A 230,686-nucleotide genomic window follows, 5' to 3' on the forward strand; every position below is an offset into this window, starting at 1 on the left:
ATGTCCTAGATCCTCTAGCCGAATAAAACTTGCCTGTCCACTCCATGAAACATGAATCATGGTTTCCTTGTAGGGTAAAAGGTTAAGAAACCATTCACAGGTTTTTGGACATTTTTCTTCTTCCAACCTTCCAATAAAAGTAAATTTCCCTGAAGTAATTTTGATGGATGTCATTTGCTCTCCTCCATATTTTTATTTTTATAAATTTATTAAATATAATGCAATTTACATGCCAAGTTTAAAAATGCGATTTATCTAAGAGAGTTTAAAAGCCTGTTCTTTTAGATATAGTTAACAAATCCATTAAAAGCCACTAAGCAACTAATAAGAGTTAACAGATATTCTTTTTAAGAGTAAAACAAATGACTATATTTCAGTAGCGTTGCATTAAAATAAAAACCTTATGTCAATACCAAAACATCTTTATCTTAATTAATCAATAATTCCTTATATGGTGTATACACTCATTTGCTTCGTTCCTCTTTTTGCCCAAAGGGCCATTCACCTAAGAGGTAGCCCTATTCCACATTTTTACACATATTTCTTACAGTATGACTGGGCCATAGGCCAAATCATTGAGCCACTGTGTCTGTTCTTCTTTCAAGATAGTATGCTCCGTCATTCTATAAATCGCTTCATAAGGGATTCGTTTCGAACCCTTTCTCTTTCGTCGTCGCAGCTTCTCTAAAAACTCTTCATACCTCTCAAAGAGACAGGCGATAAGCAGTCGTAGCAAGGTGAGTAAGTCTCTTGGATAGTCCGCTTCAAGCTTGAGCAGGACTAGAGAACAGTAGGTCAGGGTGAACGGTTCATTGACGCTATCATCGATCGTTGCTTCGCGCAGGGAAATCTGACTGTGACTAATGCTTTTCCTCTAATACCTGTGTAAACGTCAAATAAACCCGCACCTCCATACGATGCGGGTCAGTCTTCCTCCCAAATGTACTTCTCAGCTATCTCATCCTTTGGTTTCGGGAAAAACACCTTCTGTGGCAAAGCACTACTTCCGGGAAGAAGTTCTTCTATAGATGTTAGGTAGCCGGGTATTCCCTAGATTAGGGCTGGTTACTACTTGTATATTGTCTCAGATTTTAGGAATATGCTATTATCTGAAGTCAGCACCTCTCCAAAATCACCCTGGAACCTTCCTTGCAGAATAAGAAAGTAATATGCCAATTACTAGAAACAATACTGCAAGGCGAAATACCAATAGCCCAATAGACCACATGCCTAATACAGATACAATCATTAAGAAAGTAACAATAATCCATACTAATATTCTATTCCCATTCCATGCACCTAAAGCTCCGATGATTGATATTACAAACAAACAGATTGGCCAAAATAATATCGCCTTTGCTCCGGGATGTTCCAAGGCAAACTGCAAAGCCGTTATTGTTTCGGGAGGAAGATCAGCCTGTCCTCCCGTATATTTGAAACCAAACCACATCTGATATCCCAAATAAATTGAGAGAAAAGGCGCACAAACTGCTAAAAGTTTAATTAGCTTTTTAACCACTTTTATCTCCCCCTTAATCAACCGTATATTGGCTTTATTAATTCCGCTATCATCGAGGAATTCCATGTACACTCCATGCTGCTGAAAAGTAACTGTGAAGTGACACGGGCGGCAGATATATCCTATTGATAAAAAGCTATTCCTATGAGCTTAAGCACCCTACTCGCATACATCATCCTCCTCTAAAGTGTCGGGAATTCAGTGTTATTGGAAGGATGAGACCCTCGAAGCCAGAATGCAGCGTCTTGGATCTTCTCACATTAATACTCATCAATTAATCTCTTGCCAAGTTTAAATAACGGTCGTAACGACACAAGAGATACTATAGTGATTACAATAAAACCGATTGCCAATTTAGTAGCTACAAGCTGTTCTCCATACCTTCCAAAGACCACGTATAATCCAATCGGCAAATTTAATAAGATGCCCGTAAGTGTTCCTGGCGCATACTTCTTAAGAACTATTGTAGCTATTAGGTGAGGAAAGATGGCATTAAATGACATCATCAGTAAAAAACCAAAATACAAATACTTTATAATCTCATTTGAGGCTCCTGATATTAAAAAGATAAAAGTTAAAATATATCCTAATAATGTCACGACCATTACTGCAAAGTGAAACTCATTTTTCTTCACTTGAGGATGGTATCTTCCAGCGTACTTTGACCACTTGGGTAACCAAATACCTTCTTCAATATTATGTAATGTAAAGGACATCAAAAATAATAACTCAAACATCCTTTTCCCCCCAGTTACATAGAACAACTTAAAACGTGAGGCAGGACGCAAAGCTTATCCTTCCGCGGTATTTCGCCTAACATTTAGGAGTTCCCGCAGCATCCCGACCCCATTCATCATCATTTAGTCGTGGGACCCTTCTGTTATATGACGTTTTCTGCCCCACGAAACCAGAGCGCCACAGAGAGGCATTCCCTACAATCTCATACGCGCATCATTTATAGGGAATAGCTCCCGTGCTGTTCCGCTATAATCCTGTTGGACATAATACTACCAACACTTATTGTCTAATAAAATGTCATAAGGCTTAAAAACTCTGAGGAGCGGTTTGATTCTTTCCCTCTATTTTTTCCTCTACTATTATTATACTTTTTTTGTAAATGAAGAAATTACTACGTATCCTAGAAAAATTGCAACATATTTTATCCCATTACCAACTAAGAGAAAAAAGCTAAAACTAACAATTAGTTGAGGCCAAGTTATACCCAGATAATGACTATTGACAATAACTAAAGTTATAAATAACGGTAAGCCCAGAACAAATAACCTTTCTTTATTTACTTTCCAAGAACCAACTTTTTTATATTCATTGATAAAATGTAAACTTCCAATAAATACTCCAAAAATAAAAGACGATATGATTTGGACTGGAATATTCAAAGCATAATTAAAAGTTGAATCCGTTAAAGCTTTCATATATTGATTTAACCCGTTAGATGCTATAAGTAAAACTATAAAAATAACCAAGACACCTATATATTCTATGTACTTCCTCAAAGCCATCCCTCCATATTTTAGTTCACATTCTCCTACAATTATGAAGTAAAGCTCTCGTCTAAAGCCCGCCATGGACGGCGTCTCTTGAACCTCTGCATATTTACAATATGTAAGAATAGTGGATAGTCGCAACCACTTTTTGAAAATCAGCCCTGAAGTATAAGCTTACTCGGCTACATTGAAATAAACCTCGAAAAACCGTGACTATGTTTGGCACTATGACTATCCTCTGGAAAATTCATTCGTGCCTTCCACAGCCTGTTGCACCTCATATTCGAGGAGAAGCATCCCACTGGGATAGGCGCGGTGTCGGACGAGCTCCAAACGCCGACGTATCCCGTGCGGGGGGAGCAACTGCACCCCACCTCCCAGAAGAATCGGTATAATCGCCGGTTCGAATGTATCAACCAGATTCCAGGCGAGAAGTTGAGAGAAGAGACTCCCTCCGCCGTAGAGCCAGATATCTCGACCGGGTTGCGCACGAAGCTCTCGAACTCTTGCCTCAAGGCCCTCGCTCACGATCTCAACATCAGGATGGTCCACCGGTCGAAGCGACCGCGAAACCACGATTACTTGCTTTCCGCGAAAGCTCTCGCCCATTGCGCGTACGATCTCGTACGTGCGTCGCCCCATCAGCAACGTATCAAATTGCGCATACAGCGCCTCAAAATCGAACGAGGGCTCTGGGGTAATCCAATCAAAATCATCGTTCGGTGCCGCAATGTAGCCATCCATGCTACATGCGACCTGATATCGCACCCGTCTCATCCAATTATCACCTCCACCTTGATCAACTCTTGTCCAACTGAAAGAAACTGTTTTGTCTAACATCTTAGATACCGGGAAGCAATAATCCTTAAATAAGTATTATTTACAAAAAAGTTCGCTAATGTAATTCTATCTGCCGGAACATCTTATTAATTGCGCGTTTTGCTACAAGTGCGACTAGCAACCACACTACGTAATCCGCGCATGGACGCGGCCTTTGCATACGGTTTCATATAACGTCCTGAGGAGTCCCGCAGCGTCCCAACCACTTCCATTATCCGCTAGTTTCGGGATTCCTCTGTTATCTTAAGATCGGTGCCCCATAGGAATACCTAATTAATTGTTCCCTGATTTGCGCTACTACGTAATTACGCATATACTGTATTTAGAAAGAGCCGAAAGGGTGATATTCATGTCCGCTATCTCCCGTAGAATTTTCGTTCAAAAACGAAACCTTATAAGCCTACCAAGAGATATCAGAGAAAAACTCAATATTTCTGAAGGTGATGTTCTCGACATTAGGATAGATGACAATAAAATCATCATTGAACCCATGAAACTAGTCCCCTCTGGCCAAGCATACTTTTGGACTGACAAAGCCCAAAATGATATGCTCGAAGCCAAAAATGACGTTGAATCAGGTAACGTTCGTGAGTTTAGCACAATTCGCGAATTTCTTGACGGTATCGAACAATGACTAGGCGCTTCAGATCTACCCGAAAGTTTGATAAGCAATTTAAGCAGCTTAACTCGAAAACATTAAAGCAAGCCCAGAAAGCCATTGAGCTATTCATGTCTGACCCAACTCATCCATCACTGCGATACAAAAAAATTCAAGGGACTGATAACTTCTATGAGATCAGTGTCAATATGTCGATACGTATTATTATTGAAGTGGCTTCTGAAGCGAGTGATCAAATCAACACACTTTATATCATCGGAACTCACGATGATGTATTTCCACCAAAGTAGCCTCAACCGGCTGCTTTTTTGTTCCGCCGACTTTCAGATAACGTTTCGAGGAGTCCCGCAGCGTCCCAACCACATGCATCATCCTCTAGTTGCGGGACTCCTCTGTTATCCGATGCCGTACGCCCCTAAATCTAGAGGCCGCCAAGGACGGTGGCCCCTTGAGCCTCCATTTATTTGCTCTGTGATATCAGTACGTTCTTCTTTATCTACATTGTGGATGACCGTATCTATATCTAATAAATCTATATCTTTTGCTATTAATCTGGGTTGTAAAAGGTAAATAGAAATACCTACAAAGGCGATTGCTATTACAACTGTCAGAACCAATTTCTTTTTCAAGCAAATCACCTCCAATAAAAGCTCACCGGACCCTGAGTTGCCAAAAAGCCACGGCGCTGGCTGCAGCAACGTTCAAAGAGTCCACGTTATGGGACATAGGGATGCACGCGGTGTAATCGCAGTCAGCAATCGTGCAGGGCGCCAGTCCATTACCTTCTGAACCCAATACGATAGCAAGTTTTTCTTCTGCCATGAGCTGCGGATCGTCTATGCTGACAGCGTTATCATTTAAAGCCATGGCAACGGTCTTAAAGCCCAGCTTGCGTAGACTCTTCATGCCCTGCTGCGGCCACTGCGAGGACTCGCTGCCAATACGGGCCCATGGCACTTGAAAGATGGTACCCATGCTCACCCTCACCGCACGCCGGCACAGTGGGTCACAGCATGAGGGGGTAAGCAACACGGTATCGATGCCTAGCGCCGCAGCCGAGCGAAAAATGGCACCGACGTTGGTGGAGTCCGCAATCCCTTCAAGCACAGCCACTCGACTTGCACCGGCACACGCCTCCTCAACGCTGGGTAGATGAGGACGCCGCATGGCACACAGCACACCGCGGGTCAGCTGAAAGCCAGTCAGCCCTGCCAGCAGGTTGCTATCGGCAGTATAGACGGGGATATCTCCGCAGCGGGTGATTATACCGTGCGCCTGCCCTGCAATGTATTTGCGCTCCATCAAAAGTGAAATAGGCTCGCATCCAGCGTCGAGGGCAAGTCCAATTACCTTGGTACTCTCCGCAATAAAGATTCCTATCTCCGGCTCCAACCGGTTGCGCAGCTGCGTTTCCGTCAGGCGAGCAAAGACATCCAAATTGGGCAATGAAAAATCGCTTATCTCAATGATATTTGACATCTTATCTCCTTATGTTCGAGGTTAGTGAAACATATAAACCTTGATTTTTTTGCAATATAAAATCCTTTTTTACCGTAAGTAAGAATTACACCACCATCAATATACTATACTATTAACTACACTATATTGCATATAAGACACACCTTTCTACCACTACGAAATAATAATCTACAAGTACGAATTTAAGTTCTCGTCTATATCCCGCCATGGACGGCGGGCGGTCTTGAAGGAAATGTCATATAACGTTCTGGGCATTCCCGACGCATCCTAACCACATACATCGTCCTCTAAGTGTCGGGAACCTGCCGTTATAAGAAGTGGCGCGCTCCAGAGCCCTACTTAATCCTTTAGAAATCCGAATGAATGAATCCAAGAAATTCTTTACCAAAATCGGTGATATATAGTATGGTTAATCCCTCTTTTCCCAAGTCGTTGTATGTGTTTCCTATATTTTTTTAATCTATCAACAGAGATTTTGATATTAGGTCACATATATAAAATTCATACTTACCTTCCATTTCAATCGTTGTCAACTCCTGCTCATATTGACGAATTCTTTGCTTTATTCTTTTTCATAAATGGACTCAATAAACTATTAGTAAAATCATTTAACCTTTTCTGTGCAATTCTACCTCTAATCTCAAAAAGAACCTCATTTAGTGCCTCACCGACATGAGGAATAGCCGCTATACCGGATTTTAACACACCGATTAATAGCTCTCTTTTATTGTTGTCCATAAAGTAATAACTCCTTTACAGCTAGTAAAAACCTACCCGAAATAAGAGCCACATATGCATCATTTCTTATAACGGATGTGAATTCCCGACGTTCTCCCGCCTTAGATAGCTCTTATCTTAGGCGGGAGGATGTGGTGCCTGAACCTGCCCCAAATTCCCTCATCTAGCACCCTTGCGGGAATTCTGGGTTATCTGACGCTATGCCCCCATATGTAACTTAAAATAATCAACTTTCTTCATTACCTATTATCGATAGCCATCCGGTCGGTGATTTAGCTTAGAAAGATTTACTATTTTCTTCCCATTGTTCTACTTAGTGAAATTGAAAAGTATACTCCCCCGGAAAAGGCATCGTTGCCTCCGGATTATTTTACTATTCTAACGAACTTTTCTTGCTCAGTGTCATATTGATATATTTCAACAGTTTGCTCGACCTTATCTGGCTTATCTATTTTGTTATATAATTCTTCGGTTATAGAATAAACCAACGTTTGATTGTCCATTGTCAGATTTATACTTCCTATTGTTCTGTAATCGGGGACTTGTCCCCCAAACATAAACTTCTCAGCTATTCCAGACCAGATTTCTGAATAGCCTTTACTTGTATATCCAATGACATGAAATGAGTTTTCTTGAACACCAGTTCCTCCATGACCTGAAATGAATGCCAGTAACTGTTTTCCTCCACCATATACTTGCATACCATAGACTGGTTCACTTTTCGAGTAAACTTCTACGTATTTACCTTGCCTAAATTCATAAAGTATAAAATAGCCATTCACTCTATCAATTGATACAAATGCGGCGACTTGACTTTTATCAGACTCTTTTAAGTTAACCAGTATGAAAGTAATATCCTCTTGCTTTATGGATGTTGTTGCGCTATTAAATTTCTGCTGAAGTGATTGATATAGCCAATCTGGTACTATTTCATTCGTGAATTGTTTAACACCAGAATTCATTGAAGAATTTAGTATTTGTACATCTTTGTTGTTGTCTTCTGGAAGTTTCGTTGTATCATTCCCACAACCTGTTAACGGAAGGATTACTATTATGATGGCTAGCAATACAATCTTTCTCATTATATTCAACCTCTCAAAATCGGCAATGACCAAGAATCGTTGTCAGTTGCCATGGATGGCAGCCCTTTAATCATTGAACCACTCTGCCACAAAATAAAGAATATGTAATAAAAGCACAATAATCAGGAATATTGAGTATAAAATCCGGAGAATCCGGGTGACAGAGCCGCTGATATTCTTTCCAGTCTTCAGATGTAACTTCTAAATCTATTTCTCCCCAGCGCATTTGAAATAATTCTGTCAAAGCAATTTTTGCGGCCCATGGAGCGCTGCGCCTTGGTTATCTCACAGAGCCGTACCTAACCAATCTATCCGCAAGTGTGCCGGTGTGTAGTTCAAATAGATGACCGTCGTAATCATAAAAATATATTGATCGACCTTCTCCCTTAACCCTTGGTCTAGAATTCATTATTTCTAATTCTGAAGCTCTGATCCTTGCTTCATATATATCGAATTCACCATCGTCTATTTTGAAGGCAACCTGATTATATGTCCGCTCCGCTAAAGATTCACCTTCCATTATTGCTATCCATTGATCATTAATTAAAAAGTACTTTTCCCTTGATATTGAAAACATCTCTTCATCGCTAGAATATACCTCCTGAGCGTCAAATATATATCGAAAAAATTCAGATGAGCGTTCTCAGTCTTTAACTATGAAAGTTAAATGGCTAATGCCTTCTATCATATTCAACCTCCATTCTCATCTCGTCTATTATTTTCTTTAATCCGTTAGTGATCAGAAACTCACTATAATTAGTGTAAATTACTTCATATTTGTCAATTCTCTTTTCTAAACTGAATCTCTTTAGGTCTGGTATGGATATATATACCGTTTTAATTTCCTCATTCCAAAATTTCAAATATGATTGCATGTTTGGATTAGAAGAATATTGCTTTGGAACGTGCACTGGTACTTTAGTGAGTAAATCAAAAAGCCCCTTACTTAATATAATTTTATTTACCTCATCGTAACCCTTGTCTATTTTAAGAAACTCAACTACCGATCCAGACCAAATTAATGAAAAATAGGTTGCATACTTTTGACTATAAATATACAACTTCTTTTCAAATTCGCCTGGACCTAAAAGTTTAATCCCGGATGATAAAGTGCCTAATGCTGCCGCTATGATATTTCCAATTATAGTAATGGAACTAACCCTTTTGTCTTTACTAACAATCTTTCTCAATGACTCAGTATTACTGAATTCTTCAATAGGTGTCGACAGGAACAAATTCATTTTTCTAAATGCTTTATGTTCTTTAGATAAACAATAGTCAATAGCTTTTAAAAATCCTGTTTCACTATTCCAAGGAGCATAATCCAAAGGCTCGTCAATCACAATGCTTCCATTTATATCAATTGCCCTTAAATAATCATGTGCTATTTCAATTCCTAGATACATTTTCTTAAACATATATGACCCCCTAGTTGAGCATGCATGATAGTTTCTCCTAACACTTTTTTACCACAACATCAATGCAATTGGACCGATAGGTCTTTCTTAATTCCCGACTTGTCTAAGGCATTCTTAAAGATTACCTGGTCCGTCCGCTCTGATATGTGAGTTCCGGATCTTCCCCGCTAAATAGCCACTTCTTGGGTTTATAGTAGGTAATGTATTCATTCAAGACCTCTATTGCTGTATCGGAAAGCAGACTATACCTATCTTTTTCCCCTTGCCCTGTTTGATGCGGACTAATTTCCTATCTGGATATAAATCATTTAATGTTAGCGTAACAACCTCACAACCCTTAATCCCGAGGAATATGTGATTATCCGAATAGACCTATTATAACTTTATTCTCCACAAACTACCTATTTCCTCTTAATTTTCCTAAATCTTACACAGCACCTGCAAAAACTACACCAACATATACATATCTACTTTCTTCCATACACCAAAGTGCATTTCACTTCACACAAATACACCAAGAACAAAATAATCCAAAATAACAAAGGGACGATTCATCGACAGCACCCTGTCCAATGAATCGTCCCTTTAATTTACTCCACATTTCCTACCTGTTTTAAAACCTCTTACCTATCCCTTACCTAATCCCGCTCCTCCCCATCAGATACTTATCCACCTCACGGGCGGCCAGCTTCCCTTCCTGAAGAGCCGATACCACAAGACTCTGCCCCCTTCGGGCATCTCCCGCAGCAAAAACCTTTTCCACATTGGTTTCAAACTCTTCATACTCCGCTTTAAGGTTGCTGCGCTCATCCCGCTCAAGATTCAGCTCATTGGGTATAGCATCTTCCGGGCCGAGGAAACCCATGGCCAAAAGGACCAAGTCTGCTTCCCATACTTTTTCGCTGCCGGGCACTTCCTGGGGAACCATTCTTCCGGAGGAGTCTTTCATCCAGTGGATTTCTACGGTATGAACCTCCTTAACCTCACCCTGCTCGTTGCCCACGATCTTTTTCGTATTGATGAGGTAATGGCGGGGATCTTTTCCATAGAGACTGATGGCTTCTTCCTGACCGTAGTCAACTTTAAGCTTTTTGGGCCACTCCGGCCAGGGATTGGTGGCCTCGATTCGCTTGGCAGGGGGCTCGGGCATAATTTCGAATTGGTGGACGCTTTTACAGCCATGACGGATGGAGGTAGCGACACAGTCCGTTCCCGTGTCTCCACCGCCGATGATGATGACGTTTTTTCCTTGGGCACTGATCCAGCCGCCCTCCTGGCCATCTTTCTCAGCCATGGTTTCCAAGCCTTCAAAATTGGAGTCCAACAGACTTTTGGTATTAGCCTTCAGAAAATCTACTGCATAGTGGACCCCTTTCAGATCACAGCCCTCTACGTTGAGCCCCCGGGCCTTGGTGGCACCGATGCAGAGAACCACCGCATCATATTGATTCACCAGATCCTGTGCCGGGATATCCCTGCCCACCTCGGTATTGAGAACAAAGTGGATACCGGATTCCTTCATTAAGTTTATACGCCGCTCCACCACGTTTTTCTCCAGCTTCATGTTGGGAATGCCGTACATGAGGAGTCCGCCGAGGCGGTCGGCCCGCTCATACACCGTGACCTCATGGCCCACGGCATTGAGATAATTCGCTGCCGATAGTCCCGCAGGGCCGGAACCCACCACCGCCACCCTTTTACCGGTGACTTTCCCTTTTTTGGGCTTTACCCATCCTTCGGCAAAGGCCTTCTCGATGATTTCATACTCTATACAGTTGATAGTTACCGGCTCCATAATATAGCCTTCGGTGCAGGCTCCTTCACAGGGCGCAGGGCAAACCCGGGATGTGAATTCCGAGAAGGGACTGGTACGGCTTAAACGCCGATAAGCTTCTTCCCATTGCCCTTTATAAATCAGTTCATTCCAGTCCGGAATCAAATTATGCAGCGGGCAGCCCGAAACCATGCCATTGAGCACGACCCCGCCATTGCAGAAGGGAACGCCACAATTCATACAGCGGGCACCCTGGGTCTTAATCACCTCAGGGTCTCTGGGCAGCTTAATCTCCCGCCAGTCCTGAATACGCTCCTCAGGAGCACGCTTCTTTGGGTCAATTCTCTGATACTCTAAAAAACCTGTTGCTTTTCCCATGTTTGTCCCCCCTTACTTAGCCGCTTCCGACGTTTTAAAATGCTCGGCAAAGGCTGCCATCAGTGCTTCATCCCCTGAATATCCGTCTTGGCAAGCCTTATCGATATTGGCCAGCATCCGCTTGTAGTCCTTGGGAATCACTTTGGTAAACCGGGTTGCATAGCTTTCCCAATCCGCGAGAACTTTTCCTCCCTGGGGACTATGGGTATACTCCATATGCTTGCGGATCATTTCCTTGACTTCATCAAGCTCGGCTGCGGATTGGATGTTTTCCAGAAGCACCATGGATTTATTGCAATAGTTCTCATCAAAATCCAGGATATAAGCTACCCCGCCGGACATTCCCGCTGCAAAGTTCCGTCCCGTCTTGCCCAGGATGACCACCTTGCCGCCGGTCATATATTCACAGCCATGATCCCCTACACCTTCTACCACGGCATGAACACCGCTGTTTCTGACGCAGAAGCGTTCCCCTGCAATCCCATTAATATAGGCTTCCCCTGAGGTTGCTCCATAGAAGGCTACATTGCCGATCAGAATATTCTCTTCAGGAACAAAATCCGCCGTCCGGGGCGGGTACACGGCGATTTTACCGCCGGAAAGTCCTTTGCCCAGATAATCGTTAGAGTCCCCTTCCAGCTCCAAAGTCAGCCCCTTAGGGACAAAGGCCCCGAAGCTTTGACCGGCTGAGCCCACAAAGGCCAGTTTAATGGTATCTTCAGGCAGTCCTTGTTCTCCATAGCGTTTGGAGATTTCGCTGCCGATGATGGTCCCCACCACCCGATCCACATTGTTGATTTTCAATTTGGCACGGATCGGCTTTTGATTTTCCAAAGCAGGCTGACAAACCCGCAGGAGCTTTTTCATATCCAGGGATTTTTCCAGCAAATGCTTTTGGGCTTGAGTGTTATAGCGGCTTACATCAGAGCCGGCATAAGGCTGATAGAGAATCTGGGAGAGATCCAACTGGGAGGCTTTCCAGTTCTTAATCGTCTCTTTGCTTTTCAGGCGGTCGGTACGGCCAACCATCTCATTGATGGTCCGGAAGCCCAGTTTAGCCATGATTTCCCGCATTTCCTGAGCGATAAAGCGCATAAAGTTTTCGACATGCTCAGGCTTGCCTGTGAAGTTCTTTCTTAATTCCTCATCCTGGGTAGCGATGCCCACCGGGCAGGTATTCAGGTTGCAGACCCGCATCATAACACAGCCCAAAGCGATCAGTGGAGTAGTGGCAAAGCCGAATTCTTCAGCGCCCAGCATGGCGGCGATGACCACATCACGCCCTGACAAAAGCTTGCCGTCTGTTTCCACCACCACCCGGTCTCTCAGTTTATTGAGGACCAGAGTCTGATGAGTTTCAGCCAGGCCCAGCTCCCAGGGCAGTCCCGCATTGCGGATACTGGTGCGGGGGGAGGCTCCTGTCCCTCCGTCATAACCGCTGATCAGAATCACATCGGCTTTCCCTTTAGCTACTCCGGCAGCAATGGTGCCCACTCCCACTTCCGAAACCAATTTGACGTTGATGCGTGCCTCCCGGTTGGCATTCTTCAGGTCGTGGATCAGCTCCGCCAAGTCTTCGATGGAGTAAATATCATGATGAGGAGGGGGAGAAATCAGGTCCACACCCGGTGTGGAATGACGGGTCTTGGCCACCCAGGGATAGACCTTGCGTCCCGGCAGCTGTCCCCCTTCGCCGGGCTTGGCTCCCTGAGCCATCTTAATCTGAATCTCCTGGGCATTGACCAGATAATTGCTGGTGACACCGAAGCGTCCGGAAGCCACCTGCTTGATGGCGCTGTTCTTGGTATCGCCATTGGTAAGAACCTTAAAGCGCTCGCAGTCTTCCCCGCCTTCACCGGTATTGCTCTTGCCCCCCAGCCGGTTCATGGCTATAGCCAAAGCTTCGTGAGCTTCCTTGCTGATGGAGCCATAGGACATAGCCCCGGTTTTAAAGCGTTTGACGATGGAATCCACGGATTCCACTTCTTCGATGGGGATGGTGTCCCCGGCATTATATTTGAAGTCCAAAAGATGCCTCAAGGTATAGACTTCTTCTTCATTGATCTTTTTGGTGTACTCTTTAAAGAGAGCATAATTGCCTTCCCGGCAGGCCTTTTGAATCAAATAGATGGTTTCCGGGTTATAGAGATGCTTTTCCCCATCTTCTTTACATTGGAAGTAACCGCCTACTTCTAAGCTGTCTGCATAGAGAGAGTTTTCATCGTAAGCGCTTTCATGGCGCATTTGGTTCTCCAGGGCAATCTCTTCCAGACCGATCCCTTCCAGACGGGAAGGAGTCATGGTGAAATATTTGTCGATCAGATCCTTCCGCAGCCCCACCGCTTCAAAGATCTGGGCGCCATGGTAGCTGTGCATGGTGGAGATCCCCATCTTGGTGAGAACTTTAAGCATTCCTTTCACCGAAGCTTTAATGAAATTTTTGATCCCTGCCTGGGCGGTCAGTCCGTCAAGGAGGCCCTTAGCCGCCAGATCTTCGATGGTCTCATAAGCCAGATAAGGATTGATGGCCGTCACGCCATAACCCACCAAAGTACAGAAGTGATGAACTTCCCGGGGTTCCGCCGATTCCAGCACAATACCCAGGTTCGTACGGATTTCTTTGCGGATCAGATGGTGGTGAAGGCCTGAAGACGCCAGGAGAGCCGGAATGGCTGCCTGCTCCTTATCCACTCCCCGGTCGGAGAGAATGATGATATTGGCCCCTTCCCCAATCGCCTTATCCGCTTCTCTGCAGAGCCGCTCCAAGGCCCGCTCCATAGCCTTCGGCCCCCCCGCCACGGGATAAAGCATGGATAAGGTCACGGTTTTAAACTGCCCATGCTGCAAATGCTTAATCCTGTTAAGCTGTTCATTGGTCAGAATGGGATGCTCCAGGAAAAGGGATGCCGTATTCTCCTGATCGGGGTCCAGCAGGTTCCCGGAATTACCGAGGAGCATCGTGCAGGAGGTGACGATTTCTTCCCGGATGCCATCAATGGGAGGGTTGGTTACCTGAGCAAAAAGCTGTTTGAAATACAAATAGAGCATCTGCGGCTTTTCCGACAAGACCGCTAACGGAGAGTCCATGCCCATGGCTCCCACAGGATCTACTCCTTCCACCGCCATCGGTTGGATAGTTTTTGTAATATCTTCAAACGTATAGCCAAAGGCTTTCTGCTGCTGAATCAGCTGCCCCTGGTCTTTGCTTACTTCCGGTTCCTCAGCTATCCCAACTGACCCGGCTCTCTGATCCATCCGGGCTGCCTCAGGCAGACTGCTGAGCTTCACGATGTGCTTCTCAATCCACTCACCGTAGGGATTTTTCCGGGCTACGCCGGTTTTAATCTCCTCGTCGGCAATGATCCTCTGGGCCTCTGTATCAATAAGCAGCATTTTTCCAGGCTCCAGACGGCCTTTATATTGAACATTCTCCGGCTTGATATCGATAACTCCCACCTCGGATGCCAGAATGACCTTATCATCCTTGGTGACATAATAGCGGGATGGGCGCAGCCCATTGCGGTCCAGTACCCCGCCGATCACCACCCCATCCGTAAAGCCCATAGCGGCGGGGCCGTCCCAGGGTTCCATCAAAAAACTGTTGTAAGCATAGAAATCCCTTTTCTCCTTAGGCATAAAGTCGTTGTTTTCCCAAGGTTCCGGAATCATCATCATCACCGCATGAGGAAGAGATCTTCCGGTCAGGTGCAGGAACTCCAGGCTGTTGTCGAACATGGCCGAATCACTGCCGGATTCATCCACAATGGGATAGACTTTGGCGATATCCTCAAATAAGGAAGAATCGATACATTTCTGACGGGCTCTCATCCAGTTCACATTCCCCCGGATGGTATTGATCTCCCCATTATGGACAATATAGCGGTTCGGGTGAGCTCTTTCCCAGCTGGGGAAAGTGTTAGTGCTGAAGCGGGAATGGACCATAGCCAGAGCCGAGACGAAATCCAGGTCGGATAGATCCAGATAAAAATGACGCAGCTGCTCCGCCGTCAGCATCCCTTTATAAACGATGGTCTTGGCGGACAGGCTGGCCACATAGAAGGTACCGCCCTTATCCTCACACATCGGCAAAATGATCTTCTCGGCACGCTTGCGGATGGTATAGAGCTTTCTTTCGAAATCCATCACGTCAAGAATCTCAGGGTTTTTCTCTATAAACACTTGAATAAAGCGGGGCATCACAGTTTTAGCGCTTTCTCCAATCGTGCTTTTATCGATAGGGACCTCTCTCCAGCCCAGGATCCTTTGACCTTCCTCAATGACGATCCTTTCGAAAGTCTCCATTTGGATTTGCCTGAAGTCAGCATAGCGATGAGCAAAGATCATCCCTACCCCGTAATTCCCCTTTTCCGGCAAGGCAAATCCCAGCACTTCACATTCCCGCTGAAAGAAATCATGGGGGATCTGGACCAGAATCCCGGCGCCGTCGCCTGTGTTCTCATCAGCGCCACTGGCTCCTCTGTGATTTAAATTCTCCAATACGGTTAAAGCTTCATCGATTATCTCATGGGACTTTTCACCTTTGATGCTGACCACGAATCCCATTCCGCAGGCATCGTGTTCTAAAGCCGGGTCGTAAAGCCCCTGTTTTTGAGGCAAACCGTAATTTTGCATAATTCTCCCCCTCTTCGTTCAATACTGCTCTCTATACAAATGAACATTGCCGCTGTATAAAAATAAACCAAAAAAGCGCTCCAAAAAGACTTGCACCTGTGCAGGTACATGTCTCTTTGAGCGCCTTTGCTCCATTTTTGATTAAGCATAACTTAACATAATAAGGCTTAGCATTTCAACCGTTTTCGCCAATGTATACAATATTTAAAGCTTAAGCCCTTCTTACATCGGATAATAAATAACCATGCTTGCCCGTGTTAAGTGTTCCGTTCTATTGGAATAAGCATGAGCTCTGTCCGCCATGAATTTAATGGAGTCCCCTGCTTTTACACTGTATTCTTCATCATCCACCTGAATGGTCAGCACACCCTCATAGACTGTAATAAATTCCTGAGTCCTTTCTCCATGAGAATTCGAAGAAAAGGAACCGCCCTTTTCTAGCTCTATCGTATAGACTTCCACTTTTCGCCCATCTTCAGAAGGAAAGATTGAATAGACCTTATATCTCCCATCGTCCTCAACTTGAGGTTCGATCTCCTCCCGTAAAACAAGGAATGTCTCCGGCTGGGGAATGTTGATGATTGATGTATAAGGTATTTTTAACCCTGAGGCAATTTTCCAGATGGTTTTAATGGTCGGGCTGGATTCACCTGCCTCAATCTGTCTTAACATCCCTTTACTGACACCGGTCAGATCCGATACCTTGTCCAGGCTTAATTTCATCTCTTCCCTGATTCGCTTTAAGTTATTGGCCACAATCTGGTTCAAGTCTTTCAACTAGGTCTTCCCCCTTGTATCTTATCCCCCGGCAGGATATAATATATCCATCTATACGTTATATTATACTTATTTGTTCAATATAACATACGATATATACGTTCTATGCTTTATCATTATACCATTGCACTTAATAATAGATAGACTGCACAGAACCGGAGGAGAAAACATGAACAGAGAAAATCAGCTTGCAGACAGTATCAAAGAAGGACTTATCGCCGCTCTTCCCCTTATCTTCGGCTTTTTCCCCGTGGCTATGGCCTTCGGACTTCTTGCCAAAAATGTTGGCATCTCACTGGAGGACACCGGTTTGTTTTCCGTGATGGTTTTTGCCGGAGCCAGCCAATTTATGGCCTTAGACATGATCAAAGACGGTATTCCCATCGGAAGCATCATTCTTGCCACCTTTCTTCTGAACTTACGGCATTTCATTATGAGCGCTTCCTTATCGGTCAGACTGCAGGGAATTAAAAAACATTGGCTTTTTGTCATTGCCTTCGGCATTACCGACGAAGCCTTTTCCTTGATCTCTCTAAGAAACAGGACCTTAGACATCCCATTTTTACTTACCTTGCAGATCATCCCCTATTTTTCCTGGGTCGCCGGTACGATTGCCGGGTATCTTGTCGGCACCATGCTGCCGGAAACGGTTCAACTGAGTCTGGGCGTAGGTCTTTACGCTATGTTTATGGCCTTATTGGCACCTGAGATCAAGAAGTCCTTTTCCGTTTTGTTTCTGGCGGTGATGTCCGGGATTTTTTACCTGGTTGGATCACACTTCAAGCTTCTGCCCCCATCCTGGTGTTTCATTGCCGCCGTGATCCTGGCGGCCGGAATCGGCGCTTTCCTTATTAAAGAGCAGGAGGTATCCCCATGAAAAGCTATCTCCTTTTAATTACCGGCATGATGGTAGTAACCTATTTGCCCAGATTGCTGCCCCTGCTGATGATGACAGGAAGACCTCTGCCCCCTGTCTTGAAGCGATTCCTGCAGTATATACCTTATACCGCTTTGAGTGCTTTGATTATACGGGGGATCATGCAATCCGCTCCAGATATGAGATGGGCAACAGTTGTCGGTATCCTGGCCGCCGGTATCTGCTCCTGGTTGAAAGGGAGCTTAGTTTTATCCGTACTCGTTGCCATCATGGCCGCCTTTGTCGTTCTGCAACTATAGCCATCATAGCGTCATCACTGACAAATTTAAGCTTTAGCAGTCGTGACCGTGACAACATCCTCTTTCAGAGCCTCACTCTTCGCTCCTTCGATATAAACGCTTCGCGAAGGCAGGGCTACGAATACACCCAGCTCCTCCAGCAAGGCCATGATCTTAAAGTTAATATCCTCCTGAACTTCGAGAAATTTCTTCCAGTTGGTGGTGTTGGTAAAGAAATAAACAAATATATTCAGGGAATTCTCCCCAAACCGCTCAAAATAAACCAGGATGGTTTCGGGATGGACCTCCGGATGTTCTTCCAGAATGGTCCGTAAAGATTGAATGCACTGTTGAAGCTGTTCAGCTGTGGTTTGGTAACTCACTTTGAGCTGAAAATTAATTCTCCTCTTCCCCATCCTCGACCAATTGGTAATAGGGTCATTGCTCATGACCGAATTGGGGATGGTCACTACCGCGTCGGCAAAGGTTCTTACCTTAGTGCTTCTAAACCCAATCTCTTCAATCGTTCCTTCCACACTGGGGGTCAGAACCCAGTCGCCAATGTTAAAGGGGCGATCCAGCATAATGGTCACACTGCCGAATAAGTTTTTGGCTGTATCCTGAGCAGCAAGAGCAAAGGCCAGACCACCCAGCCCCAAACCCGTCAAAACACCGGCGATCTCACTAAACCAGACTTGGGCTACGGTGATCGCTCCCAAGACAATGATCACTGCTTTAGCCCCATTGCTCAAAAAAGAAACCAGCATATCGTCAAATTTATCAACCGTGAGCAGGGCCCGTTTTTCAAACAAAGCCGTAAAAACATCCGCAGCCCGGTAAGCCGACCAAAATAGAGTATATAAAATTAAAGAGCGAATGACCCTCTGGACAAACACACTGATCTCCGGGGGCAGGATCAGCATCTGGGCCGCGATCTGTAAGCCAATAATGATGAAACCCAGCTGTACCGGTTTATCCAGCGCTTCCACAATAGAATCATCGACAGTGCTCTTGGTTTTCTTAGCCAATTTTTGCATCAAGACGATGATCACTTTAGAAAATATCTTTTTCAGCAGAAGCGCCAAGAGCAGAACTAATATGGCTCCGCCAATTCTTCTTAGATTAGTGCCATAAATGACCGATTCCCATTGATTTTGCAGTTCCAGCAACAGCAGATCCATATTTACCTCCACTTAGTTCTTCATAATATTCTTAGAAAGCAGCAACAAACTATACTTAAGAAATTATACCATACTTTAAAGCCCTTCCTAAAAATATCAGACAGCAGTATAAGCCTTTTCCGGGTTAAACTAACTGCCTCTGATATTACAGCTATTTGTCGATCGTTCCCTGTTTCCGGGCGTAACTATGATCAGTAAGGGCTGAAGCCTGAAAAGAGGGAAAGATAATGCTGAAAACCGTTCCCTTGCCCAACTGGCTGGTGACCTCAATCCGGCCGCCTTGCAGCTGAACCATTTTTTTGACGATCACCAAGCCCAGACCGCTCCCTTTTTCCTGCTGGCGGCCCTCCTGCCGGTTCTTCACCCGGTAAAACCTCTCCCAAATGTGCGGCAGATCGTCGGGCGCTATGCCGGTGCCATTGTCTTCAATAGTCAGGACTACCTCCCTGCCGTAGCGTTCCTCCACCCCAACCCGGATCGTACCGTTCTCGGTGGCGGCGATGGCATTCTTCAATAAATTCCTGATAATTTGTTCCAGCCGGTCCACATCGCCGATGACCACCGTTTTTTCCACTTTTTTCTCCAGGTAAATCCCGTTCTGCTTGCTGGCAGCCACAGCCTCCATGGAAACGACGACCCCCTGGGCCAGGGCGACCAGGTCCACCGGCAGCTTCTCCACCGTGATATTACCGCTTTCCAGGCGGCTTAAGACCAGGATGTCGTCGACCAGCCTGCCGATATGTACCGTTTGCGTGTAAATAGTGTCCAAATACCGCTCCCGCAAAACCTCGTCCTGCACCACGCCGTCCCGGATGGCCTCCACAAAGCCTTGGACGGCCGTGAGGGGCGTGCGCAGCTCATGGGAGATTTCAGCAAACAGGCGGGCTCTTTCTTCATCCATCCGCAGACTTTCGCTCTGGATCTTCTGCAGTCTTTCCGTCAGTTTATTGAGCTGCCCGGCCAGGACATTGATCTCATCCAGGGGCTGGTCGTCCGTGCTCAGAACATACCCCCCGCTGCTGATCTCCCCCACCGTAGCCGCCAACCGGGAAATCGGCCGGGAAATATACATGGCCAGATTCACGGACACGATCAGAACAATCACCAGGACGGTCATTCCCCCGATCACCAGGTAAACATGGAGTTTGTTCAAGGCCAGGTTCACGTTGGAAGGCTTGGTTTCCAGTAAAATACCGTTTTCCGTGGCCTGGTTGTTGTTGCCCATCGGAACGACAACCAGAAAGGCGAGCTGTCCCGTTTCGGGGTCCGTTGTGCGGGTGATCGCCGTCCCGCCCTTGGTGAAACTCTCCACATGCCGGAGCTCTACCTTGCTGCCGGGCACCACTTCCTGCTCCGCCGAAGTGTCCAGAATCGTTCCCTCCCGGTCAAAGATGGTGATCCTGGCGTCAAAGAGATCGGCCAAGTATTTCAGGAAACTCTGTTTCTCCTGGGCCTGATCGTTGACCTCTCCTTCCGGCGCTTTGCCCCAGACATAGTTCGTTTGCTGGAGCAGGGCGAAGTTGACCCGCTTGGCCTTGCGCAATAGCTCCTGTTCGACCTGGTCGTAAGTCACCTGTTTGACCATAAAGCCGGAAAACAGGATGAGGGCGATCAAACCAATGACAAAGACCGTGACATTAGTAAACAGGATCCGTGTATAGATATTTTTATTAAACTGTTCCCCCAACAGGCGCTTGACCCCGAGCCAGAACCCCCGGACGGCGCCGGCTGCCTGCTGAAGTTTCCGCCTGATCCATCGCAAATCATTACGCAAAACCGGTCTCTCCCCCCTTGACCGGAGGTGTGAACTTGTACCCTACACCCCAAACAGTCTGCAGGTATTCGTGAGGCAAAGACGCCAGCTTTGTCCGCAACCTGCGAATATGAACATCCACTGTACGCTGATCGCCGAAGTAGTCATATCCCCAGACAGCCCCCAGCAATTCCTCCCTGGTAAAGACCCGCTGGGGATTCTGGGCCAGGTGATAAAGCAGATCGAATTCTCTGGGGGTCACTTCGCTTTCCGCGGCGTCCACCAGCACTTTCCTGATATCGGCCCGGATTTCCAGCCCGGGATATTTCAACTGCCAATTCGTGGCCGGGTCCGCCGCCTGGCTGCGCCGCAGCACCGCTTTGATCCTGGCGACCAGTTCCCGCGGGCTGAAAGGTTTGGCAACATAGTCGTCGGCACCCATTTCCAGGCCGAGAACACGGTCCGCCTCTTCCCCTTTGGCCGTCAGCATAATGATCGGAATCATGCGCACCGCCCTTAAGTTTCGGCACAAAGAAAGCCCGTCCTGACCGGGAAGCATAATATCCAGGATGACGACATCCGGATTCTCCCGGTCGAAGGCGGCCAGCACCAGGTCCCCGTCGTCGACAGCGACCACTTCGAACCCCTCTCTCTCACCATATAACTTGACCAGTTCCAAGACATTCTGGTCGTCGTCGACCACCAAGACTTTCCCCAAAAACAGCATCGTTTCCCTCCTCAGCGGTTTTTATCCTACTCTTACTCATAGTTCATCGATTTATGGCGGTCCACAAATTGCCATTTTTCTTCCGGCCGGAAGCGGAAAATGCTGAGAAGCAGATACTTCTCAGCTCTTTTCTTTTCGTCCCCTTGCCGCAAATGTTAATCATTGTTACAGAAATCACACATTTTTTCCCTTCCCAGTCATTATAGGGCAGAAATTTTACCTATCCTTTACCGCAACATGAAAGTATTTTGCCAATCTGTTAACAACTATTACAAGACGAAAAACCTCCGCCCCGGGAAGTTGCCAAGTGCAGAAAATATCCTTTATAATACAAACATGGAATACAGATATGGATTTTGGCAAAGCGGGGGATGAAGATGATAAACACAGGCATTTTTGCCAGACCGAAACGAATTCTGATTTGCTCCTGCCTGCTGGTTTTGCTGTTTGCGGAACCGACCGCGACAGCTTCCGGCGCTACATACCTTGAGGCCCGGGAATTGCCTCCCCCGCCAGAGGCCATCCTTGACGATGAGGTGAACATAAACGTGAAAAACTTCGGCGACTACGAAATCAGAACAGGTGTGACGGATTCCAAGGTTGCCGTCATCGCCATTCATGGGGGGAAAATCGAGCAGGGGACCAGCGAATTGGCTTACGCCTTGTCCGCCCGCAATCATTACAACTATTATACCTATCTGGGCGTGAAAGACAAAGACAATGCCTCCCTGCATATTCCTTCCGCTCAGTTCGAAGAGCCGGCCGCCCTGGCCATGGTGGCCCAATCGGAAACAACCTTATCCATCCACGGCTGTTCCGGTGCGGGCGAGTTTACCTATATCGGGGGCCTGGACACCTCATTGGCCGGCAAAGTCAAGGACGCCCTGACGGAGTACGGCTTTACCGTGCTGGATGCGCCGAAGCACCTGGCCGGCCTGTCCCCGGACAATATCGTCAACCGCAACCAAAACGGGGGCGGCGTTCAGCTGGAAATCTCAAAGGGCTTGCGGGCACAGTTTCTGGATGCCGACAGCAGCCAACTGACCAGGTATGTTGCGGCGCTCAGCGAAGCCCTCGGCAACAGGCCATAGAGGCTGCCCAGGTCAGCATCTGTCTGGATCGGCAATCAAAACAGTACACTCAATTAAAACGGTACACTCTTAAATACGAAAGCTGCAAACCCTTTTTAGGCGGTTTGCAGCTTTTTGTTTATCCCTGTTGTTACTCTGGGGTATTTTCTTGTTATTCCTGGATATTTTCAATCAATTCTTTGGGGGTTTTGGCTCCCTTCTTCAAGATCTGGTTGACCTTTTTCTCAAAGTTGGGCTTGGTCGGATCAAACTTGTGGAGAAATCCATTATAATTGGCGTTGGTGATTTTCTCCAGCTGGGATACGATCACCGGCCAGCTGCCGCTTAAGGCGTCATCGATGGCGCCCGCATAGCCGGTTAAGGTGACAGGATCCGCTGCCAGTTTATCCCGTAACCCTTTGGAAACGGCGATCTGAACTCCGCCCAGCCGGTAACTGTCCTTAAACAGTTGATTCTGATTCACGATATTGCTGTCCAGGATTCCGGCGATCCGGTCGGGGACACTTAAGGTCTGCACCTGGTAGCCTTTAGTGGTCAGGTGCAATTTGATCAATTCCGCCAGCAGCTTATTCTGGCCGCCGATATAGGTGATTTCATCATCCCCTGCCGCTCCGACCACGGAAACCGTGTAATCCGAATCCTGAACCATGCTGACCGCTGTGGGTTCGTCAAATTCGACGGCCCTCAGGAAAAGGCTGCCGTTATCCGCCGCTTTCAGACCCTCAAAGAAATAGGTATTATACTTGCCGTAGCCGTTCAAGGCTTCGACCAGCTCCGAAGTCCCTCTTTCAATCCCGCCCCCGTGCAGGGCCAAAACGGTGGTGTCGCTGCCGATATCATTGGTTTTGATGGTGTAGTCCGCAGGCGCTTCCGCCGCGGACAGTTCGGCAAAACTGTGATACCCCGGTGTCAGGGCATAGGCGCTGGCGCCAATCCCAAATGTAAACACTAAAGCAACCGCTAAAATTTTGTTGAGTCCTTTTTTCATACTTTTTCTCCTTTCAACTAGAGGAACAAATAATTGACCCCGATAACCGCCAGCATGACTCCCATAACCACAAGGGCCTGGGTGCCGGTCCTACGCTTGCTGATCTTCATCAGATACAGGCATTTTTCTTTGATGGTCAACGCCTTATTCATCGTTCTCCTCCTTTCTCAAATTTGGACATTCAACAGCACTGCGCACCCGTAAGTCAGCACACTCAGCAGGCCCGTGCTCAAAAATGTTGTGGCCAGGCCCTGACGCTGAATGGTATTGGCCAACAGACCGGGTACGATAATGCCGACTGCCGCCAGTCCGGAGATCATACTATAATCAAAAACAGGCACCAGGGCATGGATGATAAACTGTAAGACGATGGCCACCGTGATCATGGCCACAAATTTTCGCTTGCCGTATAAAATGGTGACTTTACTTACACCGAAATAAACGATGGCATAAGTCAGAATGCTGATCAGAAACGTCAGGAAAATGGCCTGGGGCTGTCTGGCGAGCATGGCCAGATAGCCGGGCACCACCAGACCGGCAGGCAGTATGCCCGTGATTTCCGTAAACAGCAGACTTAAGATCACACCCATGATGATCATCGCGTCAATATTGGTCAGCAGCAACGATCTGCCTCCTTTCCTCCTGTTGGATGAAGCCATTGCTTGTGGGGTGTATGATCAATTCGACCAATTCTTCCCCGCCCCCGTGGATGTTGCCGACGCCGAAAACCATCCTGCCTGTGAAATCATCCTTGATCATGTGATACACCTCATGGGGAGACAGTCCCTCGGCATTGATATATTGGCGGGGCTCTATTTTCCCGGTGTGAACACCTTCGCTGATGGGGCCCACTGTCTCCCCCATAGCCACGAGAATCTCAATATCCATCTGCGGCAGGACCTCCCCGGCAAACTGCAAGGTCCGGTCCACCCGGTCGGGCCGGCAGTTGACAATGACCATGGGGTTTGCCGTGGCATAGCCCATCGCTGTGATATGGTCCCAGATCAGGCGGGTCGAATTGGGATCATTGGCCGCAAAGCCGTTGACAAAATAACTCCCCTCCTGCTTATCCAGGGGATGGATCATCAGGGCCCCCGGGTCCGGATTGGCATTCAGCATTCCCCTTAAGGCCGTGTCCTTGTCGATGTTCAGGGCTTTGGCCACCGCCAGCGCCAGGGCGATATTTTCCGGGAAAACGATATAGCTGAACTTTTCCAGGTAACCGGCTGGAATTTCCTTTTCATCGGTAATCAGGACCCGGCTGTTCCGTTTGCCCGCCTCCCGCCGGAAATAATCGTTATAACGGCTGTCCGCCACAACCAGGGTTCCGTTCCTGGGAATGGTGGCTGTAAACGACTCGGCGATAAAGTCCAAGGTAGGGCCGCACATATCCATATGGTCTTCCCGCACATTGACAATCACGCCGACATTGGCTTTCACCAGCTTCTCCTGGAATGTGATCTGGTAATCGGGATTGACCGCCATGCACTCCGTGACAAAGGCGGAAGCACCCAGCCGGGCCGCCTTGCGGACGACTGTTTTTTGTTCGATAATGTTGGGCCCCAGAGGGCCCCGTTTGATCGGTTCTTCTTCCTCCCGGTCCCAGTAAATAATTCTGGCACTGGTTCCGGTCGTTTTCCCGACAACCTTCTCTCCCGCCTCCTTCAGAATCCCGGTAATCAACCTGGTGGCCGTTGATTTGCCCCTGGTGCCGTTGATATTGACCCGAAGGGGGATACGGTTCAGGTTTCGATTATGTCTGATCTGCTCATACACACCCAGGCAAAAAACAAAAAACATCAGCGCTAGCGCAAACTGCAAATCGATCTGTCCTTTCGTCCAAGAATTAACAAATGGAACCCCCTCTCGCCGTTCATTATACGTGACAAATATGACCCAATATTTACCGGAAACAGAATATTTGTTACAGATTTTTAAACAAATGTTACAAAATGCCTATAAACTAAAAAAACTCCGAGAGCATCTCTCGGAGGAAATAGGTTTTCATTATGGACAAGAACAGGATCAACAACGGTAATCCTGGGTTGTTAACTTAAGATAATCGATAAGCTCCTTGCTGATTTCAGTTTGGGAATTGACTGCACGATACACCACCCCAATGGTGATGTTATTGTGCTTTTCGATGGCTATAGGGAGCACTTCCCCCTTCTTAAAGATAAGCTCTTTTTCCAAACCGATTCCGGTAACGAAACCCACCGCCAGGCCTTCTTCAATCACCTTTTTGTAAATCTGCATACTGTTTGATTTCTGGATCTGCAGATCGGCGGGGTCCTGATAGCGCTTGATAATCTCCAGAATCCAGCCATAAAGATCCTCGGAAACGATCAGTTTTTGCTTAAAGAGCTCGGTATGAGTGACCACGCGCTTGTTTTTGAGGGGGGACTTTTTCCCGGCACATACAAAAATCTTATCGTCAAGTATACTTTCGTAGCTCAATCCCAGATCATGAACAGCCTCAAAAAATCTCGGATCTTCACTTGTCCGAAAGATAATGCCAAGATCACTTATCCCTGCGGCTACATTACACATAATTTCCTGGGGACTATGCTCCTCTAAAATCACATTGACCTGGGGATGCAGCTTATAAAAAGAAACCAGGATATCCGGCAGGGTCATATAAGGGACCACATCAATGCGCAGCTTCCCTTTTAAAACCTTTTTAGGAAGGGGCTTGCTGAATTGGGAATAGAATTCGTCAATCTTAGTTAGGAGCTCCTGCGCTTTATTGACAAATTCCTCCCCCTCCTTTGTAAGCGATACACCCTTATAGGAGCGCACTAAAAGCTCAACGCCGAACTCCTTCTCCAAATTACGAATGGCGACGCTAAGATTCTGCTGTGAGACATGAATCTGCTCAGCAGCGACACTCAGAGATTTATTTTTGCTCACTTCAACAAGATAATATAGCTGCTCGATACGCATAAACAGCATCCATCCCATCATCCATATAGCAAGTTCTGTATTAAATTAATTATAGATCAAATAGATACCCTTTCCCAGCTCTATTTGTTCCATGTTTCTCATATTTATTTAGATTTCCACTTTACTGCTCAACCAACTGTCAACGAGTACATACTTTACACGGAAATCTTGTTTTAAGGTACGCTTGAACCTAGTTAAGACATTCGTAATATTCCTTCTTACCTTCACGAAGGCGTTTGGCGCCAAGGGATTGAGGATCCCGTTCTTTTTTGAACTGCTCGGCGATGTTGCACTTTCTGAAGATTATACTCAAAGACCCTTTTCTGTTTCCTTCCTCACCAGATCTGTTCTGCCCAGGGCGAGGAGCTCTTCTATTTTTCATCTTCCAAAAGAGTAACCCTGATTACAGGATTGACTGTTCTTCTTGGATAGCTCTCTTGAACTTCACCGAGATAAGTAACAGAAATAGTGTCCCCTATCTGTAAATCTTCCCGGGTGATTTGTGTATGTCTCCATTCTAACTTGGTTTTATTATCAACGCTAAAATAGACTTCACCTCGATTATTTATATCATTGACATCCAAACCATTTACCAGGAAGTTATTTTGATCAATATCCTCAATAGTTGCATAAAATGTAGCCCCTGCTATCGGATCAGCAGTATTTCGTCCAATCCAAAACCCTCCGTTTGCCACTGCCACTAATAGTATTAAATAACCAATTAAAATAGTTTTTTTCATTACACACCTCTTATTCGCCGGTTAGAATTATAGCCTGGACATCACCACGGGTCTTAAAAATAATCCGAAAAATACGGTGTCTGCTGTTCAATAGCATCCTCAAGCATATCCACAGTTTTCGATCTGCAGGATATGCGCCCAATCTTGTGCAGATAGTCCGGCCGCTTATATCCTAACAACATAGTCGTCATGGTCTGAATATCAATTTTATCGTTGCTTTTCTCCGACGCACGAATGACTTCGCCTTGGCCTGCCGCAGTGATACGCAGTGTAAAAACACCTTGATTCCACGAAAGCAGCGGATCATCCAACATAAATGTCCATTCTCGATCCGTCGTGTCCGGCTTAAAGGGGTATTGGGCAATAAATTGCTCTAAATCCACGATCCGTGCCATGAAATAAGGAGAGATCGTTTCCTTGATATCAGCGTCCTCCAGCAAAAACGCCAGAGGTTCGTCCGTGTACGTATGGCCTACGACCTTGGCAATCATAGAAAAATGTGCGCTGATAAAATTCCAGAGTCCGCTGCGGGCCTCCTCATTGATAAAGATCATATCCTTGATGTGAAAAACCTCATCTGCAATTCGGTAAAGCACATAACCATCCGGCTGTCCGCTCTCATTATAGTATACAGCCGCCATCATATCATCAGGATCCCACAGCCAATATTCCCGCCACGCAAGATCATTGCGCAGCATAGCGCCATGAGTTTGAAGAGCGAAGCGCTCATACGTTTTTTTCACCTGCTCGTCTTCCACCGGTACGCGTTCTATCTCACCAGACACCTGTTTATTCTTAGGCAGTTGATAATCCTGAATTTCATATATGATTCGATCGGAAATGATCTCCCAGCCTTTCCGGCGATAATAAGGGATGGAATATGGATACAGGAAGGAAATCGACTGGCCCTGCTTTTTCATGTTTTCCAGCGCCTGATACAACAACTTATGCATGAGTCCTTGATTGGTATACTCCGGGTATGTGCCGACTCCGGTAAGCCCTCCCATATTATAAGTTTTATTGAAGATGCGTACCTGTAAAGGATAAACCGCTACCTGAGAGATAAGTTTGTCCCCGTCAAACCATCCCCACACATCCGCCTGCTCCAAAACAGGGGATTTGGCACGTATAATCTCATCCTCTTCCCAGCCAATTTGATGTAATTGCCGGTCAGTTACCTGAAAGACATATCTCAGCAGTTGATTGTACTGTTCAAGATGCTCCAGGCCGGCCTTTTTGATTTTTAGCTGCTTTCTCCTGCTCATAAAATCCTCCTTTCAAGCAACTCTTTGTTCGATACGGTGGGGCACTCGCTCATTCATGATAATCATCGCTACAATAAAAACACAGCCCAATGGGACATAGTGCTCTTCTCCGTAATAAAGACGTACAACGACAACGCCTCCTTGCTGAAGCGCCATAACGATTTTACTTGTCTGGCCGATAAAGACATTTTCTTTAGTCAGATAAGCGATTTCAATGGGGAAATCTTTAGCCTTGCCGAATTGACACAGCCAATTGCTGATAAACATCATGGCCATGGTGGAGGTCCCTTTTTTGCCGATCTCTCCCTTATCATTATAGACATCCAGACAATAAAGCATAATATATTTAATAACATCAGGCGGTATTTCTTCCCGATCAAAAAGAAAGCTGATGGCATTCATCATCGTTGTTGGCCCGCAGTCATATTCGGTCGCTTGATAACTTAACGGAACTTTCACTGGCCTCACCTCAATCCCAGATAATTATTATTAACTTATTATACAAATATCAAGCCATAGGGACAACCAAAACAACGATAAGCTATTGCCGCAAAATAATTGTTTCAAATCCATAAAAACCATAGCTTTATAGGCAGTATACATTCCCTTTATCGGACAAACAAAAAAGGCGTACCCGCTCCACTAATGAGAGAGGTACGCCTTTGTCTATTTCATTCGTCAATATGCTCTAATCCCTGACGGTAAAGTTCCTGAACATGGCTATCATGAAGGGAATAATAGACCATTTTCCCCTCCCGCCGGTACTTGACAAGATTGCTGCTCCGCAAAACCCTGAGTTGATGGGAGGTGGCAGACTGACTTAAACCCAGAAGTTCAGCGAGATCGCAAACACAAATCTCCGTCTTGGCAAGCGCATCCATAAGCCGTACCCGGGTAGGATCTCCCAGAGTCTTGAATAAATCCGCCAATTTGGTGGCCCGATCCAGGCTCAGCATCTGATCAGCATAAGCACGAATCACATCCGGGTGGGTGCATACCACCTCACATGAAACGTTTTCATTATTTTCATGATACTTATTGGAAGTCATTGTCAGATTCACCCCATTATGCTAGTCCCTGCTGATTAGTACTATATCAGTAAATCTGCAGCATGACAAGTAAAGGGGGATCAAAGGCTCGGAAGAGCGGCAGCTTTTTCAGGGCGGGTATAACGTCTGACACGGGTAGCATTTAAAATCGCCAGCAAAGCCACTCCCACATCAGCGAAAACAGCTTCCCACATGTTTGCCACGCCAAACATGCCCAGCCCAATAAAACCAAGTTTGATAACCAATGCGAAGCCAATGTTCTGCCAGATCACCTTTTTGGTAAACTGTGCAATATCCATTGCACTTACCAATTTACCTGGCCGGTCTTCCATCAGAACCACATCCGCCGCTTCGATAGCCGCATCAGAGCCCAAACCACCCATCGCTACTCCAATATCGGCCCGGCTTAAGACCGGCGCGTCATTAATCCCATCCCCAACAAAGACAACTTTTCCTTTCCCCTTAAGCTTCTGTTGGTAATGCTCAAGCCAGGTGACCTTATCTTCCGGAAGCAAATCTCCATGATATTCCCGGATTCCTAACTGTTCAGCCACAGCTTCGGCAACGCTGCGCTGATCCCCGGTGAGCATAACTGTGGTAATCCCCCCCTGGTTCAACTGAGCCACCACTTCTTTAGCCCCTTCTTTGGACCGGTCGGAAATCATCAGAACTCCTGCGTATTCGCCATCCACCCCAATATAGACTTGAGTCCCCACTTCGCTCATTTCCAGCTCAGGAACGGCTATGGAATTCTCAAGCAGGAGGTCCTTTTTACCCACTAATACCACTTTACCTTTGAATTCTGAGCGAATTCCCTTGCCGCTGATTTCTTCATAATGAGTGAGCGAAACAGAATCAATCTCTTTACCCCATTTATCCCGAATGGATTTGGCAATGGGATGGCTGGAATGAACTTCAGCTGCGGCAGCAATTTCCAGCAGCTGCGCTTCCGTGTAATGCCCGCTTGTTTCTATTTTATTGACTTCAAATACCCCTTGGGTTAAAGTTCCCGTCTTATCGAAGATTACTGTTTTTACTGAGGTCAAAGCTTCTAAATAATTGGCCCCTTTAACCAGAATCCCATGACGGGAAGCTCCGCCGATTCCTCCAAAATAACCGAGAGGTACGGAAATCACCAAAGCACAGGGGCAGGAGATAACGAGAATCGTCATGGCCCGATAGAGCCATTCCCGGAAATCCCCTCCCATAAAGAGAGGCGGAATCAAGGCAATACCTAATGCTATGACCACCACGGCCGGGGTGTAGTACCGGGCAAAGGTCGTGATGAACTTTTCTGTTTTGGCCTTCCGGGCGCTGGCGTTCTCCACCAGATCAAGGATCTTCTGAACTGAAGAATCGGCAAACTCCCGGGTCACACGAACGGTGAGCACCCCTGAGGTATTGATGATTCCTGCCAGAACCGAATCCCCGACTTTGACTGACCGCGGGACGGATTCACCCGTCAAAGCCGATGTATCCACATAAGAAGACCCATGAACAATTTCCCCATCCAACGGAACCTTCTCCCCGGGGCGAATCAGAATCAGCTGCCCTATATGCACATCATCCGGATCCACCTTTTTCGTCTCTAATCCATTGACCAGATTGGCATAATCCGGGCGAATATTAAGCACCGCTTGGATGGAACGCCTTGAGCGGTTGACTGCCCGATCTTCAAAGTATTCTCCCACAGCGTAGAAGAGCATAACTCCTACCGCCTCCGGAAGTTCATGAATGGCAATGGCCCCCAGGGTGGCGATACTCATCAGAAAATTTTCATCGAAAACCGAACCGCGCATAATATTTCGGAACGCTTTGGCCAAGACTTCATACCCGACCAAACCATATGCCAATAGAAAAACAAGGTATTCAAGGACCTCCAGGGAGGTATTATGCCAACGCGAGCCAAAAATCAGCCCAATTACCAGAAAAATACCCGCAATGAAAATTTTTAATAGCTTTTGTTTCGTTTCCTTTGCTTCCTCTTCCGCATCATGAACACTGTTCTTTACGGCCTTTTTCTCCACGGGCATAAGTTTTACCCCTGGTTCTATTCTCTCGATGATTTCCTGGGCTTTGCTCATCATCCCAGGCGGCAGTAAGACTGTTTTCATGGCATAGTTGATTGTTGTTTCCCCTATACCTTCTGTTGCACATAGCGCCTGCTCCATTTTAGCCGAGCAGTTAGGGCAAAACTCCCCTTCAATCCGATATTGAACCTTTTCCGGAGCGTTCACAGTTCCCTTCTCTTTCACTGCCACAAGCTTAACTCCAGGTTCGATTTTCTCAATGATGGCTTGAGCTCGGCCCATCGTCCCAGGGGGTAAGAAAACCGTTTTCATCGCATAATTGATGCTCGTCTCCCCGATTCCCTCCGTTGCACTTAATGCCCTTTCCATTTTAGCTGAACAATTGGCGCAGAACTCGCCTTCAATGCAATATTTCACCCGTTCTTGTGATTGACTACGACTGCTGTCAGGCATTCTCTTTCCCTCCAAACCTCGCTTAATGCTTCTTCATATAATGATTTCTCTTAATTGTTCATTTACACATATGAATATCTGTTCATATATAGAATATCAAATCCACTCTCTTACTTCAAGATAGTATCTTAAATTAATTTTATTTACCTACCCTGCACTGAAGCTTTTCCAGCTACAAAATCAACGGCGGCGGATGCCATGCCCTCCAGCCTGGCCACATCCCTTTCGATTTTAGCAGCGCAATTGCCGCAGCAAAGCCCTTCCAGAATAAACTCTTTTTTGATTGCCGCTTCCATAGTTCATTCCTCTTTCATAATTCAATTAATTGAACAGTTGCTCTATCGTTCAACCATCAAGGCAAACTAACCCCAACCCAGTTACCATAGATATAATGCTCAGCAATGCAACTCTCCGCCCATTTACTTTTCGCAAATATGAAGAAGCCCCTGATCAAAGATGGTCTTAACGTGATCATCCGCAAGGGAGTAGTAAACAACCTTCCCGGATTTACGGTAGTTGACCAGCTTTGACTGTTTCAGCACTCTAAGTTGATGTGAGATTGAGGATTTGGTCATGCCCAAAAGCACGGCAATATCGCAAACACACATCTCGGCACGGAATAAAGCGCAGAGAATTTTCACCCGTGTCGAATCGCCAAACACCTTGAATAAATCCGCAAGATCGATCAGGTTATCTTCATCAGGCATATGCTCCCTGACATCTGCAACCACATCCTCGTGGATTGTATTACAATCACATCTGTCAAAATCAGCGGTATAGGCGCACATAAAACATTCACCTCCAGATTGAACGATTGAGCCATTGTTCAATCAAAAGTATAAACTTAATGTATTGACATGTCAATCATATCTTACTGCAAGCAGCAATTTGCTCAAATGTTGCAGCGCTGCATCATTTGCACTAACCCTAAAACTCGAGAACAGCAAATTTTATGCAGATTTTACCTTTCCACGATTTTCCTTTAACATAACGGCCCTATACTTATAGGTGTACTACAATAAGTTTGGGAGGTAAGTTATGTTTAAGAATTTCAAAATGTCCAAGCGCTTCCTGGCATCATCGCTCTGTCTGGTCATGGCCTTATCTCTGGCCACAGGTGCCGTACTCGATAGCAGGCCGGCATCAGTAGTGGCAGCACAGCCTGCCGCAACATCCAAAGCCGAAGTAACAGAAAAGACCCCCAAGTATATCTTTATGTTCATCGGGGATGGCATGGCAGCCGTACAAGTGAACTCAGCTCAAATTTACGGCGGAACCAATAAACATAATCAAATGGCTTTAGACAAAATGAACTTCCAGGATTTTGAGGCCGTTGGTTATCAAACCACTCAGGACGCCACATCCTTTGCACCGGACTCTGCATCCACAGCAACTTCCCTTTCCTCAGGATTTAAGACCTGGAGCGGAACCATTGGCCTAAAACCGGTGGGAAGTAAATCCGGAAACAAACCGGAAAATGTGGAAGGTACGATTCCCAAAACCATTGCCGAAAGACTTAAGGCCGAAAAAGGAATGAAGATCGGCATCATATCCACCGTAACCATCAACCATGCCACACCGGCAGCTTACTATGCCCATGTCGCTTCCCGAAACGACTATTATGACATCGCTCTGCAAATGGCAAACTCCGGCTTCGATTTCTTTGGCGGCGGAACCATCAGCCAGCCTACAGGAAAAGACAAGGATCAAAAAGATGCTTATGACGTTATGAAAGAAAAGGGCTACAAAATAGCTAAGACAAAAGAAGATATCCTGGCTCTTAACAGCCAATCAGGCAAAGCCTATGCAGTGACTCCGGTTACTCAGGACAGCGGCGCTATGCCCTATGCCATAGATAATAAAGATGGCGATTTAACTCTGGCCGATTTCGTAAAAAAAGGCATCGATGTTCTTGACAACGACAAAGGCTTCTTCATGATGGCCGAATCAGGCAAGATTGACTGGGCAGGTCATGCTAATGATGCCAAAGCCAATATTGGTGATGTAATCGCCTTTGAAGAAGCTATCCAGGTCGCCATCGACTTTGCTGCCAAGCACCCTGAAGAGACCCTGATCATCGTTACCGGCGACCATGAAACAGGCGGCATGACCATCGGTCAGGCAACAACCGGTTATGATACAGCTTTTCATATTTTAGAAAGCCAAAAGATCTCTTATGTAGCCTTTGACGCCTTAATCAATAAGATGAAAGCAGACAATCCGTCCCTAAAATTTGACGACGTTATGCCCGTTATCACGGAAAACTTCGGTCTTGTTAACAAAACCAAAAATGATATAAGCCGCCCCGGTGAGCCCAGCTATATGACCTTAGAATTATCTGATCGGGAAGTAGCTAAGCTAAAAAAGGCCTTTATGGAAACCATGAAAGACAAACCTACCGACAGCGAAGAAAATGATCTATTATACGGCGGTTATAATCCACTTTCCGTAACCTTAACTCATATTCTTAATAACAAAGCAGGTATCGGCTGGACCTCCTATTCCCACACAGGAGTACCGGTTCCAGTCTATGCAACAGGTGCCAGTGCCGAGCTGTTTAATGGTGCCTATGAAAATACCGCTGTGTACGACAAATTAGTCAAGGCTACAAATCTTAACTAGTCTAACTTCAATAGATATCTAAATAAAGGAGTGTCGCAAAACTACTTTTTAACATAGTCTGCGATGCTCCTTTTTCATTCCCGGATCGTCAATCCATTGCCAATTGAGCGCAAAGGAAAGGAGCGCGACTTAAAGAAGATGCTTCAGAATATTAACAGAAAAGAATTGGTTTTTACTATTGTCATTTTAATAGCGATAGGGATTCTCACCTTATTGCCTACGGGATTTCAGAAACAAGAATACCACTTTACCGAAGGGGTTCGAGCCAAAGTCATTTCTGTCAATAATATAGGGGTACATAGTTCCGGGATTTATAACATAGGCGATCAAAGCGCCTTAATTGAAATAGAAACCGGCTCCCACAAAGGCGAACAGGTTCAAGCCAATAATATGCTCACCGGCAGCCTCTCCGTGGACAAAATATTTCAAGCAGGAGACAAGGCCTGGGTTCTGCTTGGATTTGATGAAGATAACAAGATCAACTTTGCCAATATGATCGATCACTATCGTATCGATAAAGAGATCCTTTTAATCGGAACCTTCGCCGTAGTTATCATCATATTTTCCGGATTTACCGGAGTTCGCACCTTGCTTTCCTTTACTTTTACACTATTAAGTATCTGGAAGATTTTGATACCGGCAATGCTTTACGGCTATAATCCACTCATAGTTGCCCTCCTTGTGGGAAATGTACTTACTGTTGTTACCCTGCTCTCGGTAGCAGGATTCACCAGAAAAGCCTATGCCTCTATTATCAGTGCTGTTACTTGTTCCATTGCAACCTGCCTTCTGGCCATTCTCTTTGGCAGTCTATTTAATATCCACGGCGCGGTAATGGAAGGAGCCGAATCACTGCTGTATGCCGGATTCATGGATCTTGATTTAACTTTAGTTTTTCAAGGAGGAATTTATCTTGCCTGTTCAGGTGCCGTACTCGATTTAGCAATCGACATTTCATCGGCTCTGGAAGAGATTATCCATAATAATCCCCATGTAACCAAGACGGCCCTTATGAAATCAGGACTTAACATCGGAAAATCCGTAGTCGGCGGCCAAACTACTACTCTGCTGCTGGCCTATATGGGAAGCTACATCACAGTGATGATGGTCTTTATGGCTCAAGGCACACCATTTATGAACATCCTCAATTCAAAGCCCATTGCAGCAGAGATATTGCACACCTTTGTCGGCTGCATCGGACTGGTCCTGGTATCCCCATTAACATCACTTATCTGCGGCCTTATCTACGATTGGGATAGTAACACCGCCCCAAATCAGGGATGAGACAAGACTCCACGGGGAAGAGAGTTCAAATTGTGCACCAGTGCATGATTTGAACCACCATTCATTTCTTGAAAGCGGCTTTGCTCATTTCGCAATGGAAAGAAGGCCACTGATACAATTCGCAAAGACGTATCAGTGGCCTTTCCCCTTCTTCTTCCCCAATAAAATCAGAAGTATCTATATATTTATACCTGAACCAAACCTTGCCGCTTACAGCTTAAACAGCATTTCCGCATAGCTGGGCAGAGGCCAGTATTCCTTATCCACCAGCTCCTCCAATTGATCCACAGCCCCCCGGAGAGCATTCATAGCAGTGAATACTTCATCCCGATAAAACACCCCCTGCTCAAAGACCTCGCTCATAGCCAGAGCTTCATTGGTCTTCCCTTCCAGAACCTGCAGGGTTTCATCCACTGCCACCATTACTGAAGAGACTTGGTTCAAAAGTCTTTCCTGAACAGAGACCAGAGCACCGGAAACCGCTTTCACCGCCCCAATCCCAGTCGCCAGGTTTTGAATCATTTTCAGACCCGCGGGCATAATTTGCCGCTTAACCATATAGAGCATCGTTTGTGCCTCAATATTAATGATTTTGTTGTACTGCTCAAGGAGAATTTCATAACGGGAATGAAGCTCCGTTCCACTGAGAACACCATGTTTTTCAAAGAGGGCCACTGCCTTTTCCGTGACCCAAGCCGGGGTAGCATCCACAGTAGAGCGAATATTGGGCAGTCCCCGGCGCTCCGCTTCTTCCACCCATTCATCCGAGTAGTTATTGCCATCGAAAACGATGCGGGAATGCTTCACTGCAATCTCTTTGAGAAGTTTCTGCAAATCGGCATTGAAGTCCTCCGCCTGCTCCAAGCGATCCGCCATTTGACAAAGAGCTTCCGCCACAATGGAATTCAGAACAATATTGGGACCGGCAATGGAGAGGGACGAAGGAACCATCCGGAATTCGAATTTATTGCCGGTAAAGGCGAAGGGTGAAGTCCGGTTCCGATCGGTGGAATCCTTCCTCAAAACAGGTAAAGTGGAGGCACCGATATTCATGCGGCTTTCTGCTATAGAATGAGTCAGGCCGCCATTTTGCAATTGAGCCAAAATATCGCTTAGCTGGTCCCCTAAGAAGACAGAGATAATAGCCGGCGGCGCTTCATTGGCACCCAGGCGATGGTCATTTCCCGGATTGGCAGCAGAAGCCCGGAGCAAATCCGCGTGCTCATCCACAGCCTTCAGCACAGCGCAAAGGAAGGTGAGGAATTGAGCGTTTTCATGGGGTGTGCGTCCCGGATCCAAGAGATTCTTCCCGGAATTGGTTCCCAAGGCCCAGTTATTATGCTTACCGGAGCCATTGACGCCGGCGAAGGGCTTTTCATGAAGAAGACACACTAAGCCATGGCGGTTGGCCACCTTCTTTAAGATATCCATGATCAATTGATTGTGATCCGTCGCCACATTGGTCACGCTGAAAATAGGTGCGATTTCATACTGACCGGGAGCCACTTCCTTATGCTGAGTCTTGGCAGCGATGCCCAGCTTCCATGCTTCCACATTCACATCATGCATGAACGCCGATACCCGCTCATTGATGCTGCCGAAGTATTGATCTTCCATTTCCTGACCCTTGGGAGGCTTCGCTCCAAAGAGGGTGCGGCCTGTAAGAATCAGGTCTATTCTGTTTTCGTAATAGGCTTTGTCGATCAGGAAGTACTCTTGCTCAGGTCCTACAGTGCTGGAGATACGGGTGGTTTCCTCGTCCCCAAAAAGTCTGAGAATCCGCACCGCTTGCTTGGATAAGGCCTCCATAGAACGGAGCAGGGGAGTTTTATTGTCCAAAGCTTCACCGGTATAAGCACAGAAAGCAGTGGGAATGCACAGCACGATATTGGTTCCTTCTTCCCTTAAGAAGGCCGGTGATGTACAATCCCAGGCTGTATAACCACGGGCTTCAAAAGTAGAACGAATTCCGCCATTGGGAAAAGAAGAGGCATCCGGCTCGCCCTTAATGAGTTCCTTCCCGGAAAACTCCATGATCACCCGTCCATCGTTGGTCGGAGCAATAAAAGAGTCATGTTTTTCAGCAGTTAAGCCTGTCAAGGGCTGGAACCAGTGGGTATAGTGGGTCGCCCCCTTTTCAATAGCCCAATCCTTCATAGCACTGGCCACGACTTCCGCAACGCTGGGCTCCAGAGGCAGCCCATTATCAATGGTGTTTTTTAAAGATTTGTAGATGTTTTTAGGAAGTCTTTCCCGCATCACGCTGTCGTTAAACACATTCATTCCGAAGATCTTCATTGCCCTTTTCCCCTTTCAAATACAGCAAATAAAAAAAGCGCCCTAAGAAATGTACCCTTGTACATTCCTTATGAGCGCCTTTGCTCTTCATTTATAAAATTTCTGCATTAAAAGTAACACAGAACATGCGGTTATTTCAACAGGTTTTTGAGATGTATACAATATTTATGCCATCCATTCCGTACTGAAAGGGAGTCATCCACCTATTCAATGACCTTATAAATAATCTCCTCAAGCTTCAACCGGGGCCGCATACCGGGGCTTTGATCCGGAAAACCCACCGGCATCAGCACAGTCACAATGAGATGTTCCGGCAAATCCAGGATCTTGCTGATCTCTCTGGCCTTCATTAATTGTACCCAGCAGGTACCCAAACCCAGAGACACGGCACGCAGGGCAATATGCTCGGTGGCAATGGCCACATTCAGCATGGCATGGGGCTTATACCCCTGCAACGTCTCAGCGTCCATCGGCTTATCCGCATTAGGATAGTTGGCAACCTCTTCTTCCCTGAACACCCCTGCATCCACTAACTCCTGAAGCCTCCTGCGGGTATTGGCGGCATAGGTTGAAAGATCGGCACAGCATACCAAAAGCACCGGAGCTTCGCTCAAGAACTTCTTATCAAAAGCAGCTCCCCGGATCTTCTCCTTAACCTCCTGATTCTTAACCACAATAAAACGCCAAGGCTGCTGATTGGTTCCTGAAGGCGCCAAACGGGCGGCCTCCAGCAATTCCCTCAGCATCTCCTCAGGCACAGGGTCCGGCTTGAATTTACGGATACTGTGCCTCTCCAGCATGGCAGTTTTTACATCCATTATCTTACCCCTCCCGGACTTAAGCCCTTATCTTCTTATTCTATAGTCCAATCCTCCGGATTATAGCCCTCCTTGCCCTTATACCGGTCAAAAAGATAATTGCGGAAACGGACATATTCGTTGAAATCACACTGAATGCCCTCTTTTCCCAGTTCCTCCACCATTTTCTCCAGATCAGGAGGACAGCCCCATAAGGTAATAGCTTGGTTGATATTGGGGTTGTTTCTGTTCAAATGGCAAGCACATTTACCAAAGAGGATAGTGGTATTAAAGCCCGCCGAGGCCAATTGCTGTTTACCGCTGACCAATTCGATCTGATTGAAAGGCTCTCCCTTATAAGCTGAGGCAAGAAGAATCAGCATGGGATTAAACTGCACGGAACATCCTGTACATAAGCTGCTGTCATACTTCCGTATAGCCAAGCCGGTTATGCCCCGCTTTTCAAAACCCGCCGGCCCGGTATTATCCTCACTCCACTCAAAATCATAGTCGATACGCCCCTGGTACCCTTCAATACTCCCACCTTTAACCTCATAGTCCGACAGCTCCAGGCTATAGCCATGCTTCTCAGTATAAAAGGCCAGATGGGGTACCTCTTGGGCCGTATAACCCAGGACAGCCGCCCCGACCAGATCGCAGGCCAAGGGATCCCTGGAGGCCAGCAAGAGCCCCTTGGGATACGCCTTTCCAGTAGGTCCCGGTCCTTTTTCAAGGGTGTAAAGGCCGTCAATGATAGTCAAAGCCACGGGAAGCTTCTCAATGATGCGGGGAAAGGTCAGATTCAGTTCTTCCTGATCCAAACCGTGACAGAATTGCTTAGAACGGCGGCTCAGGCACCCCTTTAGGTTTTTGATTCCCAGAGACACCTTGGCTTGATTATGGGTTTTCAAAACGGGGATATTGATAATTTTGTCCACCGCCAAAACTTCTTGAGCGATATCCAGTTTAAAACCATCTCCATAATCAGTGGTGATAAAAGGCTCCGCATTGAAATCAACCAGTCTGACCCCATACCTATCCCGGAGTTTACCATATCCCAAAGCCTCATAGATGGCGTCTCCCTGAGGCTTTGGCCCCGGAAGAGAGCCCTCACCGATGATTAGATTTTTAAATCCTCTTTCCACAAGGATCTGAACCAGAGCTTGCATTACAGTGCTGGTGGTCACGACCCCATAAGGAGGAAACGGATAGTCAAAATCCCAACTGACAATATTGGGTTTCAGCAAAATTTTGTCATCGACCTGCAGCCCGGCCAATCCGTCGCACAGATCGAGAGCCTGGCCAAGGGATTCATACACCTCAGATACCTTGACCAAGGAAACCGAAGCTTTACTCATGGGACGCCCCTCCGTAAGTATAGAATCCCTTACCGCTTTTCTTGCCCCATTCCTCTTGAGTCATCTTCCCTTTAGCCACCCGTTCCGGCAGATATGACCGGGCAAAGGCTTCATCTTCCAGCCTCATAATCCAACCTCCTCACCTGGGCTTTCCGGATGACTAACTCATTTCTTTATCCCGGTCTTCAATTCCATATTTCCGCAGTTTATCATAAAAAGCCCGCCGCGAAATCCCTAAAGCCTTCATGGCCTGGGTGCGGTTATTGTTGTAATTGCCCAAAGCTGAAACAATCAGTTCCTTTTCCAGACGAGAAGTGATTTCCTTCACGTTATAAGGATTTTCCATCGGCACCTGCTCCCTATTACTAATAAGTTCCTGGTTCAGCCCAGCCCCCTTTGTGATGTTTCTAAAAATGGATACCGCACCGACAATGCGCTCATCATGATAAAGCGGAAAGGTATTGCTTACCACTTCAATGTTCAAGGATTTCACATATTCCCTGCCTTGGCTGGGCATCCCCGTCTTCAAACAATTGATAGTAGACGAATTGGGTTCGATCCTATCGAGCCTTCGGCCCAAAACCTTTGTCGCAGGGACTCCCAGCCTTCTGGCATAGACCTCATTGACATACACAATCGTGGTATCCGTATCAATAACGAGAACCACATCATGAATATTGTCCAAGATTTTAAATAGGAGTTCACGATTCCATTGCGGAATAACGGGTGTCGTGATGGCATGAATAACTCTACTCATTTTATCCTCCCCATTTTCTGTCTCTTGTGTATACATTATAGAGGGATAGAAAAAAGAAGTAAAGAATTTAACTAAATATTACGAATATTCTACATAAAAAGAAAGAGCCCGAAAGCTCTTCCCTGACTCCATAGAGGAATCTCATCTATTTACTCATTTCCAGCATTCTATCCAGTGCCACAATGGCCTCTTTGGCGATCTCGGGCTTCACGGTGATCTGATTCACCACATTACCCTGCGCCAGGTTCTCCAGAGCCCAAAGCAAGTGAGGTTGACTGATGCGGCTCATCATCACACAGAGACAAGTATTCTCATTAAGACTGACTATCTTTTTATCCGGGTTCTCCTTGGCCAGTCGGCTGACAAGATTAATCTCCGTTCCCACAGCCCAGATGCTTCCTTCCGGAGCGCCTGTGATTTGGCGGATAATAAAGTCTGTGGAACCGTCCAAATCCGCCTTTTCCACTACAGCATGGCTGCATTCCGGGTGCACAATCACCGTAACACCGGGATATTTTACCCGGACATAATCCACATGGGCCGGCGTGAATCTCTGATGAACTCCGCAATAGCCATCCCAAAGGATAATCTTCGGTGCAGCCTCCGGCAGCTCCATCTCCCATTCCTCCCGCTGCCATAAGAACATGTCCTTCTCCTCCAGACCCAGATGCATCGCTGAATTGCGCCCAAGATGCTCATCAGGCAGGAAAAGAATGCGCTTGCCCTGGCTGAACAGAGTTTTAAGAATTTTCATGGCATTGGAGGAGGTGCAGGTCAGGCCTCCATGGCGTCCGCAAAAAGCTTTAACCTCTGCCGAGGAATTGACGTAGGTCACAGGAACGAACTCTTCATCATACTGAGCGACGAGCTGTTCCCAGCACCGCTCAACATCTTCGATATCTGCCATATCAGCCATCGGACACCCTGCTCCCAGATCAGGCAAAATCACCTTCTGCTCCGGAACTGTCAGGATATCAGCCGTCTCCGCCATAAAGTGGACACCGCAGAAAACGATGTATTCCGCTTCGGCCTGAGCCGCCAATTGAGAGAGTCTCAAGGAGTCCCCCCGGTAATCGGCATAACGGACAACCTCGTCCCGTTGATAATGATGGCCCAATATGAGCAGCCGGGAACCCAGATCTTCTTTCACCTTCCGTATCCGCCGATCCATCTCTTCTTCGCTAAGGCTAAGATACTCTGCTGGCAGAGGCTGTTGCATGGTGTACATTTCTTGCTCCTCCATAAAAACACGTTTTTTCGCGATAAATTTATTTCAGTTTAACCAAACAGCCATTATTCTGTCAACTTAATTCACCTTCATCTTTTTTACCGAGGATATTCCTTCTTTTAAATATGACTTTAAAGGTAGTCCCCTGATCTCCCGTGTCAAACGTCAGTTCAGCATTGTGACGATGAGCTATGCCCATGGAGATCGCAATTCCCAATCCTGTTCCGCTCTCTTTGGTTGTAAAAAACGGTGTCCCAATCTTATCCCGGATCTCCTCAGGAATACCGCACCCTTGATCTTTGACAGCCAAAACCACATTATTTCTATCCTCGTAAGTCTGTATAATGACACACCCACCCTGTGGAGTGACCTCCAGAGCATTGCGGACAAAGTTCAAGAGCAGTTGGCGTATTTCATTTTCATTAAGCCATAGGCTGGGTAACGGATTTAAGTTTAATATGAGATCTTTATTGCCGTTATTGGCATCAGCCTGAATCATCGGGAAGATTCTATAGATAATCTGATTGATATCCTGTTCCTGAGTGCTACCCATATTGTCTTTCGCCAAAGATAAAAACTCGGAGATAATAGTATTGGCACGATCAATTTCCGAAATCATTAGGTCGTTGTACTCTTTTTCATCAGGATCCGTAACCTTAATGCCGCGCAACTGCAGGAAGCCCTTAACGGTAGTGAGGGGATTTCTTATCTCATGGCTGATTCCGGCGGCCATTTGGCCAACCAGGTTAAGCCTTTCCAGTCGCGCCATTTCATGCTGCTGTTGCCTTTGTTCTGTTATATCCCTGAAGAAGACCGTAATCCCTTCTTCAAAAGGATAAATACTGGTATGGAAAATTCTCTCCGAGGTCATCATTCCATCCGCTTCGAAATAGGCAGGTTCAGCAGTAAGGAAAACTTCCGCAATATATTGATACGTTACTGTATTAGAGAAACTCGGAAAAATTTCGAGTATATTTTTCATTTTCAATTCTTCATCAGATTTATCAAAATACTTCTTCGCTACATCATTGTAAAAAAGAAGCCGCCACTCTCTATCTATAGAAAATAAACCATCGGAGATCCCCTCCATGATTTGTGTAAATCGCCGCTGTGAAGCCCCAAGCTCTTCATTAATAGCACTCAGCTCTTGAGTATACCCCTTAATCTTGTCTAAAACTGGCTCAAGTTCAGGCAGCCCATGGGAGTTCCACGATAGATTGGTTTCAGGATGAACGATGGATTCCGAGAATTCTTCCAACTGATGTTGGATCTCCTTCATAAACTTTTGAATGAGGATGATAATAATCCCTATGGACAAAAACAACAAGCTAAAAGAGATGCTATACCCCGTAAAAGGACCAAGTTCAAATTCGGATTTTGTGGCATAAGCCCACACATACCCCTTTAAGCCTTTTTCCAGTTGTACCGGAACGCTTACCAAAGTTATATAATCGTAATTGAGAACCTTTATTTCTGAAGCACCATGAAGGTCAACCAGAATCGTCTCTACAGACTCTATTTGCTTTCCCTCAGAAACCATCCAGCCAAATTCCAAATCATAATAAGCCACGGAGTAGGGGCGTTTCTCCTGCAACAAAGGTTTTACCACTTTGTCAAGTTTCACCATTTGCTGGGTTCTAGGCAGAATATTTACATCATCTTGGCGGGAAGGAATCAAATGCAGGTTTGAATCGATAGTCTGCTTTACATCAAGAGCAATAGTCAATAAGTCATATTCCAGTTTCACAGACTCTTTTTCCCAAAAGGTCTTTCCAAAAAACAACATCAATACCATGGTTATCATAAATATGCTAATTGTTATACTGAATAAGGTCGATTGAATAATTGACTTTTTTAGAAAAACTTTCTTCATCTTTCCCTCCCACTCTTAAGAAAGCCGGGTTATAAAACCCAGCTTCTTAAGTGGAACTACATTATTTCTGTAATGATTTCGGTGTCTTGGGCTGATAGGCATACCATGCACAAGCAAAGACTGAGGATGCGCTGGCCAGAATCATTAAAGTCGAGGCTAAAGCCGTGAAGATAGCTTTTTTCACTTTACCCACCTCCTCCTCGATTAAATAGAGGCAGTAAGGTCAGGGATTGATAAAGAATTCCCAGACACATACTGACATTCAACAAAGGATCCGCTGAGACTAAGCCGATGATTAAAGCTATAACGACAAAGCCAACAGATGATGCCTTTAATTTCTTCCTCAATGATTTAGAATGAATGGGCTTACTCTCACTATCAACCGGGGCTAAATAAGCGACTATCAATAAAGAAATCGCAAGGCTTAACCAAATCATATAATTGTGGAGCACTTGGTATTCTACAAAGGTTTCTGCCAAAACTCCAAGGAGGGTATACAGTACTGCTCCAAAGACCAGACATTTAGTCGGTGTGCTAAAATGAGCACCTCCAGAAACTCTGCGAAGCAAAACCCCGAAGAAGGCCGCAATAAGCGCTGGTTTCAGTACGTTTGCAATCATTGCGAACAGAACCAATAAGAGGGTACCAATAATGGCTAATAAAGAGGTTTCTATAGAATAAGTAATAATCTCTTTCTTATCCTCGTCATAGTCCAAATCCTTAGTAATGAGGTTTGTTAAGTTATTGCTCAGATCTGTAAGGTCAATCATGGGTCTTCCTCTTTCGCCGTATGATAAAAGCTGTAAGAAAAAGCAAAATAACTTGCGGTTCTGTGAACACTATCCTTTTGATAGGATCTATAAATATTGTTTCACTGGGAACTTTCAAAAAACTCGTTAGCAATGATACTGAAATAACCTCAAAAACAATTATGGACATTATACTTATTATCGATGCAATCAGTGCGATACTTACATCTTTTTTCCCTATTAGAGTTATGAAAATGAATAAAACAAAAATAAGAACAATAGTGTGGGTTCCAAAAGGAAGGCTTTGGGCCCTTACAACATAGGCAATTAAAGCTAAAAGAGTGCCCATTGGTATAAGTTCTTTCCACCTGAACGGAATCCCCGCTATAGCATAGGCTAAAGTAACGATCCCAATTTCTTCAGGAATCCCCTGAAATAGCAATACAATTAAAGGAATGTCTATGATAACTCACCTACTTCTATTCTGACAAATACTTCGACTATTTCCATGATAAAGAACTTTTATTTTCATAAATTTTCTACATAACTCTTTGAAACTCCTTCTTCGTTCACATAATTAAAAAAATTTTAGCCAAATTTATGCTCAATCCTCGTGAATGCTTCAAATTTCAAATCATTTCTCTATAAACCTTGCGACTAAAGTCCCAATGAGAAGGGACCAAATGGGGGCACTGATATTCAACAGGGTGATATTGGACAAGGCGATAACAAAAGTCAGCGCAGCACTCAGTTTCATTTTCGGGTTTGAAAATCCGGTGGATAAGCTATTCCCAAACACCCCCAGCAGAGCAAAGCCCACCAGCAGAGAAGTGAAAGATTTGGGCAATACTTGAATCAACGGCACCAGCTTCCAGGCGAAGAGGCCGAAGAAGAGGATAATAACTCCCGAGACCACCGCCCCCATGTAGCGCTTTTCCTTGGGGCCTGCTTCAGGATCAGCACAGATAGCCGACATCATACCTGCCACATTAGCTGATTGTCCGCCAAAAAAGCTGGTAAGGACTGAGAAAATGCCGCTCAAGGAAATAATCTTATTAATAGGGGGGCGATAGTCGTTTTGTTCTAAAGCTCCTAAGCCTACGGCAGCATCATTGCTGAGAATAAGCAAGGCCAAAGGGATCGATACGGATAGAAAGCTTAGTGGATTAAAGGTGGGAATCTGAAGAGCAGGCATAACCGGCGAAGAACCCAAAGCTGCACCTTCCAAGGGCTGAGTCAGGAATAAAAGCACAGTCCCCATCGCAATGCCTGCGACCATAGGCGGAATCTTGGTTTTCCATTTGCTGAAAATCAAAAAGACAGCAAGAGCCACTCCCCCGATTAGGGGAAGCTCCGTCATCGAGTTAACAAAGTTCACCATATACCGGGTAATCATGCCGGCCAGCATGACCGCTATAATCTCCTTCGGTACATACTCAAGAAGCTTGGAAAAGATTCCAAACACGCCAACTGCTAACATTAAAAGAGCCGAGATGATATAGGCGCCGATCATCTCCGAATAAGAAAAATGGGCGGTGACCGTGGCTAGAAAAGCCACTCCGGTAATGGAGTGGGCACCTACTATGGGCATTTTATAATACCAGGGGATAAGAATACTGTAAATCCCCCCGACCACATAACAGGAAAACATCCAGAGTATGGTCTGGGACGTTGTAAAGTTACCATTAGCGGCCGCTTCAAGTATGATGGCCGGCGGACCGGTTACAGCAAGCAATGCCGATACGATGCCCGCCGCGAAGTTCCGAAGGTTTAAATCCCTTAAACCGGCTTTATTAGTTCTGCTCATGCTTGTCCCCATCATAACTGCCTCTCTTTGATACCTTCTGCTTATATATTTCACAGCTATTAAACCTGATAGAACCTATTATAGCCCCATATTAAGCCAATGCTCAAGAATAATCCTTCAGGTTTTCCATAATTGCCTATACCCAAGTACAGAAAATGGCCGAACCATAGTCCGGCCATCCCCTAAATAGTTTTTAGCCTATTCAGCAAGTTTAATCCTAACTGCTTCATGCTCATTAAGCTTCATAGGACGGGCATAGTATCCAACCTTTTTCACCTTGGCGATGTCTTCTTCACTGGCATCTTTAAAAGTAAGGGTAATGGTGATTTTCCCGGTTTCCCGGTCATAGCTGTCATCATGAAAAGCCGTAAAGCTCAAATTGTCACCGTCCTCACCCAGCAGCCTCAGATCCGGATAACTGATCCCGACTGCCCCCTCTTGGCGGAAAGTAGCCACCGCTTTTTCAGAGGTCAGCTCCAGATCCTCCATCACATAGCCGCCCAATTCGCTCTCCGGCATAAAAATCGGATAACTCCCGATTTCCGCACTCATCAGCTGGGGGGCCGGCAGTCCATCGTCTTCATCTCCCGTAACGATCGGAATAAGCGTCAGTTCCTTCATATCCGTTCTGCCCCCGATAAACTCAAAGTTGTTGGTGACTTTTATGAAGAAATTACCCCCATAGGTAGCCGTAGGAATGACCGTCAGATACCGGCCCTGCTCATCCCGAAGAGCGAACTGAGAAAAGGTGTTTTCTGCTCTTTCACTAAGCACAATTTGGTTGCCAAAGGGAGAAATGGATACCTTTTCAACAGTAATATCATGCTTATATTCCCCATTCCAGCCTGTGCTCACCTTAGCCTTCAGCTTGGGAGTAACCGTTAAGCTTTCCACGGCAACGCTGCTCTTGTCCACACTTAAAGGAATATGCCAACGCCCTTCTTTACCAAAGATCTCATCGGCGTAAATCTCCAGATTCACCGTATCCCCTAACGTCCCCACCACAGCAAAACGCTGCATACCTATCAAGGTATAAGGATCTTCCAGATAAGCATCGATCTCATTTTGGGCAGGAGGTTCAATATAACGCCCATCCTCCTTAAACCAGAAATGGGGGGCGGTCCAATTGATACGCCACTGCTCTATCGTCTCCTCATCGCCCAAGAGCCGGATCGGCTTTTCACTCTCAACTGTATAGAACACATTAATATAGCTATCATCCACCGCCAGATTATCCACAGTGACCTTAATCCCCTGATCACTGACAGAGACCCCCATTTGGCTGTTATACTGCTCATAAACCGCTTGCTTGGAGATATATTTGAAATCCCGCGGAGCATTAAAATAGCCGATAACACCGCTGGTCATCTCACCGACAAAAGGAGAAGCAGCCACCGACATCGAAGCAAATACGATAAAGCCTGCCGCAACCAGAAGAATTTTCTTAGGTATCCTTCTCATTCTCTGGGTCTTCTCCGGCAAATTAGCCATAAGCGAATCCATCCTTTCCGCAAATCCTGGGGGAACATTAATCGGCTCACCCTTGGCCTGATTTTTTAGGAACTGGTCAAAGTTGCGATGTTCCATTTATCCCATACCCCCTTCATTGACTAACAACACTTTTAGTTTTTGTCTTGCCCTGGCCAACCGTGACTTTACAGTGCCTGTGGGCAACCCTAAAGTTTTACCGATATCCCTGATGCTCATATCCTCATAGTAAAAAAGTACGGTTATCGTGCGAAACTCATCCTCCAGTTTCTCTACGGCAGCCCACAACTCCCCTGATTCCCGCATCACGCTTTCAGCGCTCTCTTCAGGAACCTCCAGTTCTTCTAAATACATGACTTTCTTACGCCTATTGGCTAAGGAATAGGCTTCATTGACGACAATCTTCATAATCCAGGGCTTAAAGCTAGCAAAGGAGCGAAGCTCGCTCAAATTCCGATAAGCCTTCAGAATCGCTTCACCGGTTACATCCTCGGCATCTGTATCATTGTGAACGATACTCTTCGCTAATCGAAACATATTTAATTGGTAATCATGTATGTAGGTGCAAAATCTCTCCTTATCCTCATGGGTTGTCGCCCTGCTGCGGTTGAAGATGGTGTTCGTAAACATATAGGGTACCCCCTCGGTTTCCACCCGTTCCAAATCTTTGTCACCTCGGTATGGTTTATTTGTCCAGACACCTGATAGATGATTATGAGCAGGAAAAGGTTCCCGTCTTAAAAAACTTTTTTAAAAATGGCGATCATCAAAACTTTATGGGCTGTATTGTGTATTAATAAGTGAGATAAAACATAGAAGGATGATCCGAGCTTTGGATGCTTCAGATGCAACCCTCCTGAAAGTTTATAGAAAAAATAAAAACCAAGGGTTGGAGCTTCTCTACGATCGGTATAAGAAATATATCTACACGATTGCCTACCATTATACCGGAAACAAGGAAGATGCTCTCGATTTAACCCAAGAGGTTTTTCTGTCCATCTTTAGGTCCTTGGATCGTTTCGATGACAGCTTTTCTATGCTCCCCTGGATTAAACGGATTACGGTCAATAAGTGCCTCAATTATCTCCGAGATAAAAAGGACATCCTATCCTTAAATCAAACCAATGAAAGCGGTCAGGAAATCCAGGAACTGCTTCCTTCCAGCAATCAGACCGAGGAAGCAACTTTATATCTGGATACAAAAGAGACCTTGACCAAAGCCATTCACGCCCTTCCTGCCGAGGAACGTATGGCTCTCATCTTAAGGCATATGAAGGGTATGAAATATGAAGAAATCGCTAAGATTATGGGAGTTCCTCTAGGAACAGTCAAGACCTATTTACATAGAGGGCGCAAAAGCCTTAAGACATCTTTAAGCAAAGACGGATTATGGGAGAGATAAATGATGACTTGTAGATTGGATAAACTACTCCTTCAGGATCTGCTGGACGGTACCATAGATCCCCTGGAAAAGCTCTTGGTGGATGAACACCTTAAGAACTGCCCGGAATGCCGGAAAGAGCTCAACGAGCTGAAACTTCTTTTCTGGGATCTTAACGATAAATCTATCTACGAAATCGAGCTTCCCCATGAACTGGATCAGCTTAAAGACCTCCTCCTTGAGCAAGTCTCCGAGCCTTCTCCTCAGAGCACTTTCACGACCCTAATGGAGATTCAGCGTAAAAATATAAAGTCAGCAAGCAAATTCCTCGACTACGTACCCGGTGTCAAAACCGGCAACCACCTGGCTAAAGAAGGTTTAAAAGCTACTCCCTCAGCCCTTAAATTAGTGTCAAAAGGTCTGCTCAAGAGCACCAAATTACTCAAAGCTAAATAACAGACTTTGGAGGTGATTTATTGTTCTTATCCATACTTGGCTTCCTGTTGCAAATCCTTGGTTATCTTCTCTTGGCTGTCCTTCTTCTATGTCTGATCCTAATCATCGTGCCTTACCACTATCGTGTAGCCGGAGAGAAATATGAACAGAGCCTATTAGAAGGCTCTATTATCTGGCTCTTCGGAGGAATAAAGATTGATTTTAGCCGTACTTTTCCCGGAAGATTTAGAGTCCATCTTACTGTTTTGGGATGGTTCAGGCATTCCTTTGCGCCCCCAACACCTCCCGGCAAGCCAAAGCAAGAAAGCCTCCCTCCTCCCGGGAAGTCAGAGGAACACAAACATAGCAAAGAAAAGAAGAAATCTTCCTTTAAGGAATTTTTAAAGCCGGACATCCTTAAGGAGGCGCTAACAACCCTGGTCAAGCTACTTAAACATTTTCAGCCTCATACTCTATCTGTTTCAGCCAAAATAGGCTTCAGTGATCCGATGATGACCGGCTTGCTTTACGGGCTGCTCAGTCAGTTTCATTTCCTGATTCATCGACATGATGTTCATGTGCAGCCGGTGTTCGATGAAGAGTGTCTTGAAGGGCAATTTTTAATTGGCGGCAGAGTCTGGATTCCCGCTCTTCTCTTGATGATGGCAGGGTTCCTGCTCTCTAAACCAGTTAGAAGTATCTATATCCCCAAAATCTTCAAAAAACCAAGGAAATCTAAAGGAGGTCCTCAATATGTCAATTAACACCAAAGAAAACATCGATGCGATTTTTGAAAAATTGGAAAGCTTTCTCAAGTCCAAAACGGTGATCGGCGAACCGATTAAAATCGGCGAAACCACAATTATTCCTTTTATCGACATCACTTTCGGCCTGGGCACAGGCGGCGGCGGTGGCAAAGATGAGAAAGGCAACGACGGCACCGGCAGCGGCGCCGGCGCAGGGGCTAAAATCAGTGCCACAGCTGTCCTCGTCATCAAAGGCGATCAAGTCGAGCTCCTTCCCATCAAGAAAGCCGGCGGCTTAGAAAAACTTCTGGATATGGTTCCGGAAATTGTCGATAAGGTAAAAGAACAAAAGGAAGATGATGATTAAGCTTTAACCACTTGAAAACAATTTAAAGCAACATTCTGTCAAACCAAACGCGGCCCGATGGCCGCGTTTTTTCATTTACGACCAACATATAGCCCATTAAATCCTCCATAAGCATATAACGTTATGGAGCTTAACCTACTTAGGCGATTCCGGGGTCCACTTCACTTAAGAGCCCACTTTACCCTCTTTACTTAAGAGATTCACTTTACACAGAAGAAAGAATATTATATACTAAATATAAATTAACTCGGTAAAATATTTTATACAGTAATTTTATTTATCAAGTTAAGCAATCTCAGATTTTATTATATCTGACGAAAAATAAGGGGGCTATAATGAATAAAAATACTACTTTAAGCCGGCGGGAGCGAAAAAAAGAGGAGACAAAGCAGAGCATCCTCAGGACAGCCATTCATTTTTTTCAAACTCAAGGTTATGATGCTACGACAATGGAACAAATTGCTGAATCCGTGGATCTTTCAAAAGTGACACTCTATAATTATTTCCCTTCTAAAGAGCTTATTGTGGCTGAGTTCTTCCAAACCATGAGCCACCAATTTGTGGATCAGGTTTTGGACATGCTGGCCAAACTATCAACTACCCGCTCCAAAATTTATGAGTATTTTCGCGGCCAGTTTGAATGGAACCGCCAATACCGCGAACTCCTTCAGGTCTACTTTGTTCATCAGTTTCAATCCATGTTACAACCCGAAGCTTATCAGAACAGCGGTATGGATCAGGTCCTTGCCCAAATCATTGGCTACGGCCAGGAAGCTGGTGAGATCCGTCGGGATCTCCCGACAGAATACCTGGCCAAGCATCTTGAGATTATGTATGTCATGGAATTTATGGTCTGGATTTTAGAGGGTGATTCCTGGAACCCTGATCAGCATCTCGGAGCAATGGTTGATCTATTCATGAATGGCGCTGAAAATAAACGCTGAAAATAAAGCGAAATGAGGTAACAGCTAATGAAAGTACTATTGATCCAGCCTCCCAGCAGCACAGCCTTTATGGATAAAGTGTATATGTATGAGCCTCTCGGATTGGAATACCTTGGGGCAGGTTTGCAAGAAGATGGTCATGAGGTACTTCTCCTCGACGCCCGTCTGGAGCCGGATTTTGAAAAGGCCTTTCACTCCTTTCAACCGGACATCGTGGGCATAACAGGATATACCAACCATTTAAACATTGTTAAAGCCATTGCCGCCCGCTTTAAGGAGATCAATCCGGATGTGTTTATCATCGTAGGCGGTCATCACGCTACTGTAAAACCTGCAGACTATAACGACCAGGCTATCGACTTAATCGTGATAGGAGAAGGGGTCTTTACCCTGCGCCAGATTCTGAAGCACAAAGAATCTCGGCTTCCCTTCGAGGATATACCGGGCTTGGCCATACCGGGAGCAGTCATGAAATTTACAGCGGAGCGTCCCTATACGCCTCTGGATGATCTGCCCTTCCCCGACCGTTCCTTAACCGCCCGTTACCGCAGTCATTATTTCAGTGACTGGATGAAGCCCATCGCCTCGATCCGGACTTCTTTGGGATGTTTTGGACGGTGCAATTTTTGCGCCCTCTGGTCAATCACCAACGGAAAATATCTACAACGAAGTCCGGAACGAATCGTTGCCGAGCTGCAAGGGATTCAAGAAGAAATCGTGTTTTTCTGCGATGACGAATCCATGTGTGACACACGCAGAATGGATCAACTAGCCGACCTAATCCAGGAAGCAGGCATACGCAAGAAGTATTTCCTCTATGGGCGGGTAGATACCATTGTGAAACATCCTGAACTATTTGCCAAGTGGAAAAACATCGGCTTAATCCAAGTCTTCGTCGGCTTTGAGAGCTTTTCCGATGAGCGCTTGCAAGGCCTTAATAAAAACATCACAGTGGCCCAACAGGAAGAAGCGGTAAAGATTCTTAATGACCTTAACATCGATATCTATGCTTCTTTTGTCATCGATCCTTCCTTTACCCGCCCAGAATTCGCTCAGCTGATTGCTTATACACGCAAACTCAATATTGCTTATGCCGCCCTCTCCGTCCTTACCCCTTTACCGGGAACAGCACTTTACGAGCAGAACAAGGACCGGCTTCTCACTCATGATCCCAAATTCTTTGACTTTATGCATACGGTATTGCCCACTGCTCTGCCACTTCAACAGTTTTACAGTGAATATGCCCGCACCCTTATGAAGGCTACTCCGATTCCCCGTTATTTCAAGTTCATTGCCAAGTTTGACCGCCAAAGAAGATTGTCTACCATGAAGGAACTCTATGGAGTCGTAGGCGATGTGCGAAAAGGGTATCAATGGCATCAAGCAAAAGAATCTTAAGCGGTCATATAAGCGCCTCACTTCTTGTCGAACAATACCATATAATAACCCATAGCGCCATGGAAGTGAGGTGACCGACATGACGATCTCCCGGGAAAAGCTTCATGACTTAATTGACCAAATACCCGATGATCGCTTATCTTATCTAGACGATGTGCTTGATTGGATTTTAAGAAGCGAATTACATGCTGTTCAGAGGGTAAAAACAGATATGAGCACCCCGGCCCAAGAAAGAAAAACCGCTGCCACATTAGACGATATCTTCAGGGATCAGGATGTGTAATATTGGTACCGATACTAATTCAAAGCGTCCTCTCCTCGCCATAACGGCGGGGTGAGGACGCTTACGCTCTATCTCCCCAAAGCGGGAATGAAATGTTTCTTACAACACCCCAAGGAGTCTCATACCGGTCAGGAAAACGACCAGGACCAGGGTAGCCAGGATAACATAAGGCCCATTCCAGCCGATACCCACTTGCAGAGGGGATTCGCCAACGATGCTGGATACTGCTATGACGTTGGCCGCTGAAGGTGAGATGGAGGTTCCCATAGCCCAGCTGATAGCAAGCACAAGAGCAAGGTAAGTGGGAGAAACCCCATAAGCCGCTGCTTTTATTGTTCCGCCAAAGATGGTCACTGTAGCAATGGGGTGCACTCCTAAAGCTGCTAAGCAAAGTGTGGACCCCATAATCACAAGCGTCAAAAGCAGCCCATTATGTCCCACCAGATAGGATAAAATCTGCGGGACATAATCTCCCAAATGGGAATAGTTGATACTATTAGCCAATAATCCCGCTCCGACAAACAGAATCATCTCATTTTTTATGGAGGGGAGCCGGTTATGAAAATAATCTCCTTTAAACTCCCGGAAAAATACAGGAAGACGTTTGATCAGGATCAGCCATATCATCGGATAGATCAAAGCCAGAACCGAGACTACGATTATAGCTGAAATTCCGCTAACCCAGGAAATAACCCCTATTCCTATAATTAAGACGATGGAAAAAGCGCCTAATTCAACAAGTTTTCTCAAATCAAAGTCTCCCCTCAAGGACACGTCCTCTACAGGGCAGGACCTTTCTTGTTTTTTCTTTTGCTTTTCTTCAAAAACCGTCATCACGAAACCGACCGCACCGACAATAATTCCGCAGGAAATTGCTAAAGGGAAAAAAGCCAACCAGGTGGACCCTGTTAATTGAACCACTAAGGCAATCGCCGCAGTGGTCGGAGCCCAAATAATACATGTACTGAAACCTCGGCTGATTGCCGAGCTTAAAAGTTTATGATCGGAACTGCGGCTGCTGTTGCGGCAGACCTGATAAACCAGAGGAACAACCGCCAGACTGACTAATACTCCTATAAAAGCCGATAAAAAACTGACCAGTAAATAGTAACGGCTATTGGAATTTACATGACGTTCAAAAAGACTCTGAAGGGCTGGGGTATATCCTCCATGTTGAATGGGAATTCCCATAAGGGGCACCATAATGAACATCACAACGAGAAAAAGATTATCCTGCAGAGCTTGCCGCCAGACACTCAAAGGAGCATCAAAATAAAGCAGTAAAGCAATACTAACAGCAAAGGACAGGTAGCCGATGATCTTCGAGGAACCCGTAACCGCTGTGAAGCCAAGAAGAATGACAATAATCATCAGAACTATAATGAGATCTTCCAAAGCCTGAGATCGCATAAGCAAATTCCCCAAATAAGTCACTGCCAGACCAAAGGTCAGAAGGCTGCGAATGCGAGTAAGTGCTTTGCCGGTAATATTCTTGAGTTCCATCTTTATTTCTCTCCAAGTTTCTATACTGTTTTTGCTAAGAGCAGTTTTCCTATACTTAATATAGACAGGTTCAAAAAAGACTTCAACCAATTAATGTATACATTTGATATCCCTATGCACCTTCTTATTTTTCATCCGGATATCATATATAATATTAAGTGTTCACCTGAGTGCCGTATAATCTGAGCTTCTCTGTCAATAAGAATTTACTTGACTAATTTCTACTGACAACTCATAATGTATATAAAGTTGTCTGCAAACAGTTTCTTGCCTTCGGCAGGCTGTATAGCTTAATAATAAGCCTACCATACCAAAAAATATAAGATAAAAACGAATAAGAGGAGTTGTTGCTATGGAAAATACTGACCTTAAAAACTTTGAAGAAAGTATGCTGGACGGACTCAGTGAACTCACCATTAAGAAAGGTCCCATTAACCCGGAACTTTACCACAAGTATGAAGTCAAGCGCGGACTTCGTGATTTAGATGGTAGAGGTGTGTTGGTGGGCTTAACCGAGATCGGTGAAGTTCATTCCTATATTATCGATGAAGGGGAAATGGTCCCCGTACCTGGCCGGCTTATTTATCGCGGCTATGATATTACCGATCTTGCCCGGGGCTTTATGGAAGATAACCGCTTTGGATTTGAGGAGACAGCTTATCTTCTTCTCTTTGGCAGGTTGCCGAACAGGCAGGAGCTCATTGATTTTCATAATCTGCTCGACATCTATCAAAAACTCCCTGATAATTTCGCCCGGGATATGATTCTCAACGTACCCAGTAAAGACATTATGAACGGGATGGCCCGCAGTGTCTTAGGCTTCTATTGCTATGACACCAATCCTGATGATACTTCCATAAGAAATGTACTTAAGCAATGCATCCGCCTGATTGCCGCCTTCCCTGCCCTTGCTGTTTATTGTTATCAAGCCTATACCCATTATCATGGGAACAAAAGCTTGGTTATTCACAGCCCTCAACCTGAATTGAGCCTGGCTGAAAATATTCTTTATATGCTGCGCCCTAACCATAAATATACAGAGCTGGAAGCCAGGCTTCTGGATCTGGCCTTGGTTCTTCATGCGGAACATGGCGGAGGAAATAACTCCTCTTTTGTTACCCATGTGGTCACCTCCACCGGAACGGATACTTATTCAGCCGTAGCAGCGGCCTTAGGCTCTTTACGTGGTCCAAAACATGGCGGCGCCAACCATAAAGTCATTCAGATGTTCCAGGATATCAAAGAAAAAATCTCCGATTGGCAGGATGAAGACGAACTCAGCGCTTACCTTGATAAAATTCTTCTTAAGGATGCCTTTGATCGCTCCGGACTGATCTATGGAATCGGCCATGCTGTCTACTCCATCTCCGATCCCAGAGCCGTCGTCCTGAAGCACTACGCCTCAAAGCTTGCCGCTGAAAAGGGCCTGGATAACGAATTCAATCTTTATGCTAAAGTGGAAGAACTGGCACCCAAGGTCATCGCTAAACACACGAAGATTTATAAAGGAGTCAGTGCCAATGTCGACTTCTATTCAGGGTTCGTCTATCAGATGCTCAATCTGCCTTTAGAAATGTTCACTCCTATTTTTGCTCTCTCCCGCATCGCCGGTTGGAGTGCTCACCGGATCGAAGAAATCGTCAATGGCGGCAAAATCATTCGCCCCGCCTATAAGAGCGTGGTGCCCCGTCAAAAATACGTTCCTCTTAATAAAAGATAACACCATCAAGTCTTAAAGAAAACCCGGCTTCGCCCGAAGACACTGTCTTCGCACTTGTTTGCCTTGAACCCATGCTTGATGAGGCGAAGTCGCTGGTTGCCCTTATACTTTTTGATAGTGTAATAAAGGCCTTTAGGATAGAATTATATGGGCTTCTCTCAATTTAAAGGGAGCTGTTACATTGCGAACTATTTTGTTCACAGTGCAACAGCTCCCTTTTTGCCTCATCTTCACTTTGGTTCTTTCACTTTAGCTTGACAACGATAAAACTTGTTGTCTTCGCCTTCGCACTCTTGCTTCACTGAACTTAATGAAAATGCACTGCAGGAAGGTGAGATCGACAAAGAAACAGCCATGGCTGGGGCTGCTTCTTTGCTTAACTATTTAGGAGGAATTGTACCTATCTTATTTGCCCTCTTGGGCAAGTAAGCTGGTTAAGTTCAGAGCAACCTGCTCTGGATCGACCTTCCTTTTTGCCACACCGCTCTCCATAGCCGCTTTGGCTACAGCTGCGGCTACAGCAGGTGCCACCCGCTTGTCGAAGGCTTTCGGAATGATATACTCTGCACTGAGCTCCTCAGGGCTGACAATGGAAGCAATTGCTTCCGCAGCGGCAATTTTCATTGGCCCATTGATTTCTCTCGCTTCAACATCAAAGGTCCCACGGAAAATTCCGGGGAAAGAGAGAATATTGTTAATTTGGTTGGGGTAGTCGGAACGGCCTGTTCCTATTACAGCTGCCCCCGCCTCTTTTGCTTCTTCAGGCATGATTTCAGGAACCGGATTAGCCTGAGCAAAGACAATCGCATCTTTGGCCATGGTGCGAATCATTTCCTGAGTCACCGTATTGCCTACAGAGATGCCGATAAATACGTCGGCGCCTTTCAAAGCTTCCCCAAGGCTGCCTTTAACCATGGCGGGATTGGTCCTTAAAGCGATTTCCTCTTTATACTTATTCATCCCTTCGGCACGACCCTTATAAATCGTCCCCTTGGTATCACACATGATGACATTTTGAAGACCGCAATCCATCAGCAGCTTAACAATAGCCATGCCGGCTGCACCGGCTCCGCTGGTTACGATCTTGACATCTTTCAGCTCCTTGTTGACTATTTTCAAGGCATTAAACATCGCGGCCAGGGTCACAACAGCTGTACCATGCTGATCATCATGGAATACCGGGCCATCATAGACTGCTTTCAGCTTTTCCTCAATCTCAAAGCACTCAGGGGCTTTAATATCCTCCAGATTAATCCCTCCAAAGGTAGGCTCCAGTAATTTGACCACTTCAACAATCTTGTCAATATTCTTTGTATCTAAGCAAATGGGGAAAGAGTCTACCCCAGCAAAATTTTTGAACAAAAGGGATTTCCCTTCCATAACAGGCATGGCTGCACGTGCACCTATATCGCCAAGACCAAGGACTGCTGTCCCATTGGACACGACTGCCACACAATTAGCCCGGTTCGTGTAGGTATTCACCAATTTAGGATCTTGGGCAATCTCCATACAAGGTTCAGCTACCCCCGGTGAATAGGCTAAACTCAAATCATTATAATCACGGCAGGGAACTTTAAGCGCAATCTTGATTTTACCGCGATGATCAGCATGAAGTTTTAGGGCATTCTCCCTTAAAGACATTTCAACCACTTCCTTTATCCATTAATCCTAAAAATTATTCCTGTATGCTTATCCCCAGCTTGGCATCAATCTCAGCCTGATTTGCAAGAATGTCGAGAGCATTGCTATACACAGGAGTATCCACCAGCTTATCCTTATAAACGATTGCTGCTTTCCCCTTAGCAATAGCTTCTTCCTCGAAAACTTTCTTAATCTCTCCGGCCCATTGTACATCCTCCGGATCAGGAGCATAAAGACGGTTAGCAGCCTCCACAAGGCTGGGGTGAACAATCATCCGGCCTTTATACCCCAACTGGCGTCCTTCGGCTATGTTATGCACATAGCCTTCTTTATCGGTGTAATTAAGGAATGGTGCATCAAGGGCTATAACACCGGCAGCACGAGCCGCAACGGCCACATAACCCCGGGCAAACTGCTGCTCTTTGGCTTCAGGGGTCAGTTTAACCTGCATATCGCGGGTATAATCTACAGCTCCAAAAATGGCTGCCGCAACACGAGGGCTGGCGGCACAAGACTCATAGGCGTTGATGACCCCTATGGCTGTCTCAATAAGCAGGCAGATCTTGATGCTGCCTACGGCCAAACCATTCTTCCGTTCCAATTCTTCAAGCCTCCACGCCAGACGTTGTACATCGCCGGCACCGGCAACCTTGGTCAGATTGATTCCTGTCAGGCCTTCACATACTGCGGCTTCCAGGTCATCATCAGTCATATTCGTTTCCCAGGCATTCACCCGAACCCACACCTCGGCTCCTTGAGAGCCTGCATGCTTAATATTCGCGCGCACCATTCGGCGTGCTCTAGATTTTTCCAACGGTGGCACCAAGTCCTCCAGATCCAAAATAAGTGCATCTGCTCCATAGGTTAAGGCCTCATCCAGGGCCTCCTTATCATTTCCCGCGACAAACAGCACTGATCTCATAATAGCCATTTTCTTTCCCCCTTCTAAATCAGAGCTTTCATACTCCTATTGTGCCTTCATTGTAGATACCCTGTTCCCTTAAGTAAAATACCTATTCTGAATACAGTATATTTAGGAGCTGAATAAGTTCTGATTTTTCCCATGTTCATATTACATGTTCATATTACTCCTCTGCGCAATTTCTTCATTTTGCTTATTCGTTTGCTGATTCACTCTCTTTATTCTCTCTTTGAATACGCAATATTCTAAATGGCTATTTTACTCCCTCAGGAAAACTCTTTATTCTAAGGATGAATCACAAGTTTTTTGTAAAGACATCTGGACTAAGGCTTAAGGAGGTTGCCTTATGAATGAATCCTTTCGTAAATATATGAAAGTAGGCCTCGTTCATTTTATGGCTTATCCCAGCACCAGCAAAGGGGAAGGGCCTATCCTGGAAACCCTGAGAAGAATTGCCATGGATGAGTACTTTGAAGTAGTCGAAATGACCTGGATCAAAGACCCCGCCGTTCGAAAAAAAGCCAGGCAGATTATTGAGACCTCCCACATGGAGTTCTCGTATGCGGGAATGCCCCGGCTCCTGCTCACCAAGCAGAACATCAACTCCCTCAACGGGGAAGAAAGATTGCAAGCCCTGGCCAACGTAAAGGAAGGTATTGATGAAGCCTATGAAATGGGCGCCAAGGATTTCGCCTTCCTCAGCGGAAAATATGAAGAACCCCGGAAGGAGGAGGCCTATCAGGCACTGATCCGTTCTACCAAAGAAATATGTGCCTACGCCAAATCCAAGGGGGATATGAAGATTGCTATTGAAGTATTTGACTATGATGTTGACAAATGCTCTTTGATTGGGCCTGTGGCACTCACCCAACGATATGCTAAGGAAATTCGCCGGGAATACGACAACTTCGGCTTAATGGTGGACTTAAGCCACCTGCCCCAACTCCGGGAAACACCGGCTGAATCCCTGATCCCTGTAAAAGACTATATTATCCATGCTCACATGGGCAATACACTTGTCAAAGACAAACTCTCACCCGTCTACGGCGATGAACACCCGCGATTTGGCTTCCCCGGGAGCGAAAATGATGTGGCTGAACTTGTGGAATACCTCCGCGTCCTTCTGGACATTGGCTTTCTTAACAAAGAAAATCGGCCCATTGTCAGCCTGGAGGTCAAACCCTATGAGGACGAGGACCCCGAATTGGTGATCGCTAATGCCAAGAGAGTACTAAATCTAGCTTGGGATCAGGTATAAGTTCTCAATACAATCGTTCCTTAGCTTAAGCCTAAAAAGTAGAGTTTATGTTCAACTGACGAACTTAAACTCTACTTCTCTTTTGTTTTATCACAAAACAATTTATGCAAGAAATACCTCTGCCCTATCTCTCCCAAAAAACAGCACCAAAGTACAATAAGCAGGATGGTCATTAGAGATGAAACCCCCGACGTAAGTGGAGAAAAGAATTCTGCAGCCATCTTGTGACAAGCAACCGTATACACCTGGAATGAAAAAATATATATCCCCCATTCCGCTCCGATTGGCATTTTCTTCTGATTCTGATAGCACCATCGGATAAAGGTAAAGCCAACAATCCAAACCCCAAATCCCCAGAAGAAGCAAGTCAGAAGCTTCAAGGGTTGTGCACTATCCAATAAACCCATAAAGAACAGGCTCTGAGCCAGATCAAGAATTGTACAGATAGTCACTCCCACAGCACCAAGTATAAAAACAAAAAAAATATTGATCTCAGTAAAGGTGAGCGACCGCTGAGCAATTCTGATAACAACGAGTACACTGATCCAGTGAAACCACAGGAGCCCAACTATGAATAACAAAATGTTTATTCCTAATAGCAGCCATATCCACTTCAAATTAAGAACAATCGCCCTTGTCAAGCAGGCGTTGCCAATAAGCTGAACACTCATATATAACATGGGTACCAGGAACCAAGTCCGTCTACTCTCTTTATTCACGTCTTTATTTATCTCTTCTCTTATTTCTTCTCTTTTTGCCCTCTTGGAAAGCACTGAAAGTAGACATTAGCATATACATAACCCTTTCAGGAGTGCCGGAATTTTACTAAGTCTGGAAGATATCAGAAATTTGCCTTATACTTAAAAGGTATCCAATCTCAAGAATCTACTCTTCAGACTCTTCACACTTCTATTTCCCATTTTAATTATCCAATCTGAAGATGTGAAATACTCGTTGCGAATACGATATATTCAGACAACGAATAAATACAAAGGTGGATGGATAAATGGAAATACGGCATTTAGAATATTTCATCGAGGTTGCACGTCACAAAAGTTTCAGCGTCGCAGCTGAGGTAACCCATACCTCCCAGCCCTCAATCAGTAAAGCCATCAAGGATCTGGAGACAGAGCTGGGAAAAGCACTGTTCTATCGCAGTACCAAATATGTAAAACTGACCGACGCCGGGGAACTCGTTCTTGAGCAAGCACAACAAATTGTGGCAGCCTTTAGAAATATCAACACTCAGTTAGAAGGCTTGGCCCAACTGCAAACAGGAAAGATCCACATCGGACTCCCTCCTATTACTGCCGTCACCACCTTCTCCCATATGCTCGGTGCTTTTAAAAGCGAGTATCCTAAGATTCAAGTTCAGCTCTTCGAATATGGCCCTAAAAAGATTGAAGCCTCTCTTGAAGATGGTTTGCTGGACTTCGGCATTTTTACACCGGAAGATCCGGAACTCTTTGAATGGATTTGGTTCGAGCAAGACCCCCTTAGCGTCATTATGCACCCTAATCATCCTTTGGCTCTGAGGGAATGTATCGATTACAAAGACTTTGCCGGAGAACAACTGATTCTATACAACAGCGACTATAAGCTCCATGATATTATTATTGCTGGATGCAAAAAGGCCGGTATTAATCCAGAAATCGCCTTTGCAACCTCCCAGCGTGAATTAATGACCCAGATGGTGGCCGCTAAGCTTGGTCTGGCCCTTTTGCCTACGAAGATCTGCCAGGTTCTTAACTCTGAAACCATCATTTACCGACCCTTTTCAGACTCGAACTTATGCCTGCAACTGGCTTTGGTTTGGAAGAAAGGACGCTATCTTCCCCGTGCCGCTCATGAATTATTGACCTTTTTAAAAGAAAAGCACTTTCTTTAATGTATTGGTGATTCACCCATTCACCCTACCTTTTCTTAATTACAATAAAAGTACGGGAGCAAGGTACAATAAACCTTTGTCCCGTACTTTTATTGTAATTAGCTGATAAAGATAAGGAACCAACGCTTTATTTTAAAGGAAAGGCTGATTGACCATAATCATTCTTACAGGCCGATGGACATTTTTCTCTTTGCAAATTCTCCTGAATAGGAGTTCCAACGAAAAATTTACCGCTGACCGCACCACGAACTGTGTTCGCAAATGTATACACCCAAAGAAGCACAAGGAGAACCGTCAGAAACGCTGTATAACCTGAAGCAAGTGGAGTAATGAATACCACAGCAATTTTTTGACTGCATATAGTGTAGGCTGCCAAGGGGAAGATATAGGCCCACCAGCCCATACTAAAGGGAATCCCGCCCTTACGAAGCTGGTGTACACTGATAATTGCAATAATGCCTACGATCCAAATACCAAACCCCCATATGACCGCAGCAATAAGGTTGGCCAAATCCGTGGAAGCTAAAAGCCCCAGCTCTTGAGCATTCTTTGAAGCATCAATAATCGCGCTGACCGCCAGCCCTACCGCACTGAGAAAAATTCCGAAAGAGGGTATGGTCTCTGCAGGGGGAAGTGGATGATTGGCCAAACGGACGAAGACAATAGCGCTCATAAAGATAAAAAGAAAAAAGCCGATCCCGAATAAGGCTGTATTGATAAGGAGAACGGATACACTCCAGGAAGGATGAAGTTTCATGGTAAGCTCCAGCACAGGATTGCCAATCAGGGAAACGGCCATATTGGCTATAGGAGCCATAATCCAAGAAAAATTAACCATCTCCGGCTTGGGTGTCTCTTCCGCCCGCATCATTCTAAAGGTGGTGTAAAAGGTAAAGAAAGTAACCCCGATAATAGCAATGATCCAAAAGGTGAACATCAAGGAATAGGTCAGGGTCTCACTAAGATACTTGCTCCAGATGAGATAGATATTGGTTCCCAAAATTGCCGTACCTACAGGCATGGTCACAAAAAAGTTTCCTGCCAAAGGATGATTCAGATCACGGTAAGCGTAAGGAAAATACTTAAACCAACGGATCACCCAGGGTACAAGCACACAGAAATAGAGCAGACCTACTAAAGCAGCTAATATTATACTGAAAAGATGTCCCAACGGAAATGAATCCTGCCATAGAAAAAGTATATTGGCCAGACCTCCTGTACCCATGATTACTGCAAACCAGGCAGGAGCTAAATATTTAATCGGATGACGTTCAAGCACTTAAGCGCTCCCCCTTTTCGAAACAGCGTTTCACTAAAATAGTCATGCATTTATTAGACCATAAAACCACTCTTAGTACAAGACTCAAGATACCTAAATAAGGTCTGCTAAGCTAAAGAGAAAGTCCAGGCAGATTTAATTCCGCCTGAACTCTCAGGGGTAGCAGCTTTTAGCATTATCCTTCCACTACATTATCCATGTTCACCTTGAAAAACTCGCCCTTCTTCATCTCAATATGCCCTGATGCGTAGGGTTCCCCTTCCATGGTAAGGTAGATTTCCGAAGCCCCATAATAATTGCCTAATGTATTGACAATACTTTGCAGGATCATTCCTTCATATCCTGCGCCTGCATTCATTTCGGTGACAAAATTCTTAGTAAAGTCCACATAGACCCGGCCATCCTGATTAAGATAAAGGCTCTTGATTTTGACATTCTCGCCAATGAGTTTGCCATGATTGGCCGCCTGCTTTTTAAACTCATCTTCAAAGATCTGTTTGGTAATATCGTTGGTCTTAAAGGATAAAGGAATATTTGTAGTATGAATTTTTCCGTCATCGATATTGGGATAATAGATCTTGACTTGTTGTACCAAAGGTGTGTTCTTTTCTAATTTGCTTAAGGTGGAAGTCACTTCATAGCCGTCGGAGCCTTTATACACCGTTTTCACCAGCCCTACACCGGGAGCATAGTAGTCCATAATTGTATTATCCTTACCCTCTGTCGTCACTTCTATCACTTTGTAGGCTCCGGCAGGAGTTGAAAGGTCCATATCCACATTAGTGATGGTGCGCTTACGGTTATCTGCCAAGGTCCAGGATGTACCTTTAGTTAAGGGCTCTTTCAGAAGAACTTCCCCATTGCTGTTAAGTTTGGAGCTCTGGGTCAGATCCTCCCGGTAATAGGTTTCTCCTTGGGCTAAAAGCTGTATCATCTGACCGGCGTTGAGCCCCAGCACGCGAACTGTCTCTGTCCCTCCGTTGTTCGTCCTCAACTGCACCTTGTCTCCTTTGAAGTAATCCACATAGGTGGTAAAGGAGGCATATTCATTGCCCTGTCCTTCATACACGTATTTGGTGTTCTCCTGATAAGCAAGGCAATTCGCGAGCATATCCTCTTGTGCCGGCTGTTCACTGTTATTTGGCGGTTCATTAGGGGGATTGTTCTGATTGGTACCACACCCTCCTAAGAAGATCAGCGATAAGAGAACAGAAAATACTCCCATCATTAAGGTGCGCTTTTTCATGATTGCAACCTCCTTGTTTATGCCCATTATTGTATCATCTTAACATGGGACTCATCTCATTCTAATACTCCTCTTATTATAACCATGCAGTTGAGCTTTGACTATCTTTACTCTATTTTCATATCTAGTGGATTCTTACATCGGTTCCTCCATATATCAATAGACTTAAATCAGCGTGCAAATCTGATACATAGAATCAAAACGGCATAACTGCGATGATAATATAAAATAAAAAGGGCATTGGAAGGTCCAAAGCCTTTTCAATGCCCTGCCCATCTTCATTTAATTTTGCTGATTTCCTTTATCTACCCATTATCTATCCATCTGGTTTATTTTTTGAGAGTGGACATCACCGTATGAGTGGTTCCATTGATGACAGAAACTGTTCCGCTCCCCTGGTTGGTGACATAGATTCGATTGGACTTAGAATCCACCCGAATCTCCGCAGGTGAAGCTCCTACAAGCACCGTAGCGATTACAGTATTCGTGCTTCCATCGATTACTGTGACTGTGTTGCTTCCATGATTAGAGACGTAAACCCGACCGGTAAGAGGGTTGATGCCCATTCCCTGAGGATTGATACCTACAGGAATGGTCATGATAGGTGCCCGGGTCGATTTATCCAGGACGTCCACGGAATTTCTTTCCGGATGGATAGCATAGAGCTGATTTTCCGTGGCTTTTTTTCCCTGTTCATGAATTTGCCCTGAAGATATAGGATCAACCGGGCGTACGGGATAAATTGCGGTCATTGTTCCTGAGACGTTTTTTCCCCAGACTTTTAATTTCACATCTTGCGAAGTGATCATGAAGCGAAATTCCAGAGCATCAAACTGGGCATAGTGTTGGGTGTCCTTGACCACACCGGAAGCTAAAGTAATGGAATCAACCACATACTCTACTTTATTACTTCCCTGCAGATAATAGCCCCAGATTTGAATCACTGCCGGTAGGTGGCCGGTATTGCGATACCTTACAGAAAGTGTTGCGGTCTGTTTTTGCCCCGCCACAGTCGGATTCTCAATGACTCCTGTCGTCAATATCGCCATAGTCTATCCCCCTAACCATTCAGGGAAAAGCTCTCTTGCTCTCTGCTGAACGATACGAATACATTCATTATCAGGATGAAGGCTCATATTTTCTCCATGCCACCGATAGGCTATGAGCGGCTCTCGGATATAGCCGGCGGGGAAATGACGAAGAAAACGGAACCACAATTCATAGTCATGGGCCTGAGGCAACCCTTCATCAAAATATCCTACCCGTTCAAGAGCAGTGCGCCTCATCATAACAGATGAACCATTGATAAAGCATCCCCTGAGCAAATTAACTACCAGTTCTTGACGCGCGGGATAAAACTCTGAGTCTGCTGCATATTTTTTCAGCCCATTTTCATCAATAACAATAAAACTTGTATAGCAAAAACCCACCTGCGGATTAGCTTCCATCAATTGAACCTGTTTCTCCAGCTTCCCCTTTAAAAACATGTCATCAGCGCTCAGCCAGCAGATATATTCACCTGTAGCCCGCTGGAGTCCATGGTTAAGGGCATTGGGTGTCCCGCCATTGGACTTATAAATATAATTAATTCGACTTTGATAAGGCTGAAGACGTTGGGCTGTATCATCTGTGGATCCATCATCAATAACAATGATTTCTAAACTAGGATACTTTTGTCGAAGGACACTTTCCACAGCCCAGGTCACATAGCGAGCGTGATTATAGGTGGGGATAACCACACTCACTTTGGGCATGGACATTTAGCGTCCCTCCCCATAGATTTTCTTCATCCATTCTACCGTAATGGGAATGCCTTCTTCCAACAGCATCTTCGGATTGTGGCCCAAATCTCTTACAGCTTTCTGAATATCCGGCCGCTTACTCACTGTATTGTGCTTGTCTTCAGGAAGATATCTAATCAATCCCGGATCTCCCTGAGTATATTTGAGCACCAGATCACTGAGTTCTCTGACGCTGCGATACTCTGTCCCCCCGATATTATAGACTTCACCAGGTTTAAAGTTATTACCCACATTGGCAATGGTCGGAATAAGATCATCCACATACATAAACACACGATGATACCCTTCATAGACATCATAGGGTATTCCTTTAAGAGCACGATAGACGAAGAGGCAGACTACACTGCGGTAGGGGTGGTAATATTCCCCTGGCCCATAAGCATTAAAAAGCCGCAGCCGAACGATCGGAGTTTCGTATCTTTTTTCAAAATTAATGATTTGCACTTCATTTGCCCATTTTGTTAAAGCGTAGTCATTATGCTGAATGATAGTTTTTTGCTGAGGGAGATCTTCTGTTAATAGAGGCTCCTGAGCTTCACCATAGATTTCAGAAGAACTGGTAAAGATGAGTTTAAAGCCCTTTTTCAATTGCCATTCCAATATATTACGTGTTCCAATCACGTTGGTTTCCCAAAGGGTATCATAATAATGCTCACCATTAATGCGACCAAACTCTGCAGCTAAATGATAGACATAATCGTAATCCTGTTCAAATACCCGTTCTAATTGCCGGTATTTGGCAATATCTGCTCTGAAATATTTTTCCTCAGCATCATGCTGTAGGTCCACTTCCCATACTTCATGTCCCCGTTTCCTAAGTTCCTCTACCAAACGGGTACCCAGAGTTCCTTTACTCCCTGTAACCAAAACCTTTGCCATTCTCACTGCTCCTCTTTTCACTTATTTCAAGGCCTTTTCCCGCTCCAGGACAATCCAACCCTGGAGGTCTGCCTCGTCAAACTTTTCCACGGTTTTAAAGCCGGAGGCTTCCAGTTCTTCGGGCGTGAACAGAGGATCCACTACCCATACGGTATTCCCCGCTTCTTCCAAGGCCCGGACCAGATCCACTCCACGGCTATGCTTAAGATCTTTAACTCCTGCTTTATAGCTTAAGCCTTTAATTAGGACATTTTGATGGGTGCCTACCTGCTGCAGAATTCTGTCCCGATATTCCTGGTCCGCTATTGCCGCTCCCTCAAGCAAAGGCGAAGGGCAGACTTTCCGAAGAAAGCGCATATCTTTAGGCAGACATTCCCCACCGATACCCCAATCAGTCCCGAGGAGTTCTACATTGCTTTTACTATTGACTGCTTTTCTCAATTCTGCAAAGTCCATTCCCTGATCTTTACAATACTGATAGAGCTCCTGGGCAAAGGCTACATCCACATAGCGCTTAACATTTTCGACCACTTTAGATAGTTCGGCAATCCGAACATCCTCTACTTCCACAAGCTGCGGTACCAAAGGTTCATAGAACTGTCTCCCCTTATCCCGGCAGGCCTGGGTGAAAGCACCCATGACTCTTGGTGTATCGCAGACTGTCTCATCGACCCCAAACATGACCCGATGAGGCACATGAATTAAATAAACATCCTGTCCGCAGCGATAACCTTTCCCTTCCAGATACTTGCGGACAAGTTCCATGGTCCCTGGCGGTAAAGTGGATTCAATGGAAATTAACGCTCCAGGACAAATGATCATTTCCCCTAAAGCAGCGAAGAGATTTTCGCCTTGGTCACCAGTGGACGGCGCCAACAGCCAGATATCGATGCCGGTCAGTGCCCGATAATCTGTGGTCACTCGATAACCCTGACTGCGTAAATCATTGACCCGGCCGGCATCAATATCCACTCCAACTACGGAATTCGGGTATTTCTTATTGATATACGAAAAGAGATTAAAACCTATATTACCTAATCCTACGACAGCAATTTTCATATTTAGTCATCCTTCCCCTAAAGGTCATATTACATGTTATGGAATTACGTCTCTTCTTGACACTGTTTTTGCCACCTCGTCAACTCTTATGACATACACTAAAGGGTGAAGGAGGATTGAACTATGAAATTGGTTATTCCTGTATTGAGTTTGGAAACCGGGGGAACCCGTTTTATCTATCAAATTGCCAATGAAATGGCAGCTAAAGGGCATCACGTGGAAATAGTTCTGCCGGAACACGCTGTAGTGGCCTGGCCTCTTCGAACCCAGATCACCCGGGTCAGGGAGCTGACACCAGCCACTATCCCTGCCGGCGATTTTATTCTGCCTAATTTCTGGCCAACGGTCTTCCCCGCCTGGGGGGCCCAAAAGGGCCGGGTAGTTCGCCTTAGCCTCGGCTTTGAACCCCTATGGGTCAAGGAAAAGGAAAACGCCTTAGCCACCTACCATATTGATGCTCCCATCCTTTCTATATCCCAGTGGCATCGGCAGATTATTCGCCAGGAAACCGGCCGGGACAGCACCATCATACCAGGCGGTGTCGATCTTAGTCTTTTCCACCCCCATCCCAAAAAATCCCTTATGGCCAACACGGGACCTACCATTGCCTATATCCTTCGTTCCAAAGAGCACGGCTACACTTGGAAAGGGAGCGATGATTTTTGGGAAGCCATCCGGATCACTGCCCAAAGCTTTCCCCACTTTACCCTCCAGATAGTAGCACCGGAAGGGGCGGCTTATCCATCCCCTGTCCCCTACCAGCCAATCGTGGCGACGACAGATGCGGAGTTGGCACTTTTCTATGCTCAGGCGGATATTTTTGTTTCCACCTCCTATTTTGAAGCTTTTGCCATGCCCCCACTGGAAGCCATGGCTTGTGGTACTGCCGTGGTTACCACAGACAATGGTGGAAATCGTGACTATGCAAAAAATGGGGAGAACTGCCTTGTCGTTCCCCCCAGCGATATTCAGCAGCTCTCCCAGTCCTTGCTTCATCTCCTAACTCAAGCACAGGAGCGTCAGCGTCTGGCCCAAGCCGGACAGCATACTGCCCAGGCCTGGACTTGGCGACACTCTGCGGATCGCCTGGAGCAATTTCTCTTTCAGCTTAGCCGCAATTAATGAGGAGACTTAACGGAGCTCTTTCCATGCCAATAAGGCATCCATGGGCTTAGCATCCTTCCCGTAAGACTCTACAAAGGCCAGGTTGCTCTGGTCATGAAACTGATTGAAAACTATAACCTGATAGCCCCTCTGGGTAAAATCTTCTATTTCCCAACCGGAGCGATGCTCTTGAAAGCTTTCCCCACCTAAACCGTAGTGATCCTCCGCTTTTTGTTTAAAGAAGCCCCGAGGGGTAAAGACAATGACTCTTTTCACGGCAATTCTTTCCGCCTGCGCCAGAACTTCATACCCCACACCCTTCTCCATGTGTTCAATCACATCGATCATGGAGACACAATCAACGGATTTGGCTAGAAAAATTTCCCCAATGCGCTGGGCCTCATATTTTATGGGTAAAAAGGAGGTAGCCAACCTGGCTTTCTCAAGATAGGGTCCATGTGCGTCTACACCAATCTTAATGGGGCAAGGAAAATCCTTCAGGGTTGCACCTACTCCGCAGCCAATATCTAATACGGATTGAGCATCTTTCATGAGCTCCTTTATCATTCCCAAAAAATTTTTGTGATGAACAATTTTTACCGACATTCCAAAACATCCTTCCCTTGCTTTTTTCCGTTACTTTGTTGTCAACAATGCTCGCTGGTTGCAATAAACTGCAACGATGGCTGGTCTACTTGTCTATAGAGCTTACTTTATATGGTATTCACTTAGAATCAATCTGCCCCAAATTTCTCCCTTCGTCTTTATCACTTAAAATAAGGAGGACCTAAGATGAAAATAATTTTACCGGTAATGAGCCTTGAGATGGGCGGAGGAGCTCGTTTCCTGTATCATCTGGCTAATGCCCTCACGGATAAAGGACATGATGTTGAAGTTATCATGCCCAGTAAAGGGGCCCAGGTCTGGCCCCTGCGTGCGAAATTAACCCGTGTGCCTGAATTAAGTCCGGCCAATATTCCCTATGGCGATTTTATCCTACCCAACTTTTATACCACCGTTGGAGCGGCATGGGCTTCTCAAAAAGGAAAGGTTGTTCGCCTAAGTCTTGGTTATGAACCTCTCTGGGTTCCTGACACAGAATCAGCCAAACAAAGCTATCTCATTGATGCGCCAATCTTAAGTATCTCCCAATGGCATCGTCAGCTGATCCTCCAAGAAACCGGCAGGAACAGCACCGTCATTTCCTGTGGTGTGGATCACCATCTTTTCCGCCCTTGTCCCAAGCGCTCTTCCCAGACAGGTCGTAAAAATATTTTTTATATCCTGCGCAATCCTGCTTTAGGGTATATCTGGAAAGGAGGAGAGGATTTTTTCAATGCCCTCTCACTTTTGAAGGGTCTTGATTTTGAGGTTACTGTAACCCTTACTGAAGCGACGCAGCTTACAGGTTCATTCCCCTGCCGTACTGTCTATGCTGCCAGCGACCAAGAAATGGCCGCTCTCTATGGCGAAGCCGATCTTTTTGTCTACAATTCTTATTTTGAAGCCTTCGGTTTACCTCCCCTTGAAGCCATGGCCTGCGGGACAGCAGTCATCACCACAGACTGTGGGGGAAGCCGGGATTATGCTCATAATGGCGAAAACTGCCTGGTTGTTCCCCCCAGTGACATTAATCAGCTTCAACAAGCACTTCATCTGCTTCTAACCCAAGATGGAGAACGTCAACGTCTGGCTTCTGCGGGGTTTGCCTTTGCCCAAGCTTGGACCTGGCAACGGACTGCTGATCAGGTGGAGGCCTTTTTGTTGAGTCTTTAGGCTGATAGTTTTGACCCTAAGGGGCTGCCCCACAGGCCGGCCCCTTTTTTATGGGATAGGTTAGTTTAAGATACGAAAAAGGAGCATCGCCGGCTACTTTAAGTAGCCCAGCGATGCCCCCCTGGAGCTTAATAGTGACCCATTCTTCCCTATCCCTTCAAGCCTAATACTCCCTCTAAATATTTTTTATTATGAAGAATTTGGGGGTTGTCCGGACGATAATCTCTGGCGATTTCGTTGTGCTTGTAGGCAAGCTCGTGCATGCCCAGCCGATCATAGCAAACACAAAGCTGCAGATGAGGTAAATAGGTCCAACAGGCTTCACTCTTAGGTCCCCAACTATTCGTCGGCTTTTCAAGTTCTGACGCAAGTTTATACCAGAAAATTGCCTGCTGGTATTTCCCTGCATTCAAGTGATTAAAACCAATTCGGCAGCAGAATTCTGCTCTGGGGGTATCATAATCAAAAGATTTATAGAGGTAGGCTTGGGCATTGGCCGAATCTCCCAGTAGTTTATAGATATCGGCTAGTTTTCCGCAAGCGGATATATTATCTTCTACCCATCCCTTCTCCGTATTAAGGAATTTTTTATAATACTCGACAGCCTTTTCATATTGCTTATGGTCATAAAGTTCGTTGGCAAAATAATAAAGATCTCTTGGTGAAAATTCTTCACCTTGTTCCAAACGCTTTTCATAAATGCGCAAATTGCGCTCAGAATCATGCTCCTCAGATTTATGAGCTATGGCAATATCACTATTCATAATGTTGCCACTGACCTCTAGATACTCATGAACTGCCCCTTTCCAGCGAAAATTCTTGCCTCGCCGAACTAACCGGTTCCTTCTCAGCGTGAATGTTGGATTTTCTGATGAGTCAAAAGCCAGCAGGTAATGCATATTCACCACATCAATGGAAGGGTTTAAGTTTTTTTTTAAATCATGAAATTTAAGGCGGTCCGACTCTAAGATGACATCATCTGCATCCAACCAAAGAAGATACTCTTTTGTCCCAAGGCTAAAGGCATAATTCCGGGCTGCCGCGAAATCATCGATCCAGGCAAAGTCGAAAATTTTATCCGTGTACCTGGCCACAATTTCCTTAGTGCGATCTGTAGAACCCGTGTCCACAATAATGATTTCGTCGGCAATATCGCATACAGAATCTAAACAGCGCGCAATTGTCTTTTCCTCATTACGCACGATCATGCACAAGCTGATAGAAATAGGGTTTTCAGGCATATTTCTCCTCCCCTAACGATACAATCCCCTTTTAGATAAAAAGGGAATCCGCTTATTGGATTCCCTTTTCTACCACTGTCAGCGTCTTAGTCAAGTTTAAGCAGGCTCAATTGAGTTCCGGCTGCCGATGCGAAAAAGCATAACTATCTGATTTTATTCTATGCCAAGGCCCGCGCTGACATATCCCGCAACCGTTCCTCCTGCTACAAGGCCACCTCCAGTGACGCTGGCCACGAGAAGCAGACGCGTTTGCCCGGTGACTGGGATGCTCAGACCCGTCGCAATTCCATTAAAGGTATCCCCAACGGCGATCGGACCGGTAATTGTAATGTCGACCACAGCTCCTGGCACGGGGCTGAAAACATCATCCGGAGACGGTGAGCTGTACAGCTGAACGGTGTAGGTCAAAGGGGCAAGTAACGCCAGCGCAGCTGTTGCACTGAGATATGCGGCCAGTGACGTGATCACACCGTCCCGTGGCATGGAAAATGCATAATTGGTCTGGCCGCTGAGATCAATAGTGGCACCCAGAACCGTCAACGCTTGGGCGGAGGACCCGAATCCGATCAATCCAGGCAGACCTACGAGTCCACCCGCAAGAGTGGTGACTGCCAGGGGATCTCCTGATGAGAACGGAATAACGGCTCCACCGCCAGTAGCCCCGGTTGCTCCGGTCTCACCTGTGGCTCCGGTTGCTCCTGTAGCTCCCGTTGCACCGGTGGCTCCTGTGTCTCCCGTTGCTCCCGTTGCACCGGTGGCCCCTGTGTCTCCTGTGGCTCCCGTTGCTCCGGTGGCTCCTGTGGCTCCCGTTGCTCCGGTGGCTCCTGTATCTCCTGTGGCTCCCGTTGCACCGGTGGCTCCTGTGTCTCCTGTAGCTCCCGTTGCTCCGGTGGCTCCTGTGTCTCCTGTAGCTCCCGTTGCTCCGGTGGCTCCTGTGTCTCCTGTGGCTCCCGTTGCTCCGGTGGCTCCTGTGTCTCCTGTGGCTCCCGTTGCTCCGGTGGCTCCTGTGTCTCCTGTGGCTCCCGTTGCTCCGGTGGCTCCGGTGTCTCCTGTGGCTCCCGTTGCTCCGGTGGCTCCTGTGTCTCCCGTGGCTCCCGTTGCACCGGTGGCTCCTGTGTCTCCCGTTACTCCCGTTGCACCGGTGGCCCCTGTGTCCCCGTGGCTCCCGTTGCACCGGTGGCTCCTGTGTCTCCTGTAGCTCCCGTTGCACCGGTGGCTCCTGTGTCTCCTGTGGCTCCCGTTGCACCGGTGGCCCCGTGTCTCCGTGGCTCCCGTTGCTCCTGGTATCTCCCGTGGCTCCCGTTGTGCTCCCTGTGGCCCTCGTCCCCGTGGCTCCCGTTGCACCGGTAGCTCCTGTGTCTCCTGTGGCTCTCTCTGTCGTCTCTCGGTGGTTCCTATTACCGGTTCTCCGTGAATCCAACTCACCGGGAGTACCCGATGAGCATCCACCAAATTTCCTTCAGCATCCTTACCCCAAACTGATATGACTACCGTTTCGGAGCTTGTGGAGAATACAAATTCGAAGGCATCTAAATCAGCAAAATACTCCCTAAGCACAACCTCACCGGGAATAATGCTAAGCTCTTCTAAAACATATACCTCTTTGAAGAGGCCATTGAGATAATAGCCTATTATTTCAACCATCTCTACTGAATCACCATCATTGGTAATTCTAATGGCTACCGATACTGAGGGGCGCACCCCATTAACCGGAAAATTGTCTATCAAACCGGTGGTTAACTCTGCCATCCCAACATCTCCTTACTTTTTTCAAATATCCAATTCATCTAGTTCTTGAGCGACGACTCTATGCGCCGTCTGCAAATTTCCCTCCGCATCTTTCCCCCATAGGGTCGCATTGACACCCTGGGAACTGACAATGAATTGGAACTCAATTCCGTCAAAGTCTGCGAAATAGTTCCTTAACACAACTTCTGCCGGTCCAATGTTGAACAACTCTTCCACATACAATATTTTCGTGTTACCACTCAGGTAATAACCTCTCAGCAGCACCGATTCTAAAGTATCAACATTGTTCGTGACCAAAACAGAAAGGGAGGAACTTGGCCGAACTCCGAAAACAGGAGTATTATCGATCAAACCCGTCGTTAAAAAAGCCATGTTACACCTCCTTAATTTAACTTCACTCTATCTTATGGCTCTTGTCCTTTATGGGTTACCTTTTTTGGAAAAAAATGTTTATAATTTTAATTCTGGTATGCTGAGCATAACGAAGTAATCCTCAATACCTTTGAGAAAAAGGAACTCCTGCTCTTTTTAGAACTTAAACTTCTCCAATTGCTCTTTGGCTTTTTCTAAATCGCCTAGGGTTCCGATATCAAACCAAAGATCCTGGCTCTCATAGCTGCTGACCTTCGCTCCATTTTGGATAAGGCACTGAACCAAATTGGGCATGTCATATTTTTCATTGTCCGGGATATAAGAAAGGATATCTTTATTGATCACATAGATTCCCATGCTAGCCCAGTAATTAAGAGTTGGCTTCTCCGCATAAGCAATAACCTGGCCATCTTGAATTTCCAGAACACCAAAAGAAGAGTGAGTGGTCTTTTTCTGGACAGCAACGGTCATATCTGCCTGTACTGCCCTATGGTGCTCATAGAGGGCACGAAAATCCAAAGTGGTTAACTCATCTCCATTGACGACTACAAAATTATCCTGCAAACCCTCGACTCCTTTTAACGGGCCTGCTGTTCCTAAAGGCTCAGACTCTACTGAGTAACGAATAGTCAGCCCGAATTCACTGCCGTCCTGAAAATAGGTCTTTAATAGATCTGAAAGATAACCTAAGCACATAATTACTTCATCTGTTCCAGCTTTTTTAAGCTGCTCAATTAAGATAGCTGCTATGGGCTTATCCCCTATAGGAAAAAGGGGTTTGGGTAAAATCCGGCTATAAGGATCCAGCCGGGATCCTCTTCCGCCAGCTAATATTATGGTTTGCATCGCATCCCCTTCTTCGTTGCTAGATTTGGTATTTTCCTATCTGAAAACGATCCAGATTTTTTTCGATCCAGGCCATGGTTTTTAGAATTCCTTCTGTCAAGGAAACCTGAGGCTCCCAATCCATAATTTCTTTAGCTAAGCGGCTATCAGCCAAGAGTCGATTGACTTCACTTTTGCTCGGACGAACCCTCTCCTGGTCAATGACCAGCTTAGCAGAGCTTTGGGTTGTTTCAAGGATAATTTGGGCAAGCTCACCGATCGAGATTTCCTGACCAGAGCCCACATTAATAACTCTACCTACTGCCTTCGGTGAAAGCGCGGCCGCCATAAATCCTGCCACGGTATCGGATACAAAGGTAAAATCCCGTTTGGCTTCAAGATTACCAAGCTTAATCTCTGAACTTGCCAGAGCCTGAGTAATTAAAGTGGGGATAATTGCCCGGGCTGATTGTCTCGGTCCGTAACAGTTAAAAGGACGAATCGTGGCCACAGGAAGATTATAGGAAGCATAAAAGCTTTCCGCTAATTTATCCGCCCCGATCTTGCTGGCAGAATAGGGAGACTGCCCTTGGAGAGGATGATTCTCGTCAATGGGTACATATTGAGCGGAACCATACACTTCACTGGTAGAGGTACTTACAACCCGGCTTACCTCATGATCACGCCCTGCTATAAGAATATTAAAGGTACCAAAAATATTAGTCTCAACCACTTCACGTGGGTTTTTATAGGAGTAAGGAATACCCACTAAAGCTGCTAAGTGAAAAACCACATCATTTCCTTTGACAGCCCGATCGATCACATCAGCATCACGCAAATCCCCAGCAATGATTTCAATTTGATTAAGGAGTGAAGGCTCCAGATCTTCCAGATTTCCTCGCCCATCACGGGAATTATAACGTATAAATACACGAACATCGGCTCCTGCTTTGACTAAAGCCTCAGTTAAATGGCTGCCGATAAAGCCACCTGCACCTGTAACTAAAACTTTTTTACCTTTCCACATTAGGCCATTCTCCCTTCTACCGTATCTCTACATCTTATGTCTATTCACGAATATCTGACACTTTTTGCATACTCAGCTATTGGCAAGAAGGACATTTCTAAGTAAGAAAAAGAGCAACACCCGAAATCTTCAGATGTCACTCTTTTTGTTACTTAAGCTTCACTATTTTCCTGTTTCCCGCCTCAATATTCCTTTGCACTTCCGGAGCAAGGGGCTCTTGAGTCCGAATCATCGCTGTAAGGAGCCCCGCCCGCTCGGGGTACCCGATTAGAACATAGCCTTTCAGATAATTTCCTTTCCATATCAGTGATTGATAGGTAGATGCCTTTGCCAAAGGCTTCGACCAGCTCTCCTGACCTTCTGTTACTTTCCAAGGAAGAGCATTTTCAATGTCCTTCTTATGCGCGAGGGGGGTAATGACTCCCCCTGAGATAATCCTTAAACCGAAGAAATCCACTGAATTCATCCCCATAGAACCCTTATAGATGGTTTTTCTACCGGCCATATTCAAAGCAGCGACTCTCCCCTGTTCCGTGGCATTAGGCCAAACGGCATTGATACGTGGACATTCCCGAAGAAAGTCCCAGGTTTCTGCCACATCCCCTGCTGCGTACACATGGGGGAGATTGGTTTCCAAATACTCGTTGACCAGGATACCATGGTTTATTTTAAGACCTGAGTTAAGAAATGGCTCAACATTAGGCTGAACTCCCTTGCCTATGATTACTAAATTCGTATCAATTATCCTGCCACATTTAAGTTCAACCGCTTCTACATGCTCTTTTCCTTTAATGGCAGCTACATCCGAATTGAGGCTGATATGGATACCATGATCTTTAAGATGTTCCTCCAACCTTTCAGCTGCCGATGAATTGAGCATTTGGGATAGGATATATCCTGAGGAAACTATCACATGGACTTCCATCCCTTGCTTTCGTAAGGCGTAGGCTGATTTTAAACTGACTAATCCGCCTCCGATAATAACAGCCTTTCGTCCTTTTTTAATGAACTTTTGGATAGCTTTGGCATTTTCCAGATGACGCAGGGTAAATACTTCAGGCAAGGCGGCTCCGGCAATATCCAGCCTGACTGCTGAAGCTCCGGTGGCTATCAGACATCGATCATAGTCGAAGACTTCACCGGAAGCCGTACTAACCCTTTGCCCCTCCGGATCAAGTCCTGTTACCCTGACCCTATAATGGGTATTAAGATTCAATCGCGCCAGTTCCTCGGTCGTACGCAGAAAGAGCTGTTCTTCTCTGATATCTCCGGCTAAGTAATAAGTGGTCAGACACCGGGAGTAGGGAGGATAGTGATCTGCCGTTAGGACTGTTATCTTCCCCTGAGAATCAACCTTTCGCAGCCCTTCTGCAGCAAAAAGCCCAGCGGCACTGTTACCGATGATGATATAGTTCATAAGTTTTTCCTCCCCAAGGCTTATTGATCCAAGCCCAATGCCTGCCGTTTCTTCCGAATATCCTCAATAAGCCCCAGAGCAGCTTTTTGAGGTTCTGTTTCTACATAGAATTTCCCACCGATAACTTCTGTAAGACCTACAGTGAGGAGTTCTGTCACCTGCTTGCTGCCCAGGACAGGAGGTATAACGCCCAAATGAGTAGTTATTCCCATGGCCACAGCCCAAGTCCCGATGCTGAGAGCCTTTTCATGCTGGGGTTCAGGGGCGCTGGCTGCCACAGGCAAAGCGGCCGAGTCCACACCGAGATAATTAGCTAGTGCTGTGACTAAATCACCGATGCGGGAATTATCCACACAACTCCCCATGTGCAACACCGGGGGAAGTGGAGCACCAAGACCAGCAGCCTCTCCAATGGCCCTGAGAACAGCTTTGAGGGTATTTCCGGCATATCTTTCGGTCCCCTCGGAGTTCATCATCCCTGCTTTAGCCAAAGCATGGGCGGAGCAGCCGGTCGCCACGACAAGGACATTGTTCTTCAAAAGTTCTTTGACCATCTCCACATGAAAGATATCCTGAGTCACCTTGACATTATTACAGCCTACTGTAGCCACGACACCAACGATATTGCCGTTAACAATATTATCCGCTAATGGCTTTAAAGGTTGAACGGGGTCCAGCTTGCCCAAAGCGCCTGCAATGGCTTCCACGCTAAAGCCGGCAATTATCTTTGCCCGATAATCAGGTATATGAACCTTGTTGGGATCCCGGCGGGCATACGCCCCAATGGCCTTCCTAACGATCTCCTGAGCTGCTTCATCGGCTTTTTCCAGAGCAAAAGGAACATGAGTGGCTCCAGGAATCTTCACAATCGGCATAGTGGTGATCAATTCCGTATGATAACAAGAGGAGATTTGGCTCAAGGAGGGCATAATGCATTGGACATCGACGACCATGGCATCCACTGCCCCGGTGACAATAGCCAATTCTTGAGCAAGGTAATTCGTAGCCAAAGGAACTCCTTGACGCATGAGAACTTCATTGCCTGTGCAGCAGATTCCAGCCACCTGGACTCCTTTGGCTCCCACTGCCTCTGCTTCAGGAGAAAGAGTCTTCGCCCACTGGACAATTTTTTCGGAAAGAAGGGGAACATGGCCATGAACGATCAGGTTTACATAATCCTCTTTAAGTACTCCTAAATTGGCTTCGGTCACCACAGGAGCCGGTGTTCCGAATAAAATATCCTGCATATCTGTTGCCAGCTTTAGGCCGGCATAGCCATCCACCAATCCCTGTTTAGCCGTCGCTAAAAGAAGGTTTACGGGATCTGCATCCATTCCCATAGTGGTCTGATGCATGGCCTCCCGAATTTCCCGATCCGGATTCCGGGGTATGATCCCTAAAGACTCCCATACCTCGAGACGTTGTTTTGGTGCATGGGCACTCACCCATTTCATAGGGCGATTATGATGGTTTCCCATATCTCCATAGGCTACACGAACCACTTCCAAAGCTAACGCACCAGGTTCTTTACCTTCACTATCTATTCCTAATCCTGACGCGACCGCCTTCAACTTTCCGGCATCTGCTATAGGATAATCGATTTTGCCTTGGGCCGCCAGCTCTAGAGCTTCCACGGCATCATAAGCATGATCCACATGGGCTGCGGCCCCGGCAGCCACCTGGCGAAGCAAGTTCCGAGCCACGATCACATCAGCTGTAGCGCCGCAAATTCCTTTATCCGGGCCTTGCCCAAAGGGATCGATCCGGCAAGGTCCTTGAATACAGTGACGGCAGCAGACTCCTAAACTTCCAAATCCGCACTGCGGCTGTTGTTTATCATAGCGATCCCAAACGGTTTCAATTCCATCCCTATGGGCCTTTTTTAAGAGATCCTGGGCCGCCGGATCAATGCTGCGTACATTAAGCATGGTTACCAACCTCCTTAAGATGGTTCATCCAAGACTTCCGTATTTCCCTTGCGTATCCATCCACTTCCACAAATTGCAGGGCCTTAGTCGGACATGCCGAGACACAAGCCGGTTCATAAGCTAACTCCCGACAACGATCGCATTTTACAACCTGATGGTCAGGCCCTTCCGTAATAACCCCGAAGGGACAGACCATAACACACATCCAACAACCGACACATTTTTCCGGCTTAACCTGTACTAAACCGGTCGTAGAATCAATCCTCATGGCCCCAGCCATACATGCATAAACACAAGGTGTGTCTGAACATTGCCGGCATTGCAGGGGCATAATCACTTCCCCATCCGTCTCCACAAAGACTCTTTTTTGTGGGCGTTCAGGCTCAAAGATTGCTGCAAACAATTGCTTGGATCGGGAATGAGCCACAGCACAGGCCAATTCACAGCTTTTACATCCCAGACAATGCTCTGTGCGTACCAGTAATTGTTTCACGTTATCCCTCCTTACCTAAAAATACACAAGCTAATTCTGACAACTCTATACTATTACAATATTCAGATAATTACCGTCAGCTTGGCGACATTAAATTGAAACATATGAATATTTTATTTATACCGCTTGCGGCAGATTAGGGAAGCAAATGCAAATACAAAAGGTACTGAAACAGTACCTTTTAATCTAAGCCCCTTCATTATGAATATTCATGACTGATCTTCTCCCATAGTCGCTCAGGCAGTAATAGCACCACATATCCCCGGTGCAAAGCCACAATCCCCTGCTGCTCCCAATGGCGTAAGATTTCATTGATCGTCTGGCGTGTACTTCCGCTAAGAGATGCCAGTTCCTCATGGGTAAGGTAAATAGCATTATCATTTTTACCCTGCATGGTACGCCGAAAAACACGCGCCAGACGGGAGGAGGTCTCACGAAAAGCTAAATCAACAATCAAATCATTGGTTAGGCGAAGAATTTTACCCAGAAGGCGGACCAAATGCCGGGCCAGTTCCGGACATTCATCCATCATAGCTTTAAAGTCAGCCATACTGACATATAGAACTTCTGTTTTTTCGATGGCTGTTGCCAACGCTAAGGAATGTTCGCTATAGACCTCCCCTGCCGAAAGAATTGCAATAGCGAATTCCTTACCATCCTCTGATGTATAAGCAATTTTCACCTTGCCAGAAAGAACAAAGAAAATTACATCCGAACAGGAAGAGGGGAAAACTAATCTTTGCCTCTTTGTGAAGCTCATCCTACTGAAATTTCTTTTCCAGGTCTGGAGAAAAGCGGGAGGTAATCCGTGAAAAAAAGCAAATCGATCAAGATCTGGTATTGTTTTAGGGTTGGACATTGGCTCCACATCCCTTCTACAGGTGTACCAAAGACATGATTTCATACAAGATTTCTAGGAAATTTTAAAAAGTCCTTTAAAATAAAACACCCAAGCTCTACTTTTCATAGAGCTTGGGTAGTAAATCCTATTAGCTTAATAACTTAATAATCTGTCTCTTGTACCCCATAAAAGCATCAGATATCCGGAATTCTTCTCCCCGGGGCCGCAGGGTATCGATAATAATCTCATGGGCGATCCTTCCTGGGGGCCCGGTCATAATGTACACCCGGTCGGAAAGCAGGATGGCTTCATCGATATCATGGGTAATGAATAAAGCAGACATGTCGATTCGGCCCATGAGATCCAAATACCAGCGATGCATGGAGCTCTTAGTAATGGCATCCAGGGCGGAAAAAGGTTCGTCAAAGAGAGCTACATCGCGAGAGAACATATAGGTTCTGAGCAAGGCCGCTCTTTGCCGCATTCCTCCGGAAAGCTGGGCGGGGTACTTCTTCTCGGCCCCTTCCAACCCGAACTCCTTGAAATGGCTGAAGGCCTCTTCACGGGCTTGGCTCTTCTTTACTCCCCGAATGAAAAGAGGGAGGGCCACATTATCCAACACAGTCAAATGAGGCTGCATCAAGTCCTTTTGCTGCATATAGCTTACTTTACCGGCCTGACCCGTAATATCCTGAGCGTTGAGAAGCACTCGTCCTGAATCAGGGGTAAGGACACCGGCGATAACATTAAAAAGAGTGCTTTTGCCGATGCCGCTTACTCCCAGGAGGCTTACCAGCTCCTTTTCACCGAGCCTGATATTGATGTCTTTAATCGTTAATTCTCCCGCAAAACCCTTTGAGATATTTTGCGTCTCAAGCTTTATCTTATCCATCTTACTGCGGTAGGTAGGCATTGGTAAAACCTTGTCCTGGTTCAATCCTTTTGGAGATCAATTGATTATCTGCCATCCAAGCATAAAAATTATCCCAACGGGCCTGATCGATGAATCCCCACCGCTCTGCTTCAGCTTTATATTCCCTGGCCAAATACTTTTGGCTGGCTTTTATAAGCTCCTGATCCAATTCCGGGGCATGTTTGACCAGAATTTCAGCGGCTTCTTCGGGATGTGCTATAGCGTATTCATACCCTTTGGCTACAGCAGCTAAAAATGATTTGGCTGTGTCCTGGTTTTTTTCCAAATACAGAGGACTGGCAGCTATGACCGGGGTATAAAAGTCTAAGATAGGGTCAATATCTTTGAACGCAAAATAATTGGTATCCAGGCCTTTCACCTCTGTTGCCACGCCATCCCATCCATAATACACCCAAATAGCGTCCACATCGGTTTTCAAAGCCGAGATCACATCTGTTACTGTATTAGGAATCATTCTGATAGCCTCATATTTACCGCCGTCTTTCTCGATGACTTGTTTAATAATGGCTTTTTCCACAGGAGAATCCCAAGTGGCATAGACCTTGTTCTCCATATCCTTCGGTCTGGTAATGTTATCTTCCTTCAAGGAGATAATTCCCGAAGTATTATGCTGCAAAATAGTCCCTACGGCTACCATATCCAGGGGACTGTCTGAGGTAAGAGCAGCTGCAAGTTCCTCCTGGAAGGTTACACAAAATTCAGCTTTTCCGGCAGCTACCAATGGTAGTGCTCCCCCTTCAGGTGGCTGTACAATATCCACCTCTAAACCTGATTCTTGGAAATAGCCTAATTCTTTAGCCACATAGACGCCGGTGTGATTAGTATTCGGTGTCCAGTCCAGGACAAAGGTGACTTTCTTATTTTCTTGTGCACCTTGCTGTTCATTCCCAGTGTTGATCGTATTGTTCTGAACACCACACCCCGCTAATCCTAAAACCACAAAGACGCTCATAAGAATTGCTATGCATCGCTTTTTCATATCTCAACATTCTCCTTAAACACTATTGGGCCCTCAGCCTTCATTTTGCTGTTCCCCGGTCTGTGCCCAGGGCATAGCTTTTCGTTCCAAGAGCTCCACACATTTCATAAGCACTAAGCTCAATATGATGATCAAAAAAATCACCGCGAACATTTTATCAAAAGAATAGGATTTTCTGACCCGGGTCATATACACACCAAGACCACTGTTTCCTCCCAGCCATTCAGCGATAACTGCACCGACAATAGAATAGGACACCGAGATGCGTAAACCCGAGAAAAAGCCGGGCAGAGCATTAGGCAGCTTAATATACCGGTAGATCTGCCACTTTTTAGCCCCCATAGCTCGCATGAGATTCATAGCGTCTTGATCCGACGATTTAAATCCACCTAAAAGAGCAATGGTCATAGGGAAAAAACAGGTCAGAACAACAAGCGTAATCTTCGGCGCCATATCATAGCCCAGCCATAACACCAACAAAGGGGCTATGGCTACCGTGGGAATAGTCTGAGTAATTACCAGGATAGGATGGAAGGCTTTATAAAGAGCATCGAAACGATCCATCAAAAGCGCAATCCAAAAAGCCAAAAGAATACTAAGAACTAATCCTATGAAAGCCTCCGTCAAGGTGATCTGGGCGTGCTTCATAAGCTCAGGAAAAGAACCTGCTAAAGCCCGAATCACATCCCCAGGGGATGGTAGCATGAATTTTGGCACCATTTCAAGAAGAGCCACCAGATACCAGAAGATAAGCAAGATCAGAAGTACAGCCGTTGGGTAAAGCTTATTGGTGATGCTTTGTAACCTTTTCATCAATGGTCCAAATCCCGCCTTCCGGCTTATAGCTAATTTTTACATAGGACATGACACTGGGTGCCCCTTCTTCAATGCAGATCAGCTGGCAGTGTTTAACCATTTCCATAAGTTGGTCGTATTCCCCTTCAACAGTCGTTTCAAAAGGACCTACGTAGACATTAAGACCTGAGGATTTTAAATATTCAATGACCTTGTCCACCACACGGATCACTTCTTGTCCTTCCACAGCCGGTAATACTTGAATAGCTACACTTGCATTAATCATTTCTTTTTCTCCTTCTTTCCTCTTCATTTTACACTTGAGGAGGGTAATGCATAATAAAAAACCTTCTGCAATCAGAAGGTTTTCCCAAACAATTCAGGACATGGAGCCAGAAGCTCATGTATCCTAAGTCCCTCCGCTAGCATTACCTAGATCAGGTCAATGGGTCGGAAACACTCGTTTCCCTCTCAGCCGTTTTCCAGCTCCCCAATACTATTCTCTTTTTTGCATCATAGCACCTTAATCTTAAGGTGTCAAGAAGGTCAAGCTTGCAATGAGTTATTACCAACGTCGTGTGCTGCCTCCGCCACCGCCGGAACCCCCACCGCCTCCGAAGCCTCCGCCTCCGCCACCGCGGCCACCTCTCATGAGCATGCCAATAATCATGCCGAAGATAAAGCCGTTAAAATAACGGTGGTCAATATAAAATAGGAAGACGATGCCGAAAAAGGCTAGGATTTTAACCCCAAGAGGCAGGGAAGCAAAGGTATTGGTTCCATCTCCATAATCAGACGAAGTGTACAAAGCCTGCGGAGAGTCAATATCCATCACAACTTGATACTCTTTAGCAACTTCCTGAACAAAGGCTCGATAGCCATTTAAGATGCCTTGGTTATAATCCCCTTCTTGAAAATAGGGAATCATATATTCATCTTGAATTCGGCCGGTTTTAGCATCGGGAAGAGCCCCTTCCAAGCCATAACCCACCTCTATCCTGGCCTCCCCCTCCGTAGGGGATACTAAGATCAGTAACCCGTTGTTTAGCTTTTCATCACCGATCCCCCATTCTCTCAAGATGGCTAGAGCATATTCTTCCGATCCATATCCTTTCAGATCGTTGACTGTAACCACTACAATCTGGGCTTTGGTCTTTCTCTCCAAGTCCGCCGAGCTTTGGATAATAATCCTCTCGGTGCTTGAGTCAAGAACATCGGCTTCATCCAGCACGAAAAAGTCACGGGTAGGCTGCGGGATCGAAGGGGTAGCCGCCTGCAAAGGAAAAGCTAAAGTAAGGAAGAACAGTATCAATCCGGCAAGCCGGAGTTTCCTCTTCATAGGCTTCATTCCCTTCATTTAACCTATTTGATAGTGCCATCTGGACAAGCCGTTACTTGGAAAAATCCACGGTGGGAGCTTCATGAGCACCCGCATCAGCCTTAAAATACTCTCGCTCATCAAAACCAAGAATACCCGCATAAAGCGTGGCCGGGAAACGTTTTATCTTCGTATTATAGGATTGTACCTCATTATTATAGTCCATGCGTGCTGTAGCAATGCGGTTTTCCGTTCCTGCCAATTCATCCTGCAACGCCCGGAAATTAGCATCAGCTTTTAACTGAGGATAACTTTCAGAAATAGCCAGTAATCGGCTCAAAGCACTGCTTAGCGCCGCGTCCGCCTCAGCAGCCTCTCCCACACTGCCTGCCCCGATCAGTCGGGATCTGGCGTCAGCTACATCCGTAAACACTTCACTTTCATGTTCAGCATATCCTTTGACGGTATTGACCAGATTCGGAATGAGATCTGCTCGGCGCTGAAGCTGGTTCTCTACCTGACTCCAGCTGCTGTCCACAGTCTCCGAAAGAGTCACTAAGTTATTATAACCAGACCCCAGGATCATAGCCAGAATGATAATTATCCCTACGGGAATCAGCCACTTTTTCATAACGCTTCCTCCATTCATATTTCTTTCCTTACTATCTATTGTTATACCATTTCTTAAGTTGATTCAGCTTTTCAGATCAAATCTAACCTATAATAGTCCTGGCTGAAAAATACAGAAGCACAATCACACCCAAGATGATACGGTACCAGCCAAAGATCTTAAAGTCATTCTTTTTGATATATCCCATTAGAAACTTAATGGAGATTACGGATACTATAAAGGCCACTACCATTCCTATTAATAGAATCATCAACTCCGGACCTGTAAAGTTGAAACCAAACTTCAAAAGCTTAAGTGCACTGGCCCCAAACATAACGGGGATAGCGAGAAAAAACGTAAATTCAGCCGCTACGGTTCGGGATACTCCCAGCAAAAGTCCTCCTACAATAGTAGCACCAGAACGGGAAGTTCCGGGGAATATGGCGGCAATCAATTGAAATATTCCGATCATGAACGCCGTGGTGTAAGTAATTTGTGATAAGTGATTGACCCGAGGCCTTTTCCCCTTATTGTAATTCTCAATAACAATAAAGAGAATTCCAAATATAATCAGCATAACGGCAACGGTTTGATAGTTATAAAAAAGAGCGTTAAACACGTCGTCCCACAATAGACCGATAACACCGGCCGGAATACAGGACACAATGATTTTGAACCACATTTCTATGGTTTCCTGCTTGACGGAAACCCCTCTATCGAATGTAAAGGGATTGAGTTTCTTCCAATACAAAAGCACAACAGCCAAAATAGCTCCCAGCTGAATGACCACGAAAAACATTTCCATAAAAGCCGCGGACATGTTCAGCTTAATAAACTCATCCACCAATATCATATGTCCCGTGCTACTGATGGGCAGCCATTCTGTAATCCCTTCTACAATACCTAGTAAAATCGCTTTAAAAATCTCTACTAATGCCATAATTCCTCCTGATTACATTTTCTATAGATTTAATTACATCACGCCCATTATACCAATTCGGTTTATGAATGGATAGCCGCATTCCCCCTTCATTCTTCGACACATGACGCTATCCATATAGTATTATACCTGATTATGTCTAGCCTAACCTTAGGGATTATATAAGTATTTATTAACTTTTTCTTAATTCCTCATCAAAACCTATTAAAAAGATTACCTCCCAGAATAGAGTTATATCTATCCTGGGAGGTAATCAGCCGATTGCCCAAAGAAACTTTTTAAGATTATTCGAGACCAATCATGACTGAACTTGCTTTGATAACGGCAATTGCGTCATCACCTACTTTTAATCCCAAGGATTCTGCTGAACCAGAAGTTATACTCGCTGTAATTGACTGACCATTAATATCCAGAACCACTTCCGTTGACACGGGGCCCTTTTTAACCTCCGTAATTTTGCCTTTTAATTGATTTCTAGCCGATAATTTCATTAGATAATTCCTCCTTGTTTACTATTTAAATTAGTATGCACACTCTCAATCATTTCAAACAAAATTCCGACTCCATCCACAGATAGTTATGCGCTCTAGTTCACATCTTCCTCTACCTTCTCCAGCCTTTCATCAAGTAGATAAGGGTTTGCCAGGTACTTCTTGACTAATTTAAAGGAATTGGAGTAGTAGAGTCCGTCACAAATCCGCTCGTCCAAAACATAGCCGATCTCACAGCATTTTTTGACCACTACCTGATCCTCTTCAACTACGGGTAATTTTTTGCTCTTCCCTAAGGCGACAAAAATCCCTGTCGTACCAAAATCGTAGAGATGATGGTAGATAAAATCCAGATTGATGGATTTGAGATAGGTAAAGAAAAGAGATGTGTGAAAAGGACTGGCTTCAATAATCTTTTTCGGCAGTAAATTATGCCGATCCATCCACTTTAGCGTCCCTACTAAAAGCTTCACTTGACTATTAGGTAAGGCCATAATACGTTGAGCAATAGTATCCACCTCATTGGCAGCTCCTGCCGCACAACCTTCCTCTATGGTCTGATCGACGATTTTGACAATCTCTTCGATGCTTTCCAGACCTGAAAAGAGGAATTTAACTGTTGTCTCTTCACCGTCATCCTTTAAGAGGCGCTTAATGGCCATAGAGATGCGGATATCATATCGGGTATAGATTTTATTATTCATGATAAAACGGTTCAGCTGTGGGCGTTGAGCGAGAACACGCACATAGACTGCAATAAATAGGTGCAAGTAGTTGAGCCTAATCCCTTGATCTTTCTTTTCTTTGATATACTGATCAATTTTATCAACAGCAACGACTTGTTTATAAAAATTTTGGGCATCATTCCGCTTGGTCATAATGTGGGGAATAATCCTTACAAAAGGGCTTAAAGACTTGAGAAGCCGCCCGTCACTTCGTCGCATCCAAATCTCCCCTTTTGCTTCTTAATTCCTTTCAATAAATTTCTCTAAGGATCAGATAATCCCTTCTTTTTATATTAACTTAATGCAAAATTTTCCTATTTATTTGTAGTCAATAAAATTTGTCCGGTTAAAACCTTAGGAAAGTCCGATCTCTTCTTTAAGAAAATTTATAATTACTTATGACAGTGAAAAAGAAGTTTGATAGTTTAACTTTTTTATGGGATGATATAAAATAAGGTAAAATAGACAAGCTTAATCGAGGGAGTGATACATATGACAAAAATCTTGGTACCTGTAGACGGCTCACCGAATTCGGACAAAGCCATTCACTATGCTCTTACGCTAGCACGTTGCAAAGACGACCTTCTTATCTTTTTAAACGTTCAACCCAATTATAACACACCCAATATAAAACGCTTTGCCACCCAAGAACAGATTAAGGTAATGCAGGAAGAAACCAGTAAGGAAGTTCTCGATCACTCTCTGGAAATCGCTAAAGATTCCATCGCGCCCATCCGCACGCTCCTACGCACAGGGGACCCTGGTCGGGAAATTTGTAAAGAAGCCCAAGAAAGTGCTGTAGACAGTATTGTTATGGGATACCGGGGACTCGGTGCCGTTAAGAGAGCCATTCTGGGAAGCGTAGCTACCCATGTTCTTCATGAAACAAGCTGCCCTGTGACCATAGTTCCTTAGAGGATGGTGTAATGAATAATAACCCCTGGTTTGCTATCGTTAACCCAGCTTCGGCTAACGGACAAACTCGAAAAATCTGGCCCAAAATTTACAAGCGCCTCCTTGATCAGGGCGTTAATCTTGAATTTGCTTACACCACGGGACCAGGGGATGCCACCAATCTCACCCGGCAGGCCATGCATAGTTATACGCAAATTCTTGCTGTCGGTGGCGATGGCACTCTAAATGAGGTTGTGAACGGATTTTTTGCCGATCAAAAACCTATTAATCCTGAAGCAAGTCTTGCTGTTCTTTCCCATGGAACCGGGGGAGATTTTCTACGCACCCTCGATCAAAAACGAGGGCTCCCCTCTTTGCTGGAAGTTCTGCACCGACAAAAAATTGTCCCCATTGATTGCGGGCTAGTTCAATATCAAGACGCTACCGGTCAGTTGTACACTCGTTATTTTCTCAACGTAGCGGATGTGGGTTTGGGAGGAATGGCGGTTAGCCGAGTTAACCAGCACAGCAAATTCCTCGGTGGAAAACTATCTTTCCTCCTTGGGGGCATCATGACCATTTTGACCTATAAAAATAAAAACATGAAATGTGTCATTGATGGAAAAATCGTGGTCAATGGACCAGCCAACAGTATCTGGATTGGCAATGGACGCTTTGTAGGAGGAGGAATGATGATTGCTCCTCATGCAGAGCTTGACGATGGTCTTTTTGATGTCGTTGTTCTCGGTAACCTCTCTATGTTCCAACTCTTGCGCCATTTGCCCAAAATTTATCAAGGCCACCATCTTGAGGTTCCGGATGTTACAGTCCATCGTGGTAAAGAAGTCTCCATTATCTCTAATCCTTCGGCTTACTTGGAGCTGGATGGGGAACATCCCGGATTTACACCCGTCCATTTTTCCCTAATACCACAAGGGATTCGCTTATGGACATAACTATGATGGTACACCCCATAGGGTGTGCCATCTTTTATAAATAAACTGAAGAGGTGTTAAAGATGTCGTTATCCATCAATGAAAGAGAAAAGATGATAAAAACCTGTGAAGAAATTATCGCTCGTTGTGATAAACCCTTTGTTTGGGAAGACGATGGGATCTATGAATCAGAGCGAGCCAAAAGTCCTTTTAATCTTTTTTTGCCCCAAGAACAAATAGTTCAGGAACTCAGTGCGCTGTTTGAAACCTTTTGTGGTACTCCCTATATCTACGATCAAATAAAAGCAGTCTGCCACTTGGAAGCCGAATGGTATGAGTATGGCACTTATGGCCTGGATCGCGACTTCACTCGGGTCTTAAGCCGTTACTCTCTAAAACCGGAATATGTAGAACAGGTAAAAGCACATTTTACAAAGAGGCTCAAAGAGTTGCTTCAAGAGCAGTCCGCCCTTTTAAAAGGTAAGGGGTTCCTTCTCAATAAAGATGGGGTGCATTTTTCTTGCAGGGTGGTTGTTCCCGGCGGGAAAATGAATGCCCAGCAATCCAAAAGAGTAAGCGAAATCTGTACACAGTATGGAAGCGGGTATTTTTACCTCACCCAAAGAGAAAATATCGAAATCCCTGGTATTCTATTAGATAACCTGAACGAGGTATCTCAAGCTCTTGCTGAAGTCGGTTTGAGCATCGGTTCTACAGGACCCAGGCCAAGACCCATAACAACTTGTAAAGGGGCTGTGTGCAAATTCAGTCTTTATGACACCGAGGGCTACACCAGTCAACTCAATGAAAAAATTTATAAAGGTTATTATGATGTGACCCTGCCCGGTAAGCTTAGAATTATTACCAGTGGCTGTTTTAATAACTGTTCCATGCCTCATGTGGGCTGCATTGGCATCATTGGCAAGAAAAAAGACCAAGTCGCCATCAGTCTTGGAGGGATGGCCGCACGCAAGCAATTTTTAGGCCAGGAAATCCAAGGTCTTTATACTTTAGATGAGGCTACCGGGATCATTGAAAAAGCGATTCAATACTACAAGGAGCATGGCAATAAGGGCGAACGCTTTGCTCAAATGATTGAGCGTTTGGGCTTTGAAACTGTAGAGAAAGCCTTAATTGGCTAAGACGACCCGTTAAAGATAATTTCTCCGATAAATTGAGAATGTAGGGAATACCCTTGCGTAAGAACACAGGGTCATTCCCTACATTTGTCTTATATAACTGGAACATTCTAATTACTTTGCCCTAATCATGATATAATAATGTTAAAGCAAAGGAGGACAAGTCGTATGCAGATTGGACAGAATCTTAAAGATAAGATTATGGCGAAGTTTAATCATTATCAGGAAGAATCCAAAAAGACCCTCCAAAATATCAACCTTACCCAGGACAAACTCAATGCTGCGTTTATGAAAGCAGAGAAACTCAACATCAATACAGGGCCCATCCATAAAGTTTACCAGGATATCCTTATCCTGATTCAAGTTGTCAAAGCTTATATCAGCAAAGATTATCAAGAGATCCCCGCCGGCTCCATTATCGCTATCTTAGCTGCCTTGATCTATTTCTTATCCCCTATTGATATTCTTTTTGATTACCTTCCAGGAGTTGGCTATGTAGACGACATGTTTGTCCTCGGCTTGGTCTTAAAACAGGTGGACTCTGACTTGCAAAAGTTTAGTCTGTGGAAGCAAAGCAAAGATCCCGCGGAATCCTGATTCATTAATGGCTTTATGTACTGTCTTTTTTCTTTTTGGCCGGTGTCCGTGCCAACAGAGATGCCACATCGGCCTCGAAAGACGAAATCCATACCTTTTGGGTTTTATCAAAGAAAATTTTAAGGGTCTTTTTTAAATGGGATTTGGTCAAGGGATCCAAGGTTTTATAACTCTTAATCATATCATTAGCCAAGGTCAGCTTTTTCTGGGACAGATCGCTGACTGTCGTGGCCCCGGTGGCCTGAAAAATATCAAATAAAGCATCCACGAACTCCGCTCTCTGCTCCATGGATAATTGGTTAAGCCAAAGCCTTACAGTCTTGTTAAAATTCTTACTCCCTTTGGTTAAATTCTTTTCATAGACGAAATGGCTGCCTCTTACTTCCCAGAAGAAAGGGTTGTGCTGCATAACGCTCAGACCATTGCTGTTGACTGTAATATACTCTTCTCCATGCTCAAGGAGCATCCCTACCACGGAGGATTTAGGAACAAAGGTATGAATCCGGTCGAGGATCCTCTGATATCCTTCTCGTTCGAGGACATGAGTCAAAAAGCCCGGGCCGTCATTGTTATATACTCCAATGATTCGCCCTTGAACCTCAGGTTCCATGGCTGCTGCAGAATAGACCGCCAGATTTCCGCCTTTGGAATGGCCACCCAAATAAAGCTTGCCCTGATATTTCCCCACGACTTTTTCTACATAGGAAATTGCATCTCTTTGGGCCTTTACTTCATCCCTAAAACTCATCTGAAAATCCTCTTTCCATCCGGCCAAGGTATCGTCCGTACCCCGAAAGGCAATATAATGTTCCCCTTGGCTGATGGAAAAGACCATCGCGGAAAATTGGTTACAAATCTCATGATCCACAAGATTTACATAACTGGACAGCTGAATTTCTTTAAAACGAGTTGCCAGCGAGGTTTTAACCAGCAGTTTGGGTATCTCCCGGAAGAAAGGGTTGATACTATTCTGGAGTTTCTGATGAGCAAGGCCTTTGAAGTATTTTTCCCCTGCTTTCGTCAAGGATATGGAATCCCTTGAGGCCTCCGATGGGAGGATACCATCGAATTCAAGGTAAGCCAAAATCGAAAAGATTAAATTATCTACTTGATTAAATCCATCCTGAGCAAAGCTTAAGTCCCCTCGCCAATCAAGATAATCGAATATATTTTGCATAGGACACCTTTTCTTCTTCACTTCTTGAATAGAATACAGTCTCTGCTTAGTATGTCTTATTTTTGAATTTTATGCTGACCTATTCTTCTATCTTATTTTTCTTTCCCGATTAATATCTTTCCAACCTTCTTGATACCTTCTGCCTACACTGTTAATGCTTTCCACCAATGCCGCCATCAAGCGGTGAAACCCTTGAGGATTTTGAGCTGGGACACGATAATGCTTATTAATCTCAATCTGGACAGCTGGAATTCCCAGTTCTCTGGCCGCAAAATTGGCTATCGTATTTGGGCTGGATGCAGCAAAATAATCGGAGGAAATTTTTGAGAACCCACAATTCCGAAAGTTCTGGGCCAGGATTTCATCGGTATGCATTTTTTCAAGAAGGTTCCTCCTATTGTTCGTTCCAAAATCCACATCAAAGTCCCTGTCTCGGGCTGCTCCGTGAATATCCAGCAGGAGCTTGATCTTGCCTTGCCTGCATAACTGAGCAAGTTTCTCTTTATAGATGCAAGGACTATCCACGTTCGGATCCCCACCATAAAGCTTAGTCACTGCAATGGCATGACAACCGGTTAACTTATTCAGCAGGTAGACAATGGAGCCGGTATACTCGTCGGACATTTTGATCTTCTTTTGGCGAAAATGACGAACCGCATGGGGAGCCGAGACCAGAATGGGAATATCCCCTGCCGCGTGCCAGAGCGGCTCCTCTTGCTTGGGATTCACTCGTTTATCGGTTTTGTAGAAATAGATTCTCTCAATGCTGACTGCTTCTTCATTGAGACGGGTCCTTGTATATTCATTGATAAGTTGTTGATGCATCTGGCTCATGGTTTTCCCACCTTGCTCCCAAACATAAAATCGGAGAGATCACTCTCCGATTAATACTACCTCAACTCCAAACAAAATGCCATCTTAGTCTTTTTCCCGCCCCTTATCCTCCTTTATATTAAGCACTGCAAATCCTATTAAATAAAGGAAAAGCGGCATAAACAAACCAATGGATTGATAACTTGAGTAGATATACAGATTATATAAAGCATGAATCGTGACTGCTACAGTATAAAGACCAAACAGCAGTGGCCAAATTATACCGTTTAATTGCCTTGCTATACTGAGCCCAAAGCCAACAATACCTGTGGTCGTCCCATGGATAAGGCAGGTTGTGACACTACGAGTAATAATAAAAGGAACCGGTGATCCACTTTCATGCATGTGTCCTAAGAGGTATACATAATTTTCTTGAATAGAAAATCCAATCCCGGCCGCAATCCCAAAATAAACAATGGGTATTTTCTTTTCCGATTTGAATAGAAAATACCCAAGTGGTAATGCCTTTGTAAATTCTTCAATAATCGGAGCCCAAGTGGTGGAAAGTTGCTGAGTATTAATCTGAAAATGCCGGACCAAAGCATTATTCAAGGTCAGGGAAATCGCAAAAGCAATAAGACCCCAGGTAAAAAACAGTATCAGCAGCCTTTGTTCGCCTTTTAAGATAATCGCCAGAAAAAATAGGGGGATAATGGTCCCTACAAAAATAGCCTCACCCATCGGACATCTCCTCTACTTTCATAAAGCCGTAAGCTGTTAAGGAAAGGGCTGCTGGGAATAAAGCATCTGTAGAAAGTGTACATGTATCCGGTATCAAACAGACACATATTATAAATATCATATCACTTAGGCATAGCAAACAAAGACCCGCTATAAACAGCCGGTACCGGATAATAGGGAAAATAGGCTGAGCTTTCCATAGGGTGTACACTATAGCTAGTGTTAAGACCAGGTTATCTATATTGATCAGTAGATTACTGGATCCTGCCAGAGCCAGGAAAATAGGAATTACTAGTAATCCTAGGGGCCATAGATTCCAATACTTTATCTCAATGGTATATTGAGGTATCCCTCTTGTGATTGTATGGATTACCCCAATCAGAAAGAAATAAGTGCCTATAAAACCCAGATCTGCAATGGATGGATAGGGGAGTGATGAACCGTTAAGAAATATAACAGAGAACCAGTAAAGCTGTCCCAAAGTCCAACTTAATACAGCCAAAGCGACTCCCAATACTAAATAGCGCTGGCAGCTGAATCGAGCATAACAGATCACAAGCATGCCGATAGCTAATCCAGAAAAAAACTGTATTCCATTGGCTACCGCATTTAACTTCGCATAAGGAAAATCGATGAAAAGCAAAATATAAAATAGAGCTGCCCAAACAAACGAAAGAATACAGACAGCCTTAACAGTTAATGCCAAGATTTCTTTTCGTTTTAACATTCCTTGGATGACTTGATCCCATGTAATCATGAAAATCCCCTACCTTGAGAGCCATATTACTACATTGTCAACTTCATTTACATTCAAGAGTTGTATATACTTTATATACATTATGACATATTTCACGAGCAAATGTTATATAATTCACAGATTTTTAAAATAATTTTTTGAGATTATATAATATAAAATTCTTATGGCAAGGATTATATATTTATATTAAAACAAAAACCACCCTCCTCATTAGGAAGGTGGCCATACACCACTAGTTAAGATGTCAACTGTTCCATCTAAATCTTGACTAGACTATAAATCTTGCTTCAATGAATGGGACTTGATAAAAATAGATTAGATGTTTACAGCAATACTTTGGCAAGTCAGCGTTGCGCTCCGCGCAACGATATGATTCATAACCTTAAGAACCGTCACTGGAGATTTTGTTAATTCTACGATACGATATTCCCTCGATGTTTTACCAAAGGATACCTCAAGAACGGTTAGAATCTGGTCTTTCAAAACAGAGAATTTTTTCGACCCACTGATGTTGTGTTGGTCAAGCTTGCCAAGCTTCTTGATCTCTCCATGAAGAATCTGAAAATCACTTTGAAAACTCATTGGAAACCTCTTTCTTTTTTAAATACAAAATTTACACACAAGGAGTATTGTAGCAGGAATGGATAATGCTGTCAATAAGATTCAGCGAATTTAAATTGCATTTTTTACATAATTTTTTTATTTTTTTCTTGACAAATATTATATAACAGGATAATATTTTTATAAATTATATACAAATATTTTAAAACCGCTGATTGAGAGTAGTAGGATAAGTTCTCAGGTTCAGAGAGCTGCAGAGGGTGGAACTGCAGTACAGGTAGACTTATCACGAATGGACTCATGAGGGTGATGCAGAAATTACCTTGATAAACCATGAAAGACGAGTATCATGGTAAAAGTATGCTAGCCGGGAACTTCACCCGTTATCCATGAAGCGTATATGATAGTATACGAAGTAAGTGGCGTATTTACGCAATGCAGGTGGTATCGCAGAGATGGAAGTCTTTGTCCTATAAGGGGACAAAGGCTTTTTTAATTTTCTTTTTCGGGATAGAAAGCTTCAATCAAAATGAAGTTTTTAATACTTTCACTAAACAAACGAAAGGAATGAATCCACATGACGAAAACACCTTACAAAATCTATCTCTCCGAAGAGGAAATGCCGAAAAGCTGGTACAATTTGAAGGCTGTAATGAAGGAACTCCCCCCTCCTATGCTTCACCCTGGAACGCTGAAGCCCTGCACCATCGAAGATCTGCAACCTGTGTTTTGTGATGAGTTAATCGAACAGGAATTAAACACCAAAGATCTTTATATTGAGATCCCTGAAGATATACGGGACTTCTATAAGATGTACCGTCCTTCACCCCTGGTCAGAGCTTATTGCCTGGAAAAGCTGCTGGATACTCCCGCGGAGATCTACTATAAATTTGAAGGAACCAATACCTCCGGCTCCCACAAACTCAACTCAGCTGCCGCCCAGGTCTACTATGCTAAAAAACAAGGTTTAACTTCCCTTACTACAGAAACCGGCGCTGGGCAATGGGGTACGGCCCTATCCATGGCCTGTGCCTATTATCAAATTGATCTCACCGTCTATATGGTGAAGATCTCCTCTGAACAGAAGCCCTATCGCAAGGCTGTGATTGAGACTTATGGTGGTAAGGTCATCCCCTCTCCCTCCGACACCACAGAAATCGGAAAAAAAATCCTCGCCGAAAATCCCGGCACCGGCGGCTCCCTGGGATGCGCTATCTCCGAAGCCATCGAAGTAGCTCTAAAATCTGAGAATTGCCGCTATGTCCTGGGCAGTGTCCTTGATCATGTGGTTCTCCACCAAACAGTGATCGGTGAAGAGACCAAGATTGCCTGCGAAAAGTACGGTATTCAGCCCGATATTATGATCGGCTGCGTAGGAGGCGGCTCCAACTATGCCGGCCTGATTGCCCCCTTCTTCGGAGATAAACTCCAAGGAAAAAATAACATTACCTTTATCGGTGTAGAGCCTGCCTCTTGTCCATCTTTAACCCGGGGTAAATATGCCTATGATTTTGGCGATACAGGAAAAACCACTCCACTTCTTAAAATGTATACTTTGGGCTCAGGATTCATTCCCTCCCCTAACCATTCCGGTGGTCTTCGCTACCACGGCATGAGCGGCATAGTATCCAAGCTCTATCATGATGGCCTTATGGAAGCCCGGGCGGTTGAGCAATCTAAGATCTTCGATGCTGCTACTCTCTTTGCCCGCAGTGAAGGAATTCTCCCTGCCCCTGAATCCTCCCACGCGCTGCGGGTAGCCATCGATGAAGCCCTAAAATGCAAAGAGACCGGAGAGAAGAAAACCATTCTTTTCGGGCTTTCCGGCACCGGATACTTTGATCTGTCCGCTTATATGAATTATAACGCGGGCACCATGACCGACTTTATCCCTACGGATGAAGACTTAGAAAAGAGCTTTGCTACTTTGCCTAAAGTAGACTAAAACTGAAAGCCTATTTCCCTCATAAAAAAACCAAGTGGTAGAGTATGGATATCCGTTCCGGGAAATCCTCTCTACCACTTAGTTGTAGTCTTTACAATTTGTCTTTTGCTATAGCTGTCCTGCTAAAGTTGCTTTATCCTTGCTGCATTCCATATCTTTAACTTTCTCGCCTTTGTCCAATACCACAACGGCAGGGGCATTGATTACACCATATTTCTCAGCGAGGCTTTTCTTAGTTGCCATATCAACTTTCACCAATGTGTACTCTTCGCTATGTTCTTTGTGAAGTTCTTCCATTAGTGAAGAGTACTCCAGACTTTGAGTGTCGGCTGCATTAAAGAATACCAGTAAGACCTTCTTCTCACTATTCAGGATGTTCTTTTGGAAAGCCTCAAGTTCTTCAATATAGCGTTCTGCAGCGACAGCAGCAGTGGCTCCATCTCCCGCTGCGGAAACGACTTGCCTAAGATATTTGATTCGGTTATCACCAACGGCATAGACCCCGGAAAGATTCGTCTCCATCAAATCATTGACGGAAATATAGCCACGATGATCCATTTCTATACCACTATCTTTTAGAAATTCAGTGGCCGGAATCATACCTACGAAGAAAAATACACCCTGGCAGGGGAGGATTGATGAAGTGCCTGTCTTTAAATTCTTCACTTTTACCCCCTCCACATTTTCATCACCTAAAACTGCCTCTAAAGTGGAATTCCAAACAAAATCCATCTTCTCACTTTGAAAGGCTTTTTCAGCACTGACCTTATTGCAATCCAAAACTCCTTTATCATGAAGGACAATGACCGTGACCTTACGAGCAAACTTGGTGATAAACATTCCTTCTTCAATGGCTTGGTCTCCACTACCTACCACAACCACATCTTCTCCCTCGAAGAACTCGGCATCGCATGTAGCACAATACGCAACCCCATTACCACGTAATTCTTTTTCGCCGGGGATATTAAGGAGTCTGGGCTGAGTTCCCACAGCAACAATGACTGCCTTACCATAGACTTCTTTTTTCTTTTTGGTCATGATTTTTTTGAGATCTTGGGAAAGATCTGTGCTTACTACCTCATCTTTAAGAAACTCTACGCCAAAACTCTTAGCATGTCTTTTGAAATCTTCCATGAGCTCTGGACCGCTGGTATTAACATATCCCGGGTAGTTTACGATCTCACGGGTATTATCTGCCATTCCACCGATGGTTCCTTTATTGATAATCAGTGTCTTCAGCTTTGCCCTTCCTCCATAGATTCCCGCCGTAAGCCCGGCAGGACCTCCGCCAATTATGATCAAATCATAGTAGTTATCCACGTCTAAACCCTCTCTCTTTTCCAGTCAGGCATCTGTCACATGATAGGTTTCTCTCCAGCCTTATCCCAAGATTTCAGAAATCTTTGCTTGAACTTGCTCTTCCTCCACTTCTCCGGCAAACTTTCCACAGTACTCGCCTTCATTAAAGAAAAGAATTTGAGGAACTCCTCTAAGGGAGAAGGTTTGATACAATTCCTTATTATCTTCTACCTCAACATAATAGAATCCGAATTCACCCTCATAGTTTGGTGCTAGTTCTTCGAGAACAGGTACGACTTCCTTACAAACATGACAACTCTTTCTGGAGAAAATCACGAGGCATCTTTCTCCATTATCATAAATCTTTTCTTCAAAACTTTTGGAATCCAATTTTGTTAATGACATGTTTATAATCCTCCAAATTTAATTTACTTTTATATCCCTTTTCATCCTGTGATAATCCCCTCAATCACGATTTTAATAACTTATGCTGAACATGACAAGCACCAATAACTTGCAACTTTCACAACTTTTTGTTGTACCCAAGATAACCTATCTATAACGCAAATTACTATCATCTATAGAAAAATATAAAGATGCCTAACCTTACTTTAGCTGAGGGCGTCATGCTATAATGTACACAAGCACAACTATGTCGCTATTACCCCTGTAGGAGGTGCTCCTATGAGAATTGACCATTTAAAGTACATCACCGTCGTCGCTGAGACAGGTTCCATTAGCCATGCCGCTGAACGATTATATATTACCCAGCAAGGATTAAGTCAAGCCATCCGGCAGATGGAACGAGAGCTGGGAGTTTCTTTACTTAATCGAACTGGCAATAAAATTCATCTTACTCAGGTTGGAAAAAGGATTGTTGAGAAAGCCAAAGAGCTTTTAGTTACCTATGATGAACTTACTGATATTGCCAAAACAACAGGAGACAACTTTTTTCATACAAAAAGCTCCAAGCGAATCACTTTACTTACAACGCCCTTCTTATCAGGCACCTTGTTACCAGATATGATATGTCGATTCTCCCAAAAACATCCAAACGCCAATTTTGTGATTAATGAAAAGCTTCCTCAAGAGATCATTGAAGAGATCTGTGAAGACCGAAATGCTATTGGTTTATTCAGCGGTTTAAGCGATCGATTAAATCACAAAGATTTTTCCAATGCCAATTTGACGTTTCAGCCCTTCTTTGAATGTGAGCAGTTGATCTGTGTCACAAAATCTTCGCCATTAGCCAATCGAAAATCCGTGAAACCTTCAGAATTGGCTAAGTATCCTCTTGCTTTATATGATGTGGGACAAAATGCATCCCAACTTAGTGAATTACTCAAACCTTTCGGAGAGGTTAAAGTAATGTTAAGAACCGGCAACTCAAAGCTTTACCGGGAGACTATTGCCAGCGGCTTAGCTATTGGTTTCTCCAACAGCTTTGCGGAATACTTCGAAAAAAGAAACTCGGTAGTCACCATACCCATCGAGAATACCCCTAAGTTTATTCTCGGCTGGGTTTACTGCAAAGACACGCCACGCAACGAAATGCAAAGCGAATTTATCGACCAGCTTATCCAATACGTGAATCGTATTAGGGTCAGTGCGTGAAGCAATCTGCTTAGATATCGATAATGAGCAAAGACCGATTAAGAGTAATTTCTAATCGGTCTTTTGAGTTGAGATGGTAACTATCGCTCACTCTCTGGTGCCTAAGAAGGGAGCTTTATATTTACGATGTTTTTTTGGGTTCGGGGAACGCTCGATGGACTCTTTAAAGGAACTTGCATTCTTGTCCATTCTTTTCCCATCAGAAAAAGTTTCATCTGTCAGAAGAGTATTTTCCATCGATAAGCTCTTTAATCCAAAACTCCGATAGCAGGCGGGCACTTGCATGCTCATACCTCTCATCCTTTCTCTTTTCCGACTCCTAATACCAGTCTATGCTCTTACCATAATCACAAGTCCATTTTAAATAAGAACTTGAAGTATAGCCAACATTGTTCTTTTTCGACAGCTACAAGAAACTTTTGTACTCGTTGTCTTACAATTAGCTGGTGCGGGTAAAATTCTGTTATAATTTTCCACTAATAGTTGAAACACTTCTGGACACATTATTATGGGAGGTGTAATTATGCAAAACCAAAATCAAAACTCTAGCTCAGACGTTCAAAGAGTAAAGCAAGAGATCCAAAGCGATTTACAGTCTGCTGCTCAAAGCCAAACCGGTTCCGCCGGTACCAGCAGCCAGAGCACGCAGTCCAGCAGCCAAGGTATGCAATCCAGCACCATGAGCTCTTCCTTAAACACTCAATCTGAAGTGCAAAAAGTTAAACAAGAGATTCAGCAGGATTTGCATTCCTAATCTAATCAATCGAAAGAACATTTCCATTCTTAAAAGCCCAAAACCCTGGATGACTAAAGACGTCTTCAGGGTTTGCTTATGCCCTTATTATGTCGAAAAGTTTTTCCGAATTTTTAGTAATTATCTTATTGACACAGACACTCGTGAAATAGTATACTAACCTCAAGGCATCCCCTAACCCTAGGGGGGTATAAGAGATTTAGGCTATTAAGTAAGCATCATCCAATATAACGTTTATGTCGGATATTTCAATAAAGGAGTGTTCCTATGGCAGCAAGTGAAAAAGAAGACATCCTTATGCGTTTAAGAACTATAAGAGGACACATCAGCGGTATCGAAAAAATGATAGAGGAGGAAAAAGAGTGCGCAGATATCCTTGTGCAGGTTTCAGCAGTTACTAGCTCTATGAACAAAGTCAAGAACATGCTAAATAGACATTTCGTTGATCATTGCCTGGATAAGGTAATAACCGAAGAAAAAGATCTTAAATCGGAAGTATCTAAGATTTTGGACAACATTCTAAAGTTTAACGAATAATTGGAATGGGGGCGGTTCAATGAAAAGAGTACTCATTCTAGGGGCTGGTACAGCCGGTACAATGATGGCCAACCACCTTCAGCGCAAGCTGGATAAAAAAGATTGGGCTATTACCATAGTGGACCAATATGAAAAGCACTATTATCAGCCAGGTTTTCTCTTTATCCCCTTTGAAATTTATTCGGAAAAGGATGTGATAAAAAAGATAAGTGACTTTATTCCCAAGGGCGTGGAATATATTAAGTCTCCAATCGAATTAATTGAGGCAGAAAAAAATCAAGTATTGTTATCTAGTGGCTGGGTCCTTCCTTATGACTTACTGATTATCGCCACAGGTTGCGAGATAGTCCCCGAAGAAGTTGACGGTGTCATGGATGGCTGGCGAAAAGATATCTTTGATTTTTACACCCTAGAGGGCGCACTGGCGCTTAGGGATAAGTTTAGAGATTGGCCTGGAGGAAGGTTGGTTGTTCACATTAGTGAAATGCCGATTAAATGCCCTGTTGCCCCTTTAGAGTTTGCCTTTTTATCCGATTGGTTCTTTGCCGAAAAGCGTAAAATTCGCAACAAAGTGGAACTTATTTATGTTACTCCTTTAGATAGTGCCTTCACGAAGCAAAAATGTTCAGATGTCCTCGGCCACTTGTTCCCCCAGAAAAATATTCAATTGATTAATAATTTCAGTATTCTCCGTGTAGATGCCAAAAACAAGAAACTCATTTCGGTGGATGGCAAGGAAGTGGATTATGAACTTCTGGTTACAGTACCAGTGAATATGGGCAGTCCTTTGATTGAGCGCTCAGGCCTGGGCGATGAATTGAATTTTGTTCCCACCCATATGCATACCCTGCAATCTAAGAAACACGAAAATATCTTTGTCATTGGGGATGCTTCCGACCTCCCTGCCTCCAAGGCCGGCTCTGTCGCCCATTTCCAAGCGGAGATCTTAACCGAGAACATCTTAAACTATATTGCTGACAAACCCTTAACCGCCCACTTTGATGGGCATGCCAACTGTTTTATTGAATCCGGCTATGACAAAGCCTTTTTAATAGATTTCAATTATGAACTTGAACCCGTTGAAGGTACCTTTCCTCTGCCTGGAATTGGCCCCTTCTCCCTTCTTAAGGAAACAAAAGTCAATCACCTGGGTAAGCTGGCTTTTAAAGCAATTTACTGGAACATGCTTTTAAGAGGTATCCCCATCCCCACAGTTCCCCCCGAAATGAAAACCAGGGGCAAGAAGCTGGATGGTCTCTATCAACCTTAAAACAAAGGAGGAATTTAGATGCAAAAGGTTATTGCAGGTTATACCGTCGATGTGACCCAAGAGGGGTATTTGGTAAACCAATCCCAATGGAACAAGGATATTGCCTCTGAAATTGCTAAAGAGCTGGGGATTGAAGACCTCACCCCTGGACACTGGAAGGTTATCGAATTCCTACAAAAGGACTTTGCTGAGACTGGAAAAATTCCAACCATCCGTCGAGTAAACAAAGTAGGTAATATTGGAACTCAGGAGCTCTACGCACTTTTCCCAGAGGGTCCCCTCCTTAAAGCGACAAAAATTGGCGGATTAAGTAAACCCGTTAGTTGTGTTTAGAGAGGAGAATGAGCATGGCCGATGAAGAGAAAATCAAAAAGGTCTCCATTATTATTTCCAAGAGTTCCTTGGAAGGAGTCTATCCTGGATTAATTATGGCAAACGGAGCACGAATGATAGGAATTGAGGCCAACCTTTTCTTTACTTTTTTCGGTTTGAACGCCATCACAAAGAACAAGATGGATTCTATTAAAGTTGCTACAGTGGGGAATCCCGCCATGGGCATTCCCTCCCTTATCGGAATCTTGCCCGGAATGTCTGCCATGGCCACTTCTATGATGAAGAAACAAATGGAGGAATTGGATATTCCACCAATTCCAGAATTCATTGAGATGATCTCTGATGCCGGTGGAAAACTCTATGCCTGTTTAGCTACTGTAGAGATGTTTAAGCTAAAGAAGGAAGATTTCTGCGATCAATTGGACAGTATCCTTACCGTAGGGGATTTTTATAATCTTTCTGCCGGTGGGCAGATCATATTTACTTAAATCATTAAAAAGAGGCACAAGTCTTTCCCTCAGGAAAGTGTGCCTCTTTTTAATTTCAACGATCTTATTCTTTACCTAATTGTTCCGCCAATATTTCTTTATCCAAGCTGCATTCCAATTCCTTAATCTTCTCGCCTTTATCCAGCATCACAACGGCGGGAACATTGGTTACGCCATATTTTTCAGCAAGGCTTTTCTTCGTCGCCATATCTACTTTAACTAATTTGTACATATCACTATGTTCCTGAATCAGTTCTTCCATCACAACTGTAAATTCCAAACTTGCCGTATTGGCAGCATTAAAGAATGCCAGCAAGACCTTTTTCTCGCTATGGAGGATGTTCTTTTGGAATGCTTCCAGTTCCTCGATATATCGCTCAGCGGCCACAGCAGCTGTAGCACCATCGCCTGCAGCTGAGACCACTTGCCTGAGGTACTTTACTCGGTTATCTCCCACCGCATAGATGCCAGGGAGGTTCGTTTCCATCAGGTCGTTAACGGGAATATAGCCTCGACGATCCATTTCTATTCCACTATTCTGGAGGAATTCAGTAGCCGGGATCATCCCTACAAAGAAGAACACCCCTTGACATGGAAGTACGGAAGAGCCGCCAGTCTTTAGGTTTTTAACCTGAACCCCCTCCACATTCTCCTCTCCCAGGACAGCTTCCAGAGTAGAGTTCCAGACAAATTCCATCTTCTCATTTTGGAAAGCTTTTTCAGCACTAACCTTATTGCAATCCAGGATCCCCTCATCATGAAGAACAATAACTGTAACCTTACGAGCAAATTTAGTAATGAACATACCTTCTTCAATAGCCTGGTCACCGCTACCTACTACAACCACGTCTTCATCCTGGAAGAATTCCGCATCACAGGTGGCACAGTAAGCGACACCACTGCCTCTCAGTTCCTTTTCACCGGGAATATTGAGAAGCCTTGGTTGAGTTCCTGCCGCGATGATTACAGCTTTTCCATAGAATTCTTTTTTCTTTTTTGTCGTAACTTTTTTAAGATCCTGGGAAAGCTCGGTGCTCACTACTTCATCTTTTAAAAATTCCACGCCAAAACTTTCAGCATGCTTTTTAAAATCACTCATAAGATCCGGACCACTGGTATGAATATAGCCAGGATAATTTACAATCTCGCGAGTGGTATCCACCATACCTCCAATGGTTCCCTTATTGATGATCAAGGTTCTGAGTTTTGCTCTTCCCCCATAAATTCCTGCTGCAAGTCCAGCCGGACCTCCTCCAATGATAATTAAGTCGTATGAGTTGCTCATCTTTTACTAAATTCTCCTCTCCAATAATTGCATCAAATAGTATTTGATTATTTAGACCAAATCCACCAGATTTTCTTGAATCTTTTCTACGACTTGAGCTTGATTAAACTCACCACTGAGTTTACCTTGGTATTCTCCATCCTTAAAAAAGAGTACCTGCGGAATTTCGTCTAATTTAAAACAGTTAATGACTTCTTTGTTCTCATCAATGTTCACATAGTAAAAACCAAATTGGCCTTTGTACTTAGGCTGCAATTCTTCCAACACAGGAGCCATTTCTTCACAGACAGGGCAATTGTTCCTGTAAAAAAAAATTAAGCACCCTTCCCCAATGTCATAAATTAACTCTTCTAAACCGCACCTATCCAACTGAATCAACGACATTTCCAATCCCCCTTCAATCATCTTAGATTAATAAGTTTTTTTAAACTCAAAGTGAGCTGACTCATTATTGGCCAACTCATCATCATTTGTATAACTGTGCACTAATCTAGGTCCATATTGATTTCACAATTTTTTCACATTTAATTATACGCTAAGTTTTTCACATTATCAATTGATAATCTTAAGTTAGTTTAAGTATTTTAGCATCGACAGTTTTTTTATGCTTTATCGTTTTAACAGCTTGACGATCTGTTCATGATAGAAAAGCAGAATTGCCGGTATTAATAAAAAGAGTATCCTACCCATAATCGTATTGGCGAAAAGAATCAATGCTCCCAACCAGCGATTTCTTCCGCTATACACTCCGTGAATGTTCTCTCGAGAAATGGTCTTCTTCATGGCTCCGATCTGAGACATGGGTGGGTAATTATCAATGTCCACCACCAGTCTGTCACCGTGGATTTCGGCGACTCTTTCTATATAAAGCACATTATTCTCTTTAAACAAAACGATTTGTTCTAACTCCACAGGGTATTGTGGATCGATCCTTTGAAAATAGGTCAAATCATTTACCATGATCTCCGGCTCCATAGTATTGGATTGAAAAATAAAAGGGATCACCCCACGGATACTTACTTCTTGACCTGTAGAAGAAGCATTGATGACAATAATAAATACATTAATAGCTAAAGCAACGCCAATAAAAGCCGCCAACAATACCGTAACCACTTTATGGATAAGCTTACGCTCCACGATCTGCTTTCCACGGATGGCAACAAGCTCTTTCTTCTCCGTTTTTGAATTCATAAGAATCAGTGAAACATCCGGTGGCAGCAGGCTTAAGTCTTCAGATAGATTATAATATCGGGCAAGATTACCCGCTCGAAAGAGGCAAACCAACCCACAAATAACGACCACAACAATCCAAAGAGGAAAATAAAGAGAAGTATTCATGTCAAAGAGATTAAAAATATTCTGCATCGCTATTCTATTACTTATGACATCATAGTGTCCCAGGACTATTTTTAGCAAGAGAATAAGAAAAGCTGACACTCCAATCCAGTACCGGGCATTGATGATAGTTCTGGCATAAAGAGAAAAAACCATGGACAGTATAGTGAGCATTACTAAGTCTGTAAATCCTACTAGGTACAGAGATGGAAGATAGGCAAAAATGAAGGGAAACTTTAAGAGGGCTGTGAGCAATATAATAGCTACAAAGCCCAAAGTATAGACAAACAAGGCAGTATATCCCAAAGCCAAAAGCTTAGAAAAAAACATCCTTGCCGGATTATAGCCCATATGGATCATTAAATACCAGGAGTTTTTTCTGATTTCAGAAAAGAAAAGGGTATCATAGTAGATGATGTAATACCCTGCGGACAAGAAATAAGCAAGATGAATATAGATATACAACGTGGAGAAATAACTGGGCTGCATAATCTCAGGGACTACATCTGAGAGAACGCTTTCCTGCAATGTCTGAAAAACAAAATAGAAGGCAAAAGAGATCAGCCCCAGAAAAAGCGCAAAGGCGATTTTCCGGTTGGTGCTGATCTTATTTTCTGTGTAGGCTTGGCGAAGCTCCTTCTTTAAAAAGCTATTCCGATAAATCATACTGCCTCATAAGCTCCTCTAAGGCATATTCTACTGTCTTGCCATTCTTCTCCATGGATTGAGGGATATATCCCGATTCAATAATTTTCTTATATATCATTTCTGGATCACTGGGTAAAGAAGCTTCCCTCTTAATTAATAAGCGATTATCTTCTGCAACTACCTGATGATTGGAGAGAATCCCCCGCAGTGCTTCCTTTGTTCCCTTGAGGTCCTCATCCTTAATGATTATTTCCACGTTGTCATATTGATAACGAAAATCCTCAACAAGACCTTGATGGATTAAGCGTCCCTCCGCCAATACAGCTATATGGGTGCAAGCCTTTTCAATCAGAGTACAGATAGGAGTAGCTACAATTAATGTTTTCTCTTGTTCTTTGATGAAATCAGCTATATCAGCAATAGCCTCTATAAGGATTGAGTCAAACTCATATTCGGGAAGGTTAAAAACAATCATCTGGGCATCTGAGTAAGCCGCTGCAACTAAGGTAACCACCGCCTTCTCTTCTCGAGTAAGCAGGCCGATGGACGTAAGGGAAAGATGCCCTAAGCCAACCTTGATGATCAACTCAAAAATCTGCTCCTGTCTTTCCACAACGTCTATCTTCCATTTTGCAGTGGCAAGCATGAGAAATTCCAGTACATTCATAGTGTTATAGAGCATGTCCGAGTTGCCAATATAGAATATATGCTTTAAAATCACTCGTTTTAGCCTCATCATACCCCGCTCTATCAGGACACAGCGCCCGCTTTCGTAGGATCTAATGTTGGCCATGATCTCCAGCAAGAGCTTAATTTCAAAACCAGATGTCCCTATGATTCCCCATATTTCCGCCTTGTTGATTTGGAGGTTAATATCCTTCAATACTCGCTGTGGGCTCTCACCTTCCCGTAATAAATATTCAGCAGATGAGAGATTTTCCATCAGGACGACTCTTTGTAACATAGCTGAATTCACCATAGGCTTTTAGCCTCCAATAGCACATAATGCTAAATCCTCATAATAAAGGTAGTCTCGCCAAAAATACTCCAATTACCCGCTCTGGAGTAAGTGCTTCCTGATCAGTGGCGTTGTTGGGATTATCGCCTTTGGTCAGATAGCGTATATTCCCCTCTCCTTCCTCGATCACTTCAATGATGCGATGGGTCACTATAGCACCTGATCGAGTTCGAAAGGTTACGATATCACTTTCCTCCAACCTATCTGGTTCTCCAGGTCTGCGAGAAATAATAACTGTGCCTACCTTCAAGGTTGGTTCCATACTTCCTGATTCAATCACAAACAAATAATAACCGAAAATATTGGGAATCTCTCCTCTGTTCTTGGCCATATTAATGGACACCAAAGAAAAGAGTAAAACTATAACCACAGCACCAAAAAGGATCCCGCTGACAACTTTCAGAAGACCGTTTCTGCGTCCCCATCTGCTTTGTATAAGCTTTTTGGGACTATGTAGATCAGTCTTCTTCTGTTTTTCAACCTGGATCTTTTTGCGCATGTCTTCTATTTGCTGCCGACTTGTGTATTTTGTGGAGGACATTTTCTCGTCCTTTCCTTCTTTCTCTGATTACTATTATATCCCAGCAGCTTTTTTCAATGCCTCTACGAGCTTTATGCAGTTTGTATTTTTCGTTTATTATTTCAATATTTGCGCATTATAGGAAGAGCAGGAATAGTTTAGGCAGGTTATGCAAAATGTTTCAATATATAAAAAAACAACTCCAGGGCATGAAGTTGATGCATCTGAATACTATTGATGGCGAAAAGGATATCTATGAATATTCCACCACCCCTCTTTCACCTGACATGTATAAGAACCTCGAAGAAATTAAAACCATTCTCGGATCAAGCTATGACATAGCTTTTCGCGAATTCGATTTCGGTCCTCAGGGAAGAATCAGAGGTACTCTTGTCTTCTTAATAAGTATGATCGATAAAACATTCCTGAACGAGAGTATAATAAAACCCCTAATGTTTGATGACCGGCTCATTGAAAAAGAGGAAGAACCTGAGCTTCTTAATATCGATTACATTAAAACAACAATGCTTTCCATGGATGAGGTTCATACAGCTGCCACGATCAATGAAGTCATTGAGAATTGCTTGAAAGGATATGCGGTCTTGGTCATCTCCGGTTTAAATGAAGCCATTGTCATTAGAGCCTATGGAGGTGAGACCCGAAGCCTCGATGAACCCAAGACTGAAACCGTTGTTCGAGGCCCTCGCTTAGGGTTTACAGAAAGTTTACTTACGAATACCTCCCTGTTAAGACGATATGTTCGAACCCCCAATCTTACCTTTGAAACCACAATAATAGGCAGAGAAACCAAAACCGTCGTTTGCATAGCTTACATCAAGGGAATAGCCAATCCCTCACTCATCGAAGAGATCAAACGCAGGCTTGATCGGATTAATACTGATGCCATTCTGGAGTCAGGCTATATCGAACAATTTATTGAAGATGCGCCCTTTTCAATCTTTTCTACAGTAGGCAACAGCGAGAGACCCGATGCTGTCGCAGCAAAAATCTTAGAAGGCCGTGCCGCCCTTTTGATCAATGGCACTCCTTTCGTGTTGACTGTTCCCGTACTTTTCATTGAAAGTTTTTCGAGTACGGAAGACTATTATTCCCGCCCCTACTTTGTAGGTATCGTGCGAATGATCCGTTTTCTATCTTATTTTATTTCTGTCTTTGGGCCGGCAATTTTCGTCGCCCTGAGCACCTTTCATCAAGAATTAATTCCTACTCCCCTGCTGTTTACCATGGCTGCTGCTGAGGAAGATGTTCCCTTTCCAGCCGTTATTGAAGCCCTAACGATGGGAGCTGTCTTCGAAATTCTTAGAGAAGCTGGAATTCGACTGCCCCGCCCTGTGGGTCAAGCCGTCAGTATCGTTGGTGCCTTGGTACTCGGCGAATCCGCTGTCCAAGCCGGACTTGTCAGTCAACCTATGGTTATCGTCATATCATTAACAGCAGTTGCCAGCTTTACCGTTCCTGCTCAGACAGATTCAGGAGCCGTCTTGAGACTAATTATGGTTCTTCTCGCAGGAGCCATGGGTGGTTTTGGAATCATGATAGGATTTATCGGAGTTATGATCCACCTGGCATCATTGAGATCCTTCGGTACTCCTTTTTTTTCTCCCTTTGCCCCGCTCACCCCTATAGATTTGAAAGATACCATTGTTCGGTTCCCTTTATGGGCAATGCTCACCCGTCCCCGTTTGATTGGCTGGAACGATCCCCAAAGACAAGCCTTTAGATTAAAACCAACACCCCCCTCCAAAAACAGGAACCCCCGGAATAATCCAGATCAATAGTTTACGTGCAATAATGAGCGATGGAGTAAGATATCTATGAAAAGCCGGAAGTATTTAATCGTTATCTTTTTGATGTGCACACCGTTAATTTTAAATATAACAGGATGTTGGAATCAACGAGAATTAAATTCTTTAGCCATCGTCATGGGTTTAGGAATAGATAAGGCCCAGGAGCCGAATCAAATCCAGGTCACAGCCCAGATCGCCAATCCAAAAGCTCTCAAGTCGTCTTCCTTAGGCGGGCCAGACAGTCAAGCTTTTTGGAATATCCAAAACACCGGCGACACCCTTTTCTCCATCCTGCGGGACTTTACCCATGAATCTAATCGCAAACTCTATTTCCCTCATATTCAAGTGCTGATTCTCGGGCGAGACTATGCCGAGGAAGGCATCCAGAAAGAACTCGACTTTTTTGCCCGGGATCATGAAACCAGATTGAATATTTGGCTCGTTGTCTCAGAAGGTAATGCTAGGGATGTTTTGAATATTAAGCCTGTAATAGACAGGATTCCAGCAATCAATATTTCTAAATTGCTTGATGATCAAGACCCAAACTCTCAAACCAGTACAAGCCAGCTCAATGACTTTCTTTCTGATCTAATCAGCCCAACCACTGCGCCGACCGCCCCTCTTGTTGAAATTATCCGTAAAGGAGGCAACGAGTCCCTTCAGGTTAAAGGAACAGCTGTTTTCAAAGGCGATAAACTCGTTGGGGAATTAAATAAGTACGAAACCCGCGGACTATTATGGGCAAGAGATGAAGTAAAGAGTGGCATTATCGATGTGGAGTGTCCCGAGTGCGGCAGTAAAGTCAGCCTGGAAATTATTGATTCCAAGACTAAGGTCAGTGCGGAGATAGTGGATAACCAGGTGGTTATGAAGGTTTATATTCAGGAAAAAGGTGCATTAGCAGCTCAGTATTGCGCTGAAAACCTAAGAACAAAAGAAAAGGTGGCAGCTATTGAGCGAAATAAGGCCGCAGCTATTCAAGATGAAGTTCTGGCAGCATTCAAAAAGGCTCAGGAACTCAATGCGGACATCTTCGGCTTCGGTGAAGTCGTACGCAAAAAGCACCTTAAGGAGTGGAAAAATATGCAGGAGCACTGGGATGAAATTTTTCCAGAGATTATTGTCGAAGTCACTGTGGACGCCAGCATCGAACGTTCGGGCAGGATACATTATCCTCCCGTAACAGATAAGGAGTAGATAATTTTGATAAAGCTTGAGAAGGAAATTATTTCGAGTTCACAGCTCAACTTTTTGGTCATCGGTTTTGTCACAGGGGGCCTCGTAACAGTGCCCTATTCCACACAAATCATTAACCAAGATAATTGGCTTGCCGTCATTATCGGATTCATTCTTAGTCTGCCTATGGTTTTAATCTATATCTGGCTTGCTCAGAAATTCCCGCAAAACAACTTGCTGGAGATTCATGATGTTGTCTACGGCCCTTTGATCGGTAAGTTAATCTCCGCAGCCTACATCGTCTTTATCTTTAACCTTCTCATCTATAATCTGGTTTATGTGGGAGATTTTTTGCTAACGTACCTTCTTCCTGAAACTCCTATGTGGATTGTTCTGCTCATGTTCACTTTTGTATGTGCTTGGGCCGTAAGACTAGGCTTGGAGGTTATTGCTCGAGTTAATCCACTCTTTGTTGTAATTACTTTGTTTATTACTTTTTCAACTATGACTTTACTTATTCCGGAGATGGATTTCTCAAACCTTATTCCCCTTTTTGACACACCCATGCTTGATTTTATCCAAGGCGTTCACATCATGATTACCATTCCATACCTGGAAATCGTCATTTTCTTGTTCTTCCTGCCCAGTGTCAATAATAAAAAACAAATTAAACACTCTATCCTATTTGGCTTTTGTTTTGGATCACTTTTCTTGCTTTTGCCTATCATTCGCAATACCACGGTGCTGGGTTCTTTAGTGGGCATCCTGACTTCCCCTTCTTATGAGAGTATTCGCTTAATCGATATCGGCAATTATCTTACCCGGTTAGAGGTGCTGTATGCTATTGCTTTGATTATTATGCTGTTTATCAAGAGCAGTCTCTTTTATTATGTGACGGTTCTAGGCATAGCTCAGCTCCTCCGCTTGCGCTCTTATCTCCCTCTAGTAGTCCCCTTAGGAATTATCGGCATTTGTTTAAGCTTAATTGTTCATGAATCTTCTCTATTAAATATTGATACCACTGTGGATGTATGGCCTTTCTTTGCTCTTCCCTTTGAAGTCTTCCTTCCTATCCTCACATTATTGCTAGCTAAAGTTCGAAAATTACCCAAACACATACAGGGGGGATAAAGGGTGAGTATTCTGCTCTTGGTCATAGTTTTTTTAGGGGTGGTACTATTCGAATTACCGGAATTGATTCAAAAAAGATATTGGCGGGAACTTATTACAGTTATCTTTCTCCTGTCGATTGGTTTTATTCTATCCTTACTGCTGGCTATGGGTATTGAAGTCCCCAATCCCAGCAACGCTTTAGTCTATATCTTTAAAGAAGTATTACATTTAAGCTATCCTTAATGAAAGAGCAGAAAGCGGAAACACTAGTTTAAACTAACGCTTCCGCTTCCAGAATCTATCGCTTATTTGCCTGTGAAACCCATTTTCTTTTTAAACTTACTTCCGTAAAGCAGATTACTTTTGGGTACCCGTTACAGAGACTTGAATAGCTGTTCCGTAGCCTGTTCCTGCATAGTTAATATCTACGTTATTATCGCTTGGCCAATTAACGGATACGGTATAGACCTTTTCCTGCCCCTGGGCACTAAGAACAAACTCGTCATTAAGTTCCACTTTACCTAAAGAATTTACAGTACCGACCACATCTCCCTTAGAATTCTCCACGGTAAATACCAGAGGCGCAATGACCTTTTTGCCGTCAGCCGCCACAACATCTACATCAATATCTAAATCCATAGCTGTTTCACTGACTACAGCACCTTCAAAGTTTTTGACGCTAAACTGCCAGCTCATGGTTTCCGAAGGGGCAATCTTGACATTTTCAGCGAAGGTATCTGTACCCCCCTCAGTCAGGATAAACTCCTTAGCCACTGTACTGCCTTGAGCCAAAGCATCAATGTCTGTAGTATACATAGCCAAAGTTCCGGAAATGATGGATGTGGATACCACTAAAGCTAGCGCAACTATGCTTAGAACCTTTTTCATTCGTTATTACCTCCATGATGTTATGCTTTATTTTAATATGGCGTGATACTTATTCCGAAACTGGATACGCTATTATAATTGGAAAGAGTGCTCACCATTAGGGAACCAAGAACCATAACCATTAGTGCAAAAATCAAAATAACCTTTGCCCTCATATCCCCTCCTCCTTCGATTCATTAAGGCTGGTGCATAACATTAACGTTGGTGATAAGGCTTGTGTTGCTACCACCAACACCAATATTCCGAAGGGTTTCCGTACCCATTCCACTGGCCAAACCTCCAAAAGACACACTTTGCCCAGGTAAAATGTTATCCATAGACACATTGTTATAGGCTGGGTTTTCAAATCGATAGATTCCTTCATCAGAACGAGATATTAGCTTGGCATTCCAGGCACTATTCAATCGATCGTTTTGGAGAAGGAAGGTTATATACCAATCTTCAATGGATACAGAGGAATTGTTGGTAATGGTAATTTTGTATTGATATTGATACTCTCCGCTTTGCCCGTTCTGCCAAGGAGTGGTGGTTTCATAAAGCACACTTACCTGACCTTCAGGAGTTTCCGGGTTTGGGTTGCTGTCCAAGGGCACTTGGGAAGCCTGGGCATTCACTATGATACTGGTGCCAAACTCTTTTCCGGCATAATCCTTATCCGATTTACCTCCATCGGGCCAAGCGATCTCTACTAAAATATTTCGCTCTTGACCTGTTTCCGAAAGTGGAAAGGCACCAAGCAGGTCAAATGTCCCTACCCCTGTCATCTGGTTAAGAATAGCCCCCGTCCCATCTTTCACGGTTACTGTAAGGGGATCAATAGCCTTTTTGCCAGGAGAGGCAAATACATCAAAAGTAAGCTTATAGTACATATCGGTCTCAGTGACCACATGTCTTTCATAGTTTTTCACTTTAAATTGCCATTGAAGAGTCTCCGAAGGCGCTATTTTCAAGCCCTCTTGAAAGGTATCCGTTCCTTCGCCGACGAAAATAAACTCCTTGGCAACCACATTGCCTCCAGCCAGGTTGTCGATAGCCACAGTATAAGACGCAAGGGTCCCTGCCGTAATCGAGCTCACCATTGCTAAAATCAACGCTAATAAAAGGATAACCCTTTTCACCCGACCTCACCTCCATAACATGGTGATTCTCCCCTTGATGAAACATATATGCTTATTCAGAACCGGATTTGAATCGGGTCAAAATTTAGAATTACTATAAGCAGATTAACATGATTCGTGAGCCAAGATCTACATGTACATTATGGAAATATCACAGCTCCATGACGCATTTGTTTCTTTCTTCATTTTTAGCTTTATATAAAGGAATTCCAGCCCTTTTTATTATTGAACCCAGATTATCCCCTGGGACTATTATATTGTTTATCAATGCATAATTTGTCTTATATCAATGCTTGGGTAGGCATATGCATGTATTAGCAGCATAAAAAACGGTTGATTTTATTTCAATTATTAAAGGTTTGCTTGCGAATCTGAACCACCTTCTTTATTATTATAAGGGATAGCTATTGAATCAGGAGAACAATGAACATTATATGCCATCAATACTTTGCCTGGAGGTTTTTACATGATACTCGATAAAGATTCTTATGTTATTTTTGATGGAGCAATGGGCACCATGCTGCAAAAGTACGACCTAGCCCCCGGTCAGCCCCCGGAAGTATTGAATATAACGAGACCGGAGGTCATTGAAGAAGTCCATAGGAAATACATCAAGGCCGGTAGTAACATTATCACTACCAATACTTTTGGAGCTATTGAAACAAAATTAAATGGAACTGGATATAGCGTAGAAGAAGTTGTCCAATCAGCTATTGCCATTGCCCGCAGAGCGGCTGGTAAGAATTTGGTTGCTTTAGATGTGGGACCAACCGGTGAACTAATTGAGCCTTTAGGGGATTTATCTTTCGAAGAGGTATACGACTTATACGCTTGCCAAATTAAAGCAGCAGCCTTAACAGGAAATGTCGATCTGGTATTAATCGAGACATTTTTTGATCTAACGGAAGCGCACGCAGCCATTAGAGCAGCTAAAGATCATTCCTCCCTACCAGTTATTTGCACATTTACCTTTCAACAAAAAGGAAGAACTTTAATGGGCAAGGATATCAAGACAGTGGTTGCTTCACTGGAGGAATATGGTGTTGATGCTGTTGGCGTCAATTGTTCTTTAGGTCCTGGCGAGATGCTGTCCATCGTGGAAACCATGGTGTCTTCCACCCAGTTACCTATTTTAGTTCAGCCCAACGCTGGTTTGCCGAAATTGATCGGTGACCGAACTGTCTATGATGTGGAGCCTGAGGAATTCGCCCGATATATCCAGGTTATGGCCAATCTCGGCGTGAAGTGGTTTGGCGGATGCTGTGGGACGACTCCTGAGTTTATTAGTACCATAAAGGAATCGTTGGGTTAAAACATAATTAGCCTTTTTGTATAATCGCAGTTCCTGTTGCCCAGATCAAAGCGTAGCATATGGGTCCATTTTCATAATGATGGTATTCGTCTGGTTGCTTAAAATTGATGACGCTTAACGCTCCGTACTTACTATAGTTAAATAAGCCCGTGATGCTATCGGATTTCTCCCTGTTAGCGCCACGGTTTTTTTATTTCTATTATCATACTATTTGACGCCATCATTAATATATGTTACAATTAACCTATGTTATTTCAAACGAGGTGCATTTTTATGTCAATTGATCATGCAATACTAGGTATTCTGAGCTGGCAGCCATCTACAGGATATGAACTAAAAAAGATCTTTGAGGAATCCTCTTTCATGTACTGGTCCGGTAATAATAATCAAATTTATAAAGCTCTTATTAAAATGCAAGAAAAGGAGCTCGTTACCAATGAAGTGATCCATCAGGAAAGCTCTCCTTCAAAAAAAGTGTATACCATAACCGAAGAAGGTCTGAAAAAACTCAAAACATGGGTACTGCACTCACCTGAAGTACCTGAGATAAAAAAAACTTTTTTAGTGCAGCTTGCCTGGTCAGACATATTAAATGACCAGGAAATAAATGAATCTCTCTCAAGCTATGAAAATGAACTCAAACTGCACTTAGCTCTGCAGCAGGAGAAAGCCAGACGTTCTCTTCACTCACCTAATCGAACCTCTAGAGAAAGCTTAATTTGGGAGATGATTTCGGAGAACATCATTTCAACTTATAGTCACGAATTAAATTGGGTTCAAGAAACCCGTCGGAAATTGCATGAACATCAACTTATTGAGGAGAAAGAGAAAATGAATTATCAAATTAGAGAAACAGAAAACAAAAAATACATCGAATTGATTTCGATTGAGAACCGATTAAATACAGAGAACGATACTCTTGACCTTATCTCTTTATGTTGGGAGCATGAGTTGAGCAGGCTTATGCTCCACTATACAACCTTATCTGAAGACTTCTTCGATCTTAAAACCGGAGTAGCAGGCGGTATTATTCAAAAGTTCAGTAACTATGGCATAAAAATTGTTCTTATTGTTCCCCAAGAGACCATGCAGAAGGGCCGATTTAGAGAAATGACCGCGGAAACCAATAAAGGTAATCACTTTAGAATGTATGAGAGTAAAGAAGAAGCCGAAGCATGGCTTCTGGAATAGCCAGAAAGCATATAGAAACCCGTGGCATTAACCGGATCACTGCCGATTCTGCCACGGGTTCCATTTTGAACATTTAGACTATATCTTAATTATTTTGAGATACTGCGAACCTTAATTATTTACTAATTGGACTGGAAATAAAGTTCCTGATCATCAGAGGGAGCGTAATAATACCCCTCTTTTTTATCAACACGGATGCCGTCCAGTTTATCCCGAAGATTTCCACATTGGATACCTACTATATCTTTAAGCTCATCTATCCATGATGGAGAAATAGGATTCATTAGGACCAGATTGATGCAGGCAAAGATTGGTTTAGCCTGATTTGTCAATTTCTTTAGACTACCCAGGACTGCCCAAATTTCAATTGAATCATCTTCCTGACTACTTGCAATGAAGTGCAGTCTGTTTACTTGCTCAATAAATTCAGGAAGGATCCATATTTTTGAGGATATGTCAATGAAAACACGGACCTTTTGCTCAAATTTCCTTTCATTTTGAACGGCCCAGGTAGCTAAACACTCCAAAAAAGTAATAATTCTTGGAGCATAATCACAAGCACAATAGTAAATACCTGGCTTGCTAGGATTAGTAACCCAAGAAATATCTGAATCATACGGATTTATAATTGTAACGGGGTTTTGATAAGAATCATGCCACATTCTTTTCTCCGAGTCTGTAAGAACAATATTGATTGAATTCTCTTTGACATATTCTCTGTCCTGAAGGATAGACCATATTAATTTTGTCTTTCCAGATCCTGCTTCACCCAGAATAAGATGACTACCGGAGAAAAACTTTTCAAAAGGTTTCACATTCTGCTCCATTGGCATTACTTCCTTTCAAAATAATAATGTGCAAATCCCATTTCGAGAAGTTAGGAGAAAAGAGAATTATTTAATTACTTTGTATATTATATTAATTCTACATCAATTCTAATTAACCTCTACATTTTTTAGAAAAAATACGAATCGTTAGGAATTCTTTATTTTTTCCTTAGCTACATGATTGGTAACCATTCCATACAAAGTATGTACTTTCTTGAAGATATTTAAAGAGAAGCCCAGGACCAAGCGACGAAAAACGGCGCCATTCCTGGGCTTTTATCAATAGCATCAAAAAAATTATTCGACTGTTACACTTTTAGCCAGATTCCTCGGTTTATCCACGTCACAGCCTCTGGCCACGGAAACATAGTAAGCCAGGAGCTGCATTGGAATCACAGTGAGAATAGGAGCCAGTTCGCCGATGGTTTCGGGCAGGTAGATTACACGATCCACTGACTTGTCCAGATCCTTATTGCTTTTGAAGGTGATACCGATGACTCGGGCATCACGGGCTCTGACCTCAATAATATTAGATAAAGTCTTTTCGTAGACATCCATTTGAGTAGCCAAGGCAATGACAGGGGTCTTGTCGGTGATTAAAGCCAGAGTGCCATGCTTGAGTTCTCCGGCAGCATAGGCTTCCGCATGAATATATGAGATTTCTTTAAGCTTTAGAGCACCTTCCATAGCCACATTCCAATCCAGGCCGCGGCCGATGAAGAAAGCATCTTCTACCTCAACAAAGGACTGGGCTAAGTCTTTAATATGCTCAGACTCGTCAAGGATCTCCTGGGCTTGAGCAGGGAGCCTGCGCAGGGCAGTGATGATCTTTCGGATCTTTTCGGTTGCCAGGGTACCGCGGGTTTGAGCCAAATAAAGCCCCAAAAGGACCACCCCTTCTAATTGGGTAGTATAGGCTTTAGTGGAGGCTACGGCGATTTCCGGGCCGGCCCAGGTGTAGATTACATCATGGGCTTCACGAGCTACAGAACTTCCTACTACATTAGTAATGGCAACTATGCGGGCACCGTTTCTCTTGGCCTCCCGGAGGGCTGCCAAAGTATCGGCAGTTTCACCAGATTGGCTGATAACCACGACTAAAGTATGCTCATCTACCAGGGGAGAACGATAGCGGAATTCTGAAGCGATGTCCACTTCTACTGGGAGACGAACCCAACGTTCAATGAGAGTTTTGCCTACTAAACCCGCATGCCAAGCTGTACCGCAGGCCACGATAAAGACTTTCCTGAAACTTCTCAGTTGTTCCGCAGTCAGGTCCACTTCATTAAGAACGACTTTGTCATCTTCTAAGCGGCTGATTAAAGTATCTCGAAGAGCGCGAGGCTGTTCGTAAATTTCTTTAAGCATGAAATGATCATAGCCGGCCTTTTCAGCCGCTACGGCATCCCATTTCACTTCATAAAGCTGTTTTTCTTTTTCTTTTCCTTCAAAATCCGTAACCTCTACCCCATTTTTAGTGAGAATAACCATCTCTCCATCTTCAATGATATAGGTTTTGCGGGTGTAGTTGAGGATAGCAGGAATATCACTGGCTACGAAGAATTCCTCTTCTCCTAATCCCACAACCATGGGACTATCTTTACGGGCTGCCACAAGAATATCCGGATCCTGACGGCTCATCACCAGAATAGCGAAGGAACCTTTGAGCTTGTTGAGCACTTCACGTACTGTTGCGACTAAGTCTCCCTTATAGAAATATTCCACTAAATGGGGCAATACCTCTGTATCTGTTTCTGAAACGAAGGTATGACCTTGTTCGACCAGCCATTCCTTCAACTCGATATAGTTCTCGATGATCCCATTATGAACTACGGCAAATTTTGCTTCAGTATCCAAATGGGGATGTGCATTGAGATCAGAGGGGCGGCCATGGGTCGCCCACCGGGTATGTCCGATACCGATACAGGTCTGAGAAAAATCTGTTCCCAGCTTTTCTTCCAAAACAGCTAATTTGCCTACAGCCTTGCAGGTCGTAATAGCATCCTGCTCAAGGACTGCTACTCCGGCTGAATCATACCCGCGATATTCAAGCTTCTTTAATCCATCCAATAGAACAGGAATAGCCGGGCGTTTACCAATATATCCAACGATACCACACATAGTCTCTTTTCTCCTCTCAATTCTGCTTCACATGCATGCATACGCAAGGAAGTCTCTATAGGTAATACCAAATAAAAAACCGCTCTCCGAGCGGTTCAAAGTTTTCTGGCTATATGAACAAAGAGATCATCTAAAAAAGAGCAGACTACTCCCGTTCCTTGAGGCTTACCTTTTGTCCCGCAAATTACTTCACGGTTTTGTAATAAGCTTACGGTGTCAAGACACCGGGAGAGCATCCGCCGAGTCTTTCGATAACTCTCCTCCTCGTCAACCCTAATCGATATTCGAGTTCGTAACTCGATTACGGTCCAGGCGCTGTATAAACTTGCCAGTTCTTAACCACACAGATTTTCTTTGTTATACTCATCCACCTTGCTCTTACTTTTATCTTACACATCTCCCCTATCAAGGATGTTCATGTACGCTCCACAATTAGATAGAGGTACATGAACATTATACGTTTTCTTTGAAAAATATCTACAGTAAATATTTTCTTTTGGTTAAATTTAACCAAAATTCTTTAAAGCTCTTCTCGCTTAATAATATCCACCACGGACTGAGCCAGACCCATGAGCTGCTCATGATCCTGGCCTTCTACCATAACACGAACCAAGGACTCAGTTCCGGAAGAGCGTACGAGGACCCGTCCCCTTTCTCCCAAGAAACGCTTAACTTCCTCCACCTTTTGGAAAACATAAGGGTTTTCCATAGCTTTCTTCTTATCCTTGACTCGGACATTAATCAGTACCTGAGGTAGACGCTGCATTTTGGCCGCCAACTTCGAAATAGGTTTTCCTTGCTCTTTAAGCACTGCTAAGAGCTGCAAAGCTGTAAGCAAGCCATCCCCGGTGGTGTTATGATCCAGGAAGATAATATGCCCGGATTGTTCCCCCCCTAGCCTCGCTCCTGTTTTGAGGAGCTCTTCCATGACATAACGATCTCCTACCTGGGTTTCATAAACTCTAATTCCAGCTTCTTTTAAAGCGATATGCAAACCCAGATTACTCATGACAGTAACTACGACAGAATCTTCCATCAGCTGCCCTTTGGCTTTAAGTGCTAAAGCGCAGATAACCATGATGAAATCCCCATCGACGATTTCTCCGTTTTCATCTACAGCTATTAAACGATCCGCATCACCGTCATTAGCCAACCCCAAATCGGCCTTATGCTCGATTACAGCTTGTTGAAGTACCTCCGGGTGGGTAGAGCCGCAACCTGCATTGATATTGATTCCATCAGGGGTAACAGATAGAGGAATCACCTCCACTCCCAGCTCCCGAAGAACTTGGGGCCCCACGTGAGACGCGGCACCATTGGAGCCATCATAAACCACCTTAATTCCGGCAAGGGAGCCCACCGTCCCTTTCAAAAAATCCATATACCGGCGCTGAGCATCTTGGATCTCTATCACCCGCCCTATTTCACTGCCAACGGGGATTGCCCAGGGTTTTTCATGACTATGGACAAGATCTTCAATCTCTTCCTCTACCGCGTCAGGCAGCTTGTAACCTGTGGAGGAAAAAAACTTTATTCCATTATCTTGAACCGGGTTATGAGATGCTGAGATGACGACTCCAGCACTGGCTTTTAAGGTTCGTGTTAAGTAGGCAATCCCTGGAGTGGGTAAAACCCCTACTCTTAATACATCAGCTCCCACAGAGCATATCCCGGCAATTAAAGCCGCTTCCAACATATCCCCGGAGATCCGGGTATCTTTGCCGATTACAATGCGTGGATGGGGGTGTTCCTTGCTCAACACATAGGCACCGGCTTGACCTAAACGAAAGGCTAAATCGGGTGTCAACTCCTTATTGGCCACACCCCGTACCCCATCCGTTCCAAACAATTTACCCAAATAAACTACCCCTTCCATAATACTACTAGGTTATGGGCATACTGGATTACTAAGGCAAAGCATTGCCGTCATTATCATCTTATTCCTCAATAATAGACTCTAAAACATAAATATATCTGATTCTCTTTTGCAATATTTCACAAAAAGGTTCATTCAATCTGCAGGGTTATACTGAGCCATGATTCCCTCGGCGCTGCGGATTCCATCCACGGCTGCGCTCATGATCCCACCGGCGTAACCCGCCCCTTCACCGGCGGGAAAAAGCCCTTGGATATGCAAGGCTTCTCCCATCTTATCCCGGGTGATACGTACGGGAGCGCTGGTTCGAGTTTCGATTCCTGTCAGGGTCCCCATTTCGCCGGCAAAGCCCTGAATTTTCCGTTCAAAGGAAAGCAGCGCTCTATCCAGTACATCGCCCACGGCTTGTGGTAAAACCCGGTGGAGCTCAATAGGCTGAATACCCGGAGTATAGCTGGCAGGCAAAGGAAAATCTCCTGAGACCCGCTTTGCTAAGAAGTCCCGGACACTTTGGGCCGGAGCCTTATAATCACGACCACCGGCTAAGAACGCCTGGTGCTCCCAATATTCTTGAAACTCAACTCCGGCTAAAGGATGCTCCCTTTGAAAATCGCCTTTTCCTACAGTCACTACCAAGGCGCTATTGGCTATCCCGGTATCCCGTCGATATTCGCTCATACCATTGGTTACCAACCGCTCCAGGTCTGAAGCGGCGGCCACCACTTTGCCGCCGGGGCACATGCAAAAAGCATAGGCCCCTCGCCCGGTTGTTGTGTCCTGGTACGTCAGCTGATAATCGGCAGGGCCTAGTTTGGGGTGGAATTCCACTCCATATTGGCTGGTGTTAATGAGCTTCTGGGGATGCTCAATCCGAAGTCCAATGGCAAATGCCTTCTGTTCCAAGTGAACTCCTTGTGCCAGCAATAGGCGATAGGTTTCCCGGGCGCTGTGCCCGATAGCCAAGATCACTGCCTCTGCTGGAACGACTTCCTGGTGATTGACTTCAACGCCGACAAGCTTTCCGTTTTGATGGCGTAAACCTGTGAGTTTAGCGCGAAAACGCACCTCTCCACCCAGGGATTGGATTTTCTCCCGAAGCCTCTGGGTTACAATTTTTAAAATATCCGTTCCAATATGAGCCTTGGCCAGGAAAAGTATTTCCGAAGGAGCCCCTTGTTCTACAAAGGTCTCCAATACTTCCGTAATGCGAGGATCCGCTATGCGGGTGGTTAGTTTTCCATCAGAGAAAGTTCCTGCTCCCCCTTCTCCAAATTGAACATTACTTTCGGTATCCAGCTGACCTGTTCTCCAAAAATTCTCCACTTTTAAGCTTCGAGTCTCCACATCATCCCCCTGCTCAAGAACCAGTGGCGCATAGCCGCCTTTGGCTAAGGTCAGAGCAGCAAAATATCCTGCTGGTCCAGCCCCAACCACGATAGGACGATGCTTTAAGCTTTTCTCGGGCTTCATAAAAGGCCTTGGCATAATCTGGGGTTCAGGCTTGAGATCTGCTACTCGATGCAAAACGCGATTCACTTCTTTATACGGAATATCCAGAGAAAATCCGAGGGTATAGGAAAAAAGTAATTGAGGCTTCTTGCGGGCATCCACTGAACGGCGCAAAATCCGCAGGTTGGAGATGCTCTGCTGGGAAACTTTAAGCTTACGGGCTATCATCAGAGGAAGCTGCCGCTCATCCTCTTCTACTGGCACCCGCAAATTTGTCCATATGAGGTTCAATGGGTATACCTCCACTTACTTAGGGTACATCTCTTCTTTACAGACTACTGAGGTACCTTACACTACCGGCTGGTTACCAGAGTTATTCGAATTGCCTGGATTTCCCGGGTTACCTGGGGTTCCCGGATTATCCGGTTCTTTAGGGGGATCTTCTTTGGCCTTTAGTGTATAGGTAACATCCGGGATGGAAACCATCTCAATACCAGCGGGCAACTGCCAGTAGATCTTAACGGTATGCTCCCCTACCGCCTTACCGGTCGCATCGATCCAGAGAGAAATCTGCTCTTTTGTTAAGTTATTGAGAATTTCCGGGTAAGCCCTAATCGTCACACTGACTTCAGGAAGCGGTTTCTCAAGGACTAAATCCTCAGGAAGATTCCTAAGCACAATGGGAAGATCATAGAGGGTTTTATCCTGAACGGCACTGCCCATTTCCACAATGACTGAGAAAGTAGTTCTGGACCCATAATTTAAGCCTTCAGGTAAGCTCACCTTGTCCGAAGATATTTCATAAGTTTTCGTCTCAGACAGTCCGTTGATATTCACAGAACCAATAGATAAGGCACTGAACTGTGCAAGGACTTCAGGTTCACCATAGACCTGAACTCCGCTGGGAATTACCTGAATGGAGCGTACTTCTTTTCCTTCGGCGGGTGTTCCTGTGGTTGTTGCGTTAAGTGGAACCATTTTACTTTCCAACTCTTTTGCCACAATGGGGACAATGATATCAACACTGGTAGGGCTTGAAGTAATAGTCTCCACACTGGGGTCAGGTCCAAAGATAGCTAACCCATTTTTGTCACGGAACAAGAGGGGGCGGGATACCTGCAAGGTTTCGCTGGCTCCGGCCGCACTAAGCTCCACCAGAACTTTATCCACTTCATCTAAAAGGCTGCTGGGTCCCCTGACATTGACCACACTGGGCTTAACGATTATCTCCCCGACTTTTTTGCCGTTAGCCGGTGCTCCTGAAACATCCACCGTTACAGGAAGCATTCTTTCTTCGACTGTATCCAATTGCAGGGTAACTACCCGAGGGGAAATCTCGACGATCTTAATATTAGGAATAGGATCAACCTTTACTTCATAGTCATGTTCACCAGGCTCGCTGCCACTGAGATCCACATAAGCAAAAAGCTCATTGACATTGACGCTGGGGTTATACCCCTCCGTTTTAACTTTTACCGAGGGCAGCTTAGTCATAATCATGGAGTTGGCAGGCGTATTCTTAGCGATCAAGGCGAGGGGAAACGTTGGATCCCGGTCCAGGGTCTGACTGCTTCCTTGGCTGGTCACCCAAAGCCAAAAAAGAATGGCCAGGACCAAACTAATGGTTTTATATCCTAAGTTCCGTTGTAACATCTCTTTCATACTCATGACCTCCAAAAGGGTACATAACTCTTGGTCGTGGTATCCACTTGAAGCTCGCGGCACAACAATTCTTTCAGGCTTTTTTCATCAAGGAAACGTGTCAATACTCCATCGATTGCTACGGATATGGCTCCTGTCTCTTCAGATACGACGATAACTACCGAATCGGATACTTCCGTGAGCCCTATGGCCGCCCGATGGCGTGTTCCCAGTTCCTTTTGAATGGCATTGCTTTCGGAAAGGGGTAAAAAGCACCCTGCCGCCGCGACACGATCGCTGCGAATGATTACTGCTCCATCATGAAGAGGAGTATTAGGAATGAACACATTAAGTAAGAATTCTGAAGAAACCACACCATCGATTTTGATGCCTGTCTCTACATAGTTTTGCAAGCCTGTGGTCCTCTCCATAACCATTAGTGCCCCGATCCGGTTTTTAGAAAGAACTTGAGCACATCGCACCAATTCATCGATTACCTGAACCATGGCCTCATTGCCCACAGTTTGAGGATGGCGCATGAAGAATTTACCACGGCCGATTTGCTCCAGAGCCCGGCGTAACTCCGGTTGAAAAACAACCGGCAAGGCGATAAAGAACATGGACCAGAGTCGATCCAACAGCCAATTGATAGTGGATAATTTCAGGAACTGAGCAATATTGGACAAAATAAGCAGCACAAGGATCCCTTTAAGAAGCTGAACAGCACGAGTTCCCTTAATCAGCATCAAGAGCTGATAAAGAACAATGGCCACGACCGCAATATCCAGTATTGTTCGCCAATCAAAAGATGATTGTAGTTGTGAAAGCAACTGACTCACGGTCTACCTCCTCTGCTTTTCTTGTTCCTCCATACAATTCTGCATAGAGGGGCTGAATCCCTTGCTCGTCCCAGGAATTTATTTTACACTTTAATAGGAGTAAATTAAAGGATAGTATAGCACACTTCACCTTAATAATTTATTAATTTTTTTCTAACTCAAAAACTAATACTACTTCAAAACTCTGGGAGGTTTTAAATCATGGAAATCAAAGATTGGCAAAAGCAAGTGGATGACTGGATTACTCAATTCGAGGAAGGATATTGGCAGCCCTCATCCATGATGCTCCGTCTGACCGAAGAAGTAGGGGAACTGGCCCGGGAAGTCAACCACCGTTATGGTGAAAAACCGAAGAAGCCTGATGAACCCGAAGGAGATCTGGCTTTGGAAATGGCCGATATCCTCTTTATTATCATTTCTATGGCAAACTCCCTTAACATCGATTTAGAGGAGGCCTTTGCCCGGATGATGGAAAAATATCGCGTCCGTGACAGCAACCGCTGGACACGAAAAGAACAAGAATAGTGTTCCCCAATGGACAGGCAAGTATTTTGAGGATTATTTTTTCAAGTTATTTAAATAGCCTTCGCGCCAATCCCGGCTTACTAATCTCAACTGCCTGGTGGGGACAAAGCTCTTGACAACAGAAACAGCGAATGCAGGCCTCGAGATCGATCTCGGGCCTTTTTTGATCGTTTAATCTCAATGCCTGTGGCGGGCAATTCTTTACACAATCTGCACATCCCACACATTGGTCATGGTTAAAAAGAGGCTTAGGACGAACCTGATTCAGAATAAATCGCCTTGCTCCCGATGGTAGAGGTACACGGTCGATGAAGTTTACGGACATAGATTTAGGGACCACAAAATTCTGAATACGCCATAAGGATCGAGGCTCCCCCACTAAGCTTACTTCTTCAATGCGGCTGACAAAGCCCCTCTCCCTGGCAGCCATGATGGTGGGGACATTCTCAGGTTTTAGACCGATTAAATGAGTGGCCGCTACATCCAAAGCGAAAGGGTTCTCACTCATGAGAAGTGCTCCCACTGCCCTTGGCTGACCTGCTGAGGGACCATCTCCCTCCATTCCCACAATCCCGTCCATGATGCTGACAGCAGGTTTAACCCAAGTGGCTATGTCCACGAGAAGATCCGCAAACTGCATGACCTCCGGCATTTTAAAATGATATTCCGCTTTAAGCAGTCCCGGAATGACTCCAAAGAGATTTTTCACCGCTCCTGTAAAAGTCATCATAGCATGGGTTTTCAACTTTGATAAAGAAATGATCACATCAGCATCCCAGACGCTTTTGGTAATCGTTAGGCTCTTGACCAGCTTTCCATCAGGATGGGTAACCACTTCCTGACCCACATTAAAATTGAGCTCTGCTCCTGTTCGTTCTGCTACTTCTTTAAGCCCACAGCGTGCGTAAATGCCCTGAAGGGCACCTACCGTATAGGGTCCCCCGGGGCTGTCGCCGATAATGGGAATTCCCCCCACTTCTTGAACCAGACGAACAACTGCCTCCACCACAGAGGGATGGGTGGTGACTGCTTCTTCGGGACGTTTTTTCATAAGTAAATTCACTTTAAGGAAGACTTTTTGACCCGGCTTCACAAAAGCCTCCATACCTCCCAATTCCTGCAATCCGCTTCTTAAGAACTCTTCTACCCCGGAAGTGTATTCCGGGCAGTATTTTAAGACGACTTTGGAGCCCATCAGCTCACAACCTCTCACTGAGAATTATTTTTTGGCTCTATGAAACAGGCCCCTTCAAATAGGCTGTTATGAATCGTATTTAAAGATGAATAAGATAAAGCTATTATACCTTTTTTGTGCGAATTTAGGAAATTTCCATCGATAACCTTGTCATCCAAAAACAACCTAACAACTCCAGGCTCAGAAAAAAGTTGGTAAGATGTTCTAGTAGGTTTTTACAGTTTGGAATGGTATACTCAATTTGTCCTGAAAGGGACAATCTAATATAGCACTTTAAGCTGAAACAGGTTAGTTTGTGAAACTATTTGGAGGTATGTTATGAAAAAGACGAAAAAATTTACTATTGGCGTATCCTTAGCCGTTTTGTTAACAGTGGCCGCAGCCCCTGTCCAAGCAGCGCTTAAGGTGAGCAATTCTTATTCTTCAAGTGGCTCTAACGGTTCTATCATTTCACTCCGTTCCTATACACCTTGGGTGAACAACCTCACAGCCACCACACCGAGTAACCCTGGAACTCCTTCGGATCATAGTTCCAGCGATTCCACCCAAAACGGTTCTACGCTTGTAAACACTACTAAAGGGTATAGCAGCGTCATTTCCTTGAAGAATTTTAAATTTACTGCTAAGGAGGCTGAAAAGCCTACTAATACAGTCCCTGTACAAACCCAGCCGGCACCAAGCCAACCAGCACCAACCCAATCCGTTCCGGCCCAACCGGCTCCGACCCAACCGACCACCCCTTCAACTAATGGAACCACCACACTCGGTACCCAAGAACAAGCTATGATTAACGAGATCAATAAAGAAAGAGCAGCAGCTGGCCTCTCTCCTTTGCAGGTGGATCTTCGCTTGGTGGACGTAGCTCAGATGAAAGCCCTGGATATGAAAACCAACAGTTACTTCAGCCATACTTCTCCCACCTATGGTTCTCCCTTTGATATGCTAAAGAACGCAGGTATTCAATACCGCTCCGCAGGAGAAAATATTGCCCGCAATATGTCAGTGGATGCAGCTATGGCGGCTTTCATGAGCAGTGACGGTCATCGCAAAAACATCTTAAATCCTGCTTATACCCATATTGGAGTAGGTGTGGTCAGCAGCAACTCCGGGAACTACTACGTTCAGATCTTTGCTCAGCTGTAACGAGTAAACGAAATCCCCAACTTAAATTCCCCTCGAAATTAGTAAAGGCGTGACCTCATGGTTACGCCTTCTTTATTTCTTACATAGTCTATAGTAGAAATAGTTTAAAGCCAGGAATAAAAGAACTGTCACCCTGTATCAAAGGAGGTGAAAAAATGCCGACCATAATTTACCCACGGACTTTACCTTGGAGCTGGATGGTTCAGCGCCCTCAACAGCTCATGCGGGAACTTTCTTACTTAGGGTATACCATCTTTTACGAGGATCGCGGGGCTTTTCCTCAGCCCCAGGTTAAAAAGCTCTGGGATTCCTTCTATCTCTGTCAAGGAATCTCTCCCATGACGTTAGCCCATCCCAGACCCCGCATTCTTTGGCTGACCTTCCCCCAGCATCTCTATCTCATTGATACCTACCGACCGGATGCGGTGGTTTTCGATTGCTCCGATGAAGCCAAGGAGGAGTTCGCTGCCTGGGGGCCCTACATAAAGCCTTTACTCGCTCAAACTAAGCTGGTCTTTGCTTCCTCCCAGAGTCTTTACGATCAATTGGCACCACAACATCCTGAGGTAACCCTGCTGCGCAACGGGGTGGATTTTGCTCATTTCTGCACCCCCCAAAAGCGGCCTCTTGATTTACCGACAGGGCAGCCCATTATTGGCTACAGCGGAGCTATCGCTCCTTGGCTGGATTGGGATCTGCTGAAAAGAGTTATTGAACAGCATCCGAATTTTCATTTTGTTTTTCTTGGTGCTTTAGTAATGCTTAAGGGCTTTCCTCTAGAAAGCCCCAATGTAAGCTATCTCGGCTTAAAATCCTATGACAGCCTGCCCGGTTATCTCCACGGCTTTAATGTCAGCCTCATTCCCTTTAAGCTGACTCCTATGACTATGGGCTGTAATCCCATTAAGCTGTATGAATATGCAGCCGCCGGTTTACCTACTGTAGCCACTCCTTTGCCTGAGCTTATAGGTGCCCAAAAAGTTATCCAGAGCCTCAGTACCGGGGACTCTGAGCAACGTCGGGAAGATTGCTGTCCTGGCCTTAACCTGGCCGCCACTGCGGAAGACTTCTCCCAAAGTATTAGGGAGGTCTTGCTTAAGAGTGTGGATCAGGAAGCGTTACAGGCCTTCGCCTTGCAAAACACTTGGCAAAAGCGGGCCGTAGAAATTCATAATAAAATCCTTAAGCAAGGGCTCTACACAGGCTAATCCTGTAACACTTAGGGTGAAACTTGAATAGAATACCCCGAAAATACAAAAAAGGAGGGAAAACAACTCATGGCTGACCTCTATCCATATGACCCCTATCGCGAAAGAGTATGCATAATTGTCGAGAAAGTCTTTTTTAGTTGCCAACAGAGAGAGTGTTTTCCAAACTTCCCAATTGACCTGCCAGATTGTGGCGGTCCGTGCACCTTTGTGGACATTACTTTCCAAAATGGGGTCATCCTTCCCGAGAGCATCGTCATTACCCCTATTCCCAGCCGTCCAAATTTTGCCCGGGCTCAGTTCACCGTGCGCGTCTGCTTCACTGCTACTGTAAGAAATGCCGCCGGGCAACTCCTCACCGTTCCAGGCTGTCTGCCTGACATCTTCAAGGACATCGTGATTTACTATCCGCCTACCCGTTCGGAGTTCGATTTCAACCTCAGAGTTGAAACTCGCAGCGAGATTCTGGTTCCCGCCATCATTTCCGGAGACGATTTAATTGTCACAGTAGGGGTTTTCGTTATCGCGAAGCTAACCGGATTTGTGCAGCTGGCTATTGATGCCTTTGGGTATTGCCCGGAACCACCATTCTGCGAAGAATTCCCCACCGAGGAACCTTGTATCGACTTCCTGAATCCAAATCTCACCCCATTCCCTACGGATTTCTTCCCCCCACAACTTCCCAGCCCTGTTCCCGGTCCAATGTATGTAAATCTCACCTAAACTTACACCCTTATCAACTGTTCTTAACGTCTAAAAAAGCTAGGGCTGTCATTAGGCAGCCCTAGTCCAACATCACAGGAGGTGTGCCTATTGCCCGCATATACTTCCTCATCCCAATCCTTCCTTTTACTTAATGAAAACATTTCCTACTTATTGGAGATACACAATGATGGGCTAACTTTATCTTCTTCCAATGGTCACCCATTATTTGAGTTAAAGGAATCCGTCCTGCTTGCTCAAGGGATTCTTGATGATGCCCAACAAATCCATCTTGCTTACATAAAAGTTTCCGGTGAGTTTTGTTACTCAGTCATTCTGGCTGACGGGCATCACCAAACCATGTCTCTGGGTAAATTGGATATCCGGACCCAGCGTTTTAATCGCCTGCTCCTCTTTCCAGCGGGCAAGGTAATTCATATCTTTTATGCCAGCTCTCATTATGGGCTGCCTGATGTTTGGCGCATCACCCACCTTTTCTGGAATGGTCAGACCTGGAAATCCGCCTTTCTGGGGGAAGTGGTCCATCCTCGCTATCCCTTATATCATGTACTCATGGATTCCCGTTCTAATCTTCACGTCCTCATGATGACCTTCCTGGGAAAACGCTCCGTTCTGTTGGCCAGCATGTTTAACGGTACCTTCTATCTCTGGTCTAAACGCCAGGAGGTTCTTACTATCCCCCGTGAAGTAGTAGATATGACGGCGGTTATTACCGCTCAGGATGAAGGACATCTTTTCTGGGCAGCCAAACAACCGGCCAGCGATCGCTTTGAAATCGGTCACGGAGTCCAAGGAAAAATAAATGACTTTAAAAGTACCTGGCGAATTGAGGCCTCACCGGCAACTAATCTTGAAGGTCCCTGGAGAGGCTTAGGAGTTATTGAATCCCAGGGTATGTTTAATCTGTTAGTAAATATCAATCAAGCTGTACTGTTTCAGGTTCAAGATAGAAGCTGGAAGCCCGTTCTGGCTCATTCCGGCGACTTTTTCTCCCTGCACATTGCGCAAAAAACTGAAGGAATAACTACTTATTCTCATTGGTTGGGCATAACAGGTCAAGAGGCTCCCCTATTCGCCCAGGAACTATCTCTGGTTAGAACCCCCCCTCTCAATGATTCCTCTCAGATTTCTGTTCATCAAACTAACGATCAATTCACTGCACCTCATATCCTTCCCCCGGATACCCTACAACATGTTGAAAAAGACAGTAGCGTACAGGCTGCTTTCCATGAAAAGACCCTTCCTGAAACCGAGGCTGAGAGGACCGCTACCCAGGCTATCTCTGAACAAAGCGATTCCGTGGCTTGCACCGCCCAAGCCCCCCTCCCTGTCTCCACCGGGCAGATCAGTCCCCAGGAAACATCTGATGATAGCGCTTCTTCTCATCATTTAAGCCTTATCTTCAGCGATTTGAAAGAAAGTACCACACACATCACCAGTAATCTGGAATGCTTAAGCGAAAAGGTGGATTTTCTTCCCGAGGTACTGGAGCTCCTCAAAGAGCTTAAAAGCAAAAACGATCAAACCTTAAACGCTCTGCAACAGCTGGAGACCCAAGTCCACCACATGCAAACTCTAAAAGAAGCGGCTGTAAAGAAAGGATTTTGGCAGCGATGGTTAACCTAAACAGCCTTATGAAATACGGGGATGTACTGAAACAATATCCCCAGTTGAAACCTCACTTTCGCAGACTGGGTATTCCTGTCTCCGGCTGCGGCATCTACTACTTGCTGGACATGACTTTGGAACAACTGGCCCAGCGCTATCATCTAACTGCTGAAACCTTGCTCAAAGCCTTGCAAAGGGGATATTAGTGTGAAAGTTCTTTTTCAAGTCCGTCAGGATTATCGCAAAAACCCAGCGGGAGACACTGTCCAGCTTCTGGCCACAGCTCAAGCTTTAAAAAACCTTGGGGTACAGGTCTTTTTATCCCTTAACCCCAAGGTCCAGCTTGAAGAATATGACTTGGTTCATATTTTTAATGCTACCCGGGTAGTGGATGCCGCCATGTATTTTGAAAATGCTAAAAATCAAAGTAAGCCCATTGTGGTGTCCCCTATATATTGGAATATGGCTCATTACTTAAAAAAAGTTGAAATGAACTCGGTGGCTTTAGAGCAATGGGAATCCTATCAGCCTTGGCGTAGTCAATTGCTGCAGGATTGCGATCTGCTCCTTCCCAACGGTCAAGCGGAAATAGAGGAGATTCAAAGGGACTTCCAGGTCACAACACCCTTTAAGGTCATTCCCAATGGATTTCCCCAAGAGTATCTTGGCATTGATGGAACTTACTTCCGAGAGCAGTGTCCGGGACTTCCGGAAGAATTCGTTCTCTCGGTGGCTCGTATTTCCTCCCGCAAAAACCAAAAGTGGCTGGCCCAATGCTGTCAGGAGCTAGGTCTTACTCTTGTTCTGGCAGGTCCCATTAATGAACCGAAGTACTTTGAGGAAGTACAAGTTTATCCCAATGTAATTTATTTGGGCACCATACAGGGACGGCTTCTGGCTTCCGCTTATGCCGCCGCTAAGGTTCATGCCATGCCCAGTTGGTTTGAAACACCGGGGTTATCCAGCTTAGAGGCGGGAGCATGTGGTGCTGTGGTCCTTTCCACGGACCAAGGGTGTACTGAGGAATATTTTCAAGATATGGCCGTCTATATGGATCCCTTTGAAGAAAAGAGTCTGACCCCAGCCTTGGAAAAGGCCCTGACCTTCTCGCCAGAGCCTTTGACGAAACATATTCAAAAACATTACTCTTGGTCCAGGATTGGGGAAATGACCTTGGCAGCCTATAAACATGTGTTGGTGAGTTCCTCTCACGAATAGCCCATGAGGATTAAAATCATATGAACAATGAAGTAAAAAGACGAGACGTGAGGATGGAAGTCTCGTCTTTTATGATTCTCGGGTAAAATGCTGATCTGCTTTCTCTCCAGCTTACACCTTTCCGGTCCGAATAAAATCCAGCACTTTTTGGCAAGTTCCATAACGATCAGTTCCAGAAATCAAAATAGCTCTATCCACCGGTTTAGTATTTCCACCCACCACATATATCTTTTTAGCTGAATCCAGGTACCCATTACTCAAGCGATCCAAGTAAAGAATGGGGGCCTGGAGATAATCCGCCAGGTATCCTGCTGCTCTCTCATCCGCTCCTCTACTTACCAAGATTAGATGCTCCACTTTGCCATCTCCCCCTATATTGATTTTCTGTAGTCCATCGATTTCTCCCTCCAAGGCCATGATCATGTCTTCCCAGGTATAACCATAGCTTTTCAGATAATCGATAGGGTCCGTGTGATTGGTTTCTCCATAGGTAAGAGATATATCCCGATGAGAGAAGACATTGTGTGTCGTCCATCCGTAGCGGACACAGGCGTCAGCTACCAACCAAAGGGTTCGTTTCCAGACTTCCTGGAACTTTTGCGGATCATGTCCCTGGGGTTCGCTCATTTCCACGGACAGAAAACGATGGTTGGCCGTATACCCAGCATGCCAGGCCACTTCGTTTTCTGGAATAGCGTGAATGAGCTCAAGCCAATCCACGAAATAATGAGCGGAAGCAGCCCGGTGCTGACTGTTGAAATAGTTAAATTCATTTTGGGCTGTAGCCCCAGGTGTCGCTGTGGAGTGAATCACGAAACCCTGAGGCTGCAGAGGCTCTTGAGGTCGATTATTGACTAGGATTTGCTCTTTCACTTCGTATCCCGTAATAATCCCTCCTTTTCTTGTAATCTATCCTTCGTTTATTCTATGCTCCAAGATACCTTATGGTACTTTTCTCTGCTTGGCATTGAAGAGATGAAAAAAGTCATGGGCAAAATTAGCACCTTTGCCGACCACTAAACCGGTGATGATGACTCCCACATACCCATTTTTAGTCTGAATTCCGATTAAGCTTAGGGCATCGATTTGGGTTTCATAGGCAAGAAGGATCCCTATGCCCAAGCTGATCAATTCTAAAGTAAAGGGGCGAATTTTATCAGGTAGAAAAGGAATCGTGCTGACAACTGTCTTAAAAAGGTCTACAATCTTCTCGACCACGACGGCTAAAAGCACAACCATACTTAAGGCATCCATCGCTACTTCCCCCTTGAAGCCGTGATATCTTTCCCCTTTAACTATATTCCAGCTTTTTCTGTTAGGTTCATATTCTTGGAGGAATTTCCCACAACAAAAGACGGCTTATCGCCGTCTTCATTTTTTCAGACTTCTTACTGTGACAGTCCCTTATGCTCCTTACGTTCCGAGGTTAATTGATTCAGGCGTTCCTCAATAGTCTTCAGAATATTTTCAAGAAGAGGCAGATCCTCACGGGAGAAGACTTCCTCTTCATCAGCCCTAATTTTTCCGATGGTTTTTTCTACAGGGACGACGCGGAATTGCTGCCTGCCTCCCTTAGTGTAACTGTGAGAATAGGTAGGGATTAGCTCAACTCCCTTTAATGTTGTGGTCTGGGATATCAGAGTATCTGAGGTCCCTTTTGAAGCAGAGCTCTCCAACTTGCCGGGTTGAATCACTTTCTCAATGTTGAACTTTAAGTGAAGGATAACACCGCTGTTGCGCTCCTGACCTCTTTGATCCCCGATAAAGTTCCCGATAGAATAGGCCACAAATTTCTCTTTACCATCAATATTGAAGTATTCCACCGGTTGAATTACGTGAGGGTGGCTCCCTATGATAGCATCGGCACCCGCTGTCAAAAATTCTCGGGCGAGAGTCCGTTGTTCGTTCGTGGGCTCTGTACTGTATTCCACTCCCCAATGAAGTACAAGGATTAGCAGATCCACTTGTGTGCTCAATTGATGAATATCTTGGAGAATCTGCTCTTTTTCCAGCATGTTAATAAAATACTGATGTTCAGAAGGGAGGCTTAAGCCGTTAGTTCCATAGGTGTAAGCTAGGTAGCCCACCTTGACGCCGCGGATATCCTTAATGAGATAGCCGGAATCCCCCGGATTTTTACGAACACCTAAAACGTCCAGCCCTGCTTTTTCGAGCACCTCTACGGTTCTGACCGCCCCCCGGTATCCTCGATCAAGGATATGATTATTGGCTGTGATCACCCCATCCACTCCATAGTCTTTCAGGTGGTCAGCGATCGCATCTGGACTATTGAATAACGGATATCCGGTATAGCCTCCCTCCGAACCGGCAAGTGCCGCCTCCAGGTTGGTGGTACAATAATCCCCTTCCTCCATCAGCTCTCCTACCGCTCCAAAGAAATTAAAAGCGTAAGAGCCATCCGGTTGACTCCCTGACCAAATCAGAGTGTTGTGCATGAGTATATCTCCCAAAGCGGTCAGGGTAATTGTCTCCTTTTGGTCTATGAGTTCAGGTTCAGGTAAAGGAGTCGGCACCGGTTCATTTGGCCCCGTTTGCTCAGTCGCTCCGATAGGAATCGATTGACCCTGGCAGCCTGTTAAGACCGATGATAGAGAGATAAGTAGGAAGAGTAAAAGTAGGTAGGGAAAATAAGTTCTCGGAAAGGGATATTTTATCATGGGAACCTCCACATCGAAGTAATTTCTTTTTCGTTATTTAGGACTATCTTTGTGAACAGCTTTTCTAAATATTCGCTTCATCTTCTCTTAAGTCCTTCTACACTTTGGTTCCCAGCTATTTTTTTATAATTTATGGAAAAACATCATATTTGAAATTCAAGTTCCTCTGGATTAACCCTGGTGATCATCACCTTGTCCACCCGAACATGGTCCATATCCACAACCTCAAGCCGCAAATGGCCGACTATTATACTATCTTTTTCTTTGGGTATATCTCCGATCTTATCGGTGATGTAGCCTCCAAGAGTGTGGTAGCTGTTTCCTGTATGGGGCATGGCTTTTTCTTCAATATCGAAATACCGTTTGAAGGTATCGAGGGCTACCAATCCATCAGCCAACCAGGAGTGTTCATCCTTCTCGATGATTTCCGGAGGGGTTTGTTCTCCTCTTAAGGGCATATCCCCCACGATATTTTCCATGATATCATGAAGAGTTACGAAACCTTCAATCCCTCCATATTCATCAATCACTATAGCTTCGTGGTGCCCCGCCTCTTGGAAGGTCTTCAGGGCTTGAAAGACCTTCATGGATTCAGGATGAATCAGTGTATCCTTAATGCAGTCATTAATTGCAAAGTCTACCCCGGATACCAGCTTGGCAAAAACATCCTTGGTATGAACCACCCCTTGGAAATTGTCCAGGCTCCCTTTACCTACAGGAAATTTCGTATGGGGGCTTTCGTTCATCTTGCTAATAATGTCGACAAAGGTATCCTCGATATCGATCCAAGCCAACTGGGTACGCGGGGTGAGGATATCAGCCAGGCGTTTGTCTCCTAAATAAAAAATCTGCTCCACCATATCCTGCTCAATCTCTTCTACTACACCACTGTAAACCCCTTGCTCGATAAGCGACGTGATCTCTTCCTCTGTTACTTCTGGATCGGTACTGGGTTTGATACGCAAAACTTTTAAAACCAATTCCGTAGATTTACTTAAAAACCAGATAAGGGGGCGCCCCGCCTTGGCAAAGTAATACATAGGTTTGGCTACCCGGCAGGCAACTTTTTCCGGGTTGCCCATGCCAATTCGCTTGGGAGCAAGTTCACCGATAATCAAAGATAAATAGGTGGATAATCCCACCACGAGAATAAAGCTGAACTGATAGCTTATAGGTGCTAATACCGGAATAGTCTCTATATACTTAGCCAGTTGTCCCGCAATAGTCGCTCCGCCAAAGGCCCCGGTAATAACCCCAATGAGAGTGATGCCGATCTGTATGGTGGAAAGAAGCTGATTAGGGTTCTCCGCCAGCATTAAAGCATAGGCTGCCCGGGAGTCCCCTTTGTCCTTAAGATTGGCCAGCCGATTCTTTTTCGAAGTCACAATAGCAATTTCCGTCATAGCAAAAAGACCGTTGGCCATGATGAGTATTAATACGATCATAATAGAGATCCATAAACTATCCAAATCTATCGTCCTCATTTCCTGTAAAAATGCCTATGCGTTTAATCTTCTTAACACTATTTTTTCTTCATGAAATAATTCTATCCTTGTTTATCAGGCAAATTGCAATCGGCAATTGATTATTGACGCTGCCAGCATTTATGGATATTATAGATACATATAGTCTATGATTAGGAGGTAATTTTTTGTGAAATATTCGAGGGCGACGGATTATGCTCTTCATACAATCTTGTTTCTTGCCAGAAATGGCTCGGAAAAGAAATTGGGGGTTCAGGAATTAGCTGAAAAACAAAATGTTTCCCCTACCTACTTGTCAAAGATACTTAATAAGCTGGTTAAGGAAGGGATGATTCATTCTTCACCAGGAGTTAACGGCGGGTATTCCTTAGGTCCCCATTGGGAGAAGATCTCTTTTTTTGATATTATCCAAGCTATAGAGGGAAAAACTTCCTTATTTGACTGTTGCCTGAACTCGAACCCTGAATGCTCCATAAAAAAAGTCATGCTTGCAGCTGAGAAAAATATGGAAGAGGAACTAAGAACTAAAAAAATATCAGAGCTTGTCTAAGCTCTGGTGGAAGAGGGGTTATTTTTATGGCTATGACAATAAAACAGCCTATTCAAAAACAGTCTATTCAATATTCTAAGATCGGTGTGTTATCCCTGGCCCACATGCTCAATGATCTCTATAGCAACTTTCTGCCCCAGATGCTTCCCTTTCTCATTATTTTACATCCGGACTTTACGGCAACCCAAGCAGCAATTCTTGTATCTTCCTTTACCATCTCTTCTTCCTTGGTGCAACCTTTTATCGGCTATTATCTGGATCGCCGCGGCAAACGCTGGTTTGTTTATGTAGGAACTTTGTGGATGGCCATCATGCTCAGCTTGACAGGAGTTGTTCATGAGAATTATATCCTTCTGGTCACCTTGGCTACTCTGGCCGGCCTTGGTACGGCAGCCTTTCATCCTCAAGCCTCCACCATGGTCAACATTCTAAGCGGAGACTATAAAGCGGTTTTGCTTTCGGCGTTTATCGCCTTTGGTAATTTTGGTTTTGCTCTCGGCCCCCTGCTCTTGGTGCCCTTATTCGAGGCCCATGGTTTGCAGGGAACTCTCTACATGGTGATTCCTGGTGTGATGGTATCCTTGCTCCTCCTCTTTTTCTCTCCCCGGGTCAATGTATCTCCCTCAACCCCCCCTGAGTTTTCCGCTCTGATGGCATCCCTGAAAACTGCTGCGAGGGAACTGAGCACTATCGTCGGAGTCATCGCCGTACGTTCTTTAGCTTATACAGGAATGCTCACTATGCTTCCCCTGTATTTTAAATCCCAGAACCTATCCAATATTGCGGCCAGCCACCTGGTAACCATTATGCTGGCTGCTGGAGCGGCGGGGGGAATTATCGGCGGTTTTATCTCTGATAGATTCGGACGGAAGCCGTTGATCGTGGGGTCCCTCCTTCTGGCTACGCCTTTGTTCTTTGCTTTCCTCTACACAGAGGGAACCTTGAGCACTCTCTTTCTCGCTTTAGCCGGGGCTTCTCTGCTCTCAAGCTTCTCTGTGACTGTGGTCGCAGCTCAGGAGGTTATTCCCAATAATAAGGCCATGGCAGCAGGTTTAACTTTGGGTTTCGCCGGAGGAGTCGGGGGCCTTGCAGTGGTTCTGATTGGCCGTATCGCCGATCTTTGGGGGCTTCAAATGGCTATTTCCGCTCTCTTTGTCCTGCCTTTCGTCGCCGGTCTGCTGGCACTGTTTATGAAAAGCCGTCCTGCAGCACGGGTGCAGCGAGGTGCTTAGATCTCCATTTAAAAATAGGATCGGCGCTGGGTATTACCTTTTTGTTTCTCCAGTGATTTTTCATAAACCCATTTTTGTAGCCCACCCGTTGATGCCATAGCAAGTTCGGCCAATTCATCGGCCTTTTTATAATCTTGTTTTCTAAAAGCCGCTTCTGCTTCAAGTGCATAGTGCAAGTGCTTATGCTTAATCCGGACTTTATAAGTTTCGAACTCCTCAAGGTTCCCATGGAGCAGGGCAATTAAAGCCAGATTATGATAGCGGATATTGCTGTTTTTAATCTCTTGAGCGGTTGCTTCGGCTTCTCTCAAGAGATTTTTTTCTATTTGCAATGTGGCTGTGAGAGCGATCTTAGCTTGCTTGTAGAAAGAACTGAGCCTTTCCAGCTGAATCTCCGCTTCTTGATAATCTTTCTCCACTAAAGAAATCAACAAGGCGTAATAAGGATGGTCTCTCTTCCGCTGAACATATCTACCCACTAAGTTCATATTCTTCGTATAAACAGCAATGTAGAGATAGAAAGTCACACCGCTAATTACCAAAATCACATAGAGATAAAGCAATAGCGGTATTATATCGATGTCTAAGCCTACATAGTTTTTCAGGATAGCTATGACGATTCCGAGAACTACTCCCATTAAAATAACGGCTGAATAGTGTCTCACCTTTTTATTCATTATACTAAACTCACTTTCAGCTAGTTCCAGGAGACTGGCTCAAGTATAAGGTTCTTGCCAAGATCTATCTATCATGGTAAAGCAACAAATCACCAGGTGTATTAGGTTATAAATACAGCGAAAGCCACCTGTCAAGGGTGGCTTTCTGCGTAAAAAACCTTTGACTAAGATCTTTACTGGCCGCTATTGACATCAATAAAAGGGACTGCTCCACCGGTAACATTGGGAAGTTTGCCATCCCATTTTTCAATAGCTTTAATCTTAGCTTCAATTTCCCTTAGTTGTACCAGTTCAGGAGTAACTTCTTGCTTTTGAAGCCGTAGAGATTCCGCTTCAGCTTTTGCTTGTTCTACTTTTTGCTTGGCCTCGATTTCAATTCTTTGCAGATCAAGATTAGCCTTTAAAGCTTGCTGCTCAGCAATTTGCTTTTGTTCAATCGCATTGTTGAACTCCTGACTAAATTTGAATTCAGTGATATTTATTTCGTCCAGAACCATATAGTAAGTCGCTAGTTTTGAAGCAAGAGTCTCTTTAATCTTGGCACTAACTTCTGAACGTTTGGAGATCAACTCTTCAGCCGTATATTGAGCCGTTATTGCTTTCACCGCTTCACCGATAGCCGGATCAACAATTCGTTCTCCATAAGATAATCCGACATTCTGATAAAGCTTATTCACTTGAATAGGGTCAAGGTGAAAGTTAACCGCAACGGTAGTCGTAACGATTTGTAAGTCTTTTGAAGCGGCCGTTTGCTCGGATTGAGATTTCTGGACTCGTACCTCCATCGGGACAACGCTTTGAACAAAGGGAATTTTAAAATGCAACCCTTCTGTTAAGACGATGGGACGGACAGCCCCTAATTGCAGAACAATACCTCTTTGGCCCGCATTCACGATGACAAAGGCATCCAGTGCCAAGATAACAAGAAGTACAATCACAAGCCCAAAGGTAATGAAGCTTTTGCTCATTTTCATTTTGGGTACCATATTGACAACTTTTTCAGAATCCAATTCATGTCCTCCTTTTTAATTTAATTGTGAAGCAGATGCTTCCTCTTAACTATACCTTATAGTAATAAGAAAAATCTATAATTACTTGCTCAAGAAAAGGATAATTACAACAAAAGACCACTCCCTAAAACAAATGAGTCAGCCTTTATCAAGCAGAATTCATAGGTTTCAGAAAATGATCTTCATTCTTAAAATATAACTGGAGCCGATGGCAGGACTCGAACCTGTAACCTGCTGATTACAAATCAGCTGCTCTACCAATTGAGCTACATCGGCTTGTCTAGCGACAAAATTTATAATAGCATAAGGCTGGAAGTTTTTCAACACCAAAATCTATAAAATTTATTACCATTTCTTGTTACTTGTTTACTTGTTTTCAGCTGCTTATTAAACCTCCTTTAGTATGGCCCATCTTTTGCCTCAAGTTTACATCTGTGAAGTTTTTGCTTAAAGAAAAAATCTCAGATGATTTCCCAAAGCAGGTTAGGGGCATACTAATTTTGATTAAAGGGAGGGCACATGATGAGCAATCTAACCTATGAAGAAATATTCGGCCGTTTGGTCAAAGCATCTTATCAGGGAAAGCTTCAAGAGGAGATCGATTCTCTGGAATCCTCCGGAGATGAGCACACCAGGCAGTATGTCCAGTATGCTCTGGGCAAGGGGGATCCGGATAGAGTCGTCTTTCAGGTTAAGTCCTGCAATAAGAGGTGCTCAGAAGAGGACCATAGTTGCGAAGCCTCCTGCCTCTTCAATGCAGTAGTCCGGGATATGGAAGGGAATGTGGTCATCCAAGATCGGAACTGCACTCACTGCGGAGAATGTATCGAGACTTGCTCTTTAGACAGCTTAGTAGATAAAAAAGAATTCATCCCTCTGGTGGAAATTCTCCAGTCCAAGGAGATTCCCGTCTTTGCCATGGTAGCTCCGGCGATTATCGGACAATTTGGCGGTGATGTGACCATGGGCCAGCTTCGAGCCGCACTGAAGCATCTCGGTTTTTATGGAATGATTGAGGTAGCACTTTTCGCCGATGTACTGAGCTTAAAGGAGGCCCTGGAATTTGACAAGCATGTTCAAACGGATAAGGACTTTGTCCTCACCAGCTGTTGCTGCCCCATCTGGGTGGGGATGGTAAAGAGGGTCTATGATACCCTGGTTCCCCATATCTCCCCCTCAGTATCTCCTATGGTAGCTTGTGGGAGGGGAATTAAACGCCTGCACCCCGACGCCAAAACGGTCTTTATCGGTCCATGTATTGCTAAAAAAGCTGAAGCTAAGGAACCGGATATCCGGGATGCGGTAGATGCAGTGCTAACTTTTCACGAACTCAAGCAAATCTTTGAAGCCACGGATATTGAGCCCTCGGAGATGGAGGATATACCCAGTGAGCACTCTTCTACCAGCGGTAGAATCTATGCCCGCACCGGCGGAGTCTCCAAATCCATCTCTGATACCTTAAACCGTATCCGTCCAGATAAGCCGGTAAAGATCAAATCCATTCAAGCTAATGGCATTAAAGAGTGCAAGACCCTCCTCAATGATATTATGAATAACGAGATTAAAGCCAATTTCTACGAAGGCATGGGCTGCCCCGGAGGCTGCGTAGGGGGCCCCAAGGCTATAGTGGATGTAGATAGAGGTACTGAGTTCGTAAACATATATGGTGCAGAAGCAGACGCCCTTACACCCGCAGATAATCAGCATGTATTGGAGCTGCTTAAGCAGTTGGGCATTGATAGCGTGGAAGAGCTTCTGGGAGGAGAATCTGCGGCAATTTTCCAACGGAATTTTTAATGTAAATTTGCAAATGGAGGCTGATACCATGGATACACAACAGCAAGCGATGGCTAAACAAGCCTCGGTAATTGAGTTAAAACCTAATACAATAAGCCTAAGCCCTGAAAAGGATATAGGCCTGGAGAAGGGCATAAATCCGGGAAAGGAAACCACAAGAAACAAGAAGATGACCCTGCTCATATTCAGCGGCGAATACGATAAGGCCCTGGCCGGCTTGATTCTGGCTAACTCAGGGCGGGAAATGGGTATGGATGTGACCATGTTCTTTGCCTTTTGGGGGCTTTGCCTAGTGCGGGATCCCGAGAAAATGACCTTGGAAGATAAATCTCTCTATGAACAGATGTTCGGCATGATTACTCCTAAAGGAATCGAGGATTTGCCTCTTTCCCGTATGAACATGGCCGGCTTGGGAAAAGCCATGCTCAAAGAGATGATGGAAGATGACGATACGCCCCCCCTTACCGCCTTTCTCAATGGAGCAAGAAAAAAGGGAGTAAAATTCTACGGTTGTAAGCTCTCTGTGGATGTGATGGGTTTTAAAAAAGAGGAATTACTGCCGGAAGTTCAAATTATGACTGCTGCGGATTTTCTTCAAGAAGCTATGGAATCCCAGATACAGCTATTTATATAAACATAATCTTCAGGCTAAACAAGAGGCTGCTGACTTTACAATGCCAACAGCCTTCTGCATACTCTGGAATCATCCGACAGAATGAAAAAGAAATCCCGCAATTTCTTGCAGGATAAGGTTTCTTGTGGAGCCGATGGTCGGAATCGAACCGACGACCTGCTCATTACGAGTGAGCTGCTCTACCTCTGAGCCACATCGGCACTTTTAACGAATGTAATTCTACCTGATTTCTTTCTCGAAGTCAACAGAAATAGCTTGTTTCTGTTGCTGTTACTTAAGTTACTTATTCTCAATTATGCCCATTAGAATTGAATTAATTGAGAAAATTCGTATATTTTAGTGTCTATATTTGTTGAAAACATTGACTTTACGCATGTCCCGTGTTACTTTTTTGTAAGAGTCAGGAAAATAAAGCAATCAAGTTCATAAAAAATGCGGTCGCTTTATCTTCTAGGCTTGCGCAATGAAGAATCCCCAGACGTGGGGATTCTTTTCATTTCACGAGAGCATGGAAGACCTCGCTGAACGAAGAAATACTCCGGAATCTTACAGACTCAGATCTCGATAGCGCTACTAAATAGGCCAAAAAAAATAAGACCCTGCCAGTTATGACAGGGGAAGAAAAAATATATCTTCAAAGGAGGCTAAAAGGAAAAGGTATGGTTATATAATAACCAATAAAAGTGAGCAATGTGTTGCGAGAGTGTGAAAGATTTGTGAAAACTTATAGAAAGTTATTGAAGATATATCAATTAATTTCCTATTCTCAGGGACCGAAAGAACCTAAGGCGTGAGCCGGCAATTCTCCCTAGGACATCAAGAAAAATGTCGATTTCCTCCTTGGTGTTGTAAAGTGCTAAACTTACTCTGACCATTCCAGGATGGGGTAAGGAAGGATTAGCTATATGGCGTTCCATCTCCTGCCTTGAGATATGCAAAAGTCGCTGTACATATGGTTGAGCACAGAAACAGCCATTACGTACAGAAATTCCCCCTTCCTTGGCCAAGTACTCGGCTACATCTTCGTGAAATAGGCCTTCCACATTGAAGGAGATTACTCCGATTCTCTGGGAAAGCTGCTGCTGATTAAGAGGTATTCCACCGTAAAAGGTTATACCTTCCATCCAACGCAATCGCTCATAGGCATAACCTAATAAGCCTTCTTCGTGCTGCAGCACCTTTTTCATCCCTATTGCACTCAGAGTCCGTATGGCAGCAACAAGGGCCACTACCCCCATAAGGTTGGGAGTCCCAGCTTCCTCTTTAGCTGGAGCATCGTACCAAAGTACACGATCCGTTGTTACCATCTGAGCTGTCCCCCCGCCCTGATAGTCCGGAGCTCCCTGGTCAAAAAAGGCACGAGGACCAATTAATACTCCGGTGCCGAAAGGGGCATACATTTTATGGGCTGAGAAGGCCAAAAAATCAATATGCTCTATGGAATGGGATGGGCGCATATCCACAGACGCATGGGGAACTAGTTGTGCGCCATCCACACAAATTCTTGCCCCATACCGGTGGGAGAGCTCGGCAATCTTATGAATCGGGTTCCGATGGCCAGTAACGTTGGACGCTCCTGTAACCGTCACAAGCTTGACTGCGCCCTGGTAGCGCTCCAGCTTGGCTCTAAGGTCATCCATGCGCAGGCGCCCCTGCTCATCAATCTCTATGTAGTCCACGTCGAATCTTTCGCGCCAAGGAAGAAGATTGGAATGATGCTCCATCCACGTGGTCAGAATGACCTCTTTTTTGTTTTTATTCTGGAAACGATTGGCCAGTTTATTAAGTGCCTCTGTAGTATTCTTTACAAAAATGACCGTATCTGACCGAGGGTCCCCTCCAACAAACCTAAGGACCTCAGTTCTGGCCTGTTCATAAATTTGAGAAGACACAACAGATTTATAGCCCGCTCCCCGATGAACGGAGCCATATAAAGGGGCAAAACGATTGATCTCCTCCAATACAGAGAGAAACGGCGGAGTCGTAGCCCCATTATCAAAATTTATTCCCGGGACTGAACCTCCTGCAGCTAGAGGAACTTGGGTATCCAGTCCAAGGAAAAAATGACCATAATTCGTAGGTTGTGTCCATGGGAAAAAGCGAAAGTTCATCCTTTAACCTCCTATATCAGTGATTCTGTTGCTGCGTTTCTATCACTTTGCATTATATGAACGATGCAATAATGTGGTCATTGTCCAATGGAATAAGGCCAAAAAAGAAGAAAAACTAAGCCTTTCTTATGTTCTTGCCTGATTTGCGGTACTATTTTCCTATCTATGAACAAATTGTTCCTTGATATTCGACACATTCCATGGTATTTTGTCATAGTCAGGAAAAATGCCGCGTTTGCCTGATGTTGCGTAATAAATTCCTGGACGCAGGAATTTATAACCAGTCTACTTCGTTACCCAAACGAAAAAGGGAGTGCTTCTGAACTACTTTTAACTGTAGCTAAGAGCGCTCCCTTTCTCGTTACTTTCTAATCTTTTAGAACCCAGTGAAGTTCTCAACAACTTAATCTTGTACCCATTCTACCTCTGTATAAGATAAAATAATACATATGATAAAAAATTATTGAGCACTATTGAGGTTTATTATGCGTTTAGAACAATTACAGCATATTATAGAAGTTTATAATAAAAAATCAATCTCAGAGGCTGCTAGAACCTTTCTAATAAGCCAGCCGCAGCTTAGTCATTCTATTAAACAACTTGAGATTGAATTGGGTTATAAAATCTTTCGCCGCAGCAATACCAACACTATCCTTACAAGTCAAGGTAAGGAAGTCCTGGCTTTGGCTCAGGAGCTGATTAATTATGTCGAAGAAGTCAAAACTTATGCCAGAGGAACTTCTGTATTATATGGGAATATAAGTTTAGCTCTCGGTCCAGCTGTTTTTAATGCCTTTGCCTCTCCCTTGATAACCTACGTACATCAACATTACCCCAATGTAAATCTTGCGATTACCGAAGACTGCGCTAAAGACGTCATCCGTAAGGTAGAAGAAGGGGACAGTATGCTGGGTATTACAGGCTGGCCTAAGGTACAAGAGCATACTCAACTTAAGCTGTTAGATAGTAAAAACATCGCTTATGAAAGAGTTCTGGACACCACTTTTAATGTGATCGTTGGCAATAAGCATCCTTTAGCACAAAAAAAACGCGTGAGCTTATCTGATCTTCAAGAAATGACGTTTGTCGATTATTATGGGATGAATGAAGCTTTTCTGCGAATGTCTGGCATTGCCCCCAAAAACAATCAATCTCTTTTCGTCTATGACCGGGAAATGCTAAAGTTTATTCTCTCTAACAATAGAGGAGTGGCCATCTTTCCCTCGGTTTTTGCCCTCAATGATATCTATTTTAAACAGGGCCTGCTCCAATTACGGCCTATCGACGATATCCCTGACAATATTAACGCATTTATGTATCTTATCTATTTCAAAAATGAGCCCTTATCGTCTTTATTAGAGCAATTCATTAAGGTCATTAAAGAAATCATTCAAAAAACCAATCAGTAATACTAAATCCATCTGGAGGCCTTCTATGCGCTTAGAACAGTTTAAGCAAATCCTTAAAATTGAAGAACATCAATCCTTTTCAAAGGCCGCAAAAGCCCTGTTCATCAGCCAGCCTTCTTTTAGCATCTCTATTAACAATTTTGAAGAGGAGCTTGGGTTTAAGCTATTTGAACGCAATAATAAAAGAGTTGTGCCCACTGAACAGGGAAAGGAAATCCTCTCCTTGGCTAAAAAAATTCTAGACGTCGAAGAGAAGATTAAAGGGATTATGGACGGCAATGATGTCTTAATCCGAAATCTTCATATAGCTGTTCCTGCTGCCCTTGCCAATGCTGTTTTTTCACAAATCCTGATTGATTTCCGGGAACTTTATCCTAGTGTCAATCTACATATTCAAGAAGCCCGCTTTTACGAAATTATCGACATGATGGAAAAAGGAGTCTACTCCCTCGGGGTGATATCCAGCCCTAAAAGCCAGGAACAAGAACTCTTGAGGAAGCTCACAGGCAAAGGTATTGCTTGTGAGATCATTCCAGGAGCAGATAATTTAAATATGACTCTTTTTATCAGCAGCCGCAATCCTTTAGCCTGCCAGGAATCGGTCTGCCTAACAGATTTTAAAAACCTTATATCCATTTCCTATAAAGACAACTTTACCATTGCTTTAAAAGAAATGGACGATATCCACAAACACGTATTTGCTTCATCTAATCAACTTTCTCCCTCAAATAAGGAAATAATTGTTCAAGATATCGAACTTGTAAAAATGCTCATCAGTGAAAATTTAGGATATGCAGTTTTCCCGAAGATTTTTGCCATGAATAATTTATATGTAAAAAAAGGCCTGATACAAGCACTTCCTATTCGGGAGTTCCATGAACCCCACAGTTTTTGTATTCTTTATTTCAGCAAAGAGCCTCTCTCCCTTATTGAAAAAGAATTGTTGATTCATGTACGACAATCCCTTAAAAACATTATTATAAATCAGTAGATCATTTTGCCTATAATCCCCAATCATCAGTGCTCTGTATAAACACAAGAAGCTTATCTTGTGTTTATATTATTTTTCACATATTCTTCATAATAAAACCTATATTATACAAACCCATTGCTCCTCTTTAAAATAGAAAGTGATTACAATCACATTTTAATACAGGAGGTTGATACCATGGCAGTTAAACAAACTGAAGACTCCTTAACACCACATCCACTGGTCACCCCCCAACCCGGAATGGACAAAGAACTTATTAAGGTCTTATTCTTTTTTGTGATTGCAGGGTTAGGATGGATTCTACCGGCACCGGCCCCTATTACCCCTATTGGTATGAAAGTATTTTTCGTGTTCATAGCAACAGTATACGGCTGGACTATATCTGAAAAAGTTTGGCCGAGCCTATTTGCCTGCTTAGCGTTCCCTCTTACAGGGGTAGCGACTATGAAAGAATTTGTGGCCATGGGCTGGGGCAGCGATGTCTTTTATTTCATGGTACTTGCCTTTGTATTAGTTAAATTCTTGGAAGAAGCAGGTGTAAGCCAATTCCTGGCTTCTTGGCTCATGAGCCGCAAAGCGCTCCAAGGACATCCTTGGCGTCTGATTTTTATGATCTTGTTCACAGCTTATCTTGTCTGCAGCTTAGTCAATATCTTTATCGGTATGCTCCTAGTATGGCAGATCGTCTATACCATGACCGATACCATTAGGCAAAAACCTTACGATAAATTTCCAACCTTAATGGTCTTTGGAATCGCTGTAATGGGAGGACTGAGCCTTTGTGCCATGCCTTGGGGTGGCAATGCTATCGTGAACCTCGGGGTATATGCCAACCTTATGGGTGAGCCAGGAAACATGATACGCTATATGGCGTTTAGCTTGCCTGTGGGAATAATCTCCATATTCGCCTACCTTCTTCTCTGTAAATATGTTTTCAAACTCGATATCACATCATTAAAAAAATTAACCAGTGACTTAATTAACCCTGAGGATTTAAAAGTAACCCCAATCAAAAAAATCGCTCTGGTTTCTTTAGGAGCTTTCATTGTTCTATTATTGTTACCAAGTATCTTGCCAAAGGGAAATGCTTTTGCTAATCTGCTGAACCATATGGGCGTAGTGGGCGTTATTGTACTGGTCTTTGGCGTACTCTCCCTGATAAAAAGCAACGGCCAGAATATTTTTAACTTCGCAGCGCTGGCGACTAAAGGCGTACCTTGGAACATGGTGGCCATGGTTCTTGTCATCTTAGCCATTGGCGGTTGTCTGATGAACCCCAAAACAGGTGTCAATGAATTCCTCCAGCTCAACGTGGCTCCCATACTTACCAGCTTATCCCCACTCATGTTCGTTGTGGTTATTACCCTTATTACCGTTGTCCTCACCAACTTCATGATTAACATGGTTGTGGTTGCCCTTTTCTTGCCCGTGGTCATCAGCATGTCCGGTACTTTAGGCATCAATCCTGAACAGGTTTCTTATTTAGTTATGGTCGCCAGCAGCTTTGCCATCCTAACCCCGGCCGCCTCTGCTGCCTCCGCGATCTTATTTCCTAATGCTAAGTGGATTCGCCCTAAAGACATCTACCAATATGGATTCCCCACTATAATTGTGATTACTGCTATAGCAATTATATGGAGCTACCTATCAGGCTTGTTTTTGTACTAATTTCAATAAATAAAATGTCCTTTAAGTTTTCCTTATTCGGACTTATCTTCATGAGTTTTAACTCTTATTAAGGCTCGTGAAGTAAGAATCAAATAAATTTAATCTTAGGAGGTCTTAGTATGGGTCATCCAAGCGTACATCCAACAGGAGTCACTATCTACAATCCGGAAAAATGTTTTAATGGCTACACCATCTTTCCTGCCAACGAGCATGGGGCAACCTTAATCGATATGAATGGCGGCGTGGTCAGCTTCTGGAAAGATTTCCAGGGTTTCCCCAACAAGCTGTTAAAAGGCGGCTATATCATGGGCAGCCTTGGAGAAAGAAATGTTCTATGCGGTTATCAGGATCAAATCGATCTGGTCCAAATCGATTGGGACGGCAATATAGTCTGGAAATTTGATAAACATGAATTTATCGAAGATCCCGATGAAGAGCCCCAGTGGATGGCAAGACAGCATCATGATTACCAGAGAGAAGGCAATCCGGTGGGCTATTATGTACCTGGCATGGAGTGTAAAGTAGACAGCGGGAACACTCTCATCCTTACTCATCGCAATTGCTATAATAAAAAAATGACCGACAAGAAACTTCATGACGACACCATCATTGAAGTAGACTGGGAAGGAAATATTGTCTGGGAATGGAAATGTCACGAACACTTTGATGAATACGGTTTCACCAATGGAGCCAAAAACGCCTTATACAGAGATCCTAATATGACCCCGGCAGGTGCCGACTGGATGCACATTAACTCCATCAGCGTCCTCGGGCCCAATAGGTGGTATGATGCGGGAGATGAGCGCTTCCATCCGGACAACATCATTTTTGATGGCCGAGAAACCAATATTTTAGCCATTATTTCCAAAGAAACCGGAAAAATCGTTTGGAAGCTGGGTCCAAACTATGATGAAAATGAGGCCACAAAGAAAATTGGCGTCATCATTGGTCAGCACCATGTTCACATGATTCCGCAAGGTCTCCCTGGGGAAGGAAATATCTTAATCTTTGATAACGGCGGTTGGGCAGGCTATGATAATCCAAACCAATTTAGTTCTACGGGCAATAAAGCGGTTCGCCGTGATTTCTCCCGCGTCCTGGAGATCGATCCCACCACCATGGAAATCGTATGGCAGTTTTCACCTGCTGAGATGGGACATGGGATGCCCTTCCATGCTTCCCATTTCTATAGCCCCTTCATCAGCAGCGCCCAACGGCTGCCTAACGGCAACACCCTCATCACCGAGGGCTCTGATGGACGTTTGCTGGAAGTAACCAGTGAGCACGAACTGGTCTGGGAATACATCTCACCCTATTGGGGAAAACAAATGCCTATTAATATGATTTACCGTGCTTATCGTTATCCCTATGATTATGTCCCTCAATTGGAGAAGCCTGAGGAGGTTGCCATTGAGCGCATGGATAATACCACATTCAAACTCCCCGGCGCTAAAGGCAATGAGCCTCAAAGAGTCATTGAAGTTGCCGGTACTAAAGGCTATGGCGAATCCGTCGGTTTCTGCGTTCAAAAAGATGAGTAATTAAACATTAAAAAGACCGCTGTTCAAGGGACTTAAGTTCATTGGACAGCGGTTTTTAATTCATAACTATTTGCATGCACTGCTCTACCTAGACGGATTTTTTTACATATTCTGGGGAGAATAATTTATTAAGGAGGGTTATGCCGTGCTTAATCGTCGAGAATTTCTTAAGCTGGTGGTCAAAGGCGCAATTCTGGGCAACTTCATCAGCTTAGTAACCCCCGAACTGGAAAAAGCCCTCGCACAAGGAGAAATCAATAAACTTCCCATTATTATGGTGGAGACAGGAACCTGTACCGGTGACAGCATTTCTTTGGATAATATCTGGTCACCCACTCTATCCGATATATTTACCAACATTACTGAATGGCGTTATGACTGGACCATGATGCAATCACAAGGGGAGCTGGCCTACGACGTCTTGTTGGAGATCGAAAAAAATCAAGCTCATGAGTTTGTTCTTCTTGTTCAAGGTTCTATGATTCGCCGGGACGGAGGTCATTATAATTACGCCGGATTGGAAAACGGTCAACTGATCACCGGTCTGGATCTGGTGCGCAGACTGGGGTTAAAAGCCAAATACGTAGTGGCTGTTGGCCATTGCGCTACCTATGGGGGACCCGTCGCCGGTTACCCTAATCCTACACAGTCTACCGGTGTACAAAATATTTTGCCCGAGCGCCGGGTGATCAATGTCTCCGGCTGCCCCGCCCATCCGGATTGGATCATGGGAACTCTCCTTCACTTAGCTCTTTATGGTGAGCCTGAATTGGAGAAATTCGGCCGGCCGAAAATGTTTTTTGGGGAGACTATTCATAATAATTGTCCCCGTCGCCGCTACTACGACCAGGGCATATTTGCCACAGATATCGGTCAGAAAGAATGCCTTTACCGGGTAGGCTGTAAAGGACCGGTCACCTATGCGGATTGTCCGATCCGTCGCTGGAACGATCATTATAATTGGCCTATAGGGTGCAATTCCCCCTGTATCGGCTGTACCGAGCCCGGTTATCCTGACCTTATGGAACCCTTTACCGCCCATTTTCCCGATATCCCTTTTCCAGGAGGAAGCCGGGCGGCAACGGATCGAATCGGCAGGGGGGTCTTGGGATTAGCCACTCTAGGAATCGGTGGTTATTTTTTATCTTCCTTTTACAAGGGCCGCCTTCATCGCAATTTCATCAGGTCCACCATCAAAGAAAAGAAGAAAAAGATTAAGGTAAAAAAGGTTAAATTCTGTCATCAATATCGCCCGAAGAAACCAAAGGAGTGAGCTTGCTGGAAAAGAAAGTTATCTTTCCATTTACTCGCATTCATAATCCAATGTTAGTGGAAGCTTATCTGGAAAACGGAGTTATACAAGAAGCTTTTATTTCGGATACCCTTTACCGAGGCTTTGAGCAGATTCTCGAAGGGCGCCCTGCTTTTGATATGCCTTATTACACTCAGCGCATCTGTGGCATATGTTCCTCCGTTCATGCTGTAGCGGCAGCTTTTGCTGTAGAACAAGCACTTGGCATGACTGTTCCCTCCAATGGATTGATCCAACGCAATCTTATTATGGGCAGTGATTTCCTGCAGAATCATATTCGGCATTTCTATCTCATGAGTATGCCGGATTATTTTAAAGGACCTGACATTCCTCCTTTTACACCTCATTTAGAGGGCGATATCCGATTTAATACTGAAGAAAACCAACGCATGACGGAGCATTATTTTCAAGCTGTGGAGATTTCCCGGGATGCTCATGCCGCCTTCGGTGTATTCGGAGGAAAGGCTCCCCATGGGCACGGAATTGTACCCGGTGGATGCACCATGCATGTGGATGCCGATAAAATCAATCGCTATCGCGGCTATTTGATCAAAATTCTCGAATTTATCAATAATGTTATGATACCCGATATAGAGCTCCTGGTAAAACGCTACCCGGAGTATGTCCACCTGGGAAAAGGCAATGGTAGCTTTCTCTCAGTGGGAGGCTTCACCCAACCGGATGGCGGTACCTTATTTCCTCACGGGATTGTGCTCGAAGATAAACACCAGCCCTTTGATGACCGGTTAATCCTGGAGGAGGTGACAACATCCTGGTATAAGCCAACACCTCCCGCCCATCCTTGGCAAGGAACAACCGAACCAGATAAAAATCAACCTCAGGGCTATACCTGGGTTAAGGCTCCCCGCTACCAGGGGCATGCCCTGGAGGTGGGCCCCCTGGCCCGGGCCGTGATAGCCAAGGAAAAAATTATCGGCTATGGCACTCTTGGCCGTCATTGGTCTCGGGTCATGGAAACCAAGAAGATTGCCGAAGCGGCCATGATCTGGCTGGAGCGCCTGGTTCCTGGAGCAGAGACTTTAAATACCAAAGTCCAGCAAGAATCAGGCATGGGTATAGGCTATGTGGAGGCCATGCGAGGGACTTTAGGTCATTGGGTAAAAATCGAAAAAGGACGGGTTAAGCATTATCAAATCATAACACCATCGACTTGGAACTTTAGTTCGCGGGATGAAGCCGGTAACTGCAGTGTAGGGGAATTATCCATTCGCGGCCTCACCATCAAGCATCCAGAATTAAAAGAAGCCGGAAGAGTGATTCGCTCCTTCGACCCTTGCTTTTCCTGCAGTGTGCATCTCATTGACGGAGAACAACTCCGCACTTTAGATGTCCGGGTCTGACTATTATAAAAGACTTAAAAAATCGCAAGAACCTAAAAAACTTACTTTACACACAAACGTGAATGGTTCTCGTGGGGTGCGGAGGCGAAATCGTGAAATACAATAAAAAAAACCAAGGTTCCCAACCCCAGCTCAAAATCCGCAAGCCGGTCGTGAAAGAATTAAACAAAGATCAATTAATTAACCATATTGAGATGAGACAACCTGCCTCAGTCCGCTTTTTCCATTGGGGATTTGCCTTTTCTCTTATTGCAATTATTCTTACCGGTTTAATCCTTCATCAGCCCCTTCCCTTTCTGGCGCTGCCCTATAGCAAAGTCTTCGTGATGCATGTGGGCTTTGGCTGGCTTGCCTCGGCCTTTTTCATCTTTCGTTTAGTGGATATGCTTATGCACAAGGATAAAACACTCCTTCTCTCTTGGCAGGATATAAAGAACCTTCCTAAAGTTTTTGCCTATTATTTTTATCTCCGTTCCAATCTTCCTCCTTATGGGCAGTATAATTCAGGGCAAAAAGTGATTTTCACCAGCTGGTTTCTGCTTTTTCCTTTTCTGGTCTTCATCTCCCTAGCCTCCTACTGGGCGGGAGAACGTCTGGATTGGGTTATAAAGCTCTTAGGGGGTATTCAAGTCCTGCGCATAATTAAATATTTTGGAGCTATTTACTTTGCTTCCACCATTCTTCTCCATATCTACCTGGGCCTCACAGAAAATCTTAGCAAACTCCAGTCCATGGTTACGGGGTATGAACAGAAGAACTGTGAAAAAAGCCCCGCATATCAAAGACCGGATTATCATACTAAACGATAGTGAGGCAGGCTGAGCCGTTGAGGCAAACAAAAAAAGTTCCTTGCTTAAGGGAACTTTTTTTATCCTTATTTTAATCTATCTTATACTGTAATTAATTCCAGCCTTGTAAGACTGTTCTTAAAATCTTCCCTGAACGGGTCATAGGAAGTTTTTCTTTGATTTTAACATCGATGGTGCACCGAAGGGAAAAATGTTCCCGAACATAGTGAACAACCTCTTGAGTAAAGCGCTCATAGTCCGCATCACTGCCCAGGCCATCTTCCAGTGCCAAATATACGCTTAAAATCTGACACTGTGTAAGATCATCGGACTTAGCCACCACACCAGCTTCTAGAACCCGCGGAAAATCCATTAAAACAGATTCCAACTGATAGTAGCTGATGGTATTCGTTCCCGAACGGAATCCATCCATGAATACTCCGTCCCACATATCTCTTTCTTTTGCTAAAGCGATCTCTGCTCCACCCATTCTAACCCCTCCTCTAAAGACGGTTCCGTTCACTTTAAGGTCTTTTTATTTATTATAGACTGTCATTTCATTTTCCTCTATAATTCTCTCCGAATTGTCTGAATTTTTATGCGAGCGGTTTGTATTCTTCCGCGAAATGCTTGTGAAGCCCAGTATAAGCCGCTTTAGGGGTTGAACGCCTTCTCAATTCATCCATAACCGCCTAAAAATTTCCGAGTATAAAATGATACATTTTACCTCACTATTGGGTATAATGGAGTGTAGAGTTCGAAACTGAAAGGGAAGATGCATCTTGCCGTTACATATTCATTTTGTTGGAATCAAAGGAACAGGAATGAGTGCTTTGGCTCAAGTTACCGCTCATATTGAAGGAGCCCATATTACGGGCTCAGATGTTCCGGAGCGCTTCTTTACCGATGCGGTTCTGGAGCGTGCTCATATTCCCGTTCTTAACTTTTCCGCTGCCAATGTTGAAAAGGCTGATATTGTTGTAGCCTCAGCTGCTTATGGTGAAAATCATGAAGAAATCGCCCGGGCGCGGGAATTAAATATTCCTGTCTATTCCTATCCACAATTCTTGGGCAGGCTCATGTCCAAAAAACGGGGTATTGCCGTCGCCGGTACCCATGGTAAAACGACTACCACAGCCATGATTGGGCTGGCTCTCCTTCAATCGGGAATTGACCCTACCATTGTGGTGGGCAGTGATGTTCCCAGCATCGGCGGAAATGCCTATTCTGGTCAAGGCGATTTCTTTCTGGCCGAATCCTGTGAATACCGTCGTCATTTTCTGAATTATTCTCCAGAATACTTGATTATTACGAATATCGAGTTTGATCATCCGGATTATTTCAAGGATTTAGATGATGTGGTGTGTGCTTTTTCGGAAATCGCCCAGAAGATACCACCCCACGGCAGGATTTTCATCTGGCATGAAGACCCTCAAAGAAAAGCCATTCAAGCTCAATCACCGATCATAACCTTCGGGTTGAATGAGGAAGCCGATGTCTATGCTACCAATATTCAGTTCCATGATGAAGGAAGCACTATGACCATCGTCGCTCATGGAACTGTACTGGGAGAATTCCATCTCCATGTCAGTGGCAAGCATAATATTCTCAATGCCTTGGCGAGCATCGCCCTGTGTTTGGAAATCGGCGTTCCTACGGAAAAAGTACTGGAGTCATTAAGCCATTTTAATGGCACCAAACGCCGCTTCGAACATATTGGACAGAATGCCGGAGCCCTTATCGTCGATGACTATGCTCACCATCCCACGGAAATCCGCTCAACCCTTGAAGGTGCAAGACTCTCCTTCCCTGACCGCCGTATTCGGGCCGTATTCCAGCCCCATACCTTTAGCCGCACAGAAAAGCTCCTCCAAGAGTTCTCCCAATCCTTCCAGGCTGCTGATGAAGTGGTCATCGCCGAAATTTTCGCTTCCGCCCGGGAAACAAATCTCAATACCATTTCAGCTTCCTCTCTGGCGGATTTAATCAGCCAGCAGGGAGTCAATGCCCGTTATATCCACTCCCTTGAAGAAATTCAAACTTATCTTGCCCAGACCCTTTCCCCCGGGGATCTGGTTCTGACCCTGGGTGCAGGGGATATCTATAAGGTGGGGCAAAGTTTGGTGTGCTGAACAAGTAGACCGATAGGCCCAACTCTATGACTATTCTATTGGGTTGAGATTGTTTTAGATTCCTTAGCCTTGAATCACAGTATTTGCTGTATTTCAGGGCTTTCTTACATTGCCTCCGCCGCAAATCAGAGCAAATTTTCGCAGTCTGGGCTTACTATGGTATACTATAAATTAAAAGCTGATAGATAAGACCTTCACTGGTGAAGGAGGGGTAACATGGCTCAGGCCACTCGTGCAGAACGGGAAAAGAAGACCGTCAAGGTTATGATCATGCTCTATTGTAAAGACAACCATAAGCCCATTGGCGACCTGTGTGCAGAATGCCAGGAACTCTTGACTTATTCCCAGAAGCGGGCAGAGCATTGCAGGTTTGGAGAAGATAAGCCGGTCTGCGGTGATTGCACCGTACATTGTTATAAAAAGGATATGCGGGAAAGGATTCGCACTGTTATGCGTTACGCAGGCCCCCGAATGATCCTCCATCATCCGTTGATGACTATACAGCATGTTATTGATAAAAGGCATAAGCCGCAGATTGGAGAAGATAGGATTGGCTGACAGGTTCGAAAAACTAAGGAATGGCCCCATATAGAGGCCATTCCTTTTTACATAGTGACAGATCTCGAATAAGGTGCTCTTCTTCCGATCTCCCTCACTATTTCCTGCCAATCCTGGCAACGGATAATTCCTGAGGACAGTTCTCCTTGGTTATAGCTGGCGTCCAAGAGAAGCACAGGTACTCCTGCTTCAGAGATTGCCTGGGCATTCCCCAGAAAATCCTCGAGGAATATCTCCAGCTGCCATTGCAGTACATAATCCACTTTGCTTTGGAAGCCTGTAAAGAGGATCTGTTCATGGGGTATCTTGTGCTTTTTCAGCCAACGAAGAGTATGGACTTCCTCATCCAGGGATCGGGCGGTAACATAGACCACTTCATGACCCTGGCGGAGGAGCCTTTCAATGCCTTCCTTAGCCCCGGCTACCGGGTCGGGAATATCGAACAAGGTGGCCACATTATCTTCGAAGTACTTCCCCATTTCCTCCCAAGACACACCAAAATCCAAATGCATATCATAATTTTTCAGTTCTAAGATATTGGTCCCAAAGTGCCGGTTCAGCTTTCCGAGCCAAGCTTTATAGCTGTCGGAAACTACCCCGTCGATGTCTACACCTATTCGCAAAGGACTGTCCTCTCCTTTAAATTATTCTTAGCGCATTAATTCTTCTAATTCCAGAGGCTCTACCCGGCGTCCGTCTTTATAGGCCCGCATATTTCCTCCGGAAATCTCATCGATTAAAGCAATTTGCTTATCATCACCGATTCTGCCGAACTCAAATTTGATATCATAAAGTTCCATACCTTTTTGTGCTAACTCTTCCTTTACGATTCCCGCAATCTTCTGAGTTAGTTCTTTCAACACTTTATATTCGTCTTGAGACAAAATTCCCAGCATATCTAAAGCGTCTTCAGTAATGGGGGGATCATTTCTATCATCATCTTTCAGGGTCACTTCCACAAAAGCATCTAAAGGTTGTCCATCCTGAGCATATTTCCCGTAGCGGCGCAGAAAACTTCCCACTGCCCGATAACGGCAAATGACCTCCAAGCCTTGTCCGAAAGGAGTGGCTTTTTTTACTTTCATGGTGCCCGCTTCCAAGTCGGCATCGATATAATGGGTTGGGATGCCCAGAGCGTTAATTTTCTCAAAAAAATACTTGGTCAGCCGCAGGCCTGCTTTTCCTGCTCCTTCGATTTGCAGCCCTACAGTGTTGGCACCCGGATCGAAGACCCCATTTTCCCCAGTGACATCATCCTTGAATTTCAGCAAGCAGTTGCCGTCTTCTAAGGCATAGACATCTTTTGTTTTTCCCGTATAAACCAATTCCATCTGTTTCTACCTCTTTCTTTTATTGCTTTATATTTTTGCATGCTTAGTTAGGGCATTTTATATTTTATAGCATACCATTTTTACCCAGCGAGGGCTAAGAAATGACACGCCCTATAATTTGGGCAGCTTAGGCAGTTCCAAGGCTGGGGGGAGCTGTCTTTTATGCTCACTCTGCCGATGCATTTTTTCAATCTTCTCTTGCCTCTCTTCAGGTACCCCTTCTCCAAGAAGATAGCGATCGATCAGGTCGTAGGTAATGCCCATTTCCTGTTCATCGGTTTGCCCTTCCCACAATCCAGCTGTGGGAACCCGATTCACTATTTTTTCCGGAAGCCCTAGCCGGGCGGCCCAGGCTCGTACTTCAGCCTTGGTCAGAGAGGCAATCGGGAGAATATCCACTCCCCCATCCCCATATTTAGTAAAATAACCTGTATAGGCCTCAGGAGCATTGTCTGTCCCCACCACAAGATAATTAAGGGAGTTAGCTACGGTGTATAAGGTGGACATACGCAGGCGTGCCTTAAGGTTTCCTTGGCTTAATTGCTCCTCGAAGGTATATTCTTGAGCGGTGAGAGCCTTCTTGACCGAAGCCAGGATGCCCTGGTGAGCTTGAGTCAAATCGATTTCAACCGCCTTAAGAGATAATGCCTCTGTCGCAAGCCATGCATCTTCTCTGTCCATAGGATTGGACCCCGCCGGTAGTATGACTCCGATGGAATTGTGGGGAAAAGCCCGTTTACATAACCCCGCCACCACTGCGGAATCTACCCCGCCTGAGACACCGATCACCAGCCCTTGGGCACGAGCTTCTTGGACACGCTCCCGGAGCCATTCTACAGCCCGGTTAATTCGTATTTCTAATTCCTCAGCACTCCACATAGTTTTTCCTCCTTGTAAGATATTCCTTGAAGCGGTTCACTATGAACCGCTTTTTGAACAAATCATTTGGATAATCTTTTAGTCTGCTCTTCCTCTATCTTAGTACTGATTTCCAGGAGCAGGGACTGCCTTAGCTCGAAGAGCTTCGGCGATAAGTCCACGATATAGCGGTGTGGGTTAACCAGACGTTTCACTTCATCCCATAAGGTCTCACATTCGTGCCGGGCGTAGGTCTGGATATCTTTGAGATAGGGCAGTTCATAGACTCGCCTGCCCCCCCGGAAAACCGGCCTCAGGAGCTCCCGGGTCTTAAAATCAGTGAGGGTTTTGCGCTTCCATGTCTCAATAGGGTCGAAGATGGTTAAGGGTTCTTCAAAATGCTCATCATCTAAGGCAATTAAATCCGCCATGGCTTTTCCGCGCCGATCGTAAAAGCGCACGATCTTCTTAATACCAGGGTTGGTTATCTTGGAGATATTCTCCGAGACTTTAAGGCGGGGCTCAAAGACCCCCTTCTGGCCTTCGGCAGAGAGCTTGTAGACTCCGCCTAAAGCCGGGGTATCCTTGGAGGTAATTAAGTGAGTGCCTACCCCCCAGGAATCGATAGCCGCCCCTTGAGCGCGAATAGCTGAGATGGTATGCTCATCCAAATCATTGGAGGCCACAATTCGTGCATGTTCAAGGCCTGCTTGATCCAACATTTTGCGGGCTTCCCGGGAAAGATACGTTAAATCGCCGCTATCAATGCGGATGCCTAAAAAGCGATGTCCTTCCGCCTCCAGCTCCAGCCCTACCTTGATGGCGTTGGGGACTCCGGATTTAAGCACATTATAAGTATCAACTAAAAGCAGGCATTGATCCGGGAAGGTTCTGGCATAGGCCCGGAAAGCTTCCAGCTCGTCAGGAAAGCACTGAATCCAACTATGGGCTTGAGTTCCCGATAGGGGGATGCCATAGCGTTTTCCAGCCAGCACATTGGAAGTAAATTGGCACCCTCCGATAAAGGCCGCTCGCGAACCTAATATCCCGGCATCAGGTCCTTGGGCCCGTCTTAAACCAAATTCCATGACACTTCCTCCACCGGCAGCAGCTACTACCCGGGAGGCTTTCGTGGCAATAAGCGTCTCAAAGTTTATTATATTAAGGAGCGCTGTCTCAATAAGCTGAGCTTCAAGGATCCGGCCTTTCACCCGCACCAACGGTTCATAGGGAAAAACCACAGTCCCCTCAGGAACGGCATCTATATCGCCATGGAATCGGAAATCCTTCAATAGATTAAGAAACCCCTCATCGAATATGTTTAATCCCCTGAGATAAGCCATGTCCTCTGAAGAAAACCGCAAATTTTCAATATACTCCACGACTTGCTCCAGGCCCGCAGCTATAACATAACCGCCCCCACTGGGGATTTTGCGAAAATAAAGATCAAAGACCGCTTCCTTATTTTCATAACCATTTTGGTAATAGCCTTGCATCATCGTGAGTTGATATAAATCAGTTAACAGAGCAACATCCTGCACTTAAGCAGCCCTCCTCTTTCCTGGTAGGACATATTTACACACATTTGTTCTCATTTTATCCCCACAAAGGAAGAATCTATCCCAATTTATCCCCGTGAACCTGTGACTTATTCTGTAGTTATCCACAAAGTTATCCACACTATGCACAGAGTTTTTTAAAGTTCTCTTTACAAATAAGCTTGTGCCCCTTGATTTTCAGGATCTCTTGCTTTTAATTTATACCCGGTATAGGTATTATTCAAGCTTATCCACAGGTTTTTCCACTTATCCACATTATCCACCTGTAAATTGTTCCAAAATATGCTCCGTCCAGAGAATAGCTTGAGCCACGCTTTCGGGAGAAGGACCGCCGGGAATATGGCGTTGACGGACACAGTACTCAATGCCGATGCTTTCAAAAAGATCTTCAGCAAATACGTCCGAATGCTCCTGGAACTCCTTTAAAGTGAGATCTTCCAGGCCACAGCCCCGTTTAGAACAGTAAAGGACCAGCTTGCCCACGATTTCATGGGCTTCTCTGAAGGGAACATTTTTCTTGGCCAGATAATCCGCTAAATCCGTGGCGTTGGTGAAGCCACCCTTGGCACCTTCAGCCATAGCCTTTTTATTGACCTTCATGGTGCGGAGCATGGGCTCTACCACAAGGAGAGATTTCTGGATGGTATCCACCGCATCAAAAACCTGCTCCTTATCTTCCTGCATGTCCTTATTATAAGCTAAAGGAAGCCCTTTCATTACGGTAAGCAAAGCGACTAGATCTCCATAGACACGGCCCGTCTTTCCGCGAACTAATTCAGCCACATCAGGGTTCTTCTTTTGGGGCATAATGCTGGAGCCGGTGGAGTAACCGTCATCCATAATCACAAATTGAAACTCTCCCGTGGACCAAAGAACCAATTCCTCGCAAAGCCGGCTGAGATGCATCATTAAGATGGAAGCCGCACTGAGGAATTCCAAAGCAAAATCCCGGTCACTCACCCCATCGAGGGAATTCCAGGTGATGCCGTCAAAACCCAGCTCTTGGGCCACCATCTCCCGCTCTAAGGGAAAGGTGGTTCCCGCTAAAGCTCCGGAGCCTAAAGGGGATACATTAAGCCGTTGGCGAGTATCCTTTAGTCGGCCTGAGTCACGGAGAAACATTTGCGCATAGGCCATCATATGGTGGGCAAAGGAAATAGGTTGGGCCTTTTGCAGGTGGGTATAGCCCGGCATATAGGTCTCCTGATGCTCTTTGGCAAGGTCCAAAACGGTCCGTAGAAGAGTAATCAGCAGCTCCTGGGTATGGTCAATTTCTTCCCGCAGAAACAGACGCAGATCCAGGGCTACCTGATCATTGCGGCTGCGTCCCGTATGAACTTTCTTCCCTACGGTCCCTACCCGCTCCGTGAGCAGTTTCTCTACATTCATATGAATGTCTTCGGCCCCGATCTCGAATTGGATTTTTCCCTCCCGAATGTCGGTTAAAATGCCTTTAAGTCCTTCAATGATTTGCTGTGCTTCTGCCGAGGTCAGGACCCCGATCTCTCCCAGCATCCGCGCATGGGCGATGCTCCCTTGAATATCCTGCTTGTACAACCGTTGGTCAAAGGAGATTGAGGAATGAAAATCCTCCACTAAGGCATCTGTTGATTTTTCAAAACGACCACCCCAAAGTTTCATCTATGCTTCATCCTTTCCTGTAAAAAACTTTCATGTAAGAAAAGCGCCCCGAGGGCGCTTTCTCTCTCTTATCTGCTTATCCACACAGTGGATAAGCCAACTTACCTTATCTCAACCCTGATTTCTTTTCCATTAACGCTCTTACTTTAAGAGGAAGACCGAAGAGATTGATGAAACCTTCAGCATCCTTTTGGTTATAGACCCCATCTCGTCCGAAGGTAGCAAATTCTTCACTATAGAGGGAGTAGGGGGATTTCACACCGGCTAAGCTGCAATTGCCTTTATAAAGCTTCAGGCGTACCGTTCCGGTGACATTTTTCTGGGTAACATCCACGAAGGCATCCAGGGCTTCCCGCAAAGGAGAATGCCAAACGCCGTCGTAAACCAATTCAGCGTATTTCAGGGCGATTTGCTCCTTATAATGAAGGGTCAAACGATCCAAGGTCAAATGTTCCAGGGCTTGATGAGCTGTATAGAGAATGGTACCACCGGGAGTCTCATAAACCCCCCGGGATTTCATTCCTACTAAGCGGTTTTCCACCATGTCCACAATGCCAATGCCGTGTTTGCCACCAACCTCATTGAGGGTCTCCAAAAGCTGAACAGGACCTAACTTTTCTCCGTTTAAAGAAACAGGAATACCTTGTTCAAAATCCAGTTCCAGGTACTCGGCTTCGTCGGGAGCATCTTCCGGTGAAACCCCAAGGAGATAGAGATCCTTTTTGGGCTCATTCCAAGGATCTTCTAAATCGCCTCCTTCATGGCTGAGATGCCAGACATTGCGGTCCATACTGTAAGGGCGATCTTTCGTTACAGGGACAGGAATTCCCCTCTCAACAGCATAGTCAATAGCATCTTCCCGGGACTTGATATCCCAAATCCGCCAAGGAGCTATGATCTCCAGATCAGGATTTAAGGCTTTGACAGCCAGCTCAAAGCGAACCTGGTCGTTTCCTTTTCCCGTGGCACCGTGAGCAATGGCCACAGCTCCCTCTTTTGCCGCAATCTCTACTAAACGTTGGGCAATCAGGGGACGGGCAAAGGAGGTTCCCAAAAGATATTTGCCTTCATAGACAGCTCCGGCTTTTAGGGTGGGGTAGATGAAATCAGTAACGAATTCTTCTTGCAGATCTTCGATATATAATTTACTGGCTCCGCTCTTAATCGCTTTTTCGTGGAGAGGCTCCAGCTCTTCTCCTTGTCCCAGGTCAGCGGCCATAGCAATGACTTCATAGCCATAATTCTCTTTCAGCCAAGGGATGATGATCGAGGTATCTAATCCTCCGGAATACGCAAGCACTACCTTTTTCATAGGGATAACTTCCTTTCTTAACATGTCATCTATAGTTTAGTACATGAACTAAAATAGCTCCTTCACAAAAGACTGACTGAAGTCACTTTAAACTTTAACTCTATTAATTTCTTGATAAAACCCAAAATTCCTGCCTCTTATATCAATAAAGCCATGATTGCTTTATGAGCGTGGAGTCGATTTTCAGCCTCATCAAAGACTACGGATTGAGGTCCTTCAAGAACCTCTTCCGTGATTTCTTCTCCCCGGTGAGCCGGAAGACAATGCATGACGATGGCATTGGCTTGAGCCCTCTCCATGGTCTCTCTGTCGATCCGGTAGCTTTGGAAGGCTTTCATACGGATTGCGGCCTCTTCTTCCTGCCCCATGCTGGCCCAGACATCGGTGTAGAGCACATCGGCTCCCTCGGCTGCCCCGAGAGGATCCTCCACCCATTCCACCAGGCCGCCGTACTGCTTAGCTTGTGCCTGTGCTTGAGCTACCACTTGGGCATCGGGCTTATATCCGACAGGAGTGGCTATGACCACATGCATTCCCATTTTACCGGCAAACATCAAAGAATGGGCCATATTGTTCCCATCTCCAATATAGGTCAGCTTTAAACCTTCCAGACAGTGCTTATGTTCCTGGATAGTCAGCAGATCCGCCAGCACTTGGGTAGGATGAAGAAAATCACTTAACCCATTGATGACGGGTATATCAGCATACTTAGCCAGCTCAATTACATCCTGATGGCTATGGGTTCTGATCATAATTCCATCCACCATCCGGGATAAGACACGAGCAGTATCTTTTATAGGTTCCCCACGTCCAATTTGAATATCCCGGTCGCTCAAAAATAAAGCATGCCCTCCTAACTGAAGCATGCCGGCTTCAAACGCAACCCGGGTCCGTGTGGATGACTTAGTGAAAATCATGGCCAACGACTTGCCTTGGAGGATGGGATGGGGAGTCCCCCCTTTTTTTTCCTCTTTCAGCTCTTTAGCTACCTTGAGCATATAAAGAATTTCATCGGGTGTAAAATCCTGGAGACAGATAAAATCCCGACCTGTGAAGTGCTCTTTATGGAGAACCGGCATATGCATCTCCCTTTCCAGAAGAATTTGTTCTTATTTTAATATGAATTATTATACTAATTAATGCATAACAATACAATCTTCTTTTTGTTTTATTTTTAATTTATACCAGCTTAAATTTTTCCAGCTTCTTTATCTCAGTATAAGGAGATTCCGAATCACATAAGGTAATCTAAAGTTTCGAAAATGACTATTCAAAAGGTGATCCCCCATGTAATATTATTATAGAATTGAAAGGTGGGATACATAGTGACCTGGACCGACCGCATGAAAAAAACTATTGAAACTTTTAAGAGAATGGCCCTCCCTCTCTTTGGCTTTTTTATTCTTTTGGCCTTAGTAGAATTCATTATCACCGTTATTTCCCTTAGTGCAACCTTTTTGCCTTTTTTCGATATGAATGGCTGGAACCCTTCCTTTTCCCCGGCCCCCTATATGAATCCCAATATCCCGGTCCCCCCGGGATATGAATACGGTCCATCCCTGGACTATGCTTTTGGCTGGGAAGAATTAGCACCTTTTATGAGCATGCTGCCGGGATTATTAGGCGGCATAGCCATCCTTATGATATTGAGTATACTGATAGGCAGTGTTTTTTTTACAGGAATTTTTCACCTTACCAAAAAAGCTTACACTGAAAAAGCACAGTTTCGGGACATTAAGCTGAAGGGGCTGCCCCGGGTCTTAGGCTGGTATGCCATAGTGACTTTGATCAGCAGTGTTGCGATCGGTGTGGGAATCTTCTTGGCAATGAGGTTTGAGTCCCCTTATTCCCTGGCCATGTTTGGCTTGATTTATATTCTTGTCCTTATGGCTGTAGGCCTCTTTGTGGCTCCGTGGATCACCGCGGCCCCCTACTATATGTTGAATCATAACAGCTTTGCTTTTGGGCAAGCTTTTAAAGAGAGTTGGCACTTCTACCGCCGCCATATGGGACCCTTATGGGGAGCATTTTTTACCCTATTGGGTATCCAGCTGTTAGTCAATGCCATCTATCGCGGCTCCCCCGACATTGGTTTCATCCTCACTTTGCTTACTACTCCCTTCCTAACGGTTCTGCCTATTGTCTGGGTATTGACTCTTGAAGAAGAAGATCAGCCCCCGCTTATCGCCACTATTTACTCTCCCAGCCCGGGCCAGGCGAGCCATGACCCAGGAATGGGTGCCCCCGCTGAGCCGTCTTCTCCTTCTCCAACCGATTCACCCCATACACCCTGGAACACTTCTTCCGAATCTGTTGCGAAAGATTCTTATGGCTCTGCATCGACAACTCCCCTCTATACTCCGCCGGAAAATCCCTATTCAGCACCTGAATCTCCCTACCATTCCCCTTCCGTACCTTCTTATGAAGGTACTTCTTCCGAAGAGTCGGAGAGGGAATCTGTAAACTTCTGCCCTACCTGCGGCAAAAAGGTGCGGGAAGGCGCCAGCTATTGTTCTCAATGTGGGACGAAGCTTTAACACTCCAGATTCGTTGCCTTGCATCAAAAGAGGCCGTTGTTCACTAAATGTTAGCGTTCAGTGAACAACGGCCTTTTCCATTGACCGAATCTGAAACATTTTAATCCCATTTTGACTTGTGAGATGTGCATGCATTTTATAGATTCTGCCGCCTGGTTATGTTATTATCAACGTGATAAAATTCCCAAATAACTTGTTCAATATGAAAGGGGTTAGCACTTGTCTGATCGCAACCAAGGGTATCTTCTTATTATTTTATCGGCTGTTTTTTATTCTACTCTGGGCATCCTTGGAAAGTATATTTATAATACCGGCATAGAGATGAGTTTGGTCATAGTGCTTCGCCTCTTTGCCACTGTCATTTTGTTGGGCCTTTTTCTTTTAATCACCCGCAAAGAGCCTTTACTGACGTTTTCCCGGGTGGTACTTTTTCAGGGGATATTTTTTATAGCTACCGCCATCACTTTCTTTCTGGCGGTTAAATACTTATCGGCTGGTCTGGCAACTGTTATTCTGTTCGCGCACCCGGCACTGGTAGCCGTCCTGGCTGTTATCTTTTACCACGAAGAGATCGGTGCTGCACAGATCGTTGGGCTGATTCTGGCACTGCTTGGTCTATTTTTTATTTCCGGGCTGTATATTGAAAGCAGCACGGCTTTATCTCCTCTGGGACTTATTCTGTCGGTTTTGTCAGCTGTTGCCTACGGCATTTATGCTCTATTGGGGCAGAGAGTAGTAAAAACAGATGGGATTTGGACCATTACCTTCACGATTTCCTTAATGGGTCTGGTGATTTCGGCCCTTATTTTTCCGCATAATCTTCCTGCCTTACTTTCCATCACACCGTATCAGTTATTCTTAGGCTTCGCCATGGCCTTCCTGGGTACAATCCTGCCAGTGGTTCTCTTTCTAAAAGGAGTGCAGAAAATCGGTTCATCGGTTGGTACCCTGATCAGCATAATCGAAATTCCCTTTGCATTGATTTTGGCCTATCTGCTGCTGGGTGAAGTTCTGACCCCAATGCAAGTAGTAGGAACCCTTCTGATTCTCATTGCCACCACTATGGCCGTCGCCGTCAAGAACCAGAAGGAAAACAATGAACGAAATTAATACTCTAAATGATATTCCTTAAGCTTCTTATAAAGCGTTGATTTACCCAGCCCCAGAATATTTGCCGCATTGGCGATATTCTGATTGGTTTGTTCCAGGGCATTTTTGATGGCTGTGATTTCCATTTCCCTTAAAGACATCACTGAACTGAACAGCCTTGAATTCTCAGGAGTTATGGGGTTCGTAATATCGTCGGGCAAGTCTTCGGCCCCGATCACATCACCTTGAGTTAAGCTCACTGCATATACCATGGAATTTTCCAGCTGCCGCACATTTCCCGGCCAGGCATATTCTTTAATTACTTTTTGAGCTGCTTTGCTCAGCACCGGCATTTTTCGCCCGACTTTTTGACTTGTGCCCTTTATGAAAAACTGAGCAAGGCTAATAATGTCATCCGGGCGCTTTCTTAAGGGAGGAATCTGTAGTTTAAATACTGCCAAGCGGTAATACAGATCCTCTCTGAATGTTTTTTCCTGAACCATGATATTCAGATTTTTATTGCTGGCTGAGATAACCCTGAAGCTAACTGGTATATATTTTTTGCCTCCCACCCTCATCACTTTCTTCTCTTCCAGAACCCGCAGCAAAACAGGCTGAATCTCCAAGGGCATATCTCCGATTTCATCTAAAAAGAGGGTGCCTTCATTAGCCAGTTCAATCAGACCGGGACGGCCTTTTCGTTCCGCACCGGTAAAAGCCCCGCCCTCATAACCGAATAGTTCGCTTTCAATGAGGTTTCGCGGCATAGCGGAACAGTTAATTGAAATAAAAGGGCCTTCGGGGCATGAGGCATTATGAATCGCCTGAGCAAATAACTCTTTCCCAGTCCCGCTTTCTCCATGAATCAGGACATTGGCATAAAGCTTCGAATACTGCCTGGCAATTCCTACAGTTTTCAGGAACAGCGGATCCTTTCCCTGGATATCTTCAAAAAAATATGTTGCACTGGCTCCTCGCCAATCGTTGACGAGTTTCTTAAGATTTTCGATCCTGGAGAGATGAATAACAATACCATTTAGCTTGTCATTGATATTGCATGTGTCTTGGGGAACAATAGGGTAAATAGACATTACATATTGCTTTTCCGTTTCTCCATTATCTATGATAATTTCATGATTGCTGACAGCTTTACCGTCTTTAAGTATTCCCGTAATTTTATCGTTTTGCAGATACTTTGTGAAGTGTTCCCCTAAAGTCTCTTCCTGGGTGATACCAAGTATCCTGCAGCCCTCATTATTAATATGGGCAGTCATTCCGCGCTTATCCAAGGTTATTAATCCCCCTTCGACGACGGCTAGAGTCGCCTCTAAGGTGCCATTGCTCAAACTTAGCTCTTCATTGGCCTGCTTTAACTTAAGCTGGTTTTCAATAGCATAGGCCATAGATGTGATCCAGCCCAGCGAATGAGCTTGCATATTATAGATATCTTTCTCGGCAAACAACTGATATATGGTAAGCGTTCCAATCAGATCACCATACTGATCAAAAATCGGTGTCGATGATACAATATTCTCATCTAAATGAATGCAATAGTTGTAGGGACCAATGAATTGGACAGGCTTGCGAAGGATAGCACATAAGGTGTGGGCGTTGGTTCCTGTTACATCTTCACTAACGATAGTTCCAAACTCCTCTTCGGGAACCTTTTCCTTATCTCCTTCAATGAACAGGATAACTCCGCGTTCATCAGTCAACAGCATGGTATAACCCGAAGCAGATAACAGGCTTAAGTATTTCTTCATTAAAGGAACTGCCGTTTGGATCAACATCTCTTTTCTTTCCGCCAAAACTATCTTTTCTTTCGGTGACAATTGATGGGCTTGAACTGACTTATAAGGGTCCACACCATAATTTTTCGATCGTATCCAAGATTCAGCGACTTCAATAGGGACGTAAGGCGATTTTCTAGGATCTTCGTTTTGTTCTAAATATCTTAGTTTAGCCTCTTTAACCTTTCCCCAGATACTAAAGTCCACCTGGGCATCTTCGTTTAATCCAAGCTTTAAAGGCAGGGCTTCGATGGGAAGTTCTACATTGATGTCCATAGCATCATCACCTCTTGCATTATTGAAGATTTGGGCTGTCAAGAACAGTTATGCCTGGGATTCATTAGTTAATACGGTCACCTTGTTAAGTATAACACTAACTGCTATTCTTCAATATATTTAAGCCTAAATTTTCGCCTGCAGACTTATGCTTTCTGATATGCCAACAAATCCGCTTGACAGCCTGTGCAGCTCTCAAGCGGATTTTGGATTATGTCGCGCTTAAAATAATTCTCACTACCTGCACCGATTTTTTCATAGTATCAGTGGGCGAAGGGCTGAGCTAATGCGGCAGTGGTCCGGATATTTTTCCGGCGCCGCTTCATCAGATACCAAAAGTTTACTGCTCCGATGATCCCTATCAAGGAAAAAAGTATCATGGCGGGAACGGCTGCCAGCCAATTGCCACCATACCTTTCGACAATAGCACCTAAAACCACCGTACCGACAAAGGCCCCCAAATGATCCCCCGCCGTGGCTATTCCCAGAGCAACTCCCAAAGTTTGAGGGCTGCGTGCTGCGTCAGGAGCAACGGCAAAAACCACCGGTGGAATCATTTGCAAAACAATGCCATTGACTAAAACAAAAGGTATGACCTGCCATTCGGCATTCAGACAGAACGACAGGGAGAAAAAAATACCGGTAATGACCGTGACAATGACCAGCAGACGGTTGAGATTCTTAATATAGGATAATATGGCCGTCATAAAAAAAACTCCGGCCACCATGCCAAAGGTCATAAGGCTGGTTTTTATATTGGCAGCCGCCAGATCCATGCCCAGATGCTCTACGCAAAAGGTGGGGGCAAAGGTGGAATAGGCTGCACAGCCCAGTCCGAATATAGTAAAAACGAGTGTAAGCATCCAGATCTCCGGGGACTTGATCTCCAGAGAAATGGCCCGCCACTCCTTGCTTAAGCTGACTGATGCCTTCCCCATCCCGGCATCCTCAGGGTCATCCACAAAGATCTTAAACAGTACCAGCATCACCGCAAAGAGAATTGTCGTAAAAGCCCAGACACCCCGCCAGGTAAAATACTCCATAATGATATTAGACACGTTAAAAATAATCAATATGCCGCAAGGTGCCCACATGGTCCATAAAGCCATGGGCCGCCCTCTCTTTTCACCAGGAAACCATTCGGCAATAATCGTCGGCGCCAGTACTGTAATCAAGCCGAATCCCACTCCTTCCAAGAGACGGCCCACAAGCAGGAGTTCAATCCCCTTGGCAAAAAACCCCACCAGGTTGCCCAGGAACGTGCAGCCCAGAGCAAACATTCCCAGCTTTTTGGGGCGGAACTTAACCGTCAGAATTCCACCAAATAATGCACATACTATGGCAGTAATGGCCACCACAGACATTAGGAGACCACCCATGGTCAAACCCACTCCCATATCCTCCATAACAGCAGTCATGGTCGGGGGAACTTTGAACTGACCCATGGCAAAGGTAACTCCGGTCAGAATCACAAACATTGCAACCACCCATGGATTCTTCTTCATACTGCACCTCATCCCTTTCAGGCCCATCGGGCGTCTCACCGGAAGGACCCACCCAAGTCAGGAAAAGCAGGAAAGCCTTTCTGTGGGCTGCAATCTGCAGGCCACAGAAAGGTACTTGTGTAATTATCAGCTTATTTTTCTATGGTTTGCATTTCTTTCAGTCCGTATGGTGCAACATCATACTTCTTCTTCATGATGGGAATCAAAAGCCCCGCTGCAATGGTAGCAAGGACACAACAGATTCCTATGGGGATCGCCAGGGCTCCCCAGGAGCCGAAAATGTCAACAAACCGCCCGCAGATGATATTGGTCAAGATACCGCCAAGGCTCTGTCCAAACATAATAACCCCCATGGCGATAGGCAGCATGGCCGGAGTTGCTGCAGCTTCCGGAGCAAGATTCAGGAGAATCGGAGGGATACTCTGACAGATGATACCGTAGAGCATCATAAAGGGAATAACCATTCCCACAGCGGGCATATTGAACTGAACTACCGACACAAGGGTAAAGATAATCCAGACTCCCAGGTAGAGGGTACTGTGTTTTTTATTGGGAATCCTGGTGAGCACAAAGCCGGTTAGAATACCGCCGATGATCATGGTGATATTGGCTATACTGCTCACACTATTGGCAGCTGCAGGATTCATCCCCAAACTGTCCTGGAGATACATGGGATAAAAAGCAGCGTAAGAACCGTTGGCGATAGCAAAGGCGAAGAACCCGACAGCAAGGCACCAGGGGCCGGGAGTCATGAGAACCTTGCCCAAAGACTCTTTGGGTTTATCCATGTCTTCCATAGCCGCCTGCTCGGCAGCCTTGTCTCCTTCAGGCAGTTTTACCGTCAAGGCAAAGATAATAAAGAAGACCACAGACAGAACCGCAACCAGCCACCAGTTTCCTCTCCATCCATAGTTCGGTGTTACATAGTTGGAAGCATTGAGAATGAACATGGAGCCGAAAGAGACCCAAAGAGTCCAGATTCCCATGGGTAATCCACGCTTCTCCGGAGGGAACAAGGCGCTGATAATCGGAGGAGCTGCCATGCCCATCAGGCCAAAGCCAACCCCTTCTATAAAGCGGGTAGCTAAAAGCATACCATAGCTGGCAGTTAACGCGCCGGCCACATTGCCTGCGAAAATAATTCCCAAAGCTATGAGAACCACTCGCCGGGGACCGATCTTCTGCATGATCCCGCTGCCGGGGATGGAAATGATCGTTGCCGCGATTCCGTTGGCAGACATGAGCATGCCTGCGGCGGTCATGCTGATACCTAAGTCTCCTACTATAAACATCATGGTTCCAGCGACTTTGAAGAGACCTGCAGCAAAAATAACCGTAGTTAGAATCGTAATGATAGCCATAAACCAAGCCTTTATTTTAGACATTATTAATCCCTCTCTTTCCCTTTATTTGAGGATTAAGTCTATTTTTTCAGGGGAATATCGCCAATATTGTAACTTTCTTTGAGAGCAATCCTATCCTTAGTCACAGTCTGGTAGCCTTCTGCTTCCACCTTAAGGCTATAGGTTCCAGCTTCTACCTTACGGAACCAAAAGTCCCCGAAGGCATCACTATGAGTTTCCCTGGTCAAACCGTCGGTGCCGGTTAAGATCAGCTTAGCTCCTTCGATAACCTCATCCTGTTCCGGGTCCCAGACTTCCCCGCCGATAAACAGTTTAGGTAAATTGAGATAATAGACTCTGGGGTGGGTTCCCCATTCGGGCTCCATAGTTTCTGACTGCGCAATCTCCTCGGCAAAGTCTTCTTCATCGCCAAACTGCAGAGCTCCTGTAGCACAAAAGTCCACACAGCGGGGGAGTTGGCCTTCCTCCACCAAATGAGCGCAACCTGTACATTTTTGAGCAACATTTAAAGCATCGTTCCAATAAACAGCTCCGTAAGGGCAGACCTCCACTAAGTCTTTTTGGCCTTCCCCTTTGACCGGATCGAGAATGACCAATCCATCTTCTCTTTTATAGAAAGCCTCACTTTTCTTTATACAGGGCGCATCATCACAATGCATACAGGGATAGGGCGTATACTCCAGCTTCACCTTGGGAACCTGGCCGTGAGTTTTTTCCTTCAACTTCATCCAAAAATGGCCCGTATCCGGCTGCGGTTGGGCATAGGGCATCCAGTCATTATCCACATGCTCATCTTTACAAGCCACCTGACAGCCATAGCAGCCGTTGCATTTGGCCACATCCACGACAAATACTTTCATCTTAACTCCTCCTTACAGCTTGACGTAGTTTTCAATGCTGACTCCGATGCCTTGATCATACTTGCGGCTGAAGACTTCAGGATATTGCCTGGCCAAAGCAAAGACATCAACTTTCTCTATTCCAACCAGAAAACCGCTGGTGCATTCCCCAGGAGCATTCTTGGAGGTTGTCTCAGTAGGACAAATCAGGTTATTCACACCACCCCGATCACTGATTCCCGGCTCGATGGGGTCAAGTCTTGCGCCATGGTCCTGCAAGACGACTTCCGGCATGATCCGCTCGGTTACATAGACGCCACCCAAAGTCCAGCCGCGGTCATTAAAGACCTTTACCACATCACCGCTCTTGACTCCCAGCTTTTCTGCATCCTTGGGGTTAATCCAAACAGGCTCATACTGGTAGCCATCGGGTCCAACCACTTTACAGGTTTCGATTTCCCTAAACCAGGTCACATCATCCATATTGGCATGAACACGCCAGCGGGGATGGTTGGAAACAATGAGATAAGGATATTTTTCGCTGCGGGGGTGGAGCCGGCTTTCCTGATGTCTGTCTCCAAAAGGAATAAATTTCGGATAGGGTCCGCGCTCATCGTCGTCCGGAAAATTATTGGCCAGTTCTTCAGAATAAATCTCCAATTTGCCGGTGGGGGTATTCAAGGCATATTCTTCCGGGTCGTTGTAGAAGTTTTCAAAGCCGCGGGTACCCTCCTCCCAGTTCTCGGCGGTTGGTGTGATGATATAGCCTTTTTCCTTAAACTCCTCAAAAGACATAAGATGCTGAACATTGGAGTTCTCAAAGCCAAAGCGGATCCATTCCTCTTCGGTTTTCCCTTCCACATAGGCATCGTAAACGCCCAGTTTCCTGGCCACTTCGCCAACGGCTTCCCAATCGGACTTGGATTCCCCCAGAGGTTCAATCGCTTTATCCTCCATATATAAGGTGCAGAAGTTACCGCCCACATTATCAACACCGATATCATTTTCTTCATACTTAGTATTAATAGGCAGGATCAGGTCGGCATAGAGGCAGTCATTTTCCAACCAGGGATGTTGGGCAACCACGGTCTGAATCTTTTCACTGCGCAAAGCCTCGATCATAGAGTTGCCGCCGTTCCAGCAGGTGGTCCAGCAGGGTGTATCCGTCCAGATCATATGCAGTTCTTTAGCCCCGGGTATGGGGTATTGGTATTCAATGAACTGATCCCAGCGCGGCCAGCCGGCTAAAGTGAAGCCTTGCCATTTCAGAGGATTCTCATCTGTGTAGTCCCCTAAGATGGCTTTGGGAATTAAGGTTTTGGGAATAAAGGAAGCAGGCTGAACAAAGTTAAAACCACGATAAGCGGGATCGAGTGTGGGAACAATCTCCGAACGGGGGGCGGGCATTTGAGAATCCATACCATAGAAGTTCCATTCAATAAACTTGACAATATTACGGCCCCTTTCCCCTAAGCCCTGCATGGCCATCAGGCAAACTTCCAGGCGGGCCGGTTCATGAGAATAAGTGGAGCGAATCAGTGAACCGCCGTTGCAGTGAGCAATGGAAGCTTTGGTTTTTGCCCATTGACGGGCTAAAGCCTTAATCGTACGGGCCGGAACGCCGCAGATAGGTTCAGCCCATTTGGGAGTCTTCGGTGTTTTATCCTCGTCTTCTCCCAGGATGTATTTTTTGAGGTATTCAAAGCCTACGGCATGGGTCTCGATATATTCCTTATTCCAGGTGTCCTCTACAAGCCAGGTATACATAATAGCCAGATGCAGAGCGGCATCCGTATTGGGGAAGACAGGAATCCACTTATCATTATGGGCGGCACAGCCGTAATTCACATCCGGGCAGATATAGATCTGTTTGACACCGATATCACTGAGCCAGTTGCAATATCTGCTGGGGAGCTGGCCGCCCCAGCCCCAGGGAGTGGTTTCCATATCGCATCCCCAGAAAACCAGCATATCCGTGTTTTCCGCAATATCCAAAAGCAGATTGCCCATGTCGGCCTGACCCACGGGATCCTGACCCCAAACATGTTTGGCTCCCCAATACCATCCTTCCCAGCTGTCAGGTTGCCGAGCTTGCATGGTGAATCCGCCCAGTTGATTGAACAAGCGGGTATTGCAGCCGTGAGCAGCATGGACGACCTTTGTCTCACCATGACCATCGCATTGTAGCAAGACGGATTCCAGACCGTATTCTTTCTCAATCCGGCGGATTTCTGAAGCGATGATATCGGTTGCTTCATCCCAACTGATACGAACGAATTTGCTTTTTCCCCTGTTTTGCGGATTTCTTTCCCCATTGGGATCCCAATCTTCTCTTTTTAAAGGGTAAAGAATGCGGTTCGGGGATGTGATCCTTTTCTTATAGCCGATGGCAAAAGGCGGAATTTCCGATTTTGTGCTGGCTTTGAATTCACCGCCCCGGGCTTTGATCGTCCAGGGGCGGAATTGTTCCAGGTCATAAGCTTTGTCATAGCGGGCAGGACGAGTACGAACCACCTTGCCGTCTTTCACGTCAATTTCCGCAAGATTCGCGCCTACGCCAAAAGAACAAAGACCTGTTCCCTTGTATACTGTTTTGACATCTTTGTTTAACATTGAATTTCCTCCTTGCTTTTCTTATCCTTGTGCAGAATGATCTCCGGAATCTTCCGTAGTCAGATCGGTTTTGCATTTCGTACAGACTTTCATGGTTGATGCACACAAAGCTCCGCAATTCGGACATTTCTTTGGGGCATTCACCACAGTATCCTTGGTTTGCTTATAGGGTAATGCAAACTCTTTCTTAGGCATGACTTCACCTCCCAGGGTACCTTCCACTGCTTGGCCCGCTCTACTTTTCTGCATCTTTGCTTTCCTTTTTTTCTTCAGTTTCTAACGCCTCTTGACACTTTTTGCATCGTTTAAGATTGGCAGGATTCAATGTTCCGCAAGAGGGACATTTTATGGGCTTGTTTACTGTAGGGGGTCTAAAACACATACTCGTACCTCCTCCTTTTTCTTAACTGACCTCAAGACATAAATCTGCTAAATGAAATGCCTCACCCATTGGGAATAAGTTATCTTTCACATTTGTGTGGTTTGAACATAGATTTGAACTGCCGCCTCACCTCCTCCACTTTGGGAATCTTTTCTACTGAAGAACTTATTCTGAAGCAACCTCCATCCCGATAATGCTCTTTACCCCTCACGCTTTTAATGCAAATATCATGCCAATTTTTAAACGGCTGATTTATCCACTTTTTTTGAGATCTATATAAATAAACCTGTCTCCTATGGAAACTCTGTCTATAAAATAGAAAATCCATGCTCCATGACTTACCGTTGATTGGCACTCATCCACTCCATCCGTCTCCTGAAATATTAAAAAGCACGACAATGGCTCAACCATTTCGTGCTTTTTAATATTTTCCAATACAACGCCATTTAAGGCCTTTCATAACAATAAGCCCCAGATGGCAACGGCCTATCCGTCTTTTATCTTCTACCAGTGCCGCCTGCGACATGGCCGGCTGGTTCAGCGGGCGGACACATCCCTTAAACTGCCTTTTTTCGCAACTATCGCTTCAGTCAGAACAAAGACAGCCATGAGCAAACTGGCGATCATCGCTACTAAAAAAGAATCTCTGCCGATCTGAAGCCCAAAGAGCTTCCTGACTCCGTCATAAACATAGGGCTGAACAAAGCCGCCAATATTCATGGCGCTGACGCCGATGGAAATGGCTAAGGCTACTAAAGGAGGTGGGACCGTGACAGAAAGCTTTACCCAGTAAGAAGGCACCAGGACCCCCATAGCCAGACCGATGAGCGTCGTTGCCACAAAAAACTGGGCAAGGGTATAAGAGGTGTAGCCTATACCAAAGCCAACTCCGAAGAGGAGGAAAAGCAAGGTAAAGGTATAATCCTTTAACACTCTCATGACCTTCCCAGCGAAGAAACCTCCGATGAGACCACCGACGGTCATAAGGGTTAGGGCTACGCCAATAGAGGAAGCATCGGCAATCTTTTCCCCATCGAGCATCACCGCCGCATTGTTGGTGAGAATAAATAAAATCATTTGAAAAGCAAACAAAGCGATGAAAGAAGGATAAACCTTACCAGGCATTTTTAACTTTTCACCTTGTGGAGCTGTTTTTCGTTGGGGTTCCGGAAGGGTAAAATGGACGGCCAGGAAGATGATAACTCCGAGCAGATAGGCGTAAAAAGCATGATTCCAGCCAAAGGAGCCAAGAAATCCCCCGGCCATCTGATACATAATACCGCCGATGCTGGTAAAAGCCGATTGGAATCCCATCATTGTCTGTCTCTCGTGTCCGTCAAAGAAATCGGAGATCAAATCCGCTGCCATAGGCATCAGAAAACCAAGACCGACTCCCAACAGACAGCGCATAGCCAAAATCAGGGTAAAATGGGTCATGAAGGCCGGCAAAAATCCGCCCAGGACAAAACAAAGGGATGCAAAAGCTAAAAGAGCTTTCTTCGGAAAGTATTGGGTCAATTTTCCGTAAATCGGTGCAAAGAACACTATGAACAATGAGGGCAGACCGGAAATCAGCATGACTGTAGTGGGATCAATATCAGGAAAAGCTTTCATGATATCGGCTAATACTGGATTGGTGACCATCGCACCCATCCCCATAGCACTCACAGCGAGCACCCCAAATTTTAACTTACCTTTACTCATAATAGACCTCCTGCATTAGTGCTTGGAAACTATATTCTTTAGAGGTAAACTAAGGGTAACTCTGGTTTTCGAACGCTACCCTTTGCGCATAAATAGCCCTTCAATAATTCTCCTTCTTATTCTCTTCGACCTATGGAAGATTATCTGTTTTTTTGCAGATTAAACTGTGCATAGTGCATAGTATAACGGATTGAAATAGGAGGCATGGATATGAAAACCTCTTCTCTTCATGAACAGACCTCATTATCTACAAGGTTATTGAAGACATTGTGTTCGGACTCATCTCTTCAATCTCTTGTCGCTATCGGTTATGAACTGCTTCAGAACCCCTTTTCCATTATGGACTTGCGTGCCAATGTCCTGGCTATAACGGGGGAATCCCCCGTAGAGGATGATCCTGTATGGAATGAGACCGTCCATACTGAAGGCAACTCTCTTCAAACCTTTTCTTACTATGTGGACAATAAACTGATCGAAAAAATTGCTGAAAGTGATTATCCTTTTTTCTGGGCAGATGCCTACTCTAAATATCCCCGCATCATAGGGAAAATTATGATTGATGGCAAGCATATCGCTCACATCATTATCTGCGCCCACCAGAGGGATTTTAAGGAAGGAGATCTGGATGTGGCCTCCCTGCTGTGCCAAGCGGTATCCATAGAACTGCAAAAAAACAAATACGTCATCTATTCCCGGGAGCTATCCCACGAAGCCTTTCTCTACGATTTACTGGAAGGAACACCCAAAAACTTAAAACATATGGATGAACAGCTGAAACAACTCAGCTCGACGCTGAAAGGCATTCTCTGTGTTATAACCATTGACATCAGCAATTGGGACAGGACCACCTCCACCCTTCCTTATCTGAAGGATGAATTGGAGCTGCATTTAAGCCAAGCTAAAGGAGTTATTCATAACCGTAAAATTGTTCTGATTGCCAGCTTTGAGAATGCGAAACATTTCTTTGCAACAGAGCTGGAGGGGTTAAGGCAATTTATCTTGGCTTATAACCTGGAAGCAGGCATCAGCCGTCCTTTTTACATTCTTAAAGAGCTGCGTTACTTTTATCTGGAATCCATAGAGGCTCTTAAAATAGGCAAGCTTATCCATACCGACCGCTCTATTTTCCAATACGAGGATTATGTCATTTTTCACCTGATTATTAATTTTACGAGGGATAATGAGGATCTCTACAGTCTCTATAAACTCATCCACCCCGGCATCATAAAGCTTCTGGATTACGATAAACAAAATAAAAGCGAGTATGCCTACAGCCTTTATACCTATATTTTCAATTTCAAAAATACCACCTCTTCAGCGGCCTCGCTGAATATTCATCGCAATTCTTTTTTTAACCGTATGGAAAAAATCGAAAAGCTGACAAATATGGATTTGAATCATAGTGACACCTTGCATTATCTTTACTTTTCCTTTAAAATTCTGGAGCTGCTGAACATCTCAATGCCCCGAATATAGTCTCCGTCGAATCCTTCACGTAAACATGTTGCTGAGAAATGAGCTTTACACCTATGTCTGAGTGTTTGTATACTAGACTCAGTGTAGCTTTATTCAGTGCAGCGTTGCATTGCATTCGTAACAAAGAGTTATGCTATAGCAATCAGACCTGATAAGGAGGACTTGTAATGATTAGAAAAACTATTGATGAAACAGTCCATAACGCTCGGGGCGGTGAAGGAAGTGTGGTATTCTCCCACATCCTGACTAAAGAAGAACTGATGGGACACGCCAATGTCTACGCCAAAGTCACGGTAAAACCCCATAGCAGCATCGGCTATCACCAGCATGTCGGCAACACTGAACCCTATTACATTCTTTCCGGAAAAGGAATCTTCACTGATAGCGACGGAACACGCAGTGAAGTCGGCCCTGGAGATGTATGCGTTATCAAAGTAGGGGAAAGCCACGGCTTGCAAAATAATACTGATGAGGATCTCGTTATGATGGCACTCATCATCAATGAAGGTTAAAAGTGAAAAATGGGGACAGGTACCGTGATTCAAATTAAGTTGAATCATGGTACCTGTCTCCTCTTTTTACCCTCTTTATTTCAATAAATCTTTATGGTCAAGGTGCCTCCCTCTACCCATGTCCGCAGGACAAGGGGTTCCTTGGTAGTGTTTTTGAATTTAAAATCCAGTACCGCATAGAATACGGTGGCATCTTGCCCTGGAGGCACATAACCAACCGGCAGGGAATGATGATGCCTTTCCACGATTTCTAAGTGGGCCTGATTGGCGGCATTGAAGAGGGTGGATGAAACCTGGCATATGCCCCCGCCAATACCTGGTATGAAACGATTCCCTTCAATAACCACAGCTTCCTTATACCCTGCTGCCATGGTCCTCTCCCCCACTGTCTCGTTGAAGGAGAAGATTTCACCCGGTGCTAAGCGGGCACCATCGATGGCTTCGGCAGCCAAACGAATATTTTCCGTACGGTTCACTTCATTGACGTTAAAGCGGGTGGAAAATTCGGCCAGGGGCAGGGGTTCACTCACTTTAAGATTCAATTTGACGGGCTTTTCATATCCCTCTACCCTTCCTTCCAGTACCTTTACTCCCATAGTCTGAGTATTGATGATGAGCTCATCCCATCGGACGGGTAAACTCACTATATCGCTATTATAAAGATGTGCTGGAACCGTTGCCGGTAAGAAATATTCTTTTCCTTGTGCCACTGTGGCTTCAATCTCAGGTATTGCGTGAATGTCCAGGGCTCTCACCGACCCTGAGAGCAAGCTTGCGGCGCTTTTTAAGATCTCATCAGGTACTGCACCTTCGCCTCCAAAAGTAACAAGGTCCGGCTTGATCTCGTGTAGAGAGAGGGTTTCCAGGTACTGAGCTGCGGCTTTGGGCAGGGTAGGGGTTGAAGGATCGATAAAGACAATGGGAGCTCCCTTTTGAGCGGCTACCACACTGCCCGATAAGGCATCCGCAAAATTATAGCCTGTGGTAAGGTATAAAGCCGGCGGATTGGGAGCAAAGGTCTTCGCTATAACCATGTTAGTATCAAAACGGGATAACCCTGTTAACCGCTCCACATGGACCTGCGGCAGTAGTTGATGAATCTCAGAGATAATATGGTCGGAAATGGCCCCTGTTCCCCCTGTGATATAGATCTTTTCCGGTCTCTCTTTCAGAAGGAATTCCCTGAGCTCAGGAGACAGCCCAACCGGAGGAGATAATAAAATGGGCCAGCCTTGATTGGCCGCAAAGCTGGAGATGCTTAAGGCATCGGCATACTGTTCCCCGGAAGATATGACTACTGTAGAGTAAGTAATTTCCTTGAGAGCGGCGGCGATTTGATAAGAGGTGTCATATCTATCCTCACCGGCAATTCGAACTACCTTAGAAAATCCAAGATCGATGAATTCTCTCTCAAACTCACTGGCGATAGTACCTTCTCCGCCTATGATATATATAGTTCCTTGGGGGTCTAGGTTCTGTGCAACATAGTCGAAAGCATCCTGAGAGGTCTCGACTTTAGTATCCACTAAAATTATCGGGGCCTTCATTTCATGGGCCAGCACACTGGCCGATAAGGCATCGGCATAACCGTTTCCAGTGGCGATCACCACATTTTTTACTTTTTCCGGAGAACTTCCCGGAGGATCATCGGAGCTGTTTTCAGGGCTATTGGCCAGGATTATTTGTTCACGATAATACTCAGAGATGATCTTGGCTGTCTCATATCGAGTCTCCCCATAGAGCCTGTATTGATTTATTTGAAGATTTGCCGTCAATTCAGGAAAATCTCCTGCCTGAGGATCTGGCGAGGCAATGACTGGAGTATTCATCGAGATACAATAGGAAAGGATAACTGCAGCAGCAATTTTTTTGCTCTTCTTCATGGACCCCACTCCTTCAGTATGCATCCCGAATATTATCTCATAGTGAAGAAGTGAAGCCTGTCGAAGAGGGTATTCTGTGCTCAGACTTATTTGCTTACATTCTGTCTTAAATTCCCTAATGAGCACCTTTGACAGAGATTTATAGCTCAGCCTGGGATCGCCCAAGCCTTTTACTGCCTTTTCATATATCTGCATCCTATGCCCGACTATCTGTACTAATTTCACGATAGTTTTAAGTATTTTTTATTCTCATTCCTGAAACTGTTTACATTTTTCTATAACAGTGATATCATAATACTATCGCATTAATATCAATCCAATTTTACTCTTAAAGGGAGGCTATCCATTATGAAAGAAAAAAAAGCCTGGGTACTCAATGGTTATCTTGCTGTGGTTGTCGTTTTGGCTTCGCTCATCGGCGGCACAGCCCTGCTCATTCAAACACAGTTTACCCTGGGAATCGCCCTTATCCTCATAGGAGTGGTTCTGTCCAGCGGTATCGTTGTCATCCAGCCCAATAAATCCTATGTGATTACCTTTTTCGGCAGCTATATCGGGACCATACGTGAACCTGGTCTTTGGCTCACCATTCCCCTTTCCACACGTAAATCTGTTTCCTTACGGGTCCGCAATTTCAACAGCAAGACTTTAAAGGTCAATGATGTAGAAGGAAACCCTATCGAAATCGCCGCCGTGATCGTCTTCCGTGTTGTGGATACCGCCAAAGCAATCTTTGACGTGGATAGATACGAGCAATTCGTAGAGATCCAAAGCGAAACTGCTCTCCGTCATGTGACCAGCCGTTACCCCTATGACAACTTCGAAAAGGACGGCTATTCTTTGCGGGGTCATTCCGAAGAAGTGGCCAGAGAACTCTCTCTGGAACTTCAGGAACGCCTCAAAGTGGCTGGGGTAGAAGTTATGGAAGCCCGCCTGACCCATTTAGCTTATTCGACTGAAATCGCCGGTGCCATGCTCCAGCGTCAACAGGCCAATGCCATTCTGGATGCCCGTCAAATTATCGTTGAAGGTGCCATGGGTATGGTCCAGATGGCTGTGGAACGCCTGGAAACGAATAATGTCGTCCAGCTTGATGAGGAGCGCAAAGCCGCCATGATCAATAATCTGCTGGTGGCCATCGTCTCTGACCGCTCCGCTCAGCCTGTCATTAATACAGGTACCCTCTACTAATTTAGAATAATCCTGACAGGTGTTGATGAGTATGTCCAAGAAACAATTCGCTTTAAGGTTAGATCCCAAACTATATACGGCTCTGGAAAAATGGGCAGCCGATGAGTTTCGAAGCGTCAACTCTCATATTGAGTTCCTGCTTCGAGAAGCTACCCGCAAGTCGGGACGCCTTAATAAGGGCGGGGAAACACCTGGTGAAGGAGGAGATTATATAGATGTTAACCCTCATGGAAGAAGTTCTTCTCATTTCTCTGAATGAAGAAAAGGGTAACTTCTCTTTTACGGCCAGCACCTTCATCGATTACTGTCTTACCGGTGCCATCCTTATGGAGTTAGAGCATCTCCAGCGGATCCGGGTGAGTAACAAGACTGTGGAAGTCCTCGATGCCAGACCCCTTAATAACCAGCGTCTGGAACTCGCCCTTCATCAGATGGATTCCAGCGAACGACATCGTCCCCCCGAACATTGGGTTGCCAAGCTTCGCAGCACCCTCAAGGGCTTACGAAAAAGTCTTCTGGAGGAGATGGCGGATAAGGCTCTCTTGCGGGAGGAAGAGCAGCAGGGCTTTCTCTTCTTTACTTCCACCCGTTATCCTGTTCGGGATGAACGGGCAAGGAAAGATATATTGGATCGGATCCACCGGGTGCTTTTGCGGGGGGAAAACCCGGACCGCAAAACGGCTAAGCTCATCGGCTTGCTCTACGCCAGTGGAATTCTCCCCTACCTGGTGGATAAGGGAGAGCGGAAAGAGGCCAAAAAAAGCGCTAAAGACATTACTAAAGATGATATCCTGGCTAATGCCGTGAAAAAAGCCGTTCAGTCTACCTCCACCAATCCTGCCTTCTACTAAGTCCGATGAAATCATGGATGAATCATGGGGAATCATGGGGACAGGTCCCTTGATTCACACCTCCCTATGAGCAATCAATAATCGAGTTGAAATCGGTTTTCCTCAGCAAATAAGTCAGGGGGCGTTCACCACACATGAACGCCCCCTGGCTTATTTGCTTATTAACTTTGCACCCAAGTTGCCCCAATTTCCTGCAGGGCGATCTTCTCCATTTTCCCCGCCATGGCCTGATTAAAACGCTGAATGGGTTCCTCCATGGGCTCCTGGGAAAGTTTAAAGGTCCCCCAGTGCATGGGCAGAATTTTTTTCGCTCCCATTTCCTCGGCCATCTGAATGGCTTGCTCCGGAGTGGCATGACGGGCTTCGAAGGATTTAGGCGAATAGGCGGCAATACCCATGATTGCCAACTCAATCTCCACTTCCCGCAATTGTTGCTGGAATTTTTCCGTATAGCCCGTATCGGCACCTATGAAAAGATTGACACCATTTTTGGAAAGAAGGATGGAGTTAGCTTCCATCTCCTTGTTCCAAGGAAGGCGTGCTCCCCAATGCTCCCCCTCTATGGCTTTGACCTTAAGTCCCCCCGGATATTCTTTTTCGTCACCCCAATGCATCTCATCGATAGTTTTATAATTCAGCCCCTCCCAAAGGGAGCGGGTTCCCTTGGCTGTAACAACTGCAGTATCCGGTGATTGCATGCTCCTAAGGCTGGGGTAGTCAAAATGATCTGTGTGGGCATGGGAGCAAATGACCAGATCTACCTTGCCTGCCTGTTCTGCCGTTAAGGGGCAGGCCACATAGCGCTTCATACCGATAGTATAATTGCCTAAAGGAGTCAAACCGATCCTTTCGTAAAAAGCTGGATCGATGAGAATTTTTGTGCCATAAAAGTTTATTAAAAAGCCGGCATGGCCTAGCCAAGCCACTGTCAGCTCTTCATTCTTCCACTTGGCCGGCGTGGGAATCTGGGTTGGCTTCTTCATTTTTTCGGTATTGTCGGTATCATTGTTATATCCTACATGGGAGGCCAAAGCTAACCCTCCTACTGCTGCAATTCCCAAGGTAATGAATTTCCTGCGGCTAATGCCAGTCTTTGATGTTTCCATTATGCTCTACCTCAAAAACTTTACTAAGGGAATTATACAATAGGTTTAACGTTGTAACAAATATCTAGCCAGGAGGAATATAAGACTATCTCTTAGATAAACTAATCATTAATTAAACACCGAGGAGGGTGATCATGAACTTCGCAGATAAATTTAACGAGGACAAGAAGAAGGCAGAAGAAAACCAAAAGCATCAGGGAAAAGGCAATCCTGGCCACAAGTTGCCTAATAAACAGCATAGCACCAATAAATGAGTTCTTGATTCCATGAAAAGGGAGCACATCGCCATGATGTGCTCCCTTTATACTTCCTTACTATGATAAAGATATTTTTAAGCCTTTTGGGCGGCATCCAGTCCGGCCAGGTATCCGAAGATAACTCCACCGGCCACAGGATTTCCGGGGCCATGATAGGTGATTCCGGGGCCGCCTAATCCTGCCGCATTGCCGGCAGCATAGAGACCGGGAATGACATTGCCATGGACATCGATAACCTGTGCTTTAGCATTAATCCGTGCTCCGCCACAAGTTCCGCAATTGCCCGAATGAATCTGGATGCCATAGTAAGGACCTTTGGTCAAGGGGGCCAGGGTGCAGGCGGGATTCTCGGGATCTGCCTGGGCCATAGCGTAGTCACCGGAGGCAAGCCGGTCGAAATAGCTTTCGCCACGATGGAAATGGGGATCTGTGGGAGGAGTCTGGGAAGCGTATTTATTGAATTCAGCTACAGTAGCTTCCAAACCTTGGGCATCGATACCCAGTTTTTGAGCCAGTTCTGCCAAAGTATCTGCCTTGGTGATATAATCAGGAACATTATCTCCTTTAGCACCGGCGATACCGTACTTGCCCCATTGAACCGAGTCGGCGATGACAAAGGCCGGTAAGTTCCGCCAACGGTTCTCGCCAAAAGTATCTCTTTCATAGAAAGGATAAGCGGAAGTATCATAGTCGCAGGCTTCGTTCATAAAACGCTTGCCCTCTTTATTAACAACGATGGTGCCGGGTTTCCCTCTCCAGAGGAACCAATCGCCAATAATCGTTTTCCAGGTGCTCTTCTTGTAGTCTTTGGCGTTTTGACGATAGTTGGCCACTTCGTCCTCCCAGCCGGGGAGCAAATAAACCATTAACCCCCAGGATTCGTTCATATTGCGCAGATCGGCGCCGGCCTCCATAGCCATTCTTAAGCCGTCACCGCAGCCATAGATTCCGCCGCCGCTGCCGGGATTAAAGACCACAGATGCATCCACCGGACCTCTTTGGTAGGTTTTGAGCAAGCTTTTATCCCATTCAAAACCACCTGTAGCCAGAACGACTCCTTTATTGGCTTTAACACGGATTTCTTTGCTGTCCTGGTAGGCGATGACACCGGTGATCTTACCGGAATCATCCTTAATGAGCTTTTTGGCATGAGTATTCAGGGCAAATTTTACCCCTTTAGCAAGAGCGTAATCATAAAGAGCAGCCATTAAGGCTTCCCCGGAACCTTTGCCATTGTAAGACGGACTGATACTGCGCCCCAGTCTCTTTCCTCCTGGCCATTCCGGGTGATAATCAGGATAACCAAACTTGAATTCTATATTCAATTTGCTCATAAGAAACTCAACAATTTGGGGACCATTTTCCAGGTAGGCATCGATGAGTTCTTCATCAACCTGGCCGTCGTTGCCTTTCATAATATATTGACGGCCTTCTTCAATGGAATCCGGGATTCCTTCTTTTTTCTGCAAAGGATTGGCAGGCACCCATAAGGCGCCGCCAGACACCCGAGTCGTTCCTCCTGGAATAGGTAAAGATTCCAAAACCAATACCGAGGCTCCGGCCTCTGCTGCGGAAACAGCAGCTCCGCCGCCGGCACAACCAAATCCTACTACGACAACATCCGCTTCAGCATCCCAGTTTTCTGAGGCAGACGGTGTCTGGGGCGCAGCTGCCTGAGCGCTGCATCCTGTTAAAAGACCTGCCCCCGCTGCCACTGCCGTAGCTAACCCGCCAATCATAAATTTACGACGGCTTACATTTAAACTATCGCTCATCAAAGAGTCACTCCCTCATTACCATTACGCTTATTTTTGAAATGCCTCATCATATTTGCTTTCGATTTTTGCCGGGGGTTGAGCTTGAACCCAAGACCAAAGATCATCCCAAGCCGCTGCCGGGGCGATGGTCAGATTGCCTGTCATTGTACTCTGATATTGAGTAAGAATAGGATTTTCTTCCGTTTTACCTTCTCCCTTTGTTCCCTCATTCTCACTTGCGCCATCGGGATGGATCTCGCCGCCCTTACCATCCCCTTTACGTCCGTCTTCATGGCAAGGCGTGCAGGTAACCTGATCCTCACTCATGGAGACAAAAGCATTGGTTTCCGTCGTTGTGCTGACAGTCACAACCAAAGCAAGTGCCAGCAGTAAAAATACTCGTTTAGCCCACTTTATACCTTTTTCCAAATCCTCTCACCTCCCTCTTGAGTGCACTTTCACATCAAAAGTGCCCACTTCCTCCTTTGCTCTATGCCTATGACCATTATATATTAAGCCTGTCTGCAGACGCGCAAACAGGCTTAGCATCATTGTCTTTAATCTGTTTAAGGGAGCATAGCCCTTGCTATGTGAGGAAGAGAGGTCATTCTACAGTATGGATAGGGTAGAGTCTTGATAAGGATAGGGTAGAGTAAAATTTGCATAGGGTAGAGTTTATTCAGATAGATGCTGTGGTGAACCATTGCTGAATTTTTCGAGCGGTTTGGAAGTCGGGACTTCTTCGCCCCAACTCCAGCTTGGAAACCGTGGTTTGATCAATACCAATGGCCTCCGCTGCCTGCATCTGGGTCAATCTTCTTCTCAGGCGTTCCTTCCTTAATTGCTCACCAAGGTTATTTAAAGACACTCCTGCCGATTTGGGCGGTTTGATTGGCTTTGTCCCTGATTTAATCTTGGCGTACTGATCGATTATAGCCTGAGGGGGTTCCACCACCAATTTCAAATCCAACCAATCCTGCCCATTCCTGTAGATCCGATCATATTGCCAACCGGCAATAATCTCCTTATCTTTGAGAGCATCCATCATTTTTTCAAATCGCTCGATTATTTTTGCTGAACGTGATCTTTGATATTCCAGATGTATGGCGTTAAGCAAGGTCGGGATGCGGATCGGTTCCAAATAATGCCCCCGGGATTGCCGGCTTCTCCATAGCCAGGAGAAATAGCGGGCTGCCCGTTTTTCGTAAGCCTGGCGGTATGGATCAAGTTCAAAAACCCGCTTGGAAAGGATGGAGGTTTGCCTCTTCCCCTTCTGCAAATCGCGAAGCAAAGGATTACCCGGCCGCACCTCCCATGTGTAATCTCCTTTGCTTCCCGCCTCCGGTGAATTCTTACTTTTAGAAATAATAAAGGCTTTTTCCTCTAAGGTAAAGGAGTTGATCCCATCGGGATTAATCCAGAGTCGATTTAATAAATCCATGTGGGCGGCAATACGATCCCGCCACTCAGCTTTATACCCTCCCCTTTGTCCATGACCATTTTTTTGTCTGAGCAACCCCCGGAGATCGAGAATATCGTCTGCATGAATCATGATCTTTTCTTGAGAAGATGTGGATTTTTTGAGCCAGAGGTGGCAGATCGAATCCATGACATCAGCTGTCTCGTCATTCATCCCTTTTGTCAGCTCTTGACAAGAATTAATGAGTAAATCATTTTCGCTTTTGAAAATCGCTCTGCCGCTGGAACTGCCGCTGGGGGTTTCCAGATTTGCACTAAGCCAGATCCTGTTGTCATGGAGGGTGAATTCCTGTGCCGCCACTGCTTTGCGCAGCTGATGGTACACGGCCATACTAAAGGTGGTTAGATATGAGGTTTTTTCCTTAATCATTCTGGGCCGGAGGATACTCTGCACCCCCACAGCCGGTGCATTTAACCCTAAAAATTCTTCATAGAAAACCAAACTATACCGGGAAGGCCCCAGATACTCTTTTTGCAGGGATTGCAGATAGAGATCCACAAAATTTTTGGCATAAATATCAAAGAGGCTGTTAAACCGCTCGGCATTTGCATAGCAAAGAGTTTTGGAATAGACCTTTGACCAGGTCCGCTCCGACATACAGGATAGTGTTCTCTGCTCGAATTCCTGAGACATAGCCTCCAATGTCCAGATTACAGAATTATTCCAATACCATCTCACTGCATCTTCCCATACATTCCCTTGATCAAGAAGATCCATGACAAATCGGCACAAATGCTGATCCACCCGTTCACTGACATCCGGGCTGAGGCTCAGGTCGCGAATATTCCCGCGATCGTCGGTACAATAAATAACATGGGCCTTATGAAGTAGATCCCTATCCATTTCTCCCAGACGCTGGGTTATACTGTTCAAATAAGAATTTAAAAGTGCGGACTTAAGGTGGGAGGTGATCATATCCGGGACTTGAGAAAAACGTATTCCAGCTGTCCAGCTCTTTAAATTACTTGAGTTCAAGGCATATTGAGCCTTCTCCAGCCACTCCTGATTCAATCCTGGCGACCCCAGACAGGCGCCATTCGCATTCGTGAACTCTTTCATAACCTTCCTCCTTATATCACCCTATTCCAGAGAGGCATGGGGACAGTCCTAGGACACTCTTTCAATCACAGAAACCATGTTATGTACAGTGTCGGTCATTTCTTCGATCTTTTCTTTCCTATCGTTAATAATCCAGACGATCAATATTTCCACACATAATCCCACACTGGCTTTTTGGAGAAAAGACGATATCCCTTTATTGGTCATCATGGCTGTAAAGACTTCGAGAATATGACTGTATATGGTCTCTCTGAGAAACTCCGTCTTATTAGCCTGGACCAGGGCATAAATAAGTTCACTATGGCTTGTGTAATACTGATAAAACCTACGCAAATAAACCTTTTTATCCTCTTCGTCATCCAAGTGGGCATTGTTATCATTAAAAGGTTGAAGGTAATCCCGAAGGACATCCATAGGCTGTGTGTAATAGCGGTAAAAAGTTGAACGGGATACGCCAGCTTTCAGCACTAATTCTTTCACAGTGATGTCATTAACATCTTTTTCCTTCATTAGCCTCATTATAGCAGTATACAGACAATCTTGGGCAAAGCTCTTCTTCAGCACAGGACATTTACCCCCTTTTTGTCTCGTTTAACCGGCAACATATTGAATGACTGGAGTCAGAATGTTAAGGTAATACCAAGAACCTGTGATAATAATAACAAATTACTCTATTTATGAAAAGGGGGATTATTCGACAACTGTATATACTCTGATTATCAGTATTAGTCTTATAATTTTACAAACCAGAGGATCGCTGGAAGGAAAGGTTATTAGTGAATAAAATCTCAAGACTAAAAATAAGGAGTGGTTGGTTCATGACGACTTCAAATAACTCAAAGGGAATCTCCCGTAAAGATTTTATCAAGGGCGCGGCTTTTGGTATCGCCGGTATCGCAACTATGGGCTTAGCCGGTTGTTCCACCGATGCCGCCAAGAATAACCCACCTGCCCCGGCACCGGCAGAGGGCATAGCTTGGGATCATGAAACGGATGTGGTGGTGGTAGGCTTTGGGGGTTCAGGAGGAGCGGCAGCCTGGGAGGCAGGGAATGCGGGTTCTGAGGTCATCATCCTTGAATTGGCTAAAGGGGCCGGCGGAAGCACCAATATATGCGGAGGCCTGGTCACCATCGGTGGCGGCAATGCTCTGCAGAAGGCGGCCGGCTTTGAAGACAGCCCGGAGAACTTTTACAACTATTTAACAGCGGCCTTGGGTACGGGGGCCGACGAGGAACAGTGCCGTATCTTTGCTGAGCAAAGCCCGGCTATGTACACCTGGCTTACGGAAAAGATTGGCGTAAAGTTCAATCCCGGTGTCAATCCCCTCTGGCCCGATACTCCCAATCCTACCGCCGGTTTAACCTGCACGGGAGACGAGTACCATATGGATTATGCCGCCGTGAGCAAAGCCGTACACCGCACAGGCTGGGTAGACAGCGAAACCCGGCCGGGGGGAAGGGATGGATCCGGTTTCTTTCAACCTTTGCTGCGTGCTGTGGAAGCTCTGCCTCAGGTTAAGATTATGTACGAAACAGCGGGAGAGCAATTGATCTATGATCATGATCAAAAACGGGTTCTTGGTATCAAGGCTAAACAAGGGGATAAGACCCTCTCCATCAAAGCTCGCAAAGCTGTGGTTCTCACCGCCGGCGGCTTTGCTAAGAATGAAGATATGGTGAGAACCTACTGCCCGGCCTTCAATGGGGTGCTGGCTTTAGGAACCGCCGGGGATAACGGTGCAGGGATCAAAATGGGGCAGCTTTGCAAAACATGCATATGGCTTTCTCCACCAGTACGGCCTATGCCTACACCACTCAGGAAGGCTGTGCGGGGGGACCTCTTTCTCAGGGCATTATAGTCAATCAATTCGGCTCCCGCTATGTTGCCGAAGATCATTATCATTCCTGGATAGCAGAATATATGCTCCAGAATCACCAACCGCAGAAGCATCTTCCCAGTTATCTCCTCTTCGATGCCCAAATGTACGATACCTTGCCGGAGAAATCCAAAGAAAGCCTGGAAAAGGCCAAGGTCACTAAAGCCAATAGTATCGAAGAGCTGGCTAAAGCACTGAGTACTTCTGAAGGTGTCCTGGAAAATACCGTGCAATTCTATAATTCCAAAGCGGCTGAAGGCAAGGATCCTTTACTTAATAAACAAAGCAAATTCATCAAGCCGATTGCCACCGCTCCCTTTTATGCTCTGGAAATCGTTCCCACCAGTATGTTCACCGTAGGCGGATTGCGGATCAACACCAAGGCCCAGGTTCTCTCCGCTGAGACCGGCGCACCTATAACCGGACTCTACTCGGCCGGGCGGAATGCCGCCAATGTCATCGCCCAGCAATACGGCGGGAGCGGCACCAGTGTAGCCACTTGCTTTGTCTTTGGCAGGATTGCCGGACAAAATGCCGCGGCTGAAGCTGCCATCTGAATTCTTTAAGACCGGTAATGGCAAAGTAGGGCAAAACCCCAAAGGAGAGTCTATTGTCTACCCTGCAGGAGGTAGACAACAGACTCTCCTTTTACTATGTTTTTATTCCTTGCCCCACTTTACCAGCACTCAGCAAAAATTTGATCGAGTATGGTGATGGCCTCATCTATTTCCTGATAGGAAACATTGAGAGGGGGTAAAAATCTTAAGGCTTTTCCTCCCACAAAGTTAATCAGCAGGCCTTTTTCTCTGGCTCCTTCCACAATCTCCGCTCCCAGACGGTCAAGTGGCCAGCCCAGGATAAAGCCCTGTCCCCGGATTTCTGTGCCGGTTTGGTATTTGTCCGCCAGCTTTTGCAGCTCCTGCTTAAAATACTGAGCCCGTTTTTGAACATTTTCCAGGAATCCTTCCTCGGTGAGCACATCCATTACCGCACAGCCTACGGCTGTAGCCAGAGGGTTTCCTCCGAAGGTTGAGGCATGATCCCCGGGCTTAAAGGTGGCGGCAACGTTTTCCTTGGCCAGCATAACTCCGATGGGCACTCCACCCCCTAAAGCTTTGGCTAAGGTCATAATATCCGGAGCTACATTGCTCCATTCATAGGCGAAAAGCTTACCGGTTCGCCCTAATCCCACCTGGATTTCGTCAAAGATCAGAAGTGCCCCGTAATCATCGCAAAGCTGGCGGGCTTTGGCTAAGAATTCCACTTCTAAAGGAAATACCCCGCCTTCCCCCTGAATAGGCTCCAGCATGACAGCTGCCACTTGCGGGCTCATTTTCTCTTCCAGCTGGGCCAGGTCATTGATGGGCACATAAGTGAATCCTTCCGGCAAAGGCGCATACCCTTTTTGGTATTTGGTCTGCCCGGTAGCGGTCAAGGTGGCTAAAGTCCGACCATGGAAGGAATTGACCAGAGTCAGAATTTCATATTTATCCTCACTGTAATGCTCTTTGGCGTATTTCCGAGCTATTTTTATAGCTGCTTCATTGGCTTCCGCACCGCTGTTGCAGAAAAAAACCTGATCGGCAAAGGAATGCTCCACTAATTTTTCCGCCAGGGCGATTTGGCTAGGAATCCAATAGAGGTTGGAAGTATGCAAAATCTCCTCAGCCTGCTTTTGGATGGCCTCCACCACCGCCGGATGGCTATGACCCAGGGAGCTGACTGCCAAGCCTGTGACAAAATCCAAATACTGCTTGCCCTCGATATCCCAGACAGTGGTGCCCTTTCCCTTGACAATGGCCATAGGCAAACGACCATAAGTATTCATCACTACCTTCTGACCTCGCTGGATCATGGTATGGGTTTTCTCGCACATAGTTGCCTCCCCCTTCTAAAAAGTCCATTTGATTTTAAGCATTAAACATGGTGCCGATTCCGCCGTCTGTGAAGAGTTCCAGGAGAATGGCGTGAGGGATTCGTCCGTCGAGGATATGAACACTTCCCACGCCGCCTTGCAGAGCTGCCCGGGCACATTCTACTTTGGGAATCATGCCGCCGCTGATGACACCCAAATCGATCAGCCCTGAGATCTCATCTTCCTTGATCACGGAAAGCAGGGAATCTTTATCCTCTACATCTCTGAGAACTCCAGGCACATCGGTAAGCAGCAGAAATTTATCGGCTTTCAAGGCTTTGGCAATTTCTCCGGCGGCCGTATCGGCGTTGATATTATAGGATTCCCCATCCTCACCGCCGGCTACCGGTGAGATAACAGGAATATAGCCTTGCTCCACAAGGGAAATAACTATTTCCGGGCGAACCTGTTCAATTTCACCTACAAAGCCCAAGTCCACATCCTCCAGCTCCCCTTGGGAATTCTCAAATTTCATAGGCTTCTTAACCGCCTGGAGCAGCTGGGCATCTTTTCCCGACAGCCCCACAGCCTTACCGCCGAAACGGTTAAGCAAGGAAATGATTTCTGTGTTGAGCTTTCCCACCAGGACCATGGAGGCGATTTCCATAGTTTCTTTATCAGTGACCCTCAGCCCCCGTACAAAATGGCTTTCTTTGCCGACCCTGGTCAACATTGAATTGATCTCGGGACCTCCCCCATGAACCACCACTGGGCGAATCCCGACGGAGTGCAGGAGAAGAATGTCCAGCATGACTTTTTCCTTGAGGTCCTGATCCAGCATCGCATGACCGCCATATTTGATCACCACTGTTTTGCCGGTGAATTTCTGAATATAGGGCAGTGCCTCAATGAGCACTCTGGCTTTATCCAAGCCTTTATCCAGAGGAGTCATCTCCATATCCCCTTTCTTGAGGTCGGAAGGCAGGGGCCGGAGAGCAAGAATCCCTCTTTGACCAGAACCTTGAGACCTTGATATTTCTTATTCGGCCTTCGCTCAAGTCCGATAATCTCCATTGATGGTGACATAATCATGGGTCAGGTCACATCCCCAGGCCGTGGCTTGGGCTTGCCCTTCCTGAAGGAGAAGCTTGATGAGCACATCCTTCTTGCTGAGAACCTCTTTGGCTTCCACCTCAGAGAAATGAACCCCCTGGCCTTCCTTAGCTACCAAAACATGACCCAGGTAGATTTCAACCTGATCGGGAATGAACTCTGCTCCGGAATACCCGGCGGCAGCAAGGATTCTTCCCCAGTTGGCATCTTCTCCGTAAAGAGCTGTCTTCACCAGGCTGGAACCGCAAATGCTTTTGGCAATCTTACGGGCGTCCTCCACTGCGGCTGCCCCAAGGACCTGGACTTCCAGGAATTTGGTCGCCCCTTCTCCATCCCGGGCAATGTCCTGAGCCAGCTTCTGGCATACGGCCCAAAACATCCGGCGAAACTCCGCCCACTCTTCGGGATTTAAGGTAATACCCGACTTTCCGTTGGCCAGAACCAATACCATATCGTTGGTGCTGGTATCCCCATCCACAGTCACCATATTAAAGCTGTCTTCCACCGCCTCCCTTAAAAGCTCTTGCAGCTCAGCGGCCGGTATGGCAGCATCCGTGGTGATAAAGCCCAGCATGGTGCCCATATTGGGATGAATCATCCCGGAGCCTTTAGCCATTGCCCCCAGGCGGATTACACCATGCTCTGTGGACAATTCACAGGCTGCCTCTTTGACCGCGGTGTCGGTGGTCATGATAGCCAACGCTGCCTGATGGGAATTCTGCGTCATTTCCTCTGGGGAAATTTTCTCAGCGATCTCCAAAGAAGCCTTCTCGATCCCCCTGGTAACACTCTCTACAGGCAATTCCACACCGATAACCCCGGTGGAGGCCACAAGCACGTCTTCAGGGGCAATTCCCAGCACCTCGGCGGTCTTCACAGCCATAGCCCAAGCGGCCTCATCCCCCGGTTTTCCCACACAGGCATTGGCGTTGCCGCTGTTAGCCACCATAGCCTGAGCTATACCATTCTCCAAATGTTTTTTGGTGAGAATTAGGGGATGGGCTTTCACCTTATTGCGGGTAAACACTCCCGCAGCTTGAGCCGGCACCTCGGAATAAACCAAGGCCACATCATACTTATCCGGATATTTAATCTCTGCCTTGACTCCAGCTGCCCGAAATCCCTGAGGAGCGGCAATCCCGCCCTCAATCCAGGACCACTTGGGTTGGGGCTCGCCTTTGTTTTCTTTGCTTTGCGTTGTATTATCCATTGAACTCACACCTTTTATTATTTAATAGATTCAATATTATTTAGTAGATCCAAACTGCCTGAATGGGCTTATTTATGGCCAAAGCCCTCTCATTTTAAGCCCTATATTCTCCGGCAGCCCACAGATCAGATTCATATTCTGAATAGCTTGCCCTGAAGCACCTTTGACCAAATTATCCAGCACCGAGACCAGAATAGCCCTCCCGGTTCGCGGATCTATTTTAAGCTGGAGAAAACTATGATTGCTTCCTAAAGCGAACTTGGTTTGGGGCCAAATTCCCTCCGGAAGAATATGCACGAACTCCTCTCCCTCATACTGCTCCTGCCAGCAGGCTTTAAGGTCAGCTTCTGTAACGCCAGGCGTAACCTGAGCGTAGATGGTGGCCAGAATTCCCCGAATCATCGGCACAAGATGAGGGGTAAAATTAACCAGGAGCTCTGCTCCGGCAGCCTCCGTTAATTGCTGCTCTATTTCCGGGGTATGGCGGTGACTGGCTACCCCATAGGCTTTAAAATTCTCATTGACTTCACTGAAAAGGTTTCCTAAAGCAACACCCCGCCCGGCTCCGGAAACTCCGGATTTGGCATCGATGATCAGTCCATCTTTTTGCAGCAGCCCCTTCTGCAGCAGCGGAGCCAAAGCCAATAGGGTGGCTGTGGGATAGCAGCCGGGGTTGGCTACGAGAGTTTTTCCGGCAATCTTATCCCGATATAATTCCGGAAGCCCATAGACGGCTTCCGGCAGCAACTCCTGGGCAGGGTGCTGAACTTTATACCAGGCTTCATAAACTGCTCCATCTTTAAGGCGGAAATCTGCCCCTAAATCGATGACTTTGATCCCCCGGTTCAGCCATTGAGCAGTTCGGCCTGCGGTAAGGCCATGGGGAAGGGCGCAGAATAAAACGTCCAAATCCGGCACCTGTTCATCATCCAGTTTCCCTGTTCCTAACCCTGACCCTGCATCCAGGCTGGAGCTTAGCCCTGAAAACTGTGGGAACATCTCCTCATAGACTGCTCCGCTATTACTGGATGAGCCTAAGTAGGCTAATTCTATTTCAGGGTGATTTTGGAGTAAACGCACCAGCTCTTGGCCTGTATACCCTGTGGCTCCGATAATTCCTACTTTCACACCGATACCTCCTCTATGATTATTTAATAATTATACGTATATATGCATAATAATTCAATCACTTTTTGGGAAATCTTTTTTACTTCTTTTCATCTTTCTTTGATCATTCTTTCCATTATCTTTACTTACTGTTGCTGTGCCATTTTTCTACTTTGTAGATTCTCTCAGAGTTGTGCTATCATGGTATGGAATCAATACCTTAATTCAAACCTGTCGGAATTCATAAAGCAGCTAATTTACGGTTCACTATGAATTGGCCGCTTCTAAATAGGAGGAAACCAAGTGAATTCAGCCATTGGGGAGGTCATGGAAGTCTGTCTTCTGGCCGGTAAAATCATGCTGCAAAGCGGGGCGGAGATCTATCGCATCGAAGATACGATGAACCGTATTGCCCGTACCTGTGCAGTTCCTGAGGCTCACAGCTATGTTACGCCCACAGGGCTTTTCCTATCCCTGCAGGGCCAGGAGCGGAATCAGGAACAGACTAAGTTCCTAAGAATCTATGAACGTCAAATTGACCTGAATAAAATCGTCAGTGTCAATGAGATCTCCCGTAAATTAAGTGAAAAAGAGCTAACCCTTCAGCAGGCCCATGAAGCGCTTTTGGCTATCGAAAAATCCGGCTTCCTTTACCCTTTCTGGCTGCAGCTTATTGCGGCCGCTCTGGCCAGCGGCTTTTTCAGTCTGACCTTTGGGGGAACCATGATTGATTTCCTGCCTTCGGTAGTAGCTGGAGGGCTGGGGTTTTTACTTTATGCCCAAGCCAACCGCCGCATTGCTGTCAAATTCTTTTCCGAAATCTTTGCTGCCTTCACCATCGGCTTTATTGCTTATTTTTTCTATTATCTCGGTATTGATATTCAGATCGACAAAGTCATTATCGGCTCGGTTATGCCTTTAGTGCCCGGTGTATTGATCACCAATGCTGTCCGTGATCTGATGGCCGGGGACCTTATCGCCGGACTTGCCCGCGGAACTGAGGCTTTCTTAACAGCCTTTGCCATCGGTACCGGAATAGCCGTGGTTTTAGCTGTACTTATGTAGGAGGTGTGACACTATGAGTTGGACTGCACTTTACGCAAGTTTTTTTGCCACTATGGCTTTTGGCATTTTGTTTAATGTCCCCCGAAAAAGCCTGTTCACCGGCGGCCTGGTAGGAATGCTGGGTTGGGCTGTCTTTGTGACGCTCACCGTGAATCTGGAGATAGATACTATAACTGCTACTTTGTTTGCCGCTTTTAGTGTCGCTACAATCAGCCAAATTCTTGCCCGGTTCTACAAAATGCCGGTCACAGTCTTTAGTATTGCCGGAATCATCCCTCTGGTTCCCGGGGGTATGGCCTATGCCACCATTCGGCAATTTATTGAAAACAATTACACAGAAGGGGTTCGGTTAGGTACCATCACCCTTCTTATGGCCGGTTCTATTGCCTTTGGTTTGATCTTTTCCGGCGTTATTACGGAAACCTTTAGTCGCAAGAAAGGGGCTTCCAAGCCCAATTTATCTGGTCGGTGATCTGGCTCATGAGTACGAAACTTATCGTTTTCACCCATTAAATGACGGTTGATGTTTGGGAACATTCTTTATGGAATGTCCAAATATCAACCGTCTTGTTACATGCTAAAAAGATTGTTCGGGTACTGCAGATAATCTTTGCCAAGACTTTGTAACGCTTTCCGGTTTCAAAAGTTATCTATATGAGGGGGTGAAGAAGATAGACTTAGAGGCTCTATACCGGCGCTACTTCAAAGAAGTTTTTTTATTCCTGAAAAGTCTTTCCTCCTCAGAAGAAGTTGCAGAGGAAATTACCCAGGAGACCTTCTTCAAAGCTATCAAAGCTATCGACACCTTTGATGGTTCGAAAGACATCCGGGCATGGATTTTTGCCATAGCGCGCAATACATATTACACCCATTACAAAAGAAGCAAGGCCATCATCAATGAACCCTTTATAGAAGATGTCCCGGATCATGGAATTGATGTGTTGGTGCAGATCATGGATGAGGATACAGCCTTTGTAATCCATCAGATTCTGCATGATATGGATGAACCCTACAAAGAGGTCTTTTCTCTTCGGGTTTTTGGTGAACTGCCTTTTGAGAAGATCGGGCTGATCTTTAACAAAAATGCCAGCTGGGCAAGAGTGACCTTTTATCGTGCCAAGAACAAACTATTAAAAACTCTGGAGGGATTGGATGAAAAGGATTAATTGTAATATTATTAAAGACATACTGCCCCTCTATATCGAGAGTGTTGTAAGTGCTGACACGAAAACACTGATCGAGGAACATGTGTCAGAATGCGAAAACTGCGGCAATGAACTGAAAAGAATGCAGACACCCATCAAGTTGGCGGCAGATACCGATGCTACACATCTGAAGAGAATTAGAAAGACATGGCATCGCAAGAAGCTTTGGGTTTCCATTATGACAGCCGCTATTATCACGGTTTTATTTATGGCCGGCCTTTATCTTTACCAGCTTGAGCTTCCGGTCAATTATTCAGAAACCCAAATCTGGACAGAAGAGGTGACTATGCAGGGAGGACTTAAATCTTTTCAAGTAACTATTAGAGGGCGTAATATTGAAATGGTTGAAGCATCCTCTCCGACTTTCAAAGATAGAGACAATGCTGCTTATCATTATAAAATTATCCGGACCACCTTTCTCCGCAACCTTTTCGACTCCGGTGATCGCTCAGTTAGCGTAGGTGTTCCGGAATATTGGCGTGAGATTGACAACTTTGAAAGCAACATTGTCATTGAGTTTGCCGATAAGACCGTCTTATATAGAAATGGCAAGGAAGTGGAGTAATACTGAATAAGCAGACTGACGTAACCAAAATAAAGTTTTTATGGCAGACGAAGCCATTCGGTATTTTCAGAAATGCTGGGCTAATGAGAATAGTAAAATGGTCGGGGAGAAAGCTCAAGAATATATCAGACCAGGTTGTAGACTCCTGGTGTGGAGCTCTATTCTCTGATGCGGAGAACATGTTTGCAGTAACATCGGAAAAGGCAAAGCCACTGAACATAAAGAATTTCACCGAAAACAAAACCGTGAATCGTTGCTTCCCGAAAAGCCCGGCTCAATTGTCTTTTGCTAAACATGCGCCCTAGCCCGGCTCCGCCTCCTTGGAGGGCGTTGGCGACAAAACGTTCATAATGGCGCCATTGGGCGGGCGATATATCGGGCTGCGTTTTCTTCTTTAAGTGAATCAGAACGACATCCACACCAGGCTTGGGATGAAAATCCTCCCGCTGAAAATAGTAAGCAATATCCAGATCGAACAGAGGCTTCAGCAGGAGAGACCTGAGGGTTTCACGGGGTTTTCCCATAAAACGTTTGGCTGCGCTCTTTTCCATAACGAGCCAGGCCTCAGTAGGGGGATTCCTGCTCTCCGTCAGCTTGCGGAGAATAGCGGTAGTATGACAAAAGGGGATGTTGGCAAAGACTTTGTAGGCTCCGGAAGCGGGAAGCCGCCATTGCAAAAAGTCCTGATGGTAGAGATGCAGATTTTCCGTACCCTTAAACTTCTCAAGAAGTTTATCATACAGCCTGGCATCGATTTCCACAGCGGTTACCTTCCGGCATTTGTCCACAAGCAGACGGGTTATATGGCCTTTTCCAGGGCCAATTTCCAGGACATGATCATGGATGCCGATGGTGGTCCGGCCAAGCAGTTTAATAATGGTTCGATGGCTGGTCAAAAAATTTTGGGATACCCAAAGGGGCAGCTTTTGCCCCTGTTTTTTGTTTTTGGACATAAAAAATACACCTCTTTCGCTTCATTGGAGTCGAAAAAAGGCGCACAGAATCTAAGAAAGGGAAAATCGTCTACCGACCTTTCTTATTCCGCACGCCTTATTTACGAAGCCGCATTGAAGCATACATAAGGTGTATTATCCTCCAAAATAACTGTTAATTTGAGATGATTACCTTTAAAATTATACAGAAATTCGGAGTGTTGTCAATGCGCATAGACTTCACTGAATTTGCTTATTGTATAGTCCAAAGATATAATGAACTTTAGAACATGGTATGATGTGGCATAAGTATTATCTGGCGAAAACAAACCGGCAAATGATATTGACAGGAGCATTTATGCAGATTAATCGATTGTTTGAAATCATCTACATCCTTCTGGAAAAACGGACTGTAACTGCGGCGGAGCTGGCGGAACGCTTTGAGGTTTCGGCCAGAACCATTTATCGTGATGTGGAAATCCTCGCTCAGGGGGGTATGCCCATCTATATGAGCAAAGGCAAGGGGGGCGGCATTTCCCTGCTGCCGGATTTTATCCTCAACAAGGCGGTTCTCACCGAAGAGGAGAAAAGTGAAATTCTCTCCTCTCTGCAAGCCTTCAACGCCGTCAATCTTTCCAAAGGTGAAACGGCCCTGAGCAAGCTCACCAGTATGCTGGGTGCCAAAAATACCGACTGGATCGAGGTTGACTTTTCATCCTGGGGACATTTTGAAAATGATGAGGCGAATTTTGAGAACATCAAAACCTCCATCATCGAAAAGAAAATAATTACCTTTATGTACGCCAGCGGAAAAGCGGAAAAACTGCTCCGTGAGGTCTTACCGCTGAAGCTTGTGTTCAAGGGGGCGGCCTGGTATCTTTACGGCTACTGCACCCTGCGCAAGGATTACCGGTTTTTCAAACTGAGGAGAATAACCGAACTATCGGTAACCAACACTGGTTTTGAGATGAAAACACCGGAAACCATCTTTGCGGGGCAGAAGCTTGACGCGGACTCTTACATCAAAACCGAACTGCTTATCTCAAAGATAGTGGCTTTCCGGGTTTATGACGAAATCAGCCACTATGAAATCAATGAAAACGGCGACTTTGTTTGCCAGCTTTATCTGCCGGACATCGCCACCATATGCGCTTATGCCGCCTCTTTCGGAGCATACTGTACCATTCTTTCACCTGAACAAGCCATTGCTGAAATGAAGCGCCGGTTGCAGAATTCTTTGAAAAACTATTCCTAATATGACATACTGTTGTCATATTAGCCGGACTATACTGTGATTACCCTATAACTAATATGGAAAGAGGTAATCACTATGAACTATGAAATCGTCACCCTTCCAGAGAAAATCGTTGTCGGTGTAACGGCAAGAACTTCACACACCGATCCCCAATGCCAGCAGGTAATCGGCGGTTTATGGCAGAAATTCATGGAGGATGGAATCTGGGCGTCCATTCAGAACCAGGCGAACCCCTACTGCCTAGGACTGTACTCCGGCTATGACGAAACATCCTATGATGTCACCGTAGGCGCCGAAGTGACGAAAAACGAAAATCTCCAACTGGTCGAAAAAATCATTCCCGCCGGCAACTACGCCGTATTCCAGATCAAGGGCGATGTTGTCAAAGACGTAGCAGAGGCATGGGATAAAATCTGGGCACTGCCTCTGGAGAGAAGCTTTACCGGTGATTTTGAAGAGTACCTGAGCAATGAAAACGGCGTGGCGGAGATCAAAATCTATATTGCATTAAAATAAAATCCATATTAAATGGGAATATTTCACGGGAATAAGGTAAGGAGTTGGACTTGTGGCTGTCTGGAATCCATGGCGGGGCTGTCACCGCTACAGTGAGGGCTGTAAATTCTGTTATATCCATAAAGGGGACATCAAAAGAGGGATGGACACCAATCTGATTGTGAAGTCCGCCAAATTCAACGCCCCTGTGGCTGTGAACAAACAAGGCCACTACATCATGAAATCCGGGCAGCTTGTTTATTGCTGTTTTTCAACCGACTTCCTCCTTGAGGAGGCTGACCCCTGGCGGAATGAATGCTGGAGCATGATGAAAGAGCGCCCTGATCTGCACTTTCTTTTTCTCACTAAGAGGATTGAGCGCTTTTCCCAGTGCCTTCCCGATGACTGGGGTGAGGGGTATGAGAATGTCACGGTGGGCTGTACGGTGGAAAACCAGCAAACTGCGGATGAACGTCTGGAAATTTTTTCAAAGCTGCCTATCAAACACAAAAATATCGCCCTTCAGCCCATGCTTGAGGCGATAGATATTGAAAAGTATTTAGAGAACATTGAGTTAGTCGTCGTGGGCGGGGAATATGACCGCAATGCCAGACCTTTTGATTATGACTGGGCCCTGGCGGTCAGAGAGCAGTGTATGCGGCATAACGTCAGCTTTTCTTTCCGTCAGTGCGGGACCAACTTTATCCAGAACGGAAAACTGCGCAGGCTTAATTACGGCATGCTGTTCAAGTGTGCCCGAGAGAGCAATATAGACTATCAGGCAGGAAGGGAGTAAAGTTATGCTGGAGTTACCCGAAGTCCTCACTCTGACCAGGCAGCTGAACGAAAGTGTGAAAAACCGGCGTATCCTGAAAGTATGGCCCCCCACAAAAGCTCATAAATTCTGCTGGTATAGCGGCGAACCCGAAGAATATGACAAGGCACTTTCCGGCAGCAGGATTGCCGGGGCCGAGGGATTCGGCATCTTCGCGGAACTGATTTTTGACAATGGCCGGAGACTGTGCGTCAACGACGGGGTGAATCTCCGTCTTATGCCGGCCGGTAAAGCCCCGGGGAATTATCAGTTGATGATGGAGCTGGACGACGGGCAGGCCCTGGTTTTTACGGTGGCCATGTACGGCGGAATATTTGCGCACGACGGCAGCTATGACAATCACTATTACCTGGCCAGCAGGAACTCTATCTCCCCCTTTGCCCAGGATTTCCCCGATTATTACCTCCGCCTCTTTTCAGAAAGCAAACCAACCCTCAGCGCCAAGGCCTTTCTGGCCACGGAGCAACGTTTTCCCGGCATCGGCAACGGTACGCTGCAGGATATTCTTTTTGAAGCGGGCATCCATCCGAAACGCAAAATAGTCACCCTGGCTGAAAGGGAACGGGATAAGCTGCTTCAGGCGGTTATGAAAGTGCTGAATGAGATGGCAAAGCTTGGCGGCCGTGACACGGAAAAAGATTTGTTCGGAGTTTCCGGGGGATACAAGACAAAGATGTCAAAGAATACAGCAGGAACGGACTGTGAGCAATGTGGCGGGACAATCCTTAAGGAAAGCTACCTGGGGGGCTCAGTGTATTTCTGCCCGGAATGCCAGCCCCAGAATTTGGCTGGTCAACACCCGGTCAGATGATTTGAGAGGGTATGTTGGAGGAAGGGCTTGCCAGATTCGAAACCGGTTTCGAATCTTGGTTTAACTCCAAGAAACGGGGGCGTCGCAAAACTATTTACGCCCTTTTTTATGGGTTGTTTTCATCCGCCCAATCCACCTTCAAAAGCTAAGTAACTTCTGTTTGACTTAACTTTAATAATGTGATAGCATCTTGAAATATGATGTTACATAGAAACACAACATAATATCGACAAATGAAGTTTGTAGGAAAAAGGCTGCGCCCTGCCGAAGGAGTAACACTCTCAGGTGCCTGGTATTTCAGGTGAGGACTATGAATGGATGTAACTCTGGAGAATCCCATTTTGGGTGCCGAAGGTGTAAGGCTCGAATTCCTCGGGCTAATCTCTCAGGCCAAAGAACAGAGAATCTGTGCTCAAGTACTTTTGGGCCTTTTTGCGCGTATCCAGAGTCAAACCATATGCTTATGGTTTGACTCTTTTATTTGTCAACAAACAATGCATCAGGAGGAGTGTTCAGCATGGAATGGTTTTCTAATTTAGTCGTCAGCATCAACGCAGTATTATGGGATGTCTTTTTAATTCTTCTTCTTTGTGGTGTGGGCATTTATTTTACGATTCTTACCAAAGGGGTACAATTTCGCCTGTTCAAACAGAGCTTTAAGCTAACCTTCGGCTCTATTACTTTGAGAGGTAATGCAGCCAGCGATAAGGAAGGCATGACCTCATTTCAGTCTCTGATCACCTCGGTGTCCGCCCAGATTGGTACAGGAAATCTGGCGGGTGTGGCTACCGCTATGGTATCCGGCGGCCCCGGCGCCGTATTTTGGATGTGGGTGAGTGCAATTTTAGGCATGGCTACCATTTATGCCGAAGCTACTCTTGCTCAGCGTTATAAAACCACGAAAAACGGCGAGCTGGTGGGCGGACCGGTCTATTACATCCGCGCCGCCATCAAGGGGCGGACCGGTAGGGTGGTTGCCGCTGTTTTTGCCCTTTTGCTTATCATGGCCCTTGGCTTCATGGGCAATATGGTTCAGGCCAATTCTGTGGGCGGGGCCATGGAAACCGCTTTCGGGATTCCTTCAGAAATCATCGGGATAGGATTGGCACTTATTTGCTTGCTGGTTTTCCTGGGGGGTGTTAAGCGTATTGTTGCCGTTGCGGAAAAAGTGGTTCCTTTTATGGCAGTTTTCTTTACTTTGGCATCCTTTGTAGTTATCGGCGCAAATTTCTCTAACATTATCCCTGCCTTTCATGATATTTTTGTGGGCGCCTTCTATCCTCAGGCGGTTTTAGGGGGTGTCCTGGGGGTAAGCGTGCAGCAGGCCATCCGTTTCGGCATTGCCCGGGGCTTGTTCACCCATGAAGCCGGTATGGGATCAACGCCTCACGCCCATGCTCTGGCCCGTGTCAAAGACCCTTGTGATCAAGGCCTTGTCGCCATGATGGGGGTTTTTATCGATACCATTGTTTTACTGCCCTTAACTGTTCTGGCCATTTTAACTTCAGGTGTATTGGGCTCTGCCGATGCCAACGGTGAATTCGTCACTGGAATTCAACTGACTCAGGCTGCTTATGCCCAGGTCTTTGGTCAATTCGGCTATGTCATTATTGCCATCTGTGTCCTTTTCTTTGCTTTTGCTACAATTATGGGCTGGTACTTTTTCGGTCTGGCCAATGTAAAGTATCTCTTCGGAAAAAAAGCAGTTCCTTTTTATGCCATACTGGTTGCTGTGTTTGTAGGTGTTGGCTGCGCCCTCAAGGTTGACCTGGTGTGGAATTTGGCCGATCTTTTTAACGGCTTAATGGTCATCCCCAATATTTTGGCCTTGATCATTCTGGGTGGGGTTGTGGCCAGACTCACCAAAAACTGGGGCTCGAGAAGCTAGCTGACTTCGATGGCCACCTTGCTCCCGCCCAGCCCGGCTTGAGCAGGTGTGACCATGAGCTTGACGGGCACTCTGTTCTTGATCGAATCCACGTGGCTGATGATGCCCACGGATAATCGGTCATGGTGGAGCCTTTCCAGGGAGTCCATCACCACTTCCAGGAGGTTGTCATCCAGAGTTCCGAAGCCCTCATCCAAGAAAAACAACTCTAAAGGGGCCGTTCCTTTAAGCTGAATTTGGGCGGACAGAGCTAACGCCAAAGATAAAGAGGCCAGGAAGGTTTCCCCGCCGGATAAGGTAGTGGCATCCCGTTGGGCGCCGCCGTTCTTATAATCCCGGATCAGGAACTTTCCGTTCTGGTCCACTTCCAGGCCATAGTTGCCCCCGGTAATCTCTCTGAGCCGCTTACCGGCTTCGATAGAGACGTATTTCAGTTGGTGGGCCGCCACAAATTCAACGAATCGCTTCCCCCTGAATAATTTCTCCAGATCCCGCAAAAGTCCCAGCTGACGTTCCAGCTCTGCCTGACTCTTCAGCAGGTCTTTTTTCTTCGCCAAATTCTCTTTCATGGTCCTGACATGGGTCTCGATCTCAATCTTGCTTTCCTCCAGCCCTTTGCAGAGGGTTTCTTTTTCTTCCTTGAGCCTTTGCATTTGCTCCCATTGTTCAGCGGTCAAACTCCGCCCGCCAAGCTTCTTTTGCAAATTCCCAATGGCGCCAAGAAGCTGAGTTAAGGAGTCCTGATAGTCCTTGACCTGCCTTTTTAGTTTCTCTATCTCATCTCTGCTCAGTAGATGACTCTTCGCTTCCTCAATATTCCCGATCTGTTCCTCCTGTAAAACCTTATCCAGAGACTCCTTATCCTTTTGACTTCTTTCCGCCAGGCCTTGCCAGCTGGTGTGTGCTGATTGCAGGCGGACATAGCACTCGTTGTACTGTTGTTCCGTCTCGTTTTTCCTTGTTTCGGCCTGGACATAGCTCTGCTCGATCCGGGTTATTTGGCTGATGAGTTCCTTTTGATAGACCTCTAAATTCTCCACCTCACTCACTTTGGCTTTTATGGCAGTCTGCTTATCCTGAATGCTGCTCTCTTTCTCTTTGAGGACTCCCAGGCTTTCCTTTAAGGATTCTGTCAGGGCAGACAGTTCCGTACTCAGAAATTCTTTTCTGGCCTGAGCTTTTTTTAAGGTATCCCTTAAGCCTTTCAGCTCACTCTCCAGTCCGGCCTTCTCTTTTTCCTTGACGGCAATCTCCTGGTGCTCCTGCTTAAGGTCCCGGATATTCAGTTCAGCTCTAAGAGCGGTTAGTTCCTGCTCATAAGCTTCATATTTAGCCTTTGCCAGTTCGAGATTCTTCCCTCTGCTCTCCAGTTGGCCCATTGTTTCTGTTTTAATGGTATTTTGCTCATTAAGCTTTATGGCCAGCTGATTTTTCTCTTGAGTCAGCCGGTTGAGCTCTGCTTCCAATTCTCCTTTTTGCTTTGTATATCGGGATATCCCGTCCCTTAACGTCTCAAATTCCTTCTGCATAGCCTCAGGGTCATAGGCTTTGTATTCTTCTCCTAGGGCGGCAGCTTTTTCTTCAACCTCTTTCAGGGTGTTTTCCAGGGTCTTGATCTGTTCCTGGGCCTGAATCATTTCCTGGTACAGGCTTTGTTCCTGCTCCTTCCCTTCCCTTAAAGCAGCTTGGATCTCTTCAAGCTTTTCAGTATCAACAGCAGCATTCCCATGATCAGGCTGATGGTGGGTCGATCCGCACACCGGGCAAGCTTCTCCCTCAATCAAGGCCACGCGCAAGGCATGAGCCAGATTTTCCCTTTCAGCTTTCTTCAGATCGTTCTCCAGCTCAGTGATTTTCTGTGCCAATTGAACTTTTTGCTGTTGGGTAGTATCCAACTTGGGCAAAAGATCACGGATACCCGCTTCGCTGCGACTGATGGCACCAGAATACTCGTGATGCCTGGCCCATTGTTCCTTGACTTGATTGAGCTTTTCCTGCAAGGCAATCAGGGTTTCCGAGTCTCCCGGGCAGGTTTCCTCTAAATTCTGAAGGGTTAAAGCAAATCCTTGGAGTATCTCCGTCTTGGCCTCCAGCTCTTGTGAATATTTCAGCCCCTTTTCCTGGGCCTCTTGAAGCTTCTCATCAATGCTTTTGACTTCTGAGCCTAAGCTGACCACCTGTTGCCCGGCTTCTTCCCAGCGGCTGAAGGTAAGGAGGGCTTCATTGATTTTCTGCTTAAACTCTTGGTCGATGGTTAAAGCTTCCACCTTTTGCTCTTTCTCCTGAATATCAGCATTGACCTTGGCAATAAATTCTTCACCTTTATGTATTCGGCCTTGCTTCTCTTCCCGTTCCTGTTCCAGCCGGCCAATACTCTCTTGAAGAGACTGCTTTTCCTGGATGAGGCCCTCCAGCTTCTTTTTCTCCAGGATAGCGTCGGCAGCACTCTGTTCACGCAGCCTTAAAGCAGGAAGCTCTTTGTCTTTTTGAGCCCCCGCTTGTTCCCATTGAGCCTCTGCTTCCTTTTTCTGTAAAGCCAAAGCTGCAGTGTCCCTCTCGAATTGGGCTACTTGAGCCTGAGTTGTGGCGATCTTCCCCAGAGTATCTTTATATTGATCCAGATAAGGTTTAACCCTTAAGGACCGTTCCCCGAGAGTCGCTTTGATTTCACTTTCTTTAATCACAGCTGCCGCTTTTTCAAGTTCAGCTTTTTGAGCTTCCTGCCGGCTTAATTCCCCCTGCAGCTCCCACACTTCTTTCCCGTTGTGAAAATCATCAACCGCCTTTGTTAATTCCGCCTGAAACTGCACCAGCTGCTCTTCAAGGGAGCCTAATTCCTTGTTCTTTGCTTCCAAAAGCTCTTCACTGCACTCTTCATAGGATTTGAGCTGACCTGCCAGGACATTGGCTTTGTCCAGCTCCAGCCGGACTCTTGCTGCTAAGCGGGAGGACAGTTCATCGCCATATCTTTGCAGATTAAACAACCTTTCCAGCATTTCTCTGCGGTCTTTTCCCTCCAGCCTCAGAAACTCGCTGAATTTCCCCTGAGGCAGAACCACGGTGCGGGTGAAATCTTCCAGGGTCAGGCCGATGATTTCCTCACTCTTTTTGGTAACCTCCCTGACCTGTTCTTCCAAAACCGCCTCTTCGCCGGCGGTTATAAGCAGCATCTTGGCCGAGTGGGTGCGCACATTGCCTGACTTTTTATCTCTGCGAAACTCCCGATCCACCCGATAAGTCTTGGTGTCCTTCTCTGCAATCTGGAATTCGTAGCTGACCTGCAACGATTCGCAGTTAGTGTTCATGTAATTGGTGCTTCCCCGGGCCACTGCGCCATAAAGAGCCAGAGTCATTCCGTCCAGGATAGTGGATTTGCCGCTGCCGGTGGGTCCGAAAATGCCGAATAAACCTTTGCTGGTAAGCTGGGAGAAATCAATTTCCTGGGTATCGATAAAGCTGTTCAGCCCTTTGATCTTAAGCTTAATGGGTCTCATGGATTTCTTCCCCCTCCTGTTCCTGGATAATGGATAACAATAAATCCACAATCTCCTGCTGAGGCTCTACCGTTCTTTCTTTGCGATAGAATTCTTTAAAGATATCCTCAATTTTCTGATCGGCAAAACTGTTCAGGGTGAATTCCTCACTTTCCCTTCCAGGCAAAACCGGCACTATCTCCAGGATGTCTTTCTTGGCGCTTTTCATGAGCTTAAGCTCATCTTCCCGAATATAGCGATCCGTATTGACTTCCAAGTATACCCAACAATCCCTGTCTTTGTTTTCTTCACATTTCTTGAGAGCCGCCTCGATGCTCCCGCACTTCCAGACTTCAATCGGTTTGTACACTTTAAAATCCACCTCTTCAAGAGCGTACTCTTGTTGGGGCTTCAAATCGACAATGAAACCTTTCTTAGCGAAAGGGATCTCCTTTTTGCTGTAGTGAATAGGGGAGCCTGCATAGCGTGCTCTTTTGTCTGTACCGGGAACGATTTGCGGCTTATGTATATGACCCAGGGCAATATATTGAGCTGCCTTGGGAAAGCAGCTGCCGTCCACGATAAAGCTCCCTCCCAATTGAATGCTTCGTTCTGAGCCAGATTCTTCGCTTCCTGCAGCAAAGAGATGGGACACTATCATATTGATTGTATCTTCCCGAAACTTTTCACTTAGGCTGTCCAGGAGCATTTTGATTTTATCCCCATAAATTTTGAGCCGTTCCTCTTCTTCATCCATGGCACCGTATAAGACTTCGTTGAGCCTTTTTTCACTGGGGTAAGGTAGAGTGAGGATCACGGCTTTTTCCCCGTTGATCTCAAGTTCCACAAAGCCTTCACCCGAATCGATCACCTGATGCCTGCCATACTCCCCTTGGGCAACAATCGTCTTCGGTGTTCCCACCATAATAATTCCATGATCCCTGGCCAACGGCCCTGCGGCCACCAAGCGTTCCGGGTTGTCATGGTTTCCGGCGATGACTAAGGTGAGCCGCTCTCCATTGGCGGATAATTTCTTCAAGGTGTCATAAAACATTTTCTCCGCTTTGGCCGGGGGATTGGGGCTGTCATACACATCTCCGGCGATCATGACCAAATCCACCTGTTTCGCCTCGACCATATCAATAAAATCCTTCAGAAAAAGCTCCTGCTCCTCCATCCGGCTCAAACCCTCTAAATTCTTGCCTAAATGCCAATCCGAAGTATGTAGAATCCTCACATTCCCCATCCTTTCTCTCTATGGAGCCGGTAAATATCTTTTTGAGGAGCCGCACAATCCGGCTGCCTCAACTTTATGTGCTAAACCCATTATAGCTTATAGTCAGGACAAAATACTGACTAAAATCATGGTAAGTGTAAAAGAAAAAGCCGCTGCTTCAATCCCAAAGCAACGACTCCTATGGCGCGGAGCATTATCGCTGTTTCCCGGAGGGCCGGGGGTTCAATTCCCGCTTGGCAAGATTTAACAGCTTCGGGGAGCTTAAAATATCCCAGCCGGTAAGGGCTAAGGCTTGAATAGCCAGCAAAAGCAGGCGCTCTCCCGGAGCGGAAAGGCAGGCCTGGGCAAAATCCCGTGTATGGGGTATGTTCATCCCTCCCCCAAGGGTTAAGTAAGGATGAATAGCCGGGACAATCCGGCTGACATTTCCCATATCCACAGAACCCATGGCCGATTGGGGAGGAGAAATGTTGCGAACGCCTAATTCCCGAAGATTGGTTTCAAAAGCCCCGGCTAGGGCACGATTGCTTTGCATTTCATCATACGAGTTTTCAAACATGTTCCAAGTGACTTTGGCTGAGACCGCGGACGCAGCCTCTTGGGCACAGCGTATTACCTGGTTGCGAATGATATTCAACACCTTCCTCTGGCGTGCCCGCAGATAAAACCGTGCCACAGCCCGTTCCGGTATCACATTGGGTGAGGTGCCGCCCTCTGTGATAATTCCATTAATATAAGCATCTTGAGGAAGATTATCCTTCAACCGGTTTGTCCGATTGAAAAAATCGATCAGGGCTTCTAAGGCATTCACTCCATAATAAGCAGCTGCTACAGCGTGGGCCGCTTTTCCTAAAAAAACGAACTCCAAGGCATCTAAGGCCAACGAGGAGATGATCGTAGCATTCTGACTCCCCGGGTGGAACATAAGGGCCGCATCCACCCCTTCAAATGCCCCTTCATTCACTAGAATGACCTTGCCGCCGCTGGTTTCCTCTGCCGGGCTTCCCACAACCCAGATCTCACCGGACAGTTCAAGGCTTTTGCTCAAAGCAATGGCTGCTCCCACACTGGCCGCCCCGATCAAATTATGCCCGCAGCCATGACCAATTCCCGGTAAAGCATCATACTCCGCTAAAAAAGCAAGTCGGGGACCAGGCTTATACCCTGAAAAGCGGGCGATAAATGCCGTATCCAAACCGGCTGCCGGCTGTTGAATTTCAAAGCCATGGCTTTTAAGCAGTTGGGTTAAGGTCTCCACCGCAAAATATTCCTGATACCCGAGCTCCGGACGCTCGCCAATCAGGCGTGCTGCCTCCCATGCTTCTTTCCAGACGATACAAGCCTGATCTCTAAAGAACATCTTAAGGGCGTCCATTAAAACAACTCCCTCTCTTTAGGAATTCCCGTCGATTGTTGTGCTATTGAGTTTATCTCGTATTCCTTCAAAGAGGACCCATGAAAACAAGATACCCATCACAGCCAAACCATATTGCTGCCATAGGAACTGATATCCTATTTTTAGGTTGGAGAGAATGGCCAGTGTATCGAGAAACCAATCCCACCTATTCTGGAGCCAGGCCAGCATAGGAATATTGGCGGTAAGCCACAGGACAAAGGTATTTAACCCGCCGCCAAGCCAAGGTCCCAAAAACCAGTTGATGAGAAAGAGACTTAAAGAAAGGACAAATAGCCCGCTTAAAAAAATGGTCCCCCATTTTCTGCGTTGCCTAACTAAGCGCTTTGCCTGAAAATCCACCGGAGCAGCAAGAATCTGTTCTATAATTCTCGCCTGCATTTCTTGCAAAGGCTCTTGCGCTATGGGCTTATCCTGAAATACCGACTTAAGCAGATCATCCATTTCCTTCATGACCATTCCTCCCTTCCATGATTTGGCGGAGTTTTTCTTTACCTCGATGGAGGTGCGTCTTGACTGAACTGATGGGAATATTTAAAACCTAGATTCTACGTCAGTACTTCAAAAAGCATAATCAAAGCCTTGATAAATATGCGTTCCTTCGAAATTCAGCTTTCACCCATTGGGTGAAAGAAAAGTGCTCAAAAATATGTTAAATTATCAGCTTTTATGACTCGATATATGGTAAAATAATAGTAAGAAAAGTAGTAAAAAGGGGTTCTAATTATGATTAATAAAATTGATTTCAAAGCTAAGAATCTAACATCAAATGCAGGTCTTTTTCTGCTCCTTGAGAATGCAAAAAGCAATGGGATTTTTGATTTTATTGAAAATGACCTCGTATTTGATAATGACTCAACAAATAAAATCAAGATGAATCATATAAAGACCATGCTCTGCGGTCACTTCATTGGCATTGATAAGTTAGAACGTCTAAAGCTACTTCAAAATGATCCCCTCGTCAACGAGTTTGATATTTCCGTAAAAGAACCTGAAACAGTGTCACGGTTTCTAGGAAACTTCAACTTCAAGACAACCCAAATGTTTAGAGACATTAATTTTAAAGTCTTTAAAAAACTGCTCACTAAAAGTAAATTGACATCCATTACGATTGATATTGATAGTAGTGTAATTAACGTAGAAGGTCATCAAGAAGGTGCGTCAAAAGGATATAATCCTAAGAAACTGGGAAACCGATGCTACAATATCCAATTTGCATTTTGCGACGAATTAAAAGCATATGTTACCGGATTTGTAAGAAGTGGCAATACTTACACTGCAAACGGTGCTGCGGAAATGATCAAAGAAATTGTTGCTAACATCAAATCAGACGATTTAGAAATTTTATTTCGAATGGATAGTGGCTACTTTGATGAAAAAATTATCGAAACGATAGAATCTCTTGGATGCAAATATTTAATTAAAGCCAAAAGTTATTCTACACTCACCTCACAAGCAACGAATTCATCAATTGTATTCGTTAAAGGAGAAGAAGGTAGAGAAACTACAGAACTGTATACAAAATTAGTTAAATGGGAAAAAGACAGAAGATTTGTCGTATCTCGCGTACTGAAACCAGAAAAAGAAAGAGCACAATTATCACTTTTAGAAGGTTCCGAATACGACTACTTTTTCTTTGTAACAAATACTACCTTGCTTTCTGAAAAAGTAGTTATATACTATGAAAAGCGTGGTAATGCTGAAAACTATATCAAAGAAGCCAAATACGACATGGCGGTGGGTCATCTCTTGCTAAAGTCATTTTGGGCGAATGAAGCCGTGTTTCAAATGATGATGCTTTCATATAACCTATTTTTGTTGTTCAAGTTTGATTCCTTGGACTCTTCAGAATACAGACAGCAAATAAAGACCTTTCGTTTGAAGTATGTATTTCTTGCAGCAAAAATAATCAAAACCGCAAGATATGTAATCATGAAGTTGTCGGAAAACTATCCGTACAAGGGAGTGTATGAAAAATGTCTGGTATAATAAGAATATCATCAATAAAATTGAGTGTTGCTCTGTGGATAACTTGCAGAGTTTATTAAGTATCATTGCAGCAAAGATGAAATCAATGATTTATCAAAAATGATTGAAAGGTGGTTGTAAATAATGTTACAATGTGTGAGAAGCAGTCTAAATTCTTCGTGAAATAGTGATTTTTGAAGCTAATAAAAAACACACGTGGAATTTAGGTTTTCTTTATAAACATAGGGGGAATTGCATGAAACGTTGCCTCATCTGCCTAGAAGAATTGGATCTGTTTCGGGGTCTGGAAAAAGAACAGATTACAAACTTGTGTCAATGTACAAATAAAAAACGGCTGTCCAAAGGACACTATCTTTTTTATCAAGGGGATATTACAAGTACTATATTTCTTGTGAAATCAGGAAAACTTAAACTTGTGCAAAGTGCTGAAGATGGACATGAAACAATTCTGGATATCTGTGGTCCCGGTGAGGTACTAGGTGAGTTGTCGCTATATCAAGAACAAAAGGAATGTTCTAGCGCGTTAGCCATGGAAGAGGCTTGCATCTGTTGCTTTAGTAAAATGCAATTTGAAATGTTAATTAAGAAAGATCCTTCTTTTGCCTTAAGGATAATTGATTACCTTGGGCAAAAGCGTTATGCCAATATGAATTCAGATAAGGAAACTAGACGAACTGTAAAAGAAAGATTATTAGGTCTATTTTATAACCTTGCCAACCAATATGGGAAAAAGCTGCCAAACGCGACAATGATCGATTTAATAATTACGCAGCAGGAATTAGCTGATATGATTGGTTCTTCACGGGTAATGGTCATTCAGGCCCTTAATGAGTTAAAAGAAGCCAAAATAGTCGACCGCACTAACAGATATTACATATTAAAAGATGACCCTTGTCTTAGTACGCACATATTTAAATAATAGGGTCAAGCAGCTACTTCTCTGATTTTTAGGTATGGAAATTCAACTTTTCAAATTTTTTTATTAATTGTTAAATACTTAACAGTATTAGAAACATAAATCACCTTATAATAAATCATAATTATATTCTAGGAGGGATTTTCTTTGATAGCTTTAGGTCCTATAGAAATAATGAATCATACTCCCTGGCATTTTCTGGCTGCATGTGTGCTCCTGGTCTTATTTTTTATCGCTACTTTTAGTGATGACCAAAACCTAAAAACAAAACTCCGTAAAATCATGTATGTTGTCTTTGGCTTCGCAGTATTAACAGGATGCTATGTTTGGACACTTGTTGATTTTAGCCTTCCATTGTTAATCAAGAGCATTGGAGGTTTCGCACTCTTTTGGGTGATGATCCAACTCACAAAGAACCGATTCAATAAACTTTATTGGGGGTTATTTATTTTAATTGCCGCTGTAGGTTTGACATTGGCTTTCGTCTACATTTAATTGAATTAATTAACCTGTTATAAGACTAATTATCCGAAACAATATCAGGCCGCTTCTAACGGAGTAAAGGGTTGAACAAAGGGAAATACAAACGCTGTCAAGTAGTAAAATATACTATAGAAATTGATTAAAATGGGGGGCTGTAACGAAACTTAGCCCCAAGCGAAAGACGTCAATTATGGCGTCTATTCTTTTTGGGGTGTTGCAGGGTTGCATAGATTTTCCGTAAAACTGTGCTTATCTCTTCATAGCTTAGCTCCTGTTGGTAACGCAGATAGAGTGCTTGCCGGTAATGCTCGGGCAATTCTTCCAGGATCGCCCTGACGTCCAAGGCCTGCTCTTTGGCCAAATAGGCTTCCTCCGGTCCCATCTGCCGGTCCACCAGGCTCTCATCGATACTCAAAGGAATTTCCCGCTTTCTCTTGCGCATAAGATCGATGGCCTTATTTCTGGCAATGGCATAGAGCCAGGCCCGAAAAGTATATTTATCCGAGTAGCGCCAAAGATTCCCATAAGCTGCTAAAAAAGCTTCCTGGGCACAATCAAAGACTTCATCCTCAGCGCCCAGTATTCCGCGTAAAAAATGAATTAAGGGTTCTTGATAGCGCTGGACCAGCAATCCGTATTGCTCATGCCTTCCCTTAAGAACCTGCTGAATTAATTCAGCATCTTCCATAATGACGAGCAGCTCCTATCTCTTTCTTCTACCTCTCATCATGGTTACGTTTCAACACCTAAAAAAGTTTCGCTATTATCATTTTAAGCCGTATTCATGAATTCTGCAATTCAACTTTTGGCTAGAATTCTTTATTATATTTAAACTTTTTGTCACGGATAAATTTTTTGTCCAAAAGCCGAGCTTATGAGACCCACTGCTAATTCCGCGGTCTTATTCTGCGCATCCAAAATGGGGTTGACCTCTACCACATCCATGCTCAACAGGCATTGGCAATCAGCAACCATCTCCATAGCCAAATGAGCTTCCCGATAGGTCATCCCCCCTTGAACCGGGGTTCCAACACCGGGAGCCTCACTGGGGTCCAATACATCCAGATCAAAGCTGATATGGACTCCGTGGGTACCTCGATTGGCGATTTCCAGCCCTTGCCGAACCACCGCCTCCATACCCAAGCGGTCAATATCGCTCATGGTAAACACTGTAATCCCGGATTGGCGGATCATAGCCCGCTCTTCATCGTCAAAATCCCGGGCCCCGATAATCACGGTGTTTTCTTCCTTGATCTTCCGGGCGGCTCCGCCAATACTGGTTAACTCCTTAACGCCAATACCATTGGCCACAGCTAAGGGCATGCCATGAATATTGCCGCTGGAGGTGGTTTCCATGGAATTATAATCCCCATGGGTATCAAACCAAATAACGCCAAACTGCTTGCCGCTGGCGGCACACCCCGCTAAGGAGCCTATTCCCAAGCTGTGATCCCCCCCGATAATTAAGGGAATGACCTCCTCCTTAATGGCTTGAGCCACCAGGGGATAGAGCTTTTGATTGACCTCTGAAATCTCAGGAAGATATTTGAGCAGAGGATCTTTAATTTCCCGGGTCTCGGCGATCGGTACATCGATATTACCCACATCCTCCACTTCCCAGCCCAGCTTTTTTAAGCGCTCATGAAGACCCGCATAGCGAATAGCACTGGGACCCATATCCACCCCTCTCCGATCCGCTCCTAAGTCGATAGGCACTCCTATGATGCGCACCTTTCTTCTTTCCATTGATAACCCCTTCTTTCGATTTTAAGATTGTAAACCTTGTGCTCCTCAGGTTTGCTTTATATTTTGTTTTTTATGGTATGAGTCTCTTATTAAGCTTTTCAAGGAAAAGAAATTTATATACAAAAAAAGCAATAGGAGGTCATTAGGGAGGCGCTAAACTTTTTTGATTCCTTTCAGAATATAACCTAATCCGAGTCCTAAGAAAGCACCTATTGTAGGCAAATGGAAACAGCAGACTTTAAAAATCTGCTGCTATTTTCTAAAATGTTCAATTGGACTTAAGGGATGAGCTGCTTCAGAATCTCTTCCATATCCATGCCTTGGATTAGCTCAAAACTTCCCGCTTGAAAACGGCCGGCCAGATTCTTTTGCTTAACTAAATCCAGGAATTCGTCTTTCGAAGATATCCATCCTTCGTCAAGCAGAAGGCCGGCAATTCTATCTGCCGTAGATCCTGAGGGAATAACAAAGGTTTGCGAGGGCTGGGGGTTCTGTACAGGGTTTTCTCCCGTCTCATCAGGCTTTACCGGATTTTCGGGAAGCTCAGGGTTGTTGTTCCCCTCCCTGTTCTCATCTTCACCTGGATCAGGAACCTCACCCTGGCTTTCGCTGCCCGGTGTGTTGCCGCCAGGGCCGGTCTGCTCCGGCGGTGAACTCCCGGCAAAGTTAATGCTCACAGGGGGAATCACCATGGCCAGAAGAGCACTGAGTATCAGTCCTGAAGCCAACCCTAATATATAGGAGCGGGATAGCTTCATGCTTTCAGCCCCTTTCCCTTAAGGGCTGTACGCAGAACCATATTGACTGCATCCCGGCTGATGGCCAAATGGCCGGCAATTTCTGCTACAGACCAGCCTTGTTGATCAAGCTCCAAAACCCATTGATACTTTTCAGGGAGCATTGGAGAAAGGGGCTCCGCTTCAGTGTACCGGTCAAGAGGTTCCAGAGGAGAATCGCTCAAAGTATTGCCATTATCATAGAGACGATGATAATGATTGGTCCCCTGACTTGAGTTCAGAGGATTGGCAGAGAGATAAGGCTGGGGTTTCATCTGAGGCTGGGGCTGAGCAAAAGTGTTCACAGCTGAAGAGGTCAATTGATTAATATTAATCTTCTGGGCATTAACCTCGGTACGGAGATCCGCTTGAACGTTCTCATTGCGGAACAGTCTCAACTCATGGTCTCCTAATTGAGTTTCAACTTCACGAAGACCCTTTTGAACTTTGCTGATCTCCTTTTTTACTCCGGCTAATCCTTGAAGGATGGTGAGTATTTCCGGGCTGGTTTTGCCGGAAGTATTCCCCATTCTCATCGCCCAAATAAGACAAAGCACCCCTAATATAAACAAAAGGACGGGTAAAAGAGTCATGCGGTATTCCCTCCTATTTTTTCGCAGACCAAAGCGTAGAGTACATTATTCGGGACAATACCCAACATTTCCTTCTTTTTCAGCAAATCCAGTTCTTATGCCTTCACTGGGAGCGGCATTTGTAAAAGCCAATTGGCTATAGAATGTTATACAAATATGTAATATAATGTTAGTGATATTAAAATTAAGGAGAGTTGGAGATATGTTCCGTAATTTTATGCGAAGGTCCTTTACCCTTACTTTAATATTTCTATTAATGTGCTCTACTTATGTTTCGGCCGTGCCGATATTACCCTGGTTGCCAGAGCCCTTGGTTCACTCTACTAAAATCATTGAAGACCGGTTAGAAATGACCAGCCCAACCACCGGCATTTTCCACTACAAACTCTTTGATATAAATGGCAAGGACATCACCAGCGAATTTCCGGTTTCTGATCTATTTGTAGACGTGAATCTTTCAGAAAACGGTTGGAACTCTTCGGGGAGAATTCCCGAGGTAAGTGTAGATCCTCAAACAGGAACCTGTACATTAACTTATGATTTTTCCCAATCGGATAGATATGTTAAGGTTTATTTAATGCCTAGATATAGCTACAGTGATAGAAAAACCTTAGTTGTCGGCAATTCCGATGAAGAATCCCTGAAGAGAGTTGATGAACTTCACATTCTTACTGATAGTTTAACGAGTTCTGGGACAAATACCGCCACATTTCGCTACAATGTCATCAATTTCATCGACGATATTACCGCTAAAATTCCTGCTTCTCAGATCGAAGCCTTTTCAATCCCGGGTTCCGAGCTCACCTTAGACCCTGCCACAGGTATCGGCACCATTGCTTCTGATACCTTAGATACAGACCAGCTTATCAAAACCACACTAAGAGATAAACTCACGGGAGTTACCGCCGTTTTAAACACTTTTGGATTAAAGCCGGTTCCAGCTTCGCAAGTGACAACCCCTTCGGCAATATCCAGAGTTGATTTCGTTTCAAGTGATCTGGTAAAAACCGAGACGGGTACAGCAACTTTCCAATATAAACTGTTGGATCATTATTATACAAATATCACCAAAACCATTCCCTCGGAACAGCTGAAGGCAACAGCTGTCATTAGTTCTACCCATGCTGATGTAAGCCTGGATCCAGAAACCGGTACCGGTACCATAACTTATGATTTCTCTGATAATGATGAGCAAGTTCTGGTTACTTTGGCTCACCAAAAAGGAATGGAAATCTCAGCGCTGTTAAACCTTCATTCGCCATCAGGGTATGAAGCAAGCGACACTGAAAACAACACTGATGAGGATCTTGACATCGCTCAAATATCTTTTTTACCCACTGGTAAATTATCCCCTAATATCACTACTTATTTGCAATACCGAATACTTAATAAAGAAGGTAAAGATATAACGCCAAAAATTCCTGCTTCAGAGTTGCATGCAAGCTCATCTATCAATTCAATGATCGATTTAAAGCCATCAGACAGGGATTTTAAGATAACCTATAATGTACACGACTCAGATAAAACGATTCTTGTTTCCTTGGAAGACAAAGCCACCGGTGTAAAGACAGCCATCAATATCGGCGATATGCCTCCAGAACCTGGATCAGAAGATACTTCCATTGATAACACAGCCCTGACCTTTAAGGATCCCGTTTTGGAAAAAGCAGTCCGGGAGCTTATCTATAAGCCAACAGCAGAGATTTATAAAAATGATGTTAAAAACATCTTAAACTTATTCATCGGCAAAGGCTGCGAAGATTTATCCGGAATAGAAAACTTAACCGGTCTGGCCTCTCTTACCATCCATTCCGATCAGCTTGGTGATCTATCGCCTTTAAAAGAGCTGCCAAAATTAAGAAGCCTTAACTATCAGGGTACCCTAAATGACTTAAAATCTTTAGAACAGCTGACACATTTAACTCTTCTTGAGATTGGCTCTGCAACACTTGGTAACTATGATTTATCCTCAATACAACAAGCTTTACCCAATTGCTACATTATACATTAAATAATAATACACTAATTAAAATAGTCCTCTAACAAATAGTCCTCGGGTGATCCTAAGGACTATTTGTTTGGAACTATGCAAAGACTGGATCAAGGTCGTTCATTCACCTTAATTTATATCCACGATGGGGATTCCCTCCTTTTGCAGTTTACGGCAATATTCGGAGAGACCTTGGTAGATGGCTACGCTCAGTTGATGTTGGTAGTCTGTTTCATTTAATTTCTGCTCTTCCTGAGGATTGGACAGGAAACCGACTTCCACAGTCACTGCGGCTTGGGGTGCCTTCTTGAGAATAAACAACTCCTGGTCGGCTTTGGCCACCCGCTTGGTTCCGGTCAGTTTATTGAGTTCCGTTTGTATGGCCTCAGCCAGAAGTTTTCCCTCCGGTAAACCCTCATGATAAAAAACTTGGGGGCCGGTTAAGGAGTGGTTGGGGGAGCTGTTCACATGAATACTTAAGTAGACATCGGCCTCGAAATCTTTAGCCAGCTGGATTCGTTGTGCCAGGTCCTCCCTTTTTCTTCTGGCAAGGCCTTCAGAAGTTCCCAGATCCACGTCGGCTTCCCGAACCATGACTGGCTTACCCCCCGATTGTTGAACAAGGAGTTGCAGATGCTTGGAAATATTTAAGGTAATATCCTTTTCCAGGCTGACTTTGCCTACAGCCCCCGGGTCAACGCCGCCGTGCCCGGCGTCGATAAGGACAACCTGATTACCGATGGTCCAACTCCAGATTTCTTCGTCCTTTTGGTTATACTTCCATACTAAGCTGCCTGTCACAATAAGCACCAGCGCAAACAGCGCCGCTACCATCCAACCTCTATTCCATCGTCTGCGATAGTTGAGCCCATCCCTTCTCATTCTCCTCATGGCTCTTCTCCCTTCCCATGCCTTGGGCCGGATGTTATCCGCCCTTTAAAAAACTTATGGAGAAGAGGCTTGGCATTATTCCTTGATAGAGGCATTCCTTAAAGAATTTTCAAATCATCCAGGGTTGGTTCCAGCTAAAAGAGCATTCGGACGAAAAGACAACTTTTCCTTACCTTTTGAGTTGTAAGTTGCTTTACCCTTAAATTGCGGGAACTCCCGGGCTTTGACTTCCCCCTGGTAAAACTATAGAGTTAATAGTATTAGGGCCTTGGTTGCCCTTATGCTTAGAAAGTATATACTTGCAAGTTTATACTTTCTGACAACGTAGCAAACGACTCTGCGGGCGGCGCAGAGTACAAGAATGGAGGGTCAAACAAATGAGCGAAACTGCAATTCAGGCTGTCGAAAGGAAAGAAAAACCCAAGGAAGTCCGAAGCAAAGGTTTTGTGCCGGGGGTAATCTACGGCAAAGGTATGGACTCCATCAGTGTGAAATTCGATGAGAAGAGGCTTAACAAGGCCCTGCAGGGCCGTTCTCAAAAAGCTAAAATCTCTGTGCAGGTTGCCGGCGAAACCAAGCAGTGCTTCGTCGGAGAAATTCAAAAGGATATTACTTCAGGAAAGACCATTCATATCTCTATGCAAGTGGTGGAAGATGATCAGGTTGTGAAGATGAAAGTTCCGATTACCTTCGGCGGCAGTGAAGCACTCAGTGAAAGAAAATTGATCGTACTGCCCTATTTTTCTGAATTGGAGCTGACAGGTCCCAGTGCCGATATTCCGGAATATGTGGCTGTCGATGTTGCGGATAAATCTTTAGGAGATAAAATTACTGTAGCAGACTTTATGGTCAGCCCTTCAGTAAGCGTACTGGATGATCCGGAAAAAATCATCGCGGCGATTACCGGCGCAAGATAGTATAAAAGAAACTATGCAAAAACCAGGCCTGAGCTTATAGGCCTGGTTTTTTGATTCATCGATTTACTTCCCCAGGTGATTTACCTTCCCCGGAAGCGGCTTAAAAAGTTTTGCAGGCGGGGGCTCTGGGGGTTATGGAAGATCTCCCGGGGCGGTCCTTCCTCGATAATGTGTCCTTCATCAAAGAAGACTACCCGGTCCGCCACATCCTTAGCGAAATCCATCTCGTGGGTGATGAGGAGCATCGCCATCTCCCCTTCCTGGGCAATTTCCTTGATAACCTCCAGCACTTCACCCACCAATTCCGGATCCAAAGCCGAGGTCGGCTCATCAAAGAGCATGATTTTGGGACGCATGACCAGAGCCCTGGCGATAGCCACCCGTTGTTTCTGCCCGCCGGACAGTTGGGCGGGATAGCCATGAAGCTTATCACCCAGTCCCACTTTCTCCAGCATAGCAATGGCCTGGGCCTCAGCATCATCTTTGGTCATCCCCAGCACATGGATGGGAGCGGCTGTCACATTGCCCAAAATAGTCATATGAGGAAAAAGGTTAAAATGCTGAAAGACCATACCAATCTTGTTGCGAATTTTATGAAGATGCTTTTCATTGGCTTTAACCATTTTTCCCTTGACCTTCTGCTGCCACAAGGACTCCCCATCCACTTGGATGGCTCCGGAAGTAGGCTCTTCCAGGGTCATGAGCAGCCTGGCCATTGTAGTTTTTCCTGAGCCGCTGGGTCCGATTAAGGCCACTTTCTCTCCTGGCGCAATATCCAAGTCAATCCCTTTTAAGACCTGCAAGTCTCCATACGCTTTGGAGATTTTTTCGTAGTGCACTACAGGTTGTTTTACTTTTTTTCCGGCCACGGTCTGCTGATTTTTCGTTTCATCCGGTGTATTTTTTAACAGTTTCAATTGAGCACTCATCCTATTCCTCCTTAGCGAACGCTTTTCGTCATCCTCATTTCCAAACGGCGGATTATTACCGAGCAGGGATAACTCAACAATAAGAACAAAAATCCGACAATAGTGAACCCTTCCAGATAACGGAAGGAATGGGAGCCGATAATCTTAGCTGTCTGCAAGATTTCCACCAAGGTAATGGCCGAAAGGAGAGGGGTCTCTTTAAACATGGTGATCAAATAGTTACCCATCACCGGTATGACCGGCGGTACCGCTTGAGGAATGATGATCTTGGACCATACTTGCCAGGGGCTGAAGTTGAGAGCTTTCGCTGCTTCCCACTGTCCCTGGGGTACTGCTTCGATTCCTGAGCGATAGACTTCGGAGAGATAGGTGCTGTAATGAATCCCTAAACCTATGATCCCGGCAGTGAGGGGGCTTAAAGACAGTCCGGCCTGGGGCAGCACATAGAAAATAAAATAGAGCTGAACCAGCAAAGGCGTACTGCGGATAAACTCCACAAAGCCTTTTGAGCCGTAAGCGATAGGTTTCAGGGAGGAGCGACTGCCGATGGTGAGGAACATCCCTAAAAACAAGGCCAGAAAGAATCCGGCAAAAGTAGCGGTCACGGTAATCTTCAGTGCTGCAAATATCTCCGGGAAGATTTTAATGGCAAAATCCCAATTCCACATCTTAGTACCTCCCTACGGTCAGCCTGTTTTCTATCCAGCGGATCCCCCGTGTTAAAGGCCAGGCAATCAGGAAGTAGATCACAAGCAGCAAGCTGTAAATTAAAGTCGTCTCCATAGTGGAAGCATTGAGCACGGATGCCTGATAAGTCAAGTCGGCTAAAGTGATTAGGGAGACCAGGGAGGTGCTTTTCAGCAGCTCAATCTGCAGATTGCCAAACCCCGGCAGCATCATGACAAAAGCCTGGGGCAGGATAATGCGCCGCATGCGCTGCCAGGGGCTGAAATTCAAGGCAATCCCCGCCTCCGTCTGCCCTTTGGGAACAGCCAGGATGGCACTGCGCACCACCTCGGAACCATAGGCCCCGCAGTTCAGACCTAGGGTCAAGACACCGGCTGTCAAGGGGGGCAGGCTGATACCTAAAATAGGCAGGGCAAAATAGATCCAGAAGAGCTGAACAAGCAGAGAAGTTCCCCGGAAGGCTTCGACATAGACCGCCGCCAGAAAGCGGAGCGGCGGATATTTGGACAAGCGCCCGAACCCAGCCAGGAAAGCCAGCACCAAAGCGAGAAGAGTGGCCAAAAGCGTGATGATGAGAGTTATTTCCAGCCCTTTTAACAAGGCCGGTAAGAGGTCTAAAATAGCCAAGGTTCTCACTTCCTACTTAATAATGTCTTCCACAGTCGTGTCTCCCGGAAGCTCCTGCTCTGTAAAACCAAAGGATTCGAGGATCTTCAGCAGCTCACCGGATTCTTTCAGCTTCTGCAATTCAGCATTGAAAGCTTCCCGGAAATCACTGTCTTCATGACGGAAGGCAGTTGCTCCATAACCTCTGACACTTTCGCCGTCAATCACCGGCTGAGTGAAATCCATGACCCGCTCCAGATTGGGGTCATTAGCAGTATCCAAAGTAGCCTGAATCGAAGGGCCGGTAGCGGTAATCACGTCTGCCCGCCCGGCTTGCAAAGCTGCCAAAGCCGCCGGCATATCCGGAACAGTCACGATTCTGTCTTTAGGGACACCGCTGGCCACAAGGTAGTCATACTCAATGGCTCCTCCGGGTACAGCGACTTTAGCCGTCCCATGCTTGGCGATATCTTCATAGCTATACAGGTCGAGAGGATTGCCCTTCTTGACGGCAATAGCTTCCCCAATGCTGTATTCGGGATTGGCGAAGGACACCTGTTCGGCCCGTTCAGGAGTGATAAACATTCCGGCGGTAACCATATCAAAACGTTTGGCCTGAAGGCCGGGTATTAAAGAGGCAAACTCCGTAAGCTCCCCCTGCATGTCATTGATCCCCAGCTCTTTTAAGACGGCCCGGGCGATTTCTACAGCTTCACCGGTGAGCTTTCCGTCGGCAGTTTTGTAAGCATAGGGCTTCTCATTAGCAAAACCAACGGTGACGGAGCCTTTTTCCTTAGCCTTCTCTAATGTACTCATCCCATCTCCGCCTTTGGTCTCGGTGGTGCCGCAGCCTCCCAAGGCAAAAACACTAAAGGCCAGCACCCCCACCAGCAGAGTCTTGAGCAGTGGTAACTTTTTCATTCAAACGTCCTCCTTTTTTTCTCCACTGAAATCCGCAAAAAGGCATAGAAAAAGGGCCTGAACAGGCCCAAGAAGAAGCAGCGCATAACATTGGCTATTGATTTAGCATAAAAACACTAAAACGGGTTCACACGCTTACGAGGTTAGCTGCCGGGTTCGGAATGATACCTTTCCGTCATTTTAAGGAGTTTGCTCTCCTTAACAATGATTCACCCCCAATATGGTTCCCCCGTTTTCCTTTTTGGGAAATTCAGCCTTGACTGCAAACAGCTTGCAATCTGACAACTCTTATTTTGTTATAAGTTGTTACAACTTTATGTTAACATCTAAGTTGTCAGATTGCAATAAAAAATTTTCTTGCATCTTGACTTTTTAGGTATTCAGCCATCGCTTCAAGGCGAATTTATTGACCTCTCTGTTCATATCGGCAAGACTGGTGGTCAGAGGAATCTCCTTGGGACAGGCCCGCACGCAGTTTTGGGCGTTGCCGCAGTCGGTGATCCCTCCATCACCCATGAGGGCGGATAGACGAATATGCTTATGCATAGCTCCTGAAGGGTGGGTGTTAAAGAGAAGGGCCTGGGAAACGGCGGCCGGTCCAATGAACCGGGAACGGGAATTGACTTGGGGGCAGGATTCCATGCAGCACCCACAGGTCATGCACTTGGAAAGCTCATACGCCCATACTCGCTCTACTTCAGCCATGCGGGGTCCGGGACCCAGATCGTAGGTTCCGTCAATGTCGATCCAGGCATGAACCCTCTTTAAATTCTCGAACATAATGGTTCGATCCACCATAAGATCCCGGAGGATGGGGAATTTCCGGAGAGGCTCCAGGACAATAGGCTGCTCCAATTGATCCACTAAGGCTGAGCAGGCCTGCCTGGCTTGACCGTTGATATTCATGGTGCAGGCACCACAGACCTCCTCAAGACAGTTGCATTCCCAAACCACGGGATTGGTCTTTTTGCCTTGGACATTGACGGGATTCTTTTGAATCTCCATCAAGCAGGAAATAATATTCATCTTGGGACTATAATCCACCGCGAACTCTTCCCAAAAAGCAGGTTGGTCCGGAGCATTTTGGCGACGGATTTTTAAACGGACACTTTTTTGCCCTGACATGACGATCCCCCCTATTTCTCTACATCATAGCGCCGCGGTCTGGGCGTGATCAGTGATACATCCACCGCTTCATAGCTGAACTGCGGGCCCTCAGGCGTGTAGGTGGCGATGGTGGTCTTCAGCCAGTTCGCATCATCCCGCTCCGGATAATCGGGCTTATAATGGGCCCCCCGGCTTTCATTACGGTTAAGGGCCCCCAAGGTAATGACCCGGGCCAGCTCCAGCATATTCCAAAGCTGCCGGATAAAAAGTGCCGTCTGATTGCTCCACTGGACATCATCAATGAGCTGGATCTTCTGCCAACGCTGCATAAGCTCCTGGATCTTCTGGTCCGTTCCGGCCAGTTTGTCATTATAGCGGATGACGGTGACATTTTGGGTCATGACATCACCCAACTCCTTATAAATATGGTAGGGATTTTCCTCACCCTTCATAGTGAGAATCCTGTTCCAGAGCTCCTCCTGGGCCTTTCGTTCACGAACAAAGGCTTCTTCCTCCCCGCTGGAGGTTTCCGATTTATTTTTCTTGATGTACTCCAGGGACTTAGGGCCGGCGATCATACCGCCATAAATAGCCGAGAGCAGGGAATTGGCCCCTAAGCGATTGGCCCCATGGTATTGATATTCACATTCCCCGGCAGCAAACAGACCGGGAATATTGGTCATTTGATCATAATCCACCCACATTCCGCCCATGGAATAGTGAACTGCCGGGAAAATCCGCATGGGAACCTTCTTGGGATCATCGCCCACGAATTTCTCATAGATCTCAAGAATTCCTCCTAATTTGATCTGAAGCTCATGAGGATCTTTATGGGAAAGATCCAGATAAACCATGTTCTCACCGTTGACACCCAGACCCAAATCAAAGACCACATGGTAGATAGCCCGGGTGGCAATATCCCGAGGGACCAGGTTCCCGTAGGCCGGATACATCTCCTCCAGGAAATACCAGGGTTTACCCTCTTTATAGGTCCAGACCCGTCCGCCCTCGCCACGGGCCGACTCGGACATAAGCCGCAGCTTATCCTCCCCCGGAATGGCCGTAGGATGAATCTGGATAAACTCGCCATTGGCATATTTGACCCCCTGCTGGTAGAGAGCCGAGGCCACGGATCCTGTGTTAATGGTGGAATTGGTGCTCTTGCCGAAGATCATGCCGCATCCCCCGGCGGCCACGATGACAGCATCGGCGGGAAAGCTTTGGATCTCCATATTATAGAGGTTTTGGGCGACAATTCCCTTGCAGGCCCCTTCCTCAATAACAGCAGAGAGCATCTCCCAGCCTTCGTATTTCCTGACTAACCCGGCCACCTCAAAACGGCGAACCTGCTCATCCAGGGCATAGAGGAGCTGCTGACCTGTGGTGGCTCCGGCAAAAGCTGTACGGTGATGCTTGGCCCCGCCGAAACGCCGGAAGTCCAAGAGCCCCTCCGGTGTCCGGTTAAACATAACCCCCATGCGATCCATAAGATGAATAATGCCCGGCGCGGCATCACACATGGCCTTCACAGGGGGCTGGTTGGCCAGAAAGTCCCCTCCATAGACCGAATCATCGAAATGCTCCCAAGGTGAATCCCCTTCACCTTTTGTGTTGACCGCTCCGTTGATTCCCCCCTGAGCGCATACGGAATGGGAGCGTTTCACCGGTACTAAGGAGAATAAATCCACCGGTGTTCCTTCCTCAGCTATCTTAATGGCAGCCATCAGACCCGCCAGTCCTCCGCCTACCACGATTACCTTACTCATCCTCTTCACCTCTCACCTTTATTCACTATGGGAATCGATCATAGGAAACTTCCTTTTACATAAAAGCGGTCAGATCATAAAGTCCAATAGCCGTCAGGAGAACAAAGACCGCCAGGCATATATAAGTCCAAATCTGCTGCGCCCTGGGACCTACGGTGATTCCCCAGGTTATGGCAAAAGCCCAGAGGCCGTTGGTGAAGTGGAAAATGGCCAGAACAACCCCGATCACATAAAAAATAAGCCCCCAGGGATTAGCAACCGCGTTTTGCATCCCGGCAAAACTGGCTTCCCCAAAGCGAAGGGCAAAGACATGAACGGCTACGAAAATCACGGTATAGATACCGGAGATCCGCTGAATAATATAGAACCAGTTCCGAGGATATTGATAACGCAGGACATTGCTTTGACCGGTGTAAACCACCCAGCTGCCGTAAACAGCATGAAAAATAATCGGAACAAAGATAATGATCATCTCAATCAGAAAAATTCCCGGAACACTCTGCATGGTCTGGATGACTTTGTCGTATTGCCCCGGTCCCAAACGGGCCGAGAGATTTAAAAACAAATGAAATGTCAGGAAGATACCGATGGGCAATAGCCCTAAGAGAGAATGGACGCGTCGAATCAGGAAATGGTAAGAACCCGACTCTGCTCTCCTCAAACCTACCTCATTGCTCATGCTCTAACCTCTTTTCTCCTCAATATTTATCTCCCCAAATTCTGATGGATAATTCTTCACCTCCCGCAAAGTCTTATGAGCAAAACTAATATCTGGTCACAATTTCAAGCAGTACTTCCCCCCCTGTTTTATGGCTCTCAGTCCCTCACCATTTTTGGATGGTTGATTCCCACGGGACGGATTATTTAAGGAGCTGGTACTAATTTCAATGGCTTTGAATTAATCTTAATACGGAGAAGGGGGTACGTCAATATAATTATTGTAATATTCCAAATTTTTTAACTATTGGCCCCCCTGTCTTTGGCAGTTTCACCAGGCTTGATGCCCAGTTCCGAGGTTCCATACTCAACATGAGGTAAATCCAGGGCTTTCGCTGCATACCTTATCCTAGCTTTAGTCCAGGTAACTTTTCCAGAAAAAAACCCAAGGTTTTATATCCCTTGGGCCCAGAGCCACATCAGCAGCTGTATAAAAAAATATTTTTATTAGGTTAGTTGCTCCGCAATCCGTTTTCCCGCATCCGTAAGGGTGATCGCACCAAGCTCTATTTCCGCGGTATCGCCAAGAAAGCCCGGGCGCTTCTTCCCTTCCTCAACGGTATCTTTGAAATAGGCAAACAAGGCGGCATCCGTATAGAGCTTATAGTCATAATCAGTCAGCCTCAGGTCGTAATCCAGCGAGATCAGCCCTTTTTCT

At 45.4% G+C, this 230,686-nt stretch carries 217 protein-coding genes, 2 tRNA genes, 4 pseudogenes and 3 riboswitches (2 of these 226 only partly in view); of the genes and pseudogenes, 78 read left to right on the forward strand and 145 right to left on the reverse strand.

Features of this window, described 5'->3' with window-relative positions:
- The 6 genes and pseudogenes from DESLBE_RS12105 to DESLBE_RS12130 form a co-directional block, all read right to left on the reverse strand.
- On the reverse strand, window positions 1-174 hold the beginning of the coding sequence (locus DESLBE_RS12105; RefSeq protein WP_144677012.1) for a DUF3830 family protein. The gene continues 258 nt to the left of window position 1, outside the view; only the first 174 of its 432 coding nucleotides appear in the window; its start codon is at window positions 172-174; the stop codon falls past the left edge of the window.
- A gap of 370 nt (window positions 175-544) precedes the next feature.
- Window positions 545-796, reverse strand: a pseudogene (locus DESLBE_RS12110) (IS4 family transposase); the annotation flags it as partial.
- 336 nt (window positions 797-1,132) lie between these two features.
- A complete protein-coding gene (locus DESLBE_RS12115; protein WP_172625426.1) occupies window positions 1,133-1,519 on the reverse strand; it encodes a hypothetical protein in 387 nt (128 codons plus the stop codon).
- 260 nt (window positions 1,520-1,779) lie between these two features.
- Entirely contained in the window at window positions 1,780-2,256 is a 477-nt protein-coding gene (locus tag DESLBE_RS12120) for an HXXEE domain-containing protein (RefSeq protein WP_072775360.1), read from the reverse strand.
- Window positions 2,257-2,619: 363 nt separating this feature from the next.
- Window positions 2,620-3,105, reverse strand: a complete 486-nt coding sequence (locus DESLBE_RS12125; protein ID WP_243131305.1) for a hypothetical protein — start codon at window positions 3,103-3,105, stop codon at window positions 2,620-2,622.
- A 150-nt stretch (window positions 3,106-3,255) separates the two neighbouring features.
- Window positions 3,256-3,801 carry a dihydrofolate reductase family protein gene (locus DESLBE_RS12130; RefSeq protein WP_144677019.1) on the reverse strand — a complete coding sequence of 182 codons (546 nt, stop codon included), beginning with the start codon at window positions 3,799-3,801 and terminating at the stop codon, window positions 3,256-3,258.
- A gap of 412 nt (window positions 3,802-4,213) precedes the next feature.
- Here DESLBE_RS12130 and DESLBE_RS12135 point away from each other — a divergent pair, with 412 nt between their 5' ends.
- Window positions 4,214-4,498 (forward strand): AbrB/MazE/SpoVT family DNA-binding domain-containing protein, encoded by a 285-nt coding sequence (locus DESLBE_RS12135; RefSeq protein WP_005814848.1) that lies wholly within the window; start codon window positions 4,214-4,216, stop codon window positions 4,496-4,498.
- Between the two features lie 380 nt (window positions 4,499-4,878).
- Here DESLBE_RS12135 and DESLBE_RS12145 read toward each other — a convergent pair whose 3' ends face one another.
- The 9 genes and pseudogenes from DESLBE_RS12145 to DESLBE_RS12190 form a co-directional block, all read right to left on the reverse strand.
- Window positions 4,879-5,112, reverse strand: a complete 234-nt coding sequence (locus DESLBE_RS12145) for a hypothetical protein (RefSeq protein ID WP_018306501.1) — start codon at window positions 5,110-5,112, stop codon at window positions 4,879-4,881.
- Window positions 5,113-5,134: 22 nt separating this feature from the next.
- The gene (locus DESLBE_RS12150; protein ID WP_011461790.1) at window positions 5,135-5,962 is read right to left on the reverse strand and encodes an RNA methyltransferase; all 828 of its coding nucleotides are present in this window, start codon (window positions 5,960-5,962) and stop codon (window positions 5,135-5,137) included.
- Window positions 5,963-6,502: 540 nt separating this feature from the next.
- Complete coding sequence (locus DESLBE_RS12155) at window positions 6,503-6,700, reverse strand: hypothetical protein (RefSeq protein ID WP_144677021.1); 198 nt, start codon at window positions 6,698-6,700, stop codon at window positions 6,503-6,505.
- A 365-nt stretch (window positions 6,701-7,065) separates the two neighbouring features.
- Entirely contained in the window at window positions 7,066-7,782 is a 717-nt protein-coding gene (locus tag DESLBE_RS12160) for a hypothetical protein (RefSeq protein WP_144677023.1), read from the reverse strand.
- Between the two features lie 280 nt (window positions 7,783-8,062).
- A pseudogene (fosX, locus tag DESLBE_RS12170) lies at window positions 8,063-8,413 on the reverse strand (FosX/FosE/FosI family fosfomycin resistance hydrolase); the annotation flags it as partial.
- Between the two features lie 40 nt (window positions 8,414-8,453).
- Window positions 8,454-9,200 carry a hypothetical protein gene (locus DESLBE_RS12175; protein WP_005807934.1) on the reverse strand — a complete coding sequence of 249 codons (747 nt, stop codon included), beginning with the start codon at window positions 9,198-9,200 and terminating at the stop codon, window positions 8,454-8,456.
- Window positions 9,201-9,834: 634 nt separating this feature from the next.
- On the reverse strand, window positions 9,835-11,352 hold the full coding sequence (locus tag DESLBE_RS12180) for a glutamate synthase subunit beta (RefSeq protein ID WP_144677025.1): 1,518 nt from the start codon (window positions 11,350-11,352) through the stop codon (window positions 9,835-9,837).
- Window positions 11,353-11,364: 12 nt separating this feature from the next.
- Entirely contained in the window at window positions 11,365-15,984 is a 4,620-nt protein-coding gene (gltB, locus tag DESLBE_RS12185) for a glutamate synthase large subunit (RefSeq protein WP_144677027.1), read from the reverse strand.
- Between the two features lie 222 nt (window positions 15,985-16,206).
- Complete coding sequence (locus DESLBE_RS12190; protein WP_144677029.1) at window positions 16,207-16,761, reverse strand: XRE family transcriptional regulator; 555 nt, start codon at window positions 16,759-16,761, stop codon at window positions 16,207-16,209.
- Window positions 16,762-16,930: 169 nt separating this feature from the next.
- On the opposite strand from DESLBE_RS12190, the gene DESLBE_RS12195 reads away from it, so the two are divergent.
- Window positions 16,931-17,638 (forward strand): AzlC family ABC transporter permease, encoded by a 708-nt coding sequence (locus DESLBE_RS12195; RefSeq protein ID WP_144677031.1) that lies wholly within the window; start codon window positions 16,931-16,933, stop codon window positions 17,636-17,638.
- Window positions 17,635-17,937, forward strand: coding sequence for an AzlD domain-containing protein (locus DESLBE_RS12200; protein WP_005807927.1), 303 nt, complete (start codon window positions 17,635-17,637; stop codon window positions 17,935-17,937). The genes DESLBE_RS12195 and DESLBE_RS12200 overlap by 4 nt, the downstream gene beginning before the upstream one ends.
- Before the next feature lie 26 nt (window positions 17,938-17,963).
- Here the strand turns inward: DESLBE_RS12200 and DESLBE_RS12205 are convergent, their stop codons facing one another.
- The 3 genes from DESLBE_RS12205 to DESLBE_RS12215 form a co-directional block, all read right to left on the reverse strand.
- A complete protein-coding gene (locus DESLBE_RS12205; protein WP_144677033.1) occupies window positions 17,964-19,097 on the reverse strand; it encodes a mechanosensitive ion channel family protein in 1,134 nt (377 codons plus the stop codon).
- A 151-nt stretch (window positions 19,098-19,248) separates the two neighbouring features.
- Entirely contained in the window at window positions 19,249-20,871 is a 1,623-nt protein-coding gene (locus tag DESLBE_RS12210; RefSeq protein ID WP_144677035.1) for a HAMP domain-containing sensor histidine kinase, read from the reverse strand.
- Entirely contained in the window at window positions 20,864-21,577 is a 714-nt protein-coding gene (locus DESLBE_RS12215; RefSeq protein WP_144677037.1) for a response regulator transcription factor, read from the reverse strand. The genes DESLBE_RS12210 and DESLBE_RS12215 overlap by 8 nt, the downstream gene beginning before the upstream one ends.
- 377 nt (window positions 21,578-21,954) lie before the next feature.
- On the opposite strand from DESLBE_RS12215, the gene DESLBE_RS12220 reads away from it, so the two are divergent.
- Window positions 21,955-22,668, forward strand: coding sequence for a poly-gamma-glutamate hydrolase family protein (locus tag DESLBE_RS12220; RefSeq protein ID WP_243131306.1), 714 nt, complete (start codon window positions 21,955-21,957; stop codon window positions 22,666-22,668).
- 151 nt (window positions 22,669-22,819) lie between these two features.
- On the opposite strand, the gene DESLBE_RS12225 is transcribed toward DESLBE_RS12220, so the two are convergent.
- The 12 genes from DESLBE_RS12225 to DESLBE_RS12275 all read right to left on the reverse strand — a co-directional run bounded on the left by DESLBE_RS12225 (window position 22,820) and on the right by DESLBE_RS12275 (window position 32,924).
- A complete protein-coding gene (locus tag DESLBE_RS12225) occupies window positions 22,820-23,656 on the reverse strand; it encodes a poly-gamma-glutamate hydrolase family protein (RefSeq protein ID WP_144677041.1) in 837 nt (278 codons plus the stop codon).
- Window positions 23,657-23,673: 17 nt separating this feature from the next.
- Window positions 23,674-23,808 carry a hypothetical protein gene (locus tag DESLBE_RS27310; protein ID WP_282432838.1) on the reverse strand — a complete coding sequence of 45 codons (135 nt, stop codon included), beginning with the start codon at window positions 23,806-23,808 and terminating at the stop codon, window positions 23,674-23,676.
- A gap of 15 nt (window positions 23,809-23,823) precedes the next feature.
- Window positions 23,824-24,279: a poly-gamma-glutamate biosynthesis protein PgsC gene (gene pgsC, locus DESLBE_RS12230; RefSeq protein WP_015943109.1), complete on the reverse strand. Its 456-nt coding sequence runs from the start codon at window positions 24,277-24,279 to the stop codon at window positions 23,824-23,826.
- Window positions 24,260-25,477 (reverse strand): poly-gamma-glutamate synthase PgsB, encoded by a 1,218-nt coding sequence (pgsB, locus tag DESLBE_RS12235; RefSeq protein WP_144677043.1) that lies wholly within the window; start codon window positions 25,475-25,477, stop codon window positions 24,260-24,262. Before pgsB ends, pgsC begins: the two co-directional genes overlap by 20 nt.
- Window positions 25,478-25,681: 204 nt before the next feature.
- On the reverse strand, window positions 25,682-26,599 hold the full coding sequence (locus tag DESLBE_RS12240) for a LysR family transcriptional regulator (RefSeq protein WP_144678648.1): 918 nt from the start codon (window positions 26,597-26,599) through the stop codon (window positions 25,682-25,684).
- Window positions 26,600-26,970: 371 nt separating this feature from the next.
- Window positions 26,971-27,339 (reverse strand): hypothetical protein, encoded by a 369-nt coding sequence (locus DESLBE_RS12245; protein WP_144677045.1) that lies wholly within the window; start codon window positions 27,337-27,339, stop codon window positions 26,971-26,973.
- 53 nt (window positions 27,340-27,392) lie between these two features.
- Window positions 27,393-28,604 carry a GNAT family N-acetyltransferase gene (locus DESLBE_RS12250; RefSeq protein WP_015943106.1) on the reverse strand — a complete coding sequence of 404 codons (1,212 nt, stop codon included), beginning with the start codon at window positions 28,602-28,604 and terminating at the stop codon, window positions 27,393-27,395.
- Window positions 28,605-28,616: 12 nt separating this feature from the next.
- On the reverse strand, window positions 28,617-29,063 hold the full coding sequence (locus DESLBE_RS12255; RefSeq protein ID WP_243131308.1) for a hypothetical protein: 447 nt from the start codon (window positions 29,061-29,063) through the stop codon (window positions 28,617-28,619).
- A gap of 212 nt (window positions 29,064-29,275) precedes the next feature.
- Window positions 29,276-29,653: a metalloregulator ArsR/SmtB family transcription factor gene (locus tag DESLBE_RS12260; RefSeq protein WP_026184180.1), complete on the reverse strand. Its 378-nt coding sequence runs from the start codon at window positions 29,651-29,653 to the stop codon at window positions 29,276-29,278.
- 80 nt (window positions 29,654-29,733) lie between these two features.
- Window positions 29,734-32,136, reverse strand: coding sequence for a heavy metal translocating P-type ATPase (locus DESLBE_RS12265; RefSeq protein ID WP_144677047.1), 2,403 nt, complete (start codon window positions 32,134-32,136; stop codon window positions 29,734-29,736).
- Window positions 32,137-32,279: 143 nt separating this feature from the next.
- The gene (locus DESLBE_RS12270; protein ID WP_005807903.1) at window positions 32,280-32,432 is read right to left on the reverse strand and encodes a heavy-metal-associated domain-containing protein; all 153 of its coding nucleotides are present in this window, start codon (window positions 32,430-32,432) and stop codon (window positions 32,280-32,282) included.
- 123 nt (window positions 32,433-32,555) lie between these two features.
- Window positions 32,556-32,924: a metalloregulator ArsR/SmtB family transcription factor gene (locus tag DESLBE_RS12275; protein WP_005807902.1), complete on the reverse strand. Its 369-nt coding sequence runs from the start codon at window positions 32,922-32,924 to the stop codon at window positions 32,556-32,558.
- Window positions 32,925-33,174: 250 nt separating this feature from the next.
- Here DESLBE_RS12275 and DESLBE_RS12280 point away from each other — a divergent pair, with 250 nt between their 5' ends.
- Together DESLBE_RS12280 and DESLBE_RS12285 are read left to right on the forward strand one after the other, a co-directional pair.
- Entirely contained in the window at window positions 33,175-34,758 is a 1,584-nt protein-coding gene (locus DESLBE_RS12280) for an alkaline phosphatase (RefSeq protein WP_144677049.1), read from the forward strand.
- 138 nt (window positions 34,759-34,896) lie between these two features.
- The gene (locus DESLBE_RS12285) at window positions 34,897-36,042 is read left to right on the forward strand and encodes a YibE/F family protein (protein WP_144677051.1); all 1,146 of its coding nucleotides are present in this window, start codon (window positions 34,897-34,899) and stop codon (window positions 36,040-36,042) included.
- Window positions 36,043-36,252: 210 nt separating this feature from the next.
- Here the strand turns inward: DESLBE_RS12285 and DESLBE_RS12290 are convergent, their stop codons facing one another.
- From DESLBE_RS12290 to DESLBE_RS12345, 12 genes are all read right to left on the reverse strand, one after another.
- Window positions 36,253-38,340, reverse strand: coding sequence for a glutamine synthetase III (locus tag DESLBE_RS12290; protein ID WP_144677053.1), 2,088 nt, complete (start codon window positions 38,338-38,340; stop codon window positions 36,253-36,255).
- 203 nt (window positions 38,341-38,543) lie between these two features.
- The gene (locus DESLBE_RS12295; RefSeq protein ID WP_144677055.1) at window positions 38,544-39,158 is read right to left on the reverse strand and encodes a nitroreductase family protein; all 615 of its coding nucleotides are present in this window, start codon (window positions 39,156-39,158) and stop codon (window positions 38,544-38,546) included.
- 35 nt (window positions 39,159-39,193) lie between these two features.
- The gene (locus DESLBE_RS12300; RefSeq protein WP_144677057.1) at window positions 39,194-40,495 is read right to left on the reverse strand and encodes a DUF362 domain-containing protein; all 1,302 of its coding nucleotides are present in this window, start codon (window positions 40,493-40,495) and stop codon (window positions 39,194-39,196) included.
- A complete protein-coding gene (locus DESLBE_RS27315; protein ID WP_018214158.1) occupies window positions 40,488-40,622 on the reverse strand; it encodes a hypothetical protein in 135 nt (44 codons plus the stop codon). The genes DESLBE_RS12300 and DESLBE_RS27315 overlap by 8 nt, the downstream gene beginning before the upstream one ends.
- Before the next feature lie 33 nt (window positions 40,623-40,655).
- Window positions 40,656-41,252, reverse strand: coding sequence for a helix-turn-helix domain-containing protein (locus DESLBE_RS12305; RefSeq protein WP_144677059.1), 597 nt, complete (start codon window positions 41,250-41,252; stop codon window positions 40,656-40,658).
- 145 nt (window positions 41,253-41,397) lie between these two features.
- A complete protein-coding gene (gene nadA / locus DESLBE_RS12310; RefSeq protein ID WP_144677061.1) occupies window positions 41,398-42,480 on the reverse strand; it encodes a quinolinate synthase NadA in 1,083 nt (360 codons plus the stop codon).
- A 73-nt stretch (window positions 42,481-42,553) separates the two neighbouring features.
- Window positions 42,554-44,353, reverse strand: coding sequence for an ATP-binding protein (locus DESLBE_RS12315; protein ID WP_144677063.1), 1,800 nt, complete (start codon window positions 44,351-44,353; stop codon window positions 42,554-42,556).
- 61 nt (window positions 44,354-44,414) lie between these two features.
- On the reverse strand, window positions 44,415-44,537 hold the full coding sequence (locus DESLBE_RS12320) for a cyclic lactone autoinducer peptide (RefSeq protein WP_144677066.1): 123 nt from the start codon (window positions 44,535-44,537) through the stop codon (window positions 44,415-44,417).
- A 1-nt stretch (window position 44,538) separates the two neighbouring features.
- The gene (locus DESLBE_RS12325; RefSeq protein WP_144677068.1) at window positions 44,539-45,123 is read right to left on the reverse strand and encodes an accessory gene regulator B family protein; all 585 of its coding nucleotides are present in this window, start codon (window positions 45,121-45,123) and stop codon (window positions 44,539-44,541) included.
- A gap of 613 nt (window positions 45,124-45,736) precedes the next feature.
- The gene (locus DESLBE_RS12335) at window positions 45,737-46,924 is read right to left on the reverse strand and encodes a benzoate/H(+) symporter BenE family transporter (RefSeq protein ID WP_005807879.1); all 1,188 of its coding nucleotides are present in this window, start codon (window positions 46,922-46,924) and stop codon (window positions 45,737-45,739) included.
- Window positions 46,925-47,107: 183 nt separating this feature from the next.
- Complete coding sequence (locus tag DESLBE_RS12340; RefSeq protein ID WP_144677072.1) at window positions 47,108-48,496, reverse strand: DUF4179 domain-containing protein; 1,389 nt, start codon at window positions 48,494-48,496, stop codon at window positions 47,108-47,110.
- Window positions 48,497-49,027, reverse strand: coding sequence for a sigma-70 family RNA polymerase sigma factor (locus DESLBE_RS12345; RefSeq protein WP_144677074.1), 531 nt, complete (start codon window positions 49,025-49,027; stop codon window positions 48,497-48,499).
- A 202-nt stretch (window positions 49,028-49,229) separates the two neighbouring features.
- Here DESLBE_RS12345 and DESLBE_RS12350 point away from each other — a divergent pair, with 202 nt between their 5' ends.
- The 7 genes from DESLBE_RS12350 (at window position 49,230) to DESLBE_RS12380 (ending at window position 53,951) form a co-directional block, all read left to right on the forward strand.
- On the forward strand, window positions 49,230-49,799 hold the full coding sequence (locus DESLBE_RS12350) for a sigma-70 family RNA polymerase sigma factor (protein WP_144677076.1): 570 nt from the start codon (window positions 49,230-49,232) through the stop codon (window positions 49,797-49,799).
- Window positions 49,800-50,234 carry a zf-HC2 domain-containing protein gene (locus tag DESLBE_RS12355; protein ID WP_144677078.1) on the forward strand — a complete coding sequence of 145 codons (435 nt, stop codon included), beginning with the start codon at window positions 49,800-49,802 and terminating at the stop codon, window positions 50,232-50,234.
- A 20-nt stretch (window positions 50,235-50,254) separates the two neighbouring features.
- Window positions 50,255-50,977 carry a DUF2953 domain-containing protein gene (locus DESLBE_RS12360; protein WP_144677080.1) on the forward strand — a complete coding sequence of 241 codons (723 nt, stop codon included), beginning with the start codon at window positions 50,255-50,257 and terminating at the stop codon, window positions 50,975-50,977.
- Entirely contained in the window at window positions 50,967-51,326 is a 360-nt protein-coding gene (locus tag DESLBE_RS12365; RefSeq protein WP_005807867.1) for a spore germination protein GerW family protein, read from the forward strand. Before DESLBE_RS12360 ends, DESLBE_RS12365 begins: the two co-directional genes overlap by 11 nt.
- Window positions 51,327-51,661: 335 nt before the next feature.
- Window positions 51,662-52,270 (forward strand): TetR/AcrR family transcriptional regulator, encoded by a 609-nt coding sequence (locus tag DESLBE_RS12370; protein ID WP_035243309.1) that lies wholly within the window; start codon window positions 51,662-51,664, stop codon window positions 52,268-52,270.
- A gap of 27 nt (window positions 52,271-52,297) precedes the next feature.
- The gene (locus DESLBE_RS12375; protein ID WP_018214170.1) at window positions 52,298-53,668 is read left to right on the forward strand and encodes a radical SAM protein; all 1,371 of its coding nucleotides are present in this window, start codon (window positions 52,298-52,300) and stop codon (window positions 53,666-53,668) included.
- A 79-nt stretch (window positions 53,669-53,747) separates the two neighbouring features.
- On the forward strand, window positions 53,748-53,951 hold the full coding sequence (locus DESLBE_RS12380) for a hypothetical protein (RefSeq protein WP_005807861.1): 204 nt from the start codon (window positions 53,748-53,750) through the stop codon (window positions 53,949-53,951).
- Between the two features lie 99 nt (window positions 53,952-54,050).
- Here DESLBE_RS12380 and DESLBE_RS12385 read toward each other — a convergent pair whose 3' ends face one another.
- On the reverse strand, window positions 54,051-55,454 hold the full coding sequence (locus DESLBE_RS12385) for a C4-dicarboxylate ABC transporter (RefSeq protein ID WP_243131309.1): 1,404 nt from the start codon (window positions 55,452-55,454) through the stop codon (window positions 54,051-54,053).
- A gap of 352 nt (window positions 55,455-55,806) precedes the next feature.
- On the opposite strand from DESLBE_RS12385, the gene DESLBE_RS12390 reads away from it, so the two are divergent.
- Window positions 55,807-57,174, forward strand: a complete 1,368-nt coding sequence (locus DESLBE_RS12390) for a citrate/2-methylcitrate synthase (RefSeq protein ID WP_005807856.1) — start codon at window positions 55,807-55,809, stop codon at window positions 57,172-57,174.
- Window positions 57,175-57,579: 405 nt separating this feature from the next.
- On the opposite strand, the gene DESLBE_RS12395 is transcribed toward DESLBE_RS12390, so the two are convergent.
- A complete protein-coding gene (locus DESLBE_RS12395) occupies window positions 57,580-58,815 on the reverse strand; it encodes a malic enzyme-like NAD(P)-binding protein (protein WP_144677084.1) in 1,236 nt (411 codons plus the stop codon).
- A gap of 34 nt (window positions 58,816-58,849) precedes the next feature.
- Window positions 58,850-59,746, reverse strand: a complete 897-nt coding sequence (locus tag DESLBE_RS12400) for a CoA ester lyase (RefSeq protein WP_018214171.1) — start codon at window positions 59,744-59,746, stop codon at window positions 58,850-58,852.
- Window positions 59,747-60,083: 337 nt separating this feature from the next.
- Here DESLBE_RS12400 and DESLBE_RS12405 point away from each other — a divergent pair, with 337 nt between their 5' ends.
- The gene (locus tag DESLBE_RS12405) at window positions 60,084-60,995 is read left to right on the forward strand and encodes a TIM barrel protein (protein ID WP_144677086.1); all 912 of its coding nucleotides are present in this window, start codon (window positions 60,084-60,086) and stop codon (window positions 60,993-60,995) included.
- A 71-nt stretch (window positions 60,996-61,066) separates the two neighbouring features.
- On the opposite strand, the gene DESLBE_RS12410 is transcribed toward DESLBE_RS12405, so the two are convergent.
- On the reverse strand, window positions 61,067-61,675 hold the full coding sequence (locus DESLBE_RS12410) for a hypothetical protein (RefSeq protein ID WP_348981683.1): 609 nt from the start codon (window positions 61,673-61,675) through the stop codon (window positions 61,067-61,069).
- A gap of 326 nt (window positions 61,676-62,001) precedes the next feature.
- On the opposite strand from DESLBE_RS12410, the gene DESLBE_RS12415 reads away from it, so the two are divergent.
- Window positions 62,002-62,883 (forward strand): LysR family transcriptional regulator, encoded by an 882-nt coding sequence (locus tag DESLBE_RS12415; protein ID WP_144677090.1) that lies wholly within the window; start codon window positions 62,002-62,004, stop codon window positions 62,881-62,883.
- A 127-nt stretch (window positions 62,884-63,010) separates the two neighbouring features.
- Here the strand turns inward: DESLBE_RS12415 and DESLBE_RS12420 are convergent, their stop codons facing one another.
- From DESLBE_RS12420 to DESLBE_RS12445, 6 genes are all read right to left on the reverse strand, one after another.
- Window positions 63,011-64,162: a C4-dicarboxylate ABC transporter gene (locus tag DESLBE_RS12420; protein ID WP_144677092.1), complete on the reverse strand. Its 1,152-nt coding sequence runs from the start codon at window positions 64,160-64,162 to the stop codon at window positions 63,011-63,013.
- Between the two features lie 175 nt (window positions 64,163-64,337).
- Window positions 64,338-65,408 carry a GerMN domain-containing protein gene (locus DESLBE_RS12425; RefSeq protein ID WP_015943078.1) on the reverse strand — a complete coding sequence of 357 codons (1,071 nt, stop codon included), beginning with the start codon at window positions 65,406-65,408 and terminating at the stop codon, window positions 64,338-64,340.
- Between the two features lie 329 nt (window positions 65,409-65,737).
- The gene (locus DESLBE_RS12430) at window positions 65,738-66,457 is read right to left on the reverse strand and encodes a YncE family protein (RefSeq protein WP_005807849.1); all 720 of its coding nucleotides are present in this window, start codon (window positions 66,455-66,457) and stop codon (window positions 65,738-65,740) included.
- Window positions 66,458-66,460: 3 nt separating this feature from the next.
- On the reverse strand, window positions 66,461-67,168 hold the full coding sequence (locus DESLBE_RS12435; RefSeq protein WP_015943077.1) for a glycosyltransferase: 708 nt from the start codon (window positions 67,166-67,168) through the stop codon (window positions 66,461-66,463).
- On the reverse strand, window positions 67,169-68,089 hold the full coding sequence (locus DESLBE_RS12440) for an NAD(P)-dependent oxidoreductase (protein WP_011461825.1): 921 nt from the start codon (window positions 68,087-68,089) through the stop codon (window positions 67,169-67,171).
- A gap of 21 nt (window positions 68,090-68,110) precedes the next feature.
- A complete protein-coding gene (locus DESLBE_RS12445) occupies window positions 68,111-69,148 on the reverse strand; it encodes a UDP binding domain-containing protein (protein WP_018214178.1) in 1,038 nt (345 codons plus the stop codon).
- A gap of 123 nt (window positions 69,149-69,271) precedes the next feature.
- On the opposite strand from DESLBE_RS12445, the gene DESLBE_RS12450 reads away from it, so the two are divergent.
- Window positions 69,272-70,270, forward strand: coding sequence for a glycosyltransferase family 4 protein (locus DESLBE_RS12450; RefSeq protein ID WP_015943075.1), 999 nt, complete (start codon window positions 69,272-69,274; stop codon window positions 70,268-70,270).
- 9 nt (window positions 70,271-70,279) lie between these two features.
- On the opposite strand, the gene DESLBE_RS12455 is transcribed toward DESLBE_RS12450, so the two are convergent.
- Entirely contained in the window at window positions 70,280-70,858 is a 579-nt protein-coding gene (locus DESLBE_RS12455) for a class I SAM-dependent methyltransferase (RefSeq protein WP_005807841.1), read from the reverse strand.
- A gap of 186 nt (window positions 70,859-71,044) precedes the next feature.
- Between DESLBE_RS12455 and DESLBE_RS12460 the strand changes: the two genes are divergently transcribed.
- Entirely contained in the window at window positions 71,045-72,028 is a 984-nt protein-coding gene (locus tag DESLBE_RS12460; RefSeq protein ID WP_015943074.1) for a glycosyltransferase family 4 protein, read from the forward strand.
- A 149-nt stretch (window positions 72,029-72,177) separates the two neighbouring features.
- On the opposite strand, the gene DESLBE_RS12465 is transcribed toward DESLBE_RS12460, so the two are convergent.
- The 18 genes from DESLBE_RS12465 to DESLBE_RS12550 all read right to left on the reverse strand — a co-directional run bounded on the left by DESLBE_RS12465 (window position 72,178) and on the right by DESLBE_RS12550 (window position 88,932).
- Window positions 72,178-73,269 (reverse strand): glycosyltransferase, encoded by a 1,092-nt coding sequence (locus DESLBE_RS12465; RefSeq protein WP_018214179.1) that lies wholly within the window; start codon window positions 73,267-73,269, stop codon window positions 72,178-72,180.
- 153 nt (window positions 73,270-73,422) lie between these two features.
- Window positions 73,423-75,018: an exosporium glycoprotein BclB-related protein gene (locus DESLBE_RS12470; RefSeq protein WP_144677094.1), complete on the reverse strand. Its 1,596-nt coding sequence runs from the start codon at window positions 75,016-75,018 to the stop codon at window positions 73,423-73,425.
- 21 nt (window positions 75,019-75,039) lie between these two features.
- Window positions 75,040-75,390, reverse strand: a complete 351-nt coding sequence (locus tag DESLBE_RS12475; protein ID WP_005808325.1) for a hypothetical protein — start codon at window positions 75,388-75,390, stop codon at window positions 75,040-75,042.
- Between the two features lie 156 nt (window positions 75,391-75,546).
- Entirely contained in the window at window positions 75,547-76,236 is a 690-nt protein-coding gene (locus DESLBE_RS12480) for a sugar phosphate nucleotidyltransferase (protein WP_005808326.1), read from the reverse strand.
- Window positions 76,237-76,255: 19 nt separating this feature from the next.
- Entirely contained in the window at window positions 76,256-77,242 is a 987-nt protein-coding gene (locus DESLBE_RS12485; protein ID WP_018214181.1) for an SDR family NAD(P)-dependent oxidoreductase, read from the reverse strand.
- 148 nt (window positions 77,243-77,390) lie between these two features.
- The gene (locus tag DESLBE_RS12490; RefSeq protein WP_144677096.1) at window positions 77,391-78,659 is read right to left on the reverse strand and encodes an FAD-dependent oxidoreductase; all 1,269 of its coding nucleotides are present in this window, start codon (window positions 78,657-78,659) and stop codon (window positions 77,391-77,393) included.
- 20 nt (window positions 78,660-78,679) lie between these two features.
- On the reverse strand, window positions 78,680-80,587 hold the full coding sequence (cooS, locus tag DESLBE_RS12495; protein WP_005808331.1) for an anaerobic carbon-monoxide dehydrogenase catalytic subunit: 1,908 nt from the start codon (window positions 80,585-80,587) through the stop codon (window positions 78,680-78,682).
- The gene (locus DESLBE_RS12500) at window positions 80,580-81,080 is read right to left on the reverse strand and encodes a 4Fe-4S dicluster domain-containing protein (protein ID WP_144677098.1); all 501 of its coding nucleotides are present in this window, start codon (window positions 81,078-81,080) and stop codon (window positions 80,580-80,582) included. Before DESLBE_RS12500 ends, cooS begins: the two co-directional genes overlap by 8 nt.
- Before the next feature lie 199 nt (window positions 81,081-81,279).
- Window positions 81,280-81,939 (reverse strand): Crp/Fnr family transcriptional regulator, encoded by a 660-nt coding sequence (locus tag DESLBE_RS12505; protein WP_005808336.1) that lies wholly within the window; start codon window positions 81,937-81,939, stop codon window positions 81,280-81,282.
- 130 nt (window positions 81,940-82,069) lie between these two features.
- Entirely contained in the window at window positions 82,070-82,834 is a 765-nt protein-coding gene (locus DESLBE_RS12510) for an ABC transporter ATP-binding protein (RefSeq protein WP_243131310.1), read from the reverse strand.
- On the reverse strand, window positions 82,815-83,834 hold the full coding sequence (locus DESLBE_RS12515; RefSeq protein WP_005808339.1) for an ABC transporter substrate-binding protein: 1,020 nt from the start codon (window positions 83,832-83,834) through the stop codon (window positions 82,815-82,817). Before DESLBE_RS12515 ends, DESLBE_RS12510 begins: the two co-directional genes overlap by 20 nt.
- 33 nt (window positions 83,835-83,867) lie before the next feature.
- Complete coding sequence (locus DESLBE_RS12520; protein ID WP_144677100.1) at window positions 83,868-84,650, reverse strand: ABC transporter permease; 783 nt, start codon at window positions 84,648-84,650, stop codon at window positions 83,868-83,870.
- Window positions 84,619-84,915 carry a thiamine-binding protein gene (locus DESLBE_RS12525; RefSeq protein WP_011461833.1) on the reverse strand — a complete coding sequence of 99 codons (297 nt, stop codon included), beginning with the start codon at window positions 84,913-84,915 and terminating at the stop codon, window positions 84,619-84,621. Before DESLBE_RS12525 ends, DESLBE_RS12520 begins: the two co-directional genes overlap by 32 nt.
- A gap of 110 nt (window positions 84,916-85,025) precedes the next feature.
- Window positions 85,026-85,132, reverse strand: a riboswitch (TPP riboswitch).
- A 62-nt stretch (window positions 85,133-85,194) separates the two neighbouring features.
- Window positions 85,195-85,968 carry a TPM domain-containing protein gene (locus tag DESLBE_RS12530; RefSeq protein WP_035213354.1) on the reverse strand — a complete coding sequence of 258 codons (774 nt, stop codon included), beginning with the start codon at window positions 85,966-85,968 and terminating at the stop codon, window positions 85,195-85,197.
- A gap of 52 nt (window positions 85,969-86,020) precedes the next feature.
- Window positions 86,021-86,578 carry a LemA family protein gene (locus DESLBE_RS12535; protein WP_035213357.1) on the reverse strand — a complete coding sequence of 186 codons (558 nt, stop codon included), beginning with the start codon at window positions 86,576-86,578 and terminating at the stop codon, window positions 86,021-86,023.
- Between the two features lie 82 nt (window positions 86,579-86,660).
- Window positions 86,661-87,497, reverse strand: coding sequence for an undecaprenyl-diphosphate phosphatase (locus DESLBE_RS12540; protein WP_005808347.1), 837 nt, complete (start codon window positions 87,495-87,497; stop codon window positions 86,661-86,663).
- 284 nt (window positions 87,498-87,781) lie between these two features.
- On the reverse strand, window positions 87,782-87,988 hold the full coding sequence (locus DESLBE_RS12545) for a TOBE domain-containing protein (protein ID WP_005808351.1): 207 nt from the start codon (window positions 87,986-87,988) through the stop codon (window positions 87,782-87,784).
- A 95-nt stretch (window positions 87,989-88,083) separates the two neighbouring features.
- Window positions 88,084-88,932, reverse strand: coding sequence for a 2-oxo acid dehydrogenase subunit E2 (locus DESLBE_RS12550; RefSeq protein ID WP_015943070.1), 849 nt, complete (start codon window positions 88,930-88,932; stop codon window positions 88,084-88,086).
- A gap of 273 nt (window positions 88,933-89,205) precedes the next feature.
- Between DESLBE_RS12550 and DESLBE_RS12555 the strand changes: the two genes are divergently transcribed.
- The 4 genes from DESLBE_RS12555 (at window position 89,206) to DESLBE_RS12570 (ending at window position 92,278) form a co-directional block, all read left to right on the forward strand.
- The gene (locus DESLBE_RS12555; RefSeq protein WP_005808355.1) at window positions 89,206-89,628 is read left to right on the forward strand and encodes a universal stress protein; all 423 of its coding nucleotides are present in this window, start codon (window positions 89,206-89,208) and stop codon (window positions 89,626-89,628) included.
- A gap of 11 nt (window positions 89,629-89,639) precedes the next feature.
- Window positions 89,640-90,563 carry a diacylglycerol kinase family protein gene (locus tag DESLBE_RS12560; protein WP_005808357.1) on the forward strand — a complete coding sequence of 308 codons (924 nt, stop codon included), beginning with the start codon at window positions 89,640-89,642 and terminating at the stop codon, window positions 90,561-90,563.
- A 62-nt stretch (window positions 90,564-90,625) separates the two neighbouring features.
- On the forward strand, window positions 90,626-91,684 hold the full coding sequence (locus DESLBE_RS12565; protein ID WP_005808360.1) for a nitrite reductase: 1,059 nt from the start codon (window positions 90,626-90,628) through the stop codon (window positions 91,682-91,684).
- Window positions 91,685-91,849: 165 nt separating this feature from the next.
- Complete coding sequence (locus DESLBE_RS12570; protein WP_015943067.1) at window positions 91,850-92,278, forward strand: DUF1232 domain-containing protein; 429 nt, start codon at window positions 91,850-91,852, stop codon at window positions 92,276-92,278.
- Window positions 92,279-92,291: 13 nt separating this feature from the next.
- Here DESLBE_RS12570 and DESLBE_RS12575 read toward each other — a convergent pair whose 3' ends face one another.
- From DESLBE_RS12575 to DESLBE_RS12595, 5 genes are all read right to left on the reverse strand, one after another.
- Window positions 92,292-93,455 (reverse strand): DUF2974 domain-containing protein, encoded by a 1,164-nt coding sequence (locus DESLBE_RS12575; RefSeq protein ID WP_005808364.1) that lies wholly within the window; start codon window positions 93,453-93,455, stop codon window positions 92,292-92,294.
- An 87-nt stretch (window positions 93,456-93,542) separates the two neighbouring features.
- The gene (locus DESLBE_RS12580) at window positions 93,543-94,289 is read right to left on the reverse strand and encodes a hypothetical protein (RefSeq protein WP_144677102.1); all 747 of its coding nucleotides are present in this window, start codon (window positions 94,287-94,289) and stop codon (window positions 93,543-93,545) included.
- 84 nt (window positions 94,290-94,373) lie between these two features.
- Window positions 94,374-95,009 (reverse strand): PrsW family glutamic-type intramembrane protease, encoded by a 636-nt coding sequence (locus tag DESLBE_RS12585; RefSeq protein ID WP_011461842.1) that lies wholly within the window; start codon window positions 95,007-95,009, stop codon window positions 94,374-94,376.
- Window positions 95,002-95,766 (reverse strand): hypothetical protein, encoded by a 765-nt coding sequence (locus tag DESLBE_RS12590; RefSeq protein WP_005808369.1) that lies wholly within the window; start codon window positions 95,764-95,766, stop codon window positions 95,002-95,004. Before DESLBE_RS12590 ends, DESLBE_RS12585 begins: the two co-directional genes overlap by 8 nt.
- 315 nt (window positions 95,767-96,081) lie before the next feature.
- Window positions 96,082-96,348, reverse strand: a complete 267-nt coding sequence (locus DESLBE_RS12595; RefSeq protein WP_005808371.1) for a hypothetical protein — start codon at window positions 96,346-96,348, stop codon at window positions 96,082-96,084.
- Between the two features lie 556 nt (window positions 96,349-96,904).
- Here DESLBE_RS12595 and DESLBE_RS12600 point away from each other — a divergent pair.
- On the forward strand, window positions 96,905-98,272 hold the full coding sequence (locus DESLBE_RS12600; RefSeq protein WP_005808375.1) for a TrpB-like pyridoxal phosphate-dependent enzyme: 1,368 nt from the start codon (window positions 96,905-96,907) through the stop codon (window positions 98,270-98,272).
- Between the two features lie 108 nt (window positions 98,273-98,380).
- Here DESLBE_RS12600 and DESLBE_RS12605 read toward each other — a convergent pair whose 3' ends face one another.
- Window positions 98,381-99,592 carry an FAD-dependent oxidoreductase gene (locus DESLBE_RS12605; RefSeq protein ID WP_005808377.1) on the reverse strand — a complete coding sequence of 404 codons (1,212 nt, stop codon included), beginning with the start codon at window positions 99,590-99,592 and terminating at the stop codon, window positions 98,381-98,383.
- A 60-nt stretch (window positions 99,593-99,652) separates the two neighbouring features.
- Window positions 99,653-99,976, reverse strand: coding sequence for a thioredoxin family protein (locus DESLBE_RS12610; RefSeq protein ID WP_005808379.1), 324 nt, complete (start codon window positions 99,974-99,976; stop codon window positions 99,653-99,655).
- A gap of 279 nt (window positions 99,977-100,255) precedes the next feature.
- Between DESLBE_RS12610 and DESLBE_RS12615 the strand changes: the two genes are divergently transcribed.
- The 6 genes from DESLBE_RS12615 (at window position 100,256) to DESLBE_RS12645 (ending at window position 104,567) form a co-directional block, all read left to right on the forward strand.
- Window positions 100,256-101,185 (forward strand): LysR family transcriptional regulator, encoded by a 930-nt coding sequence (locus DESLBE_RS12615; protein ID WP_005808381.1) that lies wholly within the window; start codon window positions 100,256-100,258, stop codon window positions 101,183-101,185.
- Between the two features lie 523 nt (window positions 101,186-101,708).
- Window positions 101,709-101,939: a hypothetical protein gene (locus DESLBE_RS12625; protein ID WP_015943063.1), complete on the forward strand. Its 231-nt coding sequence runs from the start codon at window positions 101,709-101,711 to the stop codon at window positions 101,937-101,939.
- Between the two features lie 267 nt (window positions 101,940-102,206).
- Entirely contained in the window at window positions 102,207-102,476 is a 270-nt protein-coding gene (locus tag DESLBE_RS12630; protein WP_011461846.1) for a metal-sensitive transcriptional regulator, read from the forward strand.
- Between the two features lie 19 nt (window positions 102,477-102,495).
- Window positions 102,496-103,746 (forward strand): FAD/NAD(P)-binding oxidoreductase, encoded by a 1,251-nt coding sequence (locus DESLBE_RS12635; protein ID WP_005808389.1) that lies wholly within the window; start codon window positions 102,496-102,498, stop codon window positions 103,744-103,746.
- Window positions 103,747-103,764: 18 nt separating this feature from the next.
- Complete coding sequence (locus tag DESLBE_RS12640; protein WP_005808391.1) at window positions 103,765-104,079, forward strand: TusE/DsrC/DsvC family sulfur relay protein; 315 nt, start codon at window positions 103,765-103,767, stop codon at window positions 104,077-104,079.
- Window positions 104,080-104,093: 14 nt separating this feature from the next.
- Entirely contained in the window at window positions 104,094-104,567 is a 474-nt protein-coding gene (locus DESLBE_RS12645) for a DsrE/DsrF/DrsH-like family protein (RefSeq protein ID WP_015943062.1), read from the forward strand.
- A gap of 64 nt (window positions 104,568-104,631) precedes the next feature.
- Here DESLBE_RS12645 and DESLBE_RS12650 read toward each other — a convergent pair whose 3' ends face one another.
- From DESLBE_RS12650 to DESLBE_RS12670, 5 genes are all read right to left on the reverse strand, one after another.
- A complete protein-coding gene (locus tag DESLBE_RS12650) occupies window positions 104,632-105,852 on the reverse strand; it encodes an FAD-dependent oxidoreductase (protein ID WP_005808395.1) in 1,221 nt (406 codons plus the stop codon).
- Window positions 105,853-105,903: 51 nt separating this feature from the next.
- Window positions 105,904-106,236, reverse strand: a complete 333-nt coding sequence (locus DESLBE_RS12655) for a thioredoxin family protein (protein WP_144677104.1) — start codon at window positions 106,234-106,236, stop codon at window positions 105,904-105,906.
- Window positions 106,237-106,461: 225 nt separating this feature from the next.
- The gene (locus DESLBE_RS12660) at window positions 106,462-107,853 is read right to left on the reverse strand and encodes a S26 family signal peptidase (protein ID WP_144677107.1); all 1,392 of its coding nucleotides are present in this window, start codon (window positions 107,851-107,853) and stop codon (window positions 106,462-106,464) included.
- Window positions 107,837-108,814, reverse strand: coding sequence for a hypothetical protein (locus tag DESLBE_RS12665; protein ID WP_005808399.1), 978 nt, complete (start codon window positions 108,812-108,814; stop codon window positions 107,837-107,839). Before DESLBE_RS12665 ends, DESLBE_RS12660 begins: the two co-directional genes overlap by 17 nt.
- Before the next feature lie 37 nt (window positions 108,815-108,851).
- A complete protein-coding gene (locus DESLBE_RS12670; protein ID WP_005808402.1) occupies window positions 108,852-109,394 on the reverse strand; it encodes a signal peptidase I in 543 nt (180 codons plus the stop codon).
- Window positions 109,395-109,549: 155 nt separating this feature from the next.
- Here DESLBE_RS12670 and DESLBE_RS12675 point away from each other — a divergent pair, with 155 nt between their 5' ends.
- Genes DESLBE_RS12675 through DESLBE_RS12690 form a run of 4 tightly spaced genes read left to right on the forward strand, consistent with a single transcriptional unit; the run spans window position 109,550 to window position 113,713 of the window.
- Complete coding sequence (locus DESLBE_RS12675; RefSeq protein WP_144677109.1) at window positions 109,550-111,172, forward strand: spore germination protein; 1,623 nt, start codon at window positions 109,550-109,552, stop codon at window positions 111,170-111,172.
- 36 nt (window positions 111,173-111,208) lie between these two features.
- On the forward strand, window positions 111,209-112,378 hold the full coding sequence (locus tag DESLBE_RS12680; RefSeq protein ID WP_005808405.1) for a Ger(x)C family spore germination protein: 1,170 nt from the start codon (window positions 111,209-111,211) through the stop codon (window positions 112,376-112,378).
- A gap of 6 nt (window positions 112,379-112,384) precedes the next feature.
- Window positions 112,385-113,488 (forward strand): endospore germination permease, encoded by a 1,104-nt coding sequence (locus DESLBE_RS12685; RefSeq protein WP_005808407.1) that lies wholly within the window; start codon window positions 112,385-112,387, stop codon window positions 113,486-113,488.
- A 3-nt stretch (window positions 113,489-113,491) separates the two neighbouring features.
- The gene (locus DESLBE_RS12690) at window positions 113,492-113,713 is read left to right on the forward strand and encodes a hypothetical protein (RefSeq protein ID WP_005808408.1); all 222 of its coding nucleotides are present in this window, start codon (window positions 113,492-113,494) and stop codon (window positions 113,711-113,713) included.
- Between the two features lie 114 nt (window positions 113,714-113,827).
- Here the strand turns inward: DESLBE_RS12690 and DESLBE_RS12695 are convergent, their stop codons facing one another.
- Together DESLBE_RS12695 and DESLBE_RS12700 are read right to left on the reverse strand one after the other, a co-directional pair.
- A complete protein-coding gene (locus DESLBE_RS12695) occupies window positions 113,828-114,358 on the reverse strand; it encodes a hypothetical protein (protein ID WP_005808410.1) in 531 nt (176 codons plus the stop codon).
- A 176-nt stretch (window positions 114,359-114,534) separates the two neighbouring features.
- Window positions 114,535-115,476: a cellulose binding domain-containing protein gene (locus DESLBE_RS12700; RefSeq protein ID WP_144677111.1), complete on the reverse strand. Its 942-nt coding sequence runs from the start codon at window positions 115,474-115,476 to the stop codon at window positions 114,535-114,537.
- Between the two features lie 466 nt (window positions 115,477-115,942).
- On the opposite strand from DESLBE_RS12700, the gene DESLBE_RS12705 reads away from it, so the two are divergent.
- The gene (locus tag DESLBE_RS12705) at window positions 115,943-116,788 is read left to right on the forward strand and encodes a homocysteine S-methyltransferase family protein (protein WP_144677113.1); all 846 of its coding nucleotides are present in this window, start codon (window positions 115,943-115,945) and stop codon (window positions 116,786-116,788) included.
- A gap of 273 nt (window positions 116,789-117,061) precedes the next feature.
- A complete protein-coding gene (locus DESLBE_RS12710; RefSeq protein ID WP_144677114.1) occupies window positions 117,062-117,979 on the forward strand; it encodes a DUF4180 domain-containing protein in 918 nt (305 codons plus the stop codon).
- A gap of 122 nt (window positions 117,980-118,101) precedes the next feature.
- Here the strand turns inward: DESLBE_RS12710 and DESLBE_RS12715 are convergent, their stop codons facing one another.
- The 6 genes from DESLBE_RS12715 to cdaA all read right to left on the reverse strand — a co-directional run bounded on the left by DESLBE_RS12715 (window position 118,102) and on the right by cdaA (window position 126,732).
- A complete protein-coding gene (locus DESLBE_RS12715; RefSeq protein WP_015943057.1) occupies window positions 118,102-118,806 on the reverse strand; it encodes a hypothetical protein in 705 nt (234 codons plus the stop codon).
- 297 nt (window positions 118,807-119,103) lie between these two features.
- The gene (gene glmS, locus DESLBE_RS12720; protein WP_015943056.1) at window positions 119,104-120,927 is read right to left on the reverse strand and encodes a glutamine--fructose-6-phosphate transaminase (isomerizing); all 1,824 of its coding nucleotides are present in this window, start codon (window positions 120,925-120,927) and stop codon (window positions 119,104-119,106) included.
- Between the two features lie 520 nt (window positions 120,928-121,447).
- Window positions 121,448-122,785 carry a phosphoglucosamine mutase gene (gene glmM / locus DESLBE_RS12725; protein WP_011461863.1) on the reverse strand — a complete coding sequence of 446 codons (1,338 nt, stop codon included), beginning with the start codon at window positions 122,783-122,785 and terminating at the stop codon, window positions 121,448-121,450.
- A 153-nt stretch (window positions 122,786-122,938) separates the two neighbouring features.
- On the reverse strand, window positions 122,939-124,543 hold the full coding sequence (locus tag DESLBE_RS12730) for an FAD-dependent protein (RefSeq protein ID WP_144677116.1): 1,605 nt from the start codon (window positions 124,541-124,543) through the stop codon (window positions 122,939-122,941).
- 57 nt (window positions 124,544-124,600) lie between these two features.
- Complete coding sequence (locus DESLBE_RS12735) at window positions 124,601-125,914, reverse strand: CdaR family protein (RefSeq protein WP_144677118.1); 1,314 nt, start codon at window positions 125,912-125,914, stop codon at window positions 124,601-124,603.
- A 2-nt stretch (window positions 125,915-125,916) separates the two neighbouring features.
- On the reverse strand, window positions 125,917-126,732 hold the full coding sequence (cdaA, locus tag DESLBE_RS12740) for a diadenylate cyclase CdaA (RefSeq protein WP_005808428.1): 816 nt from the start codon (window positions 126,730-126,732) through the stop codon (window positions 125,917-125,919).
- A gap of 201 nt (window positions 126,733-126,933) precedes the next feature.
- Between cdaA and DESLBE_RS12745 the strand changes: the two genes are divergently transcribed.
- Window positions 126,934-127,257 (forward strand): nucleotide pyrophosphohydrolase, encoded by a 324-nt coding sequence (locus DESLBE_RS12745; RefSeq protein WP_005808431.1) that lies wholly within the window; start codon window positions 126,934-126,936, stop codon window positions 127,255-127,257.
- Window positions 127,258-127,303: 46 nt separating this feature from the next.
- Here the strand turns inward: DESLBE_RS12745 and DESLBE_RS12750 are convergent, their stop codons facing one another.
- Window positions 127,304-128,452, reverse strand: a complete 1,149-nt coding sequence (locus tag DESLBE_RS12750; protein ID WP_005808433.1) for a DUF362 domain-containing protein — start codon at window positions 128,450-128,452, stop codon at window positions 127,304-127,306.
- A 318-nt stretch (window positions 128,453-128,770) separates the two neighbouring features.
- On the opposite strand from DESLBE_RS12750, the gene DESLBE_RS12755 reads away from it, so the two are divergent.
- The 6 genes from DESLBE_RS12755 to DESLBE_RS12780 all read left to right on the forward strand — a co-directional run bounded on the left by DESLBE_RS12755 (window position 128,771) and on the right by DESLBE_RS12780 (window position 134,352).
- On the forward strand, window positions 128,771-129,595 hold the full coding sequence (locus DESLBE_RS12755) for a CAP domain-containing protein (protein ID WP_144677120.1): 825 nt from the start codon (window positions 128,771-128,773) through the stop codon (window positions 129,593-129,595).
- Window positions 129,596-129,750: 155 nt separating this feature from the next.
- A complete protein-coding gene (locus DESLBE_RS12760) occupies window positions 129,751-130,803 on the forward strand; it encodes a glycosyltransferase (RefSeq protein WP_144677122.1) in 1,053 nt (350 codons plus the stop codon).
- A gap of 210 nt (window positions 130,804-131,013) precedes the next feature.
- Window positions 131,014-131,526, forward strand: coding sequence for a hypothetical protein (locus DESLBE_RS12765; protein ID WP_242659932.1), 513 nt, complete (start codon window positions 131,014-131,016; stop codon window positions 131,524-131,526).
- A gap of 81 nt (window positions 131,527-131,607) precedes the next feature.
- Window positions 131,608-133,152, forward strand: coding sequence for a hypothetical protein (locus tag DESLBE_RS12770; RefSeq protein ID WP_144677124.1), 1,545 nt, complete (start codon window positions 131,608-131,610; stop codon window positions 133,150-133,152).
- On the forward strand, window positions 133,140-133,340 hold the full coding sequence (locus tag DESLBE_RS12775) for a hypothetical protein (protein ID WP_005808445.1): 201 nt from the start codon (window positions 133,140-133,142) through the stop codon (window positions 133,338-133,340). Before DESLBE_RS12770 ends, DESLBE_RS12775 begins: the two co-directional genes overlap by 13 nt.
- A gap of 1 nt (window position 133,341) precedes the next feature.
- Complete coding sequence (locus DESLBE_RS12780) at window positions 133,342-134,352, forward strand: glycosyltransferase (RefSeq protein WP_144677126.1); 1,011 nt, start codon at window positions 133,342-133,344, stop codon at window positions 134,350-134,352.
- A 111-nt stretch (window positions 134,353-134,463) separates the two neighbouring features.
- On the opposite strand, the gene DESLBE_RS12785 is transcribed toward DESLBE_RS12780, so the two are convergent.
- The 4 genes from DESLBE_RS12785 to DESLBE_RS12800 all read right to left on the reverse strand — a co-directional run bounded on the left by DESLBE_RS12785 (window position 134,464) and on the right by DESLBE_RS12800 (window position 138,499).
- The gene (locus tag DESLBE_RS12785; RefSeq protein ID WP_005808449.1) at window positions 134,464-135,225 is read right to left on the reverse strand and encodes a peptidoglycan recognition family protein; all 762 of its coding nucleotides are present in this window, start codon (window positions 135,223-135,225) and stop codon (window positions 134,464-134,466) included.
- 69 nt (window positions 135,226-135,294) lie between these two features.
- Entirely contained in the window at window positions 135,295-135,606 is a 312-nt protein-coding gene (locus tag DESLBE_RS12790; RefSeq protein ID WP_144677128.1) for a hypothetical protein, read from the reverse strand.
- Between the two features lie 134 nt (window positions 135,607-135,740).
- Window positions 135,741-137,030 carry a CapA family protein gene (locus DESLBE_RS12795; RefSeq protein ID WP_144677130.1) on the reverse strand — a complete coding sequence of 430 codons (1,290 nt, stop codon included), beginning with the start codon at window positions 137,028-137,030 and terminating at the stop codon, window positions 135,741-135,743.
- Between the two features lie 143 nt (window positions 137,031-137,173).
- The gene (locus DESLBE_RS12800; protein ID WP_015943051.1) at window positions 137,174-138,499 is read right to left on the reverse strand and encodes a hemolysin family protein; all 1,326 of its coding nucleotides are present in this window, start codon (window positions 138,497-138,499) and stop codon (window positions 137,174-137,176) included.
- A gap of 184 nt (window positions 138,500-138,683) precedes the next feature.
- Here DESLBE_RS12800 and DESLBE_RS12805 point away from each other — a divergent pair, with 184 nt between their 5' ends.
- Both DESLBE_RS12805 and DESLBE_RS12810 read left to right on the forward strand, forming a co-directional pair.
- Entirely contained in the window at window positions 138,684-139,064 is a 381-nt protein-coding gene (locus DESLBE_RS12805; protein ID WP_005808457.1) for an Rrf2 family transcriptional regulator, read from the forward strand.
- A 26-nt stretch (window positions 139,065-139,090) separates the two neighbouring features.
- The gene (locus DESLBE_RS12810) at window positions 139,091-140,296 is read left to right on the forward strand and encodes an MFS transporter (protein ID WP_005808460.1); all 1,206 of its coding nucleotides are present in this window, start codon (window positions 139,091-139,093) and stop codon (window positions 140,294-140,296) included.
- An 8-nt stretch (window positions 140,297-140,304) separates the two neighbouring features.
- Here the strand turns inward: DESLBE_RS12810 and DESLBE_RS12815 are convergent, their stop codons facing one another.
- The 3 genes from DESLBE_RS12815 to DESLBE_RS12825 form a co-directional block, all read right to left on the reverse strand.
- Window positions 140,305-140,973 (reverse strand): hypothetical protein, encoded by a 669-nt coding sequence (locus DESLBE_RS12815; protein WP_144677132.1) that lies wholly within the window; start codon window positions 140,971-140,973, stop codon window positions 140,305-140,307.
- 173 nt (window positions 140,974-141,146) lie between these two features.
- A complete protein-coding gene (locus DESLBE_RS12820; protein ID WP_011461868.1) occupies window positions 141,147-141,983 on the reverse strand; it encodes a prohibitin family protein in 837 nt (278 codons plus the stop codon).
- 200 nt (window positions 141,984-142,183) lie between these two features.
- Window positions 142,184-142,259: transfer RNA gene (locus DESLBE_RS12825), tRNA-Thr, on the reverse strand.
- Window positions 142,260-142,505: 246 nt separating this feature from the next.
- On the opposite strand from DESLBE_RS12825, the gene DESLBE_RS12830 reads away from it, so the two are divergent.
- Both DESLBE_RS12830 and DESLBE_RS12835 read left to right on the forward strand, forming a co-directional pair.
- Window positions 142,506-143,780 (forward strand): [Fe-Fe] hydrogenase large subunit C-terminal domain-containing protein, encoded by a 1,275-nt coding sequence (locus tag DESLBE_RS12830; RefSeq protein ID WP_144678650.1) that lies wholly within the window; start codon window positions 142,506-142,508, stop codon window positions 143,778-143,780.
- Window positions 143,781-143,949: 169 nt separating this feature from the next.
- Window positions 143,950-144,414: a DsrE/DsrF/DrsH-like family protein gene (locus DESLBE_RS12835; RefSeq protein ID WP_035213394.1), complete on the forward strand. Its 465-nt coding sequence runs from the start codon at window positions 143,950-143,952 to the stop codon at window positions 144,412-144,414.
- Window positions 144,415-144,539: 125 nt separating this feature from the next.
- On the opposite strand, the gene DESLBE_RS12840 is transcribed toward DESLBE_RS12835, so the two are convergent.
- Window positions 144,540-144,614, reverse strand: a tRNA-Thr gene (locus DESLBE_RS12840).
- A gap of 552 nt (window positions 144,615-145,166) precedes the next feature.
- Window positions 145,167-146,525, reverse strand: coding sequence for an aminotransferase class V-fold PLP-dependent enzyme (locus DESLBE_RS12845; protein WP_005808594.1), 1,359 nt, complete (start codon window positions 146,523-146,525; stop codon window positions 145,167-145,169).
- A 485-nt stretch (window positions 146,526-147,010) separates the two neighbouring features.
- Between DESLBE_RS12845 and DESLBE_RS12850 the strand changes: the two genes are divergently transcribed.
- The 7 genes from DESLBE_RS12850 (at window position 147,011) to DESLBE_RS12880 (ending at window position 155,616) form a co-directional block, all read left to right on the forward strand.
- On the forward strand, window positions 147,011-147,934 hold the full coding sequence (locus DESLBE_RS12850) for a LysR family transcriptional regulator (protein ID WP_026184190.1): 924 nt from the start codon (window positions 147,011-147,013) through the stop codon (window positions 147,932-147,934).
- A 25-nt stretch (window positions 147,935-147,959) separates the two neighbouring features.
- A complete protein-coding gene (locus tag DESLBE_RS12855; RefSeq protein ID WP_005808597.1) occupies window positions 147,960-148,925 on the forward strand; it encodes a LysR family transcriptional regulator in 966 nt (321 codons plus the stop codon).
- Window positions 148,926-149,102: 177 nt separating this feature from the next.
- The gene (locus DESLBE_RS12860; protein WP_015943047.1) at window positions 149,103-150,593 is read left to right on the forward strand and encodes an SLC13 family permease; all 1,491 of its coding nucleotides are present in this window, start codon (window positions 149,103-149,105) and stop codon (window positions 150,591-150,593) included.
- 119 nt (window positions 150,594-150,712) lie between these two features.
- On the forward strand, window positions 150,713-152,134 hold the full coding sequence (locus tag DESLBE_RS12865; protein WP_005808599.1) for an aryl-sulfate sulfotransferase: 1,422 nt from the start codon (window positions 150,713-150,715) through the stop codon (window positions 152,132-152,134).
- A 145-nt stretch (window positions 152,135-152,279) separates the two neighbouring features.
- Window positions 152,280-153,407 (forward strand): hydrogenase small subunit, encoded by a 1,128-nt coding sequence (locus tag DESLBE_RS12870; protein ID WP_005808601.1) that lies wholly within the window; start codon window positions 152,280-152,282, stop codon window positions 153,405-153,407.
- On the forward strand, window positions 153,404-154,807 hold the full coding sequence (locus tag DESLBE_RS12875) for a nickel-dependent hydrogenase large subunit (RefSeq protein WP_172625429.1): 1,404 nt from the start codon (window positions 153,404-153,406) through the stop codon (window positions 154,805-154,807). The genes DESLBE_RS12870 and DESLBE_RS12875 overlap by 4 nt, the downstream gene beginning before the upstream one ends.
- Before the next feature lie 62 nt (window positions 154,808-154,869).
- Complete coding sequence (locus DESLBE_RS12880) at window positions 154,870-155,616, forward strand: cytochrome b/b6 domain-containing protein (RefSeq protein ID WP_018214192.1); 747 nt, start codon at window positions 154,870-154,872, stop codon at window positions 155,614-155,616.
- 91 nt (window positions 155,617-155,707) lie between these two features.
- Here DESLBE_RS12880 and DESLBE_RS12885 read toward each other — a convergent pair whose 3' ends face one another.
- Window positions 155,708-156,085, reverse strand: coding sequence for an acyl-CoA synthetase (locus DESLBE_RS12885; RefSeq protein ID WP_005808605.1), 378 nt, complete (start codon window positions 156,083-156,085; stop codon window positions 155,708-155,710).
- A 292-nt stretch (window positions 156,086-156,377) separates the two neighbouring features.
- Here DESLBE_RS12885 and murC point away from each other — a divergent pair, with 292 nt between their 5' ends.
- Window positions 156,378-157,727 (forward strand): UDP-N-acetylmuramate--L-alanine ligase, encoded by a 1,350-nt coding sequence (gene murC / locus DESLBE_RS12890; protein ID WP_018214193.1) that lies wholly within the window; start codon window positions 156,378-156,380, stop codon window positions 157,725-157,727.
- A 216-nt stretch (window positions 157,728-157,943) separates the two neighbouring features.
- Complete coding sequence (locus tag DESLBE_RS12895) at window positions 157,944-158,285, forward strand: nitrous oxide-stimulated promoter family protein (RefSeq protein ID WP_011459318.1); 342 nt, start codon at window positions 157,944-157,946, stop codon at window positions 158,283-158,285.
- Window positions 158,286-158,332: 47 nt separating this feature from the next.
- On the opposite strand, the gene DESLBE_RS12900 is transcribed toward DESLBE_RS12895, so the two are convergent.
- The 7 genes from DESLBE_RS12900 to argF form a co-directional block, all read right to left on the reverse strand.
- Entirely contained in the window at window positions 158,333-158,908 is a 576-nt protein-coding gene (locus tag DESLBE_RS12900; protein WP_011459317.1) for a hypothetical protein, read from the reverse strand.
- A 27-nt stretch (window positions 158,909-158,935) separates the two neighbouring features.
- Window positions 158,936-159,616, reverse strand: coding sequence for a phosphoribosylaminoimidazolesuccinocarboxamide synthase (locus tag DESLBE_RS12905; protein WP_005808611.1), 681 nt, complete (start codon window positions 159,614-159,616; stop codon window positions 158,936-158,938).
- Window positions 159,617-159,727: 111 nt separating this feature from the next.
- Window positions 159,728-160,495 carry an NAD(+) synthase gene (gene nadE, locus DESLBE_RS12910; protein ID WP_144677136.1) on the reverse strand — a complete coding sequence of 256 codons (768 nt, stop codon included), beginning with the start codon at window positions 160,493-160,495 and terminating at the stop codon, window positions 159,728-159,730.
- A 62-nt stretch (window positions 160,496-160,557) separates the two neighbouring features.
- A complete protein-coding gene (locus tag DESLBE_RS12915; protein ID WP_144677138.1) occupies window positions 160,558-162,015 on the reverse strand; it encodes a nicotinate phosphoribosyltransferase in 1,458 nt (485 codons plus the stop codon).
- A 273-nt stretch (window positions 162,016-162,288) separates the two neighbouring features.
- Window positions 162,289-163,674 carry an argininosuccinate lyase gene (argH, locus tag DESLBE_RS12920; RefSeq protein WP_144677140.1) on the reverse strand — a complete coding sequence of 462 codons (1,386 nt, stop codon included), beginning with the start codon at window positions 163,672-163,674 and terminating at the stop codon, window positions 162,289-162,291.
- 106 nt (window positions 163,675-163,780) lie between these two features.
- The gene (locus tag DESLBE_RS12925; protein WP_005808619.1) at window positions 163,781-165,010 is read right to left on the reverse strand and encodes an argininosuccinate synthase; all 1,230 of its coding nucleotides are present in this window, start codon (window positions 165,008-165,010) and stop codon (window positions 163,781-163,783) included.
- A gap of 113 nt (window positions 165,011-165,123) precedes the next feature.
- Complete coding sequence (argF, locus tag DESLBE_RS12930; protein WP_144677142.1) at window positions 165,124-166,071, reverse strand: ornithine carbamoyltransferase; 948 nt, start codon at window positions 166,069-166,071, stop codon at window positions 165,124-165,126.
- A gap of 228 nt (window positions 166,072-166,299) precedes the next feature.
- Here argF and DESLBE_RS12935 point away from each other — a divergent pair, with 228 nt between their 5' ends.
- Both DESLBE_RS12935 and DESLBE_RS12940 read left to right on the forward strand, forming a co-directional pair.
- Window positions 166,300-167,523: a zinc ribbon domain-containing protein gene (locus DESLBE_RS12935; protein WP_144677144.1), complete on the forward strand. Its 1,224-nt coding sequence runs from the start codon at window positions 166,300-166,302 to the stop codon at window positions 167,521-167,523.
- 219 nt (window positions 167,524-167,742) lie between these two features.
- The gene (locus tag DESLBE_RS12940; RefSeq protein WP_011459315.1) at window positions 167,743-168,633 is read left to right on the forward strand and encodes a DMT family transporter; all 891 of its coding nucleotides are present in this window, start codon (window positions 167,743-167,745) and stop codon (window positions 168,631-168,633) included.
- Here DESLBE_RS12940 and DESLBE_RS12945 read toward each other — a convergent pair.
- The 7 genes from DESLBE_RS12945 to DESLBE_RS12980 form a co-directional block, all read right to left on the reverse strand.
- Complete coding sequence (locus DESLBE_RS12945) at window positions 168,630-170,678, reverse strand: sigma 54-interacting transcriptional regulator (protein ID WP_035213438.1); 2,049 nt, start codon at window positions 170,676-170,678, stop codon at window positions 168,630-168,632. The genes DESLBE_RS12940 and DESLBE_RS12945 overlap by 4 nt on opposite strands.
- Before the next feature lie 263 nt (window positions 170,679-170,941).
- Window positions 170,942-172,183, reverse strand: a complete 1,242-nt coding sequence (locus DESLBE_RS12950) for an MFS transporter (protein WP_144677146.1) — start codon at window positions 172,181-172,183, stop codon at window positions 170,942-170,944.
- A gap of 131 nt (window positions 172,184-172,314) precedes the next feature.
- Window positions 172,315-173,568: an MFS transporter gene (locus tag DESLBE_RS12955; protein ID WP_011459312.1), complete on the reverse strand. Its 1,254-nt coding sequence runs from the start codon at window positions 173,566-173,568 to the stop codon at window positions 172,315-172,317.
- Between the two features lie 38 nt (window positions 173,569-173,606).
- Window positions 173,607-174,407, reverse strand: a complete 801-nt coding sequence (locus tag DESLBE_RS12960; RefSeq protein WP_005808634.1) for a 4Fe-4S dicluster domain-containing protein — start codon at window positions 174,405-174,407, stop codon at window positions 173,607-173,609.
- A 12-nt stretch (window positions 174,408-174,419) separates the two neighbouring features.
- Window positions 174,420-176,999, reverse strand: a complete 2,580-nt coding sequence (locus DESLBE_RS12965; protein ID WP_005808635.1) for a molybdopterin-dependent oxidoreductase — start codon at window positions 176,997-176,999, stop codon at window positions 174,420-174,422.
- Window positions 177,000-177,020: 21 nt separating this feature from the next.
- A complete protein-coding gene (locus DESLBE_RS12970; RefSeq protein WP_005808637.1) occupies window positions 177,021-177,248 on the reverse strand; it encodes a hypothetical protein in 228 nt (75 codons plus the stop codon).
- A 670-nt stretch (window positions 177,249-177,918) separates the two neighbouring features.
- A complete protein-coding gene (locus DESLBE_RS12980; protein ID WP_011459310.1) occupies window positions 177,919-179,085 on the reverse strand; it encodes an MFS transporter in 1,167 nt (388 codons plus the stop codon).
- 204 nt (window positions 179,086-179,289) lie between these two features.
- On the opposite strand from DESLBE_RS12980, the gene DESLBE_RS12985 reads away from it, so the two are divergent.
- Window positions 179,290-180,561 (forward strand): helix-turn-helix domain-containing protein, encoded by a 1,272-nt coding sequence (locus tag DESLBE_RS12985; protein WP_011459309.1) that lies wholly within the window; start codon window positions 179,290-179,292, stop codon window positions 180,559-180,561.
- Between the two features lie 167 nt (window positions 180,562-180,728).
- Window positions 180,729-181,073: a cupin domain-containing protein gene (locus DESLBE_RS12990; RefSeq protein WP_015943036.1), complete on the forward strand. Its 345-nt coding sequence runs from the start codon at window positions 180,729-180,731 to the stop codon at window positions 181,071-181,073.
- 80 nt (window positions 181,074-181,153) lie between these two features.
- On the opposite strand, the gene DESLBE_RS12995 is transcribed toward DESLBE_RS12990, so the two are convergent.
- A complete protein-coding gene (locus DESLBE_RS12995; protein WP_011459307.1) occupies window positions 181,154-183,151 on the reverse strand; it encodes a cell wall-binding repeat-containing protein in 1,998 nt (665 codons plus the stop codon).
- 153 nt (window positions 183,152-183,304) lie between these two features.
- On the opposite strand from DESLBE_RS12995, the gene DESLBE_RS13000 reads away from it, so the two are divergent.
- From DESLBE_RS13000 to DESLBE_RS13010, 3 genes are read left to right on the forward strand one after another with little or no spacing between them, the layout of a single operon-like run.
- Complete coding sequence (locus DESLBE_RS13000) at window positions 183,305-184,147, forward strand: SPFH domain-containing protein (protein ID WP_011459306.1); 843 nt, start codon at window positions 183,305-183,307, stop codon at window positions 184,145-184,147.
- A 25-nt stretch (window positions 184,148-184,172) separates the two neighbouring features.
- On the forward strand, window positions 184,173-184,406 hold the full coding sequence (locus DESLBE_RS13005) for a hypothetical protein (protein WP_015943033.1): 234 nt from the start codon (window positions 184,173-184,175) through the stop codon (window positions 184,404-184,406).
- Window positions 184,363-184,998 (forward strand): GPP34 family phosphoprotein, encoded by a 636-nt coding sequence (locus tag DESLBE_RS13010; protein ID WP_144677148.1) that lies wholly within the window; start codon window positions 184,363-184,365, stop codon window positions 184,996-184,998. Before DESLBE_RS13005 ends, DESLBE_RS13010 begins: the two co-directional genes overlap by 44 nt.
- Window positions 184,999-185,159: 161 nt before the next feature.
- Here the strand turns inward: DESLBE_RS13010 and DESLBE_RS13015 are convergent, their stop codons facing one another.
- Window positions 185,160-186,104: an MBL fold metallo-hydrolase gene (locus DESLBE_RS13015; protein WP_144677150.1), complete on the reverse strand. Its 945-nt coding sequence runs from the start codon at window positions 186,102-186,104 to the stop codon at window positions 185,160-185,162.
- 134 nt (window positions 186,105-186,238) lie between these two features.
- On the opposite strand from DESLBE_RS13015, the gene DESLBE_RS13020 reads away from it, so the two are divergent.
- Complete coding sequence (locus DESLBE_RS13020) at window positions 186,239-186,358, forward strand: DUF4023 family protein (protein ID WP_005808661.1); 120 nt, start codon at window positions 186,239-186,241, stop codon at window positions 186,356-186,358.
- A 77-nt stretch (window positions 186,359-186,435) separates the two neighbouring features.
- Here the strand turns inward: DESLBE_RS13020 and DESLBE_RS13025 are convergent, their stop codons facing one another.
- From DESLBE_RS13025 to DESLBE_RS13040, 4 genes are all read right to left on the reverse strand, one after another.
- Window positions 186,436-188,136: an FAD-dependent oxidoreductase gene (locus DESLBE_RS13025; RefSeq protein ID WP_144677152.1), complete on the reverse strand. Its 1,701-nt coding sequence runs from the start codon at window positions 188,134-188,136 to the stop codon at window positions 186,436-186,438.
- Between the two features lie 30 nt (window positions 188,137-188,166).
- Complete coding sequence (locus DESLBE_RS13030) at window positions 188,167-188,547, reverse strand: hypothetical protein (protein ID WP_072770775.1); 381 nt, start codon at window positions 188,545-188,547, stop codon at window positions 188,167-188,169.
- 250 nt (window positions 188,548-188,797) lie between these two features.
- Window positions 188,798-190,657, reverse strand: coding sequence for a helix-turn-helix transcriptional regulator (locus DESLBE_RS13035; RefSeq protein ID WP_144677154.1), 1,860 nt, complete (start codon window positions 190,655-190,657; stop codon window positions 188,798-188,800).
- Between the two features lie 48 nt (window positions 190,658-190,705).
- Window positions 190,706-191,221: a TetR/AcrR family transcriptional regulator gene (locus DESLBE_RS13040; protein WP_011459303.1), complete on the reverse strand. Its 516-nt coding sequence runs from the start codon at window positions 191,219-191,221 to the stop codon at window positions 190,706-190,708.
- A gap of 254 nt (window positions 191,222-191,475) precedes the next feature.
- On the opposite strand from DESLBE_RS13040, the pseudogene DESLBE_RS13045 reads away from it, so the two are divergent.
- Window positions 191,476-193,091 (forward strand): annotated as a pseudogene (locus DESLBE_RS13045) (FAD-dependent oxidoreductase).
- Window positions 193,092-193,210: 119 nt separating this feature from the next.
- On the opposite strand, the gene DESLBE_RS13050 reads toward DESLBE_RS13045, so the two are convergent.
- From DESLBE_RS13050 to argC, 4 genes are all read right to left on the reverse strand, one after another.
- Window positions 193,211-194,410, reverse strand: a complete 1,200-nt coding sequence (locus DESLBE_RS13050; protein WP_144677156.1) for an aspartate aminotransferase family protein — start codon at window positions 194,408-194,410, stop codon at window positions 193,211-193,213.
- A gap of 34 nt (window positions 194,411-194,444) precedes the next feature.
- Window positions 194,445-195,341, reverse strand: coding sequence for an acetylglutamate kinase (gene argB / locus DESLBE_RS13055; RefSeq protein WP_011459300.1), 897 nt, complete (start codon window positions 195,339-195,341; stop codon window positions 194,445-194,447).
- A gap of 102 nt (window positions 195,342-195,443) precedes the next feature.
- Window positions 195,444-196,712: a bifunctional glutamate N-acetyltransferase/amino-acid acetyltransferase ArgJ gene (argJ, locus tag DESLBE_RS13060; protein WP_144677160.1), complete on the reverse strand. Its 1,269-nt coding sequence runs from the start codon at window positions 196,710-196,712 to the stop codon at window positions 195,444-195,446.
- A gap of 72 nt (window positions 196,713-196,784) precedes the next feature.
- Complete coding sequence (argC, locus tag DESLBE_RS13065; protein WP_144677162.1) at window positions 196,785-197,840, reverse strand: N-acetyl-gamma-glutamyl-phosphate reductase; 1,056 nt, start codon at window positions 197,838-197,840, stop codon at window positions 196,785-196,787.
- Between the two features lie 282 nt (window positions 197,841-198,122).
- On the opposite strand from argC, the gene DESLBE_RS13070 reads away from it, so the two are divergent.
- The 4 genes from DESLBE_RS13070 to DESLBE_RS13090 all read left to right on the forward strand — a co-directional run bounded on the left by DESLBE_RS13070 (window position 198,123) and on the right by DESLBE_RS13090 (window position 200,654).
- On the forward strand, window positions 198,123-198,884 hold the full coding sequence (locus DESLBE_RS13070) for a threonine/serine exporter family protein (RefSeq protein ID WP_144677164.1): 762 nt from the start codon (window positions 198,123-198,125) through the stop codon (window positions 198,882-198,884).
- Window positions 198,885-198,897: 13 nt separating this feature from the next.
- The gene (locus DESLBE_RS13075; protein ID WP_144677166.1) at window positions 198,898-199,356 is read left to right on the forward strand and encodes a threonine/serine exporter family protein; all 459 of its coding nucleotides are present in this window, start codon (window positions 198,898-198,900) and stop codon (window positions 199,354-199,356) included.
- 190 nt (window positions 199,357-199,546) lie between these two features.
- A complete protein-coding gene (locus DESLBE_RS13085) occupies window positions 199,547-200,050 on the forward strand; it encodes an RNA polymerase sigma factor (protein WP_202980547.1) in 504 nt (167 codons plus the stop codon).
- A complete protein-coding gene (locus tag DESLBE_RS13090) occupies window positions 200,037-200,654 on the forward strand; it encodes a zf-HC2 domain-containing protein (RefSeq protein ID WP_144677168.1) in 618 nt (205 codons plus the stop codon). The genes DESLBE_RS13085 and DESLBE_RS13090 overlap by 14 nt, the downstream gene beginning before the upstream one ends.
- A 158-nt stretch (window positions 200,655-200,812) precedes the next feature.
- Here the strand turns inward: DESLBE_RS13090 and erm are convergent, their stop codons facing one another.
- Window positions 200,813-201,607, reverse strand: coding sequence for a 23S ribosomal RNA methyltransferase Erm (gene erm / locus DESLBE_RS13095; protein WP_144677170.1), 795 nt, complete (start codon window positions 201,605-201,607; stop codon window positions 200,813-200,815).
- A 337-nt stretch (window positions 201,608-201,944) separates the two neighbouring features.
- On the opposite strand from erm, the gene DESLBE_RS13100 reads away from it, so the two are divergent.
- The 5 genes from DESLBE_RS13100 to DESLBE_RS13120 all read left to right on the forward strand — a co-directional run bounded on the left by DESLBE_RS13100 (window position 201,945) and on the right by DESLBE_RS13120 (window position 206,870).
- Complete coding sequence (locus DESLBE_RS13100; protein ID WP_144677172.1) at window positions 201,945-202,841, forward strand: YafY family protein; 897 nt, start codon at window positions 201,945-201,947, stop codon at window positions 202,839-202,841.
- A 75-nt stretch (window positions 202,842-202,916) separates the two neighbouring features.
- The gene (locus tag DESLBE_RS13105) at window positions 202,917-203,357 is read left to right on the forward strand and encodes a GyrI-like domain-containing protein (RefSeq protein ID WP_072770789.1); all 441 of its coding nucleotides are present in this window, start codon (window positions 202,917-202,919) and stop codon (window positions 203,355-203,357) included.
- 52 nt (window positions 203,358-203,409) lie between these two features.
- Entirely contained in the window at window positions 203,410-204,132 is a 723-nt protein-coding gene (locus DESLBE_RS13110) for a DUF5131 family protein (RefSeq protein ID WP_144677174.1), read from the forward strand.
- A 4-nt stretch (window positions 204,133-204,136) separates the two neighbouring features.
- Entirely contained in the window at window positions 204,137-204,982 is an 846-nt protein-coding gene (locus DESLBE_RS13115; RefSeq protein WP_144677175.1) for a DNA-formamidopyrimidine glycosylase family protein, read from the forward strand.
- 316 nt (window positions 204,983-205,298) lie between these two features.
- A riboswitch (glycine riboswitch) is annotated at window positions 205,299-205,393 on the forward strand.
- Between the two features lie 106 nt (window positions 205,394-205,499).
- Complete coding sequence (locus tag DESLBE_RS13120; RefSeq protein WP_144677177.1) at window positions 205,500-206,870, forward strand: sodium:alanine symporter family protein; 1,371 nt, start codon at window positions 205,500-205,502, stop codon at window positions 206,868-206,870.
- On the opposite strand, the gene DESLBE_RS13125 is transcribed toward DESLBE_RS13120, so the two are convergent.
- The 5 genes and pseudogenes from DESLBE_RS13125 to DESLBE_RS27445 all read right to left on the reverse strand — a co-directional run.
- On the reverse strand, window positions 206,867-210,364 hold the full coding sequence (locus tag DESLBE_RS13125; protein ID WP_144677179.1) for an SMC family ATPase: 3,498 nt from the start codon (window positions 210,362-210,364) through the stop codon (window positions 206,867-206,869). The genes DESLBE_RS13120 and DESLBE_RS13125 overlap by 4 nt on opposite strands.
- Entirely contained in the window at window positions 210,351-211,580 is a 1,230-nt protein-coding gene (locus DESLBE_RS13130) for an exonuclease SbcCD subunit D (RefSeq protein ID WP_144677181.1), read from the reverse strand. The genes DESLBE_RS13125 and DESLBE_RS13130 overlap by 14 nt, the downstream gene beginning before the upstream one ends.
- A 193-nt stretch (window positions 211,581-211,773) precedes the next feature.
- Window positions 211,774-212,955 carry an amidohydrolase gene (locus tag DESLBE_RS13135; RefSeq protein WP_018214223.1) on the reverse strand — a complete coding sequence of 394 codons (1,182 nt, stop codon included), beginning with the start codon at window positions 212,953-212,955 and terminating at the stop codon, window positions 211,774-211,776.
- A gap of 18 nt (window positions 212,956-212,973) precedes the next feature.
- On the reverse strand, window positions 212,974-213,447 hold the full coding sequence (locus tag DESLBE_RS13140) for a hypothetical protein (protein WP_005808690.1): 474 nt from the start codon (window positions 213,445-213,447) through the stop codon (window positions 212,974-212,976).
- Window positions 213,431-213,535, reverse strand: a pseudogene (locus tag DESLBE_RS27445) (RNA polymerase subunit sigma-70); the annotation flags it as partial. The pseudogene DESLBE_RS27445 and the gene DESLBE_RS13140, both read right to left, overlap by 17 nt.
- 185 nt (window positions 213,536-213,720) lie before the next feature.
- On the opposite strand from DESLBE_RS27445, the gene DESLBE_RS13155 reads away from it, so the two are divergent.
- The 3 genes from DESLBE_RS13155 (at window position 213,721) to DESLBE_RS13165 (ending at window position 216,394) form a co-directional block, all read left to right on the forward strand.
- Entirely contained in the window at window positions 213,721-214,983 is a 1,263-nt protein-coding gene (locus tag DESLBE_RS13155; protein WP_000608644.1) for an IS1380-like element ISEcp1 family transposase, read from the forward strand.
- Window positions 214,984-215,218: 235 nt separating this feature from the next.
- Window positions 215,219-215,902 carry a Crp/Fnr family transcriptional regulator gene (locus tag DESLBE_RS13160; RefSeq protein ID WP_015262316.1) on the forward strand — a complete coding sequence of 228 codons (684 nt, stop codon included), beginning with the start codon at window positions 215,219-215,221 and terminating at the stop codon, window positions 215,900-215,902.
- Window positions 215,903-216,046: 144 nt separating this feature from the next.
- Window positions 216,047-216,394, forward strand: coding sequence for a hypothetical protein (locus tag DESLBE_RS13165; RefSeq protein ID WP_015262315.1), 348 nt, complete (start codon window positions 216,047-216,049; stop codon window positions 216,392-216,394).
- A gap of 172 nt (window positions 216,395-216,566) precedes the next feature.
- On the opposite strand, the gene DESLBE_RS13170 is transcribed toward DESLBE_RS13165, so the two are convergent.
- From DESLBE_RS13170 to DESLBE_RS13190, 4 genes are all read right to left on the reverse strand, one after another.
- Window positions 216,567-217,070: an RNA polymerase sigma factor gene (locus DESLBE_RS13170; protein WP_144677183.1), complete on the reverse strand. Its 504-nt coding sequence runs from the start codon at window positions 217,068-217,070 to the stop codon at window positions 216,567-216,569.
- A gap of 152 nt (window positions 217,071-217,222) precedes the next feature.
- Window positions 217,223-218,128: an arginase gene (gene rocF, locus DESLBE_RS13175; protein ID WP_144677185.1), complete on the reverse strand. Its 906-nt coding sequence runs from the start codon at window positions 218,126-218,128 to the stop codon at window positions 217,223-217,225.
- Between the two features lie 278 nt (window positions 218,129-218,406).
- A complete protein-coding gene (locus DESLBE_RS13185; protein ID WP_144677187.1) occupies window positions 218,407-218,886 on the reverse strand; it encodes an endolytic transglycosylase MltG in 480 nt (159 codons plus the stop codon).
- Window positions 218,883-219,497 (reverse strand): sigma-70 family RNA polymerase sigma factor, encoded by a 615-nt coding sequence (locus tag DESLBE_RS13190; RefSeq protein WP_018214226.1) that lies wholly within the window; start codon window positions 219,495-219,497, stop codon window positions 218,883-218,885. Before DESLBE_RS13190 ends, DESLBE_RS13185 begins: the two co-directional genes overlap by 4 nt.
- Window positions 219,498-219,699: 202 nt before the next feature.
- On the opposite strand from DESLBE_RS13190, the gene DESLBE_RS13195 reads away from it, so the two are divergent.
- Window positions 219,700-221,508 carry a hypothetical protein gene (locus DESLBE_RS13195; protein WP_144677189.1) on the forward strand — a complete coding sequence of 603 codons (1,809 nt, stop codon included), beginning with the start codon at window positions 219,700-219,702 and terminating at the stop codon, window positions 221,506-221,508.
- A gap of 108 nt (window positions 221,509-221,616) precedes the next feature.
- On the opposite strand, the gene DESLBE_RS13200 is transcribed toward DESLBE_RS13195, so the two are convergent.
- Complete coding sequence (locus DESLBE_RS13200; RefSeq protein WP_015943004.1) at window positions 221,617-222,378, reverse strand: N-acetylmuramoyl-L-alanine amidase; 762 nt, start codon at window positions 222,376-222,378, stop codon at window positions 221,617-221,619.
- A 377-nt stretch (window positions 222,379-222,755) separates the two neighbouring features.
- Here DESLBE_RS13200 and DESLBE_RS13205 point away from each other — a divergent pair, with 377 nt between their 5' ends.
- Complete coding sequence (locus DESLBE_RS13205; protein WP_005808697.1) at window positions 222,756-223,295, forward strand: 50S ribosomal protein L25; 540 nt, start codon at window positions 222,756-222,758, stop codon at window positions 223,293-223,295.
- A gap of 80 nt (window positions 223,296-223,375) precedes the next feature.
- Here the strand turns inward: DESLBE_RS13205 and ehuA are convergent, their stop codons facing one another.
- From ehuA to DESLBE_RS13245, 8 genes are all read right to left on the reverse strand, one after another.
- Window positions 223,376-224,224 (reverse strand): ectoine/hydroxyectoine ABC transporter ATP-binding protein EhuA, encoded by an 849-nt coding sequence (gene ehuA, locus DESLBE_RS13210; protein ID WP_144677191.1) that lies wholly within the window; start codon window positions 224,222-224,224, stop codon window positions 223,376-223,378.
- A gap of 11 nt (window positions 224,225-224,235) precedes the next feature.
- On the reverse strand, window positions 224,236-224,892 hold the full coding sequence (gene ehuD, locus DESLBE_RS13215; protein ID WP_144677193.1) for an ectoine/hydroxyectoine ABC transporter permease subunit EhuD: 657 nt from the start codon (window positions 224,890-224,892) through the stop codon (window positions 224,236-224,238).
- A gap of 1 nt (window position 224,893) precedes the next feature.
- Window positions 224,894-225,547 carry an ectoine/hydroxyectoine ABC transporter permease subunit EhuC gene (gene ehuC / locus DESLBE_RS13220; protein ID WP_011459281.1) on the reverse strand — a complete coding sequence of 218 codons (654 nt, stop codon included), beginning with the start codon at window positions 225,545-225,547 and terminating at the stop codon, window positions 224,894-224,896.
- A 3-nt stretch (window positions 225,548-225,550) separates the two neighbouring features.
- A complete protein-coding gene (gene ehuB / locus DESLBE_RS13225) occupies window positions 225,551-226,438 on the reverse strand; it encodes an ectoine/hydroxyectoine ABC transporter substrate-binding protein EhuB (RefSeq protein ID WP_144677195.1) in 888 nt (295 codons plus the stop codon).
- Window positions 226,439-226,555: 117 nt separating this feature from the next.
- Window positions 226,556-226,704: riboswitch (cyclic di-AMP (ydaO/yuaA leader) on the reverse strand.
- A 106-nt stretch (window positions 226,705-226,810) separates the two neighbouring features.
- Window positions 226,811-227,563: a succinate dehydrogenase iron-sulfur subunit gene (gene sdhB / locus DESLBE_RS13230; RefSeq protein WP_144677197.1), complete on the reverse strand. Its 753-nt coding sequence runs from the start codon at window positions 227,561-227,563 to the stop codon at window positions 226,811-226,813.
- Between the two features lie 11 nt (window positions 227,564-227,574).
- Window positions 227,575-229,311: a succinate dehydrogenase flavoprotein subunit gene (gene sdhA, locus DESLBE_RS13235; RefSeq protein ID WP_144677199.1), complete on the reverse strand. Its 1,737-nt coding sequence runs from the start codon at window positions 229,309-229,311 to the stop codon at window positions 227,575-227,577.
- Between the two features lie 55 nt (window positions 229,312-229,366).
- Entirely contained in the window at window positions 229,367-229,990 is a 624-nt protein-coding gene (locus tag DESLBE_RS13240; protein ID WP_041272241.1) for a succinate dehydrogenase cytochrome b558 subunit, read from the reverse strand.
- 485 nt (window positions 229,991-230,475) lie between these two features.
- On the reverse strand, window positions 230,476-230,686 hold the final stretch of the coding sequence (locus DESLBE_RS13245) for a hypothetical protein (protein WP_144677201.1). 338 nt of this gene lie beyond the right edge of the window; only the last 211 of its 549 coding nucleotides appear in the window; its start codon lies off the right edge, out of view; its stop codon occupies window positions 230,476-230,478.

Source organism: Desulfitobacterium sp. LBE, assembly GCF_007830365.1.
In the GTDB taxonomy this organism is placed as follows: domain Bacteria; phylum Bacillota; class Desulfitobacteriia; order Desulfitobacteriales; family Desulfitobacteriaceae; genus Desulfitobacterium; species Desulfitobacterium hafniense.

Coding starts and splice junctions, on each gene's coding strand:
- DESLBE_RS12120 (WP_072775360.1), bottom strand. CDS start 2,256: ATGTTTGAGTTATTATTTTTGATGTCCTTTACATTACATAATATTGAA.
- DESLBE_RS12125 (WP_243131305.1), bottom strand. CDS start 3,105: ATGGCGGGCTTTAGACGAGAGCTTTACTTCATAATTGTAGGAGAATGT.
- DESLBE_RS12130 (WP_144677019.1), bottom strand. CDS start 3,801: ATGAGACGGGTGCGATATCAGGTCGCATGTAGCATGGATGGCTACATT.
- DESLBE_RS12135 (WP_005814848.1), top strand. CDS start 4,214: ATGTCCGCTATCTCCCGTAGAATTTTCGTTCAAAAACGAAACCTTATA.
- DESLBE_RS12150 (WP_011461790.1), bottom strand. CDS start 5,962: ATGTCAAATATCATTGAGATAAGCGATTTTTCATTGCCCAATTTGGAT.
- DESLBE_RS12155 (WP_144677021.1), bottom strand. CDS start 6,700: ATGGACAACAATAAAAGAGAGCTATTAATCGGTGTGTTAAAATCCGGT.
- DESLBE_RS12160 (WP_144677023.1), bottom strand. CDS start 7,782: ATGAGAAAGATTGTATTGCTAGCCATCATAATAGTAATCCTTCCGTTA.
- DESLBE_RS12175 (WP_005807934.1), bottom strand. CDS start 9,200: ATGTTTAAGAAAATGTATCTAGGAATTGAAATAGCACATGATTATTTA.
- DESLBE_RS12180 (WP_144677025.1), bottom strand. CDS start 11,352: ATGGGAAAAGCAACAGGTTTTTTAGAGTATCAGAGAATTGACCCAAAG.
- gltB (WP_144677027.1), bottom strand. CDS start 15,984: ATGCAAAATTACGGTTTGCCTCAAAAACAGGGGCTTTACGACCCGGCT.
- DESLBE_RS12195 (WP_144677031.1), top strand. CDS start 16,931: ATGAACAGAGAAAATCAGCTTGCAGACAGTATCAAAGAAGGACTTATC.
- DESLBE_RS12200 (WP_005807927.1), top strand. CDS start 17,635: ATGAAAAGCTATCTCCTTTTAATTACCGGCATGATGGTAGTAACCTAT.
- DESLBE_RS12205 (WP_144677033.1), bottom strand. CDS start 19,097: ATGGATCTGCTGTTGCTGGAACTGCAAAATCAATGGGAATCGGTCATT.
- DESLBE_RS12215 (WP_144677037.1), bottom strand. CDS start 21,577: ATGCTGTTTTTGGGGAAAGTCTTGGTGGTCGACGACGACCAGAATGTC.
- DESLBE_RS12220 (WP_243131306.1), top strand. CDS start 21,955: ATGATAAACACAGGCATTTTTGCCAGACCGAAACGAATTCTGATTTGC.
- DESLBE_RS12225 (WP_144677041.1), bottom strand. CDS start 23,656: ATGAAAAAAGGACTCAACAAAATTTTAGCGGTTGCTTTAGTGTTTACA.
- DESLBE_RS27310 (WP_282432838.1), bottom strand. CDS start 23,808: ATGAATAAGGCGTTGACCATCAAAGAAAAATGCCTGTATCTGATGAAG.
- DESLBE_RS12240 (WP_144678648.1), bottom strand. CDS start 26,599: ATGCGTATCGAGCAGCTATATTATCTTGTTGAAGTGAGCAAAAATAAA.
- DESLBE_RS12245 (WP_144677045.1), bottom strand. CDS start 27,339: ATGAAAAAAACTATTTTAATTGGTTATTTAATACTATTAGTGGCAGTG.
- DESLBE_RS12250 (WP_015943106.1), bottom strand. CDS start 28,604: ATGAGCAGGAGAAAGCAGCTAAAAATCAAAAAGGCCGGCCTGGAGCAT.
- DESLBE_RS12260 (WP_026184180.1), bottom strand. CDS start 29,653: ATGACTTCCAATAAGTATCATGAAAATAATGAAAACGTTTCATGTGAG.
- DESLBE_RS12265 (WP_144677047.1), bottom strand. CDS start 32,136: ATGCCTGACAGCAGTCGTAGTCAATCACAAGAACGGGTGAAATATTGC.
- DESLBE_RS12270 (WP_005807903.1), bottom strand. CDS start 32,432: ATGGAAGCGGCAATCAAAAAAGAGTTTATTCTGGAAGGGCTTTGCTGC.
- DESLBE_RS12275 (WP_005807902.1), bottom strand. CDS start 32,924: ATGTGCGCCTATACCGCTGATTTTGACAGATGTGATTGTAATACAATC.
- DESLBE_RS12280 (WP_144677049.1), top strand. CDS start 33,175: ATGTTTAAGAATTTCAAAATGTCCAAGCGCTTCCTGGCATCATCGCTC.
- DESLBE_RS12285 (WP_144677051.1), top strand. CDS start 34,897: ATGCTTCAGAATATTAACAGAAAAGAATTGGTTTTTACTATTGTCATT.
- DESLBE_RS12290 (WP_144677053.1), bottom strand. CDS start 38,340: ATGAAGATCTTCGGAATGAATGTGTTTAACGACAGCGTGATGCGGGAA.
- DESLBE_RS12295 (WP_144677055.1), bottom strand. CDS start 39,158: ATGGATGTAAAAACTGCCATGCTGGAGAGGCACAGTATCCGTAAATTC.
- DESLBE_RS12300 (WP_144677057.1), bottom strand. CDS start 40,495: ATGAGTAAAGCTTCGGTTTCCTTGGTCAAGGTATCTGAGGTGTATGAA.
- DESLBE_RS27315 (WP_018214158.1), bottom strand. CDS start 40,622: ATGAGGCTGGAAGATGAAGCCTTTGCCCGGTCATATCTGCCGGAACGG.
- DESLBE_RS12305 (WP_144677059.1), bottom strand. CDS start 41,252: ATGAGTAGAGTTATTCATGCCATCACGACACCCGTTATTCCGCAATGG.
- nadA (WP_144677061.1), bottom strand. CDS start 42,480: ATGTACACCATGCAACAGCCTCTGCCAGCAGAGTATCTTAGCCTTAGC.
- DESLBE_RS12315 (WP_144677063.1), bottom strand. CDS start 44,353: ATGAAGAAAGTTTTTCTAAAAAAGTCAATTATTCAATCGACCTTATTC.
- DESLBE_RS12325 (WP_144677068.1), bottom strand. CDS start 45,123: ATGATTGACCTTACAGATCTGAGCAATAACTTAACAAACCTCATTACT.
- DESLBE_RS12335 (WP_005807879.1), bottom strand. CDS start 46,924: ATGATGGGGACAAGCATGAGCAGAACTAATAAAGCCGGTTTAAGGGAT.
- DESLBE_RS12340 (WP_144677072.1), bottom strand. CDS start 48,496: ATGGAACATCGCAACTTTGACCAGTTCCTAAAAAATCAGGCCAAGGGT.
- DESLBE_RS12345 (WP_144677074.1), bottom strand. CDS start 49,027: ATGTTTACGAACACCATCTTCAACCGCAGCAGGGCGACAACCCATGAG.
- DESLBE_RS12355 (WP_144677078.1), top strand. CDS start 49,800: ATGATGACTTGTAGATTGGATAAACTACTCCTTCAGGATCTGCTGGAC.
- DESLBE_RS12365 (WP_005807867.1), top strand. CDS start 50,967: ATGTCAATTAACACCAAAGAAAACATCGATGCGATTTTTGAAAAATTG.
- DESLBE_RS12370 (WP_035243309.1), top strand. CDS start 51,662: ATGAATAAAAATACTACTTTAAGCCGGCGGGAGCGAAAAAAAGAGGAG.
- DESLBE_RS12375 (WP_018214170.1), top strand. CDS start 52,298: ATGAAAGTACTATTGATCCAGCCTCCCAGCAGCACAGCCTTTATGGAT.
- DESLBE_RS12380 (WP_005807861.1), top strand. CDS start 53,748: ATGACGATCTCCCGGGAAAAGCTTCATGACTTAATTGACCAAATACCC.
- DESLBE_RS12385 (WP_243131309.1), bottom strand. CDS start 55,454: ATGGAACTCAAGAATATTACCGGCAAAGCACTTACTCGCATTCGCAGC.
- DESLBE_RS12390 (WP_005807856.1), top strand. CDS start 55,807: ATGGAAAATACTGACCTTAAAAACTTTGAAGAAAGTATGCTGGACGGA.
- DESLBE_RS12395 (WP_144677084.1), bottom strand. CDS start 58,815: ATGTCTTTAAGGGAGAATGCCCTAAAACTTCATGCTGATCATCGCGGT.
- DESLBE_RS12400 (WP_018214171.1), bottom strand. CDS start 59,746: ATGGCTATTATGAGATCAGTGCTGTTTGTCGCGGGAAATGATAAGGAG.
- DESLBE_RS12405 (WP_144677086.1), top strand. CDS start 60,084: ATGAATGAATCCTTTCGTAAATATATGAAAGTAGGCCTCGTTCATTTT.
- DESLBE_RS12410 (WP_348981683.1), bottom strand. CDS start 61,675: ATGTTATATATGAGTGTTCAGCTTATTGGCAACGCCTGCTTGACAAGG.
- DESLBE_RS12415 (WP_144677090.1), top strand. CDS start 62,002: ATGGAAATACGGCATTTAGAATATTTCATCGAGGTTGCACGTCACAAA.
- DESLBE_RS12425 (WP_015943078.1), bottom strand. CDS start 65,408: ATGAAAAAGCGCACCTTAATGATGGGAGTATTTTCTGTTCTCTTATCG.
- DESLBE_RS12430 (WP_005807849.1), bottom strand. CDS start 66,457: ATGGCGATATTGACGACAGGAGTCATTGAGAATCCGACTGTGGCGGGG.
- DESLBE_RS12435 (WP_015943077.1), bottom strand. CDS start 67,168: ATGTCCATGCCCAAAGTGAGTGTGGTTATCCCCACCTATAATCACGCT.
- DESLBE_RS12440 (WP_011461825.1), bottom strand. CDS start 68,089: ATGGCAAAGGTTTTGGTTACAGGGAGTAAAGGAACTCTGGGTACCCGT.
- DESLBE_RS12445 (WP_018214178.1), bottom strand. CDS start 69,148: ATGAAAATTGCTGTCGTAGGATTAGGTAATATAGGTTTTAATCTCTTT.
- DESLBE_RS12450 (WP_015943075.1), top strand. CDS start 69,272: ATGAAATTGGTTATTCCTGTATTGAGTTTGGAAACCGGGGGAACCCGT.
- DESLBE_RS12455 (WP_005807841.1), bottom strand. CDS start 70,858: ATGTCGGTAAAAATTGTTCATCACAAAAATTTTTTGGGAATGATAAAG.
- DESLBE_RS12460 (WP_015943074.1), top strand. CDS start 71,045: ATGAAAATAATTTTACCGGTAATGAGCCTTGAGATGGGCGGAGGAGCT.
- DESLBE_RS12465 (WP_018214179.1), bottom strand. CDS start 73,269: ATGCCTGAAAACCCTATTTCTATCAGCTTGTGCATGATCGTGCGTAAT.
- DESLBE_RS12470 (WP_144677094.1), bottom strand. CDS start 75,018: ATGGCAGAGTTAACCACCGGTTTGATAGACAATTTTCCGGTTAATGGG.
- DESLBE_RS12475 (WP_005808325.1), bottom strand. CDS start 75,390: ATGGCTTTTTTAACGACGGGTTTGATCGATAATACTCCTGTTTTCGGA.
- DESLBE_RS12480 (WP_005808326.1), bottom strand. CDS start 76,236: ATGCAAACCATAATATTAGCTGGCGGAAGAGGATCCCGGCTGGATCCT.
- DESLBE_RS12485 (WP_018214181.1), bottom strand. CDS start 77,242: ATGTGGAAAGGTAAAAAAGTTTTAGTTACAGGTGCAGGTGGCTTTATC.
- DESLBE_RS12490 (WP_144677096.1), bottom strand. CDS start 78,659: ATGAACTATATCATCATCGGTAACAGTGCCGCTGGGCTTTTTGCTGCA.
- cooS (WP_005808331.1), bottom strand. CDS start 80,587: ATGCTTAATGTACGCAGCATTGATCCGGCGGCCCAGGATCTCTTAAAA.
- DESLBE_RS12505 (WP_005808336.1), bottom strand. CDS start 81,939: ATGTCCAACCCTAAAACAATACCAGATCTTGATCGATTTGCTTTTTTT.
- DESLBE_RS12510 (WP_243131310.1), bottom strand. CDS start 82,834: ATGCCTACCTACCGCAGTAAGATGGATAAGATAAAGCTTGAGACGCAA.
- DESLBE_RS12515 (WP_005808339.1), bottom strand. CDS start 83,834: ATGAAAAAGCGATGCATAGCAATTCTTATGAGCGTCTTTGTGGTTTTA.
- DESLBE_RS12525 (WP_011461833.1), bottom strand. CDS start 84,915: ATGATTAATGCAAGTGTAGCTATTCAAGTATTACCGGCTGTGGAAGGA.
- DESLBE_RS12530 (WP_035213354.1), bottom strand. CDS start 85,968: ATGAAGAGGAAACTCCGGCTTGCCGGATTGATACTGTTCTTCCTTACT.
- DESLBE_RS12535 (WP_035213357.1), bottom strand. CDS start 86,578: ATGAAAAAGTGGCTGATTCCCGTAGGGATAATTATCATTCTGGCTATG.
- DESLBE_RS12540 (WP_005808347.1), bottom strand. CDS start 87,497: ATGGCATTAGTAGAGATTTTTAAAGCGATTTTACTAGGTATTGTAGAA.
- DESLBE_RS12545 (WP_005808351.1), bottom strand. CDS start 87,988: ATGAAATTATCGGCTAGAAATCAATTAAAAGGCAAAATTACGGAGGTT.
- DESLBE_RS12550 (WP_015943070.1), bottom strand. CDS start 88,932: ATGCGACGAAGTGACGGGCGGCTTCTCAAGTCTTTAAGCCCTTTTGTA.
- DESLBE_RS12555 (WP_005808355.1), top strand. CDS start 89,206: ATGACAAAAATCTTGGTACCTGTAGACGGCTCACCGAATTCGGACAAA.
- DESLBE_RS12560 (WP_005808357.1), top strand. CDS start 89,640: ATGAATAATAACCCCTGGTTTGCTATCGTTAACCCAGCTTCGGCTAAC.
- DESLBE_RS12565 (WP_005808360.1), top strand. CDS start 90,626: ATGTCGTTATCCATCAATGAAAGAGAAAAGATGATAAAAACCTGTGAA.
- DESLBE_RS12570 (WP_015943067.1), top strand. CDS start 91,850: ATGCAGATTGGACAGAATCTTAAAGATAAGATTATGGCGAAGTTTAAT.
- DESLBE_RS12575 (WP_005808364.1), bottom strand. CDS start 93,455: ATGCAAAATATATTCGATTATCTTGATTGGCGAGGGGACTTAAGCTTT.
- DESLBE_RS12580 (WP_144677102.1), bottom strand. CDS start 94,289: ATGAGCCAGATGCATCAACAACTTATCAATGAATATACAAGGACCCGT.
- DESLBE_RS12585 (WP_011461842.1), bottom strand. CDS start 95,009: ATGGGTGAGGCTATTTTTGTAGGGACCATTATCCCCCTATTTTTTCTG.
- DESLBE_RS12590 (WP_005808369.1), bottom strand. CDS start 95,766: ATGATTACATGGGATCAAGTCATCCAAGGAATGTTAAAACGAAAAGAA.
- DESLBE_RS12595 (WP_005808371.1), bottom strand. CDS start 96,348: ATGAGTTTTCAAAGTGATTTTCAGATTCTTCATGGAGAGATCAAGAAG.
- DESLBE_RS12600 (WP_005808375.1), top strand. CDS start 96,905: ATGACGAAAACACCTTACAAAATCTATCTCTCCGAAGAGGAAATGCCG.
- DESLBE_RS12610 (WP_005808379.1), bottom strand. CDS start 99,976: ATGTCATTAACAAAATTGGATTCCAAAAGTTTTGAAGAAAAGATTTAT.
- DESLBE_RS12615 (WP_005808381.1), top strand. CDS start 100,256: ATGAGAATTGACCATTTAAAGTACATCACCGTCGTCGCTGAGACAGGT.
- DESLBE_RS12625 (WP_015943063.1), top strand. CDS start 101,709: ATGCAAAACCAAAATCAAAACTCTAGCTCAGACGTTCAAAGAGTAAAG.
- DESLBE_RS12630 (WP_011461846.1), top strand. CDS start 102,207: ATGGCAGCAAGTGAAAAAGAAGACATCCTTATGCGTTTAAGAACTATA.
- DESLBE_RS12635 (WP_005808389.1), top strand. CDS start 102,496: ATGAAAAGAGTACTCATTCTAGGGGCTGGTACAGCCGGTACAATGATG.
- DESLBE_RS12640 (WP_005808391.1), top strand. CDS start 103,765: ATGCAAAAGGTTATTGCAGGTTATACCGTCGATGTGACCCAAGAGGGG.
- DESLBE_RS12645 (WP_015943062.1), top strand. CDS start 104,094: ATGGCCGATGAAGAGAAAATCAAAAAGGTCTCCATTATTATTTCCAAG.
- DESLBE_RS12650 (WP_005808395.1), bottom strand. CDS start 105,852: ATGAGCAACTCATACGACTTAATTATCATTGGAGGAGGTCCGGCTGGA.
- DESLBE_RS12655 (WP_144677104.1), bottom strand. CDS start 106,236: ATGTCGTTGATTCAGTTGGATAGGTGCGGTTTAGAAGAGTTAATTTAT.
- DESLBE_RS12660 (WP_144677107.1), bottom strand. CDS start 107,853: ATGATTTATCGGAATAGCTTTTTAAAGAAGGAGCTTCGCCAAGCCTAC.
- DESLBE_RS12665 (WP_005808399.1), bottom strand. CDS start 108,814: ATGGTGAATTCAGCTATGTTACAAAGAGTCGTCCTGATGGAAAATCTC.
- DESLBE_RS12670 (WP_005808402.1), bottom strand. CDS start 109,394: ATGTCCTCCACAAAATACACAAGTCGGCAGCAAATAGAAGACATGCGC.
- DESLBE_RS12675 (WP_144677109.1), top strand. CDS start 109,550: ATGTTTCAATATATAAAAAAACAACTCCAGGGCATGAAGTTGATGCAT.
- DESLBE_RS12680 (WP_005808405.1), top strand. CDS start 111,209: ATGAAAAGCCGGAAGTATTTAATCGTTATCTTTTTGATGTGCACACCG.
- DESLBE_RS12695 (WP_005808410.1), bottom strand. CDS start 114,358: ATGAAAAAGGTTCTAAGCATAGTTGCGCTAGCTTTAGTGGTATCCACA.
- DESLBE_RS12705 (WP_144677113.1), top strand. CDS start 115,943: ATGATACTCGATAAAGATTCTTATGTTATTTTTGATGGAGCAATGGGC.
- DESLBE_RS12710 (WP_144677114.1), top strand. CDS start 117,062: ATGTCAATTGATCATGCAATACTAGGTATTCTGAGCTGGCAGCCATCT.
- DESLBE_RS12715 (WP_015943057.1), bottom strand. CDS start 118,806: ATGGAGCAGAATGTGAAACCTTTTGAAAAGTTTTTCTCCGGTAGTCAT.
- glmS (WP_015943056.1), bottom strand. CDS start 120,927: ATGTGTGGTATCGTTGGATATATTGGTAAACGCCCGGCTATTCCTGTT.
- DESLBE_RS12735 (WP_144677118.1), bottom strand. CDS start 125,914: ATGAAAGAGATGTTACAACGGAACTTAGGATATAAAACCATTAGTTTG.
- DESLBE_RS12745 (WP_005808431.1), top strand. CDS start 126,934: ATGGAAATCAAAGATTGGCAAAAGCAAGTGGATGACTGGATTACTCAA.
- DESLBE_RS12750 (WP_005808433.1), bottom strand. CDS start 128,452: ATGGGCTCCAAAGTCGTCTTAAAATACTGCCCGGAATACACTTCCGGG.
- DESLBE_RS12755 (WP_144677120.1), top strand. CDS start 128,771: ATGAAAAAGACGAAAAAATTTACTATTGGCGTATCCTTAGCCGTTTTG.
- DESLBE_RS12760 (WP_144677122.1), top strand. CDS start 129,751: ATGCCGACCATAATTTACCCACGGACTTTACCTTGGAGCTGGATGGTT.
- DESLBE_RS12775 (WP_005808445.1), top strand. CDS start 133,140: ATGGTTAACCTAAACAGCCTTATGAAATACGGGGATGTACTGAAACAA.
- DESLBE_RS12790 (WP_144677128.1), bottom strand. CDS start 135,606: ATGGATGCCTTAAGTATGGTTGTGCTTTTAGCCGTCGTGGTCGAGAAG.
- DESLBE_RS12795 (WP_144677130.1), bottom strand. CDS start 137,030: ATGATAAAATATCCCTTTCCGAGAACTTATTTTCCCTACCTACTTTTA.
- DESLBE_RS12810 (WP_005808460.1), top strand. CDS start 139,091: ATGGCTATGACAATAAAACAGCCTATTCAAAAACAGTCTATTCAATAT.
- DESLBE_RS12815 (WP_144677132.1), bottom strand. CDS start 140,973: ATGAATAAAAAGGTGAGACACTATTCAGCCGTTATTTTAATGGGAGTA.
- DESLBE_RS12830 (WP_144678650.1), top strand. CDS start 142,506: ATGAGCAATCTAACCTATGAAGAAATATTCGGCCGTTTGGTCAAAGCA.
- DESLBE_RS12835 (WP_035213394.1), top strand. CDS start 143,950: ATGACCCTGCTCATATTCAGCGGCGAATACGATAAGGCCCTGGCCGGC.
- DESLBE_RS12845 (WP_005808594.1), bottom strand. CDS start 146,525: ATGAACTTTCGCTTTTTCCCATGGACACAACCTACGAATTATGGTCAT.
- DESLBE_RS12850 (WP_026184190.1), top strand. CDS start 147,011: ATGCGTTTAGAACAATTACAGCATATTATAGAAGTTTATAATAAAAAA.
- DESLBE_RS12855 (WP_005808597.1), top strand. CDS start 147,960: ATGCGCTTAGAACAGTTTAAGCAAATCCTTAAAATTGAAGAACATCAA.
- DESLBE_RS12860 (WP_015943047.1), top strand. CDS start 149,103: ATGGCAGTTAAACAAACTGAAGACTCCTTAACACCACATCCACTGGTC.
- DESLBE_RS12865 (WP_005808599.1), top strand. CDS start 150,713: ATGGGTCATCCAAGCGTACATCCAACAGGAGTCACTATCTACAATCCG.
- DESLBE_RS12880 (WP_018214192.1), top strand. CDS start 154,870: ATGGTTCTCGTGGGGTGCGGAGGCGAAATCGTGAAATACAATAAAAAA.
- DESLBE_RS12885 (WP_005808605.1), bottom strand. CDS start 156,085: ATGGGTGGAGCAGAGATCGCTTTAGCAAAAGAAAGAGATATGTGGGAC.
- DESLBE_RS12895 (WP_011459318.1), top strand. CDS start 157,944: ATGGCTCAGGCCACTCGTGCAGAACGGGAAAAGAAGACCGTCAAGGTT.
- DESLBE_RS12905 (WP_005808611.1), bottom strand. CDS start 159,616: ATGGAATTGGTTTATACGGGAAAAACAAAAGATGTCTATGCCTTAGAA.
- nadE (WP_144677136.1), bottom strand. CDS start 160,495: ATGTGGAGTGCTGAGGAATTAGAAATACGAATTAACCGGGCTGTAGAA.
- argH (WP_144677140.1), bottom strand. CDS start 163,674: ATGAAACTTTGGGGTGGTCGTTTTGAAAAATCAACAGATGCCTTAGTG.
- DESLBE_RS12925 (WP_005808619.1), bottom strand. CDS start 165,010: ATGTTAAGAAAGGAAGTTATCCCTATGAAAAAGGTAGTGCTTGCGTAT.
- argF (WP_144677142.1), bottom strand. CDS start 166,071: ATGCATATGCCGGTTCTCCATAAAGAGCACTTCACAGGTCGGGATTTT.
- DESLBE_RS12945 (WP_035213438.1), bottom strand. CDS start 170,678: ATGGACATCAATGTAGAACTTCCCATCGAAGCCCTGCCTTTAAAGCTT.
- DESLBE_RS12950 (WP_144677146.1), bottom strand. CDS start 172,183: ATGAAGAAGAATCCATGGGTGGTTGCAATGTTTGTGATTCTGACCGGA.
- DESLBE_RS12955 (WP_011459312.1), bottom strand. CDS start 173,568: ATGTCTAAAATAAAGGCTTGGTTTATGGCTATCATTACGATTCTAACT.
- DESLBE_RS12960 (WP_005808634.1), bottom strand. CDS start 174,407: ATGAAAGTATTTGTCGTGGATGTGGCCAAATGCAACGGCTGCTATGGC.
- DESLBE_RS12965 (WP_005808635.1), bottom strand. CDS start 176,999: ATGTTAAACAAAGATGTCAAAACAGTATACAAGGGAACAGGTCTTTGT.
- DESLBE_RS12970 (WP_005808637.1), bottom strand. CDS start 177,248: ATGCAGAAAAGTAGAGCGGGCCAAGCAGTGGAAGGTACCCTGGGAGGT.
- DESLBE_RS12980 (WP_011459310.1), bottom strand. CDS start 179,085: ATGAGTAAAGGTAAGTTAAAATTTGGGGTGCTCGCTGTGAGTGCTATG.
- DESLBE_RS12985 (WP_011459309.1), top strand. CDS start 179,290: ATGGATATGAAAACCTCTTCTCTTCATGAACAGACCTCATTATCTACA.
- DESLBE_RS12990 (WP_015943036.1), top strand. CDS start 180,729: ATGATTAGAAAAACTATTGATGAAACAGTCCATAACGCTCGGGGCGGT.
- DESLBE_RS12995 (WP_011459307.1), bottom strand. CDS start 183,151: ATGCAGATATATGAAAAGGCAGTAAAAGGCTTGGGCGATCCCAGGCTG.
- DESLBE_RS13000 (WP_011459306.1), top strand. CDS start 183,305: ATGAAAGAAAAAAAAGCCTGGGTACTCAATGGTTATCTTGCTGTGGTT.
- DESLBE_RS13005 (WP_015943033.1), top strand. CDS start 184,173: ATGAGTATGTCCAAGAAACAATTCGCTTTAAGGTTAGATCCCAAACTA.
- DESLBE_RS13010 (WP_144677148.1), top strand. CDS start 184,363: ATGTTAACCCTCATGGAAGAAGTTCTTCTCATTTCTCTGAATGAAGAA.
- DESLBE_RS13015 (WP_144677150.1), bottom strand. CDS start 186,104: ATGGAAACATCAAAGACTGGCATTAGCCGCAGGAAATTCATTACCTTG.
- DESLBE_RS13020 (WP_005808661.1), top strand. CDS start 186,239: ATGAACTTCGCAGATAAATTTAACGAGGACAAGAAGAAGGCAGAAGAA.
- DESLBE_RS13025 (WP_144677152.1), bottom strand. CDS start 188,136: ATGAGCGATAGTTTAAATGTAAGCCGTCGTAAATTTATGATTGGCGGG.
- DESLBE_RS13035 (WP_144677154.1), bottom strand. CDS start 190,657: ATGAAAGAGTTCACGAATGCGAATGGCGCCTGTCTGGGGTCGCCAGGA.
- DESLBE_RS13050 (WP_144677156.1), bottom strand. CDS start 194,410: ATGTGCGAGAAAACCCATACCATGATCCAGCGAGGTCAGAAGGTAGTG.
- argB (WP_011459300.1), bottom strand. CDS start 195,341: ATGACTCCTCTGGATAAAGGCTTGGATAAAGCCAGAGTGCTCATTGAG.
- argJ (WP_144677160.1), bottom strand. CDS start 196,712: ATGGATAATACAACGCAAAGCAAAGAAAACAAAGGCGAGCCCCAACCC.
- DESLBE_RS13075 (WP_144677166.1), top strand. CDS start 198,898: ATGAGTTGGACTGCACTTTACGCAAGTTTTTTTGCCACTATGGCTTTT.
- DESLBE_RS13090 (WP_144677168.1), top strand. CDS start 200,037: ATGAAAAGGATTAATTGTAATATTATTAAAGACATACTGCCCCTCTAT.
- erm (WP_144677170.1), bottom strand. CDS start 201,607: ATGTCCAAAAACAAAAAACAGGGGCAAAAGCTGCCCCTTTGGGTATCC.
- DESLBE_RS13100 (WP_144677172.1), top strand. CDS start 201,945: ATGCAGATTAATCGATTGTTTGAAATCATCTACATCCTTCTGGAAAAA.
- DESLBE_RS13105 (WP_072770789.1), top strand. CDS start 202,917: ATGAACTATGAAATCGTCACCCTTCCAGAGAAAATCGTTGTCGGTGTA.
- DESLBE_RS13115 (WP_144677175.1), top strand. CDS start 204,137: ATGCTGGAGTTACCCGAAGTCCTCACTCTGACCAGGCAGCTGAACGAA.
- DESLBE_RS13120 (WP_144677177.1), top strand. CDS start 205,500: ATGGAATGGTTTTCTAATTTAGTCGTCAGCATCAACGCAGTATTATGG.
- DESLBE_RS13125 (WP_144677179.1), bottom strand. CDS start 210,364: ATGAGACCCATTAAGCTTAAGATCAAAGGGCTGAACAGCTTTATCGAT.
- DESLBE_RS13135 (WP_018214223.1), bottom strand. CDS start 212,955: ATGGACGCCCTTAAGATGTTCTTTAGAGATCAGGCTTGTATCGTCTGG.
- DESLBE_RS13140 (WP_005808690.1), bottom strand. CDS start 213,447: ATGAAGGAAATGGATGATCTGCTTAAGTCGGTATTTCAGGATAAGCCC.
- DESLBE_RS13155 (WP_000608644.1), top strand. CDS start 213,721: ATGATTAATAAAATTGATTTCAAAGCTAAGAATCTAACATCAAATGCA.
- DESLBE_RS13160 (WP_015262316.1), top strand. CDS start 215,219: ATGAAACGTTGCCTCATCTGCCTAGAAGAATTGGATCTGTTTCGGGGT.
- DESLBE_RS13170 (WP_144677183.1), bottom strand. CDS start 217,070: ATGGAAGATGCTGAATTAATTCAGCAGGTTCTTAAGGGAAGGCATGAG.
- rocF (WP_144677185.1), bottom strand. CDS start 218,128: ATGGAAAGAAGAAAGGTGCGCATCATAGGAGTGCCTATCGACTTAGGA.
- DESLBE_RS13185 (WP_144677187.1), bottom strand. CDS start 218,886: ATGAAGCTATCCCGCTCCTATATATTAGGGTTGGCTTCAGGACTGATA.
- DESLBE_RS13190 (WP_018214226.1), bottom strand. CDS start 219,497: ATGACTCTTTTACCCGTCCTTTTGTTTATATTAGGGGTGCTTTGTCTT.
- DESLBE_RS13195 (WP_144677189.1), top strand. CDS start 219,700: ATGTTCCGTAATTTTATGCGAAGGTCCTTTACCCTTACTTTAATATTT.
- DESLBE_RS13200 (WP_015943004.1), bottom strand. CDS start 222,378: ATGAGGAGAATGAGAAGGGATGGGCTCAACTATCGCAGACGATGGAAT.
- DESLBE_RS13205 (WP_005808697.1), top strand. CDS start 222,756: ATGAGCGAAACTGCAATTCAGGCTGTCGAAAGGAAAGAAAAACCCAAG.
- ehuA (WP_144677191.1), bottom strand. CDS start 224,224: ATGAGTGCTCAATTGAAACTGTTAAAAAATACACCGGATGAAACGAAA.
- ehuD (WP_144677193.1), bottom strand. CDS start 224,892: ATGTGGAATTGGGATTTTGCCATTAAAATCTTCCCGGAGATATTTGCA.
- ehuB (WP_144677195.1), bottom strand. CDS start 226,438: ATGAAAAAGTTACCACTGCTCAAGACTCTGCTGGTGGGGGTGCTGGCC.
- sdhB (WP_144677197.1), bottom strand. CDS start 227,563: ATGTCAGGGCAAAAAAGTGTCCGTTTAAAAATCCGTCGCCAAAATGCT.
- sdhA (WP_144677199.1), bottom strand. CDS start 229,311: ATGAGTAAGGTAATCGTGGTAGGCGGAGGACTGGCGGGTCTGATGGCT.
- DESLBE_RS13240 (WP_041272241.1), bottom strand. CDS start 229,990: ATGAGCAATGAGGTAGGTTTGAGGAGAGCAGAGTCGGGTTCTTACCAT.